Below are 230,686 nucleotides of genomic sequence, written 5' to 3' on the forward strand. Positions count from 1 at the left end.
ATCCGCGTGCCCGGGGTGAACGCGCCGGTCCCGGTCTATCCGGACGGGCCGGTCACCACCACCCTGCCCATCCGCGCGGACCGCAACGGGGACGCGACCGTGATGCTCGGCTACGCGAGCTGCAGCACGAAGGAGGGCTGCACCATTCCGGTCGCCGACCGGCCCGTGCACCTCCGCGTCATCGGCGACGACCTCAGGTTCGCCGTCCACTGACCGGTTCCCCACGGGACCGGATCCTCATCTCCGCTCCGCCCTGCCGGGCGAGGGGACGGCAGGGCGGAGCGGCGTGGAACACCCCGCCCGGCGGGACGGAGCCGGACGGAACGGGGCGAGGCGGAAGCTCGGCCACCTGTCCGCGGACCACCGGCTCGAAGCCCCTAAGGTGTCCACATGCCGAGCGTCCTGGTCGTGGAAGACGACCCCAGCATCCGCCAGTCACTGATCGAGGTCCTGACGGAGCACGGGTACGCCGTGCGCAGCGCGGCCGACGGTTTCGGCGGTCTGCGCGAGGTCACCCAGGCGCCCGTCGACGCGGTGGTCCTCGACCTGGGACTGCCCGATCTGGACGGAGGCGACGCACTGCGCATGATCCGGGGCATATCTTCCGTTCCCGTGCTGGTGTCCACCGCCCGGGACGACGAGACCGAGATCATCAAGATCCTCAACGCGGGCGCCGACGACTACCTGGTCAAGCCCTTCTCCGGGGGCCAGCTCATCGCACGGCTGTCCGCCGTCCTGCGCCGCACCAGCCACGTTCCCCCCGCCGGGGCCGTGGCGGGCCTGCCCGGTACGGCGGTGGCCCCGGCGGCCGAACCGCTGCGCCCGGTCACCGTGGGCGAACTCGCCGTGGACCCGGGCGCCCGGACCGCGTACCTGGCCGGCCGGGAGCTCCGCCTCACCCGCCGGGAGTTCGACCTGCTGGCGTTCCTCGCCCTGCACTCGGGCCAGGTGGTCTCCAAGCGCCGTCTGCTGACCGAGGTCTGGCGCGAACCGTACGTCGACGACCAGACCGTGGACGTGCACCTGTCCTCGCTGCGCCGCAAGCTCGGCGAACGCGCGGCGGCCCCGCGCTACCTGCTGACCGTACGCGGGGTCGGCATCAAGCTGGTGGCACCGCGTTGAGACGCTCGCTGGCCGGAGTGGCGCTCGCCGTGACCTCCATGGTCGCGCTCTCCTTCCTCATACCGCTGGCCGCGCTGGTGATGTCGCTCGTCAAGGAGCAGGGCGTCACCGCGGCCGAACAGCAGGCCGCCGCCCTGGCCCCGGTCCTCACCGTGACCACGGACCCGGCCGCGCTGCGGGAATCCGCGGCGAGCCTGGACTCGGCCGAGCACCTGGTCGTCCATCTGCCCGACTCCGGCCCCCTGGGCAGCTCCAAGGCGCCCGCGGCCCTGCTCGAACGGGCGCAGGAGGGGCGCGAGTCCATCTCCCAGGAGATCCCTGACGGCTGGATCTGCCTGCAGCCGGTGGTGCTCCCCGGTGACCGCGTCGCCGTCATCGAGAACTTCGTCCCCGAGGCGGAACTGACCCGCGGCGTCACGGAGTCGTGGGCCGTGATGACCTTCCTCGCCGTGGGCCTGATCTGCGGTTCCGTGCTGGTCGCCGACCGGCTCGGCGCAAAGGTCGTCCGGTCCTCCAAACGGCTCGCGCAGGCCTCGCACGCGCTCGGCCGGGGCGATCTGGACACCCGCGTGGACCCCATGGGCCCCAGGGAACTGCGCGACGCCGGCAAGGCGTTCAACGCGATGGCGCAGCGGATGACGGAGCTGCTCGCCGTGGAGCGGGAGCTCGTCGCCGACCTGTCGCACCGGCTGCGCACCCCGCTGACCGCCCTGCACCTGGCGTCGGAACGCATGGCCGGCACCCCCGAGTCGGCCCGGGTGGAGGCGGCCGTCGGTGAACTGGAGACCGAGCTCCAGGCCATCATCGCCGCCGCGCGCACCCCGCTGGCCGTGGGCCCGATGGGCCAGGGCCTGCTCGGCGCGGAACCGTCCTCCGGCCGGCCGGCCGCCGAAGCGGCGGCGCCCGGGCCGCGCTGCGAGGCGGCCGAGGTCGTCCGCCGCCGCACTTCCTTCTGGTCGGTGCTGGCCGAACAGCAGGACCGGTGCTGCTCCCTGGACCTGACCCAGGAACCCACCGCCGTCGCCCTGTCCGACGACGACGTCGCCGCCGTGGTGGACGCGCTCATCGGCAACGTCTTCCGGCACACCCCGCCGGGCACCCCGTTCGGTGTCCAGGTGGTCCGCACGGCGCAGGCCGTGGAACTGGTCGTGGAGGACGGCGGACCGGGCATCCCGGACCCGGACCGGGCCCTCTCCCGCGGGAGCAGCACCGGTTCCACCGGGCTCGGGCTGGACATCGCGCACCGGGCGGCGAACGCCACGGGCGGCTCGGTGCGGATCGCCCGCAGCCCGTTGGGCGGCGCGCACATCACCGTGAGGTTCGCCCTGGCGGCGCCGGCCATGACCGGACGCCGCCCGCGCATCTCCCGCCGCCGTACGGCGCGGGTGCGCAAGGGATAGCTCCCGTTCGGTCGAGGAACCGCTCAGTCCACGAGCACGCTCAGTCCACGAGCACGCCCGGGTTGAGGATGCCCTTGGGGTCGAGTGCTCCCTTGGCGGCGCGCAGCGCGAGGGCGAAGGGCTCGGGGCGCTGCCGGTCGTAGGCGCTGCGGTGGTCCCGGCCGACGGCGTGGTGGTGGGTGATGGTGGCCCGGTGCCGGTGCAGGACCTCGCTCGCCACGGCCTTGAGCTCGTCCCAGACGGCGACCTCGTCACCGGGCCGGCCGGCCGAGAGCACGGTGAAGTACGGGGCCGCGCCGTCGGGGTAGACGTGGGTGAGCCGGCAGTTGACGGTCGCGGGGTACCCGGTCGCCTTGAGCGCCGCCGCTGCGACCTCGGTGCGTACGTCCTCGATCAGCGCGGGGATCCGGTCCCAGGTGGCCGCCGTCTCGAAGGTCTCCGCGATGGCGCCCATCCTGGCGAGACCGTCCCGGAGGTAGGGCATCCGCAGGAAGGCCGCGCGCCAGGCGGACACGGCGGCGTCGGCCGGGGCGCCGTCCCCGGCGCCGCCGGTGGCCGCGGCGCCGTCGGGTCCGCTGCGCCGGCCGCCGTAGCCGCGGGCCAGGTCGACGGCCCGTTCCAGCCGGGCGGCGACGGGGGCGTCCGCCGACTCGAAGCCCAGGACGAGCACGGCGGACCCGTCCTGCGCGGCCCCGGCGAGGCCGGCCTCGCCGGCGTCCAGCAGGCGGCAGTTGGCCGGGGCCAGGTCGGACTGCGCGACCGCCCGTACCGCCCGGAGCGCGTCGTGGAACTCGGTGAAGGCCACCGATTCCGATGCCTTGTGGACGGGGCGTTCCTGGAGGCGGACCCATGCTTCGGTGATGATGCCGAGGGCTCCTTCGGAGCCGAGGAACAGCCGGTCGGGCGAGGGGCCGGCGCCCGAGGCCGGGAGCCGCCACGAGGCGCTGGTGCCGGACGGGGTGACGACGCGCAGGGACTGCACGAAGTCGTCGATGTGGGTGCGGCCGGTCGCGTAGTGGCCGCCGGCCCGGGTGGCGAGCCAGCCGCCGAGCGAGGAGAACTCGAAGCTCTGCGGGAAGTGCCGCAGGGTGAGTCCGTGGGGCCGCAGCTGGTCCTCCAGGTCAGGACCGAGCGTGCCGGCCTGGATGCGGGCGGCCCGGCCGTCGGTGTCGACCTCCAGGACGCGGTCCATGGCGGTCAGGTCGAGGGACAGCACGGCGCGGTGGGCGTCGCCCCGGTACTCGACGCCGCCGGTGACGGAGGACCCCCCGCCGTAGGGGACGACGGCGACCTGCCGGTCACCGGCCCAGTCCAGCAGGTCGGCCACCTCCCGGTCGTCCGTCGGGCGGGCGACGAGGTCGGGGACGCGTCCGGGGCGCCCGCGCAGGGCTCGTATCACGTCGCGGTACGCCTTGCCCATCGCGTGGGCGGCGCGATCGCCGGGGTCGTCGGTGACCAGGTGCGCCAGACTCGCGGGCGGTTCGACGGCGGGGGCGCCGATGCGCAGGTCGCGGACGTGCGGGACGGGGAGCGGGCGGGCGAGGGTGCCGGGCAGCAGCGCGCCCATCGCGGTGCATTCCTCGTCGTCGGGGTGGGCGTCGGCCCAGCCCCACCCCCACCAGGAGCGGGTGCGGGACGTCGGCTGCGGGGTGGTGCCGGTCATGGTGCGCTCCGAAGGTCGCAGGAATTTACCCAGGGGTAAATTACTTACGGATAATATCCCTCCATGGCAACCCCACGGTCGAAGACGGCAAGCGCGGAGCCGAGCACGGACGGAGCACCGCCGAAGGCGGCGGGCGGACGGCCGAGGACGGCGAGCCCCCGGCGGAAGACGGCGACCGCGACCGCGAAGGCCGGCACCAAGGGAGTCCCCCGGGAGCAGCGCCGCCGGCAGATCCTCGCGGCCGCGACCGAGGAGTTCGGCGCCCACGGCTACGCCGTCGCCTCGCTCGCCTCGATCGCCGCGCGCGTCGGCGTCACCAAGACGCTGCTGCACCAGTACTTCGGCACCAAGGAGGACCTGTACGTCGCCTGCCTGGACCCCGTCGGCGACCGGCTGCTGGGCGCGATCCGGGACGCGATGGGACCGGACGGGGCCACGCCGGACACCCCCCTGCGGGTGCTGCACGGCATCTTCGCCGCCCTGGAGGGGCAGCGGGAGGCCTGGTTCGTCCTCTACGACACCACCCTGCCGCCCGACGGCGAGGCCGCCGCCCGCGCGGCCGGCTACCGGTCGGCCATCGACCGCCTCGCCGCCGGCGGCACCGCCGACCTGCTGCACGCCACCGGTTCCACCGACCCGCTGGACGCCGATGCCCTCAAGTACGTCTGGCGCGACCTCGTCGCCACGCTCGTCCGCTGGTGGGTGAAGCACCCCGAACAGTCACCGGAGGCCATGACCCGGCGCTGCGCCCGCCTCTTCGCCGCGGCGGCCGCGCTCACCCCCGGCCCCCCGGCCTGACCCCCGCGCACCCGCCGGCGCCGGGCCGGTCCGGCACGGCCGGCGGCGCGGTCTCACACCGGTTCGGGCTGCGACTCGCGCTTCGATTCGTGCTGCGCCGCGTGCTGCGCCTCGGGGTGGGGTTCGCGCCGCTGGACCGGCAGGCACACCGGCCCGGCCGCCTCCTCCCGCTCCCACCGCCGGGTGGTCCGTACGTAGGCGTGGATCACCGAGGCCGTCGCCAGGACGAGCAGCGGGCCGAACACCCACGGCTGCGCCGCCATCTCTCCCGCGAGGAAGCGGTACGAGGCCAGGAGCACGGCGAAGACCACGGCGCCATGGGCGACCAGCAGGCCCGCCCGCCGGTCCCAGCCGCGGGCCTGGGCGCGCAGGGCCGTCTCGACGGTGAGCGTGAACACCACGCCGGCGATGATGTCGGCGCCGTAGTGGTAGCCGAACCCCAGCGTCGCGCCGAGCGTGGCGATCAGCCAGAAGGTGCCCGCCCACCGCAGGGCCCGGGGGCCCTTGCGGGAGTGGATGAAGATCGCGGCGGCCCATGCCGTGTGCAGGCTGGGCATGCAGTTGCGCGGGGTCTTCCCGTCGAACGGCATCGCCTGCGGCGCGGTGATCACCGGGGGCGTGTGCGGCCACAGGTTGGCCACGGCCCACTGGCCGCCGTCGGCGCCGTAGGCGAAGATCGGCCCGACCACCGGGAAGAGCATGTAGACACCGGGCCCGAGGAGGCCGATCACCAGGAAGGTGCGCACCAGGTGGTGGCGCGGGAAGCGGCGCTCGGCCGCCACGGTGCGCAACTGGTACAGGGCGACGACCACGGCCATCACCGGGAGCTGGATGTAGACCCACTCCAGGACGTGGAAGCCGACCGTGCCGGTGGATTCGACGATCCGGCCCGCCACCCAGGACGGGTTGCCCAGCGCGTGGTCGGCGGCGGCCACGTACGGGTCGAGCACCGTCGGGCGGGTCCTCGACGTGAGCATCAGCCAGGTGTAGCCGGTCTTGCGGCCGGCGACCAGCAGCAGGGCGAGCCCGACGCCCTTCAGCAGCAGGGCGCGTTCCCGGCCGGTGCGGCGGGTGACGGCGATCACGGCGCAGGCCAGGGTCACCCACAGCGCGCCGCTGCCGAACATCGACTCGGCGCCCACGGCTCGCCGTACGCCCCAGAAGACCAGGTCGATGCCGACGGCGGCGCCGAGCGCGAGGAACCGCTGCCGCCAGGTGAGCACGACCAACAGCAACGCCAGGCCCGCGTACAGCACCGTGCCCGACTGCGGAGCGAAGATCACCTCTCGGGTCTGGATGGTGATCGGGCCCGGCACGCCGTAACGGTGCGCGGCGATCTCCAGCGCGACGAGGAAGCCGAGGCCGATCACACCCAGCGCGGTCCAGAGCAGGACCCGTGGCCGGCTCCGCACCGGGGATCCGGTGCCGCCGCTTGCTCGCGAAAACGCTCGCGATATCCCAGATATCACTATGTCAGCCGATGTTCATACTTCAAGGCGGTCGTTGTTGGCCCGAACATGCTAACGGAGCGCCCGCCTTCGGCCCGGAACCCGCGAAAGGCCGCCCCTTGGCACGAGGGGACGGCCTCTCTCCTCCTGAAGTGGCGCCCGGACCAGCCGCACACCAGGGTCATCGCCTCCTGTTCCCGGAGGCCGGCGAGGTGGGTGAGGACGGCATCGCGGGTGGCGGCGTCGAGCCCGGAGGTGATCTCGTCGCACAGGACGTCCGGCCTGGCCAGCAGCGCACGGGCCAGGGCCGCCCGTTGGAGTTCGCCGCCGGACAGCGCGCCCGGGCGCCGCAGGGTCAGGTCCTCGGCCAGCCCCAGCTCCTCCAGGGTGCGTACGGCGGCCTGCGGGCGGTGCCCCGGTCGGCGCCGCGCACCCGGACCGCGGTGCGCGCGACCTGGTCGAGGACCGGCCGGTGCTCGTCGAAGGCCGCCTCGGGGTCCTGGAACACGTACTGGACAGAGGCGAGTGCGCTGCGGGCACGGGCGAGGAGGCTGCGGGGCAGCCTGACCCCGTCGAGCAGATCACGCCGCGGGCCCCGAGGCGGTCGGCGGCGGATCCCCCGATCAGGAAGAGCCCCTGCTGGCTGAGGTTGCGCAGGCCCAGGACCAGGCCGACCACCGCCGCCGACAGCCCGAGGTCGTCGGTGAGGTGCGTGGCCAGGTACGGGATGAGCAGGTAGAAGCCGCTGTTAACGCCGAGCTGGTTGACGAGCAGGAGCCGCACGGCCGGCGGGAAGCCGCGCACCGCGGCGATGGTTCTCATCGTGCGGCGCCCACGGGTATGGCGGCGCGGGGCAGCACTCCCAGCCCGCCGCGCGGGGCGGGGCCTACGATGCCGTCGGAGCCGCCGATCCCGGACCACGGATCGTCGGCGAGGAGCAGGTGCCCGTCGAGCTCGACCCAGCGGGCCCGGCCGACCAGGTGGACGGCGGGCGCGATGCCCAGCGAACTGGCGGTGAGGCAGCCGAGCATGAGGTCGGTGCCGCTGCCGTCCAGCGCCGCGTGGATCCGCAGCGCGGCCCGTACGCCACCGCAGCCTCCGGGGGGAGCGCGCCCGGCTCCACCGCACAGGATCCGACGGCCGCATCGAGCCGGAGGCTGAGCACCTCGTTGCGGTAGCCGCTGCTGCGTCCTACATCCCGGGCGCGGAGCACTTCTGGCGCAGCATGGCCACCGAGGTCTTCGACGCCCGCACCACCGGTGAGCACGGAGGCTTCGGGACCGTCCACTTCGAGATCCCGCTCCTCCCAGCGGGAGCGGATTCCGGACCGGGGACGGGACCTGACCGGGAGCCGGCCGCGGTCGGCTGACTGCCGGCGGCGCTCGCCGGGGAGGCCGCCGCGGTGCCGCCGGGCGCGCGCTGCGCCGGCGGCGTCACTTCCCCGCTCTGCGCGCCCGCGCCTGTGCCCTCGCCCGTGCGCGGGCCTCTGCGCGGGCGCGGGCGCGGGCCTTCCGCGCGTCCCTGCCGCCGTTCCAGAGCCGCACGGCGAGCACGGCCGCCGACGCGGCGAACAGGAAGGCGGTGATCAGCAGCCATCTTCCCAGGAAGACGTCGGCCGGCAGGCCGGTGGCGACCGTGTAGTGGCCGACCTGCCGGAGGACCAACGGCCAGTACACCAGCAGCAGGACGCCGGAGACGAAGGCGGGTACCCGGACGTGGTTGACCCCCGCCCGCGACCTGTTCCGCCCCTCCCCCCGCCCGTCCCCCTCCTCCCCGGGGCGGTATCCCAGGACGTGCTGGACGGCCAGGTCGGTGACCGCGTACAGCGGCAGGAGGACGAGGTCGTGCAGGAGTGCCGCCCCCACGAACCACACGGCCACGCCGAGGGTGTCGCCCTTGAGCAGGCGCAGGCCGGCATAGCAGGCCAGGGCGAAGGAGGCGAGGACGAGGAGCAGGTGGAGCGGGGAGGCGCCGTAGCGGCGGCGGAAGGCGGTCGCGGCAGCCTGGGCGGTGGGGGGCTTCACGAGGGTTGCCCGAAGGTGAGCCGGGTGACCCACTTGGTGTTGTGGACCCCCGGCGCGCCGGGGACGATCACCCGGGCGGGGTAGCCGTGGTCTCGGGAGAGGACGGCCCCGTTGACCCGTACGGCCAGCAGGGAGCGGTCGTCACGGACTTGGGGGGCGCTCAGGACGACCGAGCCGAACGATCCGCCGCGCTGGACGGATTCGACCAGTACCTGCGGGGCGCGCTCGGCGTCGAGGCCGACGAGAGCCGCCAGCTCGGTGAGCCGGACCCCGCTCCAATGCTGGTCGGAAGTCGACCAGCCCTCCACGCAGGCGATGGGCAGCCACGCGTCGTTCCGGGGCAGGGTCAGCAGCCGGGCGTAGGTCAGGTCGACCTGACGGCCGGCGCCGCGTACGGTCAGCCGCCAGGCCGGCCCGATGTCGGTGGCGCGGATGCCGACCGCGGCGGCGGTCTTGTTGATCTGGAACCCGTTCGGCCCGGATCCCGGGTCCTGGCCGTGCGGCGCCAGGAGGGCCGTGCGCCGCAGCCACCCGTCCACGTTCTGCCCGGCGGTCACCACGAGCAGCGCCAGCGAACCCAGCCCGACCATCCCCAGCGCGCCCCGCCGGGTGATCGTGGGTTCGGCCGGGCGGGGCGAGACCAGTCCCGCCGCCTCCTCGCTGTCGGGCGGCGGCTGCCGTGGCCCGGCGCTCAGGGCCCGCACGGCCCTTTTCAGCCGGAAGGCCACGTGGACGACGAAGGCACCGATGAACACCCAGGCACCGTAGAAGTGGAGCGTGTAGAAGGAGCCCGGGAAGACGTAGTGGAGCTGCACGTTGAGGATGCCGGTGACGAACTCGAACCCGGCGCCCCCCACCAGCAGGAGCAGGGAGAGCCGCTCGGCGGCCTGGGCGGCCGAGCGCACGGGGGGCCAGGCGAAGAGTTTGGGGATCACCGACCACAGCTTCGCCAGGAGCACCGGCACGAGCACGATCCCGAGCGTGACGTGCACTCCCTGCGTGACCCGGTAGAGCCAGTACGGGGACGTCGGCCAGGGGAAGAGGTAGAAGCCGAGCCACCCCTTGTCGGGGGTCTGGTCGTTCACCGCGGCGAGATCCGGTTCGTACGCGGCGTACGACAGCAGGCCCGTCACGAAGAGGACGGTGACGCCGAACAGCAGGACGAATCCGAACACGGCGGTCAGCCACGGCCCCCTCAGCGGGCTGCGCCAGAACTCCGGACGCGACGGCCCCCGCCGCGGGCCGGCCGCCCACCCGGACGCCAGGGCCGACCGCAGGCGCGCGTTCCCGCCCTCCCCGTCGCCGCTCGCGTCCATGGGGCACCTCCGCCGCTTCCGCTTTCCGGGACTCACCGAGCAGCCCCCGCCTACGAGAACACGCCCGCCCCACCGCAGGTACCGGAGGTCCCGTGACACGCCGACCCGGAGTCACGCATGGCGGCACCGGGCCTCGCGGGGTACGGATCCGGGGCCCCGCCGCGGCCCGGAGCATGACGGAAGCCTTACGCGCACGCGCCGCAGGGCCCCGGTGGCTCCCGCAGTGCGTAGCGTCCGGAGCATGCGCGTACTCGTCACCGGAGGAGCCGGGTTCATCGGCTCCCACATCGTCACCGCCCTCACGGCCCGCGGGCACGACCCCGTCGTCCTCGACGCCCTGCTCCCCGCCGCCCACCCCGGCACTCCGCCCCTGCCCGATACGGAGTTCGTCCGGGCCGACGTACGGGACGCCGACGCGGTCCGGACGGCGCTGCGCGGAGTGGACGCGGTGTGCCACCAGGCGGCGATGGTCGGCCTCGGCAAGGACTTCGCGGACGCCCCCGAGTACGTCGGCTGCAACGACCTCGGGACGGCCGTGCTGCTGGCGGAGATGGCCGCGGCCGGAATCCGGGAGCTGGTCCTCGCCGGGTCGATGGTGGTCTACGGAGAGGGCCGGTACACCTGCGGGCGGCACGGAACGGTACGCCCCGGGCCGCGGCGGACCGAGGACCTGACGGCAGGGCGGTTCGAGCCCCGCTGCCCCGACTGCGGGGCCGAGCTCGCTCCGGGCCTGGTCGGCGAGGACGCTCCGGCGGATCCCCGGAACGTGTACGCGACGACGAAACTGGCCCAGGAGCACCTGGCGGCGTCCTGGGCCCGGTGCACGGAAGGGCGTGCGGTGTCGCTGCGCTACCACAACGTGTACGGGCCGGGGATGCCGCGGGACACCCCCTACGCCGGGGTGGCCTCGTTCTTCCGGTCCGCACTGGCCAGGGGCGAGGCCCCACGGGTCTTCGAGGACGGTGCGCAGCGGCGGGACTTCATCCACGTCACGGACGTGGCCGCGGCGAACGTGGTGGCGCTGGAGGCCGTCGGCGGGATGTCCGCCGGAAGGCTGACCCAGTACAACACCGGCAGCGGGGAACCGCACACGGTCGGCGAGATGGCGTCCGTGCTGGCCTCGGCGCACGGCGGGCCCGCGCCGCTGGTCACCGGCGAGTTCCGGCTCGGCGACGTACGGCACATCACGGCCGACTCGGTCCGGCTGCGGGACGAACTGGGCTGGCGCCCGGAGGTCGGCTTCGCCGACGGGATGGCCGAGTTCGCCCGGGCCGGTCAGCGGGCGCCGGCGGGCGCCGCGGGCTGAAGGCCGCACGCAGGACGGAACGCTCCGGGGCCGGCCGACACCACCGTCGACCGGCTCCGTCTCAGGCTGACCCCGGAAATCGCGCCGCCCGGGACGGGCCGGGGCTGCCGCCGTGCGACGTGGCGTCCGCGTTTCGTAAGGTCTTCGGGCGCCTTTCCCCGCCTTCGGGTTCCTACGGTGTGGAGGGTGACTCCTTCTGCTTGCCGTCCGCCCCGCGCGGACCTCGTACTCCCCTGTCTCGACGAGGCGGAGGCCCTGCCCTGGGTGCTGGCACGGGTGCCGGCCGGGTGGCGGGCCATCGTCGTCGACAACGGCTCCACCGACGGCTCGGCGGACATCGCCCGAGGCCTCGGCGCCACCGTCGTGCACGAGCCCCGGCGCGGCTTCGGGGCCGCCTGCCACGCCGGGCTGCTCGCCGCACGCGCCGAACTGGTCTGCTTCTGCGACTGCGACGCCTCCATGGACCCCGGCCTGCTCGCCCCGATGGCCGAGCGGGTCGCGGCCGGCGAGACCGACCTGCTGCTCGGCCGGCGCCGACCGCGGGAACGCGGCGTGTGGCCGGCGCACGCCCGCGCCGGGAACCTCGCGCTGGCCCGCATGCTGCGCCGCCGGACCGGGCTGCGACTGCACGACCTCGGCCCGATGCGGGTCGCACGCCGCGAGGCCCTGCTCGGCCTGGAGCTCACCGACCGGCGCAGCGGCTACCCCCTCCAGATGGTCGTCCGCGCGGCCGACGCGGGCTGGCGGGTGGCCGAGACGGACGTCCCCTACCTGCCCCGGTCCGGGAAGTCCAAGGTCACCGGTACGTGGCGGGGCACCTGGCACGCCGTACGCGACATGCGCCGGGTGCTGGCCGAACCGCCGGGCACCCGGCGCACGCCGGCCGAGGGGGCCTCCGCATGAGCACCCTCCTCGTCATCGCCAAGGCTCCCGCCGCGGGCCGCGTGAAGACCCGCCTGATCCCGGCGTTCACCCCGCAGCAGGCGGCCGACCTGGCCCTCGCCTCGCTCCGGGACACCCTGGCCGCGGTCCTGGCCACACCCGCCCGGCGCCGGGTCCTGGTCCTCGACGGCCCGCCGGGGCCCTGGGTCCCGGACGGGATCGAGGTCGCCCCGCAGGGGACGGGCGGCCTGGACGTCCGCCTGGCCGCCGCCTTCGCGCTGGCCGACGGACCGGCGCTGCTCATCGGCATGGACACCCCGCAGGTCACCCCGGGCCTCCTCGCGCCCGGGCTCGACTTCACCGGGACGGACGCCTGGTTCGGGCCCGCCGACGACGGCGGGTTCTGGGCGCTGGGCCTGGCGGAGCCCGACCCGGCGCTGCTGCTCGGGGTGCCCATGTCCGTGGCGCACACCGGTGAGGTCCAGCGGCGGCGGCTCACCGACGCGGGGCTGGCCGTACGGGACCTCCCCGAGCTGTGCGACGTGGACACCCCCGCCGATGCGGCACGGGTCGCCGCAGCCGCGCCACGGACCCGTTTCGCCGCCCTGCACTCCGGCCTGTGCGCGGTGGCGCGATGACCGCCGAGCTCACCGAACCGGCCACCCGCACCTGGCAGGCCGACCCGTACGCCGACGCGCTGCGCGTGGGCCGGGGCCCGCTCTACCTCCGGCGCCACGACGGCTGGCTGCTGCCGCTCGACGTCGAGCGGTGGTGCGCGGAGCCCGACGCGGCCGACCTCACCGTCCTGGCCCGGTGCAGCGGACCCGTCCTCGACATCGGTTGCGGACCGGGCCGTCTGGTCGCGGCTCTGGCCCGGCGCGGCCGTACGGCACTCGGTGTGGACGTCTCCCCCGAGGCGGTGGCCCGTACCGTGCGGACGGGTGGCAGCGCACTGTGCCGGTCGGTCTTCGAACCCCTTCCCAGAGAGGGCGCTTGGGGCACGGTCCTGCTGATCGACGGCAACATCGGTATCGGCGGGGACCCCGCCGCCCTGCTGCACCGGGCCGCCGAACTGACCGCACCCGGCGGCTCCCTGCTGGTCGAGGCCGCCACCGCCGATGTCGACGAACGCGTCGAGGTCCACGTCGAGGACGGCAACGGCGGCCGTGGGGCGTCCTTCCGATGGGCGCGCCTCGGCACCCGGGCCCTGTGCGCCGAGGCGAGGGGCGCGGGCTGGACCCCGTACGACACCTGGCAGACGGCGGGGCGGCACTTCGTCCACCTCACCCGCTGAGGGTTCCGCGCGGCGAACCGCCGGGGTGGGATCCGCGGAACTGCGGTCCCACCCCGGCGGCTTCTGCGTGCGACGCTCCGAGCACACGCTCCGAGCACCCGCTCCGGTCACACGCTCCGGTCAGGCTCTCCGGACCACCCTGCGCAGCAGGGCACGTGCACCGGCGCAGGCGGCGGTGAGCAGCGCGACGGCCGCCATGGCGAGCAGCCAGTTGCGCAGGTAGTCGAGCGGCAGGACGGTGGGGTTGGCCACCGGGCCCGGACGCAGGAGCGGAGGAAGCGCGATCGCGGTCAGGGAGCCCGCGACGACCAGGGCCCCGCGCGGTACCCCGCGCAGACGCCGTCCCGCCATGGCGGCGAGGGCGCCGATCGCGATCACGAGCGGCGCGACGAAGGCGTCGTGCACCACGACCGCGCCCCCGAGCCAGAGGGCGATGCGCCACGGCTCGGGCTGCTGGAGCAGCAGCCACCCGCCCCAGCCCGCGAGCGCAAGTCCGAACCCGCCCGTCACGACGCGGAAGCCCATCACACGACCTCCAGTCGGCCGACCCATTTGGTCTGCAGGACGCCGGGCCGGTTCGGGGCGATGACGCGGGCCGGGTAACCGTGGTCCAGGGACAGCTCCTCGCCGTTCAGGCGGAGCGCGAGCAGCGTGAGCGGGTCCTGCGCGTAGTGCCGCCCCATCTCCGTCACCCGGTAGGCGCCCGCCGCTTCGAGGGAGACCACACGGGCCCGCGCGGCCGGGCCGCCTCCCGCGCGTTCCAGGAGGTCGCGTATCCGTACCCCGGTCCAGCGGGCGGACTTGCTCCAGCCCTCCACGCAGGCGATGGGCAGGGTGGCCTCGTGCTGGGGCATGGCGCGCAGCTCGTCCAGCGTCAGGGTGAAGGGCCGGGGCCCTTCCACGGTCAGCCGCCAGTCGGCCAGCGAGGCCCGGGTGACGCGCGCGGCGGCGGCCGTCCGGTTCACGGGCAGACCCTGGAGTCCGTGGGCGGGGCTGCGCGGGCCGAACAGCTCCAGCGGGCCGAGCGCGGTCACGGACTGTCCCACCGTGGTCAGCGTCACCGCCCCGACGGCGGCCGAGACGCCGAGGAGGAGCCGGCGCCGGTCCGGCCCGTCGGTCTCGGGCAGGGCGAGTGTTCCGGGGGAACGAAGGGTGAAGTGGTCCCGGATCTGCGGCCATTGCACGGCGAGGTGCAGGAGCAGGGAGCCCAGCAGGAGCCAGGCGACCGCGTAGTGCACAGGAACGAAACCGAAGGGCCAGGGATACCACTGGAAGGTGTTCAGCAGACCGGTGAACAGCTCGAACAGTGCGGCGGCGACGAGGACGGCCACGGAGATCCGCTCCAGGGCGTGGCGAGCCGATCGCACCGGGGGCCAGCCGAACAACCGGGGGTAGACCGCCCACAGTTTCGCGAGCAGCAGCGGGATCGCGGCGATCCCGGACGCCACATGGAGGCCCTGGGTGAGCCGGTAGCCCCAGTACGGGCGGCTCGGCAGCCGGTCGACGAGCCAGCCCGGGGGGTGCTGGAGGTAGTGGCTCACGACACCGGTAGCGAAGCAGACGGCCATGGCCAGGCCGAGCCAGCGGCCGATCGCGGTCGCGGTACGGGCATCGTGCAGGCGCGCCTTGAAGGTCACGGGCGGCCCCGGAGGCAGGGTGATACGCATGCCCCCCATCACACCTCCGGCGAGGCCCGCGCAGGCGGCCGGAACACCTTACGAAACACGGACGCCCACGGCGCCGACCCCCTTCGGACGCCGATTCCTGGAACGCTTCCGCAGGTGAAACCCCTTGGCTCCGTCACCCCTCGCACCGCGCTCCTCGCCACCGCACTGGCCCTGTCGGCGCTCACGGCGGTCCTCGTCCTCACCGTCCGGTACGGGGGCTACTTCAGCGATCCCGACGGCCTGTTCCGGTGGTACGCGGCCGGCTGGGCGCTCTTCGCCGTGGCCCTCCGGGCGCTGCGACGGGTCCCGGGCCGCCATGTCGCACCGCTGATCGTGGCGGGGGCCGTGGCCGTCACGCTGACCGGGCTGGCCGGGCCGCCGCGGACCAGCACCGACTCCTTCCGCTACGCCTGGGACGGCCGCGTCCAGTCCGCCGGGGTCTCCCCGTACGACCACACCCCTCAGGACCCGGCGCTCGCCCGGCTGCGCGACCCCTGGCTCTTCCCCACCGGCACCGCCTGCGCGGGCCCCGACCTGGCCCGCGTCCCGTCCGCCGGAGGCACCCGGCACTGCACCCGCATCAACCGGCCCGCCGTCCACACGATCTACCCGCCCGTCGCCGAGGCGTACTTCCTGGCCGTCGACCGGCTCTCCCCCACCGGCGCCCGGCACAAGCCGCTCCAGACCGGCGGCGCCCTGATCTCCCTCGGCGTCACGGGCACGCTCCTGCTGATCCTCCGACGACGCGGCGACGACCTCCGCAAGGCCGCCTACTGGGCCTGGTGTCCGGCCGTGCCCATCGAGGCCGTCAACAACGCCCACATCGACGTCCTGGGCGTGCTCCTCGCAGTCGCCGGACTCGGCCTCGTCGCCTCCCGCTCCCTGAACCGGCGGGCGGCGGGCGGCGCGCTGATCGGCGCCGCCATCGCCACCAAGCTGATGCCGGCCGTCGTTCTCCCCGGCGCCCTGGCCGGGGTCCGGCGCGTCCGCGACGCGGCCGCCGTGCTGTTGCCGGCCGCCGCCTTCGTCGTACTCGCCTACCTCCCCTACGTCCTCCTCTCGCACGAGTCGGTCTTCGGCTACCTCGGCGGCTACGTACAGGAGGAGGGCTACGAGGACGCCTCGGCCGGGTCGCGCTACTCACTCCTGCGCCTGGTCCTGCCCGACTCCTGGGCGTTCCCCGTACTGGCCGCCGTCATCGCCGGCATCTCCCTGTGGGTGATGTGGCGCGGGGACCCGGGGCGCCCGTGGAGCGGCGCCCTCACCGTGACCGGCTGGGCGTTCGTCCTCCTTACGCCCGGCTACTCCTGGTACGCCCTCCTCCTGGTCGCACTCGTCGCCCTCGACGGACGCTGGGAATGGCTGGGCATCGCGCTCGCGGGCGCCGCCGTCTACGTCCTCGCCCCCTCCCTCGGCTACCCGCCGGCGCTGAGCAACCTCGCGTACGGTGCCACGACCGCGCTCGTCCTGGTGATGGCCCGGGTCCGACGCCGGGTCAGGGCGCAGCGGGGCGAGGACCGCACCGAGCCCCGGCCGCACACCCTCGGTTCCCGGTGACGTCCGGCCGTGCGCCGAGCTGCTCCCGGATCCGCCGGGCCGGACCTTCGTCGTACGTCATGCCCCCACCGCCGGGCGGGGGACCACGATCGGCCCGGGCGCGGCGCCGGTACCGTGGGGGATCGTCCCCGCCCCCGTACGCCCGCCCGCCGGCGGTGTGCCCGCCCGACAGGTCTGCCCGCCTTGCCCCACTCCGCCGTTTCCGCAGCCGCCCGGCTGCGCTCCTTCCGCCCGTCCTGGCTTTCACCGAAGGTGCTGCGCACAGAGGTGCTGGCCGGCCTGGTGGTCGCGCTCGCGCTGATCCCGGAGGCCATCTCCTTCTCGATCATCGCCGGGGTGGACCCGGCGATCGGGCTGTTCGCCTCCTTCACCATGGCCGTCACGATCGCCGTGGTCGGCGGCCGGCCCGCGATGATCTCCGCCGCGACGGGGGCGGTCGCCCTGGTCATCGCCCCGCTCAACCGGGAGCACGGCTTCGGGTACCTGGTGGCCGCCGTCATCCTGGCCGGGGGCCTCCAGATCGCGCTGGGCGCGCTGGGCGTCGGCAAGCTGATGCGGTTCATCCCGCGCTCGGTGATGGTCGGATTCGTCAACTCCCTCGCGATCCTTGTGTTCATGGCCCAGGTGCCCCAGCTGCGGAACGTGCCGTGGGCCGTGTACCCGCTCTTCGCCGCCGGTCTGACCCTCATGGTCCTCTTCCCGAGGATCACCACGGCGGTCCCGGCTCCGCTGGTCTCGATCGTGATCCTCACGGTGATCACCGTCGCCGCGGGCATCGCCGTGCCGACCGTCGGCGACGAGGGTGCGCTGCCGTCCGCGCTGCCCGTCCCCGGACTGCCCGACGTACCCTTCACGCTCGACACCCTGGCCACCGTCGCCCCGTACGCCTTCGCCATGGCACTCGTCGGGCTGATGGAGTCCCTGATGACGGCACAGCTCGTCGACGAGATCACCGACACCCGCTCGTCGAAGACCCGGGAGGCCGTCGGGCAGGGCATCGCCAACATCGTCACCGGCTTCTTCGGCGGCATGGGCGGCTGCGCCATGATCGGCCAGACCATGATCAACGTGAAGGTCTCCGGCGCCCGGACCCGCCTGTCCACCTTCCTCGCCGGCGTGTTCCTGATGGTGTTGTGCATCGCCTTCGGCCCGGTCGTCTCCGACATCCCGATGGCCGCCCTGGTCGCCGTCATGGTCATGGTCTGCTTCGCGACGTTCGACTGGCACTCCGTGGCGCCCGGGACGCTGAAGCGGATGCCCGCGGGCGAGATCACCGTCATGGCGGTCACCGTGGCGTGCGTCGTCGCCACCCACAACCTCGCCGTCGGAGTCGTCACGGGGTCCGTGACGGCGATGGTCGTCTTCGCCAGGCGCGTCGCCCGGCTCACCGACGTCACCGCGGTCACCGACCCCGACGGCAGCCAGGTCGTCTACGCCGTCACCGGCCAGCTGTTCTTCGCCTCCTCCAACGAACTCGTCGGCCGCTTCGACTACGCCGGCGACCCCGGCAGGATCGTCATCGACCTCTCCGCCGCCCACATCTGGGACGCCTCCTCGGTGGCGGCGCTCGACGCGATCGAGCACCGCTACGCCCAGCGCGGCAAGACCGTCGAGATCACGGGCCTCAACGGGCCCAGCTCGAAGCTGCACGACACCCTCAGCGGCGAACTCACCGCGGCGGGATGACACCACGGTCCACACACGGCGCTCGACGTCCGCGGGCCGGGCGCCGTGGGCGCGAACTCCCGCCGTGCCGTGCGGCGGGCGGGAGGCCGGGTCACATCGGCGTCATCGAACTCTGCAGACCCGGCAGCAGCCAGTCCTGGAAGATCGCCAGCCCGGCCAGCAGCAGGAACGCGACGCCGGCCACCCGGGCCAGCTGCGGCCCCCGGTACCAGAGCTTCTCCAGGAAGATCAGCGTCGCCACCCCAGCCATCGCCGCGATGTTCATGACGCCCAGGGGGATCAGCACGACCATCAGGGCCCAGCAGCATCCGACGCAGTACGCGCCGTGGTGCAGCCCCACCCGCAGGTCACGCAGCGGCGGCCGGTACGAGGCGTACCGGATCAGCTGGGCCATCGGACTGCGGCAGTGCCGCAGGCAGACGTCCTTGAGGGGACCCAGCTGGTACAGCCCGGCCAGCGCGAAGGCGGACGCCCCGATCCACCTCCCGGCGTCCGGGTGCCGGTCGACCAGACTGCCCGTGAGCGCCAGCCCGCCGTACGCGAGCAGGCCGAACGCGGTCCACGCGATCAGGTAGCCGGCGAGGAACTCGCCGGTGCGCAGCGCACGCGTGACACCGCCGGACCGGCGGATGATCCCCTTTGCCCAGGTCACCGCTACGGGGGCGACGGAGGGCAGCATCATCGCCGCCATCATCGCCAGCCACAGCGGGAGGAACAGCGGCAGCTCCATCCCCATCGTGCCGGGCCCGATCCCCATGCCCAGGGCCTGGTCGACGGTGAGCACCCAGGCCAGGGCCGCGATCAGGACGATGATCGACCAGGCCACGGCGAGGTCCCGGGCCGGCAGCAGCACTCCCCGCCGCAACGGATGGTCCATCGTGCCCTGACCACGGATCGTACGCATGAGGCATTCCCTTCGGACCCTTCCAGCACAGCACGGATCCCGGCGACGGCAACACTCCCGCCAGTGGCTGCCCCGGCAGCGCGAGCGCACGATGGAGATGGAGGAAGGGGACCGACCCGTCCCGGCCGCCGGGCGCGGCTGGACGACGCGGGTCGCCGGGTCCGACGCACCGCTCCCGCGACCTGCGGCCATGGCTGTGTGAGGAGTGAGAGCGATGACGCAGGCAGCAGAGGCCGCCGTCCCTGCCTGGCGCCTGGCGGGCGACTGGTTCGACGTGTGCAAGTGCAATATTCCGTGCCCGTGCTCGTTCGCCCAGCCTCCGACCAGCGGTGACTGCGAAGGCATCCTGGTGTGGCACATACGCGAGGGCAACTACGGAGATGTCCGGCTGGACGGCCTGAACATGGTGATGCTCGGCTCGTTCGTCGGCAACGTCTGGGCGGAGCACTCGGATTCGTACGCGGCGTTCATCTTCGACGAGCGAGCCGACGACGGACAGCGCCAGGCCCTGCAAATGATCTTCAGCGGGCAGGCCGGCAGCTGGCCCGCCCAGCTGGTGAGCATCGGAGCCTTCGAGGTACGGGGCATGGACTTCGCGCCCATCGAGGTGGAGATCGACGAGGACCTGGCCACCTGGCGCGCCGGCGTCCCCGGGCGGCTCGAGGCTCGCGCCGAGGCACTCACCGGCCCCACCACCCCGGACGGCGCCCGCGTCCAGTCGACCAATCTCCCCGGCTGCGAAACCGGCCCCGGCCAGCTCGCGACCTGGGGCCGCGCCACCACCGACCGGGCCGACGCCTTCGGCTTCGCCTGGGACCGCACCGGCCAGTCCAGCAAGACGATCACCTTCGACTGGTCCGGCCCCGACTGAAACACCGCCGCCGGCACCGCCCCCCGCGCCGCCGGCCTTCAGCGCCACGGCCTCCCGGTCACGGACCGGACGTGCGACCGGATGGCGAACACCCGAGTTCCTCGAGAAGCCCGCGAACGCGTTCCTGGATCCGGTCGCGGATGGGCCGGACGGCGGCGACGCCCTGCCCTGCGGGGTCCGGAGACCGGGCCGAACACCGTGATCAGCACCCCGAGCCCGAACACGGTCGCCAGGCAGTTGGCGAGCAACTGGAGACCGACGTCCTTCGACAGCTCGGTGGCCTGGATGCCGGATCCCACCACGACCGCCACCAGCAGGGCCGTTCCCAGGGCCTCGGCCGCCGCGCGGCGTCTCAGCGGCGCCGGGTGGTCGCTCATGCGGTCACCTCTGCGGCCTCCGGGGCCTTGAGCACGGTGGCGAGCCGTTCCAGGGCTGCGGGCAGGGCCCAGTAGTAGACCCAGGTGCCGCGGCGTTCGCAGTCGACCAGGCCGGCCTGCCGAAGCAGCTTGAGGTGGTGGGAGATCGTCGGCTGGGACAGCTCGAAGGCCGGCGTCAGCTCGCACACGCAGACCTCGCCCCCGTCCCGGGAGGCGATCATCGACAGCAGGCGCAGCCGGACCGGGTCGCCCAGGGCCTTGAACACCTTTGCCAGCTCGGCCGCCCGGTCCTCGTCCAGCGGGGCCGCCGCCAGCCGACCGCAGCAGCCGTCGACGTCCTGGCCGCCGGGCGGTCCGAGCTCTTGTTTCGACATGCCTCTATGTTGACGTTCTTCGATCCACGGCGCAAGCTTGCGTTGAAGAACATCAATACGGCCCCTTCCTGCTTTCGCCGGCAAGGGTGCCGCCCCTTGGGGAGTCATCGTCATGAGCGAGCAGTCCGGCCAGTTGCGCGAGACCGTCCGCCGCCGCTACGCCGCAGCGGCCGCGCAGGTCACCGAGGGCGGAACCGCCTGTTGCGGGCCCGAACCCGTCGAGGTCGACGAGAACTTCGGGTCGGCGCTCTACGCCGCCGACGAGCGCGCGACACTGCCGGCCGAGGCCGTCGCCGCTTCCCTCGGCTGCGGAAATCCCATCGCGGTCGCCGACCTGAAGGAGGGCGAGCGCGTCCTGGACCTCGGGTCCGGCGGCGGTATCGACGTCCTCCTCGCCGCGCGCCGGGTCGGCCCCACCGGCAGGGCCTTCGGCCTGGACATGACCGAGGAGATGCTCGCTCTTGCCCTGGCCAACGCCGCGAAGGCCGGCGCGACGAACGTGGAGTTCCTCAAGGGCACCATCGAGTCCGTCCCCCTGCCCGCCGCGACGATCGACGTCGTGATCTCGAACTGCGTGATCAACCTGTCCACCGACAAGCCGGCCGTCTTCGCCGAGACGTTCCGCGTTCTCAAGCCCGGCGGCCGGATCGGCGTCTTTGACGTCGTCGCCGCGGACGCGCTCACTCCGGAACAGCGTGCCGAGCGCGGCGATCACGTCGGATGCATCGCCGGCGCCCTCTCCTTCGGCGAGTACCGCCGCGGGCTCGAGGCCGCCGGGTTCACCGACATCGAGATCACCCCGACCCACTCCGTCGCCGACGGCGTGCACTCCGCCGTCGTCCGGGCCGTCAAGCCCGCGGCCGCGGCATCCGCGCCGTCCGCGCAGGCCTGCTGCGGCGGCCTGGTGGAGCGGACGGCACGCTGATCCTCAGCAGCAGGAGCACCCCGTGCGGCAGCCGCACGCATCGGCCGCTTCCGCGGGGCCTGCCATGGCAGTCGTCGCGGGTACGGCGCAGCAGCCCTTGCCCTGCCAGGCGTCGCGGCCTTCTTTGACTGCGATGGCTGCGATGACCAGCGCGGCGATCGGGTCGGCCCAGGACCAGCCGAGCGTGGCGTTGAGGACCAGGCCGACGAGCAGGACGGCGGAGAGGTAGGTGCACAGCAGGGTCTGCTTGGAGTCCGCGACCGCGCTGGCGGATCCGAGTTCGCGCCCGGTGCGCCGCTGTGCGGCGGAGAGGAACGGCATGATCGCCAGAGACAGCGCGGCGATGACGATGCCGGGGATCGAGCGGTCGGCCTCTCCGGTGCCGGTCAGGGCGCGGACGGCGTCGAAGGTGACGTAGGCGGCGAGGGCGAAGAAGGAGACGGCGATGATCCGCAGGGTGGTCTTCTCACGGGCCTGCCGCACGTCGTGGTCGCGGGCGGAGAACTGCCAGGCGACGGCGGCGGCGGAGGAGACCTCGATGACGGAGTCGAGCCCGAAGCCGATCAGGGCCGTGGAGGAGGCGATCGTCCCGGCGGTGAGCGCGACGATCGCTTCGATGACGTTGTAGGTGATGGTCGCGGCGACGAGGAGGCGTATCCGCTTGGCGAGCGCGTCACGGCGGGCCGGGGACGGCCCGATGGATATGGAGGCCATCAGCAGCAGCCCTTCGCCTCCGCGTCGGGACAGGTCTGGTCGTTCTCGACCGCGACCACGGCCTGGCGCAGGTCGTCCAGCGCGTGGCCGAGGCGCTCGTCGACGAGCTCGTACCGGGTCCGGCGGCCGTCCGGCACGGTGACGACGAGACCGCAGTCCCGCAGGCACGTCAGGTGGTTGGACAGACGGGTCCGGGAGACGCATAGCGAATCCGCGAGGTCGGAAGGGTAGGCCGGCGCCTCCCGCAGGGCGAGGAGGATCCGGCAGCGGATGGGGTCGGCGAGTGCGCGGCCGAAGCGGGTCAGGACGTCGATCTCGTTGGCTGTGGTGAGCACACTTCGACGGTACAGCGAATCCTGGATTCACGAAACCCTGGATCATCACTCTGTCGTCCCGGACGCAGGAGTTGATGTGACAGTCGCTACGTTCATGAGCGTGACAGTCGACGACGGGGCGCAGCTGCGCCGGCTGCCGTTGGTGGTGAAGGTGCCTGCCCAACCGCCCGAACACCGTGTCGCGGTCGGGCGCGAGCTTCGTCGGGTCGGCGCGGTCCCGATCGGGCAGGGTGTCTGGTCGGTGCCCGACGTCCCCGTCTTCGCCGACGGCATCGCCCGCGCGATCGAACTGACCCGGCGCGCCGGGGGCGAGGCGACGGCCCTGGTGGCGGCCGGACGCAGCGCCGCCGACGCCGCCCGGCTCCAGGAACGGTTCGCGGCGGCCCGGTCAGCGGACTGGAGCGAGTTCCCGGCCGACTGCGAGAAGTTCGGGCCGGAGATCGCCAAGGAAATCCGGATCGCCGAGTTCATCCTGGCGGAACCGGAGGAAGAGGAGCAGAGGCTGGAGCGGCTGCGCCGTTGGCACCGCGACCTGACGGCGCGCGACGTGTTCGGATCCCCGGAAGCGGCCGAGGCCGGCCAACGGCTCAAGCACTGCACCGCCGTCTGCGAGGACTGCGCCGAGCGCGTCTTCGCCGCCCTGCACGCCACGGGCGAGGAGCCCATCGCATGACCGGGCCCCAGCCGCAGCAGGCGATTGCCCCCGGGCGATCCATGTGGCCGCTCTACGCGGCGGGGTTCACCACCGCGTTCGGCGCCCACGGCATCGCCGCGACCCTCGGCAGCGACACCGACGACGCGGTCACCTCCCTGCTCGTCCTGGGCGGTCTGCTCGCCCTCTACGACGGCGCCGAGGTCGTCCTCAAACCCGTCTTCGGCACCCTCGCCGACCGGATCGGTGCCAAGCCCGTTCTCCTCGGCGGCCTGATCGCCTTCGCCGCCGCCTCGCTGCTGTACGTGATCGCCGACAGCCCCGGCTGGCTGTGGGCCGCCCGCCTCGGCCAGGGCGCCGCCGCCTCCGCCTTCTCCCCCTCCGCCTCCGCGCTGGTCGCCCGACTCAATCCGGCCGCCAAGCACGGCCGCGCCTTCGGCTCCTACGGCTTCTACAAGTCCATCGGCTACACCCTCGGCCCCCTCCTCGGCGGCGTCCTGGTGTGGGCCGGCGGACTGAGCCTGCTCTTCGCCGTGATGGCCGCCTGCGCGGCGGTCGTCGCCGTATGGGCCGCGCTCGCCGTGCCCGCCGTGCCGCCGCTGCCGAAGTCCCGGCAGACCCTGGCCGACCTCGCCCGGCGCCTGACCGAGCGTTCCTTCCTGGCCCCCACCGCCGCGCTCGCCGCCGCCACCGCCGCCCTCTCCGTCGGCGTCGGCTTCCTGCCCGTCTCCGGCGCCGCCGCCGGGCTGGGGACGGTCGCCACCGGAGCCGCCGTATCCGTCCTGGCCGCGACCGCCGCCTTCGTCCAGCCCAAGGCCGGACGCGCCCTCGACGCCGGACGTCTGACCACCCGTACCGGCCTCGGCGCCGGGCTGCTCGTCACCGCGGCGGGCCTGGGGGCGGCCACGCTGCCCGGGCCCGGCGGGGTCCTGGCCGCTGCCGCGGTCATCGGATGCGGGACCGGCCTGATCACCCCGCTCGGCTTCGCCGCCCTGGCCGCGAGCACCCCGCCCGAACGACTCGGTCAGACCATGGGAGCCGCCGAACTCGGCCGCGAACTCGGCGACGCGGGCGGCCCCCTCCTCGTCGCCGCCGTCGCCACCATCGCCACCCTCGCCTACGGGTTCGCCGCCCTCGCACTCCTCCTGGCCGTCCCCGCGCTCCTGGCCCTCACCCGCACAAGACAGCCACACGGCCCGCAGTTCCCGTCCTGACGCCGACTTGTCGGAGCGGTCAGGCAGACCGAGGCAGTCGGCCCGGGTCTGCCCGCCCGCGCGCGCCGCTCGCTCGCCGACCCCCGTCAGAGGGGTGGCCGGAACAAGCCGCAACCCGCACACTGTGCAACGCGCGTAGAGCCGACACGCGTGGAACACCTTCCGGTTCCCGGAGCGCAACCCACCGCCACTACAACTGCCCTGCCACCGAGTCTCGTTGCCCCAGACGCCGGTGCGTCGCACGCGATCCGTCCACCACCGCTCGCGAAAGGCACCTCCATGACCTCCCGTCACATATCCACCAAACGGTCCCGCATCCGGCTGCTCGCCACGACCGCCGCCGCCACGGGCACCCTCACCGCCGGCCTGCTCGCTCTGCCCTCGACGGCGCACGCCGCCGCCGTCACCATCAGCGCCCTCCAGGGCAGCAAGCGGATCTCCCCGTACAACGGCCAGGAGGTGACGGTCACCGGCATCGTCACCGCCATCCGCTCCACCGGCAGCTCCCGGGGCTACTGGATCCAGGACCAGGCCGGCGACGGCAACCCGGCGACCAGCGATGCCGTCTTCGCGTACACCGGCTCCACCACGCCCTCCACCAAGGTCGGCAACAAGGTCACGGTCAAGGCCAAGGTCAGCGAGTTCTACCCCGGCGGGTCGGCCGAGGGCGGGCAGTCCGTCACCCAGCTCACCCAGCCGGAGATCACCTCCACCGCCTCCACCGGCAACCCTCTGCCCACGCCGGTCACCCTGAACGCCGCATCCATTCCGGACACCTACGCCCCCGACGCCGGCGGCGGCTCGATCGAGGGCCTGGCCCTCGCCCCGTCGACGTACGCGCTCGACTTCTACGAGTCCCTCGAAGGCATGCGCGTCCAGGTGGCCGACGCCCGGGTCGTGGGCGCCTCCAACAGCTTCAACGAGCTCTTCGCCACCGCCGATCCGGGCGAACACCCCAGCCCCCGGGGCGGCACCGTCTACGGTTCGTACGCCTCCCAGAACACCGGCCGCGTCAAGATCGAGTCGCTGCTGGCCTCGGCCTTCCCGGTGGCCGACGTCGGCGATGTACTCAGCGGCACCACGGCCGGCCCGCTCGACTACGACAACTTCGGCGGCTACGGCATCCAGGCCACCACCCTGGGCGCCCTCACCGACCGCGCGCTCGCGCCCGAGACCACCCGCGCGCAGACCGCCGCCGAGCTGGCCGTGGCCACCTACAACGTCGAGAACCTCGACCCCACCGACCCGCAGGCCAAGTTCGACCGCCTCGCCGCCGGGATCGTCGGCAACCTCTCCTCCCCCGACATCGTGGCGCTGGAGGAGGTCCAGGACAACAACGGTCCGACCAACAACAGCGTGGTCGCCGCCGACCAGACGTACGCCAAGCTGATCGCCGCCATCTCCGCCGCGGGAGGCCCAGCGTACGCCTACCGCCAGATCAACCCGGTCGACGACCAGGACGGCGGCGAGCCCGGCGGTAACATCCGCGTCGGCTTCCTCTACAACCCCGCCCGCGTCGGCTTCACCGACCGCCCCGGCGGCACCTCCACCACCGCCGTCTCGGTCGTGAACAACGGCGGCACCGCCGCCCTGTCCGTCTCCCCCGGCCGGATCAACCCCACCAACGCCGCCTGGAACGCCAGCCGCAAGCCGCTGGCCGGCGAGTTCACCTTCCAGGGAAAGACCGTGTTCGTCGTCGCCAACCACTTCACGTCCAAGGGCGGTGACCAGCCCCTGCACTCCCGCTTCCAGCCGCCGGCCCGCTCCTCGGAGACCCAGCGCGGCCAGCAGGCCGCGCAGGTGAACGGCTTCGTGAAGCAGATCCTCGCCGTGCAGCCCACGGCCCGCGTGGTGGTCCTCGGCGACCTCAACGACTTCGAGTTCTCGGGCACCACGTCCACGCTGACCGGCGGCGGCGTCCTCACACCGCTCGTGAACAGCCTTCCCGCGGGTGAGCGTTACACGTACGTGTACCAGGGCAACTCCCAGGCCCTGGACCACATCCTCACCAGCCCGGCACTCACCTCGTACGACTACGACATCGTCCACGTCAACAGCGAGTTCGCCGACCAGGCCAGCGACCACGACCCCCAGGTCGTACGACTCATCCCCTGAGCCGTCGTGCCGTGAACGCGCCGCGAGGCCCGGCAGCGGCTCCTGCCGCCGCCGGGCCTCGCGAGGCACCGGGCGATTCCGGTCCACAGCGGCCGGTCACGGGCCCGGGAGACGGGACCCTCCCGGTGCTCGGGGACCGCCACCGGGAGGGGCCGCCCGAACCCGGCCGGCCCCTCGGACGCGGCCCCCGCGCGTCAATCGGCGATGGCGATACGGGCGGTGTAGTCACCCGCGGCCTCGACCGCAGCGACGAGCACCGCCGGATTCACGTCCGCACCTTCCTCCAGCAGGACCCGGCTGCGTCCGGTACGGACGTCCGTGCCGGCCCGGCGGACGCCGTCGATCTCCTCCAGCTCGTCGTCGATGAGCAGGCCGCAGCTGGAGCAGTGCATGCCTTCGACGACCAGCTCCACGACCCGCCCGTCCGCCGTGGCGGCCTCGTTCTTCTTCTTGCGGCTGAACAGCTTCATGTCCCAGGTCCTTACCGGAAGTCGATGGCGCCGGTCTGCATGCCCATGGCGCAGGAGAAGCGGAGGGTGCCGGGTTTGCGGGTGCCCAGGTCGACCTCGGTGTCGCCGTCACGCTTGACGATCTCCTGGACGCCGAGTTCGGGGATGGTGAACGCGCGTGCGCAGCCGCCGGAATCCTTGCCGTGCAGGACGAGGGTGGTCGGCACGCCGGCCTTCGCGGCGAAGCCGGTGGGCTCGTAGAAGTCCGTCACGGTGAGCGTGACGACCTGCTTCCCCGAAGCGTCGATGCGTACCGGCGGGACGTCGGCGGCCGTGGTACCGCCTCCGGAGGAGGCCGGCTCACCGTCCTCCTCGCCTCCCTCGACCTGCTCGACGGTGAACGGTCCGGTGGCCGAGGCCGGCTCGGCCGGTGCGCTGAAGGACACCCAGCCGCCGGCCTGGAGCGCGGAGCCCATCGTCCAGACGGCCACGGTCAGCACCACCACACCGGTCAGGACGGCCAACCGGCCGGACAGAGCCTGCGCACCGCGCCGGAAGAGGTACCCGAGCAGGGCGAACAGCGGTGCCGTGCCGAGCACGAACCCGGCCATGACGGCCGCCCCCGCCACGGGCGAGCCGGAGGTGACCGCCAGCAGCTCCATGGAGAGGGTCACCCCGCACGGGACCAGGACGGTCGCCGAGCCGATCAGCGCCGGGGTGGCGACCGAGTCGGTCTTGGCGCTGCGGCGCAGCAGCCGCCCCAGGGAGGCCGGGGGGCGCGGCACGAGCCGCCCGACGGCCTTGACGCCGAACAGGTCCAGGGCGAACAGCACCATGAGCGCACCGGCAGCCAGCAGCAGTGCCGCCTGCACACGGGGGCTGGGCTGGATCGCGTTGCCGAAGATGCCCAGCAGGGCGCCGAGGAGGGTGTGCGCGAGGAGCTTCCCCGACAGGAACGCCCCGACGGGCGCCAAGGGCTGCCGTTCGGCCGCCGATGCTCCGGGGAGAGCGGCAGGAGCACCCTTGGACCGGCTCTCGGCCTTCGAGGCGGTACGGGTCGGCCGCCGGGCGGCCGGGTCCGGAACGGGGGCACGGCGGCGGGTCACCGCGCCGGCCAGCAACCCTCCTTGTACGGCGGCGCAGGAAGCACCACCGGCGAACAGACCGGTGGAGACACCGGTGACGAGCAGAGCGACGGACGACGACATGCGTCAACAACTCCCGATCGGGCTGGACGGCAGCGCACCGCGCCGGGGCGCGGGCATGCCGAAGAGAACGTGGGTCTCACCGCATCCCGCAGGGCGCACGCCCCGCGGGCAGGCGGACGATCACGTCCGTGACACGCACAACCGGTTCAAATCGGGAGGGGGAGGTGCCGACGGCGGAGCGTTCGGCAGGATGACGACGGCGACGGCGGGGCAGCTCTCCCCGCGGGGCAACTCCGCCGAGGCCGGGGCGGAGGGACCGTCCGGGGCAGGGGTGGCCTGCTGCGACGCGCACGGCTGCATCTCCATCGGGCAGTGGGTCCCGTGATCCGTGCTCCCGGACGTTGTCGCCCGTGTCGCGTGAGCGGTGGCCATGCCGGGCATCTGACCGGAAGCGGATGCGGCGCCCGTGTCCATGCCCGGCATCGGGCCGGGCATCGCCATCGCCGGCCGGGCGATCCCGGCCAGGCACAGCAGAAGCGCGCACACCAGCAGCGCCCCGGACCACATCCGGAGCGGCAGCGGCAGGCGGCGCATCACGCGCGCCATGCTAGGCCACCCCGCAACGCGCCCCGGCACCCGGCACGCTGCCCCCGCCGCGGCGGGACTTCCGCTGACCGCCCGGCGGTGGCGTCGCCGGCCCCGGCCCGCCCGTAAACCGCCGGCGCGCAGCCGCCCGCCCGGCCGGGGTGGAGCTGGTCGAGGTGGCCGACGCGGCGGAGGCCGTACGGCGCGGTATGTGCGGTTCGCCCACCATCCTGCTCGACGGCGCGGACCTCTTCCCGCGGCCCGGCACCGAGCCGAGCCTGTCATGCCGCCTGTACCGGGGCGTCGGAGACCGGGACGGTCTCCGACGCCCCTAGCGAGGCTGCCCTGCGCCGAGCCCTGGCCAGGGCCGTTGCGGCCGGCCACCCGGCCACTGCCCCGGACCCATCCGGGTGAGCCCGGCCGAGGCCGTGGAGCGGCCTGCTGTCACCGTGCGGGCGGCCGCATCCAGGCGTCCGGGCCGGGGTCGCCGCCTTCGGCCCGTACCGCCAGCCGGCCGACGTAGTGCTGCCAGCCCTCGGCATGCGCGGCGCAGGCCTCGGGGGACGGGAGTCCGCTGTGGACCAGTCGCAGCATGGTGCCGCCGTCGACGGGTTCCAGGGTGATCTCCACGGTGCTGGAGCCGGGCGGGACGGGCATGGGGCCGGTCTCCCAGCCCCAGCTGAAGACCAGCCGCTTGGGCGGGTCGATGGTGATGAAGCGCCCGGAGGCGGTGTTCTCGCCGGTGACCCGGGTGCGGTACGCGCCGCCGGGCTCGAAGGAGAACGTGCCGTCGGCGCCCATCCAGGACAGCCACTTGTCGCGGTCGGTGAAGAACCCGAAGACGGTCTCGGGGCGGGCCGCGATGTGCCGCTCCACGACAACGGTGTCGGCGGGCGTCGAGGAGGTCGTCATGAGGGGGTCCCGTTCCGTTCGGCTTCTCCGGCCGCCTCCGCTGCTTCGGCGAGCCGGGCCAGGGTGTCGAGCTTCGTGCCCCACATGGCCTGGAGGTACTCGGCGAGCGGACCCAGCGCCTGCCGGTCGGCCCGGTAGAACCGCTTGGTCCCGTCCTTGCGCAGCGTCACCAGGCCGGTGTCGCGCAACACCTTGAGGTGCTGGGAGACGGCACCGAAAGTGACCTCGAAGCGGGCCGCGATGTCGCCCGCGGACAGCTCGTCTTCCCAGATCAGCCGAAGGATCTCGCGCCGCCTGGGTTCGGCTATCACCTGTACCGCGTCCACCCTCCGAATTTTAGTCCAGGCTTCAGCTTGCCGCCCCCGTAGTCCTTATTTTAGTCTGGACTCAAATAAGCCCCCCACGGGAACCACCGGCACCACCTGGAGCACGCCATGACCGCCATCACCTACGAGACCGACATCGCCACCGACCGCGCCCGCGTCCTGGAGGCGCTCAACACCCACGACGGACTCACCGGCTGGTGGACCGACGACGTCAACCGCAAGGACGAGGTCCTGTACTTCAACTTCCCCGGCGTCCCCGAGCCCTTCCGGCTCCGCCGCGAACAGGCCGACGAGGACCGCGTCGTCTGGGTGAACGTCGGCGCCTTCCCGCCCCACTGGGCCGGCACCATCATCACCTGGGAGCTGACCGGTACCCCCGAGGGCACCCGCGTGGCCTTCTCCCACTCCGGGTTCCCCGAGGGCGAGGCCGAGCTCCCGATGATCAGCGAGACCTGGGGCGTCCTGATGACCCGCCTGAAGGACTACGCCGAGACGGGCACCCCGAACCCGTTCTTCACCGTCTGAGGCGGGCCCCCGATGCAGGTCGACGTCCTGACCGAGACCGTGATCGCCGTCCCGTGCGAGCGGGCCGCCGCCTACGCGGCCGACCCCTCGCACGCGCCGGACTGGTACGAGAACATCGCGTCCGTCGAGTGGCAGACCCCGCCCCCCGCCGTGATCGGGTCGCGGATGGCGTTCGTCGCCCGCTTCCTCGGCCGCCGCCTCGCCTACACCTACGAGATCACCGCGTACGAGCCGGGTCGCCGGCTGGTGATGCGGACCGCCGAGGGCCCCTTCCCCATGGAGACCACGTACACCTGGGAGCCGTACGGGCGGACCGGGGACCACACCCGGATGACCCTGCGCAACCGGGGCGAGCCCAGCGGCTTCGCCTCCCTCGCCGGGCCCGTCGTGGCCGCAGCCATGCGGCGCGCCCAGCGCAAGGACCTCGCACGACTCAAGGCCCTGCTGGAGGAGCGGCTCCCACCTTCGGGGTGACCGGATCCGAGGGGCGGGCTCGGTCGACGCCTCCCCGAGGGCCGCGGGAATCCGGGCCGGGCCGTGGCGCGCGCTCCGGCTCCTACGACACCGGCTCCTACGACACCGGCTACTTCGGCGGGAGGGTGTCGACGAAGGCCGTCGCCGTCGTCACCCAGTGCCGCAGGACCGAGTCCTCCGCGAGCGCCGGGCCCGAGACCGTCACCCAGCCGCGCATCGGCCGGCCGGTGAAGTCCATGGGCCTGGCCTCGGGCCGGGCGAGCGCCTCCTCGGCCCGGTCCGTCCCCACCCGGGCGATGACCTCGTCCCCGACCACACCCACCGTCATATTGCCGCCCAGCAGGAAGGACAACCCACCGAACATCCGCTTTTCGGTGATGTCCGGCCGTTCGCCGAGCTGCTCCCTGATCCGCTGGGCCAGACCTTCGTCGTACACCATGCGCCCACTCTCCCCCGGGCGCCAGCGACCCGCCCGGCGGAGCTTCGGCCCCACCGTCTGGTGGGGCGGCCGGCGGACCGCTTGTGGCCGCCCATCTCGGCGACCGGAGGTTCACACCCGCCTACCGCACTCCGACCGCTGGGTGGCTTCGGCGTCGGCCGTACCGATCTCGAACCAGGCGAACGCTTCCGGCTGGGGCGCGGCCGGCGTCCCGTCATCCTCCTCGGCCTCGGGCCGCGCAGAACCGGCAAGCCCGTCAGCGGTGTGGTCAGTACGGTCCGCAGTTCGGCGCGGTCGAACCGGTCGGGTGTCCGGAACACCCCCCGGGTCCCGGTTGACCAGACCGAAAGCTCGGCGACGAGCCTGCTCATCCAGACCGGCTGCGACAGCAGGCAGAGCAGAGAAGGGAGTTGGCGTGCGTGTACGCCGAGCACATCGCAGCGCGAGGCGTAGGCGAAGGGGACGCGGAACCCCGCCACGGCTCACATCTCCTCGGCTTGCGGGACCACGAGGTCCGAGGTCATCGCGTCGCACCGGGAGACCTACCTCGGACACCCCCTCATCACCCGGGAGACCTTCGGCCCACGGCTCGCCGCGAGTGACTTTCGGCCGACGGAACGCCTGTGCGGGACAGTGCCCCGCCCAAGGCATGAGACTTCGACTGAGCAGCGTGCTCACCGAATGGAGGAGTTCCCGTGCCCGAGTCCACAGCGCCGGAGCACCACACCAAAGGAGTTGGGCTGCCGAGCCAGTGGGCAGGGGACGACCAGCAGTGGTGGGACTGGTACATGACGCTGGCCGCCGACCCGGGAGCCGAACCCACGCAGCCGGCCCAGGCACCGCGGACCGCGCTCGGGCATGTGGCATCCGACCGCGAGGTCGAGGAGGCGCTCGCCGCTCCGTACGCCTTGGCCGAGGAAGCAATTGCCTTCTTCGTGCTTCACGGCTTCGTGCGGCTTCCCGACCTGCTCACACCGGACGCGGTAGCAGCGCTGGCGCAGCGTGCGGACCGGTTACTGGAAGCCGCTCACGGCCCGGACGCCCCCGGCCGGTTTCTCGCTCTGGAACAGCTGTGGCTGACCGACCCGCTGATGCGGGCCGTCGCCCTGTCGCGCAGGCTCGGCAACATCGCAGCGCAGTTGGTCGAGGTCGACGCGGTGCGGCTGTACCACGACAACATCCTCTCCAAGGAGCCCGGTTGCGGGCGCACCCCCTGGCACCGCGACAGCCACCACTACCCGCTCGACTCCCCCGCCGTCGTCACCTCCTGGATCCCCTTGCGGGACATCCCCACCGAGATGGGCCCACTGGCCTGCCTCTCCCGTCAGGACGCGGCCCGCGCACTGCCGGGGCTCTCCGCGTCACCCCTGCGGCGCTCGTTCGACGAGCAGGTCGCCGCCCGCCTCCGCCAGGCCGGCGTACGTCCCTTCGCGAAGCCGTTCTCCGTGGGCGAGGTCTCCTTCCACGCCGCCGACTGCTTCCACACCGCCGGCGCCAACCACACCACGGCACCCCGGCGCGTGCTGTCGTCCACGTACTACGCGGACGGCACCAGGATCGTCCCCGAACCCACCGCCCTCAGCGGCGCCTGGACGGACTTCGTCCCCGGCACACGCCCGGGCAACGTGGCCGCATCCGCCCTCAACCCCGTGGTCGGCACACACCGGACCACCTGACGGAAGGGCGATGTCTTCGGCGGATCGGGGGCTGGAAGGTCCGGCGCGGAGGCCGGCGGAGCGCGGCGGGGTTGCCGACGGGCTGCGGCAGGGGTGTCGTGCGCCGAGGCGGGGTGGCCCCGCCAGTGCGGTGCGGTTGCGGGGGGGGCGGCGCGGCGGGCGCATCTCCACCGCGGTCGGGCGCGACGCCACCCACTGGGACGACGTCGTCACCGAGCTCGGGTTCGAACACCTCCGGCGACACGACCTACGCCACACCGGACCGGACCGACCTGGTTCGCCGATGCCGGCGTCCCGTCCCCAAAAACGATCTTGAGGTCGTATCGGATGCTTCCGATACGACCTCTGACCTGCGTACTCGCAAGTCGGGACGACAGGATTTGAACCTGCGACCCCTTGACCCCCAGATCGATGGGTCGGAGGAAATTTCGCAACATATGCTCCAATCTGGGGGCGCACAGCGTGCACATACGTACCTGCCGTGCGCCCACCGACGTGGGCGCTGGTCCCCAACTGGTCCCCAAGGGGCGCCACTCGGCCCTCGGGCCCGCCCCCCGTCCCGGACGGCGCCCGGGTGCTTGTCGTTGCCGGTCTTCTGCACGGCGAGGCTCTGGGTTTCGCCAGCCCGGTGCTGCTGGTCTATGGGTGGTGGCAGGATGCTCGGTCATGGCAACGAGAGATGGCAGCGATGAGGCGTATGTCGTTGGGTTGTGCGAGCGGATCCTCGGGGAGAACGCCCTGACACAGCACAGGTTCGACTGGCTGCTCGGGGATCCCGGATCAGGCGGCCGACGAGTCCAACTGCCGGTCGACGCCTACTGGCCGGGCCATCAGCTGGTGGTCGAGTACCGCGAACTGCAGCACGACCAGCCGATGCCCCACTTTGACAAGCCGAACCGCCTCACCGTCAGCGGCGTCCACCGCGGCGAGCAGCGCGCCCTGTACGACGCCCGGCGCGATGAGCAGATCCCCGCGCACGGGCTGCGCCTGGTCCTCATCCGCCCCACCAACCTGGATGCGGACGGCCGCGGACGACTGCGCCGCAACGAAGCGGCCGACCTGGCGGCACTGAAGAAGATCCTGGCCCGCGCCAGTGACGAGGACCGGGTTACCGACACCTTCCGCACCTGGCTGCTGGCCGAAGGCTGGACACCCGTCGATCCCACGGACCGGTGGACCGACCTGGAAGCCGTACGCGGCTGGGAACGGCTGATCTGCGAGGCCAAGGGCCGCACCAGCGAGAAAGGCATCGACGCCGACATCGCCTATGGCCAACTGCTGCGCCGCATGACGAGCCAGGACCCGCACACGCGCTACGCCCTCGTCGTGCCGTCCTCCTCCCTCAAGGCCGCCGCACGCGTCCCGGCCCACGTCCGACAGCTCCTGCGCATCGACGTCTACGAGGTGACGGATGACGACAGGGTGTGCCGGCTGACCGACTGATCGGTGCCTGGTACCGCGTCGGTTTCGGCTTCACCACCAAGGTGTCCTCCGAAGCCCACGCGCCGTGCGTTGCCACCTCGTTGTACGAACCGGACACCAGGCGTTGCGGCGCGGAGTTGCCGTCCAGGCCAGTAAAGTCGAGATCCGCCCGTGCTGGAGATCGCACCCCGCCTGCCCTGCCTGGCTGCGAGAATGCGGCTCTTGGCCGGAGAGTGCATTGGCTCAAAGTGGGGCACAAGCACCGACAAAGCGGGGGTCGCCATGGCGTTGGCCATGTGTCCACTGTGCAGCGACGATGAGGACATCGTGGTGGTCCGCACGTTCGACGGCGGACATCGGCTCGTGAAGCACGGGTGCGGTTATGAATGGGAGCACAGGGAGCCCACCGTCCCGCGTAGGCAGCCGCTCCGCTCCTTCCAAGACCTCAAGGCCCGTTTCCCGAACGCCGAGGATGTCGATCGCGAGCAGTTGGAGCGCGTGACCCGGCTGAAGGAGCAGTACCTCGCCGTCAAACCGGACCTCGACCCTGACGTGGCGGCCTACTGGGCGAAGTACCAGCAGATCTTCTCCCCCGACGGGCTGTGGATCTGCGACCCCAGAGCCCTGAAGGACTTCGCCAACTCCGAGGTCGGAGCCCGCCCCGGCAATCAGGCCACTTTCAACTCCGCGTGGAACGACATGGGCGACGCCGCGGCTGGGGAGGCGACCCGCCAGACGATCGAATACCTCCTGCACGGACCTTCCGACGTGCCGCTCGAAGACCGGCTTGAGCACCTGCTGTCCGGCACCAAGCCGTTCGCCATGACCGGCTTCAAGGAAGCCCTCCTCACGAGGGTCCTCTGCGTGACGTACCCCGACCGCTTCCTGACGATCCTGAAATACACGACCGAGGCCGGCGGCAAACGCGAGATCGCGCGGATGGTCTACGGCCTGGAGCTGCCGTCCCCCGAGTCGGTGAACTGGACCCGCGGCCGGCTCATCCTGTGGAGCAACGACCTCCTTCTCGACCTCGCCGGCGAGGGCTTCGCCAACCGACAGCACGCCGCCGCGTTCCTGTGGTGGGCCAAAGATCAGCCCGGAGGGCGACGGGCAGCTTGACCAGGGTTCCGTCGACCTTGGCCACGCACGGCCTCCCCCTGGCCACCTTCCACGCCTTCGAAGCTGGGACGGCCTCCGCGGGGCCATAGGTCTGCATGTCGTCGGCGTAGGTGAACGGCGAGAGCGCCACGTCACCACGCACAATGCCGGGCACACCCTGCGTGGTCCTCAACTGGTCCCCACCGACCTGGCCGCGCTCCACCGTCAGACGGTCGGTTTGGCGTAGCCGCCTCGACCAATCGTCGAGCTGCCACCCCTCGTTGCGGCGGTCTGCAGATACCATCCAGTTTCCAGGCTTGGGGGACTCTTCTGATGGGTGCGTCCAGCCTCATCGCGCTCCATCGCAGAAGAGGAACAGACATCCTGTGAGCAGTGCTCGCGCTGGCGGGCGGGTGCAGCCTGCTCGTTCTGGTGACCCTAAGCGGGTCGGCCCTTACCGGATCATCGGCCGCCTTGGCTCGGGCGGCATGGGTACGGTTCACGCGGGCCTCGATCCGATTGGACTGCGGGTCGCCGTCAAGGTCGTCAACGCCGCGCAGGCCGAGGACCCCGAGTTCCGCGCCCGCTTTCGCCGTGAGGTCCAGCTCTCCGCCCGCGTCCAAGGACCGTGCCTCGTACCCGTGCTCTCGGCCGACCCTGACGCCGAGACCCCGTGGCTGGCCACGACCTACATCCCAGGCCCGACCCTCAACCAGCACCTGACCGCCCACGGTCCGCTCACCGGCGGTACCCTCTACGCCTTCGCCACTGGCACCGCCCAGGCCCTCGCGGCCATCCACGCCGCCGGTGTCGTCCACCGGGACGTCAAACCGCAGAACGTCATCCTCAACCCCGCGGGGCCCCGCGTACTGGACTTCGGCATCGCTCACGCCGCTGACGGCACGTCCGTCACCCGAACCGGCGTGATGACCGGCACCCCTGGATGGATCAGCCCCGAGCACTACCGCACCGGCACCGCTGGCCCCGAAGGCGACGTGTTCGCCTGGGGAGCTCTCGTCGCATACGCCGCCACCGGCCGCCTGCCGTTCGGCACAGGATCCCCCGACGTGGTCGCCTACCGCATCATGTCCGCCGAACCCGACCTCGACGGCCTCCCCGAGGGACTGCGCGGAACCGTGGAGAAAGCACTCACGAAAAACCCCGGCGAGCGGATCAACTCCCACTCGGCAGCGGAGGAGTGTGCCCACCTCCTCTCCGCTCAGGCAACCCAGGTACTTACCGTCGACTCAGGGCTGGAACCCACCACGGTCCGCGACTTCGTGGCCACCGAGTGGCACGTGCCCGGCGCGGAGGACCCCGCCTGGCAGGCTCCTGCCGCGTCGGCCCGCAAGCGCACGCTCATCGTCCTCGTTGCCGCGGCGGCCGCCGGCGCTGCCGTCGCGGGCGGCATCGTGGCCTTCGACTCCAAGGGCCAGGTTGACCCGGACGCCAACTCGAAGGGCACGGTCAGCTCTGCAGCGCCCTCCGGCAGACCTGCCGCAGCCACGGCTTCCGCGACCACGGGCGAAATCAGGACCGTGCCTCCGGTCGATCCACGAACCATCAAGGTCCCCATGGATCCGCTGGCAGGAGTGCCCAACCCCGCCTACACCCGAGCCGGTGACGAGTCCCAGCCGCACCCCGACACATGGCGGACCAGCGCGCGCGCCAGCACTCCCCAGGAACAGGACGCCGAGCAGGCGATCCGCGACCACATGACATCCATCCTGGCCACCAAGGACATGGACTTCATGAAGCCCACGATCACGTTCAACCTGCGCGCGCAGACAGTGATCGTGACCGGCGGACCGGTCCCCCAGCTTCCCGAGAACTACCAGGAGGTATTTCGCCGGGCTGGGCACATGGCCGCCTGCACCGTCCTCGCCCACCGACTCAAGGACAACCCCACCACCTGGCCCTACGGCCGCTTCTCCATCCACTGGAAGACATCCGACGGTGACACCGAGGCAGCCGCGCTCGGCTACGGAGAAGCCACCAAGGGCTGCTTCACCGAGATCGCCGGCCAATGGCACGGCGACGAATCCGGCATGGCGACGGCGGAACTCCCCAGCAGCGACAAGGTAGAGATCCGCGTCGCCGACGCCACGGTCAAAGCCATCACCGCCACCTGGAACGCCAACACCCCAGAGACAAACGAAGCCTCCCTCAGCACGGGCGACGGCATTAACCTGGGCTTCGATCCCGTCGAAAACGCCGCGTACGTATGGACTGACGACCCCAACAACCGTTTTGCCAGCCGGGCTTCTCAGTCCAACCTCAAAGGCGCCGTAGAAAAGGCCCTCTGCCGCAAACTCACGGCAGAGTTCAACACCAACAAGAGCTGGAAGTACACCCGCTGGACCGTCGCCGTCCACAACGCGTACACCAATGGCCGCCAGTTCATCGGTTCCGGCACCTGCACTCCGTGAGCCGCTCAGAACGGCGCAAGCTACCGCCTATCACCCACCTCCTTGCGGACGAAGCCGACGACTGCGTCGAAGTCACCCGCCTGGTGAGCAGCCGCGTAGGTCCGGCACGCAACGCTTATTACTGCGACTTCGTCCAGCATGAGACGCGCCGCCACTGTCTGGGCGTAGTCGTGGTGGTCAGCTACGCCAGCAAGCACCTCGTCCAGGTCGATCGAGTACGGCACCTCGGCGAAGTGGCTCTTGACTGCGGGGTGCGCGAAGACCTCTTTCTCCGGTGGTTCGGTACCGGGCAGAGTCCGGACGCCGCCGGTCCCGTCATGCGGCATGTCTCCGTCGCTGAGCCCGACGGCGCGCACCTTCGCCTCGCGCAGCAACTTCACCGCCTTTGGAATCTCCTGACCGCCCCCGATGGTGAGGAACGAGCAGCCAGTGAGAAGATCGGGGTCGACCGTGCGGAAGATCTCAGTGGCGAGATGGCGCGCGAACTCATCCTCTACGCAAACGGTCATACCGCCAGGGATACGGCCTTCCCGCTGGAGGTGCGAGTCGATTTGGTAGGTACTGAGCCCGTGCGTGGCCGTCACGTCTCCCGTTGGCGTGCGTCGCAGGTAGACGACCGAGTCGCGGCCTAGCTGTCCGAGGATCGCAGAGCTATGCGTGGTGATGATGATCTGGTGCCCACGCCGCAGGGCCACCTCGACAAGATACTTGGCGAGGCGGACCTGAGCGTCGCCGTGCAAGGAGGTCTCGGGCTCTTCCAGGATAACGAGGCTCTTGGGCGGCGCCGTCTCCATGGTGTTCACCATGTAGAGCACTCGCCCTTCCCCGGTCCCCATGTGGTTCTCGGAGTAGCGTCGGCCGCTGCGACCCGCCATCGCGAGCGTCGCCGTCTTCTGCGTGGTCAGTACTTCGGTGAAACCCAGGTGCTCGTAGGGAACCGCCAAGATCCGCCCGACGTGGTTGGCAGCCGTCGCGTCGAGCGGATTCGCCTCTCCCAGCTCCAGACTGGACCCGCCGTAGATGGACAGATCACGCTTCTCAACCTTCGGAATGAACTGCGTGAAGCCGCGGTAATAGGTGGCCCGCTCAGGCTGCCGCTTGTAGCCGGACCACTCCTTCACGGCCCGCGTCACTGTGACCTGTTGAACACCCAATCCGCTGTCCGCAGCGTAGAGGTACTGCACCTGGGCGCCAGTGGTGAAGGGTTCGGGATCAGCCACAGATACCGGGAAAAAGTAGGCCACGTAGTAGCGGTTCCAGGGGTGGTCAGTCGGCTGGCGGAACGCAGCTGCCGCGAGCTGCACGACCGTACTCTTCCCGGTGCCGTTCAGACCCGAGATGGCCGTGACGGGTGACTTGAACTCCAGGGTCAGGTCCGCCACGCCGCGAAAGCCCTGGACTCTCATCCCCAACAGCACCGGGCCGAACGTCGGGTATCGCGCCTTCTCGAACTTCGTACCCAGCTTTCGGACCCTGTCATCATGGCTCATCTACACATCATCCCTGGCCCTGCCAAGAATGTTACTGAAGAGCCCAGTTCGCAGGGCCTGCCTCCGGACGACAGGTGGATCAGGCTGCCTGCGCGACGGCGTCCAAGAGGAGGTCGTCGCTCTGCCCCAGTTACAAGTGCGCCGACAAGCGATCCGGGGCCCGTCTAGCCTCGGTCAGCATTGCCGATCGCCTCGGCCACGCCGTAGGACCCCAACAGCAGCAGGTCCAGCATCTCGGACCGGCGCGCAGCGGAACCGGCCTGGACATGGGCGTGGACCAACAGCTCGCCGATCTGGTGACCCGCGCCCTGACGCCGCGATCCGCACCCGCGGCAGTCTCACCGGAGCCGTGATACAGGCCGATCACGGGCCCAGTACACGAGCGGGTCCTTCGCCGAAGCCTGCGGGCCGGCAGGGGTGCAGCAGAGCATGAGCGCGGTCGGGTCCAGCGCAGACAACGCCGCGGAGAGCTTCAGCGAAACCTTCAAATGAGAGACGCTCAAGGGCCGAAAAGGTTGGACGGGCGAGTCCGAGGCGCTACTCAACGGCTTCCGCTGGCTACCCGCCACAACACCCGGCGCCGGGATTCCCGGCTCGGCCGGCCAGCGATCACCGATCGCCTTCGAAAACGCCCTCCAACCGACATCAACTACCCGGACACGAGCCACATAGGCGTGTTCAAAATCCGGGATCAGGGCCCATGGGCCACAACAACATCGACATCGCTTGCAGGATCTACCGGCACCTCGTGCCCGGCTCCATCGGCACCGCGGCCACAATCCCCGACACGGGGTTGGCTGCATGACTCCTCGTGGCCACGGCCCGCAGCTGCGGGGACCGACCGAGCTATGGAGGTCAGCAGTCGTCGGCCCTCTGCGCTGCTGGCAGAGCGCCGACAAGCAGACAGGAATAGTGGCCCAGTGTCAGGGGGACGACGTACAGTCTGACAAGTGCGCTACGGACGGAAGGCATTGTTACCAGCCCCTGGCACCTTCACCAACGAGAAGACACTCGCCGCCTTCGTCCTGAGCAAGATGGAGCGATGGTTCCACATCGAGGAACAGGTCCCCGGCAAGTACTGGACCGGCGAGGAAACTCGCATCGATGCCGTCTTGAGGCCACGTGATCCGGAGCCGTGGTTCGATGCCAACCCGGCGTTCGGCGTGGAGTTCAAGAACCTGACCCCTCACTCCAGCGTGGGTGACAGGTATGGCTGGGTTGCCCAAGCCGTCGGTTACACCCACTGCCAGTGGCAGGGATACGGCAGATTGGCCATCTTCCTGTGCCCATCCCCTCTGTCCTGGCTCCTGTCACGGGCTGACGTCATCGAAAGCGCGCGGCAGCAACGGATCAGCCCCGACATGCTCGAAGAGGAGCGGCAGCGCGTCCGTCGCTACGGCCGATCGTTCGGCAAGGAGTACTCGGATGCATACGTGGAGCGCGAAGCACTGGTGTCGCATCGTCGCCGACTCGGTGAACTGTCCTACGAGGAGTTCACGGCTCGCGCTGACGGATACGCCAACGCCGACGAACGGCAGCGCGAACATGATCTCCGCGTCGCAGACGAGCTCACACATCTCCTGGGGCAGCTCAACGTGGGCGAACTCATGCCCTATGAGGCCAGCGGGTGGGCACTGACACGGTCAGGCGAAAGGGTGTGGAGCGAACGACATGGCGTATCCGGGGTCCGTTACAGCCTGCTTCCTCGAATCGGCTCCCAGAGACGATGACGGACGGGCCGACCTACCCGGGTTACCTCCTCAACACTCAGTGGCACCGCATCAGAACGAAGCACCGCAACGCGAGCCGGAAGTTGCCAGTTGCCCTGCCGTCGTGCCCACCTGCTGTGACAATGGGTGCTGTGTGGGGCGTGGCGTGTCTGCTGAGCCGTATACGGAAGACGAGGGTGGGAACTGTTGAGGACGTGGTTCGAGCGAATGGCGTCGATCCCAGGCTTGGCCTTCACCGGCAGTCCTGGTGTCGTGAGGGATCAGCTACCCGGCGCCTCCGTCCGACCGGATGAGTCGTACAGCACACCTATGTGGCCGACCGCTGAGGGGAGTACCTCCGCGACCCCGGCCAGCCAGCACGTACCGTTCGACGCACGGGGCGCGGAACATCTCGCGAGCGTCTGGGAGGCCCTGGAGCTTCCGGGATCGGCCATGGACTACCACTTTGTCCTTCAGAGTGCGGTCGACCGTCTGTGGAGCGATCGACGTTCCTACGCTGCCGGGCTCGAGATGCTCGAGGTTTTCGCCGAGCTGGACCTGCAGTTGATGGAGGCCGCACCACAGGCGGTGTCGTTCGACGAGGACGTCCGTCCGGAGACGTTTGTGAGGGTCACGTCCGTGCCGCGCCTGATCTCGCTTCTCGAGCGCGAAGGGGCATTCACCGAAGCGTTGGCGCTGGCTCGCAGGCTCGCCCCTTTCAGGCAGGGCGAGGATGTGGTGGAGCGTCTTTTGGAGAAGACCGAGGCGCTGGCTACCGAGAGTGCCGCGGGCGGACTGGTATGAGCACTCGCCTTGACCAGCTGATCCCCTCTGCTTCGTATTTGGAGGAGGCCTTCCTCCGGTGGGTGCTCACTCCTGCCGTCGAACCGGGCATCGTGCCGCGGGTGCACAGCCAGCATCCGGTGGCGGTCAACGAGCGCTCCTACCGGCTGGACTACCTCATCGCAGGCGACTCGCTCCAACTTGCCATCGAGTTGGACGGTTTCGCGTTCCACAGTGACCGCGCCGCGTTCACGTACGACAGGCTGCGCCAGAACGACTTGGCAGCCACCGGTTTGACCGTGCTGCGGTTCTCCTACGATGCCGTGCGTCTGGACACCCGTCGCTGTGTTGCACAGCTGCAGGCCATGCTCCGCCGCGACGTAGAGCTCTCCCCCTTTGTCGTCGCCGCGCCACACGTCGAGGTTCCGGACATGGCGGGCGATCCGATGCGGTCCGCCGATCCTCCGCGATACGGCCTGGAGGCTTCCGGCACCGCCTACTTCGACGGGGTCCGGCCCCTGGTGGACCGCGGGCCACTGAGAGCGTGCCAGGACGAAGCGTTGGGTGCGCTGGCCAATTACTACGCCTCCGGTGGCCGCCACGCGGCGACCGTGATGGCGGTCGGAGCCGGCAAGACCGCGCTGGGCGTGGCTGCTGCGCTCTCGTTCACCAGACGCCGTGCTCTCGTAGTGACGCCCGGCTCGGTGATCCGCGGTACCTTCGCCAAAGCCCTCGACCCCGGTGTACCGGGCAACGTCCTGTATGGGCTTCCGGGTGGGCCCTTGTTGCCCGGGGCCCGCCCGCCGCACGCCTTGGTGCTGGACGCAGACGAGACGCAGATCAGCCACGTGACACGGGAACGACTGCTGGTGGCGGACGTTCTGGTGACGAACTTCCATGCCCTGGGCACCGGGGACAAGCCCGGGGACCTACTGGCGAAGCTGGCGCCGGACGACATCGACTTCATCGTGGTGGATGAGGCACACATCGCTGCCAGTGACTCCTACCAGCGGCTGTTCGCTCACTTCCGTCATGCGCGGACGTTGCTCATGTCGGCTTGCTTCAAGCGCCTGGACGGCAAGCCCATCGACGCCGACGTCGTCTACCGCTACAGGCTGGTGGACTCCGTCGCGGACGGCTCCGCGAAGAACTTGCGGGTCCACCGGTTCGCCCCGGATACAGCGACGACGGTGTACGAGGCCGTGTGGCCGGACGGCCAGCGCGAGGAGATCGTGGGCCGTGAGGCGCTGCTCGCGGCACTCGGAGACGAGCGGAAGATCGCGCGGATCACCGCGCAGTCAGACGCATCGATCCACCAGGTGATGGCGGTGACGCGAGCGTGTCTGGATGCGCAGGCCAAGCTGCTCGCTCCGGTCAAGCCCCGGGTGCTGTTCTCAGCGATGGGTGAGGCCCACGCCCGCCAGATCGCTCGGATCGCCGAGGCCCACGGCATCCCCTGCGGGACGTTGCATCACAGCATGTCGGCGTCGGCGATTGCCGCGACCAGGCGGCGGTTCGAGTCCGATTCGGGTGATCTCCAGGGCATCGTGCAGCTTCGGATGCTCGGCCAGGGATACGACTTCCCGCCGATCGCTGTGGTGGTGCCGGTACGGCCTTACGGCAGCTTCGGTGAGTTCTACCAGTTCGTGGGGCGTGGCGTACGTGTCCTGCGGCATGGGGGCGTGCCCGCTGGCGAGCAGTACATGGACGTGGTCTGCCACGCGGAACTGGGCCTCGAGGAACATCTGGAGGCCATGTGCGTGGACAACGACATGGATCCCGCGGTGTTGCTCGACGCCCCGCTGATCGATGCCGCATCGCTGTCGGAGAAGGCCGAAGGCGAGGGGGGTGATGGGTCCGCGGGCGCCGGCCCGGCCGGGGTGGATGCGTTCGTGCTGTACGAACAGGGCCGCGTCGAGCAGCGTGTGGTGCACGACCTGGACCGGGTGGAGGCGAGACGAGCCGAGCGGGAGATGCAGCTGATGGCCCAACGCTACGCCGTTTATGCGCAGAGCTCCGCGACCCCCATGCCCTTCGAGCAGTTCGTCGAGTACGTGAGGAGGCTGACCTGTGGCCAGTGATCAGCTGCGATGGTGGCGGGACGCCCCCGGCATGAGCCCGGACGAGGCTCTCGTTCTGGAGACTGACGCAGGCCAGGACCAGCGGTTCGCCGAACTCGACGCGATGGCCGCAAGACTCCTGGAGGCCGCACTCAACGGGCAGCCGATGGCCAGAGTCACCCAGGGTAGGGGCCCTCAGGCATCGGACACCGTCGAGCTGGTGGGGCTCGCGCCGCAGGAGCGACTCCTGTACACGGATGTGTTCGGCGTCCAGGAACAGCAGCGTCGGGGTGCCTGGTACCTACCGCAGAAGTTGTCGCTGAAGGCGGGTGTGGTGAACCTGCCACATCTGATGCGCCGACGCGCGGCTCACGCGATGACGGTGGCAGCGGACGACACCGCCCGGATCAGCACCGTGGACAGTGCCGATGCGGTGCTGCTGTGGGCGTTGTTGAACCCGTTGTTCGAGACGGTGATGGAACCCGTCCGAGTGCGGGCAGCAGGCCCGGTCGGTTCGGCCGAGGACCAGCAGCAGCTATGGGACGAGATCGAGAGTCGCTTCGCTCGGCTGGGTCTGGCTCCCGATGTCCTGGCGCGCTTCCGTTTCGGGGCCGGATGGCACCGACTGGACCGGGCTGCGCAGCAGCGCGCACGCCTCGAGCTGTTGGACTCGCTCGCCGCCAGCGACCTGTCGCAGCTCGTCGCCCGCCATCGCATGACGCAGGTGCAGTCCCTGATGGAAGGCTTCACCAAGAAGGCCAAGTCCGCCAAGATCGGGACGGCCTTGGCGCGTCGTGTCTTGACCCGGGCCCTGCAACCTGTCGTCTCCGGCTACTTCTCGGGCGACTGGCTCGCCGTACTGGACTACCTCCAGGTGTCCCCGCACCCGGACGAGGAAGTCATCACCACGCTCCCCGAGCCCCGCCTGTACGTCGGCATGTCCTCCCAGGCGGCGACCATGGCGGCTGAGTCCGGGGTGCCGGAGGAAGAGATACACGCGGTACTCACCGCCTTCCTCGGGGGAACGTCCTCCCTCTCCCCGGTTGAGGAACGCGGTGACGCACTGCGTGAGTGGTGGGTGGCCTTCGACCAGGCACACGCCGTTCAAGCCCCGGGTATGCGGTCATTGTGGGGACTGGTCGACGAGGAACTCATGACGCAGTCCGGGAACGACCAGGGTTCCACTCCCCAGTTGTACCGGGACATCCTGCCCACTGCCGTGAACGAACGCGTCGACCGGTTGTGGGACACCATGACACTTCAGCGCCATTCCCGCAGCATCGTGAGCAATCCGCGACCTCACCAGCTGATGGCAGACACCTTCGGCCCTGCAGTGGAGTTCTGGCACGGGGTTGCTCTCACCGCTTGGTTCGTGTGCGAGGGCCCCTCCTCCCGCACTTCATTGTCAGGTGTCGCCGACTACTACAGGCGTTCCCTCGCCGCACTCCAGACCGCCGACTGTCCGGTCGATCCCTCACTGTTCGAAGAGCTGCGTACCGCCGAACGGCACCTGAGGCCGGAGGAAATGATCACGAGGGACGACGGGTTCTCTGTCGGCACGCCCTTCGGTGACGTCACCGTGTCTTCGAGCATCGGTTACTCCACTCGTCGTGAGGGCTTCGAGCGCGTCCGCGACATCGTGACCCGGCACCGCCGCGCTTGGGCTGAGGAGCACCTCGCCACTTACCTCCAGCAGCGCTGGCGCACCGAGCTGGAAGACGTGGCCCGTGCCCATCACCGGTTCGTTGCCGCCAAGGGGCGTCCGCCCACCCTGATCCAGTTCGCCCAGTTCGCCACCACGGCGGCCAACCGCTGGACCGGCGGTGATCTGGGTTCCGTGTACACCGCCATTGGTGAGCCGGCCGCGGCCGAGCAGGAACGGCCCACCCGTCTGCTGACGTGCGACGGCTACGACTTCGCACGCAGGGTCTACGAGGCATTGGGCGGCAAGCCGCTCTCCCACGACACCTGGATGAACGACCCGGACGAGTCCCGCCGGCAGTGGCAGCTGAGCCGATTGGCCACGGAGAGCCTTCGCTATCTCCAGCTCCATGAAGCACTCGGTGAACCGCCCACCGCCAAGCAGTTCGGCGCACAGCGCATAGCCTGGCCCTGGCCCGGCGAGGAGGCCGAAGGGTGGCCGATCTTCCAGAGCGCGATCAGCGCACTCACCGACACGAGCCCTCCGGTGGCCGCGGGCCAGACTGCAGGCGATCTCCCTGCAGTCCGAGAGGAACAGCTGGCCAAGGGAGGCAACGCCCCACTGCGAACAGCGCCCGTCACCGTGCGCATCATTGCCACCGGAGCGCCCGTTGACGTATCTGCAGTGCTCCTCGCTACCAACGGCAAAGTACGCAACGACAACGACCTGGTCTTCTACAACCATCCTCATCAGGACGGCGTACGAGCCGACGGTGACACGGTCACAGCCGTCCTGGGCAATGTCCCCGATGACGTCAGGAGCATCGCCGTCGTCGTCAGTATCGACCTCGAGGCCCGACCCACCGCGGTCTTCGACCAGCACACCACCTGGCGGGCCGAGGCTACCCAGCTGTCCCAAAACCTCCTGTCGTTCCAGCCGGAGCCCTTCGGATCGGGCGAGACGGTCACCGTCGCGATGGAGCTCTACCGGCACTCCGGCGGGTGGAAGGCTCGCGCCGTCGGGCAGGGCTACGACACCGGACTGGCCGGCCTGGCCACCGACTACGGCATCGACGTCGAGGCCTGAGCAGCCCGTCGGCATCGCTGCATAATCTGCGTCACCCCGATTCACCGCTACGGACCCGGAAGTCCCATGGCCTGCAACGCCTGCCGCAGCCGCTGACGACCGACGTGGTCACCGGCACTCTTCGCTGTCGCCCGGCATCCATGACGGGGCGATCGCCCCTCTCGGGACCCGGCACCGCCAAGATCCGGACCATCCCCGGGCCAGACCTCGAACCTGCGGCCCCAAAACCAATGTCTCCGCTGGTCAACGGCTTGCCGCTGCTGGACCAGCAGGAGTCGAAGAATCTGCTGGGCGTCTGCGAAGCTAGGTCAAGGCGCGGCCCTTGGCGCTCTGCCAAGGGCGACGGGCTGGTCAGGAGGCTCTGGGAGGCGTGGTGGTCCCCTGTGGTCGCACGCTGAAAACATCCACACCCCCACCCTCGCCTCCCGGAGGCAATCCCCATGCGTACCAGCGTCGGCCGCGGCCGGATCTACCGCCGCTGCGGCTGCAGAGACCCCCAGCACCACCAGCTCGGCACCCACTGCCCCCACCTGACCACCGACAGCCAGCACGGCACCTGGAACTTCGCCGTCGGCGTCCCACCCCAGGCCGCCACCGCACCACCGTCCGGCGCGGCGGGTTCCGCAGCCAGGACGCCGCCGAGCACGCTCTGGGCCGGTTCCTCGAGGGCGAAGCCGGCGGATACAACGCCGACCCCAGCCAGACCGTCGCCGCCTACCTCAACGCCTGGCTGGCGGCGAAGACCCTGGTGCTGAAGCCCACCACCATGGCCCGCTACCGCGACTACGTCCGCAACGACCTCATCCCCGCCTTCGGCACCCTCAAGCTCGACCAGCTCGCCCACCGGCACATCTCCGCCTTCGTCACCTGCCAGCTCGCCGCCGGCCGCGGCCGCACCACCCTCTACCGCTGCCTGGCCACCCTCTCCAGCGCCCTCGGCGACGCCGTCCGCCAACACCGCCTCCCCCACAACCCCGCCTCTCCCCCGGTCCTGCGCCGGCCGACCGCACCGGAACGACGCATCTGGACGGCAGAGGAGGCTGCCCGCTTCCTCACCTACTGCCACCAGGCCGACCCCGAGATAGCCGACCTGTTCGAGTTCCTCATCGGCACCGGCATGCGCAAGGGCGTAGCAGATCTTCTCTCCCGACGGGCTGTGGACCTGCGACCCCAGAACCCCGTCTGGAGCCGACAACGGCATAACGTCTGCCACTGGCTCAGGCAGACGGATGCACGGGGCGCCCCCTACTACCGAACCCTCAAGCCGCTACTCGACACCCACGCCGAGCAACTGGCCAAGGCGATCGACTGCGCCTGACCACGACGGATGACAGTCACGGCACCGATTCAGTGCGACCGTACTTAGCAGTCATACCCGGAGCTCCCGGACCTCTGATCGTACGATTGACCAGATCAAGCCCACATCATGGCGGGTAGGACAACCTTCAGGCGTCGTCCCGGGGAAACTTGTGGTCCCTGCCGCAGCGCAGTGTGATGTCCCCGCTCGTCCTGTCGAACTTGTGGAACAGGAACAGCTCCCGCGCGTCGCAGTCCTCGCAGACCTCCGCCCGAGCGACGGGCCACAAGGGCAACGGCCGGGGGGACGAGGGTCCTTCCACGTAGATGCGGTCCGGGTCAAGAGTGGTGGGGAACGAGCGCTCGAAGGGCTCCCAGTCAGGATGGCTTCCTTGGAGGCGCCGCCCGATCAGGGTGAATCCGCCGTTGCCGGTGTACGCGCAGGTGTCGACCAGCTCCCAGCGAAGGGCGGACAGCCAGCCCACCGATTCCAGGGCCGCCACAACCAGTGGCTGCAGAGCGTCGACCTCCCGCTCCAGCTTGTGTTCCGGCTGCACTCTGCTTGCGTGGCTCGAATCGTTCCTCATCCCGCGCAGTTCGCGCAGCGTTCCGAGCACACCGCCGGGGTCCAAAGCGCCTTCCAGTTCCGGAAGTTCGGGGATAGGCCCGGCCTTGACCAGGGCTTCGATCTGTTTCTCCCACGTTCCGAAGGTCGCGCCACCCTGTGAGAGGGACCTGTTCCTGCGGAGGGTGTCGATGAAGCCCTGGTCCCGGTGAATCTGGACCGCGACGGCAAGCACCCCGACACAACGAGCCACTCCCTCCGCGAGTTTCAGGAGAGCATCCTTGCGATGGGCCAGCGTCGTGGCGATGCGGTACTGCCGGGCCAGTGCCGCCACGTGGTACGGATAGGTCCACTCGGCCCGTCGGACCGGATCCCCGAGCGGCTGGACGAGCTCCTCGATGATGAGCGCCTCGTACGCGGAGGCCTTGGCCGCGCGGCGCATCTCGTCGAGGCCAGCCTGCACGCCGTGGAACACGTTCGGCAGGATCCTGGAGGTCGTACTGGCCAGAGCCGCCTTGCCATGGTCGAGATCATCCAGATGTGCGTTGAACTCGGGGTCCTTGATCAGCTCGACGGGCACCGGCGAGTTCATGGCCACACGCGAGTACGGGCCGTCCTCTTCGCTCGCCCGGGTCCGCATCCATTCGCACAGAGCGCGCCCGCTGTTGCCGATCGGACGCAGCACGGTCAGAGCGGTCACGGCGTCCCCGAACTCCGCAGGCAACAGGCGCCAGTTGCCTCCCAATCCCACCACGTCACCGCCGGCGCAGGCGGCCACGGCCTGCCCCGGCCGGGGAGCCTCAGTGAGATCCGCTGCGGTCACCACCACCTGGAGGTCTCTGCCGCTCAGCAGGGGCAAACCCTCCATGGCCCTTCTGCCCGGTGAGCCGTTCGCTATGCGCCGTGCCACCGTGGAGAGCGGCCCGAAACCCGTGTCAGGACCGACGGCCAGGAACGGGGCCTGAGGCAGGGCATAGCCGATCTCGATGCCGACCTGGCCACGCAACACATTCGGGTACTCGGGCGCAATCTTCTGCTCGATGAACTCGCTCACGTCTTGTCCCAGAGGCAGCCTCACCTTGTGACGTAGCTCGGGATCCGGCAGCGGAAGTCCCCGCGCATCCTTCTGGAATTCGCCCTCCGGAGCCGATTCGGCCACGGCCTGACGTACTCTGCGCCACAACGCGGGCGGGAGCTCCGTCGGCAGACCCTTGTTCTTCAGTGCTGTCGAGAACGCGCCCTCGAAGGCGGACCAGGTGGTCCAGGTCTGACCACTCAATGCGCGGAGAGCGGCCACCAGGGCGTCCGCCCCGGCGAATCGGGCTGGCTTCCTCCATGATCCGGCATCGGTAACGGTGGCGGGATTCACCGTGAAGTACTGCCGGAGCGGCTGGTCGACCGTGACCTCCTGGTAGGCGAAGGAGTCCACGTCGAGCAACAAAGCCCCGTCCTCGCCGCCAGCTTCCTGCCCCTCGTCCGAGGTGCCGCCGTAAGCGGCTTCGTAGCGCTCCGCGAGGCGGGCGATGTTCTGGTCGGTTAGATAGTGCCGCTTACGGCCCAAGGGCCCGCGCAGTGTCGCGAAGTGCCCCCGCGCGTCCAACGCGATGACTTTGCCTCGCAGTCGAGGCGGCTTGCGGTTGGACAGCAGCCAGAGACACGCAGGGATACCGGTGTTGGTGAACAGATGCGCGGGCAGGGCGACCACGCCCTCCAGCAGGTCGTTCTTCAGTAGCCACTGCCGGATCTTCGACTCGTCCGAGCCGGTACCGCCCCGGTTCAGCAACAGGGCGGGAAACAGAAGGGCCGCCCGCGCACCGCCTTCGGCCGGAGGCCGCATATGGGCGACCATGTGCTGCACGAACAGCCAGGAACCGTCACTGACACGGGGCAGTCCAGCACCGAAGCGCCCGGCGGGACCCGACTCCTCGGCCTCGCGCTTCACTTCGTCCCGCGACCTGCGCCAGTCGACGCCCCACGGCGGGTTCGACAGCAAGTAGTCAAACTTCTCGCCGCGGTACCGGTCGTCGCTGAGAACGTCACCGGACAGGATGCCCGTCGGATCCGCGCCTCTCATCATGCGTGCGGAACGGGCCATCGCACGACTCTCCGCATTGATCTCCTGGCCGAAGACCTGCACTTCGGCGAGACTGCCCATGCCACGCAGAAAGTCCTCGACGGTGGTGAACATGCCTCCGGTGCCGCAGCACGGGTCATGGACGGCGATCGGCCGACCCGCCCGGTCCAACGTCGCCACGTCCGGGCCGAGCAGCAGCCTTACAGCCAGCGCGGTCACGTCCTGAGGGCTCGTGTGCTCGCCCGATGCCTCCGGCGCCTCGTCGATGAGACGCCGGACCAGTTCCTCGTACTCCCGCCCCATCTCCTGGTCGGAGACGACATCAGGACTCAGATCGAGCTCGGCAAACCGGGACACCACCTGGCGCAGCACACCTGCCTTCGCCAACCGCCTTACCATGGATGCGAATTCGAACGCGTCCAGCGCGTCCACGACATCGGCGGAGAAGCCCCGTACAAAGCGCTCCAGCGCTTCGGCGAGGAGCGACTCGCCATCCGATGGCGTCTCGTCAACTGTAGTGAGCAATCCGCCGAGGCCGTCCGAGGTGTCCGGCGCACCGGCGGTCCCGTCCATTCCGGCCGTCGCCGCGTCCGGGGCGGGGGTCGCGAGACTGCTCTCCCCTTCTGCGGCCGTCACTCTCAGTCGCAGGTCTGACTCATGCCGACGCAGGCAGTCCATCCGGTGCAGCAAGGTGAACGAGAGGATCACCTTACGCCTCTGATTGGCCATTGTGCTGCCCCGCAGCAGATCCGCCACAGCCCAGCCGACATCCACCAGCGCGCGGATTCTGTCCCCAGCCACTCGCCCCTCCTATGCCCGGCGGCCACCCACCAGCCGGGTACCGATCATCATCTCACCCGGTGACCAGGTGTGATGGTGATCGGTGTGTCCGGGTCGCAGGTCTCGGTAACGTGCGCCACGAGGCCCCTTCAGCGCCAAGACATGGAGCGACAGCAGCCCCGAGATCGATCTGGCCGCCATCGTCGAACGCCTCACTCGCGAAGGGGCACCAGGGTTCGATCGCGTCCGGAAACTCAACGAGTATTTCGCGGCCGCACCTGTATCCATCAACTGGTCGACTTCCGGAAAATCGAGACCGAGGAGATAGATGGGGTCCAAGTGCACCGCTTGGACCCCAGCGAACCGCTGGAGCAGGTTCTTCGCAAAATCCGAGCACGCCGGACAGCACCGTCTACGACGGCAGAAGACTGAACCGCTGTGCAGCGGACGGCGATGCTCGCGCCCAACACGCTCGTCGGCGCCTCCGGTGCCAGCATGGCGAGCGGAGCCAGTGACTAGCCGCCGCCCTTGGCGCACCGACAAGGGAAACTCGCTGGTCACAGCGATGTGACAGCCGTGGTGGTCGCAGGTGGTCGCACGAGACTGGAGGTGTCGACCTTCCCTCCGCCTCCTGGAGGCGATCCCCATGCGTACTACTGGAGACCGCGGCCGCATCTACCGGAGGTGTGGCTGCCGCGACACATTGCGTCACCAATTCGGAGCACACTGCCCTCACCTGCTCACTGATGGTGACCACGGGACGTGGACCTTCGCCGTCGACGTCCCGGCACCGCGCCGCCGCCGGACGACCGTCCGCCGGGGCGACTTCGTCAGCCACGACGCGGCCGAGGGGGCGCTGCGGAGGTTCCTGGAGGGCGAGGCCGGCGGGTTCAACGCCGACCCGAACCAGAGCCTCGCCGCCTACCTGACCGCCTGGCTCGCCGCCAAGGCCCTCGTGCTCAAGCCCACCACCATGGCGCGTTACCGGGACTACGTCCACAACGATCTCGTCCCGGCCTTCGGGACCCTGAAGCTGGACGAGCTCGGGCACCGGCACATCGCCGCGTTCGTCACCGGCGAGCTCGCCGCCGGCCGCGGCAAGACCACCCTCTACCGTTGCCTGGCCACCCTCTCCAGCGCTCTCGGTGACGCGGTCCGCCAGCATCGCCTCGCCCACAACCCCGCCAGTCCCCCGGCACTTCACCGTCCACCGTCGCCAGAGCGCCGGATCTGGACCGCGGACGAGGCCGTCCGCTTCCTCCAGCACTGCCACCAGGCAGACCCAGACATCGCCGACCTGTTCGAGTTCCTCATCGGCACCGGCATGCGCAAAGGAGAGGCCCTCGGTCTGCACTGGGACGACGTCCACCTGGCCGAGCGTGTCCTCTATGTACGGTGCACGCTCTCCGCGATCGACAACAACCACCTCGTCATCACCACGCCCAAGACCCGTACCAGTCGGAACTGGGTAGCCGTCTCACCCCGCGTCGCCACCGCACTCGAGCACCGGGCCCGGTCAAGGGCCCGCCGCCACAGCGACCCCAGCGATCCATTCACCGGACTCGTCTTCTGCAGACCCGACGGCCGACCGCTGCGACCCCACACCGTCCTCGACCGGCTCCGGCAACTCTCCAAAGAAGCTGGCGTACCCCGGGTGACCGTTCACGACCTGCGGCACCTGGCCGCCACCATCACCATCACCGCCGGCGTCCCGCTCACCGTGGTCTCCAAGACGCTGCGGCACTCCACCCTCTCGACCACCGCAAACATCTACAGCCACCTCACCCAACAAGCCGCCCGCGAAGCCGTCGACACCATCGACCACACGCTGACCAGAGCCGAGAGGACCAGCACGCATGCAGACCGCCCGGCATGGCTGCGACCACCACGCGACCACATCCAGCGCCTCCGCGAGGCCCTCCACCGGCTCCACTCCCCCGCCCCGCCCGCGTACAGCATCATGGCGAACCAGCCCCGCACCGGGTGTGCGACCACACTGCGACCACCAGGACTCCGGGCACGGAAAAGCCCGCCCTCTCATGGATGAGAGAACGGCCTCCGACCTGCAAGAAGCAAAGTCGGGACGACAGGATTTGAACCTGCGACCCCTTGACCCCCAGTCAAGTGCGCTACCAAGCTGCGCCACGTCCCGATGCCCTGTCACCCGGCGTGATCTCCGGGTGGCGGTGCAGGAAGAACATTACCCCACGCCGAAGGATGCTCACGCACCGGTCACCGGGCGCGCGAGGATGGAGGGGTGGGCGACAGGGCGAGCGGCAGGGACAGGGACGGTGCGGGGCGGGCGCGGAGCGCGCGGCCGCGGGACGGGCTGGGGCGGCCGCTCGCCTACGGCGAGGCCGGGGTCGAGCGGCAGCCCGAGGGGGTGGAGCGGAGTCCGGAGGAGACCGTGCGGGAGGCGCAGCGGCTGCTGGACGCCGGCATGCCCTTCCACGCGCACGAGGTGTTCGAGGACGCGTGGAAGACGGGGCCGGCCGACGAGGCCGCGCTGTGGCGGGGGCTGGCCCAGCTCGCGGTGGGACTGACGCACGCCGCGCGCGGGAACGCCGTGGGCGGGGCGCGGCTGCTGCGCCGCGGGGCCGGAGTGCTCGGCGGCCTGGGAACGCCGTACGGGATGGACCTGGACGCCCTGGTCCGGTGGGCCGGGGCGCTGGCCCGCCGGGTGGAGCGGGGCGAGCCGATCGACGCCGCGCGGGAGGCGCCGCGGCTCACCGGGCGCCGCCCGGCCTAGCCGGTGCCTGGTCGGGCGGGGGGCTGGGCGTGGGCTAGGCGGCCGGCTGGAGGAGGTCCCAGCGGTTGCCGTAGAGGTCCTCGAAGACCGCCACCGAGCCGTACGGTTCGTGCCGCGGTTCCTCCAGGAAGCGGACGCCCTCGGCCGTCATGCGGGCGTGGTCGCGGGCGAAGTCGTCGGTGTGGAGGAAGAAACCGACCCGGCCGCCCGTCTGGTCGCCGACGCGGGCGCGCTGGGCGTCGTTCTTGGCCCGGGCGAGCAGCAGGGCGGACTCCTTCGTGCCCGGCGGCCTGACCACCACCCAGCGGGAGCCGTCGGGGCGCGGGGTGTCCTCGGCGAGCTCGAAGCCGAGCGCGCGGGTGTAGAAGTCGATGGCCTCGTCGTAGTCGGCGACGACGAGGGCGGTCAGGGCGATGTGCGAGGGCATGGGCTCATTCTGCCGAACCGCCGGTGCCGTCCCGGTGGCCGGAGCCGTCGAGGAGTACGACGTCCAGGGTGCGGGGGCCGTGGACGCCCTCGACCCGGTCCAGCTCGATGTCGCTGGTCGCGGACGGGCCGGAGATCCAGGTCAGCGGGCGGGTGGGGTCGAGGAGGGGCAGGGCCTGCGGAACGGAGTCGACGACCTGGCCGGGGACCCTGACCACGCAGACGTGGTGGTCGGGGACCAGCGTGATCCGGCGCCGCCCCTGGTCGGGGCCGGCGTCCAGGACGATGGTGCCGGTCTCGGCGATGGCCAGGGCGCAGCCCGTCACCACGCTGTCCACCGAATCGAGTTCGGCGGTCGTCTGCGCGGCCCGGTCGTGGATCCGCACGGCGTCGGCGGCCGAAAGCCAGTGTGGGGGCAGGGCGGCCGGCACCAGGACGGTCCGTGCGCCGCGCTCGGCGAGGAGCCGCATCAGGAGCTCCGCGATGCCGTCCTCGTCGGTGCGGTGGACCCGGGCGCGGTACTCCGTCAGGTTGGTGGCCAGGAGGTCCACCCGTTGCGCGGGGGTGCGGTCCGCGTGGGTGGTGAGGTAGTCCCGCGGGACGGCCTCCGCCTCGCCGGCAGCTGCGGAGCCCGTCGCGCGGCGGATGCGGGCCAGGATCTGGTCCTTGCTGCTCATGTCGCCGTCCCCCGGTCCCGATCGCGGCTCCTGCCCGTGCCCCCGCCCCCGTCCTGTTGCCGTTGCCGTTCCCGTTCCCGTTGCCGTTCCGCCCACCAGTCGCGGAAGGACTCCGCCGGGGGCCGCGGCAGGTCCCGGGTGTCGGTCCAGGCACGGCCGGAGCGGCCGGGCAGGCGGTGCGGGTGGAAGCGGCGGGTCCGGGCCAGGACGCGCTCGGCGGCGCGCAGCGCGCCCGGGTGGTCCAGCAGCAGCCGGGCCCCGCGCATCGCGGCGCGTTCCGCCGCGTGCCCCTTGGCCGGGCGGAGCCGGATCCGGACGCCCTCCCGGGTCACCGGGCCGCCCTGTGCGACCCGTTCGCGCAGGTGCACCAGGACCTCGGGGATGTCGATGGCCACCGGGCAGACCTCGTAGCAGGCGCCGCACAGGGTGGAGGCGTACGGCAGCGAGGCGTCGATCTCGGAGGCGGTGCCGCGCAGTTGGGGGCTGAGGATGGCGCCGATCGGGCCGGGATAGACCGAGCCGTACGCGTGCCCGCCGGCCCGCTCGTAGACGGGGCAGACGTTCAGGCAGGCGGAGCAGCGGATGCAGCGCAGGGCCTGCCGGCCCACCTCGTCGGCGAGGGTATCGGTGCGGCCGTTGTCGAGCAGGACCAGGTGGAAGGCGGACGGGCCGTCTCCGTCCGTGGTGCCCGTCCACATGGTGGTGTACGGGTTCATCCGTTCGGCCGTGGAGGAGCGCGGCAAGGTCTGGAGGAAGATCTCCAGGTCGCGGAAGGTGGGGACCACCTTCTCGATGCCGACGACGGAGATCAGCGTCTCCGGCAGGGTCAGGCACATGCGGCCGTTGCCCTCGGATTCGAGGACCACCATGGTGCCGGTCTCGGCGACCATGAAGTTGGCCCCGGAGACGGCCACCTTCGCCCGGAGGAACTTCTCGCGCAGGTGCAGCCGGGCCGCCTCGGCGAGCGCCGCCGGGGTGTCGTCCATCCCCTCCGGTGCGGGTCGGCCCCACTCCCCCATCTCGCGGGCGAAGATGTCGCGGATCTCGCCGCGGTTGCGGTGGATGGCCGGGACCAGGATGTGGGAGGGCCGGTCGTGGCCGAGCTGCACGATGAGTTCGGCGAGGTCGGTCTCGTACGCGGCGATGCCGGCGGCCTCCAGGGCCTCGTTGAGGCCGGTCTCCTGGGTGGCCATCGACTTGACCTTGACGACCTCCCGCTCGCCGGTGGCCAGGACCAGGGCGGTGACGATCGCATTGGCCTCGGCGGCGTCGGCGGCCCAGTGGACGGTGCCGCCGGCCGCGGTCACCGCCTCCTCCAGCCGGAGCAGGTAGTGGTCGAGATGCCGCAGGGTGTGGTCCTTGACGGCCCGGCCGGCCTCGCGCAGCCGGTCCCAGTCGGCGAGTTCGGCGACCGCGCGGGCCCGCTTGTCCCGGATGGTGTGCGTGGCGTGGCGCAGGTTGCCGCGCAGGGTGTCGTCGCGTACGGCCTCCCGCGCGGCGGCCGGGAAGGCCGGCATGCCCACGAAGGTGTGCGTTCCGGTTCCGGTCACAGCAGCGGCTCCGCTTCGGTGGCGGCCAGGATCTCGGCGAGGTGCAGGGTGCGCAGCGGGGAACCGGCCCGGCGCAGGGTGCCGTCGAGATGGGCCAGACAGGAGTTGTCCGCCCCGCACAGGACGGACGCGCCGGTCCCGGCGGCGTTGCGCAGTTTGTCGGCGGCCATGGCGGCGGACACGTCGGGGTTCTTCACGGCGAAGGTGCCGCCGAAACCGCAGCACTCCTCGGCACCTGGCAGTTCGAGCAGTTCGAGACCCTTCACGGCGGCCAGCAGCCGGCGCGGCCGGTCGCCGAGGCCCAGGCCCCGCAGGCCGTGGCAGGACGGGTGGTAGGTGACGGTGTGCGGGAAGTACGCGCCGACGTCGGTCACCCCGAGGACGTCCACCAGGAATTCGGTGAGCTCGTACACGCGCGGCGCGAGGTCCGCCGCGAGGGCCGCGAGTGCCTCGCCACGCCCTTCGGCGGAGGCCTTCGCGCCCATCCTGGGGTAGTGCTCGCGGAGCATCGCGGCGCAGGACCCCGAGGGGGTGACCACGTGGCTGTACTCGGCGAAGGCGGCGGCGGTGCGCCGGAGCAGCGGCTCGGCCTGGTACCGGTAGCCAGTGTTGTACTGGGGCTGGCCGCAGCAGCTCTGCGCCGCCGGGAAGTCGACGTCCACCCCGAGCCGGTCCAGCAGCCGGACCACGGCGATGCCGGTTCCGGGGTACAGCGCGTCGTTGACGCAGGTGACGAACAGGGCGACGCGCATGACGGGCAGAATAGCCGGGTGAAGAAGTTCTCAGTGATCGGTATAGGCGCGGGCGACCCGGACCACCTCACCCTGCAGGCGGTCAAGGCGATCGGCGCGGCGGACGCCTTCCTCATCCTGGAGAAGGGCGAGGAGAAGGCGGACCTGACCGGGCTGCGGCGGGAGATGCTCGACGCGTACGCCCGCCCCGGCCACCGGCTGGTGGAGGGCCTCGACCCGGACCGGGACCGCACCCCGGCCGACTACGCGCCGACGGTGGACGGCTGGCGCAGCGCGCGGGCCGAGATCTTCGAGCGGTTCCTCGCGGAGGACCTCGCCGACGGCGAGACCGGCGCCTTCCTGGTGTGGGGCGATCCGTCCCTCTACGACTCCACGCTCGCGATCCTGGAGGAGGTGACCGAGCGGGGCCGGGTGCAGTTCGCGTACGAGGTGGTGCCGGGGGTCAGCAGCATCTCGGCGCTGCTGGCGCGGCACCGGACGAACCTGAACCGGGTGGGCCGCCCGGTCCAGATCACCACCGGGCGGCGGCTGGCCGAGGGCTGGCCGGCCGACGCGGACGACGTGGTGGTGATGCTGGACGCGCGGCACGCGTTCACCCGCCACCTGGACCAGGACCTGTACATCTACTGGGGCGCGTACGTCGGCACGCCGGACGAGATCCTGGTGCAGGGGAAGCTGGCGGAGGTGTCCGGGCGGATCGAGGAGCTGCGGACCGAGGCGCGGACCCGCAAGGGCTGGATCATGGACACCTACCTGCTGCGGCGGGGCTGATCCGGGACCACCTGCCGGGGCGCTCCGGACGGACCGCCGGCCCGGACTGCCTGCCTGCCCGGGCCGGACCACCCGCCCGCACCGGCTGCCCGCACCGGCTGCCCGCACCGCCTGCCCGGCCCGGGCGGCCGGGACGGGCCCTGTGCCGTCCGGATCAGCCGCCGCCCAGGTACCCGGGCAGGACCGCGGCCAGGCGTTCGTACTCCTCGGGACGGTTGTAGATCTGGCCGCAGACGCGGATGCCGCCGCCGCCCGGCCAGGGCCAGACCAGGGTCCGGATGCGGTGCCGGGCCGCGATGTCCTCGCGGAGCGCGGCGGCCTGGTCGCGGGTCTCGGCGACGCCGGGAGGGAGCCGCAGGGCCCGCATGGCCAGGCCCTCGGAGTGCGGGAGCGGCCGGAGGCCGGGGAGCTCGGCGAGGACCGCGGCCCCGTGGGCGGCGAGGGCGCTGTTGTGGGCCCGGACCTTGGGGGCGTCGAGCCGGTCCAGCAGGTCGAGGCCCTCGGGGGCGGCCAGCCAGCTCGTGTAGTCGACGGTGGCCCGGTATTCCACGGACCGGGGGAAGCCGTGGTGGTCCTCCCAGGAGGGCACCAGCGCGCGCACCCGGCCGCGGTGTTCGGGCGCGACGGCGAGCACGGCGCTCCCGGGCGGGGCGTAGCCCCACTTGTGCAGGTTCCCGAACCAGAAGTCGGGCCGCCCGGCGAGGGGGTCGGGCAGCATGCCCAGGGAGTGGGCGCCGTCGACGACGGTGGTGATACCGCGCTCTCGGAGCTCCGCGAGCAGGCGCGGGCCCGCGATGATCCGGGCGGTGGGTGAGCTGATGTGGTCGAGGACGGCCACCGTGGTGCGGGGGGTGAGGGCGGCGAGGACCGCCGCGCACACGGCGTCCTCGTCGGGCAGGTCGGGTCCCAGCCGGGCGGTGGTGACGGGGGCGAAGCGGGCGGCGGCCTCGACGACGGTGCCGTAGCCGTGGTCGGTGACCAGGATCTCGTCCCCGGGTGCGAAGGGGACCGCGGTGAGGGCGAGGTTGGCGCCCTCGGTGGCGTTGGACACCAGGGCGAGGCCGGAGGGGTCGGCACCCAGGTGCCGGGCGATCCGGCCGCGGGCCTGCGCGACACGGTCGGCGGCCCCGATGAAGAAGGCGTCCGGGTCGGTGTGGAGTTCCCGCTGGAGGGCTGTCTGCGCGTCCTGGACGGGTATGGGGACGGCGCCGAAGGAGCCGTGGTTGAGGTGGGCGACGTCGGGCGACAGCCGGAACAGCTGCGGCCCGCCGGGGAACTCGGTGACGGTGGTCACGGCGCAGGGCCTCCAGGGTGCGGGGCGGATGCGGGGCGGGGTCAGGGTGGTGACCCTGCGATGATCTCCCCCGCCCCGCCCGTCCCCGAAACCGGGGCTCCGCGGCGGCCGCAGGCCTCAGCAGCAGCTCGGGGCGTCCCGTGCGCTGGTCGCCGCGTAGTACTGGAGGTCCTGGACCTCCACCGAACGGGTGACCGGGTAGGGCAGTTCCACCTCGGCGCCCTTCACGGCGCGCCCGCCGCGGACCACCTCCGCCTCGCTGGTGCCCGTACGCAGCGGCAGCAGCTTGGCGTGCACCCCGGCGGGGGCCTCGTGGGACGCCTTGGCCGACCCCACCGCCGTACGGACGGTCGCCGGCGCGGTCAGGAAGCTGAGCACCTCGACCGAGTCGCGCGGTGCCGCGCTGCCCCCGCGCAGGTTCATCAGCAGCGACTGCCTGCCGGTCGGGTCGGCGGAGGCGAACTGGGTGCGGGAACTGAGGTAGAGGGTGTCCCTGACGATCTTCGGCCAGGAACCGGTCTTGAACCGGGTCAGGTAGTACGAGCCGATGTCGAGGTAGGTGTGGCCGTTGTGCAGCGAGGGCGCGAACTGGCTGCCCTCGGAATAGTCGTTCCAGGTGGTGAGCTGCACCCAGTCGGCGCCGTCCTCGATGGCCCGGGTCCAGGTGGCGCGCAGGGTCGCGGTGTTGCCCGCCTCGTCGTAGATGCCCTGGTTGGGGCGGGCGTCCTGGACGGACACGGGCTGCATCCAGATCTTGCCGGCGGCGTGGGCCCGCTTGACGTCGCGGGTGGAGCTCTCCTGGCCGGTGTAGGACCGGCTGCCCCATTCGGAGAAGCCGTGGCTGATCGGGGTGAAGGCCGCGTGGTGCGCGCCGAAGTCGAGGAAGAGCGGGACGAACGCGGTGCGGATGCCGTGCTTGGTCCTGAGGGTGTCGAGCACCCGGGTCCACCAGGCCACGCTCTTCTGCTCGGCCTTGAACGGGGAGACGACGAGCCGGCCGTCGGGGAGGCGGTGGGCCGCCGGGGACTTGGCGAGCTTGGCGAGGGAGTCGGCGAGGACGGCGGGGTCGTCGGTCCTGAGCGAGGTCATGTCCGGCATCAGCATGATCTTGAACTCGGGGTCGACCGAATGCGCCGCCTGCATCAGCAGGTTGGACCACTCCCAGTTGCGCCCGGAGAGGGAGAGCAGGTCCAGGGTGAACCCGTCCAGGCCGGCCGCGCGGGCGGTGCGCACCTCCTGCTGGAGGTTGGCGAGCACCCAGTTGCCGCCCTTGGGCTGGACGGGCAGCGGCCGGTCGCGGAGCAAGCCGCCGTAGGCGCCGTGCTTGCCTCCCTCGCCGTTCGGGTTGAGGTAGTGGCGGGTGTAGTAGTCCCGGTCGGCGCTCAGGTTGTCGAGGGACAGCGGGTAGGGGGTGAAGTAGTGCGCGAAGACCAGCTTCCTGCTCTTCCGCAGGGTCCCGCTCGACGGCAGGTCGAAGGGCAGCGCGCCGGCCGGGCGGGCGACCGCCTTCCCGTCCTCGCCGCCGTTCCCGCCGCCGCCCTTGCCGGGGCTCGCCGAGGGGGGCATCTGCCCCGGCGGGAGCGGGGCTTCACCGCTGCCGGGGACCGGTGGCGCGGGGCTCGCCGCGGTGCCGCCCGGGGCGGCCGCCCCGTTCGCGGCCGGGCCGGCGGCCGTGCCGGTGGTCCCGGCACCGGCCGAGAAGGGGTCCCAGACCATGCCCGCCAGGACGCAGCCCGCCACCAGCAGGCAGGCGGTGACCAGGAAGGACAGCGCGGGGCGGCGCCGCCGCACAGCCCGTCTCTTCCGGTGATGCGCAGTCATTCCCCGGTCCCTCCCTGGAATATGCCCGTGTCCGGGACTGGACAGCAGTAGAGCGGATTCCCGCCCGGTGGACAACCGTTCCCAGGCCGGAGGGGCATGGCACGTACGTCACAGGCACCACGGGAACTACGCCGACCCGAGCGCCGTACACCCTCCGGGGGGCACCCGGGCCCGCGCGGACGTCCGTCTACCGGACCGTCGACGGCCCGCCGGCCGACGACTCGTGGCACCTGGCTGACGGCCCTCGCCGATGGCCTCGCTGATGGCCGGAGGTCGGGAGCCGTCCCGACCGGCGGGTACGGCGCCGGGTAGTGGGCAACCATCACCGGATAGCGGGCGTTTGGGCGGAATCTGACGTTCCCCTAGCCATCCGGCACAACTGGCGCATACTCGTCGTTGATACGGCTTGAAAACTTCAGCCCATCGCGTGGGACACACGCGCATGGGAGACGTATGCATGGGACACGTATGCATGGGGGGCATCGTGCCGATGAAGACCCTGCCGACAACTTCCGACGAACTGTCCAGACTGCTCACGGCGGTGCGCCGCGGGCAGCTGGTGACGGTGACCGGGCGCCTCCGCGAGCCGCGCAGCCTGCTCGTCCGCGAGGTCGCGCGCCGGCTCGCCTCGAACTTCCTCGACGGCACGGCCGTGGTCCCCGTGCAGCACGGTTTCGGCGTGCGCCGGCTCACCGCCGCGCTGGGCTGCGTGCCCGGCATGCCGTTCCTGCCCTGCGGCACCGCGAACGCGGCGTCGTACCTCGCCGAACGGGACATGCTGCTCGTGCTCGACGACTCCGACCGGCTCACCCTGGAGGCCCTGGACTGGCTGAGCGGGCTGCTGGCCGTCGCACCCGGACTGCGGATCCTCGCGGCCGGGCGCTTCCCGCTGGCGCTGGAGCAGGAACGGGTCCACCGGCTCTGACGGGCCCGGCCGGGCCCGACGGCCACGGCAGTCCCGGGCCTCCCGCGCCCCTCCGCCGCGACCGGCGTTCAGCGTGGCCGCAGCCCCTCGAACACCACCTCGAAGATCCTCTCGCGGGGCGCCGGATCCGTTCCGAGCTGCTCCACCGCCGTTCCGACGCCGGCCAGGAGGGCGATGAACTCCGGCAGCCCGAGTTCCGGGCGGACCGCCCCCGCGCGTTGCGCCCCGGCCAGCAGCCCGGCCAGCCGGTCCCTGATCTCCGTGGACGGACCGTACAGGGAGGCGTGTACGTCCATTCCGGCCGCGGCGAGAGCCCGGACGAACTCGTTCTTGCCCACGGACCGTTCCACCACCAGCCGGAAGCAGGCGAAGAAGGCCTCGGCCGGTCCGGCCTCGGCGGCCAGCCGCGCGGTCTCCGCCGCTATGGCCTCCAGCCTCCGCACCATCACCGCCTCCAGCAGCGCCTCCTTGGTCGGGAAGTGCCGGAAGAGCGTGCCGACTCCGACCCCGGCGGCCCGGGCGATCTCCTCGGTCGGCACGCCCGTGCCGCGGCTGGCGAACACCTCCGTGGCGGTGTCCAGCAGCCTCGCCCGGTTGCGGGCCGCATCCGCCCGCAGCGGGCGCCCAATGGCCCCGCTCATCCCTCTCCCACCCTTCCCGCCCTTCCCACCCGTCTGCCCCTTCTCACTCTTCTCGCCCGTTCCTCCGGACGCCAAAACCCCTCTGAACAAACGGAGTTGACAGTCCGTATCGTCGAAACGGAGTCTCCGGTCCGATTCCATGGTGGTGGTCGCCGCGTTCGACTACCGGGTGCGCCACCGGGAGACCGGGCGGACCTTCACCCCCTCCAACGTCCAGGTCCTGCGGGTGCGCGACGGCCTGATCGTCAGCAGCCGGGACCACGACCACCTGGCCCTCATCGTGGCCGGCGGTGCGCTGCCGCAGCTGGTGGCTGCGCTGGAAGGCGAATAGGCCGAACAGGGCGGACGCGGGCACCGGTCACCCGGCCGACGGGGGCCGGGTGCCGCCCGGGTGAGGGGTCCGCGCAGGGCGCGCGAAGGGCTCCGGGTACGGGTCCGCCCCGGCCGGGCGGTTGCCGGCCGGGGCGGTCCACGCGTGACGCGTCAGGCGCGTCGGTCGGGCGGTGCTCAGCCCAGCAGACCCAGGGCCTGGTTGAAGGTCGCGGACGGACGCATCACCGCGGCGGCCTTGGCCGGGTCGGGCTGGTAGTAGCCGCCGATGTCGGCCGGCTTGCCCTGGACGGCGATCAGCTCGTCGACGATCGCCTGCTCCTGCTCCGTGAGCGTCTTGGCGAGCGGGGCGAACGCGGTGGCGAGCTCGGCGTCGTCGGCCTGCTTGGCCAGCTCCTGCGCCCAGTACAGGGCGAGGTAGAAGTGGCTGCCGCGGTTGTCGATGCCGCCGACGCGACGGGTCGGCGACTTGTCCTCGTTGAGGAAGGTGCCGGTGGCGCGGTCGAGGGTGTCGGCCAGCACCTGGGCGCGGGCGTTGCCGGCGGTGGTGGCGAGGTGCTCGAAGCTGGCCGCCAGTGCGAAGAACTCGCCCAGGCTGTCCCAGCGCAGGTAGTCCTCCTTGACCAGCTGCTGGACGTGCTTGGGGGCGGAGCCGCCGGCGCCCGTCTCGAACAGGCCGCCGCCCGCCATCAGCGGGACGACGGAGAGCATCTTGGCGCTGGTGCCGAGCTCCAGGATCGGGAAGAGGTCGGTGAGGTAGTCGCGGAGGACGTTGCCGGTGACCGAGATGGTGTCCTCGCCGCGGCGGATGCGCTCCAGGGAGAACTTGGTGGCCTCGACCGGGGACAGGACCTTGATGGTCAGGCCCTCGGTGTCGTGGTCGGCGAGGTAGGTGTTGACCTTGGCGATCAGCTGCGCGTCGTGGGCGCGGGTCTCGTCGAGCCAGAAGACGGCCGGGGCGCCGGTGGCGCGGGCGCGGGTGACGGCCAGCTTGACCCAGTCCTGGATCGGCAGGTCCTTGGTCTGGCAGGCACGGAAGATGTCGCCCTCGGACACCTCCTGCTCCAGCACGGTGTTGCCCGCGGCGTCGACGAGGCGGACGGTGCCCGCGGCGGCGATCTCGAAGGTCTTGTCGTGGGAGCCGTACTCCTCGGCCTTCTGCGCCATCAGGCCGACGTTCGGGACGGAGCCCATGGTGGCCGGGTCGAACGCGCCGTGCGCCCGGCAGTCCTCGACGACGGCCTGGTAGACGCCCGAGTAGCTGCTGTCCGGGAGGACGGCGAGGGTGTCGGCCTCCTGGCCGTCCGGGCCCCACATGTGGCCGGAGGTGCGGATCATGGCCGGCATCGAGGCGTCGACGATCACGTCGGACGGCACGTGCAGGTTGGTGATGCCCTTGTCGGAGTCGACCATCGCCAGGGCCGGGCCCTCGGCGAGCTCGGCGTCGAAGGAGGCCTTGATGGCGTCGCCCTCGGGCAGCGCGCCCAGGCCGTTCAGGATGGTGCCGAGGCCGTCGTTCGGGGACAGGCCGGCGGCCGCGAGGGTCTCGCCGTGGGCCGCGAAGGTCTTCGGGAAGAAGGCGCGGACCACGTGGCCGAAGACGATCGGGTCGGAGACCTTCATCATCGTGGCCTTGAGGTGCACGGAGAACAGGACGTCCTCGGCCTTGGCGCGGGCGACCTGCTCGGAGAGGAAGGTGCGCAGGGCGGCGACGCGCATCACGGAGGCGTCGACGACCTCGCCGGCCAGGACCGGGACGGACTCGCGCAGCACGGTGACGGCGCCGTCGGCGGCGACGTGCTCGATGCGCAGGGTGCCGGCCTCGGCGACGGTCGCGGACTTCTCGGTGGAGCGGAAGTCGTTCTGCCCCATGGTGGCGACGTTGGTCTTGGACTCGGAGGTCCAGGCGCCCATGCGGTGCGGGTGGGTCTTGGCGTAGTTCTTGACCGCACCGGGGGCGCGGCGGTCGGAGTTGCCCTCGCGCAGGACCGGGTTCACGGCGGAACCCTTGACCTTGTCGTAGCGGGCGCGGATGTCGCGCTCCTCGTCGGTCTTCGGGTCATCCGGGTAGTCCGGCAGCGCGTAGCCCTGGCCCTGGAGCTCGGCGACGGCCGCCTTGAGCTGCGGGATGGAGGCCGAGATGTTGGGCAGCTTGATGATGTTGGCGGCGGGGGTCTTGGCCAGCTCACCGAGCTCGGCGAGGGCGTCGGCGATCCGCTGCCCCTCCGCGAGGTACTCGGGGAAGCTGGCGATGATGCGGCCTGCCAGGGAGATGTCGCGGGTCTCGACGGTCACACCGGCGGTCGACGCGTACGCCTGGATCACAGGCAGCAAGGAATACGTCGCGAGGGCCGGGGCCTCGTCAGTGTGGGTGTAGATGATGGTCGAGTCAGTCACCGGATGCTCCGCTCCACGTATGCGTCTCTCGTCTGCAACATTGCTCGACATCAAGATATCTCAGCCGGCGGACCACGAAAGCGCCGGTCCCGACGGCTTCCGTCGGGACCGGCGCTTTCGGGGCGTGCGGGGGCCGTGCTCAGTAGCCGAGGGCCTTCGGGTTCGGGCCGTACTGGTTCGGCTGGGCCTCGCCCTCGGAGGCCATGAAGACGAGCATGATGATGCCGCCGACGAACGGGATCAGGCCGAGGAGCATGAACCAGCCGGACTTGCCGGTGTCGTGCAGACGGCGCACCGAGACCCCCAGGGAGGGCAGCAGCACGGCCAGGAAGTAGAGGCCCGTGAGGGCGGGGTAGATGCCCAGCGCGAAGTCGAGGATCATGAGGATGACCGCGGCGATGGTGTTGAACAGGGTGAAGATCCAGTACTCCTGGCGGCGCGCGCGGCCGCTGAAGAGGGCGTACTTCTTCAGCACGTCGAGGTAGATGGTCACGGGTCCCCCCGGGGATGGTTCGGCGCCCCGATCGTACGGAGCAGGCGGGGCAGAACTTATGCCGCCTTTATCAGCCGGTCAAGGGAATTCTCAATGGTCGGGAAGAAGCTGCTTGTCCCGCCAAAACCCGTTATGGCAGCAGGATTTACCGCGTTTCGGCCGGGCGGCGGCGGGGGGCCGGACGGAGTACGGGCGCGGAGGCCGTCCGGGGGTCGCGGGTGTGGGCCGATGGGGGTAACGCCGGGGGCGGCTCCGCTGCGGAAGCGGCCGCGGCGGCCAAGACTGGGCGCATGCGCCTGATCGCCACCCTCTGCGCGGCCGCGGCCGCGGTCTCCGCCGCCGTACTGCCCGTGACCGGCCCGCCCACCGGGCCCGGAGCCACCGGGGTGCCGGCCGCCCCCGGCGGCTGGACGGCGCAGGCGGCCGCAGCGTTCTGGACGCCGGAGCGGATGGCTTCGGCCCTCCCGATGCCGACCGCGGCGGGCCGGGACCGGGATCCGGCCGGCCGACCCGGGCCCGGGAACCCGCCCGGGACCCCGAACCTGCCCGGGACCACGGACCTCCCGGCGATCACGGGCCTCCCGGTGATCACGGGCCTGCCCGGGATCACCGGCCTGCCGGGGAACGGGCTCTGGAGCCGGCCGGGGCTCCGGGCGGTGGTGGCACCGGGGATCGGGCAGGACTTCGAGGGGCTGCCCCACGTGGGGCGCATGTTCACGGTGAAGAACGGCGGCGCCTACTTCTGCACCGCGAGCGCGGTCGCCTCGCCCCGCCGCGACCTGGTGGTCACCGCCGCGCACTGCCTGCTCGGCGGGGACGCCCGGCAGCTGGCGTTCGTCCCCCGCTACACGGCCGCGCGGCCCCAGCCCTACGGGGTGTTCCCGGTCGGCCGGATCTGGACGGACCCCCGCTACCGCAGCCGGGGAACCGTCCGTGCCGCCGCCCTCGACGTCGCGTTCGTACAGGTCGGTGCCCGCAAGGACGGCCGGAAGCTGCAGGACGTGACCGGTGCCGCCAGGCTCCGCACCGGCGCCGGCTACGAGCACCCGACCGTACGCCTCATCGGCCATCCCGCCCGCGCCGCCAAGCCCCGCCTCTGCGTCAACCGCACCACCCGGTTCGACAGCCCCGACGCCGGCTCCCCAGGCTCCTTCCTGCGGATCCGCTGCACCGGCTACCCCGGCGGCACCAGCGGCGGCCCCTTCCTCACCCCCGGCGGCGAGGTGATCGGCGTCATCGGCGGCTACCAGACGGGCGGCAACCACCCCGACACCTCCTACAGCCCCGCCTTCGGCGCGGACGTGCGCAAGCTGTACGACCAGGCGGCCGGCACGCACAAGCGCTCCGCCGCGGTCGCCCTCCGCGATCTGATCGTGTCCTGATCTCCGCCAGAGCTTGACCTTCCGGCTGCCGTTGTCCTTTCGAGACGCGTTCGCAACACCCTGGCCGGTTCCAACTCCCCTTCCCGGACGTCACATTCGCAGACACCGACCGTCCTAAGGGGGACACCATGACGTTGCGCACGCACGGTCGCGACCGCGGCCGCGACCGCAACCGCCGCCCGGGAAGACCCGCTCTGCTCGCCGTGCTCGCCGCCGGGGCGGTGCTGCTCTCGGCGTGCAGCGCCTCCGACAGCGCCCACGACCGCAGGGGCGGCACCTCGTACGAATCCGGCCGGCGGACCGGCGGCGGCAACCCCGCCCCGGCCCCCGGCGGCCCCACCGGAACCGCGCCCGGCGCGCACCGGGGCGACGGCACGGCGGAGGGCGAGGACGACGGCCGCCGGACCGAGGCCCCGCCCGCCGACTACCTCTCCACCTTCGCCCTCGACGTGGACACGGCCAGCTACGGCTACGCCCGCCGGACCCTCGCCGACGGCAGCCTCCCGGACCCCGCGACCGTCCGGCCGGAGGAATTCGTCAACAGCTTCCGCCAGGACTACCGGCAGCCGGACGGCAACGGCTTCTCGGTCACCGTGGACGGCGCCCGCACCGACGCCGCGGACTGGTCCCTGATGCGCGTGGGGCTGGCCACCCGGGCCGGCCGGGGCCACGACGGACGCCCGCCCGCCGCCCTCACCTTCGTCGTCGACATCTCCGGCTCGATGGCCGAGCCCGGCCGCCTCGACCTGGTGCGGAAGTCCCTGGAGCTGATGACCGACCGGCTGCGCGGAGACGACTCGGTCGCCGTCGTGGCCTTCAGCGACAAGGCCGAGACCCGGCTGCCGATGACCCGTCTGGACGGCAACCGCTCACGGGTGCACCGGGTCGTCGACGGGCTGCGCCCCACCGACTCCACCAACGTGGAGGCCGGTATCACCCGCGGCTACGACACCGCCGTGGAAGGCCGCCGCGCGGGGGCCACCAACCGGGTCGTACTGCTCTCGGACGCCCTCGCCAACACCGGCACCACCTCCGCCGACGCCCTGCTGGCCCGGATCGACGGCGCCCGGCGCGACCACGGCATCACCCTCTTCGGGGTCGGCGTGGGCAGCCAGTACAACGACGCCTTCATGGAGCGGCTGGTCGACAAGGGCGACGGGCACACGGTCTACGTCTCCGACGAGGAGGAGGCCCGCCGGGTGTTCTGCGACGAACTGCCCGCCCAGGTCGAACTGCGCGCCCGGGACGCCAAGGCCCAGGTCTCCTTCGACCCGCACAACGTGGAGCGGTTCCGGCTGATCGGCTACGACAACCGGCGCGTCGCCGACGACTCCTTCCGCGACGACTCCGTGGACGGCGGCGAGGTCGGCCCCGGCCACACGGTGACCGCGCTGTACGCGGTACGCCTGCGGCCTGGCGCGGCCGGGCACGTGGCCACCGCGACCGTCCGCTGGCTCGACCCCGACAGCCGGGCCCCGCACGAGGAGTCCGGCCGGGTGGAGGCGTCCGCGCTGACCGGCGGCGGCTGGGAGCAGGCCGCGCCCCGGTTCCAGGTCACCGCCGCGGCGGCGTACCTGGCCTCGTCGCTGCGCGAGCGGGGTGGCGGCTGGGAGCCGGTGCCGGGCGCGGTCGGGCCGCGCAGGCTGTCGGAGATCACCGAGCGGCTGGCCGCGCGGACCGAGGACCCCGAGGTCCGGCAGCTGTCGGAGGCCGCACGGCAGGCCGGCCGGCTGCTGGGGTGAGGCGCGGGGCCGCGGCGAGGCCCGCGGGCGGCGCGCGGGGCCCGGGCCCGGGCGTTGTCAGTGCCCCTTCCTATGCTGATCACGACTGATCATGAAGGAGACCGGGGACCGGGCCCGGGGGTGGGGAAACCCGGGACCGGCGGGCGGGGACCAGCGGGAGGCGGACATGCGGGCACGGATCGAGCGGCACCGGGTCGCCGCGGCGGCGCTCTCCGCGGCCCAGCGCGATTTCGCGGGCCGCCTCGCCGGCGAGGTGTACCGGATGCGGCAGGACGCCTGCCCGTCGTACGGCTGGCAGATGATCTCCGACGAGCTGCTGGACTACGTCGCGGCCCGCTCGGTCGCCGATCCGGGGCTGGGCGGGAAGGACATCCAGGTGGCCGTCGAGTCGGCGACGGCGGCCGCCGTCGGCTCGGTGGCCCTGGCCGCCGGGAAGCGGCTGGACGTGTTCATCCACTACGTCGGGGAGGGCATCCGCTACACCGGTGGCCCGGAGCCGGACGGTCCGGAGCCTGACGGTCCGGAGCCGGACGGCCCGGCAGGGCCCGGCCGGGGGCGGCGGATCCTGCCCGCCGAATGGCTGGAGGTGCTCTGGCTGACGGTGGTCGCCGCCCGCTCCGACCACTACGGCGAGCTCCTGGTGCACCTGGCGGGCCCGCTCCGCGGCAACGAGCGGCAGCCCGGCCCGGCGCTGGTGCACGCGGTGATGGCGTACGTGTACGGCTGCCAGGAGAACCGGGACGCGCCCGATCCGGTGGAGGCCTCGGGGCGGCTCGCGGTGATCGACGCGATCGTCGCGGGCCTCGGCGACGGCGACACGGGGCTCGCCGAGCGGGCCGCGCTGGCGGCGCTGCGGGCGCTGGCCGCGGAGGACGAGGCGGGCTTCGGCCGGGCCCTGGCCCGGCAGCTGGAGATACACCGCGGCCGGTTCGGGGACTCCGTGGTGGCCGTGCGGAACCCGCCGCCGCGGACCCTGCTGCCGCTGTCCGCGATCGCCCTGGCCGCGATGGCGCACCGTTGGCTGGGCTGGCGGATCGCGGTGGACTCCGACTACCTGCCGGAGGCGCTGGTCACCGGGTTCGCGACGGCGGGACCGCGGGTGCGCGCGTACGGGCGGGACAAGCGGCCGGACGCGGTGGCCGCGCTGGCCGCCGGCCCGCTGACGGTCGACCGCCCGGCGCGTCCCGCGCCACCCCACGGGGCGCGGGACGGGGTCGATCCGGTCGATCCGGTCGATCCGGTCGATCCGGTCGATCCGGTCGATCCGGTCGATCCGGTCGATCCGGTCGATCCGGTCGAGGCTGCCCTGGCCCGGTTCCGGGACCCGGCGAGCGACCCGGCGGACCTGGCCGTGGGGATGACCGGCCTGCTGCGCGGCCTGCGGCTGCGGGCCCTGTCCCGGGCGGCCGAGTCCCCTGGCGATCCCCTGCCGTTCGAGGACCTGCGGCTCGCCGCAGAGGCGGGCGGGGCGGCGTTCCGGCTGGCTCGTACGACCGCGGGCGGATCGGCGGAGGTCACCCTCGGCGGCCTCCGCCGCACCCTGCCGGCCTGGCGCGGCGCGTACGAGCCGGGACCCGGGCACTGGCGTGCCGCGGTGGCCTGCGCCCTGGTGGTGGGGGCGCGCGGTCCCCTCGCCGACTGCGTGCTGATGCCGCCGGAGTTCTTCGAGCAGGGCCCGTACGAGTCGCCGGGCGTCGCCTACTGCGCCGCGCTGCACGACTACCTGCGCGGTGCCGATCCGGAACCGGCGCTGGACCGTGCGCTGCGGGCCGCCGGCCGGCTGGCCGGGGGCAGCTTCCCCGTTCCGCCGGCGGTGCTGCTGTCCCAGCTGGTCGAGGGGGACCGGGAGGGCTTCGCGCTGGCGCTGGCGGACGCGCTGGAGGCGCACCGGGAGCACTACGCGGTGGCGGCCCGCGGCCTGGCGCCGGAGGCCGCGCTGGACCTGGACGTGCTCGGCCTGGCCCGCCACGCGCTGCGGATCGGCTGGCCGCTGCCGCTGCGCTCGCCCTACCTCCCGGAGCCGGAGCCGGCCCCGGCCGGGTGACGGTCCCGGGCCCCGCCCCGCGCATCAGGTCGGATGGACCAGGTCGGACGGGTCGTCCGGGTCCGCCGGGTGGGGGCGGCGGCGGATCCGGGCGGCCAGGACCGCCACGTCGTCCTCGGCGTGCCGGGCGTCCAGACCGGCCACCACCGCGTCGACCAGGTCCTGCACCTCCGCGCCGGGCGGCAGGTGCAGGGCGGCGAGCCGGGCCAGCGAGGTGTCGATGTCCTCGTCGCGCCGCTCGACCAGTCCGTCCGTGAACAGCAGCAGGGTCTCGTCGGGGGTGAGGGTGCGGGTGCCGGCCTCGTACCCGCCGATCCCGGTGCCCAGCGGCGGCCCGACCGGGACGTCCAGCAGGCAGGCCGCCCCGTCGGCCGAGAAGACCGCCGGCGGCAGGTGCCCGGCGCTGGCGAACATCGCGACCTGCCGGGCCGGGTCCATCCGTACCAGCAGGCAGGTCGCCGGCCGCCGGGCGTCGTCCTCGGCGACCAGCTGGTCCAGCTGCCGCAGCACCCGGTGCGGGGCCAGGTCCGTGGAGGCGACCTCGCGCAGCGTGGACCGGTACAGGTTCATGTCCACCGCGGCGTCCAGGCCGTGCCCCATCACGTCGCCGACGACCAGCAGGGTCCGCCCGAAGTGCAGCCGGACCGTCTCGAACCAGTCCCCGCCGACCAGGGCGCGCGACCCCATCGGCAGGTAGCGGCTGGCGATCTCCAGGTTCGGGTGCGGGCGGCCGGGCTCGGCGACGAGCGCCCGCTGCAAGTTGAGGGCGGTCTGCTCGGTGGCGGCCAGCTCCCGTGCGTGCCGCAGGTGCAGGGCGGCCAGCCGGGCGGCGAACTCCACGGCCGCCGTGTCGTGCCCGGTGAAGCTCCGGCCATGAGCGCGTACCGCCAGCAGTGACCCGTAGACCTCGTCCCGCACCACCAGCGGTACGGAGAGCACGTGCGGGCGCCCGCGGACCCCCGCCAGGGCCCTGACCCCGTCCGCGGTGGGTCCGCCGTCCTCCGATTCCTTGGAGGCGGCCTCCAGCAGCACCGGCGGGCCGGCCGCCGCGGCCCGGTACGCCGGGCCGCCGTGCTCCTCCGGCCGCAGGTCCACCGCGGCCGCGTCGCACAGGTTCCGGAACAGGAAGCCGACCAGTTCCTGGCAGGTGGCCCGCTCGTCCAGGGTGGTCCCGATCCGCTCGGCGGCGTCCTCCATGGCCCGCAGCCGGGCGCGGAGCGCCGCCCGCTCGCGGTCCGGGGACTGTGGGTACTCCTGGTCCGCCACCACACCTCCATTCCACCAGGCGACCGGCCGGCCCACCCACGCGCCGGGAGCACGACCTCGCCGGATAACGTGACCGGTCCGGACCCGGACCCGGACCGAAGAGGAACGATGCCCACACCGCAGCCCCGCCTCCTGTACGTCACCGACCTGGCCTATCCCGCGCGCGGCCGGCGCTACTGCGACGAGGACATCTTCCTGGCCTCGCGGCTGCGCGAGGGCGGCGCGGACGGCTCCGGGGTGTTCGACATCGCGCTCTGCCACCCGCTGGACGCGGCGGCCCTGATGGACTCCTTCGACGCGGTCGTGGTCCGCAACAGCGGACCGGTCCTGCGCTACCAGGACCGCTACGACGCCTTCCGTGAGCTGGCGCTGCGGCGCGGCACCCGCGTCTACAACGAGCTCACCGGGCGCGCCGACATGGCGGGCAAGCAGTACCTGCTGGACCTGACCGCGGCGGGCCTGCCGGTGATCCCGACCGTGGACCGGCCGGCGGACCTGGACCGGCTGCCGGGCCCGGACGCCTACGCCGAGTACGTGGTGAAGCCGAAGCTGGGCGCGGACTCGATCGGCCTGCGCTTCCTGCCGCACGAGGCGCTCGGGGAGGCGCTGCGGGCGGCCGGTCCCGGCACCCTGCTGGTCCAGCCGCGCATCCCGTTCCGCTACGAGGTGTCGTTCTATTTCGTCGACGGTGACTTCCAGTACGCCCTCTACGCGCCCAGGCCGCAGGAGCGCTGGGTGCTGGAGCCGTACCGGCCGACGGAGGCGGACCTGGAGTTCGCCCGGCGGTTCGTGGACTGGAACACCATCGGCCACGGCATCCAGCGGGTGGACGCCTGCCGGGCCCCGGGCGGCGAGCTGCTGCTGGTCGAGCTGGAGGACCTCAACCCGTACCTCTCGCTGGACCTGCTGCCCGAGCCGGTCCGGGACTCCTTCGTGGGCGCTTTCGCCGCGGCCCTGCACCGCCTGCTGGACGGCTGAGGTCCGGCAGGCGGGCGCGGGCCGGGGCCGTCAGCCCCGCGCGGGGCGGCGGGCGTAGCAGAACAGGTGGTCCTCCGGCCCGGCGAATTCGCTCTCGGGCTGGAAGGTGGAGGTCGAGTGGTACAGGACCTCCAGTCCGCAGTCCTCTCGGAGCCGGCGCAGGTACTCGTCGGTGGAGTAGCTGGAGACCCGGACCCGCCGGCCCATCCACTCCACCTCCACGTCGGCGATGTCGGCGGGCACCGTGGCCATCACGAAGTAGCCGCCGGGCGCCAGCCAGTCGGCCATCCGCACCAGGGAGGCGCCGACCTCGTCGCGGCCCATCACGAGCAGCGGGAAGAAGGCGCACACGGCGTCGAACCCGCCGGCCGGCGGCCGGTATTCGCGTACGTCGTGCTGCTCGAACCGGGCGCCGGGCACCTGGGACCGGGCGAGCTCGACCATGGCGGCGGACACGTCGATGCCGGTCACCTCGTGCCCGGCGCGGACCAGGGCCTCGGCGACGGGCCGCCCGGTGCCGCTGCCGACGTCCAGGACCCGGGCGCGGGCGGGCAGTCGGCCGTTCAGCCAGTCGATGGCCTCCAGCTGGCCGGGAAGCTTCACGAACGCCCGCTCGTACTCGGCTCCCATGCCGTCGAACAGTTCCGCCGCCGACTCCACCGCACGATCGTCCACCGCAGCCTCCTTCGGGAATCCGGTGCGTGGCCGCCCGTCCGTCCGGGCGGACCGACCGATCGACCGACCGTAGACCAAGCTAGGCGCGATCGATGAAGACGCTGGTGGATTTCACCCGGGCGGTGGCCCTGGCCCCGACCTCCAGGCCGAGTTCCTCGACGGCCTCGCGGGTCAGCAGGGACACGATGCGGTGCGGTCCGGCCTGGATCTCGACCTGGGCGTCGACCGTGCCGAGCAGGACGCGGGTGACGATGCCGGGGAAGGCGTTGCGGGCCGAGGTGTACGGCGCCTCCTCGTCCTCCGCCGCCTCCTGGGCCACCGCCACGCAGAAGGCCGCGAGGTCCGGGCCGTCGACGATGCGCCGGTTTCCCTCGCGCCGGGTGGGGAAGCGGTCCGCGTCCGCCCAGCGCCGCGCCGTGTCGACGCTGACGCCGAGCAGGCGTGCCGCCTGACCGATGGTGTACGACTCCATGTCCGTCACCCTATGGCCCCGCCCGGGGTGGTGCCGCACCGCCACCCCCTGGCGGCCGGTGCGGCACCCGCGGGCCGTCGGGACCGGGCTCCGGCGGGGCGTTCAATCGCCTTGTTCCGTGGAATGGTTCGGGGATGGAGGAACATCCGGACAGGTGCCTCGCGGGTGGTACGGCCGCCGGCCGGGACCCGGGCGCGGCCGTGGCTGACGCGCCGTGGGTGGCCGGCCTGGACATCGGCGGGACCGGGCTGCGGCTGGCCCTCGCCCGCCCGGACGGGCGGGGCGAGCCCCGGAGCGCGGCCTGCGTGGCGATCGACTCCCCCGTGCGGACGGGTCCTCTCGGCGTCGACGCCGAGGCCGTGCTGGGTCTCGTACTGCCGGCGCTCGACGGGCTGCTCGCGGAGGCGGGCACCGCCTCGGTGGAGGCCCTCGCGGTCGGGGCCACCGGCATGGCCTCGCTCGGCGCGGACCTGGCCGCCCGGCTGCCGGAGCCGCTGGCCGGACGGACCGGGGCCCGCCGCCTGGTGCTGGCGGCGGACGCGGTCGCGGCGTACGCGGGCGCCCTCGGGGCCCGGCCGGGCGTGGTGGTGGCCGCCGGGACGGGGATGATCGCGCTGGGCACCGATCTGGTCACCGGCTGGCGGCGCGCCGACGGCTGGGGGCACCTGCTCGGTGACTGCGGCGGCGGTGCCTGGATCGGGCGGGCGGCGCTCGACGCGGCCCTGCGCGCGCACGACGGCCGGAACGGTGGCTCGGCCCTGCTCCTGGACCGGGTGGTGGAGCGCTACGGCGCGGTGACCGGCCTGCCGGCCGTGTTCGGGCTGCGCCCCGACCGGGCCGGGCTGCTGGCCGCCCTGGCGCCCGCCGTGGCCGGGGCGGCGGCCGCAGGCGACGAGGTCGCCGCCGGCATCCTGACCCGGGCCGCCGGGGAGATCGCGGACACGGCGGCCGCCGCGGCGGCGGGCCTGACCGCGCCGCGGATCTCGCTGACCGGGAGGCTGTTCGACCTGGCCGGCCTGCGGGAGGCGGTGTCCGCCCGGCTGGCGGAACGGGTGCCCGGCCTGCGCCCGCACACCCCTGAAGGCGACCCGCTCCAGGGCGCCCTGCGCCTGGCCGCGGCGGCCGTCCACGGCCCCCTGCCGTGGCCGGAGGGGGCGCCGCTGCTGCGGGTCCTGGCGACGGGGTAGCGCGTCCTCAGCCACCGGCGAGGACGGCCACCGAGTTGTGGCCGCCGAAACCGAAGGAGGTGCTGACGGCGACGGACGAGGCCGGCCGGCGCGGGGCGCCGATGACCAGGTCGAGGTCTGTCTCCGGGTCGGGCGTGGTGAGTCCGGCCGTCGGGGGGACGGTGCCGTCGGCCAAGGCGAGGACGGTGAGGGCGGCTTCGACGGCACCGGCCGCGCCGAGGGAGTGGCCGAGGGCCCCCTTGGCGGAGGTGACGGGCGGGCGGTGCGGCAGGAGGCGGCGCAGGACGGCTGCCTCCACGGCGTCGCCCGTCGGGGTGGACGTGCCGTGCGCGTTGACGTGCCCCACGTCGGCGGGGGTGAGGCCGGCGTCGGTGAGTGCCGCCCGGAGGGCCCGTTCGGCGCCGCGTCCTTCGGGGTCCGGGGCGACCAGATGGTGAGCGTCCGAGGTGGCCGCGCAGCCGAGGAGCCGGGCGAGGGGACGAGCGGCACGTGCAGCCGCGTGTTCGGGGCGTTCGAGGACGAGCGCGGCGGCGCCCTCGGCGATGACGAAGCCGTCCCGGCCGGTGTCGAAGGGGCGGGAGCCGGTGTCCGAGAGCGCGCCGAGTTGAGTGAATCCGGTCACGAGCAGCCGGGAGACGGGCGCTTCGGCGCCGACGACGAGGGCGATGTCGCACTGGTCGGTCGCGATCAGGTCGCGGGCGATGCCGAGGGCGGTGGTGCCTGAGGCGCAGGCGGTGGAGGTGGCCAGGGTGGGGCCCGTCACGCCGAACCGGAGGGCGATGTTGGCGCACACCATGTTGATCAGATGTCCGGTGAGGAAGTACGGGGACACGAACCCCGGCCCCCGGTCGGCCAGTCGGGTCTGCGCGTCGTCCAGGCTGCGGGTGCCCCCGCAGGCGTTGGCGGTGACGACGGCGATCCGGCTGCCGTCCCAGCCGTCCGGGTCCAGCCCGGCCTGGTCGAGTGCCTCGGCGGCGGCCGCCAGGCCGAGCCGGTCCACCGGGTCCAGCCGGGCGGTGCCGCGGCCGCGCAGCACGGGATGGCCGGGCACCACTGCCCGGCAGCTCAGGGACACCGCGAGGCCCGTCAGGGCCGGGTCGCGGGCGGCGGTGGGGCGGCCCGCGAGAACGCCGGCCCAGGTGCCCTCCCGGTCGGGGCCGGCCGGTGTGACCAGGCCGACGCCGGTCACCACCGGCCGGCGGCGGTCCGGGGGCGTCGGGGTCATCACCCCGCCCTGCGGGCTTCGACGATCTCCGCGAACTCCCCGAGGGTGGTGTCGCGGAGCTCGACCTCCTCGACCCTGACACCCAGGGTCTCCTGCACGGTGATGGCCATCTCGACGACCATCAGCGAGTCGATCAACAGGTCGCGCATGGCCGTGCCGGGGCGCACCTCCTCGGCGGGCACCTCGAAGCGCTGGACGAGCAGCTCGCCGATCACCTCCAGGGCGGACTTCGCGGGCGTGGCGGGAGTGGTCTGGGAGGTCATCGTGGCCTCGGCCTTCACGGGAACGCGCGCACGGGGCGCGGGGACTGAAGAGGGGAACGGAAAAGCGATTTCCGGAATACGGGCGATTCTCGTGCACAAACAACTACCACGGGCGTTGGTCTCCACAAAGTCTGTTCGCCGTATGCGAGTTGGATAACGCCGATGGCCGGAAAGAGGACCGCTTGTGTCGGAAAGCATGTCGGATGTGATCGAAATGGCGGGTGCCGAATTCCGTCACGTGGGCCGGATGCTCGGTGACGTCGGGGTGCACGCCTGGGACCGGCTGCTCGACTGGTTCGTCGACGACTGGTTCCGGGTGGACGTGCTCGGCCTGGAGAACATCCCTTCCGAGGGCCCGGCCGTGCTCGTCGCCAACCACTCGGGCGCCTGGGCCCTGGACGCGTTCGTCCTGCTCAAAGCCCTGTCCCGGTCGGTCCCTCGGCAGCCGAAAGTACTCGCGGACCCGCTGGTCTTCCGTGTCCCGGTGCTCGGCCCGCACGCCGAGAAGATGGGCGGCGTGCCGCTCGACCCCAGGGTGGGGCTGGAACACCTGCGCGCGGGCGAACTCGTCGGGGTGTTCCCCGAGGGAATGTCCGGCCTGGAAAAGCCGTTCCGCGACCGCTACCGGCTCCGGCCGTTCAGCGCCGGATTCGCGGTGGCCGCCCTGCACGCGGGCGCACCCGTGGTGCCGATCTCGGTGATCGGGGCCGAGGAGTCCGTCCCGAAGCTGGGTGAGGTTCCCGCGCTGGCCCGCCTTTTCGGACTGCCGTATTTCCCCCTCACCCCGGCCTTTCCGCTGCCCGGGAAATGGCTGATCACCGTCGGCGAGCCGATTCCCGCGCCCGAGCGGCCGGCGGGCTACGGCGCCCGGTCGGCGGTGGCCCGCCGGTTCTGCGCCGACGTGCAGGCAGCCGTACAGGACATGGTGGACCGGGAACGGCAGCGGCGCGACGGCCTGTACGGCGGGTGAGCGCGGTTCTCGGCCGGTGAGCGCCTCCCTGGGCCGTGAGCGCGGTCCTCGGCCGGTCGGCGCTGCGGGTGCCGCATGCAAGCGCCCGCGGACCGCGCCCGGGGTCAGCCGTCGTCCGTGAGCGCCCGTACGCCGGGCCAGACCAGGGTGGTGGAGCCCCAGGCCAGGCCCGCGCCGAACGCGGTGAGCGCCACCCGCTGCCCCGGGAGGAGCGTTCCGGCAGCAGCGGCCTGCGCCAGCAGAACCGGCACCGAGGCCGCCGCGGTGTTCCCGTACCGCTCGATGTGCGAGAGCACCCGCCCGGGCGGCAGCCCCAGTTCCGCCGCCAGGCCGTCCAGGATGCGCTGGTTGGCCTGGTGGGCGACCAGCGCGTCCAGTTCGGGCAGCGCCCATCCGGCCGCGTCCAGGGCCCGGGTCACCGAATCGCACATGCCGACCACCGCCTGCTTCAGGACCACCGGGCCGTCCATCCGGAAGTACGGCGAGTCCGCGACGGCGGAGTCGGCCGGCCCGGTCCCCCCGGCCGCGGACGGGCGCTTGCGGGACCGGGCACCACCGCCCGGGATCTCCAGCAGGTCGGCCTGCCCGCCGTCGCTGCCGAGGTCGAAGGGACCGATCGCGCCGGGCTCGCGGGCCGATCCGGCCCGCAGCACCACGGCTCCCGCGCCGTCACCGAAAATGGCCCGCATCAGCCAGTCGTCCGGGTCCATGAACGCGCTGAACACGTCGGAGGCCACCAGCAGGACGCGGTCGGCCGCGCCCGAGGACACCAGTGAGGCGGACACGGCCAGGCCGTACAGGAAGCCGCTGCAGCCCGCGGCCAGGTCGAAGGCCGGGACCTGGCCGAGGCCGAGCCGGTGCGCGACCTCGGGCGCGGCCGCCGGGCAGAGCCGTTCGGGGGCTGTGCTGACCACGACCACCGCGTCGGCGGCGGAGGTCCCGGCCGCCGCCAGTGCCCGCCGGCCGGCCCGTACGGCCAGGTCGGCGACCGCCTCGCCGTCGGCGATCCGGCGGCTCCCCGCGCCGATCCGGGCGCGGATCCACTCGTCGCCCACCGGCCGGCCGCCGCACAGCTCGGCATTGTCGAGCGCGCGGGGCGGCAGGTGGGCGCCGAGCCCGGCGAGCACGGCGGCCCGGCGGGCCGGTCCGGGGGCCGGGATCCGCGCGGCCGGCCGGGGCGTCCGGCTCCCCGGAGGGTTCGGCGTGTACATGGGTCCGTTTCTCCTTCGGTCCGCTCGGTCCGCTCGGTCCGCTCGGTCTGCTCTGTCCGCTCTGTCCGCTCGGTCCGCTCGGTCTGCCCGTCCGGCCCGGAAGCGCGTCGCCGGCCGTCGGGGGTGGCCCGTCCCCGTCAGTCGGCCAGCGCCCGCGCCGCGCCGCGTACGTCGGCGGCCGCCCGCGCGCACCTGTCGGCGTGCCCCAGCAGGACCAGCCGGAAGCGCTCGCCCGCCTCGTCGCCGTTCCAGCCGGTGTGGGACGCGCAGGCGGCGAGGCTCTCCGCCTGCCGGTCCAGTCGGTCCGCGGTGGTCCGGGCGAGGGCTCCGTACGAGGCCGGGCTGTAGCCGCGGGCCGGCAGCGGAACGGCCGCGGCGGTGCCGACGGTCACCCGCCCGTCGGCCGGGGTCGCGCCGGTCCGGCCGGGCGGGTCGGCCGGGGTGAGGGCCACCAGCAGGGCGTCCGTGGGGAGTTCGTACGGCAGCCGGTCCGGGGTGAGCTGCGGGGAGATCAGCACGGGGTGGGCGGCGGCCGTGACGCCCCGCACGATCTCCTCGGCGACCTGGGCGGCGAATCCGGTCGCGGTGCAGCCGGCCGGGGCACCGCACAGCGGCGACGGCTGCCCGCCGGCCGGGCCGGGAGCGGCGCCGTGACCGATGCCGCCCCCGGGGCCGTCGTCCGCCGTGCCCTCCTCGGCCGTACCGTCGTCCGCGGTGCCCTCGTCCGCGTCCGGAGTGCGGAGGCGGGCGGGCACCGCGAGGATCTCGGTTCCCTCGCCGACGGCCAGGTCCTGCCAGACGAAGGCGGCCCGTACGGGGTACACGGCGGCCGCCACCGGCGGGTAGTGCGCGAGGGACAGCCGTACGGCCGTCGCGGGGGCGTCGAGGACGTCCGGGTCGGCCGCGTACAGCGCCAGTGCCCGGAAGGCGGTGGTGACGGCGGCCTCGGAGACCACCGCGAGGGTGTGCGCGAGGGCGGGCACGGCCTCGTCCGGGCCGTACCCGGCGGCCACGAGCCGGCCGGCCGGGGTGTCCGGGTCGGGGTCGGTCAGGTAGGGGGCGAGCCTGCGGCGCAGGGCCGCGTTCCGGCCCTCGTACGCCCGGCTGCCCACGGCGGCCGCGGCCGCCCGCAGCACCTCGCTGAGCAGCGTGTCCTCGACGGCGGCGGCGCCCACCACCACGCGGCGGGCCAGGCGGAGCATGCCGGAGCGCCAGCGCTCCGGGTCCAGGGTGCCGTCGCCGCGGCGGGCTTCGACCACCGCGTCGAGGTCCTCGGCGGTCCGGGCGGCCAGGCCGGCGGCGGGCGGTACCGCTTCCCCGGGGAGTGCGGTGTGCGGGTGCAGGCCGTGGCGGTGGCCGCCCGGGGTGAGGCCGGCGGCCGGTCCGAGCGCGTCCTCGGCCGCGGCGGTGCGCAGGAGGCCGGCGGTGTCGGCCCGGGTGAGCGGGACGAGGAAGGAGCCGAAGGGGGTGCTCAGCCGTACCGGCCGCCCCGACCTGGTGCGGCGCAGGTGGGCGAGCAGGTGACGGACCGCTCCCTCGCGGGTGAGCGCGTCCAGGCCGAGGGCGCGGCCCGGGGCGTCCGTCCACGGCAGCCGGTGGGCGAGCAGGGCCGCGCTGAACACGGCGTTCTCCAGCGGCCAGGCGGTGGCGGCGGGACGGGCGTCTGCGGTGGTCATGGGGTGGGTGTCTTCCTCACGTCACTTGTCGCGCAGCATGTACGGCTGGTTGCCGAGGATGTCGCCGTCGTACGCCCGGATCAGCTCGTTGACGTGGTCCCGGTGGTGGGCCATCTCGCCGCGGAGGGTGTCGGAGTAGGCCTGCGGGGCGTGCGAGAGCGGGTAGTCGTACGTCTCGTCGAGCCAGGCACATTCGGTCCAGGTGCCGGGGACGTCGTGGGGCGAGGCGGGGCCGCGGCCGTCGAGGCCGGGGATCACGTCGTGCTTGTTGATCAGGCTGATGACCCGGGTGGTGTGGTCGGCGGGCCGCTTGCTGTCGATCGGGGAGCCCACGGCGATCACATGGGTGATCCGGTACTCGGCGGCGACCTCCGGGTCCGCGGCCAGGTTCATGGCGGTCATGCCGCCGAGGCTGTGGCCCACCAGCATGAGCTCGGAGCCGGCCGGGACCCCGGCGCGGAGCAGCAGCTTCCGTGCGGCCCGGGTGTACGTGGTGTCGGTGCGGAGCAGGCCGTCGAAGGCGCCGACCAGGTCCTGCGGGGTGCTGTTGCTGAGCCGTCCGAAGCTGGTCCCGGGCAGCAGCAGGACGTGGCGTTCGGCCCCGTCGGCGCAGGCGACCCGGCGGAGCAGCACCAGGCCGTGGTTCCCGAGGGCCCCGATGTCGTTCACGTAACTGACGATGTCGTTGCGGGAGGCGGTGAGCACCTTGGCCAGGATCGGGTCGGGCTCGGCGCGTTCGGCGCGGCCCGGCCCGGGGTTGAGGAACTTGAGCACCGAGCTCGGCAGGCCGAGGAAGGGGTCGGTGGTGGGGACGCCGCCGGCCAGGGTCACCCAGGAGAAGCTGTCGTTGACCGGGTTCTCGTCGAGCATGCCGGACAGCGCGCACAACTCCATGATCACCGGGCTGACGGTGGTCAGGGCGCGGGTGACCCCGAGGCGTTCGACCAGGGCCCGCAGCGCCCGCAGGGCCTCCAGGCGGTCGCCGGCCACCATGGCTTCGGTGAGGCGTTTGGCCTGCGGGGAGCCGAGGTTGGGGTGCTTGACCTCGGCCGCCTTGATGCGCAGGGCGAAGGAGTCCACCGCCATGGTCACCGCGGCGGGCCGGCGGCGGGTCAGGCTGCCCGCGATCCGGGCGAGTTCACCCGGGACGCCGCCGTTGGCCCCGAAGCAGAGGCCCGCCGGGCTGGTCAGGGCACGGGCACAGGACAGTGCCGCGCCCACGGCCCAGGCGGGGCGGCGGAGCGCGGCGGCCCCGAAACGCCAGCTGCTCAGCGCGCCGGCGAGTTCCGCGCCGGCCTGTTTGGCGGTCAGTGCGGCGTCCGCCAGCAACACCGAGGCGGCGATGAGGAGTTCGGCGTCCACGGCGGAAGGCGGCGTACCGCCCGCCGGGATCGCGGCGGCAGCGGTGGGGGCGGCCGCCGTGTTCGACGCCGCTTCCGCGGGCGCTTCCGCTCGCGCCCTGGTCCCCACCCCCGTTCGCGCCCCCGGCTGCGCCTGCGTCCGCGTACTACCGGCCGAGTGGCCGACCGCCTGAGGGGTCACGTCCCTGCCCTTCGTCGCTGCGCGAACGGCTCCACCTCACCCGCCGCGTGAGCCGCTGTCCGCTGCGCATGGTGACACCCCGTACGGCAGGGACGGCGCACTCGGGCGCCCGGGCTGCCGCACGCGCGACGGCCGGTGGGTGTCCGATCGCGCGCGGCGCGGCTGGTGCGGCCCGTGATTCCGGGCAGGGGACGGGCCCGCGGCGGGCGCGGGGACACGCACCCGGATTCGCGGGCCCGGAAGGATGAAGGACCGGGGTCGGCATTGACACCGCACCGAGGTGCGGAAACGGGAGGTCCGCAACGTCCGCCGACCGGGTCTGCCGTGATCGCCCGGCATCGGCGACTAGTAGTAGTGCTTGCGGCCGCCCACGGCGTGGCCGACAGCCCCGAGGATCCACAGGATCAGGCCGATGACGACCAGGATGATGCCGATCGTGTACAGGATCGACAGCCCCAGCAGCCAGCCCACGATCAGCAGGATGACGCCGAGAATGATCATGGCGTGCTCCGATCTCCGATGACGGGGAAGCGGCGCCGGACCGCTCAACGGCCTGACGCCGACTGTCCCATATGGCGCTGCTACCCGGTTACGCGCCCGGAAACCATGCATGGCTCACCGAGTTGTGCCGGCCGCGCATGGTGCGGCCCCTCCCGGGCAGGCGCGCCCCGGAACGAACCCCGCGGCGAAAGGAACAGGGGCATGCCGCAGACCACCACCCGGTCCGGCGCGACCGGCCGGAGCCCGGCCACTCGCCGCGCCGTGACGGTGGCCGCCCGCTGCGGCCTGGCCACCCGTGGAGTGCTGTACCTGCTCGTGGGGCTGCTGGCCCTGCGGATCGCCGTCGGGAAGACGGGCGAGCAGGCCGACCGCACCGGCGCGGTGGCCCAGCTCGCCCGGCAGCCGTTCGGCGCGGCGCTGGTGTGGGCGGTGGGCATCGGCCTGGTGGCCATGGCCCTGTGGAGGGTGTCGGAGGCCGTTTTCGGTGCCGCCGTCCCGGACGGCGACAAGCCCCGCATGCGCGCCCTCGCAGCCGCCCGCGCGGTGGTCTACGCGGTGGCCGCCGTATCGGTGCTGGCCTTCGCGGCGGGCGCCGGCACCCGGTCCGGGGACGAGCAGTCACGGGACGGGACCGCGACCCTGCTCGGCACGGCCGGCGGATGGCTGGTGGCCCTGGTGGGGATCGGCTTCGCCATCGGCGGCGTGGTGATCGCCGTCACCGCGGCCCGGCGCACCTTCCGCGAGGAGATGGACACCGGCGGCCTGCCGGAGGGGGTCCGCACGGCCGTGGACGTCTTCGGGGTGATCGGCGGGATCGCCCGGGGCCTGGTGTTCACGACGGCCGGCGGCTTCCTGGTGTACGCGGCCGTCAGCTACGACCCGGCCAAGGCGAAGGGGATCGACGACACGCTGCGCGCGTTCGCCGTGACCCCGGCCGGTCCCTGGCTACTGGTGGCCGTGGCGATCGGACTGGTGCTCTTCGGCCTCTTCTCCTGGGCCGCGGCGGCCTGGGTCCGTACCTGAACGAGGCCGGGCCGGCGGGAAACCGCCGCCGGCCGGCGCGCGTTCGGGCCGGCCGGCGCGCAACGCGGAAGGCCGCCCTCCCGCGGACGGGAGGACGGCCTTCGCCGTTCGGCAGCCACCGGTGGCCACTCGATGGCCCTCGGCCGCTACTCGGTGGCTGCTCGGTGGCTGCTCGGTGGCTGCTCGGCAGCCACTCGGTGATCAGACGAGGTCGAAGCGGTCCAGCTCCATGACCTTGGTCCACGCCGCGACGAAGTCCGCCACGAACTTCTCCTTCGCGTCGTCACCGGCGTAGACCTCCGCCAGCGCCCGCAGCTCGGAGTTCGAGCCGAAGACGAGGTCGGCGCGGGTACCGGTCCACTTGAGCTCGCCGGTGGCCGCGTCACGGCCCTCGAACGTGGTCTGGTCCTCGGAGGTCGACTTCCAGGTCGTGCCCAGGTCGAGCAGGTTGACGAAGAAGTCGTTCGTCAGCGTGCCGGGCTTGTCCGTGAAGACGCCGAGCGAGGACTGCGCCTGGGTCACGCCCAGCGCGCGCAGACCGCCGACGAGGACGGTGGTCTCGGGCGCGGACAGGGTGAGCAGGTTCGCCTTGTCGACGAGCAGGAACTCGGCCGGCAGGCGGTTGCCCTTGCCCAGGTAGTTGCGGAAGCCGTCGGCGACCGGCTCCAGGGCGGCGAAGGACTCGACGTCCGTCTGCTCGGCGGAGGCGTCCACACGGCCCGGGGTGAAGGGGACCTCGACGTCGAAGCCGGCGTCCTTGGCCGCCTTCTCGACGGCCGCGGTGCCCGCGAGCACCACCAGGTCGGCGATGGAGACCTGCTTGCCGAAGGAGCCCTGGATGCCCTCGAGGGCGCGCAGGACCTGCGCCAGGTCGTCGGGGTTGTTGGCCGCCCAGCCGCGCTGCGGCTCCAGGCGGATACGGCCGCCGTTGGCACCGCCGCGCTTGTCGCTGCCGCGGAAGGAGGAGGCGGCGGCCCAGGCGGCGTTGACCAGCTGGGTGACCGTGAGGCCGGTGCCGAGGATCTGCTCCTTGAGCGCGGCGACGTCGGCCGCGTCGAGCAGCTCGCCGGTGCGGGCGGGCAGCGGGTCCTGCCAGATGAGCTCCTCCGAGGGGACCTCGGAGCCCAGGTAGCGGACGAGCGGGCCCATGTCGCGGTGGGTCAGCTTGAACCAGGCGCGGGCGAAGGCGTCGGCGAACTGGTCCGGGTTCTCGTAGAAGCGGCGCGAGATCTCCGCGTAGACCGGGTCGAAGCGGAGCGACAGGTCGGTGGTGAGCATGGTCGGGAGGTGCTTCTTCTCCGGGTCGAAGGCGTCGGGGATGACCGCCTCCGCGTCCTTCGCCACCCACTGGTGGGCGCCGGCCGGGCTCGTGGTGAGCTCGTACTCGTACTCGAAGAGGTTCTTGAAGAACCCGTTGCCCCACTGGGTGGGGGTGGTGGTCCAGGTGACCTCGAGGCCGGAGGTGATGGTGTCCGCGCCCTTGCCGCTGGCGTACGAGCTCTGCCAGCCGAAGCCCTGCGCCTCGATGGACGCGCCCTCGGGGTCGACGCCGACGTGGTCGGCGGAGCCGGCGCCGTGCGCCTTGCCGAAGGTGTGGCCACCGGCGATGAGGGCGACGGTCTCCTCGTCGTTCATCGCCATCCGGCGGAAGGTCTCGCGGATGTCGCGGGCCGCCGCGATCGGGTCCGGGTTGCCGTTGGGGCCCTCGGGGTTGACGTAGATGAGGCCCATCTGGACGGCGCCGAGCGGGGACTCCAGCTCGCGGTCGCCGGTGTAGCGCTCGTCACCGAGCCAGGTGGTCTCCGGGCCCCAGTAGACGTCCTCGTCGGCCTCCCAGACGTCGGCGCGGCCGCCGGCGAAGCCGAAGGTCGTAAAGCCCATCGACTCCAGGGCGACGTTGCCCGCGAGGATCATGAGGTCGGCCCAGGAGATGGCCTGGCCGTACTTCTTCTTGACCGGCCACAGCAGGCGGCGGGCCTTGTCGAGGTTGGCGTTGTCCGGCCAGCTGTTGAGCGGGGCGAAGCGCTGCTGGCCGGCGCCGGCGCCGCCGCGGCCGTCGCTGATCCGGTAGGTGCCGGCGCTGTGCCAGGCCATGCGGATGATCAGGGGGCCGTAGTGGCCGAAGTCGGCGGGCCACCAGTCCTGCGAGGTGGTCAGCACCTCGGCGATGTCCTGCTTCACGGCGGGCAGGTCGAGGTTCTTGAACGCCGCGGCGTAGTCGAACTCCTCGCCGAGCGGGTTGGCCACGGCGGGGTTCTTGGCCAGGATCCTCAGGTTGAGGCGCTCGGGCCACCACTGGCGGTTTCCGCCGCCCTGCGTCGGGTGCGGGGCCCGCCCGTGGGCCACCGGGCAGCCGCCCTCGGCCTTCGGGTCGCTCACGTGTGCATCGATGTTCTCGGGCATGGGAATCCTTCCGGATCAGGCGGATCGCGCTGTGCTCAGGAGCTGGGGACGGTGGGACAGGCGGACGGAGCGCTGACGAAAGGCGGTGAGCGGACCCCTCCCCCGAAGCGTCACAGCTTTTTCCCTGCTGTCTTCCTGTTCCCTTGGTTGTCGCCGGAATAGATCCTACGATGGACTTAGTCCAAGTCAATGCAAGAACCAAAACCGTACGGATTCATTCTGTAGACACGCTCAAGTAAGGCTGGTGGGGGCAGTGAGCGACCTGCTGGAACGGCTTCGCGAACGCGGCTGGCGGATGACCGCACAGCGCCGGGTGGTGGCCGAAGTACTGGACGGCGAACACGTCCACCTCACGGCGGACGAGGTGCTCGCCCGGGCCACCGCCCGGCTGCCCGAGGTCTCCCGGGCGACGGTCTACAACACGCTCAGTGAGCTCGTGTCACTGGGCGAGGTCGCCGAGGTGACCACCGACGGCCGCGCCAAGCGCTACGACCCGAACGCGCACAGTCCGCACCAGCACCTGGTCTGCTCGGGCTGTGGCACGATCCGGGACGTCCACCCGGCGGGCGACCAGCTGGCCGACCTGCCCGCCGCCGAGCGGTTCGGCTTCGCCCTCTCCGGGGTCGAGATGACCTACCGGGGCCTGTGCCCGGACTGTGCCGGTACCGGCTCCTGACGTGCGGAAGCCGCCCTCCCGGGTGACCGGGGAGGGCGGCCTGGGGCCACGCGCGGCGGGAGCTCAGGGCGTGGTGCGGGCCACGGTGGTGCCCGCGCTGGGCACCGGCGGACGCTGCCGCGGGAGCCGCGGGGCTTCGCGGCGGAAGACCACGTCGGCCATCCGCCGTTCCGGCCCCCGGCGGCGGAGCACCCGGTAGCCGATGAAGGCCGCCGGCCCGAAGAACACCTGGGCCGGGACGAGGGCGGGGGCGTCGCCGCTGACCGCGGTGATCAGGTGCTGCAGGGCCACGGGGGCCACGGCACCGCAGAGGAGGACCAGGACGAGCCCGGTCCGCAGGCCGGCCTTCCCGTACGCCTTGTACGCGGTGGTGGTGAAGAGCGCGTAGGCCAGCAGATCGCCCATGCCGACCACGCCGCCGAGGTCCTCTCCTATGCGCAGGCCGGCGGCGGGCGCGTACGGATAGCCCTGGACGGCGTCGGCGAGCTCCTGGGTCAGCGGGACGACCCAGGCGAAGAACGCGTCGTACGCGGCGAGCGCGAGCAGGAACCGGGCCACGTTCGCTAGCCGGATGCCGCCCTGGACGTTGAGGTTGGTGGCGGACACGACGACCAGCCCGACGACGCAGCTGTTCGCCACCCAGTACGGGGGTGCGGTCTCGCCGAAGGCCGTGTGGCAGACCAGCACGCTCGCGATCAGCGCGAGGATCAGCGCCCAGCGCAGCCGGCCGTTCCCGATGAGCGGCTGGTAGCCGACGGAGAGCCCGCCCGCGAAGACCAGTGCGAGCACGACCGGGAGGACGGCACCGGGCAGCGCGAGGTAGACGTACGGCAGGGCCAGGACGAAGCCCATCATGAGGAGGATGTCGGCGCCGTTGAAGACGCCGACGGGCGGCCTGGGGGTGCGTACGGCGCGGAAGTAGGCGACGGCGCCGACGACCACCGCGAGCGCCAGGACGGTGGTGACCGCGAGCTGGAAGAAGACGCTCATGCATGGCTCCGGGTGAAGGTGTGCTCCAGCAGGTCGCAGCGGAGGGGGAAGCGGAGCGCGGCCTCGGCGTCGTCCAGGGGCAGGACCGTGACCTGCGCGTCGATGCCGCGGTCCGCCAGGAGTCCGGTCACCTCGGCGGCGCCGAGCTCACGGGAGGCGACCTGCACGTGGAGCCGTCCGTCGGCTCCGACGTCCGCCCGGTGGCGCAGCGGCCAGGGCAGGCCGGGGGTGCCGTCCAGGGCCTCCACGATGTCGCGCGGGGTCACCACGGACCCGGCGGTGCGGTACAGCCCGCCCGCCTTGCCGAGGATCTGGGAGACCGCGGGCACCGCGGCGAGTTCGCAGTCGGGTTCGCCGTCCAGGGTGCGGACCACGTCACCGGTGTTGTAGCGGAGGACGGGCATGCACTCCCGGTAGGGGTAGTACGGGGTGACCGTCAGCTCGCCGAGGCGGCCGGGGGCCGCGGGCTCGCCCGTCTCCAGGTCGAGCACCTCGGTGTACCCCATGGTGGGGTCGATGTGGAGGTGGCGCCGGCTGCAGGTGCGGCCGCCGACCGGCAGCAGCTCGGTCATGCCGAAGTTGTCGCCGACGGTCTCGGCGCCGAAGGTGTCGCGCAGGGCGTCCGTGAGCGCCCGGGACATGATCTCCCCGCCGGCGTACACGGCCCGCAGTCCGAAGTCGCCGGGGCCGTAGCCGCGTTGCCGGGCGGCGGTGACCATGCGGGCGAGGTAGCTGGGGTTGCCGGTGAGCAGGGTGGCCGGGCTGCCGTTCCGGCCGAAGAGGTGCTCGACGGACTCCTCCGGCGGGACCTGGCCCACCACGTGGCAGGAGGCGTTGACCAGCCGGCACACCTCGACGTCCTCCTGCACGGCGGCGGTCGCCCGGGAGCTGAGGTTGATCTGCATCCGGTCGCCGGGCCGGATGTCGCCGCGCAGCACCACGGAGAGTGCGATCAGCGCGGGCCAGAGTTCCATCTCGTAGCGGGAGAGCCAGATCTGCACGGGACGGCCGGTGGTGCCGGTGGTCTGCGTCACCAGATAGGGCTTGCCGCACAGGAAGTCGGCGGGGCGCTCGACCAGATCGGCCTTGCGGGTCACCGGGATCGAGGTGAGCGTCTGGGTGGTCAGCCCGTCGAGGTCGGTCCCCGCGAGCCGCTCACGGTAGAACGGGGAGCGCTTGGCGAGGCGGCGCACGGTCCGCTGGAGGGCCCGGTTCTGCAGGTCCTGCCGTTCCTCCGGGTCCGCGAAGGGGCCGTCGGCCAGTTCCTCGACGTCGTCGCCGAGCGAGCCGAACTCCTCGAGCGTGGCGAGGGCGTCGGCGACCAGCCGCTCCACGGTCCGTACGTTCAGCCGTCGGCCGAACACCATGGACGTCGCCACCCGGACCTGCCGGACACCGGTCTCCAGCACTCGTGCCTCCCTCTCCGTTGCGTGACGCAGGGGTGGGGGGGGCGCGCCGCCCCCACCCCCGGTGTGCGTGTCAGCTGGCAGAACAAGAAGCGAAGAACACCGCCGTCATGGCGGACATGACGTACTTGAACTGCTTGGCGCTGGTCTTGATGGCGCTCATCGGTTCCTCCTTGTTTCGTTCCGGGTGGACGGTGTCCGGGCTTCCCCGAGGGGGCCCGGTCGTTGCGTCCTTGGGTGACAACACACTGGCGCGAACCGGGACCACGGGCAATGATCGGGTCCGTTCAACGGACCGGCGGAAGCGGAGGACGGCAACACCTTTCTCCCTGATCAGCCGGGACTAACGGGGAGTTGCGGGGCCGTCCGAACGACGGTGCCCGCACGAGAGGGGGAACCGCTCATGGCCAGATCCGGCACCGAGGGGCGGGGCGTTCTGGAGGGTGCGTTCGCACTCATGGAAGTGCTGGCACACAGCGACGAGGTCGGGCTGACCCGCCTGGCGGCCGACGCCGAACTGCCGAAGGCGACGGCGCACCGGCTGCTGGGACAGCTGGTGGCGCTCGGCGCGGTGCAGAGCAGCGCGGGCCGCTACCGGCTCGGCCCGAGGACCTTCCGGCTGGGCGTGGGCTGGCATCCGGCGCGTGCGCTGCGCGCGGCGGCGGCCCGTCCGCTGCGTGAACTCGCCTCCCTGAGCGGCGGGCCGAGTCTCACCCTGTCGGTGCCCGAGGCGGGGCACACGATCGTCGTCGGGGGCCTGCGCGGTGAGGCGGACGAGTTCGCCCCGCTGCATCCCGGCGTGGTCCTGCCGCCCGGGAGCGCGGCCGAGCTGATCCTCACGGCGTACCGGCCGGACGCGGGCCCTCCCGAGGGGTGGTCGGCGTCGGCGTGGTCCGTGGAGGCGGCGCGGATCCGGGAGCGGGGGCTGGCCTTCGAGTACGGCCGGTGCGTGAGCACGCTCTCCTCCGTGGCGGCACCGGTGTTATCCGCGTACGACAGCGTGGTGGCCGCGGTGGCGGCCACCGGTCCGGACCCCGCGCAGATCGCTCCGCTCGGCGAGGCGGTGGGCCGCGCGGCGGCGCTGATCAGCACCAATCTGTCCCGCCTGCCGGCCACGCCCGGGCAGCGGCGGCGGGAGCCGTCGCCCGTCCGCGGAGCGTGAACGCCCCGGTCGTGGGGTCGGCGGCGGGGGTCGCGCGGGCGTTCGCGCCGGGGGTCGCGCGGGAGTTCGCGTCGGGGTTCGCGCCGGAGTTCGCGTCGGCGTGTGCGTCTGGGTACGCGTCTTGATCGGCGTACGCGTCTTGATCGGCTCGGAGAGCGCTGAGTACGGTGGTCATCTTGACGGCGGTCTCGGCGTGTTCGGCGTACGGGTCGGAGCCGGTGACGATCCCGGCTCCGGCCCAGGCGGTCAGCCCGCCGGCCGAGAGCTCGCCGCAGCGCAGGGCGATGACCCAGCTGCCGTCCCCGCGGGTGTCCGTCCAGCCGAGGATGCCGGTGAAGTAGCGGCGGGAGGACGGCTCCAGTTCTCGGATGAGGCGGCGGGCGGCCTCCCTGGGCAGTCCGCACACGGCGGGTGTCGGGTGCAGCGCGGCGGCGATGTGCAGGGCGCTGGGGGCGGGGTGCCGGAGAGTGGCCCGGATGGTGGTGGACAGGTGCCAGAGCTGGGGCGTGGCCGTGAGCACGGGCGTGGCGGGCAAGTGGAGGCGTTCGCAGGAGGGCCGCAGCTGACGGGTGATCTCCTCGACGAGCAGGGCGTGTTCGTGGCGGTCCTTGGCCGAGGCGAGCAGGCTCCGCCCGGCGGCCGCGTCGGCGGCGGCCGTGACGCCCCGCGGCGCGCTGCCGGCCAGGCGGTACCAGAGGGCGGAAACGTCGGCCGGGCGGGGACTATGGGGGCCGTGGGGGAGGTGGGGAACGTGGGGCTGGTGGGGACCATAGGGCAGATGGGGGCCGTGGGGCAGATGGCAACTGCGGGCGAGGACCACCTTGTCGAGGGCGCCCGCCCGGATCCGGTCGACCGCCGTGGTCACGGCAGCGGGGTAGCCGGGGTCGTCCGGCGCGTACCCGCGGGGCGGGGCGGGGGCCGGTGCCGGTGCGGGTGCCGGCCCCGGTGCACCCGTACGGGCCCGCCCGGGTGCCGGCCGTCGTGTGTGCCCCAGGGGTGCCAGGGTCAGCACGGCCGGTTCCGTCCCGTCGAACGGGAGGACGCCGACGACCGCCGTGCCGGGCGCGGCGGACGCCAGCGCCCGTTCGGCCACCGCCGCCGCCTCCCTGCCCTGCCCGGCCCCCGGTCCGACGTGCAGGGCCGTTCCCGGGCCCGCCTGGACCAGGGCGCCGGGCACGGCCATGGCCCAGTGGCCGGCCGGCCTGCGTGTACGACTGCCCACCCGGTGCATCCTCCGTCCGTTCGTGCCGTCGTCCGGACGGCTCAGCCGTGGAGCGCGGCGCCCCCGTCGACGTACAGGCTGTGCAGCGTGATGTGCCGGGCCTGGTCGGAGAGCAGGAAGACCACGGCGTCGGCGATGTCCTCGGGTGCCGCGACCCGGCCCACGGGAATCCCGGTGCGGTAGGCCGCCGGATCGCCGCGGACGGCGGCGGCTGCGGCGTCCGGGCCGAGCCGCCCCAGCATGGGGGTGTCGGTGGAGCCCGGGCAGACCACGTTGGCGCGGATCCCGAGCGGGGCGATCTCCAGCCCGAGGCTGAGGGTGTACGCGCTCGCCGCCGCCTTGGACGCGGCGTACGCGGCCATCCCTGCCCTGGGGATGCCCGCCGCGTTCGAGGCCACCGTGACGAGGGCGCCCCGGCCGTGACCGGCCATCAGCGCGGCCGCGGCCCTCGACCAGAGGAAGACCCCGGTGGCGTTGACGGCCATGACCGCCGCCCAGTCGGCCGGGGTGCAGGTCAGGGCGGGCCCGCAGCGGAGCACTCCGGCCACGTTCACCAGCGCGGCCAGCGGGCCGAGGTCCTTCTCGACCCGTGCCAGGGTACCCTCGGCGGCGCCGGCGGCCGTGACGTCGCAGGCGTAGCGCAGCAGCACCGGTCCGCCGTACGCCGCGGTGTGCGCGGCGAGCCGGGCGAGTCCGGCCTCGTCCCGGTCGACGGCCGCGACCGCGGCTCCGCAGCGGGCCAGTGCCCGGCACACCGCCGAGCCGATCCCGCCCGCGGCCCCGGTGACCACCACCACGCGTTCCGCCAGTCCCGACAGGTGCACCGCACACCTCCGCGCGCATCCGGGCCGCCGACAGCGCACAGTGGAGCACCGCCGGGCGCAGCCCGACAGGGCGCGTGGGCAGGCCGGCCGTTGTCCCCCGTGCGCCCCCGCACGCCTCTGGACCCGGCCGCCACCCTCCGGTCACGGTCGGACGCGCCCGCTGCCGAACCGCATGACGCCGCGACCGGCCGAAGGCACCGGCACCCGAACGACAGGACGAGGACGAGAGAACGAGAACGAGCACGAGAACAGAACGAGCACGAGGACGAGGACAAGGACGACGGGAGACCAACCGCCCCATGGCCCTGCCCACCATCGAGCCGTACGCCCTGCCCACCGCGACCGGCCTCCCGGACACCCGGCTCCGGCACTGGCTGCCCGACCCGGAGCGGGCGGCCCTGCTCGTCCACGACATGCAGCGCTACTTCCTGCGGCCCTACGCCGACCGGGAGCCCCTCCCCGAGGTCGTCGCCAACATCGGCGCCCTCGCGGCGCGCGCCCGCGCCGCCGGGGTCCCCGTCCTCTACACCCGCCAGCCTCCCCGCCAGCCTGCGGCCCGGCGCGGTCTGCTCGCCGATCTGTGGGGCCCCGGGCCGGGCGGCCGGCCCGATGACACCGACATCCCCGGTGCGCTGGGACCACGGCCGGGCGACACGGTCCTCACCAAACACCGCTACAGCGCCTTCCACGGCACCCCGCTGCTCGCCCTGCTCCGGCGGGCCCGCCGCGACCAACTGCTCGTCACCGGGGTCTACGCCCACCTCGGCTGCCTGCTGACCTGTGCCGACGCCTTCATGAACGACATCCAGCCGTTCCTCCTCGCGGACGCCACCGCCGACTTCGACGCCGCCTCGCACCGGATGGCCCTCGACTACGCCGCCGCGCGCTGCGCCAGACCGGCCACGACCGCCTTCGTCGTGACCGCCCTGGGCGGAGCCGCTCCCGGAGGGTGACGCGTACGGGCGTCATCCGGCCGCGCGCGTCCCGCGCGCCGATGCGCCCCTGCCACTCCCCTGGACCGGATCCCACCCTCGGACCACAGTGCTCGCGTCGATCGATCCGGCCCCGACCACGAGGGACGACCATGATCCACATCAGCGAAACCCTGGTTCTGCAGACCGTCGAAGAGTTCCTGACCGACGACGACCTCGCGCGCCTGCTCAAGATCATGGACACCGAACTGGCCGCCACCGGCTGGCAGCCCCGTTTCCAGGCGGAGGTGATCCCCGCCCCGGCGGCGGCCCGGGAGATCCTGCAGGCCGCGACCGCACGCGCGTTGCCGGCGATCCGGCGGTCCATCCCCTCGGCCACCGCGGCCGCCAAGTGGGCCTACACCGAACTGGGGCCGGGCGACGCGATACACACCCACCTCGACGGCATCCCGCACCCAGCGAAACCGCCGCGCCGCATCGGCCGGATCGGCGTCGTCGTCCAGGCGGCCGAGGCCGGCGGCGAGTTCTACGTCGAGACCACCTCCAGCCCGGGCGTCTGGAGCGGCCGGGAGGTCGGCGAGAGCGAGGGCTACCTCGCCGGAACTCCCCTGACCCACGTCCTGGAACACGCCCCCGACCGCGCCGACCTGCACGACACCACCCCCGAGTGGCTGGCCGGCGCCCCCCGCAGCCGCTGGACCAGCCAGGCCGGCCCCGGCGTGGCCGTCGCCTACGGCGCCCATGTCATCCACGGTGTGACCCCCGTCCGCTCCGGCCGCCTGCGCAAGTTCGTCGCCAACCTCTGCGACACCCCGTAGGACACGCCTCCCGACTCCCGGCTCCCTGCCCCGCGCCGCCGGCATGTGGGCGGGGGCCTGGATGTCCGACGTGCGGGCCCTGTCGGGCGAAAACGCTCGAGGGGCCGTTTCAGATCTCTCTGAAACGGCCCCTCGAGCTGCGACTTTCACAAGTCGGGACGACAGGATTTGAACCTGCGACCCCTTGACCCCCAGGCAGCGTCGCCGCCATCGCGGGAGTCGAAGCGCCCCTTCTGACGGACGCGCTCGCCCTCGCGGCTGCGGCGGCCACCTCGTGGGCCTCTCCCGTCCGCGGCCTGGCCGTCATGTCTACGCACAGCGATGATCAGAACGGGACACGCCCGACCTGCGCCCCACCTGGGCGATGATGCCCAGCATGCCTGCAAGGGTGCCTGGGTACGCGTGGACCTGTTCTCGGGCTCGCGCCTCCATGCCTTCGGGGCCACGAAGAAGCCGGCGGTCGTACCTGCGGGGTGCTGCTGGCTCCGAGCCGCCTCGGATTGCACCCAGTCGATCCGGTGCACCCTGCGCGCTTCGAGGAGGTCCTCTTCGCAGACCTCCTCGGCGCCGAGCCGTGCCGTCAGCCGCTGAGCGGCCACCTTGAGCACGATGGAATCGGTCACCGTCAAGGGCATGTCCGGTCGACCGATGCCGCGCTCCAGCAGGGGTACGCTGGCAGTACGCCATGGCGAGCACAGAGCCGTGAGCGCCGAGTGCAGTTTCTCCCAGTCCGGTTTACGGGTCCGCTCCCCCTCCTCGATGAGCAGTTGGACGATGCGGCGCTGCTGGTACGTGGCGGAGGGGTGGGCGAACTGGTCCACGATGCGGCGGGCGTTCTCCTGCCGCCGGGCCCTGTTCGTCTTGCCGGTGGTCTGCGCATACGTGCGAAGCGCTCTGCGCGCCTGCCCCACCGGGACGACGGTGTCATCGGTGAGCCAGACAAACAGCACCACCGGAATCAAGGTGTGGTGGCGAATCCGCTTGAGCGGGGACCGCTTGCGGGCTTGTAGCAGTTCGCTGAACAGACGGCGCTGCACCGCGGGGAACACGCCGGGGTCACGACCGTGCTGCGTGGATTCGTGGAACTCGGGTGCAGCCAGAAGGCCGACCTCCACCCAGTCAGTGATCATCCTGGCGGAGACCTGCTCGACACCAAGGGCTTCCGCATCGCGCACGAGATCGTCCGCTGTGCCCGGCTCCCACTCCTTGACGTTCTGGAAGTTACACCGAGACGGGGGCCGTTTCCGGGCCGGCTCTGCCTTTGCCGCGGCAGGGTGATGTGCGTCAGACAGGAGCCCTTGCGCAGCTGGCCGGACGGTACCGAGCGCAACGGCAGGACGCCTTGGAGGATTCCATGACTCGACGCAAGCGGCGCCGCGCACACCCCCGTCCGGCTCGAGCCGGACGGAGGCAGGAAGGCAACCTGGTGGACAGGGTGCTGGGCGCGTTCGTGACCGGTGTGGTGGCAGTGATCGTCAAGGAAGCAGCCAACCTTCTTCATCGCGGCTGAGGGAGCCGACAGGGCTGGACGCCGCGCCGGCCAACTGGTTGGCCGAAGCGGCCTCACCCTTCTGCTTTGCTGGTCGAGCCGGCCGATGCCGCGCCGAGGAAGATCAACGCAGCCAACAGGACCATCGCGGTCTGGTGGCGCAGGGGAAGCGACTCCCTCAGATCGTGCGCGATGGTGTTCCGGACGTTCGGCCCCCCACCCGGTTCGACGAGCAGCAGCAGGAAGCTCCTCGCCCATGCACTTCCGGCCAGATCCGGCCTATCGGCCAAGGAGCGCAGGAGCCCCCCAAGCAGGCCGACGCCGCCGGTGGATTCACCCTTGGCCAGGTGGATCGGAGGCCCTCTATTTGACAGGCTGCCAGAGACGTGGGCCCTGCTGCTTTGGGGGACCCTCAGGGCGCTACAGCAGGTCGCCCAATCTGGGCCGTGAGATCGCGGCCTGGCGCGAGCGACGCACAGCTGGGGAGAGATAATCGCTCAGCCGACGGCAGCCGTCGTCGCGGTATCCGAGATGGCAGTGGTCCGGGCACTGGAACTGGCAGGCAACCGCCTGATGGCCCGGAACGGCCGGGGTGACCGAGGTGCTCTGCAGCGCATGGCCCCCTGGGACCGACACTCGTTCTTCCGCGTGACTACGGCTGGCCGGAGCGGGTTCGTGGCGAGGCGGGACACGATCATCACGCCCCGCTCCCGAGTGCCCTGGGGAGACCACGGGAGGTCAGGATGGGCGCACCGGCCCGGGCCTGAATGATCGGGGGGCGTCGGGGGTCAGGCTCCGCCAGCCGCCCCCGCGCGTCCTGTTCGGAGTCTCGCCCTCCACGATCGGCAGGCCGGTCGGCTGGCGAGGTGCCCCAGGCCGGATGCACGATGCCACTGCAGTACGCACCGAGGGCCGCGAGGAGCAGTTGCGTCTGCACCCGGACGGAGAGCCGAAGTCGATTCCCGCTGTGCCGGCCTGACCCGCGATTCCCCGGCCAGCTCAGCGCCCCGCCGAAGGACCCGGCGACGGACGCCGGGCCGTCCGAGCGCAACTTCTCGCCACCCGTGCCGCGCCCATCTGGACACGGCGAGGCGAGGTTCCCGATGGCACGCTTGACCACCGGTTCATTACGGGGCAGAAGCCTCTGACCCCAATGCCCGCCAGAGCGGACCAAGCCCAACAAGCAACCCCGGCTCATCGGGCAGTCTCTGCGTGCGCCCTCAGGTCAGCGCAGGCCATCCGTGTCGTCGGACTCTTCGCCGACCGGGAGTGGCCGATGGTCGTTCTCCGAGGTCTCGCCATAGACGACCGAGGAGACCGCCCTGTCGTATGCCTCGTCGAGACCGTTCCCGCTTGTGCCGAGGATGTTTTCCCAGTCAATTCCCATATCTGCGATCCTATCCGAACTGCCCGACGGCCTTGGTGACTTGGGACACTGCGGCCGTGCAGCCGCACGGCCTGGAGCTACATCCGCCGACGGATGCACGGGCCCGTGGCCGACCGAAGGCCGACCAGGACGATGTGCCCCTCGACGCACGGATCCACACGACCGGCGTGAGCGGCGACGCGCTGCACGCGATGCTGCACCGGCACCTCGAGCGGCCGGGAAGGATCCGCCGGCATACGACTTGCACAGTCTGCGGGCTGGTCATGTCACCCAGATACGGCGGAACGACGCGAGCACCGAGGAGATCATGCAGGCCGGCCGGTGGCGGAAACCGGGACGGTGAACGTCTGCGACCGGAAGTTCAACCCGGCCGCCCGCACAGCGTCATGCGCCTGGGCCTGGGCCTGGGCCTGTACCCTCTCCGGTCGGCTTGTTGCGGACATCACGCATCCGGACATCGAGAGCGGCCTGGGTCTCCGGGGCGAGCTCGTGGTCGCCGGCGGTTTCAGGGTTGACGCTCAGCGCGTGGGCGCGGAAGGCCTCCCGCTCGGCGGAGAGTTGCCGGATGGTCTGGGTGATCCGGTGGATCTTCTGCAGCAGCCTCTCCCGCTCCTGCTCGGCGATGGCGAGCTCGGCGAGCTGTTTCTGGATCTCAGCCTCGTTTTCCCGGGCGTAGTTGTCGCTGACCAGGGTGATCAGCGGAACCCCGAGAGCCTCGGCAGCGGTGACCGCCTCATCGAGCCTGACCGCACGGGTCTGCTGCTCGATGCGCGTGATGGCAGTGGAGTCAACGTTCGCGCCAAGCAGTGCGGCCATACGGCGCGCCAGCTCTGCCTGGCTGATGCCGAGGCGTTCGCGCTCTTGACGAAGCCGACGGGCGAAAAGGTCACCGGGCAGTGGGTTCATGGCGGTTTGACACTTCCTGGTCAAGATCGCGATCGACGGGGGCAGGCGGGGGCGGCCCACCTCAGGAATCGAGCAGGCCGACGTCGCGGCACTGCTGGAGCAGCACCTTACACATCCCAAACTGCGGATTCCACAGCCGCCCGCCGACCTCAGCGGCCCCGCGCCACCTCCACGACCACGCACCGCGACGTCGATTCGCCTCGTCCCTGAGGCTCTTTCGATGGTCTGTCGATACATCTAGCGCGCCCCTACGATCGACGATTCGAATGGTGTAAGTTAACCACTCAGGATGCACACGTATACGAGTCAGCAAGAGGAGTCGACGGATGCCATCGACCTACTCAGCCCCTATCGCTACCTGCCATGGTAGGTAGTCAACGCTTGTTGCCTTGCGACTCGATGTCACACCACTGAATGAATCGAAAGGCGAGAGGAAAGAAGTATGCCTAAGACCGACGGGGCAGCCGTCCTCACACAGGCACCCCTGCCGAGCGCCGCCTGGGACCTGACCAGCTTCCTGCAGAACGCAAAGTCCCAGGTCCAGCTCTGGGGAGGTTCTGCACTCATGCTGCTCGGCGTTGTCGGCCTGGTCTGGGGCGGCGTGCTCTTGATCAAGAAGCTGATGGCCAACCCGCAGTCCGCCGGCCAACAGCAGGGCTGGGGCACGATCGCGCTCCTCGTTCTCGTCGGCGGAGCTCTGAGCACCGGCGGCTGGACGCTGCTCTCGACGATCGGCTCCGGCGGCCAGCAGACCATTACGGATCTCGGCGGCGGCACGGTGATCGCGCAGACCTTCGACCAGGTCACCGGATTCCTGAGCGGCCCTTCCAAGTAAGGGGCCGTCACGGACTGCGCACACGAACGGGGACAGAGCCATCGAGCGAACCGGGTTGGTTGAGGCGCAAGGCCTCTTCCGACCCGGTTCGCCATACCCGGGCTGGCAGCACGGTGCAGGCGCGAAAGAGAGCAGAACATGGGGATCAGGAACAAGGCGCTGGGCTTCAGTGCGAAGTTCAAGCTTGACTCGCACCACGCGATCGAGCGTTTTGGGGTGTTCTTCGGCATCTTCGCGGTCACGGGCGCGATCGCGATCGGTGCATCAGGGGTCTCGGCATACAAGGCGGGACGTGACTCGCTGTCACAGACGGCGCTGTACACCAGCGACTTCAAAACGTCGAAGACGAATCTCGACGGCACCGTGGACGGGGTCTACACCAACGAGCGCGGCAACAAGGCGCTCGTGATGATGCACTTCAGCCCGACCGCTCAGATCTCGTACAACGCCGCGGACTACAGGGCGTTCCTGCTCGGGTCGGACACCTCACTCAACAGCGAGCCGGTCAGCACCAGCGGGATCAAGGGATCCCTCTACGCCTTCGGCTCGACCGGCTACATCGGGGTCCTCCTGAACGCCGACCGGCCCTTCGACCGTCAGGTGCTGAATCTGACGGTCCGTGCGAATGCCGAACTCACCGCGCCCGGAGCCCAGCCGAAGCAGAGCAGCGGCAAGCTGGCCGGTGACGAGACCTTCACCAAGTACGACCAGTGGCGGGTCTTCTTCAACCCCGGTGCATCCGGGGTCCAGAAGATCGCGGCGCTCAACGCTCCGACCTTCGATCCCGCGCAGGCCTACTACTGGGTCGCACTCAAGAAGAAGGAGACCGAGGCCAGGAAGGCCCTGGACCAGAAGCTCGTCGAGATGCGCGCGAATCTGACGCAGATTCGGTCTTATACGTCCGACCTGCAGACGACGAAGATCGACGGGTTGTTCCTGCGTCCGCCGACCGTTCCGGCCTCGATCGCCACCGACAAGATCACGGGGGTCTCCGCAGCCGAGGCAAAGGATGGTGTCTCGACACTGGCGCTGCAGACCAAGCACGTCGCCCCCGGCGGCTTCGACCTCAACTGGCGTACAGGCAACGTCTACGACGGCTACCTCGATGCCCTGGTGCCGGCCGGACAGAGCTACGCCCAGTTGTTCACCAAGAAGCGTGACGAGGGATCAGATCCGACGATTCAGCAGATCTCGGACATGCAGTGGATTCTCTCGGATGGCACCAGCCTCACCAAGGACTACCAGTCCTCTGACGTGACGATGCGCCCGCTCATGAACATCATGAACAACCTTTCACATGCGTATCAAACCTACTCAGTGAACAAGTCCAAGTACCAGTCGGACCTCTCACTCGACCTGCTCCGACTGGACGTGAGTCTGCGGGACGTGCAGTCCAACAGCACCGTTCGCGACGACAAAGACTTCCTCACCACGCTCCACTGAGTGCGGCGAAGAAGTGTCGGATCCTGCTACCTGGATTGAGCCGGAAAGGAAAATAGCATGGCCGCCGACCAGCCGAATCGGAGCTCCGAGACGGGGACGACGAAGGACCAGCCGGACACGTCGGCGAGTCAGGGGATGCCCCGGCAGGGTCGCGGGACCAAGAGCCTCGATTCGGCGGCGCCCCTGCGCCGCCACAGCAGGATGAAGGCGGCGGCGCCCACCCGAAAGGAGGGCATCGAGAAGCCTCCTGAGGGCAAGACCGCCGTGCCCAAGCAGCTCCCGGGGCGGGAAGCTGATCCTTCCCGTCCTTCCCGTCCTTCCCGTCCTTCCCGTCCTTCCCGTCCTTCCGGCCCTTCCGGCACTTCCGGCCCTTCCGGCCCTCCTGGTCCTCCTGTTCCTTCCGGTCCTTCTCGTCCTTCCGGTCCTTCTGACCCATCCGGCACGGCGAACACCGCGCGACCGAAGATGGCGGAGGCCGGGTCGAAGGTACCGGACAGTGCAGACACCGCAGGCAAGACAGCCGGGGCCGCGAACGCCGGGGCGACGATCAAGCAGGGTATGAACGGCGTCGCCGGGAACCTGGCCGGAGGCGCGACCCAGAAGGCGATCGAAGGAGACGGCAGCAGCGCGACCCGTCGTAACGTCGGGCGTTACGCGGGAGCTGCTGTCTCCGGTGCCGTGGCCGGCGCACAGGCCGGCGGGCTTCCGGGAGCCGCCGTTGGCGCAGCGAAGAACCTCGCTGTCGAGGGTGCCCAGGACACGGTCAAAGGCGTGTCCAAGGCCACCGGCGGCAGCCCGGACGCCAAGCCGGCCGACCAGCGCGAGCTGGGTGTCGGCGGCACGGGCTACGAGCGCGGTGCGACGAAGGACGACGAGGGCCTGGGCGCGAAGGCGGCCAAGGGCGTCGCCATCGGCGGTGGTGCGTCTGCTGCTCCGCCGGCCATGGGCCTGGTCATGGCCATGGCCTTACTGAACTGGCTCAAGTCCATGTTCTTCGCAGCCATGGCGATGGCCGTCAACGCCGGGAACCTGCTGTGGACTCTCTTTGTCAACATCCTCAAGGCGGTTGGTCATGCGATCGCCGCACCGTTCATGGCGATCGGCAGCTTCCTAGCCAAGGGGGCCGGAGCGGTCCTGGGCTTCACCGTCACTGCGACGATGGCCCCCGTAGCGGCAGCGCTGTCGGGTGCGGTCGCGATGACCGCCACCGTGGCCCTGCTGGGCACGGTCCTGACCGGTGTCCTCAACTCGACGGCGTTGACCGAGGGCAGCATCAACGCGAACAGGGCGGCGTGCGTCGTCAACGCGGATAATGTCGGCAACGGTTCCGGTGCCACGGTCCCGGCGAACGTGGAGAAGAACGCCAAGGAGATCTACTCGGTACTCAGCAGTTGGGGGATGCCGAAGGCGAACATCGCGGGCATCCTCGGGAACTGGTCGCAGGAGTCCGGGATCGACCCGACGAGTGTGCAGAACTTTCCGACGGGGACGTATGCCATGACCGCCGCGAAGGCCGGCGCCGCGCAGAACACGGACAACGGTATTGGCCTTGGGCAGTGGACGTTCGGCCGCAACACGCTGCTGCGCCAGTACGCGCAGCGAAAAGGCGTCGACTGGTTCACGATCAAGGCCCAGTTGGCCTTCATGGTCGATGGTGACAATCCGGGCGACGTTGCGGTCTTCAAGGACATGCTCAGGAAGTCGCAGGGCACGCCGCGTACGGCGGCGCTGCACTTTCACGAGAACTGGGAGCGCTCCGCCGACGGCGCGGCCGGGCTCGCTGTACGAGGCGACAACGCCGAGATGTGGTTCGGCAAGATGAGCGGCTGGTCGGTCGACAGCTCGATCGTCGGTGGCGTCGAGGACATCGTCGGCGGGATCATCGACAACATATCGAACGGGATCGACACGATCCTGGGAAACTGCGCCTCCACGGCCGGCGGTTCCGTCTCGCCGAAGGACGGCGGGATGACGCAAGAGGAGGCCCAGGCCCTCGTCGACCTCTTCAACAAGGAGGGCGACAGGTTCCTCGACGACCGGTACGGTCCGGGCGGCGGCCCAGGTTCCTGCGGCGACAACCACGCGATGAACTGCGTGAGCTTCTCAACCTACTTCGTGAACAAATACACGACGTTCCAGGCCTACCCGGCCGGTGATGGCAAGGAGACGGCCTACACGATCGCGAAGGAGACCGGCAAGACGATGCAGTCGACCCCCGTCCCCTACTCGGTCGGGTCCGGGCCGGGATCCACTTCCGTCGGCCACACCCTCGTGGTTCTCGGCGTCCAGGGGGACAAGGTCATCCTCGGTGAGGCCGGCTACTGCGCCTACATGGGCCGAGTCCGCGTCGACAGCGCGGCGCGAATGGCTGCCGCAGGCTGGAAGTTCGTGGACATGTCGGATGCGATGCTCACCTCCGACAAGATCAAAACGGCCTGATGCGCAGCATCTGACCTGGGAGGAAGACGCCGGTGCTCGGCGATCCGGGCACCGGCTTCTTCGTGTCCGAGTCAGGTCCGCGCGCCGGTTCCACCTTCGACGCTCTTACTGAATGGATTCACACTCGGCCATGAATGGCTTTTGATATAGGCTTCAGTCGCTTATGAGAACAACGCGGAGTTAGGAGCGTTCCGTGACGACAACCCCTGACGAGTCCGAGGGCAACGGATCGGAGCAGGAGAGCGAGTCGATGCCCGGGGAGAAGCCCGCGGTATCGAAGACGCACACGAAGGTCACCGGAGTCGAGCTCGAAGAGCGCTTCGCGGGCTGGATGATGCGCCGGCGAGAGAAGGGCCAGGCCCGCGCCCCGGCGGACAACGCGCGCCTGCTCCGCCGCGGCGTCACCGCGGTGATGAGTGCCGGGATCCTCGCCCTGGTCATCACTGCGGGCGTGACGGGCGAGAGCTTCAAGACGACCACAGCGGACAACGAGGCCCGGATCCTCCAGCTCACGCAACAGTTGGACGATGCCCAGTCCAAGCCCGCGAAGGCGGACGTCGGCGCGCAGTTGTCAGAGCTCGCCGAGGCGGCAGCCGCCGACGCGAAGAAGGTCGCGGCGGGTGAGCAGACCTTCGCCGAGTTGTACCACCAGGCCGATGTCCAGCCCAGCCCGAAGAACGGGGCTCCGAACCAGGCCACGCTCGAAATTGTCAAACACCGACGGGACTTGGCGCCGCTGTTCGGCAAGGACTCCTTCCTCGTCAGTGACAAGGAGGCGTACAGCACGTCGTCGATGACGCCGTTCGACGCGACCACCGAGATCGATCCGCGCCACGCCTGGTACATCCGCTACGACGGCGACAAGGCAGCTGCCCCGAGCACGTACGCATGGAAGGTCGAGACGGTGATGCCCGATCTGAGCGTGAAGGGCGGCTCCGGCGCGACGAACCAGGCAAGGGTCATCTGGCTGTGCCGGGACACGACGAGCGGCGAGGTGCTCGCCTGGGCGAGCGCGCGTTACGTACGCAATGGCACGGCGGGGGCCTTCGACCACTTGGCCCTCGTGGTAACCGCCGCCGGGGCTCCGCACGAGAACCCGGCGGTCAGGATGCCGGCCGGGTCCGGAGTACCCGAACTCAGTGGCACGGGCACACAGGAGGCGGGCGGGAAGCGATGACGGAGCAGACGGCAGCACCCGCGCGGCGGGGATTCTTCCGGCGCAACCTCTCGGTCCTGGGGACGGCAGCGGTCCTCACGGTGGTCGCGACGGTTGGCGGAGTGACCTGGAGCAGTCGGCACGCGTCCCTGGTTGAGCAGGAAGCCCGGATCAACGATATCGAGGGACATCTGGCGGCAGTCCGGAAGAGTGACGCCGAGCAGGTGAACGCGGACGTCATGGCGGCCCTGGGTGTCAGCCGGAGTCGGCTGAGCACCGACCGCGAGCGCATCAAGTCGCTGCTCTCGATGGTCTTCACGTGGGACTCGGGGCAGAGCTACGAGGCTGCGCGCGAGAGGCTGAAGAGTCGGTTCGACCTCACCGAGAACGAGATGTTCCTGAAGTCGTTCATGCCCCCGTCGAGGTTCAACGAGGATTCCCAAGGGCGGCGTTACCACTACATCGACGCGGTTGGCCTGAACTCGGCCCTCGGCGCGGATCCGGACGTGGAGGTCATCGACGCCAAGGCGGGCGTCTACACCTACGCCGTCCTTGCCGACGTCGAGGTCACCTCCGACGCGACGTCCCAGAACAAGGCGAGCAAAGCCAGTGTCACGGCGTACCGGCGCGCGCTCCTCTTCGTCACGGTCGACGCCCAGGGCAAGGTCGCGAACCTCTCCGGCGTACCGGCGAGCGGCGAGACTCGCCATTCCAAATGACTCACATGCCCTTTCGACTCGTCTCACTGATAGAGTTAGACTGGTATTTGAGTGGAACAGCGAGTTGAGGAGCAATGGCGTCGACACAGACCGATGAGTCGGGCGGGTCCGCGGTACGCAAGACGCGCTTTGTCGCGACGTCCAGGTCCTCGCAGGAGGGCGCGGACACTCCTGAGCCCATGGAGCCCGCGGGCAGCCTGGGCAAGCGCACCCTTGCGGCCGGTCTGAGCATGGGTGTCGGCGCACTGCTGTGCTTCCTGCTCTCCGCAGGAATATCCGACGGCCAGAGCGCGGTGCGCGGTACGGCTGTACCGGAGGTGTCCTCTCTGCGGGAGCAGCTCAGGATCACCGAGGCGAAGACCGCGGCGCTACCGAAGGCCGACGACGCCGAGCGTGGTCTGACCGCGGCCCTGAGGGCGGCTGGTCAAGTCGCGAAGCTGCAGAACGACTACCGCTACCTGACGCCCAAGGTGGCGGCAGACGGCGGCAAGCTCGACGCGGCGACGTCTCAGTCGACGCTACGGAATCTCATCCCCTACTTTGCCCCCTCGGTACACCAGGAAGACCTGGGTCCGTGGTACCTGCTCGCCGGCGACAAGGACGTACCAGCCGGCGTCGGGATCCCCATGAGCTTCGACTCGGGCTTCGAGTGGGCCGGCCAGGTGCCTTATCTGGTCAACGACGACGGCACCATCGCGGTGACCTGGCTGGCGATGGAGACCAGGACCGGGGCGGGCGAAAAGCCGGCGGTGCTGGCCTGGGCACGCGCCGACTACGACCTGGTCCGCAACGCATTCGTGAACATCCGGATCGGTACGACGGTCACGGGCAAGGCTCTGGAGCAGGAGGTGAGGGCACCGTGAAGGAGGAGATCAACGACAAGTTGCGCCTGCACGCCGGGAGGATCCTGCTCGGCGGCACCGGGGCGCTGCTCGCGCTCTCGGTGGTCACACTCGGAGCCGGCCTGCTCAGCGACGGTCCGGCGGTGTCGGACATCCAGGACAACGCGGTCGTTCAGAAGCTCGAAGGCGACCTCAGCGACGCCCGGACCGAGCTCGCAGCACGACACACGGCGCTGCTGGCCCAGTTGCCGGGCGTGGACATCGAGCGGGTGAACCGTGACAGGACGACGTGCCGGTCCCTTCTGCTCGGCCTCACGGACAGCTCGGCGTCGAGCCGGACCGTCAAGGAGCAGCAGGCGCTACTCGACGCGCGCTACGGCTTCCTCGACCACGAGTCCCGGGTGCTGACTGAGTTCGTGCCGGAGTGGATGACTGCGACCGGAGCCACCAAGGGCGCTGGGACGACGTACGCGCTTGCCGATCTGGACGTTCATGTGAGTGGAGTGCAGGGCCTGAACTACTCCTACATGGGGGTGGCCCGTCTCGATCCGGTCCGCGTTGGGCCGGATAAGAGCAGCGCCGCCAAGAGCGAGTTCGTGGTCCTCACTTACTCCACCTCTCAGGACGGCACGGCGACATCGCTGGACGCCTATCGGGCCTCCGGCAAGACCCGCGACGCCCTCGTCGGGGCCGGCGAGGAACAGTCCTCCCCCAAGCCCAAACGGTGAGCGAAGCACCCACCGTTTCGGCACGCACCCCAGAAGACCTCTACGAGACGTAAGGACACGAACATGTCGACTCAGGCCCTGGAGAAGACCGAGACGACTGTCCCGACGAGCACGGCCTCCGCGGCGAGGAAGACCACGGCCAAGCCTGAGAAGGAGCCCAAGGCTTCGAAGCCGCGCACCGGATGGCGGCGCCTGGCTCCGAGGAATCAGGCCAGTGGGTTCTCCGTCGTGGTGTGGGCGGGGTTCTTCCGGGCCGTCGTCCTTCTCGCCGACTACCTGCTGGCATGGATCACGGCCGTGGTCATCATCCCGCTGCTGGGCGCATGGCTGCACCAGCAGTCGGGCGCATCCCGGGTTGCGCTCAGCGCGGATGGAACCATCGCCATGTGGCTGGTGCCGCTCCTCTTCCTGGTCGCACTGCTCGTCGCGGGCGAGATCGTCGTGATGCGCGGCATGTGGCGCTGGGCAACACGGATGATCGCGAAGATCCAGGACGCCCGGGGCGAGGCGACCGGGGCCGACGTCACACCGGAGTCCACGACCAGGACCACCAACCAGAGCAGGACCAACCGCAAGAGGAGCAAGTGATGCGTACCGCAGGACTGACGATGAACGACGTATGGGCCCACCGCGTCCTGCGTGAACGAGGAGTGGAGACGTACCGGCTGGAGGGGGTGGTCGCCGAGCTCGGTGTCATGGTCGTCTCGCTCGACCTCAAGCATCGGGGCAAGGAGGAGAACTATCGCCCGTATCTGCACATGACGGGCGAGCTGCGCTCGGTCACCCCTGCCGAGGCCCTGCCGTTCGGTATAACCCAGGTGACCTACTCCCCCGGCCAGGGCGAGAAGGTCGACGCCTTCTACGAGTTCGACGACCAGCAGCTGGTGGTGCTGGCCGGCAAGGGATACTTCACGAGTGGCTTCACCGTGCCCGAGCAGGTCACTGGGATCGAGTGGGAACTGCCGGCCACGGCGGACGTGCTCGTCCTCGCTCCGTCGGAGGTGCAGACCGAAGGCGATGTGCCCGTGGTCTTCACCCAGATCCACGGCATCGGGGGCTTGGAGATCGATCTCGAGTCCAGCGGCTATGACCTCGCCGGCTACTTCGCCGACCAATCCAAGAACGGCGTCCCGCGGGCCGAGGCCGTAGTCGACGCACGTGGGCTGAAGTCGCGCTCGGACGCGATCGACCCGCTGTTCACCGAGGACGAGCTGGCCCTGGACACCGAGACCAAGCAGGTCGTCGGAGCGCCCACGCCCGAGGCAGCGCCGGTCGCTGACGGCATGAACGCACGCTTGCGGCAGATCGAGGCGGAGATCGCCGCCGAACGGGAGCAGTACAAGACCGAGCGTGCGAGCACCGAGGGCACCACGGAGAACCTCTACAGGGAGCGCGTGGCTGCACCACTGGACAGGGCTGAAGAGCAGGAGGTGCCTTCCGCTTCCTCGGTCCCGACCCATGAGGCGCAACGCGACCTGAACCTCGATCCCGACCTGGAGGAGGAGAAGGAGAAGGAGGAGACACGCCGACATGAGGTCAAGCCCGTCCCGAGCCTGGACGAGCGCAGGCTCCAGGTGGCCCAGCGTGCGGCCGATCTGGACTTCGGCGTTGACGACGAGCAGAGCTTGGGCTCCTGAGGACGGATCAGGCATGACGCGCGCGGCCCGGGAAGCCGGCTGACAGCAGCCGGGGCCCGTAGTACATCGGTGGCGAGACAGGAAGGAGAGCGACGATGGGCCTGAAGCAGGACATCGTGATCGTGAATGAGTTCACCGTGCCGCTGCCCGGCGGCAAGGGTTCGCGCGGCGCGACGCCGGGCGACTACGTCACCCGGTACATGGCCCGCGCGCAGGCGACGGAGTCCCTGGCTCCGATCCAGCGTCTGCGCACCGACGACTTCATCCTGCGTTACACGGCCCGGGAGTCCGCCGTCGAGCGCGTCGGCATCTCGCGGGGTGCGACGAAGCACGAGATGCGCCAGGCCCAAGGCGACGGCGGCGTAGCGTTCGGCTACGGATCGGTCTCGCTCTCGGACGAGCAGCTCAAGGCGGCCGGCAAGGACATCCAGCACTACTTCGACGCGGGGCACACCGTGTTGAAGACCGTGCTGTCTTTCGACGAGGAGTACCTGCGGAAACAAAAGATCATCGACGTTGACTTCCGCTGCGAAGCCCGCGGTGACTACCGCGGCCACATCGATCAGATGAAGCTGCGCATGGCGATCATGTACGGCTTGGAGCGGATGGGCTCGGGCACCAGCGGCTTCGACGACCTGCGGTACGTGGGGGTCATCCAGGTCGACACCGAGCACGTGCACTGCCACCTGGCCATGGTCGACGGCGGCCGGGGCCAGGTGACGAAGAACGGCACGCAGCGCGGCAAGCTACTGGACCGGCACAAGTCCCGGCTCCGCCGCGGCGTCGATGCCTGGCTCCACGAGAAGCAGGCGGTCGCTCACCTCTCCAGCGCCGTCGGTTACGAGCGGCGCAACGTCACCACCTTCATCAAGCGGTGGGCGCACGAGCGAATCCGTGCCGAGTCCCTGCCGCAGTTTCTGGTCGCCTGCCTGCCTGGGGACCGAACGCTTTGGCGCGCCGGCTCGGACGACGCTCGCATGCGCAAGGCGAACCAGCTGGTGACCGAGCTCGTGAAGGAGCAGCTCGAACGTGCTGGGTCCCCGATGCCCGCGGCCATGGAGCGCATCGTCGACTACGCCAACGAGCGCCGCGCGAAGGAGTCTCTGAGCACGGAGGAATGGCAGAAGCTGGTCGAGCAGGGACGTACGCAGATCACGGAGCGCGCCGTCAACGGCATCTACCAGATGCTTCGGGCCATGCCGGAGTCGGAACTGCGAGTGCGCACGCCGATGCTCGAAGTCATGGGGATGGACTACCAGCAGATGGCGGCGCTGGCTGCAGATCGTCAGGTGGACCACGAGAACACGGAAGCCGATCTGGTCTCCTTCGGCTTCCGGCTGCGCAGCTACGCCTCACGTCTACGGCATCACCGGGAGAAGGTCGGGGTCTACCGCGATCTCACCCACCAGTGGGAACGGGCCGATAGGGCCGGTGTGGCCGCCGAGGATTCGCGCCCGCTCTACGACTTCTATCGCTTCGAGGAGGCCTACCACTGGAGGCTGATGAGCAAGTACCGGCACTTCCTGCCCTTTGTCGGGGGTGCGGGCGCATGGCACGAGCAGCAGCAAGACGTGGCGGCTTACGGCCGGCGGCTGCTCTCGCTCATGGCCCTGCGCGCGGATGCCTCTCTGCAGCGGATGAAAGACTCCGAGGGGGCCGAGAATCTGGGCCGGACGATCTACGATCAGCCCGGCGGCAGGCTCCTGACCGAGGGCATGCGCGGCCGGGCGGTGCTGGACGCGCGCATTCGGACGATGAAGCAGTCCTATGACCGGAAGTTGGACGGCCTCCGGGCCGATCTCGCTTCCTCCGGCCTGGTGCTGCGCGTGGGGTCGAGCGCCGAGGGTCGGGCGAGTACGGAGACGGACGCGGTCAGCACGGACTTCAAGGTCGTCGTCGGTACGACGTATGACTTCGACGAGGTCAAGGGCTTGGATCTACATCACCTGGGCTACGACTTCGTCACCGACGTCCGAATCGGGCCGCGCGCCCACCAGGCCTTCGTCGAGACGGCCAGGGATCGCCGACGGCTGCTGCTGGCGGCGATGGACTACCTGGACCAGTCCGGTCAGGCAGAGGCGATTCCCGATCTGCCGGTGAACGATGTCGCGGCGATGACACGGGTCTCCCGGGAGCTGACGTCCCAGCAGACGGGCCAGGGATCCGGCTCGCTCATGTTGCGTTCCCGAATCGCGGAGCTGCGCGCCGGGCGCGGGCAGGCCGAGCGGATGCGGCGGTCCAAGGCTTCCTCGCTGGACGCCGGCCTGGTCGTGCGGGTCCAGGCCCGGGTCGATCAGGCTGTGACCACAGCAGACACCGAGATGGCATTCGACTCGCATCAGCCGTCCATCTCAACCGCTTTTGAGCGTGACTAGACAGGCTGGTTACGTCCTGTTCGGGCGATGTGACCGATCACGGACGACTGTCAGATGACAGTCGGAACAAGTGGAGAGAAAAGATCATGGCACTTCTCAGGGGCCCGGGCGCGATGACCGGAGTCAACCTCATCGCGATAGCCTACAAGAAGGGCTTCACCAGCAATGGCAAGTCCCAGTACGCTGACATCCAGCTTGACGCTCGAGATCTGCGCGGCCCGAAGCAAACGAACCTCCATCTGAAGTCCGATCGGGTTCAGGGCGAGGACGGCAAGGTCCGCTACAACAACGGCGCCCCGTACTCCACCGGTCAGATGGAGGAGATCGCCAGGGCCGCGGGGCCGAACACCGAGCCGATCCTGGACAAGGACGGCAACGAGATCGGCACCATCTACGGCTTCAAGGGCAATGTGATGCCCGCGACGCACGGCACCGGCCTGGTGGTCAACACCAAGTCCGTCGAGGCCTCCGAGTTCAAGGTCGACAGCAAAACGCTGGACTACCAATTGGCCTCCATGCGCGCAGCCCGCAGGGCCCAGGCCGCGGCCAAGGAGTCACAGGCCCAGGCTTCGGCTCCCGAGACCGAGCGGGAGCAGGCAGCCGAGGTCGAGGTCGACCAGCCGACGGTCGGCTGAGACCAAGGTCGAGGCCCAGTCAAGCCCTCGAAAGGCCCCTGGAATGACATCCAGGGGCATTTCGGCTACACGGGGGCGCCTGCCTGCCGGTCAGCTCGCACCACCGAAACCGTCAGCGCGCGACCGCACGCATCCGGACGCACAAGTCGATCGCCTTGACCCACTGGAGTGCACGACCTACGACTACGAGATGTCGAGCACTGATCGCGCGACCGCCTTCCAAGGCCCACCTCCGAATGCCCTCACGAGCCCTTCTCGCCCCCCATTACCCGTCCTATCGAGTGCGGCTCATGATAGGTTTCGACTGATTTTGCAGTCGAATCGTCAGTCCTGTCGAGAGGTCTTGTGTGGCATGTTTCAAGAGGTGCAGCTCAACGAGCGCTACCGGCTCCTGTCCAAACTCTCGGAGCCGCTGAAGAAGGCCGAGCGCGACATCGTCGGCCGCGAGCACGAGACGACACAGCTGCTGGCGTCGCTGAGCCGCCCCGAGCTGTGCAACGCGCTCCTGCTGGCCGAGGCCGGCACAGGCAAGACGGCCCTGGTCCAGGCCACGATGCTGGTGGACAAGGAACGCCTCTACCTGGAAGTGGACCCAGCGCGCATGATCTCCGAGGCGGGCACCGCCGAGAACATGGCCGCGATTCTCAAGGGCTTCTTCGACGAGGCCGAGGACTTCGTCAGAAGCGAGCAGCACGAACTGGTCCTCTTCATCGACGAGTTCCACCAGATCGCTCAGCTCTCCGACGCCGCCGTCGAGGCGATCAAGCCGGTCCTCGCCGCATCGGGAACCCGCGGCATCAGGATCATCGCGGCGACAACCTACGAGGAGTTCCACAAGCACATCTCGCCGAACCAGCCGCTCGTCGAGCGACTGCAACGCATCAACCTGAACCCGCCCGACCAGTCGACGACCATCAAGATTCTGCAGGGCATGGCCGAACGATATGGCGTGGCTGACGAGTTCTACGACGACCACATCTTCCGGCAGATCTACGAGTACACCCAGCGCTACATGCCGGCCAGCGCTCAACCGCGCAAGTCGATCCTCGTGCTCGACTCCATGGTCGGCTGGTCTCGCCTGACGCACCGGCCGATGGACCGGGACCTGCTCTCGGACGTGCTCATGGAGACCCTGAACGTCAACGTGGCCTTCAAGGTCGACGGCGCGAAGATCAAGAAGCAGCTGGACGAGAAGGTGTTCAGCCAGGAATGGGCGACCAGCGCGGTGGCACGTCGCCTACAGCTGGCGGTGGCGGACCTCAACGACAAGGGAAAGCCAATGGCGAGCCTGCTGTTCACGGGCTCCACTGGTGTCGGCAAGACCGAACTCACCAAGCAGCTGGCGAAGCTGCTGTTCGGCGATGACCAGCGGCACCTGATTCGTTTCGACATGACGGAGTACGCCGAGGACTCGTCATTCGCGGCCTTCCGCTCCGAACTCACCAAGCGGGTGTGGGACCTCTCCCACGCCGTACTGCTTTTCGACGAGGTCGAGAAGGCCTCGGCGATGGTCACGCGCGTGCTGCTACAGGTGCTCGACGACGGCCGGCTCAACGACGACAACAACCGCGAAGTGAGCTTCCTCAACACGTACATCGTTCTGACGACGAACGCCGGCACGGAGATCTACAAGAGCATCTCGCAGTACGCCGCCGACGACACCGGCTCGGGCAAACAGCTCATGGAGTACGAGAAGCTGATCCGCCGCTCCATCTCCTCGACGACGGGCGACAACCGGTTCCCGCCCGAGCTGCTGGGCCGCATCGACGCGATCGTACCCTTCCAGCCACTGTCGCTGCCGACGCAGCAGAAGATCGTGCGAAAGAAGCTGCGGCAGATGGTGCAGGAGGTGTTCATCAAGCACAACGTTCGTGTCGACGTCGATGCGAGGGTGCTGCAGTACCTCATCGAGGACAAGGGTGACACCGACTCCGATGCCGGCGGCGCGCGTGCGGCCGTGGCGAGGCTGACCGACGAGGTCACCACCGCGGTGGCGACCTTTCTCAACGAGCACCCCTCGGAGCGACGGATCCGCATCGACGTCGTCGGCGACTTGGTCAGCGACGACAAGAACCTGCTGAGTTCCGATGCCTACATCGAGGTCAGTGCGGTGCGATGAGTCGGTCAAGGCCGGCGGGACCTAGTCGACTCATGAGTCGACAGCCCTTCGATACCCTATAGTTGCTCACTCCGACAAGGCGACGATAGGATGCTCGTAAACCAGGCGGACTCTGTTCTTTTGGCGAGGAGATCGGCATCAATGGGCATTCTGGGAGCGGCGGCGGTCCGCCAGAAGAAGGAACGGAAGAAGAAGCCCAACGAGCTTCTGGCCTCCGTGGTGAGAGAGACGGCGATCCCGGCAGCGGTCGAGTTGCTGCGGTCGAACACTCCGTTCGTCTTTCCCAGCGGCACGGCCTGGGTGATGCTCGTGCTTGCTGCCGAGGAGATCGGCGGCCTGAGTACGCGGCACGGCCGGGACGAGGCGAAGGGCTCGATCATCGAGCTCATCAGCTCCGACCAGATCCGCACGGTGGCCACGGCAGAGATGCTCGAAGAGGAAGTCTTCGGCATCATCCCCACCGCCGAGACCCTCGCGCGCATGGAGGAGTACTCACTGCTCACCGGTGCCACCTACGCCTGGGCCGTCGTGTGGCAGAAGCCCGGCGGCGATCTGCTCGTCGATCTGGTGAACGATGCGACCTTCGCAGAGGCGCGCTTCGTCGCTGCAGGTGTCAGGACCCTCGAAGAAGCCGTGGGAAAGAAGGCGTGGGAAGAACACAGCGGCCTGGTCGCCGATGCTGGGACCGCCGACCCCGCCCCGGCGCTCCTCGATGAGGACGAGGGGGATGCGATCTTCGATGAGATCCCCGGTGACGAGGGGGCTGACGAGGGCCTGGACGTCGAGCCGCGTTTCAGCGACGTCGTCGACGACGATGAAGGGGTGGACGCACCCCTGTTCGACGGGGACGACGTGGGCACCGCTTCGGTCGAGTCGGAGCCGGACCACGACGGCGACGAGGTGACCGACTATGAGGGCTTCGACGAGACCGACGCCGGCTACGGCATCGAAGGCGACCACCAGGAGGCCGACGACGCCGTGCTGTTGGCGGATCAGGCCCAGGTACGCGACGTCATCGCCCGCCGGTTCCTCTCTGACGAGCTGGACTTGGACGTCCGGCTTGACGAGTTCGACGCGACCTTCGCCATCGGCGCACCGGTCGTACAGATCGCCGTGCCCGAGGGAGCGACCGAGTGGCTCGGGGACCAGGTCGCCCAGCTCAACCGGCAGGCCAACGCGGACTTGATGCAGCTCCGTTCCGCGCACGAGGTTGAGCTGCGTGCGCTCTACGTCAACCTCATGTCGGCGCACACCGAGCAGGTCATCCGTGCGGTGGCCACCGACCGCGAGGGCTCCCGGTACAAGCTGTTGAAGGACGCGGCTGAGGCGGAGCACCAGCAGCGGCAGGCAGAGAGGGAGGAAAAGGTCCGAGCCCGCCGGGCGGAGATCGCCAGGGAATATGAGGCGCAGGCCACCAAGGTGGCCCAGCAGGCGGCGCTTTCGGCGGAGCTGCAGTACAAGGAGCGCAACCGCTCGCGGATGGAGCGCGAGCAGCTTGACTCCGTCGCCCAGATCGAGCGGGACATCGAGGATACCCACGCGCACAACCAGCAGGAAATCCTGCGGGTCCGGCGGTCGGACGCAACGCTGAAGATGCAGACCGGGCAGACGCGGATATTCGAGGTGCTGGCCGAGCGGCAGTCGGAGTACCTGGCGGCCGAGGAAGAGCGCCTGAACCAGTGGAAGTCCGAGATCCAGCGAATCGTCGACGACAACCGCAAGGCCGACATCGCCCAGTTCGAGGCGCTCGCCGAGCACCAGCGGACCACGGACGAGATCGGCATCCTGCGCCGGGAACAGCAGGACCTCCTGGAATCGGTGCGCTCTGAGCACGCCGACCGGATCCGCCGCATGGAGGACGAGCTCGAACGCAACCGCAAGGACGCCATCACGCAGATGACGACTCGGGACGCCGAGTGGCAGCACAACCTCAACCTGGAGAAGGAGAAGACCAACTTCCAGGTGACGCGGGTCACCGACCTGCTCAAGCAGCTGTCGACGGTCGAGGATTCAGTAGCCAGGCGGTACGAAGCACGCCTGACGGAGATGCAGGCCGACAAGGAGGCCTACGCCAACGAGCTGGCGCGGGCTTCCGAGATCCAGAGCCGCTCGAACAAGATCCTCGTCGTCATGATCGTCACGCTTTCGCTCCTGATGGGTGTGGCCGGCTTCATCGTCGGGGTGGTCTGGATCCGTTGAGCGATCCGGTCATGACCGACGGGGTGACCTGACGGCGCATGGGGCGCGTTCCCCGTGCGCCGTCGTCGTCTGCGCAGCCGGGCGCACTGGACAGCGGGACAGCGAAATGAGCGAGGCTCGAGAGTTAGGAATCACGATGGCCACGAACAGGCGGAAGGCGGCACGGCCGAAGGCGACCAGCTGGGAGAAGATCTCGGCGCGAACGCCCGGCGAGACGCTGACGAGCCGAGACGTGTACGACAACCAGCAGTTGGACCGCAGCAAGTTCCTGACCCGGAGGTCGACCAGACCGGGCATCGTCGTCGCGGTGATCACCGGGTTGCTGGTGACGGTCGTTGCCTGGGTCTTCTACTCGCTCATCGCCACGGCGGTGCTCTCGGTGGGCGTGTTCGCGGGCTCGGGTGTGTCCGGCAGCGGCAAGCCGAGTGCGTACTACGTTCGGGACACCACGACGGGTGCGGGCGGCTCGGTCGTGAAGTGTTACCGACCCCTGACCCAGGACGGCAACCCGGACGTGAAGGCGAAGTGCCACCCGAGCGCTGAGGCTGTTCCGGTCCCCATCTGGTACACCGCGGCGAAGGACGGCAAGCTCGGCGCCGGCGGGCGGGCTGAGCCCAAGAAGAGCGCGACGACGGTCGGAGAGCAGCTGGCCGAAGTCTCGGGGTTCAAGCTCTTCATCACGCTCGGCTCGGGTCTGATGGTCGCTCTCATGATCGGCACATGGTTCTCGCGGCGGGTCGCCGCGGCGAACCTGATGAACACCACGAGCGACATCAACCAGTACCAGAACGACCAGCACATCGCTCTGCCGGAAGAGATCCAGCGGAACTACGACTGGTTCCCTGACGCCGGTGCTCACTCGAGCGTGCAGGTCAGCTCGATGCTCAGCCACATGATGCTCAGGCAGAAGGGTCTGGGCACCGTCGAGGTCGCCCAGCGCGCCAAGGAGGACGTCACCGACGAGGAGGGGAACCTCGTCTATTACGCCGGCGAGGCCATGGACGACGACGCAGGCAGTCCGCTGACGCAGACCCTGCCGATCATCGACGAAGCCTTCGGCGACGAGCTGTTCGAGGCTTCCGGCATCCCCGATGACAAGACCCTGCGGCAGAAGTACGACGCCACACGCATCCCGTACAACCCTGACGGCAAGAACCGGGACAAACTCGGCTTCGGATCGAACACGTACAAGACCGTCGCTGCCCTGATCAAGGAGGACTGGACGTTCCCGGAGTACGAGGTCCAGCGCCCTGCCGGGGCGTACGTAGTCGATACCGCGCCGGTGAACACCATGGTGCTGGCCATTACCCGAGCCGGTAAGGGCCAGACGTACATCGAGCCGGTCATCGACATGTGGTCGCGAGAGAAGAAGCCCTCGAACATGGTCATCAACGACCCCAAGGGCGAGCTGCTGGTGAAAAACTACGTGCCCCTGGTCACCCGGGGGTTCGAACCGGTGCAGTTCAACCTGATCAACTCCATGAAGACCGACATCTACAACCCCCTGGGGCTGGCGGCCGACGCAGCGCGTGAAGGCAACTTCACCAAGTGCGCACTGTATGTGGAGAACATCGCCGGGATCTTCTTTCCGCTCGACGGCGGCGAGGACCCGGTCTGGCCCAATGCCGCCAACAACGCCTTCAAGCGCGCGGCCTACGGACTCATCGACTTCTACCTGGAAGAGGAACGGGAGCTGCGCAGCGCCGCAGCCGTGCTGAACATGGACCCGGCGCTGCTCGAGCAGAAGCTCGACGACCTCTGGGGCAAGGTCACGCTCTACAACTGCTACCAGCTCTTCGTGCAGATGAGCTCGAAGAAGATCAAGAACCCTGAGGCCGAACTGGAAAAGCGCGTCAAGGCAGGCGAGTTCGAGAACGACGCGGACGCCCTGGCCGAGGAGCAGGAGAAGGCTGCGGCCCGGGCCTTCATGTGGGAAGGCAAGGCCGATCAGGACATGCTCAGCCTGTACTTCAACGCGAGCGAAGCGCTGCCCCGCAACAACATGCGCACGATGGTGGGCAACGCCCACAACGCGCTGCGCTCGATGGCCGGCGCAGAGAAGATGCTCGCCTCTGTGTACGGCATCGCGATCACCGCCATGTCGTTCTTCACCGACCCCACGATCTCGACGCTGACCTCGGGCAAGCCGTCGCAGAACACCGACCTGGCCGGCCTGAGCTTCCCGCGTCGCCTCGGCGTGCGCTTCGCGCCGAACTACGTCAAGCGCGACCACCTCGTCGGTCAACAGGCCGTGTGGTCCGCCTACGCGGACCCAATGTTCACCAAGAACCTCGGCGAGGACTTCGAGCACGAGGAGATCGTCGGCCGCGAAGGTTGGGCCCGGTACAACTTCAAGGGCAAGTTCCCTGGCAACGAAGCCTGGCTCAAGCTGGAGCTGGTCAACCCACAGACGAAGATGCTGCTGCGCACCTTCTACTTCAGCTTCACGAAGACCCACCAGGTCTCGCTCAATGGCCGGCACTACGTGGTCGAGCCGGTGACGGGCAAGAAGATCGTGAAGAACGGCGTGATGCGCGAGCTGAAGCCGGTGCGTGAGGGTGGCACTCGGGACGGGAAGATCCTGTCCTTCCAGGCCGGGGACACCCTCTACCCGGACACGCGACTCGACTTCTCCGGCGGCGGCAACCCGGAGAAGGTCTCGTATCAGGCACGGGCGATCACGCAGAAACTGTCTCGCTACTCGGAGTCCCCGAAGGCGCTGTTCCTGGTGACTCCGCCTCACCTGATGAAGTACGCGAAACTGATCCTGATTCTGGTCAAGCAGCTGTTCGACGTGAGCGCCGACCAGTCGTACATGACGAAGTCGAACCAGAAGCCGCTCTACCGCACGCGGTTCATGCTCGACGAGCTCGGCAACCTGCAGTCGGAGGGCAAGGGCATCGACGGCTTCGCGACGATGCTCTCCATCGGCCTGGGCCAGGAGCAGCAGTTCACGCTCATCCTGCAGACCCTGCAGCAACTGCGCGACGTCTACGGCGAGAGCGTCGACAAGATCGTGCAGGGCAACACCTCGAACATCGTCTTCTTGAAGTCCACGGACGACTCGATGATCGAGACGCTGGAGAAGATGAGCGGCAAGACTCACCGCTCGTACAGGGACAGCAAGCAGATCAGCCAGGATCTCGACAAGGTCATCGGCGGCAAGACCGAGGGCCGGGTCTCCTACACGATGAGCACCAAGGAAGAGCCGCTGATCAGCTACAACGACATGGCCTTCCTCTCGCCGCGCAACTCGATCGTCTTCCGGGCCGGCGATGCGCCGATCTGGAACCGCAACCAGACGATCCTGCCGATGTCGGTCCGGCTGCTGGGGAACACGATCAAGCACCCGGGGCACACGTACTCACTGCAGACGATCCCGACGCTGTCCAGTGCCATGGACTTCGACGTGCGGATGAATCAGCCGGACTTCGTGAAGATGCTGGAGAAACGCGTGCGGCAGGCGGTCAAGGCCGCGGACGCGAAGGCGCAGTACAAGGAGATCTACGGCTACCGGGAGGTCGACATCGAGCGCCTGGACCCGGATGTCTACGCCGACGAGGTCATGGAGGTCATCACGACGATGACCACGGTGGACGAGGGCCAGGACCCCAACGCTCCGGTGGTCGTCGACCCCGACGAGTACGAGGGGATGAGCATGTTCGACGAGGACCAGTTCATCGAGAACGTCGAGGTCGGTGTCGCAGTCGCCGAGAGTCAGGCGGTCAGCGTCGAGCGGCAGCGTCTGCTCTACGCGGAGGGGACGATCAGCAAGGAGATGTTGGTCAATCCCGACGGCTCGGCGAAGGTCAAAAGCCTGGACATCGAGATCGCCGAGGCTTACAAGTCCGCGCAGACCGAGTTGGAGCGGGATCGCGAGCACTTCTCGGTCGGCGGCGACGGCGAACTGCGCAGCGCCGATGGGTCTCAGACCTACATCAGCCAGATCCGCTCGGACGCGTACGCCAAGGCCGCCCGCCGGATCAACGGCCACGTGAAGGACGAGGACTCGCGGGTGTTCGCGGAGGAGGACGTCACCGAGGAGGACCTGAAGTCGCTGGCGACGGTGAAGGTCCACTCGGCCTTCTACCAGTACCTGGCCTCGCTGCCGAGCTGGGATGTGCTGGCCGACGGCCGGTTCGACAGGGCGATGGCCATCGAGATGAACTCCAAGTAGCCGGCGGCCGCTTGGGGTCGGGCAAGGATCACAACCAGTGCCGAGGCCATCTCTCACCCAAGATAGACAGCCTCGGCACTGACCTTTCGAATAGCTTCCAACTCTCTTTCGATAGGCGATGTAAGCTCTATACAACCCGGAGCATCCACAGGAAGCTGATTGACTATGAAGAAGGCACGCGGACTGCGGAAGTACTTCTACGAGTACGTCTACTACAAGGCAGTCGAGCAGGCCCGGGTGCAGGCCGGACAGGTCATTCCGATCTCCCAGGCCAAGGCGATCCGCGCCCGAGTCGATGAGATCCTCGGCCGGCGGGGCACCGCACTGGCCGACCCCCGGCTGGGCATCGCGGACTGCCTCTCCGCGATCGACCAGGCTTTCGGGGAGAAGGTGTCCGACTACGAGCCGCAGTTCGGTGATCATTCCCCGCAGAACGAGCGCTATCAGCAGCTGCAGCGGGAGTTCACCCGCGTCACAGGTGTCGGTGCCCAGGTCGACTCGCAGTCGGCCCGGCTGCCGATCAGCCCCTATGACCCCGACTGGTCCGAACGCGCGACCGTGAAGCGCGCCGGAACCGCGCTGCTGTACCTGCCGGACGAGACGATCGGACGCGTGGCCGGCGGCGAGGTGGAGACCCTGGCCGATCCGCGGCGCGGAAACATGGTGCTCTGGCGGGTCGACGACAATGGCCGGCCGTTCGAGGCAGGCCGCGCGATGACGAGCGACGACGCTGCGGGACTCACCGCGCTCATGGACAAGATGAGCCGGCAGGAGTACGACCAGGTGCGCGAGTGGGTCATCGACGGCGGCCGGAACCCGCAGACGAACCGCGTCGACGGCAACCGCTTCATGTCCCGGCGCGCCGTGGCGCGCTCGGCAGCACTGCTCGAAGAGCTGAAGGCCCAGGGCGTGTCCTACGCGGTGATGCGCGACCGCGAGCCAGGTCAGATCAAGGCGAAGATCGCTGGGACCGGCATGGAGATCCGCCTCATCGACACACGCCAGGAGGAGTACGCCGGAGCTCGGATATACGACAACGGCACCGTGCTGCGCTACTCGACGAACCACCGGGTTCCCGGCGGCATGGCGGTCTACTCTCCCTCGCCGGCGGAGGCCGTCCAACTACTGCGCTTCGCCCAGGGACACCGCGTCGAGCGTACGGACCTTCCGGGGCGCGCCGCCGGCGAGACCGGCGCGACGCACCAGGAGCCCGGCCGTGGCCGCATGGTGGTGGACGTGCCCGACAGCTACCACGTCGACCGTGAGTCGATGTTCGTGGTCGGCGACTACGTGGCCCCCGGTGAGTCCCGCCCTCGGCCCGGCTCGAAGGTGATGCTGCGCCGGGACGCGAAGAACCGCTCACTGCCGGCCTTTTTCCTCGACACCGAGTCGGCCGCGGCCTATGCGAAGACGGCCGTCGAGAGCGCTCGGGAGAACCTGCGGGCAGCCCTCGGCGTCGAGGACCTCATTGCTCGTGCCGAGACGGAGCTGGAGCGAACCGGCGGACAGCTGGATGCGATCGAACCGCCGGAGTACTCGGCTGACTCCGAGGTCGCTGCGATCCAGCGCTCGTACTGGGACGTGCTCACAGGCGCGCACAGCGAACTGCTGCGCCCGGGTGCGACCGAAGAGATGTACCAGCAACGGCTGGAGGGGATCGGCGAGCTGCAGGCCGAGGAGGCGCCCGAGATGGGCAACCTTGTCTACGGCGGCACCGCCGTCGAGAAGGTCCGACAGCACGCTGAGGACGTTCCCTTCGAACTCATCGGGACCTGGGAGGCGGAGCCGCATGACGTCGACGGCGAGTGGGTCGATCAGCGCTTCAACCCGGAGCGGGTGGCGCGATACATGACCAGCCCCACCGGGCAGTGGTCGAACCTCGACAACCTCGCCTCAGCGCTTCGTCGTTGCGAGATCTCCCCTGACGAGATAATGGGCTCGACCTTCCAGACGACCCGGTTCAAGGACCGGCTCGTCCGCTTCAACGCCGAGCGTTCCGTGCCGATCGCCGATCACGAGTCCGCGTTCATGCGGCGTATCGGGGTCACCGTGCGCGAGAGCATCGAGCGCAACGCGGCGACGGTCTCCGAGATCCTGGTCGACGATCACGGCGTCATTCGCTGGAGTGGCGAGAAGCTTCGCCGTGACGGCAAGGGAGCTCCGATCTCGGGTGAGATCGGCCAGGTCTTCGATGTCGGCGAGTACGGCGAGATCACCACCGCCTTCGCCGGCGGGCAGAACGCCCTGATCGTGCCCGGCTACGAGGCCACGATCACGGCCCAGACTCCGGGCGAGGCGCCGACCTCGGTCGAGGAGCGCACGCGCCTGCGCGGCTACGAGCAGCTCATGCACGAGCGCATCCAGTACCAGATCGCCGGTGACCTCATCACCGGGCGGAGCGAGACCGGCGAGCCCTCCTCGCTCAACACGGTCTACTCACAGCTTTACGGCACCAAGCACCCGATCGACTACATCGAGCGCGCCACCACGTACCGGCAGGACGAGTCCACCGGCGAGATCAAGGCACACCTGGAGGAGTGGACGGCAGCGATCCTGCAGACCGAGGCGCGCCGTGTGCGCTACTCCAACGAGATCAAGGCCGGCTCGACCGTCTACGCCGAGTACAGGGCCCAGCGCGACCGAACCGACCCGGCTGATGACAACCACTTCGACGCCTGGCGGCTCACCGGCGGGCGGAACATGGCGGTGCTCACCGGCAAGGACCGGAACAACGTGGCAGCGCCCAGCGGCTACTTCGACCCGGTGATGACCGGAGGCGCGACCAACCAGGGCATCGTGCGGTACCTGACCACTCTTGCCCAGGTCGACAGCGATGGTCGGATCGTGCCCGGCGACGAGAGCGTGGCCGGACAGCGTGCGCCGCTCATGGCTCTCCCCGAGCTCGAGACGCTGAGGTACGACCCATTCGACCGTCAGCAGATGACGGCCTCGACGATCATGCAGTCCTCTGAGGTCACCGCGCCGGCGAAGACGGCGCTGATGACCTTCGGCGGCTGGACGGCTGACGACCCGATCGTGGTGTCGAAGGAATTCGCCGGGCGCCACCGCATCCGCGGGGCCGGCGGTCGGGAGCGCGATCTCGTCGTGGGCGACAAGATCTCGGATCTGCACGGCAACAAAGGCGTGATCTCGCTGATCGTCGACCGGGACATGCCTCTGCACGACGCGCAGCAGCAGGCCGTCGTCGAAGAGGTCAACTGGTTCCGGGCCAACCCGGGTCTGGACGTGGTGATGAGTCCGTTCAGCCTCATCTCCCGGCGCAACGCGGGCTCGGCGCGCGAGCTGATGAGCGGGAACGTCTCCGATCTACGCTCGCCCAACGGAGAACTGCGGCCGAGTGCCCTGGGCGAGATGCGCTTCGTGGTCACCCATATGGCTGTCGACGAGAAGACGAAGATCTACGACGACGAGCAGGTGCGTGCCGGCAAGGGCCGTAAGGCCTCCGCTCAACTGGCCTGGGCGCTGCAGTCTCAGGACTGTCCGGCGATCATGCGCGAGTTCTACGGCCACAACAGCGGGGCCGAGTCGAGCCTGCGCGAGTACCTGCTGGTATCCGGCATGGACATGGACGCCGACGGCACGCTGCGCGTGATCGGCCAGGCCGAGGGCCTCGACGAGCGTACCGAGCGTCGGTTCATCCCGATGCCCGACTTGCTGCGCACGCAGCCGCGCAAGGCGGGCCAGCTCCCGGGACTGAACACCATGGCGATGCGCAAGTCCTTCGGCGACCTCATCGGCGACCGCGGTGGCGACATGGAGATCCCGTTTCCGCTCACGTATCCGACCGGTGAGCAGACCGAGACGGTGAGCGCGATCTCGTGGAAGCTGCCGGTGATGTCCTCGCATCTGCGTAGTGGTCAGGAGTTCGAGGATGGGTCCTCCGTCACGCACGACTACACCCGCAGCTACCAGGACGTCTTCGTGGAGGCCTGCCGCTACCGCTACATGGCCGAGCAGTTGGACGGCCCGGGTCTGTCCGCCGAGAAGCGCGCCGAGGTGCGTCGCGGCATGAGCGAGTCGGTCTCGCGCGCTCAGCGCGCCTTCGAAGCGATCACGACCGACGTCCAGAACCGAGTGCTGACGGGCACGAGCAACATCTTCAAGACCGGGCTGATGTCCTCACGGCTCACCGACTCGGCGACGATGGTGTGGACCGCAGACCCACGGCTGGACGTCGACCAAATCGCGCTCAGCTCGGTCAAGGCTGCGAAGTTGGGGCTCGCCGAGGGCGACCACGCGCTGGTGTGGCGTGACCCGGTGCTCCGTGACGCCGGTGTGCGCTACATGCGGATCGCGATCGACGACCGGCTCACCGGCGCGGCGATCAACCCGGTAATGGACGCTTGCTTTGACGGCGATTTCGACGGTGATGCCGTCGCCGTGGTGAAGCTGTACAGCGAGGCAGCCAAGGCTGAGGCCCTGGCAAAGCTCTCGGTGCCGGCCAATCTGTTGGACACCGGAGTGGTCAAGGGCGATGGTTCACACCCGCTGGCCATGCAGGTGTCGCTGGACACCCAGGTCGCGCTCTCCAAGAACGCGGGAATGGCTCATGGGTTGGAGCGTTCACGGAGCGAGGCCAACCGGCTCCGGCTGCGGGCCATCACGGGTTCGGAGTCGCCGGAGGACATCAAGCGCGCCCAGCAGATCGTGACGGAGGAGCTGAGCGGGCTGTACCGCCGGGCGCAGCGCGGCGAGTTCGGTGCGGCTCTGACGTTCTCGGATCGCGAGGCACACCTGCAGAGCGTGCGCGAGGTCTGTGTCAAGACCGGCGCGAAGGGGAGCGAGAAGAAGCTCGAGGACTACGCCCGGAACCTGGGCGATGCACAGGGCACGCCCGGCATCACCCAATCCGACCAGGAGGCCTCGATGTTCGCCACGGCGATCAAGTCCCACGGCACCGGCTTGGGTGGCTCGTTCAGCCAGCGCGCCGTGTGCGCGCTGCGCGGCGAGGATCTCAAGGCCGTCCTGGAGGTCACCTACCCGGTGACCCAGTCGATCCTGCAGGCGAAGCACGATGCTGCCGAGGCCCGGCACAAGTACGCGATGCTCCAGGGCCCCGGCCGTGAGCTCTGGAGGGGCCGCAGCATCGAGCGTGTCAGCCCGGGCCAGTGGCGCACGGCATTCGTGGACGGTGAGCCCGTCCAGGCTACGGCCGAGGAGTGGGAGAAGCAGTTCGTCGAGTTCTACGAATCCAAGGACGGCTTCGGAGTCAGGGTCAACCCGGAGTACGTGGCCCGCGTGGCCAGTGCGCTGGAGGACCCGGCGACCGGGCTCATCCGCAACTTGGAAGAAGACGTGTCGCTGCGGGGAACCGTGATGGACCGGATGGCCTACGTCGGCGCGTTCGCCGATCTGGTCGAGGCGGCCAAGAACCGTGAGAGCGTCTACGACGGCGAGAAGAACCAGCAGTTCGCGTGCTCGGCGGCTCTGAAGGCTCGGATGCAGATGTCATGGCGGCTCGATCAGCTGGGCTCCACCGAGAGGCACAGCCTGGACCACGCCGTGATCGCTGTCGATGACTCGGTGGTCAAGCGCGACGTGATCTCTCAAGACGCGGCGGCGTCCCGCACCCGCGGCTCGCAGCGCCGCTCCGCGCATGCCGTGAGCGTGGGCCCGAGGCGCCCGGTCTACACGCCGAGCATCGAGATCGATCAGCCCGAAGTCAACGACGACGACTACGGGATGGGGTACTGAGAATGGCACAGCACAAGGAACTGGGAACAGGACCCGCGGGCCGCCGGCGCGCGATCAAGGTGCTTCCGGTCGGCGACGATCGGCTTCGGACCGGTGAGCCGCGGGGCAACACCTACGCCCACTGGGACTCACGCTCGGACGAGCCGATCGACGCCGAGGTGATCGACGATCCGGAGCCGCAGGACGCGGACGGTGCGCGCGCCTGGCGTGAGCGGCTCCGGGACCGTGCCCGCGAGTTCTTCGGTGAGAAGACCCGGAAGCGGATGGCCGACCGTGACCGCGTGCACGGGATCGACGTCGACCGGGCCGAGGACGAGAGCGAGGGCCTGGACAAGCGCGAGCAGCTGCTCAAACTCAGGGCGGAGACGCGGCTGGCCTGCGAGAAATACATGGCCTCGCTGCGGGACTCGAAGCTGTTGGTGCCCGGCTTCACCGACGAGGAGCGGACGCAGGATCTCGGCGTCATGCACCACGTCTACATGCAGATGATGATGCAGTCGTGTCTCAAGCCGCTCTCGCGCGGAGTGAATGCCAACTCGATCATCCAGACGGTCGGCATGGTGATGACGATGCGGATGCTCGCCCCGGATTTCAAGAAGGAGATGGACAGCTACCTCCAACCCCTCAAGGACAAGATCCAGGAGCGCATCGACACCCGGACCCGTGGCATGGTGGCCTTTGCCGAGAGCGGCATCACGCACCGGCAGAGGATCTTCAAGGACCTGCCGAGCGGGGCCCGGCGCGAGCGCCTGATCGGCAGCACGGATCCGCGTGACCACCTGTCGAAGAAGTGGCGCACGCGCTTCGACGCCATGCAGCATCGTGAGCGCGGCCACCGGGAGATGTTCACTACGGACTCGGCAGCCATGACCGAGGTCGCGCTCATGGAGAACGCCTTCTGGAAGATGCGTGAGCCGGGCGCGGACGTCGGCCTGATCCGCGATGGCTACCAGGCGCTGCGCAAGCGGCTGTACGAGCAGATGAGCGAAGACGGCTTGGAGCGCCGGGAGGTCGTCCAGCGCGCCCGAAAGATCATCGGCGAGCGGATGGAGTACGAGCCCGAGCTGCGCACGATGTTCAACGGCGTGGCCCACGGACGGATCGTCAAGGCCCCCGCACACGAAGAGCGGATCGCGGGCTCCGACCGGGTCCACACGGTTTGGAACGGGGAGTTCGACGACCAGTTGGGCCGGCGTCTGCCCGAGGACGGGATGTTCACACTGCGCCGACCCATGGACGCGCACGCCCACCAGGTTCAGCTCGCCGAGACGATGAAGACCTCGCTTCTCAACGCGCTGGGCCGCGGCGACCAAGAGGCCTACGGGGGCAACGTGCTCGGCTATCTGGTCGGCTTCGCGGCGCAGAAACAGGGTCTGGACACCAGCGGGCTGCCCGACATGGTCCAGCACCGCCTGGACCAGTCCGAGGTGATGATCGCGAGCATGGACATCGACAGTCTGCCACCCGAGGAGCAGCAGCGGGTCTACTCCAACGCCTACGTCGACGCGATGGAGGCAGTGAACGAGAAGTACCCGGATCTCGAGGCTCAGCTGAAGCGGAGCCTCGGAGAGAACTGGCAGCAGACACTGCAGACGGCGGTCGACGACCCCGGGGCCTTCTTCGAGGAGCAGCGACTCAAGCCGCGGTCGCGCCCTACGGGTCCGTCGGCCGAGCGGGAGGCCGGCGCGCAGAACAACGGCCCGAACGCCGAGGCCGACTCCGAGGACTTCCAGCGCACCTGAGCGCGATTCGAGAACACGAACGAGGAGCAGGAGGAGGGGGCATGAGCCAGGAACAGGGCGAGGGTCAGCAGGTCAGGTTCGGATCGCGCTTCGCGCGGATGTTCGGCTACGTCACACCGGAGGATCGGAGCCGATGGGAGCAGCAGCGGGCGCAGAACAAGCCGCACGTCAGCGCGCTCCGGCAGGGCGCGACGTCGGCACTGAGTTCGATGATGGAGTTCGGAGAGCGCAACATCGGCGCGAAGCTCGATGCGGCCCACCGCGTGGCGGCGCAGCAGCGGTTCGAGGAGTCGCACGACAAGGTCGTGAACCATCGCCGCGATCCGAACACGCGGAGCATCATCGAGTCGGTCGACTATGAGCCCAGGGGCGACCGGGAGGGGATCGAGCCGGATCTGGAAATCTAGTCAAATGGGTAACGATAAGCACAGTGACTGCACTTGATACACCCAACTCCCCTTCTCCACTCATGACTGTCTCCGATAGACTGACTTCCGATTGGAACCGTTTCAGGAACGGCGATAGGACAGGGTGTAGACATGGAAACGACGAAGACACCGCGTGTCAATAAGCGCGAGTTCATCTCGCGGGTCGCGACTCGCAGCCAGTTGCCCATACGAGTGGTGAACAAGGTATACGAGTCGTTGCTTGGTGAACTCACTGGGGCGGTCAGCTGCGGAGAGGCGGTCGTACTCACGAGCTTCGGCCGCTTCTACCGGCAGGACCACAAGGGTCACAAGGTGCGCTTCGGCAAGAGCAACGTCGAGGACTACGTGGTTCTCAAATTCTCCGCATCGAGCAGCTTCAACCGCCGACTGGGGGGCAATGAGTACGACGCCCCACCGGAGACCTACGGGACGATCGGGGATGCCGGCAAGTTCGAAAGCGTCATTGAGGGTCGTGAGCTGCGGCCCGCGTCGTAGAAAGCGAGGAGCCGGCAGAAAGGAAAATCCCCGTGATCCCTGCAGGCATCACGGGGATTTTCTTTGTGGATGAGATGAGTTCGGCCGCGGGGTTCAGCCGTCGGCGATGACGAAGATCAGCACGAGCGCGCCGACCGGGACGATGAGCACGCCGGCCACGGCCAGGTACAGGTCACTCGAACTGGTGGTCAGGCTCGTTCATGGATGGCGTGTCGAAACTGCCGGTCAAGCGCTGCCTGGGTCGCGAGGGACTCGCAATCGGCTCGCGCTGCGCGGCCAGCTCGGCGAGAGTGAAGCCCACAGGGCGGCCCAGACGCTGGCCGGCCATGTAGTAGGCCTGCCCGTTCGCTCGTTCACCCAGGGCGATGATCTCGCGGATCACGGGCTCGCCCGGGCGCTGGGGCGCGCGCTCCCGCCAGACGATCCGGTGCGAGGGCTTTGCATTCGGATCTGCGCCGACGTACGTGGTCTCACAATCGGAGAGGTCGGGATAACTGGGCAGGAACCCCAGCGGGTGCGTGCCCGGCGCGCCTTGCTGGATCCGGCCCAGCTGGTTGAGAGCCACGCGCAGGAGCCGGTGCTCTGGTCCTTGAGGTTTCTTCAGCGCAGCGTCGTGGAGAGTCTGGAGGTCCTGCTTGAGACCGGCGGTCGGCAGGATGCGGATGACAGGCCGACGCTCACCCATGACGCTTCTTCTGCTGGGCAGCACGATGGTCATCCGCCCACTGCTGACCGAGCGGGCCGAGGCTCTCGGCCAGCTCTTCGATGGTCATGCCCGCCTCGCCGGAGGCGTCGGACTCCTGGATGCGATGGGAGAGCTCGGCCTGGAAATCAGCCTCAGCGTGGACGTGGGCCGCGTGGTCGTACTTCATGAGGCGCACGAACGCGGCAAAGGGGATGATCGCGGCCTCGGGCTTGTTGCCGTCTCCGAAGATCAGCGGCGTGATCTGGCCGCGGCGATAGAGGTTCAGGACCGTGGCGAGTTCCTCGTGCCTGAGCTGGTCTGTCGGGACGACATTGACAGAGAACTTCGGGAGCTCGGCGCCGGGACCGCTGCCGCCGTGAGGATTGTCGTTGCGAGTCATACCTTCAGTATAGTCAGTCTGGATTGGCTTGTTGTCGACTCGTATACGAGGGCCATCGCCGAGTCGACATGGACGTCGAATGATGGCTCACTCCATCTCGGAGAGGCGGGCCAGGCAAGAGAAGGAGGAGCCCGCGCCCCAGTCCCGCACGGTGCGCATCAGGAGCAGAGCATCGATAGCCCACTCCCCCGGGGTTGACCCAGCCGGCCCCAGGTCGCAGTTCGGACGCTGAACCCGCGGCCACCCTGCTCAGATCGGCCAGAGCAGAAGATGTTGGGATCGCGAACCGGACCTCGGCGTGAATGATCGTCGCGGTACTGTGCGGCTGGTGACCTCTCGCGCAGGGTTTCAACTACCATTCAATCCCTTATTGCATTGACTTGGATTCGACTATGAGTAGAATGCCAATGTCAGACGCGGGTGACTCTGCATGCTATTCATAGAGGAGTTGGGGCAGGGATGGCTGCTACGGTTCAGAGGCCAGAGGGGACGGCGTCGAAGCCGACGGCACAGACGAGAGCAGCTGCCCGGAGTCACGCCGGCCCGATGGGCTTCGGCAACGGGCCGCTCATCGCGGCCGGCCTCATGGCGGGCGGAGCGGCGCTCCTCGCCGGCTGGGGCCTGACGCAGCTCGCGACTTCCGACGGCGGCTTCACCCAGGCACTGCAGGGCAATCACGCCCCGACCGAGGCACCGGGCAACCCCGAGGAACAGAACGCCGGAGGCAGCAGCTCCCAGCAGCCGAGCGAGGCCGGCACGGGGAAGCAGGAGGAGAGCGGGGCGAGTCCGACTTCGAAGCCCGGTCGCGCCGGCGAGAACGAGGACGAGGACGAGGACGAGCGCAACGGATCGGGCGCACCCGCCGAGCCCGCGCCGAAGACGAAGCCGCGCACCATCGTGCCAGGCGATACGCTCGCCGAGATCTCAAGGAGGACGGGGGTTCCGATCGGCGTTCTGGTCGAGGCCAACAAGATCCAGAATTCGGATCTCATCCACGAGTGGGCCTCGCGGCTCATCCCACGGGCGTGACGACGCGACAGGGCAACACCATCACGTACCGAGCCTGAATCGACGCCCTGACGCCACGAGGCCGTCGGGGCGGCATCACGGGTTCCACTCCTGGAAGGCGACTGTGTCGAAGATGAACTCGCGTGACCTCGCGGGGCTCACCGCCAGGCGTCACCCGGGACCGACGTCACCCGGGACCGGCATGAGCCGGTCCACGGCATGCCCGCACTTGGCGTGGGTTCGACACCCGGATCAGCTGTGCCGATCCCCCCTCGTTGCGAGGATGCAGCGCCGTAACAGCGTCAGAGATCAGGCGACCCCGCCGGCAGCCTGACCGGCGGGGTCGTCTGTCGTACAAGATCGTGGACCCTCACGCCGCATCAGCCTCATCGGACTCACCTTGGCCGAACAGGAATCCGCGGACCTCGCCGTTCTTCATCATGTCCTGCAGGTGCACCAAGAACACCGCACGCTGCGTGGCCCGGCGATCGGCCAAGGGCTCGTACTCGCGCAGCACCTTCAGGTTGACGACCCAGCCGTTCTCGCGAGAGATGGCCTGCTCAAGCTGCGAGTTGGGCACGACGTCCATCCCAGTGAAGTCGTGGTCGAACTCGGAAGCGATGTCGAGGTGTTGATTCGGCCCGTCGACGTAGAGCGTGTCCACGCCGACCTGCCGGCCGGCCTCGTCGAACGCCACGAGGAACACGCGGTCTGCCCGGGTGGTGTTGTCGACGTGGACCGCCGCAACGTTGGTGTCACCGATGAAGCTCGTCTCCTCGAACCGCTCGGACACGCGGGCACGAGCCTCATAGCACCACATGATGCGCCGAGCTTCGTTGAAACCTTTGAACTCGCCAGAGTTGGACAACTCTGAGTGAGACTGGATCATCGGTGGGATCCTTCCAGGCTCCTAGGCCGTTGCATGACCTGGTCCGGTGGACCCGCCTTGAACAGGGCGGGTAGTTGAGCGATGGACTAATCGGGGCATAAGATCGACGCGCGAGAAGAGCCCCACCGTCAAGCGCGATACAGAAACGTACGGTAGATGCATGGATCGATCAAGCCGGTTTCCGTTAGGGTTCTCTCGTCGCCACCCGAGGTCCAGACCGCCAAGTCGCAGGAGTCCATGTGCCACGTCAATTCGACGGCAGCCGAGTGCGAGCTGTCAGACGGGGCAAGGAGCTCAGCCAGAAGGAGTTGGGCGCGAGAGTAGGCGTCCGCGGCCCCACCGTGGCGCGATGGGAGAGCGGCGAGGAGTTCCCCAAGGGGGAGAAACTCCCAGGGATCGCGTCGGCACTTGGTCAGGACCTTGACGCCCTCTTCCCCTACGACGGACCCGTGGACCTGCAGTTGCTCCGCTGCGACGCCGGCCTCAGCGTGGCGCAGGCCTCCGAGGCCATCCATGCCAGTCGCGTGCCGCTGAGCAACGCGGAATCCGGCAGGCGTCGGCTCCAGGATGCCTACGTGGGACCTCTCTCGCACGCCTACGGGGTGACCACGGAAGAGCTACTGGCCGCGCAGGACGTCTCGTTCGGGCTCCGCAGGGTGCGGCCGCTGAGGGAAGCTCGTCCATCTGCACCTCGCACGGTCGGCGAGAAGATCAACTATCTTCTGGAGCACGGGTACGCAGGCCAGACGCCTCCGTCCGACGAGCAGATCGCGCAAGCCGTCAACGACCACAGCGGCACGACGCACATGACTGCCGATGATATCGCCACGCTTCGTTCGGGCGCCCCGACGACCGTCTCGGACGCAGTACGCGCCGGCCTGGCTCACGCTCTCCAGGTCGACATCGCCCTCTTCCAGGACGACGCCGAGTTGAGCCCTGCGGCCGGTGAATTCCTCGAAGCCATCCGCTTCCTGGGGTCGATCCACCAAGGCCAGATCCTCGGCCTCGCCGCCCGCGGCAACCAGGCAGGGCTGTCGGCCGGCATGATGGCCAAGATCAACGAAGTCGTCGGAGAGCTGAAGAACAAGCTGCCGGGCGAGCAGAGCGAGCAGTGACGCCGGCGCCACGCCTTGACAGCGCCGCCGAGCCGTCCGCCCCTGGGCCTGGCAGAACCGGCCGCTTCCCGCCCTCAGCCTGACGCCCTTCGCGGCTGAACCGCCCCCGCAGTCCTGACGCGTACGACCAGGGTCCCGAACCGCACCGGCACAACGCAGATCCCCGGCCGTTGACCACCTCGCAGTGAGGTGGTCAACAGCCGGGGACGGCCGGACCAGGCGCCTGCTCGGGGGACGGCTACGGCGCGGCGGTGAGGTCCACGCCCAGCAGGTTCGACAGGTCGACCACCGTCTGCTTGGGGTCCTTGTTGTGCACCCCCGCGAAACCGAGCTGCTCCGCCGCCTGGACGTACGCCTCGGTGTCGTCCACGAAGACGCACTGCTCGGCAGGCATCTCCATGAGCTTGAGCGTGATCTCGAAGAGCTCGGGGTCGGGCTTGCGCAGCTGGTGGTGCTCGGAGATCACCACGACGTCGTACAGCTTCTCGAGGTCGTAGCCGTCGTAGAGGTCCCAGGGCGCGAGGCCCACCGAGTTGGACAGGATGCCCACCTTGATCCCCGCTCGCCGCGCCGCGGCGGCCGCGTTGATCAGCAGCGGCTCCGGACGCAGGCCTCCGAAGATCCTGCCCATCAGGTTGTCGGGAGAGACGCCCAGCTTCTTGCCGGCGAACTCGTTCCACTCGGTCTGGCTGACCGCTCCGCGCTCGAGGTCGCTGGTGATCCGGACGCCCTCTTCGTCCTGGTACAGGGCCGAGATGCATGCACCCTGGGGAAGCCCTTCACGCTGCTCGAAGGCGAGCACCACGGGCAGGAGCGGTGTGGTGAGCACGCCTCCGAAGTCGAGGACGAGGCCGGTGTGCTGAGACATGCAGGAACTCCAGTGCTGAGAATCTGGGCGCCGCCCGTACTGGACAGCGTTCCGGCCCCGGCATACGCGTGGCGGCGACAGCGCCTGCGCTTCGCTTTCCAGGGTCGGCGGTATTTACAGGGCGGAAGACGATGCCACCCACTGTCTGGCCCACGGTACCAGCCACCTCTTTGCGGGACTGGCGGCCCCGCCCGAATCCGAAGGGCGGCAATAGCACCTGGGGCTGTTTTCTATTTCACGCGACCTCCCAATTGAGTCGACTTCTTCAGCGTTTTACGCGTCCGGTTCAAGACTCAGCTCCGCAGACTGCTCCAGAAGCTCTTGAGCGTCGCCCAGGGTGATGACCGCGTAAGCCTTGCTCACTCGCACGAGCCAAGCCGCCTCGCTGTTCGTGTCGACGAAAGGTTTCTCCTGGAGCGGGCCCGTCGCGTATTGGCTGGGCTTCGTGGTGGCAGCGGCACGGAGCGCCGCGGCGATCCAGTACGCCTCGGCGCCCGGCTCGGGGTCGGGGTGCGACGCGGCTGCCTCCTCAGCAGCCCACAGGAGCGTCTCCGGGGCGTAGTACCGGAGCTTCTCGCAGGCATCAGCGATGTCCTGGGTCCATCGGTCCAGGCGGACATCGCTGGGGACCCGCATGTGGATCAGCTCGGCCAGGCGCGACCCGGGCGGGTAGAGACTCGTTCCGGGGAACGCCTTCACCAGGTCGAACCAGAGCGGGTGAAGCCGGTAGAGGGTCTTCCATGTCTTCCAGCGAGCAGCAACGACGCTGGTGGTGGGGATGCTCGCGCCTACGGCCACGATCAGGAAGAGCAGGTTCATCCACATCGCCGTGAGATCAATGAGCATCTCCATTGTGGAATGACTCAGCGGGAAAAATACCGCCGTCCACACGATGACGATTCGGGCCGTCGTGTGGAGGAGCCCCATCCACATCGAGATTCCCATGAGCCTGAGACCGATTCGCATACTGATCGTCTCGGCTTCTCGCGCCCCCCGCGACCACTGGTAGCCGCAGACGGCGGTTGTGACGAGCGGGAAGAAGTAGAAGACGCTCATATACGCAGCGGCGCCCAATTCCCCTGCATGATCGCTGAGAAAGTCTTCACTTTGCCGCTGGCGGTCCACAACGGTGAAAAAGAGAATGGTGAGCAGGGTCACGCCGATTGCGCCCACCGGGTAGGAGGCACGGGCGATCCAGCGCGACACCGTGACGTGTCGTGGCACCACGGCCTCGGAGCTCTTGCCGTAGCTGGTCGCAACGTACGTCAGGGACGCGATGATGGCGGCGGTGCTGGCGAAGTGCCTCAGGAGGGCGCTCAGATCGATCACGGGGATGCGGTCCACGGCCTGCATCGCTGCCGGTGTGTAGAGCCACAAGGCCACGGAGAATCCGGCGTAGCCGCCCCAGAGGGCTCGGCGGTGCGCGTCACCGTACCGGACGGCGGGGAATCGCCAGACGGCTATGAGAGTCATCACTGCCGCGGTCAGGTACCTGAAGAAGTCGAGCATGCCGTCCGTTATTCGTTCTTGGAGCCACGCCGCGGCGGAGCAACCGGGTGGGAGAGCGAGGACTCCAAGAGGCTGACCATGTCGTCGCCGGCCAACGGCTGGCGGCGGGCCAACCTCTTGATCAGGGACGCCGACAACTCGGCCTGCTGCTCCTCCGGGCTGTCGTAGTTCACGCGGCCTTGGACCAGAGCCAACGGGAATCGACGAAGGACTTCTTCCCGGATGTGCTCAGGGACGTATCGCTCGACCTCTTCATCGTTCAGGGTGCTCCCGTGGTCCAGCCACTCGTGCGCCAGCTCATGAAGGATGATGTGCTCGGTCTGGTTCCGGCTGGATCGGCGCCGGTAGAGCACGACCGTGAACTCCGGCGTCCTGACTCGAAGGCCGCAGGCCGTTCCCAGCCCTCCGTCCGGGTCGTCAAAGGGCACCAGCCGAATCTGACGCTTCAGTGCGTGCTCCATGTTCCGGACCAACGCCTCGACACTGAAGGGAGTGGGCACAGGCAGATCGGCGAGCAGCTTCTCGCATTCCTTCAAGAGGGCGCGTCGCGAAGGGTCCCTGCGCCACTGCATGACTGCTCTCGCGAGGTGCATCGGCGTTGTACCGCCTGGTTCTGCACGCAACCCGCCACTCTCCCCGCTCCGGGCGGTCCCCCGTTGAGCAGCCCACCTCATCGCCCCGTCCCCCTCGCCCCTGCCCCGTTTGCCTTCGGAGCTCCAACCCGCCCCGCGCTCAGTCATGCGTCGGCAGGCTGAGCCAAGTAGTCGTCAGACTTTTCGCATGTGCAGTGAACCAGGCCCATGCCTATCGGTAGACCCAAGACGCCGGCGTGCGGTTCCATGAAGTACGGGATTTCAGCGACAACATCGAACGCAACGGTGAACACGAAGGCCATCGTGATGACGGCGCCGGTGAACGCCCGGGTAACAGTGCGGTGGACTGGTCGTGGTCCACGGACACTGCGCGGGCGGAAGATGCCGTCAAACGGCTGCGCCCGGCGCTTGGCTTCCTCAACGATGTTCCCGGCCGCTCGGCGTACGGCAGGGTGGCTGACCGTATGCCCCTTGCCGACGCGGCGAGCTTTCCACCGCATGTACTGGCCTTACCCCCCGTTGCGGAACAGAACAGCATGGCCGGGTCAACCAAAGGTGTTGATCATCCAGCCCACTTGAGAGTTTGCACGATATCCCTACGCACAACGATCCTGTCAAGTCGATTGCATTTAGCGTGCGTTCTGGTGTAGCCGGGGTCTGCGCTCGCCGCATCAGGCTGCCGACGGCGAGCGCCGCGGGCACCATCGTCGAGGGGTACTCGGCGTGGTGACGTCCGACTGCGGCGAGGGCGACGACGTTGAGTGCTCCCATGGGAACGCCCGCCCGAACAGGGCTGCCGCCAGGGCGTGCAGGCCGGGGGGGTAGGGAGCGGGCCGAGCCAGTGCGTGCGGGTGCAAGGACGGAAAGAGGTGCCCTCCCGTGCGGTGCAGACCGGCCGGGGGGGTGTCTCTGTGTCCCTCATTGATGCCGTGGTGCCGGGTGTGAGGCTGTTTGGTGTGGTCATGCGCTAGGGCGACATGGGGAGTCCGGGATTTCAGAAGGTGCCGTCTCGGAGCATGGCGAACAGGACGCTGATGCGTTGGCGGGCGAGGCGGAGGAGGGCTCGGGTGTGCGTCTTGCCGCGGGCTCTTTGCCGGTCGTCGTAGGTGCGTGAGGCCGGGTCCGCGTTCATGCGGGCGAACGCGGAGAGGAACATCGGCGTGAGCTGGCGGTTTCCTCCTCTTGGGGCGCGTTCGCCGTGGACCGGGGTCCCCGACGACCTGGTCGTGGGAGCGAGGCCGGCGTAGGAAGCGAGGTGGGCGGCTCTGGGGAAGCCGTGCCGTCGCCGACGGTGACCAGCAGGACGGCGGCGGTCCTGACTCCGACTCCGGGCATCGAGGCCAGGACCGGCAGGGTGCCGATCTGGGCTTCCAGTGCCCGGCGCTGTTCGTGGACCGCGGCAAGCGAGCGGGCCGGCGAGGGGATGATTACGCCGAGGCGCCCGTTCCCGGAACCACTACGGTCTGCTCGTCGAGGGCGTCGAAGACGTCCTCGATCAGCCGGGTGGCCATGCGCGAAGCCTTGGGCCGGATCAGCTCGACGAGTCTGCGGCGGCCGGCCTTGCGCAGTGCGGCCGGGGATCCGTAGCGCTCGAGGAGCCAGCTGACGGCAGGGTGGTCCGGCCGTCGACCCAGGACCCGCTTCCAGTCATGCGTGGAAATGGATGAGCAGGCCGCGTATCCGGTCGCTGGTGCGGGTGGCTTCTGCGGCGAGGTCCTGGCCGAAGCCTTTCAGGACGGTGAGCTCGGCGGTGATTTCGTCGGTCAGCTCGAGCGAGCGCAGGCTGTGCGGCATTGTCCGGGCCGCATCCGCGATCACTGCCGCGTCCTTCGCATCGGCTTTCGCCTCGCCCGGGTAGAGGTCGGCGATCCGCCGCATGGCGAGTCCGGACAGGTAGGCGACCTCGCAGCCGGCGTCGCGGGCGACGGTCAGGGGCAGGGCGCCGATCGAGGCGGGCTACCACGATGGCCAGGACGGTGGCGAACTTGGCCTTGATCTCTTCGAAGACGGCGCGCAGCTTCGGTTCGCTGTTGGGCATCGGCTTGTCGAAGACCTTCTTCCCGGCCGGGGTGAGCCCGTGGCCGTGGTGGTCGGTCTTGCCGACGTCCATTCCGAGGAAGACGCCTATGCCTTCGGTGCCCAACATCGCATGCTTACGCAGGCGTTGACCGTGTCGGCCTCGGCGGTGGCACCGTGCTCGCGCATCCACCTTATGCAGACCTGTCGCCCGCGAACCGCCCGGCATTGCGCCGGACCGGGCGGTGGCCGGGTCTCTCATCAGCGTCTCCGACGGCACCCCCACGGACCCGGCGACACCACCCCCAGGTCAAGCCTTCGACAGAGGGACACAGTCATACCGGGCCCGGAGGCCGGCGGCCCCATTGCAGGACTGCGAAAACACAACGGGTGCCCCGAAGAGTTGGGTCCAGCTGATGGGGCGGGTTGGGTTCGTAGAAGGTGCCGTCTCGGAGCATCGCGACGAGGAGGTCGGCTCGGCGTCTGGCGAGGCAGAGGAGGGCTTGGGCGTGCTGCCCTCCTTGACTGATCTTCTTGTCGCATTAGCTGCGGGAGGTCGGGTTGTCCGGGGAAGCGAACGCAGAGAGGAAGAAGGCCAGTTTGGGCGCCGGATCCATCGCCGACGTCGTTGAGGATTCGTCCTTCGGTCCTGACGCCGATCCCCGGCATGGACGTCAGGACCTTGGCAACATCGTTTTCAGAAGAGGCTGAGTACCTCGCTCACTGCATCGCGGACTCGCCTCCCGAGGCCTTGACCGCGCCTGGCGCAGTCAAGCCGGCGACCCGCCGGTAGAGCCCAAAGGCACAGCCGGCGAAAGCCAGGTACAGGAGCGCCGCGGAGACGGGGTTCGCCAGAGGGAAGAGCACCTGTGCTGGAACAAGGGCGGCAGCGAGGTTGAAGCCCAGGTGCAGGAGCACACAGGGCCACAGCACGCGCGTGTGTTCGTAGATCAGGGCCAGGAGCACCGCCAATGGCAGGGTCGAGGCGAACTGCACGGCGTTGCCGTGCAGCAGGCCGAACACCACGGCGGTGACCAGCGTGGAAGCGAGGATGCTCACCCGCTTGCGCAGCAAGGGGTAGACAAGCCCCCGGAACAGGGCCTCCTCCCCCGCAGGAGCCGCGACCATGGCGAGCAGCAGGGTCGTCAGCACTCCGGCCGCGTGCCTCGTCTGGCTCGACGCGTCGAAGCCCGTGGACCCGGTCGTGGCGTAGATCCACAAGGCCATCGACTGCCCGGCGAGGAATGCCAGAACCGCGCAGCCGACGGCGGTCCACCCGAAGCGCGGAACTTCCACGCGCGGCCGCGGGGCCGGCGCATGCGCGAGCCACTGGGGCCGCTGGATCCTCACTGAGCCGACCAGGATGACAACAAGCATGCCCAGGACGCAGGTCGCGACGATCGGCTCTCCGATGAGGCTGACTGCGACGGTGCCCAGACCGAGGTAGACCGCGACGACGGCGAACGGCACGAGGGCGCACCATCCGATGCCGAGCAGACGCGAAGTGGTCGGTGGCGTCGTCATGGTCTCCTCCTGTACGGGGCTCAAGCACCCGTGGTGATCTGTTTCGATCTCGACGACCGGCGTGGTGAAGCCGTGCCCCGAAGGGCTTGAGGCCCTCGGTCCGGCGCACCAGCTCGAACAGCGGCCGCAGATCTTGAGGGCCGGCGTCGCAGTCGGCGTCCGGGCCGAGCACGAGATCGCCTTTGGGGCCATCGGTGCTGACAGCGAGCAGGACAACCGGGGCGGTCTCCTGCAGCACGGCGACCAGGTGGCCCAGCTTCTCGGCCTGCGCGACGCGAAGGCCGCAGGCCTGCTGGTGTCCGATGGCGCTGAGACCGTCGTGCTGCTCCAGGCTGGTGATGATTTCGAACCACCTCGGCGCGCGGCCGGAACCGCTGACGAAATCGTCGGGGCCGGCAGGCCGGTTGACGACGACGACCGGGTGGCCGTTGAACCCCATCATCCGGTTGGCCAGCAGTCCGTACATGCCGGGGCGCCCGAGAGGTACACCCGCGGGGCCAGAGGCGGGTCCCCGGCGGTGGGTTTTTCTGAAGCCGAAGAAGCCCTCGTCGCGGTCGTCGACGTCTCGGATCCTGCCGACCCGGGCGAAGGTCTTCAGCACGATCGCGAAGCCATCGAAGCCCCCAGTAGAAGACCGGGCGATGCTGCTCGGTGCGCAGCGGCTGCATCGGTATCGACTGCTCGATGTCGATGGCATCGGGATCGGCGTCGAACCCACCCCAGGGATGGGGGATGGTCTTCGGCGCGGCGACGCGCAGCAGGCGAGCAATCGAGATCGCATCGCGCACCAGCCGGCGGTTCGTGTACAGCACGGGCATGACCTCGGAGACAGTGCCGAGCCCGGCGAACAGACGCAGCAGGCGGATCTCCCAGCGCTTCTCGGGCCGGTGCACGCGGGTGTATGCCTCGATCACCTGGTAGAGGACGTGGGCACCGCAGACCCCGGTGTGGGCGTAGGTCTCGTCGATCCGGCGCGGGTCGACAGTGATGTCCGCGGTCGAGCCCGGCGCGAACTCATCGTGGTGGTCGGTCACCAACGTCGTCCAGCCCTGGACACGCGCGGCGGCGGCACCGCGGTGGGAGTCGCCGGCGTAGCAGGTGCGCAGTCGATGTCCTCGTCGGTGAGCGAGTGGTCGTCGGCGGCATGAAGCGTGGACATGGTGGAGGCCCTCTCGATGGGGTCCCTGGTCGGTGGAGAACGAGGTACGAGACGCCCTTGCAAACTTGCTGCGATTCTAGCAGTAACAGTCGCCACCTCTGCCAATTCACCAGCACCTTTGAGTCTCATTCGGGTTCCAAATGGCGCACTTATATCGAATGAGTTCGACAGGCTTTCCAAAGTCCTTGCGCATCGGCTACCCTCACCGGTATGGCTATTCGAAGCATTGTCGAGTCAGATCTCAGCGGTAAGCCGGATGCGGCTACGGTGACCTTCGGCCTGGGAGACACCTGGTACGAAGTCGACCTCACAGCTGAGGAGAAGAAGGGCCTTGAGGCTGCGCTGAAGTCGTACCTGGAGGTCAGCCGGAAAGCCGGGAAGCCTGCGCCCAAGAAGCGAGTCGTACCTGAGACGACTGCCGAGGAGCGAGACAAGATCCGCGAGTGGGCCAAGGAAGAGGGCTACGAGTTCGCGGATCGGGGGCGCATCCCGAAGAAGGTCATGAAGGCCTACGACGAGGCTCACGGCATCGATCGGAGCAACTAGCGCCGAGCCTGATGTTCGCCTCCTGGCCGATTTCTCTCATTCACCCCCGATGGGCCCTGCAGCACACTGCAGGGCCCATCGCGCGTCTTCAGACCGGATGGATCACATGGGTCGTCTTGGTCCCGCAGCTCACACTCGAGCCCTGCAGCGGATGGTGCCGTGTGAGAAGTGCCCTGGTGCATCCGGCATGAGCTGCTCCTGGCTTCGCCTCGGGCATCCGGGCTTCCGGCAGAGGTCGAGGGAGGCCGTGCACAGCACCTGAGCCCCGGCCTCGCGGAAGGCCTGGGCGGCGTCGACCACCTCCTGGTTCCGCTGGAATCCGGCTGCTCCCGGGCCGACCAGTCAGCGGGAAAGATGATGAGCTCCGAGCCTGCGTCCCGCCACCTTACGCATGCTCTTCGCCTCGTTCCAGCTGCGGGAACCGGTGACCAGGACGACGTGCGAGAACGATTCTGGAATCATTTCAGCAATCATTCGAGTCTCCTCTCCTGGTGACTCGGCGGTCTCCACAGCTGGAGTCGAGAGCCGCGGTCCTGGCGTCTGTGCAAGCGCGGCGGCCTGCGTGCCGCTGCCCCATTCCGGCCGCCCGGTACTGGACCCGATCATGGCCAGGTCCTTCTCCCGCTGGAGCTCGACGCGAATCCGATCGTCACCACACATCGGCATGAGGTGGACGATGTACATCCCGTCACCGCTGCGGGGGATGTTCACGGTGACGACCGTGCTGTTCTCGTCGTCAGTTGAGTCGACGTCGTCGAGGTCCCCGACTTCGCCGGAGCGCATCCTCGGCAACGGCTTCGCTGTTTGACTTCTACAACTTCGGCACGCAGCGGGCGCCTCCATCGCAGGACGAGTTCAGGCCGGGGCCATGTCGTGGTGTGCCTCTTCGTGGACTCGAGTGGAGTAGCGACCATCGAGTGCGGACCCCGGTGGGTCCGTGCGATCTCGATGTTCAGCCCAGCTCCCGCGGCGGCCCTGCCGGCTGACGACCCGGAAGGTCCCGCTGGAGTGATCTACCCCGGGCCGGATCGCACTGCCGGCCACCGCGCGATGCGTCACTTCTCGGCTGAGCCAGGCGCTGCGTGCCTGCCCATCCACTACCGCACCCTTCGCCCCTGCCCACACGTCTGTGGACGACTGCGGCGGGGCGGTGTCGGGGGTCGTCTCTCAAGCGCAGGGCCGGCATGGCCAGAGGAAGCGCCGGAGACCGACGGACCGGCGAGCCAATCGACCGGTGGGACCCGTCGGCCATGTCTGACACGTCATCGGGGCGCGGTGAAGAGGCCGAGCGGAGCGAGGGTCCGCAGAACACGTGTTATCAGATTCCCTTATGCCCTTTCACTTCTCTGTCGCCGTCCCACCGTTCCACGGCTGGAGCATTGGCGGAAGCCTGGAACATCAGGGGAAACGGGCCGTACCCCCTCGACTCGTACCCCTCCCCTGTTTCGTGCAGCGGGGGTACGGGGCAGGCTGTCTCGCCTGGTCATCACGTCTTCTGGCGGTACTGCTGTTTCGTCGTTCGGGATAAGGCCGTACCCCCGTGCCGAGCCGTCCTCGTGAGGCACGAACGAGGCGGGGTACGGGTCTGCTCCCGACGGGGCACAGCTCCGGTGCATCCCCTTGCCGCCGCAGGCGGCACAGCCCTCGCCCAGCAGCGGATCCGTCCTCTCGCGACGCCGTCGCTTCGGCTGTGGATGACGCTCGACTTCATCGCTCGCCGCTGACGGCGTAGCCGGCCTCGCACCATCGTGCTGCGCCGGCTTCACCAACCTGGCTTTGCTGTGCTCCAGTCGTTGCTCCGGTGCTGCTGCGGCAGCGTGCCGGCGCACGTCACGCACCGCGGCCGAGGCGGGCGTTCGGCACTACCTTGTCGACACGATCCGGCCCGGGGCCGTGTTGCGTTTCGCTCTTGCGCGGCAAGCCCGGGGCGGTCTCTCGTGGACGCATCGGAAGAAGAGGGCCCCGGCTGCTGCGACCATCTGCCCATCGGGCACAGCGAGCAGCTCGAGGGGTATCGGAGCGTTGTCGCCTTCCTCCAGGCGGTGGCCTCCGCAGCGATGCCTCCGAGCCTCTTCCACCCCGCGGCCCATGCTGCGCAAGCACGTCGTTCCTCCCACGCTCGCCGGGCGTGGGGGCCTACTCCCCCCTTCGACCCTTCTCTCTCTGCGTAACCTCGTCGGGTCGATGACGCCCCTGTGCCGACCGCCGCACCGGCACTGCGTCGGTGTCTCGCTCAGAGCTGTGCCGGCCACGCTCCGCCGGCGTCCGTGACCGTCGCAACGTACCCGCCGGATGGCTGCAGCAAGGGGTGCGGTCAGGCCTCGCGGCCCCGTGAATCAGCGCTCACCTCACGTCTCTGCGGTGACCCATCGGAACGTGCAGGGGCCGTGACCGGGACACGTACAAGACACCGACTGCTGCTACTGGGTCCCTCGAAGTCCCGCGCGTGTCCGCACGGCATCTCGCGCGCGCTCCAACGGTGCCGCCCCGGTGTCGCACACAGTGCCCTCGGCGGACACATCTGCATCGGGAAGCCGGGTGGTGTCTCTCACGAGACACAGTCGGGACACGAGTGGAAGCCTGCGTGTGCCCCCGTGCGGCTTCCCCGAGACCACGCCCTGACGCCAGGTGTCTCGCAGGTGTCCCGTGGGAGCCCTTGCTGCGTTGCATGGGGGACTCATGGGCGCATGGCGCCCTCGGCTTGCGCCCAGCCGTCTCCGGCAGGGGCACTGCGGCGTCTCACAGGTGCCCCCACCAGAGACGACTGGCGACATCAATGGAGTCTGACTCGTGTATCGAGTAGGACTTGCATGGGCCTCGATAGGGACACTAGAGTCAACTCATAGCGATTCACATTCGAAAGAAGAAATGACGGGTGGTGAGTCCGTGTGACAGAGCGAGAGACATCCCGCGAACGACCGGATGGAGTGCAGGAGCGAGTGGCAGGGCGAGGTGGGTGCGATGGCGAATCGGCCGAGTGAACCTCGCAAGGTCCGCTGGACCGTGCCCGCTGCCGACACCTCGGTGATCGAGTGGCTCGATCAGCAGGAGAACATCTCGCAGTCGCTGCGACTGCTCATTCGGGAGTCCATCCAGCGCGACGGATACGTCGACGTCTACTACAAGCCCGTCGAGCAGCTGCCGCGTCGCGGCCGGCCGCCCCTGGAGAGCACCGAGCAGCGCGAGGACGACGAGGCGGTCACCGAGCGCCGTCCGGCCGCCATGCCTGTTCGGCGGCCACAGCCCGTGGTCGCCGACCAGGCCGACGCCGTCGTCGAGAAGACGGCACCAGCGCCGGTAGCCCAACCCGAGCCGGTTACAACACCTGTTGAGACGGTCGAGGATCCTGCGGTAAGTGCCACCGGCCCGAACCCGGAGCCTCCGAAGCAGGCCTCCATTGACGAAATCATGGCGAGTACTCGGCGCTGAGTGACGCGGTGAATTTCATTTTCCAGGCAGACGACACAGACACCGAGGGACCGAATTCATGAGCGCCAACAGCAACGACATCATCACCCTCACCGGCGGCATCGACGTCGGCAACGGCTACGTCAAGGGCGTCATCCAGAATACGAAGCGGGAGATCTTCGACGAGATCGATCTGCCCAGCGCAGTCGTCTCGACTTCCCGCACCTCGCCGAAGGTGCCGCTCCCCGACGCGGATGCGGCCTCCGTGATGGCCGGCGACTTCTACAACCAGATCGACTGCTCACTCACCACAACCCTGGTAGCGGCGTCGGACCGCCGAATCTTCGGCCGGGCAGCGCTGAGCGTGCGTGGCTCGAAGTTCACCGAGTTCGAGGTACTGGGCAAGCACTCCAAGGCTGATCAGGAGCTGAGCAAGGTCCTGGTCCTGGGTGTCTTCGCCGCGAAGGCCCTGCGCGACTACGTCCGCGAGAACGGCGCGCTGCCCGGTCACGAGCTGCGCGTGCAGGTGCGCGCCGGCCTGGCGCTGCCGATCTCCGAGTTCGTCGCGCGCCGCCACGCCTACGCCGCAGAGTTCATCGGTCTGCTGGGCAGCTCCGACCCCGCGGTGCACCTGGTGACGATCAAGAACTTCAGCACCCCGGTCTCGGTGCGCCTGCAGTTCGTCGACGTTCAGGTGATGGCCGAGGGTGCCTCCGCGCAGTTCGCCATCACCGACAAGGGCGAACCGCTGGCCCAGGCTCTTCTCGATGATCTGCGCACTCGCGACGCATCCGTGGTGGAAGGGGTCTCGGCCTCCGATCTGGTGGCGGTGCAGAACACCATCGGTGTCGATGTCGGTGAGGGCACCGTGAACTTCCCGGTCTTCACCGATGGGCGGTTCAACCCCGAGGCGGCAGCCACGCTCGACGAGGGCTACGGCACCGCGCTGATGAACGCCATGGAGCGCATGAGTGAGTCGGACGCCACGCTGCAGTTCTCCTCGCGCAAGCAGCTGGCGGACTTCCTCCACGCGAAGCCGTCTGTTCTGGTGAAGAATCGTCACCAGCGCGCCGTCGGCTTCGTCGAGGACGAGGCCGGCTACCTGGTCGACGAGATCGCCTCTTCCTTCGGCGACGTCCTCTCCCAGGCCGGTGCGACGACCGAGGTCGTCTACGTCTACGGCGGCGGCTCGGGCCCCATCAAGCACCTGCTGCACCCTGCGCTTCTGAAGGCCGCCGGCGATGTGCCCGTGCTCTACCTCGACTCGAGCTACTCACGGCACCTGAACCGCGAGGGCCTGTACATCGCGGCACGGCACGTCGAACAGCAGGCCCTCGCCGCGAAAGCCGGCGGGCAAGCACAGTAAGGAGGTGGCCTGATGTGTGAAGCACTGGACGCGACCTCGAAGGCCGAGGTCGAAGAGATCAGTCGTCCGAACACTGATACGCCCTGCCACACGAGGACGCTGCGTCTCCGCGCGTTCTGTTTCGCGAGCAGGCCCGACTGCAGCCGCTCGGGTCGGATGAGGAGCTTCCGAGCATGGCGGGCAGGCCGCAGACCCGGCGCTACCCGCGGGCAGCGGGCACCGGGTGACGGCCAAACGCGCACGCCGAAGAGGTACAGCGGTTCCGGGGCGTGCGGAGTCCTGCCGGACAAGCGTGACGACGGGGCCGGGCGGTGGCGAGATCGACCTTCCGGCCTCGGGCGGCCTGGTGCGTGCGCGGCTGCTGCCAGGGCAGTTCGACGAGCAGGTCCTTCGGCCCCTCGTCTGTGGTCACGGGCGGAGTTGACAGGTAGTGGTTCAGCGAGCGTTCGGGGGCCTGGGCCAGCCGGGTCCTCAACGAGGTCGTCCGGCTTCGTCAGCCAGGAGAGGAACACCTCGGCGTTGTCAGTGCAGTTCCGTGGTACGGATGCTGGAGTGCACGGGCCGGCACAGGACACGGCAAGGCGGTAGCCGCTCATGGAGTCGGCCAGGCCGACTCCTGGCGGAACGAGGATGTTCTTCGACGTCAGATCCGGATCAGCTCTGCTGATCCCTTGTGCTCACGGCCTTCACGGGGCGAGTAAGGCGAGCCACGAAGAAGAAAAACAGCACCCCGGCGCGGCGGTTGCCCGAAGGCAGCGCGCGCACCGGGGTGCTGGGGTGGTTGGAGCTGCATAGATCTCCAGGGACACGCCTCAGGGATCATCTGCAGCGCTCAGGAGTCGAACCTGTTCCGTGGGTGGCCTGCACGGTGTTCCCAATGGCGTACGCCGAGGATCAGCCGGCGCACTGCGGATGAGAACCGCGCCGTGCAGAGCTTCACGCCCATTCGGACATGGCCTTCTGGATCAGGGGCAGCACCCCGGGAGGCTGGAGGTTGAGGGTGGCCAGGGCCTCGGGGGTGGTGAGGGGGGTCTCGACGAGTTCGTAGGCGCCGCGATCGGCACGCGTGAACTCGCTGCCGGTACGGTCGTCGAAGGCCCAGGTGCGGACCTCGGCGAGATAGATGTGCTGGATCTCTTCGCGTTCGGTGTCGGCGAGAGTGCCCAGCAACCGGACGATGTGAGCCTTCCCGGCAATCTCCTCGTGAATCTCACGGTGGAGAGCCGCTTCCGGTGTGGGGTCGCCGTCCTCGATGCCGCCGCCGACGAGGACGTGGTAGACGTCGCGGCCGGGGATGGTGCGGCGGATGATGAGCATGGTGCGGGCCGGTGTGATCAGGACGGCACGGACGCGTTCTTTCACTGTGTCTCCTCAGGCGTTGCTGTCGATGAGATCAGTTCATCATCCGGCCGCCATCACCGTGGAGATTTCGACCGGTGGTGAACCCGGCCGAAGGAGATCAGCTCATCACCCACCCGCCATCAACGTGGAGGCTCTGACCGGTGACGAACCCGGCCGCAGGACTTGCCAGGAAGGCGACAGCGGCGGCCACGTCCTCCGGCCGCCCGCGGCGGGGAACGCACTGGCGGGCGATCTGGTGCTCGGGGGACACCCGGGCGGCGGGCGGGAGGGCATCTTCAGCAGGAACCTGGATCGCTCCGGGCAGGACCGAGTTGACGGTGATCCCGCCCACGCCGACATCGCGGGCCAGGGACCGGGTCAGTCCGATCATCGCGGCCTTGGCCGTGGCGTAAGGGGTGAGCTGGCGACGGCCCACGAGGGCGTTGATCGAGCCGATGTTCACGATCCTGCCCCACTGGCGTGCCGTCATGCCTGCGGTGACAGCCTGGCACAGGCGGCGCGGAGCGTGGAGGTTGACGGCGAGGGACTGCTCCCAGTCGGCCTCGTCCAGGTCTTCCCAGGCGATACGGGGGTAGGCGCCGGCGTTGTTGATCAGGATGTCGACGGGTGCCAGGGCGTCCGTGACGGTGGTGATCAGGGCGGCCGGGAACTTCGGATCGGTGAGATCACCGGAGACGGCGATGCCTCGGGTGGGCAGCTGGTCCAGGAGGTCGGCGGCGGCAGCGTCCTCGCCGAAATGGGCGATGGCGACCTGGGCGCCGGCGGCGGCGAGGGCACGGCAGATCGCGGTGCCGATGCCACCGGTGGCTCCGGTGACCAGAGCGGTGCGGCCGAGCAGGGGCTGGACGCTCAGCGACTGATCAGTGATGGGGAGGGTGGGGTTCACGGGAGCTCCGTTTCAAATGTGTGCTGAGTGAAGAACTCGGTGGCGTTGCTGCTCGTCTGATGGAGTTCGGCAGCTTTGATCAGCGTCAGGAGGGTGTCGGTCGTCGTGAAGGTCCAGGGACGGACGACACCCAGGACGCGGAGGGTGAGGAAGGGGCGCAAGTCGTCCCAGGGGATGTCGGACAGGGCTTGCAGGGCGGTGGTGAGGGCGGCTCGGCGGCCGGGGCCGGCGTTCCAGAGGTAGTGGATGTCGAGGTGTCGGAGTCGGGGGTCGTGGTGCAGGTCGGTGATCTGGGGGGTCGTGAGGGGAGGGAGGGCGAGGCGCATGGTGCGCTGGTAGGTGTCGGGTTGATAGGTGGGGACGAGCCAGCCGCCCAGGCCCATCAGGTACCAGAGGAGGTTGGCGGCTTCGCCCGGAAGGGTGTTGAGGCCGGCGAGTGCGAAGTCGAGCCAGCACAGAGGGTCGGCGACGTTGGGCTCGGTGGGGTCTCCCTGAGTGCGTCCGCACACCCAACTGCTGTCCGGTGTCAGGATCTGACGGGTCGTACGGATGATGTCGGGGAGGTTGATGGTGAGCGGCCGGTCGTTGACCGTGACCGTGTGGTCGGCCAGGTCAACCGCAGTGAGAGCGGGAACGCTTCCTCCGGCCGGAACGACGGAGTGGCCGGGGTTCAGATACCAGGTGTCCAGGCGTCCACCGGGTCGGATGCGATCGGCGTAAAGGATGGGAACGCAGCTACTCAGGGGGTATCGGCGTTCGTCCATGAAGGCGGTGGTCAGGTCGTGACACACGGCCTCAACGAGCTTGACGAGACGCGGTATGTGGATCGGGTCGCGGTCGGCGAGGGCGATGAGGTCGCCGAGGAGGAAATCGCACCGTCCCTGAGCGAACACGTCGTCGAAGACCACCTGGCTGCCGTCCGGCCCGTCGTGCAGACCATGGAGCCGGGGGACGGAGAGACGGTGTTTCACCAGGTCGTGGCCACGAACCTCCCCCATCGCGGCCGTGCGATGGGGGAAGTCCTTCACGAAGACTGCGTCGGTCACTGCTCCACTCCATTCATGGTGTCGTCCCACAGGTTGAGGATGATCCGGGCGACCTCGAGGGCGGCGTCGCGGTCGGTACGGGCGGTGCGGGCCAGGGAGGTGTCGTGGCCGTGGGCGCCGAGGAGCATGGTCAGGGCGTCCTCGTCGGCGGAGACCGGTACGCCGCGGAAGTCCAACTGGACCTTCGCGGACAGCCCCGTCTTCTTGTAGAGGGCGTGCAGATCACCGGCGCCGGCGAGGAGGTAGCGGCGGATGTAGAAGGCTGCCTCGATCCCGCTCATGAGGGTGGCGGCCACGGTGGCGACCGGGTCCGGAGCGGGGAGCCGCAGGCCGTTTCGGACCCACAGCGGGGTGATGTCACCAGCACCGATCTGGGCCAGCACGTGCTGGAGCCGAACGGACACGTTGCCGGTGCGACATTCGGCGAGCGTGACGACGCTGACGCCGAGCTTGACGCCCTCCAGGTCGGAGTGGATTTCGTCGAGCACGCCGGCGAGGGCATCCAAACGGGCGTTGTCGGATACGACGAGCACATCGAGGTCGCTCCACCCGCTCTGGAACTTGCCCTTGGCAGCGGATCCGGTGACGGCCAGCATGTCCACCACCGGGTCAGCGCCGCCGGTGGTGCGGGCCAGCAGCTTGTGCAGGTAGGACTCCAGGTGGAACGGGAGGCGCAGCATGTTCACGGGCTGCGTCTCCGGCTGCCGTGCGGGCCAGCGGCGATCGAGGACCAGCGCGTCCAGGCAGCGCTCCAGGCGGAGCCGCGTACCGGAGTTGTCGATCACCAGGTCCGCGATGCCCGCGATCCTGTCCGCGCCTCGACTTTCCTTGACAAGGTCGCGCACGCCCACGTCGTCGGCTCCGGTTTCGCTGCGTACGCGGCGGACCGCCATAGGCGTGTCGAGGTATGTGACGGTGAGCTGCCGTCCGAGCAGTCGTCGCAGTTCGACGGTGGACTCCAAGGAGTGCAGCGACTCGATCGTCACGTCGGTCACGTAGTGGTGGGCCGTCAGATAGCGATCCAGGGCGTCGACGATCAACTCGGCCTGGATGCCCTCCGGGAGCGCGTACGGGTCGGGCAGGCCGGCGTGCGCGGCGGCGATTTCGAGCAGATACCCGATCTTGAGGCGGTCGTGGCCGTGTCCCGTGCGCAGGTACTCGGCGGCGGCGCTCTTGCCGCTCTCGGACAGCCCGCCGAGCCCGATGACCTGCACCCCGTCCAGGGCACCGGCAGGGACGGCCGGGTGCCACGGGTGCAGCAGACGCCGGATGTCCCGCTGCACCTCGACGATGGAGCGGTCACCGATCAGCACCGAGTGCTGGAAGCGGCCCTCTTCGGTGGCCATGACGTGAAGTCGTTCGTGCAGGGCCTGCTGGTAGCGGTCGTAGGGCGGGGTGACGCTCGCCTGGTGGGCGAGGCTGTGGGCCACGTTCTCGTCGATGTCATCGGAGAACGCCAGGTAGAGGGAAAGCTCAGCGTTCTCGGCGCCGCGGAGGTCAGTGGCCCACGGTTCGAGCAGGGCCCGTGCCCGGTCGGCCGCCGCCGGGGCGGCCAGGTTCTCGCGGACGGCAACGGTGGCGGCGACCGACGCCTCCAACATGGGGATGCCCCGGTCCAGCAGTCGCAGGCTCTCGACGCCACGGACGGCCGATCGCGCGAGGTAAGAGGACGCGAGGACGTCCACGAACTCTTCGATGCTGCTCTCCTCGAACCACCATCCGGCCATATCGCGCTGGATGTTGTTCCATCGAGAGTCGTGGTCGTGCAGGGCGCCGGCGAGCGCCGCAGCCGGACCGATCCGGCGGGCCAGCAGGCGGATCTGCGTGGTCTTACCCGTGTTATCGGCCCCACTGAACGCGACCGACAACATCGTGGACTTGTGATTCATCAGGTTTCTCTCCTTCGGCGCGGGCAGCACAAAGTGGTGCCCACTGCATGGGTGTTCAGGGAAAGGGGGTCAAGTGCGGGATCCGGCCTGATCACGGCCAACCCCCGATGGGTTCAACACAAAGCCAGACGGGCCGTTTAGCCACACGCTCGCTACCGAATCCGACGGCTTCGAGATGCGCACAACGGCCGTACAGAGCCTCGAACTTCACCGAACCGACTACTGCCAGGTTCTGGGGCCGAGACCTGTCTGGGCCGCGCCAACGATTGGCCCCGCTGTCCGTTGTTCGGAGCGTTCGGCATGGGTTCTTCTCCTCGGATACAGCAAAGCGCCCGGATCGACGACGTCGTCCGAGCGCAGTTGGCTGATTGGGCTGAGATATTCAGTTGTCCGTCATGCCCCCATCCGGATCGGCTTCGCCGATCAGATGATTTTCTCTTTCAGTGCTTCATCCGAATCAGCTGCGCTGATCGAATGCGTCGTCATTCCGAGCCCCGGATCGGCTTCGCCGATCAAACTCGCGTTCTTCGCCGAGCAACCGGCCACTCCCGACCAGACCACGGCGTGATGTCCCCTGGCTCGGCATTCACTTGACCTGCGCCAAGGCGTGCCTTCTAAGGTCTCTGATGCGGGATCATGTCGGCACGGGGCGTCATCATGAGTCGACGAGTTCCGAGACAGCCGCGCTGACCGAATACCTTGCCATTCCGAACCCCGGATCGGCTTCGCCGATCAACTTCACTTGACCTACGCCAAGGCGCACCGCCAAAGGGTTCTGATGCCACATCATGTCGGCATGGCACGTCATCATGAGCTGCGGAGTTCCGAGACAGCTACGCTGACCGAATACCTCGTCACTCCGACCCCCGGATCGGCTTCGCCGATCAAAATCACGCTCCTCGCGAGCAACCGACCACTCCCGACCAGACCATGGCGCGACGCCCCCCCCAGCCCGGCAACGAGGTTGGACGACCGGCGGGTGCTGAACGGAATCGTGTGGAAGCCGCGGACGGGGTCGGCGTGAGGTGACGTGATGTGCCGGCACGGTACGGGCCCTGGAGGACCATCCACACCCGTTTCCGCAGGTGGGTGTTGGACCGGACGTTCATGCGAATGCCGGCCGCCCGCCCAGGCCGTGAGGGACGCGACCGGTGACGGCTGGCTGGTGTCGGTCGACTCCACGGTCCCGCGAGCCCACCAGCATGCCGTGGGCGCCCGTAAAAAGGGGCAGGGCGGCGGGACGAAATATGTGATCACGCCCTTGGACGATCCCCAGGCGCACTGACCACGAAAGTCCACCTGTCCTGCGACGGCCGCGGCCGGCCTCTCGGCTTCGTCCTCACCGGCGGCAACGCCGCCGACTGAACCCGCCTCGGGGAGGTCATTGACACCGTCAAGGTCCGCCGGGCCCGCGGACAAGAGCCACAGCACCCGGCAGCCGTCACCATCCGCAGACGTTCACGGCTTGCGGATGGATCGGTTCGTGAAGCTGGTGAGAGTGGTGCGGGAGCGGGGCGGAAAGAGAGCCGGTGGCGGCTGACCGTGATGTTTGCCGCTGGCGGACCGCCTTCTGCCGGTGGCGGTGTACTACCGCACGAACCTCACGATGCGGCAGCCGGCCCCGCTGTTCGGTATCTCCTCGGCGACGGTCGGCCGGGTCATCCAGCGGCTGGGGCCGTTGCCGGCGCTGGAGCCGGCAACGCGGTCCGTCGCGGACGTACACCCGGCTGGTCATGGCATCGGCCCGGTCGGCGCCGAGAACAAGGCCGATGCCCACGTGTGGCGGGAGTCGAACCTGCCGGCCGTGGCCGCCGGGACGACGGCGATCGGGGACGTTGCCTACCTGGGCACCGGGCTGATCACCCAGCACCACAGAAGGGCCGGTCGGCCCGTTGCGTGGGGCGGGAGGGGGACAACGCCGGACACCGACGGGTCCGTGCCCGCGTCGAGCACACCTTCGCCCGGATGAAGACTTGTACGTGTCCGAGATCCGTGGTCTCGACCCCGCGGAGCGTTGCCGTGATGAACCGGAACACCAGGGCCATTGCGAAGACGAGGAATGACGGACGGCATGACACCGGGCCGGCGGATCAGGGTGAAAGACCGCCGCGGCACCGGGCGGCGCGGAAGGTGTCCCGCTCGCCCTGAACCAGGGCGGTCACCCAGTCGAGCGGGCCGGGCTCGATCAGGACCGGGTGCTGCTCGCCTGTCGCCGGGGCGGTGACTGTGGCGATCACGGGCGCTGTGCCCTCCGGGTCGGCCGGTTATCCGTCGCCCAGCTCGGCGAGCGCCTGGGCGAAGTCGGCGGCGGCCGTGGTGGTCTCGGTGCTCATGCGTCGGCTTTCGTTCGCTGGGCGATCTCTTCGTCGAGTAGGTACGCCTCGCCCCACGGGTTCGGCTCCTCGACGGGGCGGCCGTGCCTGATGTCGCGCAGCCGTTCGCGGCGGCGGTCCTGGACGTAGCCGCGGCAGAGCAGGGCGTCGTGCTGGGAGGTGGGCCAGTTCGAGGCGGTCGCGCACCACCCGCAGTGCGGCGTGCGGGTCAGGCTGCGCCGGATGGCGAGGGCGAGCAGAGTGGCCACGCAGCCGAGCAGCGCGCCGATCGCGAGCACCATGTCGTGTCTCCGTCCGTCGTGGTGGTGTTGGCGGCGCGGAAGACGCCGGCGGCGGCATCTGCGCTCGTGTCGTATGCGAGGTCCTCGGGTGCCTCGTGGCCCTTTCGGTTCGCGGTGGTGGCAACTCACCACCGGGACGGGCTCACAGCCTCGGTGCTGACCGGTTGGGGCCGGCGCTTGCTGCGCCCTGGCGGGTCGTACCCCAGGCAACGCCAAGGTCTGGGTGGTGCGCGCCGTGCATTGTCCGGCGCTCTCCTTCCGAAGTGGACACGCGTCAGAGCGTGGCCCCCTGCATGAACTCCCGGCCTCCGGCGATGGACGCGAGCACTGCGCCGAAGGTCCGAGGGAGCCGACCGCAGCAGGTCGAGGCCATCTCGACTGCGAGGCACGGCAGTTCCTTGCACCAGGCTGCGCCCTGCTTTCGCAGAGCCCTCCGGATCAACTCTGTTGATCCCCAAGCGCCAGACGGGCCCGCAGGCACTCTGCGCAACCGAGTCCCGCTCTGTGCAGCCTCTGCAACCCCTATCGCGCGACATTTCAACTCATCACAGACCATCATTGAATGGCCACTCGAATAAGATACCCTCAGAGACCAGTGGATCCAATTAGACTGGTCGGCAACAGGGGATGCGAGGCGAGAAGAGATGAGGGCCTGGAGGACGAGGAAGGTTGGACTCTCCACTGCGGCACTGACTGCGGGCGTTGTGCTCGTCGGGTGCTCCGGCGGCAACGACGGAACGGCCAAGGAGACACTGCCGTCGCCCGTACCAAGCCCGACCGCGAGCACAGCCAAGGTCGCCGACACGGCTCTCGGCAAGGCGCTGGACAAGCTCGCCTTCCAAGGCGCCGGAAGCTCCGGAAAGAGCAGCGGAGCTTGCCTGGGTGGCGCGGTGCGGAAGGCGGGAATGTCGGAGAAGGCGCTGGCCTACATCATCAAGGCCGACAGCGACGACATGGGCACGGTCATCGGCGGGCTGAACAAGGTGAGCGAGGACGACGCCGCACTGCTGGCCTCGCGGTCGCTGCGCGAGGACTTCGACGGATGCGTCAGCGAGGCCGTACTTCCGAACAGCGGTAGCCCCAAGGCCCAGAGCTACACGCCGCCGGAGGCAGCCGCGAAGCCAGTGGTGGGCAAGCCGAACCTGAAGCCTGCCTACCCGGTCCGCGCGGATCAGCCGGTCAGCTCTTCCATCGAGCTCACCAAGGGCCTGGTCTCGATGTTCTCCTCCTACGCCCGTGACGAGAGCCAGAAGAAGACCTACGCGGCGGCCGGCCAGTGCCTGGCGACCTCGGTGTACAAGGCAGGCTTCAGCCAGGAGACGCTGCACTTCCTCGCCGGCGGTGCGCCGCTCGGCACCGGGTCAATCGTCGACCACGTGCCGAACGACAAGGACAAGGCGATCTGGCAATCCCCGAGGTTCACCCAGGAGCTTGTCGACTGCACGGCGAACGCGACGCCGACTCCCCTGTCCGAGCCCTGAGCGGGCGCTCATCAGACTGACCCACCTGCTGCGGCAGTGCGTGGCAAGGGGGGCTGACTGGGCGCGTCTTCGACTCTGCCAATGCTCGACAGGAAACAAAAAGAGTGGCAGAGGTCTTATCCACCAGCGCCGATAGGGCGACTTCACGGATTGGCGAGGCAAGGCATGGAGAAGCCGCAGATGACTGCCGCACACGAGTTGGACAAGACGACGCAACCTGTGCGCGGCACGAGGAAAAAGCCGTCGGGCGGGACACAGACCAGCAGCGGTGGCCGCCAGGGCATGTTCGTCCGGCTGAGCTCGGACGAGAAGCAGCGCGCGGAGTACTGGGCCGACAAGCGCGGGTTCTCCTCGGTGAGCGAGTACGTGGCCGAGGCGGTGGTCGAGAAGATCCGGCGCGAGAACCTCGACTACGACCTGCCGACCCTGGAGATCGCGCGGCTCAATGAGCTCGTCGATCAGGTCGCGGCGCTGGCGAAGAACTCGGCGAACCTCGAACGCGTCGTCACCACGGGCTTCGACTCGCTGATCGGGCTCACCCGCGGCGACAACTACCTGCTCGACGAGGAGGACGGTGAGCTCGTATGAGCCGGGACTTCGCAGAGATGCTGGAGGCGGCCACGCCCACCGACGAGGTGATGGATGTGGACACGTCCTTCCTCGACGCCTACCGGCGTGGTGGGAGCGAGGAGTTGAAGCGCGTCCAGGCTCAGGCCGCACAGCCTGGGCCTCCGGCGCCAACACCCGAGCCGGAGGTGCGGTTCGATGAGACCGGCGCCATCGACTCTCAACTCGGGGTCGAAGGTCCGCGGGCTGATCTCGACGGGGAAGCCGGAACGGATCGTCCGAACCTGGAGCCGGACCGCGAGCCCGACGTCGGCAACTCCGAACGCACCGGCAGATCCAATCAGCGCGGTGGCGCCGGCGGCGGACAGAACACCGCTGACGGGGTGCTCCCGGGCGGTGTGCCGGCGGCCCCTGCGGCCGATGCCGCTTCCGCTCCCGGGTACCGGCCGGACGTGGAGGGTGCCGCTACAGCCGAAATCGCTGCTCATGACGACATCGTCGCACCGGACGAACCCGAGCAGGTGGGGCCCGGATCGCCGCAGTTCACCGGTGATCCGCGCGCCGCACAGAGCGCGCCCTCGAAGAGGGGCTCGGGCAGTGCAGCCGAGACCGCCACGCTCCCCCAGTCGGGCTTCCGGCTCGTCGGCATGCAGAGCCAACCGCACATCAAGGCACTGCCCGAGAGCGTCATGAACGCGCTGCGGGAGCAGCTGCGAGCAGCCGCGGTCCGTGAGCTGGGCGCGAGCGACAGCGCCGCTCGGGAGTTCAGCCGGCGGCTGAGCCAGGGCACCCTGGTGATGGCGTTCCTGTTGGCACATCTCGACCTGCACCTTGATGCCGATCCTGCCACCGAGCGCGCCGTGGAGCTGTTCCGCTCCCGCGACCCGCTGCTGGGCAGCGTGTTGACACGGTTGATGAGCATCGAGGCTGTCGAACGCGAGCGGGACGGGCTGTTGCGCAAGCTGCGCGACGAGCTGGGCGAGGTGCGCCAGACCAGCGCGGTGATCGAGCAGGCGCTCGCATACTCCATCGCCGACCGCACGGAGAACTTCCTGCGGGGCTCGCACAACCTTCATGACGCGCCGATCACACACAAGGAGGCGATCCATCTCCGGGACATGGCCCGTGAGGCGACCAGGAAGCAGTCGAGGCTCGAACGCGAGCGGGAAGGGCGGCCGATCCGATGACCGCGAGGAGCAAGGAGAAGCTCTTTTCCGTCCGTAAGCGCTGCAGGGCTTGGGGTTGTCGGGTCTCTGTGTCCAGGACCCGGGTGTGCGGGCATGGCCGCGTCGGCCTCGCGCCCCGAGGACGCCCCGCGCCTCACCGGCAGCCTCGTTCCACGCACGTGAAGCCCCAGGGCGCGCACGGCCCGAACCGTCCGGGTCCGAAGGTGCCCTCGTCGCTGGACGAAGTCGAGCGCAAGTACGGAAGCAAGTGCGGCAAGGCCGGGCTGGGCCCCAGCGACACGGCGAAGTACCCGCCGCCTACCGAGAAGGGCCGGAAGCTCAGGCCGGCGCGGGCCAGTGAAATGAGCTCGCCACGATGACGAAGAACGCCTCGTCCATGCGCGCCGAGCCGGGGCTCGGAGACCAGGTCGGCGCCGGCCGCGCCGAGGGCGTGTGGCAGGCCGCTCCAGGTGGCCCGAAGAAGGTCGCCTTCAAAAAGGTCTGGTCGGGCCACGAGTTCAGCGATGACGAGGTGGCAAAGCTGCTCGCGGGCGAAACGATCTCGTTCGAGGCGAGGCCGAAGGGGAAGAAGCCCTTCCCGGCCACCGGTGCGCTCGGCGTCGGCAACTTCAGGGGTCGCACATTCGTCGGGTTCCAGCTGGAGGTGCCGGACAAGCCGACGAAGTGGTCCGGCCGGACGTTCACGCCGGCGGAGGTCGCGGCGCTCCTGGCGGGCCAGGCGCTGGAAATCGACGACTTCGTCAGCGCGCGGACTCGCAAGACCTTCGGTTGCAAGGTCACCTGGGACGCGAAGGCCAGGAAGATCATCCCTGATTTCGGCTCCGACGACGAGCCACCTCGGTCCTGGTGCCAGGTGACCTTCACCGATGCGCAGCGCAAGGACCTGGCGGCCGGTAAGACCATCCAGGGCACGGGTTTCGTCTCGGCCAAGGGCAAGACCTTCGACGCCCGCATCTCCTGGAGGAAACAGGGCGGCAGGAAGAAGATCGTCCCGTCGTTCGGTTGATGGCGGCCGGGTAGTGACGCGTGGGAGCGGGTCCCGGACCTCGGGGCCCGCTCCCGCTGCTGCCACTTCACGACAGGAGGCGTCCGGTCCGGTCCGGTCCGGTCCGGTCAAGGAGACGCTGTGCGGCGCCGGGCACGCCCCCCTCGGCACTCTGAGCCGGCAGTGCTCGACGGGATGTCGGTTCGTCAGGAAGGCCTCGACCAGAGCGGCTCCGTCGATGCGTTGGCCGTGCTCGGCCTGGACGACGACGTTCCGCGCCTCGAGGCGGAAGCGATGGACTGAGCGCGACCGCTTCCGCGGTGCGACTGATCCGTCAGCCGTTCAAACAGCACTCGATGACTCGGATCCGCCAGTCGGACTCGTCTCACATCGCCATCCGACTCCCTTTCACTCTCGTTTCGAATGACTCGCCTAAGATAGGATGCCATTCGCGCGCCTCACATATGAAGACTTCTCGACAGGTCGAGCAATGGCCATTGCGGTGGCAGGGGGATGGGAGATTCATGGCGAAACTGTCCTACAAGGTGCCAAGTTCGCTGAACAGGAGCTTCCTGGATCACGAGATCACGCTCAGCAAGGGCGGCTGGGCGGCGAAGCCCTCCCCGATCAAGCAACTGCTCTTCTTCGGTGGCGGCATCCTCGCCCTGCTGTGGTTCAGCACGTCGACGTTCGTCGCGAGCTCGGGCCCAGTCGCCATCACGTTCTTCGTTCTCTGGGGACTGGCGGCGATCGCCTACTTCGGCGGCCTGATGAAGACGAAGGAACTGCGCATCATGCGGGTGCCGGCCTTCCTCGCCTACCTGCCCCGCACGGCCCGCCACGTCTTCACCCGTCGCAGCTCGAACCCCACGGACTTCTACTCGATCGTCGGCATCGACGGGATCGACGAGGACGGGCTGATCCGTTTCTCCGACGGCGGCGAAGGCCGGGTCTACCTGGTCGTCGGCTCAGCGAGCTATCTGCTCTTCGACGAGGACCGGATCGGGATCCTCGACCGGGTCGACTCCTTCTGGCGCAAGGTCGAGACGACGTGCGAGCACAGCTTCATCACGACGAAGGAGCCGCAGCGGATCTACCACCAGGTGGCGAACCTGGAGCGGCGCAACCAGGCCCTTCAGCTCCGTGACCCCGATCTGATCGAGCTGCAGAACGAGCAGTACGACATCCTCACGCAGCACGTGGGCGGCAAGTTCCCCTCGATCCACCAGTACCTGCTGCTCAAGGGCAAGAACACCGACGCACTGCGCAAGGGACACCAAGTCCTCCAGGCCGAGGTCGGCGGCTCCACCCTCATGATCAAGGAAGCCACGATGCTCGACCGCGAGGAGGTCGAGCCGATGCTGCGGGTCTTCTACCAGGGCATCGACGACGAACTGCTCGACCACAAGACGTCGCTGAACTGACAGCGCCAGGCCGACCCACACGACGAGGAACGAACGAAGGACACCATGGCGCTGATGACGAAAGTCCGGGCACAGCTCGGCGTCCCGGGGAAGAAGCCTGACGAGACGAATGAGAGCGGGGAGCTTCTGGTCGGTGATCTGCCCGCGGACGACGCTGCTCAGGCTGAGGGCGTGCAGACCACTGCGGCAGCTCACGGCGTGGCCGACGAAGCCGCCGAGCCGAAGAAGAACTGGTGGCAGCGCCGCCGTGAGGTGAAGCACCTCCAGGGCGCATTCGACGCCTATCCGCATCTGCTCGCGCTGAAGCCGAAGGAGAAGTACCTCTTCCGCTCCGACTACTTCGAGGTCGACGGCTCGGTCGCCTGCATTCTGGCGTACTTCCACGACGACGCCGCGCACGACAACTTCGCCGCCTTCTGGGGCATCGATCGGATCCCGGACGGCCTGGACGAGCGGGTCACCGCGGTCGTGCTTGAGCAGGTCAAGCGGATGGACGACAAGTGGATCGACTCATATACGAAACAGTCCGAGAAGCTGGAACGGCTCGATGCCAACGAGCAGGAGGAGACGGGCACAACCTCCTCCAAGCGCAAGGCCGCGAAGATCTCCGGTGACCTCGGGGTCACGATCGGAGAGCTCCAAGACGGCGCGAGCTACCTCTCGGTGCACAACCGGCTCTTTCTCAAGGCCCCGGACCTGGCGACCCTGGACGACACGATCGACCGGGTCACGCGCCTGTACATCGACCGCTTCGGCACGCTGAAGGCTGCGCCCTACGCCGGCGAGCAGCGCCAGGAGCTCTCGGGCCTGTGGAAGAACAACGAGAAGAAGAAGGGCAAGGGCTTCCACTTCACCTCGACCGAGCTGGCCGGCTCGTACTCACTGGTGACCAACGGCCTCAACGACAAGGGCGGCGAGTACGTCGGCTACATGGTCGGCGACGTCAACAACAGCGCCGTGCTCATGGACGTAAACGCCTACGCCCACCACGTGATCGTCGCCGACGCCACCCTCAGCGAGTACCTCGACCGCCAGCGGGTGGCCAACATGTGGTGCTCGAAGATCTCGCAAGCGACGCTGCTGAACAACGGCCAGGTCGTCCACCTCGTCCTTGACGGGGCGAACCTCGACAAGCTCGGCCCGAGGTTCGAGCGGCTCACCTCGCGCGTGGACCTGAACCAGGGCGACGTGAACATGTTCGAGATGTTCGGCGAGGAGGAGGACGAACTGACGGTCTTCTCCGCTCAGATGGAGAAGCTCAAGCTGATGTTCGAGCAGCTCTACGAGACCACCGACGGTGCCGTCGGCTCGATCATCCGCAGTGCCCTCGAAGACACGGCCACGGACTTCTACATCGAGCAGGGCATGTGGCGGCACAACGCCAAGGAGCAGCGCAACCGCCTGCGCGTGGTGAACATCCCGCACACCCAGGTGCCGCGTCTCCAGATGTTCGTCTCCTACCTGGCGACCGCGCACAAGGCGCTGTTGAACTCCAGCAAGACCGACCCGGACCAGCTGCGCGCCTACAACGTGCTCAGAGGCATCGCCAACGCGATGCTGAGCACCAATGGCGACCTGTTCAACAACCACACGGCCTCGGCCGTGGACGGGGTCCGGGATTCGCGGCGCGTGGTCTACGACTTCTCGCGGCTCATGCGCCGCGGCAAGGGCGTGGCGATGGCGCAGCTGGTGAACATCGTCGGCTTCGCCGTCGGCAAGCTGGGAATCGGCGACACAGTGATCATCCACGGCACCGAGCACATCGACGACCGGGTGAAGAAGTACCTCAAGGACCAGTTCGACCATATGCACGAACGCGGCGGCCGGGTGGTCTACAGCTACAACGACGTCGACAAGATGCTGGCCGACAGCGACTTCAACAAGTTCGACGCTGCGGACTACACGCTCTTCGGCCCGATGCGCGACAAAACGGTGGCGGAGTACCAGAAGCAGTTGCACCAGCGGATCCCGCCGGATCTCGCCCGACTCATCACGACCAAGGACGAGAACCTCACGTACCTGCGCCGGGGCGTCTCCAACGTGGTCTTCCATCTGGATTTGGCACTGGGGATCAACCCCTACCGCGAGGCCCAACGCAGGCAGGTCCGACTGGAGGCGGCCAAGGCCGAAGAGACGGCGCGGATGGACTCGATCATGCACGACAAGCCGGCACCGGGCGCGAACCTCACCAGCATCCGGAAGCACAGCGAGGGCGACGGCAGTGAGGCTGACGCGGGCCAGGCTGACGCGATCAACCGCAACGACGGCAAGGGCCTGCAGCAGCCCGAGGACAACGCGAGGCGACCGGCAACAAGGCCCAGGCCCAGGCCCAAGAAGCTGGAAAAGACATGAGCGAGGTCGGCACCGATACGAGGACGAGGAGCAGAGGAGAGAGCATGAACCGGACGATCACGGCGGTGGCGAGGCTGCGTGCCCGGGCCGGCCACAGCGTGGGTGCAGTCCGCCCGGGCAGGTCCGCGCGCGGGCTCGCCCTCATGCTCCTGGCGGCGCTGCTCGTGCCGGTCTTCATGATGGCGACGTCTTCGCCGGCGTCTGCGGACGACAAGAAGGAGCGCGACAACTACAGCCTCTACCAGCTGGCCTCGAACGCGAGCTCGTACTTCAGCGAGAAGAACTCGCCGCAGAACGACAAGGGCATGCACGAGAACTGGAAGCCGGTCACGTCCAGCCCGTCCTCGGGCGGTTCCATTCTCGGCTACGCCGACCCGGAGTTCAGCCTGGGCAACATCGTGGGCTGGTTCTTCGCCGAGGTGTCGGGGTCCTCGCAGACCGTCACCTACGAGACCCTGGCCGCGAAGGATGACAAGGGCAACGCCAAGTACGCGGGCATGCTCGACTACGCGCACTTCGGGGCGGCCAACAACGACCTTGGCCTGGACACGATGTCCTCGGGCATCGGCGGCCAGATCGTGAGCGTGATCGGGGGGTCGATCATCTGGGTCCTCTACGCCCTGGCGCTGGCGGTCGGCACGCTGTTCTACGTCATCATCCAGTTCCTGAAGCTCGTCAACCCCTTCCTGTGGTTCTACAACGCGGTCGCGGCGGTGAATCCGACTTTCGCCGAGGGCATGACGGGAGGCGATACCGGAGGCGGCGCCCTCTCGGGTCTGCAGCACTGGATCAGCGGCTGGTACGGCTTGCTCGTCGACATCTCGTGGCAGGCGCTCGTGCCGATCTTCATCGGCTTCCTGCTCATCGGCCTGGTCATGTTCAAGAAGATGGACCGAGGCTCGGCGATCAAGAAGCTCGTCGTGCGCGTCGTCTTCATCGGCGTCGGCCTGCCGCTCGTCGGGTCGATGTACTCCGGCGTGCTCGGAAAGTTCGACGACTCCGTTCTCGGTCAACACGCCGGCCCGACGCGCGTCGTGCTGAGCACTTACGTCGACTTCGAGGCGTGGATGATGAACGACCGCCTGGGGATTCCGGACCAGGCCACTGTTTCCTGGGACGATGACCAGGCCAGCCCGGACGCGATGATGTCTGTGCGCACGAGTGCGCTGGCGATCAACAAGCAGTCCCACGGGGCGACGTTCAACGGCATCAACATCGGGACGAAGGCCAAAGACGCCGAGTCGGCTTGGAAGGACGGCACCGTCTCCGTCAACGGAGGCCGTGCCTCGGACGACTTCAAAGCGGTGTTCTCGACCTTCGGGATCATCGGCAAGTACATCGCGAGCAACGAGATGGCAGCCTCCGACTTCGAGTCGGGGATCAAGACCTCGATCACGCAACTGGACGAGAGCTCGGATACCAAGAAGAGCTGGTTCGTCGACAAGGACAGCTACGGCGACGTGAAGCAGTTCGGTGAAGAAGAGGGGCCGAAGCCGGTCGATCACCCGGTGATCTCGACCGACGGCACGGGCTTGACCTCCTCTCGTCCCGGTAAGGATTCGACGGTCTTCACGACGACGGGGACGAAGGGTGGCTGTGGCTTCACGGTGGGCAAGACACCCTCCTCGTGCAACCTGTCTCCCCTGGCGGCGTACAACTACCTCAACACCGGGTTCAACCCCGGCTCACTGGCCATGTACTCGTCCAACAACGCCACCAGCGGGTTCACCCGCGAGAACCACATGGCCGTCAGCCAGGTGGGCACGGGGCCGGCGAAGTTCATGTACTGGAGCAACTCGGCCACGGTCCTGGGCTCCATCGTCCTGCTCGGCTTCTGGTACGCCATCGGCATGCTGGCCGGGGCGATCAAGCGGACCTTCGGCCTGGTGGCCGCCGTTCCGTTCGCGACGCTGGGCGCCCTGCAGGCGATCGCCAAAGTGATCGTGTACTCCACGGCGATGATCATGGAAGTCCTCGTCACGCTGTTCGTCTACCAGTTCGTCTCGGAATTCCTGATCTCGGTCCCGGACATCATGGCCGGTCCCGTGTCGAGCTTCATGAGCCCGGGTGGCTTGTGGGGCAGCCCCGCGCTCGGCGGGATCATCGTGGTGGTCCTGACCCTGATCTCCTCGCTGGTGATCATAGGCATAACCTTCGCCCTGCTACGGGTGCGCAAGACTGTGCTGCAGGCGATGGACGAGGTGGTCACCAAGCTCGTGGACAAGTTCCTCGAGACGAACACCACGCCGAAGCCGGACAAGGGTGGGCTGATGCCATCTCTGGCCGCGGGTGTGGGGTCTGGCGCGGGTATGGCCATGGGGAACAAGCTCGCCAACGGGTTCGACAGCAAGGCCAGCGGTCCGGCGTCCCCGAGCGGGGGCAAGCCCACGGGCAAGACGGTGTCGACGAACGCCGGCGGCACGAACGGTGGCGCCGGGGAGTTGACGTCCGGTAAGCAGCAGCTGGCCCTCGAGGGTGGCGGGCAGGATGGTCCGGATGGACCGGACAGTCCGGCGCTGGATGGTGGTCCTGGTGGTAGCGGCTCCGGCGGCGGCAGTGACGGCGTCAAGGCTCTGCCGGGCGGCATCGGTCCCGCCGGTGGTCTGGGCACGCCCGGTCGCGACGGACAGGCCGACAAGGGTGGTCCGCTGCAGCTGACGAGTGGCGGAGCGGGCAGCTCGCGCTCGGACAAGCAGACGGCGCAGGGTCTGAGCGCCCAGGGTGGCCTGTCGAACCTCGGGTACACCGCGGACGGCAACAAGGTCATCCGCGGTGAGGTACTTTCCTCGTCGACGGAGCCGTCGAGTTCTCGTGGTGGTGCTCAGGGCGAGAGCGGCGCCAACGGCGCTGGTTCTGTCCCGACCAGCGGAGCCCGTGGGGCTGTCGCCGGTCAGACGGTACCGACGCAGTTCGGCGCGGGTTCCCAGGGTGCCCAGAGCCAACAGGACGGCAACCAGCAGGCTGCACCGCAGCGCTTCAGCGGCGACGCTGTGCCTGCCCCGGCTCCGGCTCCGACGCAGCCGGGTGCGCCGAGCGCGCGTCCGACGCAGTTCGGCGCGGGTTCCCAGGGTGCGCAGAGCCAACAGGACGGCAACCAGCAGGCTGCACCGCAGCGCTTCAGCGGCGACGCCGTGCCTGCCCCGGCTCCGGCTCCGACGCAGCCGGGTGCGCCGAGCGCGCGTCCCACGCGCTCCGCTCAGAGCACCCCTGCCCCGGCTCAGGCCCAGACCCCCATCCGGCTGCCGGCACGGCAGGAGCAGGCCGAGGCGCAGACGAACAGTGACCGGCTGCTGCCCGTGAACAACGCCCGCCGCGACGGCTCCTCGGCTCCGAGGCAGCCAGGGGCCGGTGCTCCGGCTGTGGGTCGGGCTCCGGCTGCGCCTGGTGCGCGGACTCCGGGTCGGACGCAGGCAGCGCGTCAGCCGGGTTCGATCCAGACGTCGACGCCGCGCCAGACGCCTGCCCCGTCGGGGCGTGCTCCGCGGCCGCCGGCTCCTGCACCGGCTCCTTCGCCGCGGCAGGCTCCGGTTCCACGTCCGCGCCGGACGGCCGATCCGGCCCCCCAGAGCGTGGAGACCCCGGAGCCGCAGCAGCGGCCGGCCGTTGGCCCCCGCCGAGGCCGGCGCGAGGAGGACTGATCCTCCGATCGAGGGCGAGCGTGGAGGCCTGACGCACCCGGTGAGAACGATCAACCTCACCGGGTGCGGCGTCCATACCGGGCGCCGCAGCTTCAGGAGGAGACGTCAGAGGCTTGACCAGCCGAGGAAGGACAGAACCCCGTGGACGCGATGCCACGGGGTTCTGTGCTGCTTCGCCGGCCAGGCGGGACGTCGACGCTACTTGGCGCACTTGGTCTTGAAGCCGTCCAACAGGGTCTTGCCGGCATCGGAGTTGTCACGCACGTACGCGCTACCGCTGATGCTGATCGAGGTGTTGCTGGTCGAGATTGGCTCGCTGCCGGTCCGCTTGTTGCGGGTGTCGTCTCCGGCGACCGTCCAGATGATCTGGGACTGATCCTTGTTGAACTCGCCGGTGCTGGTCACGCCCGGCTTCTCGTAGACACCATCGCAGCCGTACTCATGATGCGAGACGCTGTTGCCCTTGACGACCAGCTGGCCGAGTTTGGACGTGCCGTTGACGTCCTTGACGTAGTAGGTGCCGTCGAGCTTGCCGGCGCTGTCGCTGCTTCCGCCGCAGGCGGTGAGTATGAGTGAGCCCGCGGCCAGGGCCGCGACGGACACGGCAATCCTGGCCCGCGTCCTACGTGCAGTCCTGGTGATCCTCATGGCGTTTCCCTTCGTTCGTTATGGCAGTCGATTCGAGACGGACAGGCCAGTCAAAATAACCTATGGATAGGGGACTTTGGCGGACCGGGACCGTTTGTCAGGTGCCTTCTCGGAGGTTGTCGAGCCGATGCCCAGTCAGCGCCACTGCGGCCTGGGCCTGATTGGGCGCGTGTTCGCCGTCCTGGATGCGCCACTGCAGACGCTGCACCGGCGGGGCCTCTGCCGACCACGAGTACCTGTTCCCGGCCATTGGCGGCGGGCTGCCGGCCAACACGAACTCAGCTACCAGAAGACCGAGGCCGTCCTCGGCACCAAAGCCGCGCTCGCGAACCTGGTCAGCATCGCTCCTCTGGAGGATCGCGACGCCGTCGCCGCCGCCGTCATCAAGGCTGTCGGCGTCAAGGAGGTCGCTCCCCTCACCCTCGGCAAGCAGCTGTCCGCCTCGGCCGTCCGGCAGCCCCCGGGCGTCACCGGCTCCGCGCACCGGGCCGCTCGCGATGAGCGCCCACCATCACGTCCAGTCCCCCGCCACCACGCGGGACGACGACGCCGACCTCGCGCGCTGGGACGACGACGGCGCCCCGCCCGCGCAACCCCGTTCCTCCCCGGACGCGTGGCTACGCGTGGGAGCCGAACTCGGCGATCGGCTGGTCGCCCTCTCCGGCCGCCAGGACCTCCTCGTCACCTGCCGCCCCGGCACGCGCAGCGGCGCACCGGCCGCGTTCTTCCCCACTCTGGGCGAGGTCGAGTTCGACGCCGGCCTGTTCGCCCCGCTCCAGCCCCACGAGATCCATCCGCGGATCGTGGGCGACGAGGAGCGGTATCCCGCCGCCTGGGGAGTGTTCGTCCACGAGGCCGCGCACGCGGCCCACTCCGTCTGGACGGCGCCAGCCGGAGCGAACCCCCGTGTCGTCGAGGCCGCGCTCCTGCTGGAGGAGAGCCGTGTCGAAGGCGCACACCTGATCACGCGGCCCACGGACCGCACGTACCTGCGCACCAGTGCCCGAACCCTGGTCATGCCCGACCTCGCCCACCCCACCCTCCAGGGCATAGAGCACGCCGCGCCGTGGCGGCCCTGGTCCTCGGCCGCCGTGACGTCGGCATCCAGGCCGGCGAGACCCGGGCCGTCGCCGATCTGTGCGAAACGGTGCTGGGCGCAGGCCTGCTGGCCACACTCACCCGCATCTGGACCGCAGCCCACCAGTGCGCCGACCACGACGCCACGACCATGCTCGCGCACGCTCAAAAATGGTGCGACGCTCTGGACACCGCGGCCCCTGCCCTGCCCGTGCCGGAGAACCTCACCGATCTGCTGTCCGGCGCCGTGGGGGTCGTCATGGACAGCGCGGCAGCCACCGACGCCGCCGACCTCGCGGCACAGGCCGCAGCGACCAACACCAAGGCCGCGCAGTCCAAAGCGCAGGCTCAGGACCGCGCCCAGCGGGCCAGCCAGCGACGCAAAGCCGCCGCCACCGCCAAGTCGGTCTTCAACGCCCGTGGCACCACCGTCGCCCCCGACGGCACACCGGCGCCCTACGGCAACCCGGTCACGGTACCCGCAGGCCCACCGCCGCCGATCAGAGTGCCGCCCCACGGCTGAGCCGCGCCCTGCGTGCCGCCGCCTACCGCGAGCGGACCGAGGAGCGGACCACCAGCCCCACCCCGCCCGGCCACCTCAATATGCGCGCGGCCCTCGCCCGGGACGCTCAACGCGCGGCCGGGTCGGTCCCCACCGCGGAACCGTTCATCCACACCCGCCGCCCCACCCCACCGCTGCGCGTGGGTATCGCCGTCGACGTCTCCGGCTCCATGCGTGCCGCCTACGCGCCCGTCGCGTCCGCTGCCTGGATCGTGGCACGCGCAGCAGCCCTGACCGACCCCGACTCCCGTACCGCCACCATCGCCTATGACAGGCACCTGACCGCATTGACCCGACCCAGCGCTCGCAACGATGCCGTTGGCCGACTACGGCACCACGAACATGGACCTCGCTCTCCGGGGGCTGGAACTCAAGACGCTCGACCCCTATCTAGCCGGTTGGCGGCTCCGCGTCGTCCCTTCCCTTGGCCATCTCCCGGTCCCGATGATCACCAACGGCGCCGTGCCGGCCGGTCTACCGGTGGATCGCTGACGAACACAGCCGCCCCACCGTCAAGAACACCATCGCGGTCCTCGTGCGTGTGATGGAGCAAGCCGTTCGAGACGGGCTCATCAAGGTCAACCCTGCGAGGGTCAGTGGTTGGCAGCGCCAATACCAACTGGTCGAGGACGAACTGAATGACCCGTCGACAGACCACCCCCGCTCCAGGTGGGCTCGTCGACAAGGCCACCAAGGGCAAGCGCGCCCGCAAGGTACCCCTGATCGAAGAGGTGCGGCCGATGGTCGCCCAACGCCTGTTGGCGATCGGCAACGACCCCGACGCCCGGATCTTCTTTGGAGCGCGCGGCGGACGCATCTCCACCGCGGTCCTGCGCGACGCCACGCACTGGGACGACGTCGTCACCGAGCCCGGCTTCGAGCACCTCCAGCGGCACGACCTCCGCCACACCGGACTGACATGGTTCGCCGACGCCGGCGTCCCGCTGCACGTGCTACGCAAGATCGCCGGACACGGCTCACTGACCACCACCCAGCGCTACCTGCACCCCGACGCTGACCAGATCACAGCAGCTGGTGCCGCACTCTCTGCGCACCTCATGATGCTCCGCGCACCTCGTTCACTGCCACTCACGGCAATGGCCGCCGTCTGACCCGTTCAGACCGGCTTGGTCCCCAGCTGGTCCCCAAAAACGATCTTGAGGCCGTATCGGATGCTTCCGATACGGCCTCTGACCTGCGTACTCGCAAGTCGGGACGACAGGATTTGAACCTGCGACCCCTTGACCCCCAGTCAAGTGCGCTACCAAGCTGCGCCACGTCCCGATGCCCGTTGACCTGGGGTTTCCCCTCGGCGAACGCGCATGAGAACCATACCGCACTCCGCAGGATGGTCGCGCGCGGCTTTTCCCGGTCAGGGCGGTGGGCCGGGCGGGTGGCGGTTGACCTCAAGGGCGATTGAGGTTGCACGATCGGTGCATGACGCAAACGACGGATGTCATCGCGCTCCGCGACGCCGGGAGCGGCCGGTCCTCCGGGTTCGGCCGCCTCGGTCGGCTCATGGAGCTCATGACCGGGGACGAGAAGCACGGGCCGGCGGCCACCTCGACGCTCGACGCGCTGTGGGTGCTCTACGACCGGGTGCTGCGGGTCACGCCCGGGACGGCCGCGGATCCGGGCCGGGACCGGTTCCTGCTCTCCAAGGGACACGGGCCCATGGCGTACTACGCGGTGCTCGCCGCCAAGGGGTTCCTGCCCGTGGAGTGGCTGAGCGGCTTCGGATCGTACGGCTCGCCGCTCGGCCACCACCCGGACCGGACCCTGATCCCCGGCGTGGAGATCGGCAGCGGCTCGCTGGGGCACGGGCTGCCGCTGGCCGTCGGCTCCGCGCTGGGGCTGCGCGCCCAGGGGCTCACCGATCCGGCCGTGTGGGTGCTGATCGGGGACGCCGAGCTGGACGAGGGCAGCAACCACGAGGCCCTCGCGTACGCCGGGGCCGCCGGGCTGGAACGGCTGCACACCGTGGTGATCGACAACGACTCCGCCACGCACGGCTGGCGCGGCGGGATCGCGTCCCGGTTCGAGGCGGCCGGCTGGTCGGCGGCCAGTGTCGACGGGCGGGACCACGAGGCGCTGTACGAGGCGTTCACCGCGCCGCATCCGGGGCGGCCGCACGCGGTCGTCGCGCGGGTCGAGAAGAAGGCTTAGGGGAAGGTTCGGGGAGGACGGCGTGGACACCATGGACACCATGCGGGAACGGTTCGTCACGGTCACCTCGGAGGTGCTGGACGCCGATGCACGGCTGGCACTGGTGCTGGCGGAGATCACCATGGACGGATTCCGGCCCGCGCAGCGGCGGCACCCGGACCGGGTGATCAACGTCGGCATCCGGGAGCAGCTGCTCGTCGGGGTGGGCGGCGGGCTCGCCCTCACGGGGCTCCGGCCGGTGCTGCACACCTTCGGGAGCTTCCTGGTCGAGCGGCCCTTCGAGCAGGTCAAGCTGGACTTCGGGCACCAGGGCACGGGCGGGGTCCTGGTCAGCGCGGGCGGCTCCTACGACTGGCCGGCCGGCGGCTACACCCACATGTCCCCCGGTGACGTGGCCCTGCTCGACACCCTGGACGGCTGGACGGTGCACGTGCCCGGGCACCCCGACGAGGCGGAGGCGCTGCTGCGCCACGCGTACGCGGACGGTGACCGGAGGGTGTACGTCCGGCTGTCGCAGCTCTCGAACGCCTCGGCCCGGCCGGTGGACGGCTCCCGCTTCCGGACCGTCCGCGAGGGCGGCCGGGGCGTGGTCCTGGCCGTCGGCCCGGCGCTGGACGGGGTGCTCGCCGCCACCGAGGGACTGGACGTGACCGTGCTCTACGGGACGACGGTCCGCCCCTTCGACTCGGCCGGGCTGCGCGCAGCCGTGGGGGACGGCCCGGCGGACGTGGTCCTGGTGGAGCCGTACCTGGCGGGCACCTCCACGGCCGCCGCGGGCGACGCCCTCGCCGACCTCCCGCACCGGGTCCTCGGGCTGGGCGTGGGCCGTGCCGAGTTGCGTCGCTACGGTACGGCCGAGGAGCACACCGCCGCGCACGGCCTGGACCCGGCCGGGCTGCGGCGGCGCATCACCGCTTTCCTGGGCGGCTAGCGCGCCCCCTGGGACGCGGGGCCCCGGGAGGCGGGGCCCTGGGCCTGGCGCTCGGTGGTCACCGTCGCGGTGAACCCGCAGCACTCGAACGTCCGGGTGCGGTCTCCCGAGACGTCTCTGATCCTCACCCGGTCCAGCCGCGCGGTGGTGTCGACGGCCGAGGCGACGACGGCGACGCCTCCCCCGCCGCCCCGGATGGTGTCCTTGACCGCGGTGAACGTGCCGTCCTGGAGGGCCATGGCGAAGTAGTCGTTGTCGATGAGGGTGTTGTGGCGGGTATCCACGGTGCCGAAGGCGTAGATGCCGAGCTGGTTGCCGACGAGACGGTTCCCGGTGACCACGACCCCCGTGTTGGCCAGGATGCCGGCGTGCTGGATCTCGGTGAAGAAGTCGGGGCCGCAGCCCGGATCCGGCTCGCGGCAGGCGTTGTCGCTCACCGTGTTCCGCTCGGCCCGGCCGGTCGCCTCGACGAACTCGATGCCGTCGGTGGACAGGGTCTTCTGGCCGGTGACGACGTTGCGGAGCACGGTGGCGTTCGAGGCATCGCTGAGCACGACGATGCCGGAGCCCTGATAGTCCGTGATCCTGGAGTCCCGGATGGTCGCCGACCCCGCACCGGTGGGGAAGTCCCCGATGAGGACGGCATTGGCACTCCGGAAGCACGGGGCCAGCGGGGTGTCCTTGATGTGGGACACCGCCGCGTGGCTCAGGTCCAGGTGTGCTCCGCCCAGGACCCGGATGCCGGCTCCGAGCGCGCCCTCCTCGCAGGTGCCGGACCCCGGCCCGCTCACCGAGAGACGGGAGATCGTCACGGACGCCGCGTCGTCGAGGGAGACGATCGAGTTGCGGCCGTCGGAGCCCGTCACCAGGTGCTCGGGGGCGAGGATGGTGGTCTTCCCGGCCCCCGCCCCCGTGAGGGTGAGGTCCTTGCGGATCGTCACCTGCTCGCGGTAGACGCCGGGGCGCAGGGCGACGCGGTCCCCGGGCTGCGCGGCGTCGACGGCGGACTGGACGGTCGGGTAGGCGGCCGAGGGGACCACCAGTTCGCGCGCCTGCGACGCGGCGGACGTGGGTGCGAAGGAGCCGAGGGCCACCGAGGCGAGCAGCGTGCCGAGAGCCGCCGCGCACCGTGTGCGGAGGGGGTTCATTGCGTTCTCCTGCCGGAGGAAGGGCCGGCTGCGCGTGGCCGCTCGGCGCCGTGGGACACGTGGCGGCACGGCGCCGAGCGGCCGGTTCGCACGGGGCCACCCGAGCACACGGCGGGTGGGATCGGCGGGGGCCGTGCCGCAGGGGTCGGCCGTCCGGCGCAGTGGGACCACACGCCGAGGCGGAGGGCCCGAGATCCGGAAGGGGCTGGGTCCTGTCCGATTGCGATCCGCCGGACAGGCGCTAAGCCGCACCCCCGGGCGGGCCGAGTTCCGGGTGGGCGGCGGCCAGGCGTCCGGGGGCGGCCTGGCGCCAGGAATCGGCGAGGATCGCGCGCAGCTCCTCCCGGTCCTCCAGGGCGCCGAGCCGGACCCGCAGCCAGGCGTAGTTGTCGTCGTGGCCTTCGCGGACGAAGAACTTGTCCGGCTCGGCGGCGATCAGCTCGGCGCGGTCGTCCTTGGGACACTTCACCCCGATGGTGCTGTCGTCGTCCCCCAGGGCGGCGAAGATCCTTCCGCCGACCCGGAAGGTGGGCATGCCCCAGGACAGTTTCTCGCTGCTGTCCGGCAACGACAGCGCGGCCTCACGGACGTCCTCCGCGGTCACGGGCTTCTTGGCGGCCATGCTCCCGACCGTAGCGCCGGCCACGGACAGCGGCCGCTCGCCGGGGCCCGGCACGCCGCTCCCCGGCCCCGGCAGGCGGCTTCCCTCAGCCCGGGCAGGCCGCCTCACCAGCCGCCCGTGTCCTCCCGGCGGTGGATGCGGTCCACCAGTTCCGCCGCCAGCGCCTTGATCGTGCCCAGGCCCTCGTTGCCCCACCGCCTCGGCACCCCGTCGGCCGCGCAGACCGTTCCCAGGACGATCCCCCGCCGGTCGGTCAGCGGTGCGCCGAGGTAGGAGCGGACCCCGTTCTCGTCGACCACCGCGTTCCCCGCGAACCGCGCGAAGTCCCGTACGTCCTGGAGCACCAGCGCCCTTCGCCGCACCACCACGTACGGGCAGTAGCCGTGGTCCCGCGCCAGCACCCGGGCCGGGTAGCCGCGCGCCGCCGCTGCCGAGGCGGAAGCCGAAGCCTGAATCGAAGCCTGAATCGAGGCCGCGACCGGAGGCGAAGCCGAAGCCGACCGTGCCGTCGGTGCCCCCGTGTCGTCCGGGCCACCGCCGTGGTGCAGACCGGCGAAGAACTGGCGTTCCTCGCCGAGGAAGTTCACCCCGGCGTGCGGCGCCCCGACGGCGTCCGCGATCCGCCGTGCGAACGCGTCGAGTTCCGGGTCCACCCGCTCCCCCAGCCCCAGTTCACGCAGGCGCGGGACCCGTGTCCCGGCGTCCCGGTCCACCGGGGTGAGCAGCAGGTGTCCGGTCGACTCGTAGTACGTCATATGTCCTGTTCCCCCTGGACGTCGGACAGCAGGTGTCGGACGAGGGCCGCCAGGGCCCCCGTACCGGAGACGGCGAGCCGGGCGTCGCACGGTACGACCGGCACACCCGGCGCGAGACCGACGGCCTCGCGGACTTCCTCGGCCGTGTAGCGATGGGCGCCGTCGAACTCGTTCACGGCGACGACGAAGGCGATGCCGTGCCGTTCGAAGAAGTCGACCGCGGGAAAGCAGTCGGCCAGGCGCCGGGTGTCGGCGAGCACCACGGCGCCGAGCGCGCCCGCGCACAGCTCCTCCCACAGGAACCAGAACCGCTCCTGACCGGGCGTGCCGAACAGGTACAGGACGTGCGGCGGCCGGGTGTCGAGGGTGATCCGGCCGAAGTCCAGCGCCACGGTGGTCGTCGACTTCGACTCGACGCCGTCAAGGGGGTCGTCCGCCGTGCCGAGGTCACTGAGCAGCTCCTCCGTGCAGAGCGGCTCGATCTCGCTGACCGCGCCGACGAACGTGGTCTTGCCCGCCCCGAACCCGCCCGCCACCAGGATCTTCAGCGTCGCGGGCGCGTCCGCGCGGACCTCACAGCCTTCTGCGCAGACCATCGAGCACCGCCCGCAGCAGGGACTGGTCATCGGCCGGGCGGTTCAGGAAGTGCGGGGCCTGCGCCGTCACCGCCCCGGCCTGCACCAGGTCGGACAGCAGGACCTTGGCGATCACGGCGGGCAGCCGCAGTTGGGCCGCCACCTCCGCGACCGAGACCGAGGCCGCCCCGGCTCCCGCGCAGAACCTCAGCGCGAGGGCGTGCTCGGGCCCGAGCGGCGGGCCCGGCCGTACCCCGGTCGCGGTGACCACCGACAGCAGGTCGAGCGCGACGGTGGGACGGGTGCGGCCGCCGCTGGCGGTGTACGGGCGCATGACCCGGCCCGCCGTGTCGTCGAGCCACGGCGTGTCACGGCGGGCGGCGCCGGGCGCGTACGTCCTCATCGCTCGGACGCGGCGGGTCGCGCCGGAGCCGGTACGGTCGCGGCGACGGGGGCTGGGGCAGTGGGGGCTACGGGGGCAGCTGCGACGGTGGCGGCCGGGCGCCGGGGAGCAGCCGCCAGGTACGGGCGCACGCTCTTGACCAGCATGGCCATCTCGTAGCCGAGTACGCCCGCGTCGGCCTCGCGGTCGGCGAGCACCGCCAGGCAGGTGCCGGCTCCGGCGGCGGAGACGAACACCAGCGCGGAGTCCAGCTCGACCACGACCTGCCGGACCTCGGCGCCGCCGCCGAACCGGGCGCCGGCGCTGCGGCCCAGCGAGTAGAGGCCGGAGGCCAGGGCCGCCATGTGGTCGGCGCTGTCCGCGTCCAGACCGTGCACGCAGGTGACGAGGCCGTCCGCGGTGAGCAGCACGGCGCTCCGGGTGTACGGAACCCGTTGCACGAGCCCGCTCAGCAGCCAGTCCAGGTCGGACAGTCGGCCCGTGGTGATCGTCGCTTCGCCGGCCATGGGGGTGCGCTCCTCGATCGGGGGGTGGGGCTGGGGGCACTGGGGTCATGCAGGTCAAGCACGTCATGCGGGTCATGCGCGGCCTGCGGGTCGCGCGGCATGGGGGTGGGGTCAGGGGTTCTCGGACTGGGCGAGGCCGAAGCCCCGCTGGAAGGCGGCCATCAGCCCGGGGTCGTGGACGGGTGCGTCGGCCGTACGGGCGGGGTCCGCGGCCCGGGGTGCGGGCTCGTCGCGGAGCTGCGGGGCGAGGTGCTCCTGGGCGCGCCGCCGGGGCAGCGGGGGCCGGCCGTCGGCCGGCGGGACGGCGGGCGCGGGCTGCTCGCCGGGGGCCCGGCCGCCGGTCGGCTGCTCGCCGACGGGCCGGCCGCCGGGGAGCCGGCCATGGGCGAGCGGGGTGTCGGTGAGTGGGCCGTTGGCGAGCGGGCTGCCGGTGAGCAGGCCGTCGGTGAGCGGGTCGTCCATCCACCGACCGCCGGGCGGCTGATCGCCCATGGGCGGGCCTTCGGCGAGCCGTCCTTCCGGCCGCTGGTCGCCGGTGGGTCGGGCATCGGTCGGCCGGACGGCCGTAAGTCGGTGATCGGCCGGTCCGCCGTACGCCAGCCCGTCGTACGCCAGCCCGTCGTACGCCGACCCGTCGTAGATCGGCCCGTCGTAGATCGGCCCGTCGTACGTCGACCCGTCGTCGGTCGGCCCTGCGTCCGTCCGCCCGGCGTCCGTCCGCCGGGACTCGGTCAGCCGGTCGTCCGTCAGCCCGGCGTTCCCGGCGCGGTCGTATCCGGATGCCCGGTCCGTGAGCGGGCCCTCCGGGAGCCGGTCGTACGCAGGCCGGGGTCCCGGTACGGGTGCTGCGACGGGAGGGCCCGCCGAGGCCTCCGGCGCCGGTGGGGCCACCGGAGGGGCCGGAGCCCTCGGAGCACTGGGAGCACTGGGAGGAGCACTGGGAGCACCCGAAGCCCAGGGGGCACCCGGAGCCGATGGCGCAGCCGGAGTGGACCCGGGCCGCTGGGGCGCCGCCCCCCACGTGTGCTCGACCGGCAGCCCCACCGGCCGCGGCCCCGAGATCCGTACGGGTTCCAGTGGCGGGAGCGGATCACGGGTCAGCCGGGAGCCGCCCGCGGCGGCCTCGTCGGCCTCCGCGCCCAGCAGGTCCCGGGGCAGCACCAGGACCGCCAGTACCCCGCCGTAGATGTTGGACTTGAGCTCGACGGCGATGCCGTGCCGCCGGGCCAGGGAGGCGACCACGAACAGGCCGATCCGGCCGTCCGCGAGCAGGTGGCGGACGCTGATCTGGTCCGGGTCGCCGAGGAGTCCGTTCATCCGGTGCTGCTCCTCGGGCGGCATGCCCAGCCCCCGGTCCTCCACCTCGACCGCGATACCGGCCGTGACCCGTTCGGCGCGCAGCACCACGTCCGTGTCCGGCGCGGAGAACACCGTCGCGTTCTCGACGAGTTCGGCCAACAGGTGCACCACGTCCGCGACGGCGTGGCCGCGTACGGTGCCGCCCGCCGGGGGCACCACCTTCACCCGGGTGTACTGCTCCACCTCCGCCACGGCGGAGCGCAGCACCTCGCTCAGGTCGATCGGCCGGGTCCACTGGCGCCGGGAGGCCGCCCCGCCGAGCACGGCCAGGTTCTCGGCGTGCCGCCGGATGCGGGTGGCCAGGTGGTCGACGTGGAAGAGCTCCTTGAGCAGGTCGGGGTCCTCGACGGTGTCCTCGAGGTCGTCCAGCAGCGAGATCTCCCGGTGCACGAGCGACTGGAGCCGCCGGGCCAGGTTGACGAAGACCTCCACCTTCTGCTCGCTGTCGGTCCGGTTCTCCGGTCCGGCCAGCCGCAGCAGGATGGTCTGGGCGTGGTCCCGGGCGCCGCGCAACTCCTGTGCCAGCAGCCAGAATTCGTCGGCGTCGGCGGGCGCCGCCCCGGTCGTCGCGGGTCGCACGACACCCGTCCGTACCGGCCGGGCCGGGGTCTCGCCGCGCTCCAGCCGTTCGGCCGTGACGCGGAGCTCCTGCCGGCCGCGCGTACTGGACCGGCGCAGCACCTCGCAGCGGTCGCGTACGGTCCTGGCCGCGCGCTGGGCACCGAGCAACGCGGCGGCGAGTGCGCCGATCACCAGCAGCCCGCAGCCGGCCAGCACCGGCCACAGCCGGGGGTCCCGGGCGCCGGAGCCGCCGCCCAGTTGCAGGGTGAAGATCACCGCGGCGGCGCCGCTGAGCCCGGCGGCCAGGGTGGGCAGGACGGCGGCGCGGACCAACTGGGGCCCTATCTGCCGCCCGGGTCCGGTCACGGCGTGTCTCGACGAGGTGTGGCGGGCGGCGGCTCGGAGTCCGGACATCGACGTCCTCGGTACGTGGGGCCGGATTCCAGGAGCTGGGCTGCCCGGGACCCGGTGTTGATCACCGATGACCCACGCTAGACCGCACGATCCCGCCCGGGACGGCCAGTTGGGGAAGTTCACCGGGGTGCTTCCCGCTCTCGAAGGAGCGCTCGTACGGGAGCCCGATTGCGCCGGGAGCGCATGCGCCGGGGCGCCGGACCCGCGTCCGGCGCCCCGGCGCGCACGACGCCCGGCGACCCCGCGTGCCCTGCTCGCCCCACCCCCGGGTCCCCGGATCACCGTGTCCCCGGATCACCGTGTCTCTCGTGCCCGGCCCGCCCCTCGCCTACGTGCCCGGCCCGGCCCGCCACTCCCCTCGCGTACCCGGCCCTCCCCTCCCCTCCCCTCCCGTACCCGGCCCGCCCCGTCCGCCCCCTCCCGTACCCGGCTCGCCGTGCACCTGTCCATCGCGGTGTCCCCGCCGCCCGCCTTTCGACACCCCGGCCACTGCCCGCACCCGCCGCGTTGCCGGATGATCGGGACCGGGGCGCCGGTCCTCCTCCCCACGGCCGTTTCCCAGCGGCCCTTCCCAGCGGGCACCCGGGCAGCACCCTTCCCTTCGAGCCGGAGTAGACACGCCATGTCCCAGATCCAGGTCCGTGCCGCACGTCCCGAGGACTTCGCGCAGTGGCGCGCCCTCTATCGCGGTTACGCCGACTTCTACGCGGTGGAGCAGACCGAGGAGGCCGCCGCGCTCGTCTGGTCCTGGGTGGGCGACCCCGGCCACGAGGTCAACGCCCTGGTCGCCGAGGACACCGACGGACGGCTCATCGGACTGGCGCACTACCGGCCGTTCGCGCGGCCGCTGTCGGCGACCGTCGGCTGCTTCCTCGACGACCTGTTCGTGGCCCCGGACCGCCGTGGATCGGGCGCCGCCGACCTGCTGCTCGGCGCCCTGCGCGGGATCGCGGCCGAGCGCGGCTGGAGCGTGGTGCGCTGGATCACCGCCGACGACAACCACCGGGCGCGGGCGAAGTACGACCGGGTTTCCACCCGGACGATGTGGGTCACGTACGACATGGCCCCCGGCCTCTGACTCGAGACTGATGCACCGCGGCCCGGCGGGCTACACTGCCGGGCGGCGCGACCGGCAGGGGGTGCCGGCACCCGCTGTTGGTGCTGTTGAACGGGGGGTGCGCGTTGATGAAGCCGCTGGAACCGGGTGATCCCGCCTCGGTGGGCAACGGCCGCTACCAGCTGACGCACCGGCTCGGCCAGGGCGGCATGGGCGTGGTCTTCCTGGGCCGCTCGCCGTCCGGGCGGGCCGTGGCGGTGAAGGTCGTACGCCCCGAGCTGAGCACCGAACCCGGCTTCCGGCGCCGTTTCGCCGACGAGGTGGCCGCCGCCCGGCTGGTGGGCGGTTTCCACACCGCCCCGGTCGTCGACGCCGACCCCGACGCGGATCCGGCCTGGCTGGTGACCGCCTTCGTGCCCGGGCCGACGCTGGCCACCGTCCTGGCCCGGGTCCGGGCCCTCCCGGTGGACACGTTGACGGTACTGGCCGCCGGTCTCGTCGAGGCGCTGGAGGCGATCCACCGGGCCGGCGTCATCCACCGCGACTTCAAGCCCGCGAACATCATCATCGCGGAGGACGGGCCGCGGGTCATCGACTTCGGGATCGCGCGGGCACTGGACGGTACGGCGCTGACGCAGACCGGCTACCAGGTCGGCACCCCGGGCTTCCTCGCCCCCGAGCAGCTCACCGGGGGCACGATCACTCCCGCGGTGGACATGTTCGCCCTCGGGGTGGTGCTCGTTCAGGCGGCGGGCGGGTCGCCCTTCGGGGACGGGCCCTCGGCCGCCCGGCACTTCAAGGTGGTCTACGAGGAGCCGGACCTGTCGGCCGTCCCGGACGAGCTGCGCGAGCTGGTCACCGAGTGCCTGTCCAAGGACCCGGCGGGCCGTCCCTCCCCGGGGGACTTCCTCCTCCGGCTGACGGTCCGCCACCCGGAGCGGGACGGCTGGCTGCCGGAGGCGGCGACGGCCCTGCTGCCCCGGCACGACCTCGTACCGGGGCTCGCCCCGTTCCCGGTGTCCGGCGCTGCGGCCGACCCCGCGCCCGCGCCGGAGGCGGCCGGACCCGCCGAGGCCGCCGTACCGGCCGTACCGGCCCGGGCGGTGGATCCCGGACGGTCCTCGGCGCCCGCCCCCGTCACCGCACCGGCCCCGGTGGTCGACCCCGCGCCGACGCCGGTGACCGAAGCGGACCCGGCATCGTCACGGCCTCCGTCCCCGTCCCCGTCCTCGTCCCCTCCCTCGTCCTCGTCCTCGTCCTCGTCCTCGTCCTCAGCGACGACACCGCTGTCGTCCTCGTCGCCGTCCCCCTCTCCGGCCACTACGCCGTCGCCGGGTCCCAGGTCCGCCGCCGTGCCGTCCCGCCCCGCGCCCCGCCGTCCCGTCACGCCGGAGGGCGCACCCGGCCCGTCGGTCACGCCCGTGCTCCCCACCCCGGCCCGGCCGGAGGCAGGCCCCCCGGACAGCCCGACCGTGACATCACCGCCGGTCCCGGGCACTCCGCGCCCGGTCATTCCGCGCCCGGGTACGCCGCTCCCGGGGACACCGCTCCCCGGTACCGCCGAGAGCCCCGTACCGGCGGAACCCGCGCGCCGCCGCCGTACCCCGGCCGCGGTGGTGGCAGCGGCCCTCGCGCTGTCGGTCCTGGGCCTCGTGCTGTGGCAGCCGTGGTCGTCCGACTCCCCCGACGGCAAGGGCGAGTCGAGGGGCGGCTCCAGCCCCGGCCCCAGCACCAGCCCCGTTCCGGCGGCCTTCCCGACCGAGCCGCTGCTGATCCGGCGGGACACCGGCCCCGGCTGGCCGCAGGACTGCAAGGGAGACATCGCCACCCGGGGCCCGGCGGGCACGCCTCCGGCGGCACTGATCACCGGCGGCACCTGCGACATGCTCCCCCAGTGGGCTCCGAACCGGCTCTCGTTCGCTTTCACCCGGACCGACGGGACCGGCTCGTCCGTGTGGGTCGCCGCGGCCGACGGTTCGGAGAAGCGGCGGATCACGTCCATCGCGGGTGGCCGGGTGTCCTGGTCCCCGGACGGCAAGTACCTCGCCGTCCTCCGCAGTGTCAACGGCGTACAGCAGCTGTGGCGGGTGGACGTCGCCGACGGCAAGGCAGTGCAGCTGACCTCGGGCAAGGGCCAGGTGGAGGATCCCGCCTGGTCCCCCGACGGCAAGCGGATCGCCGTTTCCGTGGACCTCGGGAACGGCAACTTCCAGATCCATACGGTGGATCCGGTCCTTCCGGGCGTCCCGCCTCAGCAGGTCACCCGGCTGCCCCACCCGGCCTTGGACGCGGTGTGGTCACCGGACGGCCTCAGCTTCGCGTACACCGCGAGCGTGACCGCGCAGGAAGTCAACGCGACGCCTCAGGGAGACATCCACCTGATCCGCACCGACGGCACCGGCGACCGGCCCCTGGTGGCGACGCGCGACCACGAGATGGACCCGTCCTGGTCCCCGGACGGCACCTGGCTGGCCTTCGTGCGCGGCCCGTACGAGAAGCCGGTGGTCTGGGCGGTCCGGGCGGACGGCACCGACGCCCGCGCCCTCACCGCCGACGGGTCCTCGGAAGGCCACCCGGCCTGGCGCTGAGAGGAGTTCGGCCCAGGGTCGCTCACGCCCGCGGCACACCGCCGCGGGCGTGAGCGGAACGACGGTGTGGGGGCGGATCGACCTCGGTCCGCCACCACCACCGTCACCGCGTCACCGCTCGGGCGGACGCTCCTGCCCCTGCTCGGATCCCAGCTGCTGCTTGAGCTTCTCCTGGGCCATGTCGACCTGGCTGCTGTACTTGCCCTGGGTCTTCTCGTCCACGAAGTCGCCGGCCTTGTCGATGCCCTGACCGGCCTGATCCTCGTGGCCCTTCAGCATCGCCTTGAGCTTGTCCAGCACAGACATCGCCGTCCTCCTTTGTGCCGGGTCGGAATTCGCTCCCAGGATCGCGGTCCGGCCCGCACCCCGCATCCGCGGAGCCGTGACCAGCGGGTTCGCAGGTGTGGCGGGTCTGTTGGCGAGGCGTCACCGGCCCGGTGGGTCAACGGATCACCCGACGCCCCCATTTCGGCCAGACCGCGCATCGCAGCCCACCGATACGGCAGTAGCGCACGTACAGCCCCTTGACGCAGGTCACCGGCCCTCACATACTGGCGGCCAAATCGATTTGGCCAAATCGATTTGGCTCTCCGTCCAGGGCCTGATCGTGGCTGAAATCCGAAGGTGCCTACGCCGAACGGAGCTCCTGCGTGTTCACTCAGCGTCAGACCCTTGCCGGTGCCGATCCCTCACCGGCGGACGAACCCGTCCACCCCGTCGACGAGTCCCGGCCCCGCGGCCGGATCCTCCTCTTCGGCATCCAGCACGTGCTCGTCATGGCCGCCACCCCCATCTCCGCGATCTTCCTGATGAGCGCCACCCTCCGCCTCGACCCCGCCCTGACGGTCAAACTGCTCTCCGCGGCCTTCGTCCTGTCCGGCATCGGATCGCTCGTCCAGTCGCTGGGGCCCTGGAAGTTCGGCCCCCGGCTGCCGTTCGTGATGCTGCCGGGCGGCGCGCCGCTCATCCTCTTCATCGCCATCGCCGAGCAGCACGGACTGCGCACGGCCACCGGAGCGGTGATCCTCACCGCCGCCTTCTACTTCGTCGTCCTGCCCGTCTTCTCGCGTCTGCTCGCCTTCTTCCCGTCCCTCGTCATCGGAACGATGATCGTCATCGTGGGCGTCAACCTCGTGAAGGTCGGCGCCGTCCTGGTCACCGGGCGTCCCGGCCAACCCGGCTTCGCCGACCCGACGAACCTCATGCTCGGCATGGCCACGATCGGCTTCACCGTCGTCTTCTACCTTCTCTTCGCGGGTGTCCTGCGGCAGCTCGCCGTGATGCTCGGCCTGCTCGCGGGCACCGCCCTGGCCGCTGTCCTCGGCACCATCGACGCGGCCGGCATCACCGAGGGCGGTCTGCTGAACGTGCCCCAGCCGATGCCCTTCGGCTCGCCCGAGTTCAACCTGCTCGCCGCCGTGCCGCTGATGCTCTACAGCCTCGCCTCCATGGCGGAGGCCACCGGCCAGACCGTCATCAACGCCCAGGCCGTGGGCAAGACGATCGACCAGCGCACCGACGTCCCCAAGACCATCCGGGGCGACGCGCTCACCTCCCTCTTCGGCGGCTTCTTCGGGCTGCCGCTGATGGTGACGAGCGGCGAGAACATCGGGATCGTGCGTGTCACCGGCGTCCGCAGCCGCTTCGTCACCGCCGCGGCCGGGGTGGTCCTCATCCTCATCGGCTTCCTCGCCCCCGTGGCCCGAGCCATCAGCGTCATCCCGTCCGCGGTCATCGGAGGCACCGCCATGGTCGTCTTCGCCGTGATCACCGTGCTCGGGGTGCAGATGCTCGGCCGCTCGGACCTCGACAAGCACACGAACACGTTCATCAGCGCCGTCGCCCTGGCCCTCGGCCTGCTGCCCATCCTCATCCCCGGCGTGTACTCCGGCTTCGCGCCGAACCTCCGCATCCTCCTGGAAAGCGGCGTGGCCGTCGGCGCGTTCGTCGCGGCGGTCCTGAACATCCTCTTCCACCACGTCAGGCCCGGTATCGCCGCCCGCTTCGCGGCCGGCCCCCGGACGGAAAGCAGCCGATGAACCAGCTCACCCCCGACCTCGTGGACGGCCCCGGCCCGCTCCTCCTCGTCCCGGACACCGTCCTGCTGCCCGAAGGGCCCGCCGACGGGCACGCCGTGGTCGTCACCGGCGGCACGTTCGGCGCCGTGGGCCCCGCCGAGGCCATCGCGCGCACGCACCCCGGCCTCGACCCGGTGCGGCTGCCCGGCCACCTCCTGATGCCCGGCTTCGTCGACACCCACCACCACCTGACGCAGAGCTTCGGCGCCGCCCTCGCCTTCGGTGAGCCCTCGGAGATCTTCCGCCGGGTGTGGGAACCGCTGGAGGGCGCCCTGGACGAGGAATCGGCCTACGTCGCGGCCAAACTGGCGGCTCTCGAATCCCTGCGGGGCGGATTCACCACCGTGGCCGACGCCGGCACCCGCGCGCACGTGGACGTCGAGGTGGTCGCCTCCGCCGCCCGCGACGCCGGGATCCGCTGCGTGCTCGGCAAGGTCTGCACCGACGCCGCGGACGGGGACGAGGACAAGGACGAGAACCCCGCCGTCCTCGCGTCCGCGGAACAGCACCTCGCCCGGTACGCGGGCGACCCGCTCGTCCACCCCTCCCTCGCGATCCCGACGCCCGAGTCGGCCGGCGCCCGGACCCTGGCGCACACCGCGCGGCTGGCCGCGGAGGCCGGGGCCACCGTTCAGATCCACGTCAACGAGCACCTGGCCGGCGTCGAACGCTCCCTGCTCCGGCACGGCCTGCGCCCGCTCGAATACCTGCACCGGGTCGGCGCCCTCGGCCCGCAGCTGGTCGCCGCCCACGCCACCCTGCTCACCCCCCGCGAGCTCACCCTGCTCGCCGACACCGGGACCGCCGTCGGCTACAACCCCGTCGCCAGCGCGTGGAAGGGCAACGCCGTGGCCCCCGCCGGCACCATGGCCGAGCGCGGGATCCGCTTCGGGCTGGGCACCGACGGCACCCGCGGCGACGGTTTCCGGCTCGCCGAGGCGGCCGAGTTCGCCCAGCGGCTCGCCTACGGTCTGGCCACCGGGGACTCCTCCTGCGGCGCCGGGTGGACCTGGCTGGGCCGCGCCACCCGGGGCGGCGCCGAGGCCCTCGGTCTCGGCACGCTGACCGGCGCCGTCACCGAGGGCCTGGCCGCCGACTTCCTCCTCGTGGACGTCTCGGGCCCGGAACTCGCGCTCTCCTGGGACCTGCCGTGGGAGCTGGTACGGCGCGGCAACCGCGACCAGATCACCGCCGTGTTCGTCGCCGGCCGGCTCCGCCTGTGGCGGGGGCTGCCCACGCGGTGGGACGGCCCGGCACTGGTCCGGCGGGCGGCCGGCCTGGCCCGCGCGGCCGTGGCCGGGGCAGGAATCACCCGCGTGCACCCCACCTCCACGGCCGCGCGCGAGCGGAGCGGAGCGCGATGACCGCAGAGACCCTGGCCGTCCTCGCCGTCACGGTGACCACCGCCGCGTTCGTGCAGGGCAGCAGCGGGCTCGGCTTCGCGCTGATCGTCGCCCCCGTGGCCGGGATCCTCGATCCCGGCCTGCTCCCGGTGTTCGTCCTGGCCTCGATGATCCCGCTCAACCTGTACGTGGCCTGGCGCGAACGGGCCTCCATCGACCTGCGCGGGGCCGGCTGGATCACCGGCGCCCGGCTCGCCGCCACCCCCGGCGGGCTGGCGCTGCTCCTGCTGATCCCGGACCGGGCGATCGGCCTGTTCACCGGCGCCGCCACCGTCCTCGCGGCGGTCGTGAGCCTCGCCGCGCCCGCGTTCGCCCCCGGCCGCGCCGCCTACCTCGGCGCGGGCGCGGTGACGGGGCTGACGGAGACCGCGACCGGCGTGGGCGGCCCGCCGCTCGCCCTGGTCTACCAGCACCGGCCGCCGGCCGAGCTGCGCGCGACCGTGGCCGTCTGCTTCCTCGTCGGCGAGGTCGCCTCACTCCTGCTGCTGTTCGCGACGGGAGAGGGCCGGCCGGAGGACCTGGGCTGGGCGGCCCTGCTGCTGCCGGCCATCGCCGCCGGCGCCTGGGCGAGCCGTCTGGTGCACCACCGGGTGGACGCGCGCCGGATGCGGCTGTTCGTGCTCGGCTTCGCGCTGGTCTCCGGTCTGGGCCTCATCCTCGGGATCTGACCCGCAACGACGAGGCGCGCACGACCAGCCGGGGCTCGGGCGGCGTGGCCACCGCCGCGGTGTCCACGTCGCCGCGCAGCCGTCCCAGCAGCAGCTCCACCGCGTCGGAGGCCGCCCGGTCGAGGTGGAGGTCGACGGCCGTGAGCGGCGGCTCGCACGTCCGGGCCCGCAGCCCGTCGTAGCGGGTGGCGACCAGGACGTCGTCCGGTACCGTGCGGCCGCTGTCCCGGATCGCCGCGACGGCGCCCACCGCGAAGGCGTCCACCAGCGCGCACACGGCGTCGACGCCGGGGTGTTCGGCGAGCAGGGCCGCGCAGCAGTCGTACCCGGCCTGCTCACCGCCCTCCTCCAGGGCGGTCGCCACGACCGGCTCCCAGCCGTGCTCCTCGGCGAGGCGCTCGTAGGCGACACGCGCGTCGACCGAGGAGTGCCGGGCGCCGGACCCGATGATCAGCGCGGGCCTCCGCGCGCCCTGCTCGTGCAGGTGGCGCAGGAGGAGTTCGGCCACGGGCCCGCCGCGCAGGTCGACGTAGGGTGCCGCCTCGGCGGGCGCCACGGGCCTGCCGAGCGCCACGTACGGCAGCCCGCGCTCCCGCAGGGAGGCCGCCGCCGCGTCGGCCACGTCGGGCTCGACGAGGATGGCGCCGTCGATGTCCACGGAATGCAGCCCCGAACCGGACCGCACGGGCGGCACGAGCACGAGCGCGTATTCGTGCAGCAGGGCGCTCTCGGCGGCAGCGGCGGCGATCTCCATGTAGAACCCGAGCCGGGACGCCCCGCCGGCCACCGCGAACGGCATGGAAGAGGCCAGCGCGATGGCCTTGGCCTGGCCGCGCCGCAGCCGCTGCGCCCGCAGATTGGGCCGGTAACCGAGCTCGGCCGCCACCTGCTTGATGCGCTCGCGCGTCCGCGGGTCGACCTTGCCCAGCCCGTTGAGGGCGTGCGAGACGGTCGTGCGCGACACGCCGGCGACACGGGCGACGTCGGCGATCGTCGGCGGCTTGGGGCCGGGGCCGGAAACGGGCATCGGCGCGGCTGCTCCTCACGGTCGGGGACGGCGTGACGGCGTGACGGCGTCCTCATCTTCGCAGTGACGCCTTCATCTTCGCCGATCACGGGCCTTCAGTGACCGGCGGCCGCCTTGACCAGGGCGACGGCCGGCCCTATCACCACGTCGAGTACGCCGGCGATCAGGGCGACGAGGGCCCCGGCCCATCCGGATGCCCCCGATCCAGCCCCAGAGGAACATTCCGGCGGCGCTCACCCCGGCGGCCGTGAGCAGGGCCGTGTGCAGCGCCACCACGCCGAGCGCGGCGGCGCCGATCAGGATCAGCGGGCCGGCGGCGGACAGCGGCAGCGGGCTGCCGATCGACAGCATGCGCCCAGTTCCCGGCCGGTGGCGAGCCGCCCGTGGACGACCCGCTGGGCCTGCCGGTCGGCGACGAGGGCCGCGAGCCACAGCCCGACGGCGGCGGTCAGCACCGCGGCGGCGGCACCGGGGGTGGCGGCGGTGTCGGCGTGCTCGGCGGCGGAGAGGCCGAGCGCCGCGGAGATCATGGTGATCGTCGCGTACGCCCGTTCCTTGAGGCGCGCGGCGGCGAACCGCGGGTCCGGAACCCCGACGACGCCGGACCCGCTCCCGGCTCGACCACCGTCCCCGTCACCCATGGCGCCACCTTGGGCACGCGGCCGTACGCACCCGGCGCCCACCGGCGTGTGCCGGCTCCGGCGCGCGTCGGCTCCGGCACCCGCCGGGCGCGGGTGCCCCTGCGGCACTCTGGGTGGAGGATCAGAAAGCCGTGGCGAGTGTCCGGACCGCTGTGGGTGACCGTGGTCGAGCAGTCCGCCGTCGATGGTCCTGCACACGCCGCACAGTGCTCCGTGGGGTTTGATGTACTCGGGTCGATCGGCGTTCTCGGTAGCGTGATCATCTACTGCCGGCAGTGACCATGCGCCCGGCTGGTCTGCGCGAGGGATTTCGGTGGAGAGTATGAGGCTGCGATGAGTGAACCGACGAAGCCCAAGATCGAACTTCCGGGGGGTGATGCTCCCCAGGAGCTGACCGTCCGCGACCTCGTCCTCGGGGACGGGCCCGAGGCGAAGCCGGGCAGGGTCGTGCGGATTCACTACGTCGGGGTCACCTTCGGGTCCGGAATGGAGTTCGACGCCTCCTGGGACCGGGGCGAGCCGTTCAAGTTCGCCGTGGGCGGCGGCAAGGCCATCAAGGGCCTGGACCGAGGACTCAGGGGGATGAAGGTCGGCGGTCGCCGCGAGATCACCGTTCCTCCGCGCCTCGGCTACGGCAAGCATTCCCCCTCGCCGTTGATCCCGGCGGGTTCCACGCTCGTGTTCGTGGTGGACCTGCTCTCGGTGGTCTGAGGAAGCCATGCTTCTCCCCGGCCTCTCCGCCGGATTGAAGGCCGGGCAGCCCTCGTCCGGCCGGCCTCGAGACCACTCGGCCTCCCTCCATGGTTACGAAGTTCCGTCGAACTCCGCACGCACCGGCTTCGACGGCCCCGAGCAGTGGGTCGCTCCGGACATGCTCGTCCTCCTGCGGCAGATCTCGCCCGTTTCCGCCGCCCCTTGACCCACCGGCCCCCGGCCGGCCGGCCCATCCGCGCCCCCAGCCGGGATCGTCCGCGGACTGCCGGGCCGTTTCGGGAACTGCCCCCCGTCGGGGCGGCACCGAGGGTGGCCGGTCCCGCTCTCGCGCACCGTGACCGTGCCCGGCGACGCCACCCCCACCCCGCTGCCGGCACCGGCCACCGCCACCGAGGCCGACGGCTACACCATCACCGTCAAGGGCCGGCCCAGGGCCGGCGTGGCCGGGCCCCTGACCGTCTCGGCCAGCAAGGACGGCAAGCCCGTCACCGACCTCCAGCACTACCTGGGCACCTACGCCCACCTGACCGCCTTCCACGAAGGCGACCAGGCGTTCGCCCACCTCCACCCCACCACCGAGGTCACCGGCGGCAACGGCGGGCCGGACCTCACCTTCCACGCCGAACTGCCCACCACGGGCAAGTGGCGGCTGTTCCTGCAGTTCCAGACCGGAGGAAAGCTCCACACCGCCGTGATGACCCTGCGCGTCGGCTGAACCCGTGCGGGCGCCGCCCTCCACAGCGGCGCCCACACCCCGCCAACGGATCTGGACCCCGACAGGGCGACTGCTCGTTGCGCCGCCGAACTCCAAGACGACCGCGCCCCGGCTCCGAGTCATGGGGCCGCCGGCACGGTGCAGCCCACGCTGTGGACGCCGATCAGACGTGTCCCGACCCGGTGCTATCTTCCTCCCCGTCCGGGTGGGACGCCCCTGTTGGCATTCCCGCCACCAAGCCTTCGTACGGTCGGGAAGTGTGATCTCAGGCAAGGTCCGTCGCGGCCATCACACGGGAGCGTTGCTGCGGGCAACGCTCCTCGCGATGGTGCTTGCCCTGTTCGCGATGCACGTCCTGGCCTCACAGCAGCCGGCCCACAGCGGGCACGCCGCCGCGTTCCCGCTCGTCGACGCGGGGGAGACGGCTCAGCACGCTCACTCCGACGTCGCTCCCGGGAACGCCACCAGGACGGCGGACAGCCCGGACGGCGAATCCCCCTGCCACCACGGCGGAGTCGGAGAGAGCTGCCTGGCGCTGCTGTGCATCGTCGCTGCGCTGTTCACGTTCGCCCGCAGGCGCGGGCTCTCCAACCGCGTCCTCGGGCTCCGCGCAGAGCGCACGCACCCCTGGATCAGCCGCACCGGCGACCCACCGTGCCTCCACCTACTTTCGATCCTGCGCTGCTGAGAGCTGAACCAGCATGACGCCGCACCACCGGTGCCGGCGCGGCTTCCGCCTGCTCTCACCCACCAAGATCCGAAAGGCCCCACCCCGCGTGACCACCGCACTCAAGCCCGAGTCCGTCCAGCCTCCCGCCTCGGAACATCGCCGCCCCACCTTCGACAAGAAGTCGCTCCCGGCTCGCTACAGCGGCCAGATGCTCTACTTCCTGGGCGCCGCCCTCATCGCCGGCGCCGTCGTCCACTACCCGATCAATCCGTCGCTGTACGCGATCATCTGCGTCGTCGGCGCCTTCGTGTTCCTCCTCGGGACCCTCGTCAACGAGTTCGTGCTGGCCGACGAGCGTCCGGCGCTGAGCCAGGCACTCTCGTTGGTCGCGTTCTCCCTGCTGCTGTCCTTCGGCGTCGGCATGGTCGGCGGCGGCATCCAGCACTTCGAGCAGTTCCCCGAGCGCAGCGCCTGGATGACCCCCCTCGGCCTGCTCATGTCGTACGTCGCGTTCGTAGCCAAGGACTCCAAGGGCCGCTGGCGGCACCTCGTCAGCCCGTTCGCGGCCGTCGTCGTGGTCATCTCGGTCCTCACCTGGCTGGGCATGACCGCCCTCGCCGGCACCATCGGCTCCGACGGCCACAGCCACGACCACGGCTCCACGACCGGGACGCCCGCGAAGCCGGACCAGGCTCCCGTCAAGCAGGCCCCTCCGGCCAAGGCACCCGCCGATCCGGCACAGGACGGCCACACGTCCCACAGCCACTGACCTCGGCCCGTCACCCTCGTAGCCGTTCTCCGCGGGCCCAGCGTGCACCACGCCGGGCCCGCGGTCAGCAGGTGGGCTTCGCCATCGGGCGACGGGCGGAGTGGGCGGTATGTGCAGCGCGCTGACGCTCCTGGCGAAGGCCGGGCGGACTCCGGCCCTTCAGGTACTGGATCAGCAGATCGGGCTCGGGCCAGCCGGCCGTTCGCCGAACGTCGTCGTCCATGGAGCGCATGCATGCGGTCGGCGAGCACGACGGCGTCGTGCTGCCGCTCAGCTGCGCCCCGATGCCGAGGACCTGGTGCGGAACGCGGCAATGTTGCGGGCGGTCCAGTCGGCGAACGGGCGCGGGGCGCGGCCGAGGACCCGCTCGACGTCCGGGCTGACGCGCAGTTCGGCCGGGCTCGGGGCGCCGAGGATGTCCAGGGTGTCCTCGGCGAGTTCCGCCGGCATGCGCTGGGCCATGGCGGCCTTGGCCTCGGCGCGGGTGAGCTCGTGGAACCGTACGGGTGTGCCCAGCGCGGCGGCGATGGCCTCCGCCTGCCCCCGCGGCGTGATCACCTCCGGGCCCGTCACCTCGTACACCGAGCCGGTGTGCCGGTCATCGAGCAGGCAGGCGGCCGCGACCTCGGCGATGTCCGCCGGGTCGACGATCGGCACCCCGACGTCACCGAAGGGTGCGGCGACGACCCGCCGCGCGCGGATGGACTCGGCCCACCACAGGGCGTTCGAGGCGAAGCCGCCAGGCCGGAGGCTGACCCGCTCCAGGCCGGACTCCCGCAGTGTGTCCTCCAGTTGGCCCATCGCGATCCGCGTCGGGCCGAAGGGCCTGGTCGCCACGCCCTGCGTGGAGAGGAGGACGACCCGGCGGACACCGGCGTCAGAGGCTGCCCCGATGATGCCGGCCGGACGGGCCCCGGCCGCGTGCAAGTCGCCGGACAGCAGCAGGAACAGCGTCTTCGCCCCGGTCAACGCGGGCTCAGGACCGGCCGGTTCGGACAGGTCCGCGTCCAGGGTCTGCGTACAGGGCCGCCGTGGCGTTCAAGGCGCGAGGAGGGGACCGAAGGTCTGCCGGCCGAGGCGCTCGGCGGTCAGCTGGTCCACGACGCTGCCGGTTACGTCCGGGTGCCGGCTCGTCCAGGTGCGGGCGTTCTCGGGGCCCGTGAAGAAGTTCAGTGCGTCGCAGCACGCCGCAGCGGCGGGCCCGCCTCCGGGGCGCTGCCCGACGAAGACCACCGCGCTCGCCGGTTCCCACCGGGTGGTGCCGGTGGTCGAGGTGACTGTGACGGGAGTGCCGCTCACCGGGTCGGTGGAGGAGATCACCGCGCCCTGGCCGAGCATGGCGGGGATGCCCAGCGCGTCGATGGCGCACATCGACCACACCTCCACCCCGGTCTCGAGGCGGACCCTGTGGCGGGTAGGGGCGGCGGAGAAGGGGTAGGCGGCACGGATGTTCCCGGCCGCGTCCAGGGTGAGGAAGTCCTCCTCGGCCAGCTCGGCAAGCACCTCGGCGACGCTCCGCCCGGCCCCGGCCGCTGTCGGCCCGAGCGTCTGCGCGTCCGGTGCCGTCCCGGTGGCGGCGAAGTGACGCAGGATCTGCTGGTGCATCGCGCGCAGGCCGCGCTCGGCACCGGCACGGCGCCCGCGTCCGGCCCGGCCGACGACGTCCAGGGCGTCCGGCGGCTGCGGGGTGCAGCACTCCGACGTCCCGGCTTCTTGCCCAGGCATGGCGGCCGTGTCCAGGGCCTGGCGCAAGGCGGCCGTATCCGGGACGCCGGACGCGGTGCCGTCGGCATCCCGGTAGAGGCGGCACGACAGGCTCGGTACCGCCCCGGGCGGGGCGAACGGGTCGGTGCCGTCGATCAGGATCGTCGGCGATCCGTACATGCCCAGCCGGGCGGCCTCGCTCTCATCAGCCACCTCGATCAGCTCCACGTGAGCCTCTCGTCGGGGCGAGGTCGAACCCGGGCAACCCGGTCGCCGCGGGCCCGCAGCGCCGATCACGGCCTGGTACAGCGCCTGCGCGGCCTTCGATGCCGCCGCAGACACCCCTGGGGTCTTTGCAGGAGTCATCTCGTAGGTTTGGGCCGTGACCATCCGTATCAGCGGCATCGTGATCGACGTCTGCGACCTCGACGTGCTCGCCCGCTTCTGGAGCGGCCTACTGGGACTGGAGGCACCCGCCGCAAGGACGACTGGATAAGTCTCGGCCCCGGTCTGGCACTTCAGCGCGCACCGGAGGCGAAGAATTCGAAGAACCGCGTCCACCTCGATCTGGTGGTGGACGACTTCACCCAAGCCTCGGCGCGGGCCCGGGCTCTGGGCGGCGAACCGGTCGGTGAGCTCCACGAGGACCTCTGGCAGGTATGGCGGGATCCGGAGGGCAACGAGTTCTGCCTGTGCGTGTCCTGACGCCCGGGCAGTGCGGTATGGCAGGCGGCCTCGCCCCTGCCGGTCTCCAGACCGGCGAGAGACGGCAGCAAGGGGGGGCGTGCCGTCCGGGCGTGGGGGCGGGGAACGCTCCCACGGCTCAGCGCGTGCAGGGCCGTCCCATCGCCAGGACGGCCCGCTCGCGTTCCTCGTAGGTCAGCCTGCCCCACAGGAGGGCGATCTGCTCCAGCTCCTCGTCGGCTGTCACCGCTCGCCGGCGAGGTCGAGGTCACCGGAGCGGGATTCGCTCGGCGGGAGATCCACGGTCCTCGGGCGACGCCACGGGTGAGCGATCGGATGGGAGATCGGACGCCACCAGGGATCCACCGGCAGCTTGCCCGCAGGCTCGAAGGGCTCGCCGGGACGCGGGAGGGCGACCGGCTGGCCGGCCAGCTCTGCGGCCTCGACCGTCCACTCCCCCGGCTCCGCCCAGGCGTGCAGGGCCAGGTTGAAGGTGCCCCAGTGGATCGGGAGCATCACCCCGTGCGGCTTGGATCCTTGCAGGTCAAGGTGAGCCCGGACGCCCTCCTCCGGGGTCATGTGGATGTCCGGCCAGTACTCGCTGTACGCGCCGATCTGGATCATGGTGGCGTCGAAGGGGCCGTGCTCGGCGCCGATGTCCTTGAAGCCGGGGAAGTAGCCGGTGTCCCCGCTGTGGTAGATGCGGTGCTCGTCACCCGCGACCACCCAGGAGGCCCACAGGGTGTGCTGCTGGTTGCGCAGGCCGCGTCCGCAGAAGTGCCGGGCGGGGGTCGCGGTGAGCGACAGTCCGGCGATCTTGGTGGTCTCGTTCCAGTCGAGCTCGCGGATCCGGTCCGGGGAAACCCCCCAGTGCTCCAGGTGGGCACCCACCCCGAGGGGCACCGCGAAGACCGTGTCGGTGCCGGCCAGCTGCTTGATCGTCGGCAGGTCCAGGTGGTCGTAGTGGTCGTGGGAGATCACCACGGCGTCCACCGGCCCCAGCGCGGCCTGCGGGACGGGCACGGGGTGCAGCCGTTTCGGTCCGGCGAACGGGAAGGGTGAGCAGCGCTCCCCCCAGACCGGGTCGAACAGCACCCGCCGCCCGTCGATCTCGGCGAGCACGCTGGAGTGTCCCATCCAGGTCAGCCGCAGCCCGCTGACCGGCGGTTTCGCCAGGTCCGCCAGGGTGGTGGGGTGGACCGGGATCCGATCGCGGGGCATGCGCCGGATCCGGCTCTCCTGGTGGAAGTAGATCTTGGCGAACTCCAGCGTGGAGCCGGAGGGCCTGGTCCGCGCCCCGATGGGGTTCTGGAAGACGCCGTCGGCGAAGTTCGGGGAGCGGCGGATCCGCTCCAGCCGTTCGCCGGACGGATCAGCGCCGAAGGCTTCGGGCCGCATTCCGCGCAGCCGCGGACGCAGGGGACGGGAGCCGGTCAAGGCGCCTCCTGGGACAGTGAGCAGGGTGGGAGCGGGGAGGCCGTACGTTCTCTCCGTACGTACTCTGCCCTTCCCAACGCACACCCACCCCGGAGGATTCCGCCGACAGCTCCCGTCCCTGGGTTCACAGGGGCAGAAGGTCGGGCCGCTTGGGCTCCACATGGTCCCCGGAGGACTCCCCGCGCAGCCGCCGCCCGATCCAGGGCACGAGGTGCTCGCGCGCCCACTGGATGTTGTCGCGGGTGACCTCCGCCGAGCCGCGCGGGGCGAGCGGCGGCCACGGCTGGTCGGGGTCGGCCGGCACCTCCAGGCCGAGCACCTGGGCGGCGCGCAGCGCGACCCGGGTGTGGCCCTCGGGGGACAGGTGGAGCCGGTCGTCGTCCCAGGCGCGGCGGTCCTGTACGGACTTCAGCGACCAGAGGTCGAGCACCGGGCAGCCGTACCGGTCGGCGATGGCGCGGACGTGCGCGGTGTACGTCGCCACCTTGCCCCTCAGGTGCCGGAGCACGGGCACCCCGCGGGTGTCGAAACCGGTGGTGATCATGACCAGGCCGACGGAGGAGGTGAGGTCGGCCACGGCCGCCTCGAACCGTTCGGCCACGTCGTCCGGGTCGCTGCCCGGCCGGATGATGTCGTTGCCGCCGGCGCAGAAGCTGACCAGGTCGGGCGCGAGCTCCTTGGCCCGCGGTACCTGCTCGGCCACGATCTGGTCCAGCAGCCGCCCCCGTACGGCGAGGTTGGCGTAGCGGAAGTCGTGCTCTTCGCGTCGGTCGGCCAGAAGTACGGCGAACCGGTCGGCCCAGCCTACGAAGGTGTCACCCGGTCCCGGGTCCCCCACACCCTCGGTGAAGCTGTCGCCGAGCGCCGCGTACGAGCCAATGGTCTGGAATGTCGAGTTCGTCGAGTCGTCGCCTGCCACACTGCCTTATCTTTCCCCGACACCTGTGACCTACGCGACCGTAGCCAAGGGTTGACGGGGAGTGATCTTTACCACCCGGTGCAGTGGAATACGTCCGGTCGCGCGACCGGACACGTGACCGGAGGCTCGCCCAAGGGCGCGGCCGGGGCCGGGAATCCCCCTCGGAATCCCGGCCCCGGCCCCCTGACGGACGGACGGTCCGTCAGTTGCCCCAGTCACCTCGGTTGCACCCGATCGCACCTGCTTGCCCTCGGTTGACTGGGTTTTATTCAGATGTCCGGATTCGCTCCGGTCAGACGCTGACGCCCTTCGACCGGAGGTAGGCCAGCGGGTCGATGTCCGAGCCGTAGCTCGAGGTGGTGCGGATCTCGAAGTGCAGGTGCGGGCCGGTGGAGTTGCCCGTGGAACCGACCAGGCCGACCTGCTGGCCGGCGGTCACGGTCTGGCCGACCGAGACCGACAGCTGCGACATGTGGCCGTACTGCGAGTAGTGACCGTCGGCGTGCCGGATGATCACCTCGTTGCCGTACGAGCCGGCCCAGCCGGCCGAGACCACGGTTCCCGCGCCGACCGCCTTGACGCTGGTGCCGAAGGTGGCACCGAAGTCGACACCGGTGTGGGTACCGCTGGCCCACATGCTGCCGCTGGCCTTGTAGGGGGTGTTGATGCCGGCGATGACCGGGGCCACGAAGCCGGCGGCGCTCGCCGGGGCCGCCTCGCGCTCGCTGCGGGAGGCGGTGCCGGCCGTGGTCCGCTGCGGGGCGGCGGACTTGGGGGCGGCGGACTTGGGGACGGAGGTCTGCGGGGCGGCGGCCTGCGGGGCCTCCTCCTGCGGAGCCTCCTCCCGCACGGCCGGGGCCTCCTGCTCGGGCGCCTCGGCCTCGGGGGCCGCCGGCTGCTCCGCCGGGGCCTCCGCCTGGCCGGCGCCCGCAGCGTCCGCACCGTCCAGGGTGAGCCGCAGACCGGGGTGGATCAGGTTCGGATCGGAGCCGACGGCCTCGCGGTTGTCGGCGTAGAGGCTGGGCCATCCGCCCGGGATGTCCCGATCCTGGGCGATCTGCGACAGGCAGTCGCCCGGCGCCACGGTGTAGACGGAGGGGGCCTGCCGCAGCGAGGCGGGCACCGCCTGGACGGCGGCGGCCGGAGCCTGCGCGGGAAGCGCGGCGGCGGGGAGGGCGGCGGGGAGGGCGGCGGCGCGCACGGCGGGGAGCTCGACCGCGTTCGCGGCACCGGAGGCGGCTCCGAGCAGCGGGAGCGCGAGGGCCGCGCCACCGGTGCCGGCCGCGACGAAACCGCGGGATATCGGGCTGGACTTGGGGCGGCGGTGCTTACCCTTTCCGGGCATGGCGCATTCCTCTCCGTTGCCTGCGAGGTGAGCTGTCGGGTTCGGACTGGAGATGTCCGGCCGTCGGAGACGGCTTCACCCCGAGCCGTCCGGAGACAAAGATCCAAAAACGGCGGCTTACCTGGTTCCCCCGCTCCTGCCGTACACGTGATTGGTCGGGTTGCGGTTTCCCGGGTAGCGGCAGGATTCGGCGGTCCACCCGGATCGGGGCTGACCGTAATCCAGTTCGGGCGTATGGAACAAGCCGCGAATTCCCGTGAAGGAATCATCGAAGTGATGGATCAATGGAATTGCGGTCACCCTGCGTCCATTCGGGATCTTTCGGGTTCCGTAACACCCGTACGGGGCAGGGAATTCGAGTTCCGCGAGCAGGCACTCAACGTCACCGTATGATCCTGCTCACGAGGCACCACCGACGCGGAGGAGTTCGTGTGACCCAGCAGATACCCGGCACTTCGTCCACTGAGCCCGAACTGTCCGGAGTGCGCAACTTCCGTGATGTGGGCGGCTTGTCGACCCCGGACGGACGGAGGGTCAGATCGGGAGTTCTATTCCGAAGCGGACATCTCGCACATGCCACCGAAACCGATACAGAGTTTCTCGCATCGCTCGGACTGCACACGATCTTCGACTTCCGCAACGCCGCGGACCATGCGCTGGAGGGTCCCGACGTCGAGCTGCCGGGTGTCCGGAATGTCAATATTCCGCTCTCCGACCCGGCGGACGGCAAGGAGTTCTGGAAGATGGTCCGCGACGGCGACCTGGAGCAGCTGCGGGCGCTGCTCGGCGAGGGCCGGGCCGCGGCGCGCATGACCCGCTCGTACCGGCAGACGGTCCTGACCCGGACCGCCGAGCACAGCCGGGTGGTGCACTCCCTCGCCGCGGACGGCGTGCCGGCCCTGATGCACTGCGCCGCCGGCAAGGACCGGGCCGGGGTCTCCATCGCGGTCACCTTGCTCGCGCTGGGCGTCGGACGCGAGGCGATCCTGGCGGACTACCTGGAGTCCAACGCCCCCCACCGCCGCTACCGCATCCGCCGCAACGGCGACGCGCCCGAGGCCCGCTCGCCCGAGGTGATGGAGCTCCTCGCGCCGCTGTTCGACGCCCGCGCCGAGTACCTCACGGCCGCGTTCGACACCATCGACGAGACCTGGGGCGGCGTGGACGGCTACCTGGCGGAGGGCCTCGGACTCACGCCCGAGACCCTCGGCAGCCTGCGCGCCCGGCTCCTGGTCTGACGCACCGGCAGGCCCGGGCGCGCCCTCGCCCGCGGGCGGAGCAGGTCGTCACCGGTCGGCGACGGCCTGCTTCACCAGCGTCCGGCCGAACTCCCACATCAGCCCGCCGCCCTCGTGGGCCTCGTCCATGACCTCCCGGAACGCCGTCACGAAGCGGTCCACGTCCCGCTCGTCCACGATCAGCGGCGGAATGAGCTTGATGACCTCCAGGTGGTCCCCGGAGACCTGGGTGAGGATCCGGTGCTTCCGCAGCAGCGGAACCACCACCATCTGGGCGAACAGCCCCTTCCGTGCGGCCTGCAGCATGGCCCAGCGGCTGCGCAGCCCGAGCGAGGAGGGACGTCCGAACTCGATGCCGACCATCAGGCCGCGCCCGCGGACCTCGTACAGCAGCTCGTACTCGTCCACCATGGCCGCGAGGCGCCCCCGCAGCAGGTCCCCCGTCGTCCGGGCGCGGGCCACGATCCCCTCGTCCTCCATGACCGAGAGCACCGCCAGGCCCGCCGCCATCGCCTGCGCGTTGGACCCGAAGCTGGCCGAGTGCACGAGCACCCGGTCCATGGACGAGTAGACCTTCCGGAAGATCCACTCCCGGCCGAGGGTGGCCCCAACCGGGACGTATCCCCCGGAAAGCGCCTTGGCCACGCACACCAGGTCCGGCTCCACGCCCTTTTCGTGCTGGTACGCATAGAAATCCCCGGTGCGGCCGAGCCCGGTCTGCACCTCGTCCGCAATGAGCAGGGCCTTGTGCCGGTGCAGCAGCTCCTGCGCGGCCGGCAGGAATCCGGGCGGGGCGGCGTGCACCCCTTTGCCCTGGACCGGCTCCACCACGAAGGCCGCCACGTCGCCCTTGCGCAGCTCCCGCTCCAGCGCGGCCAGGTCGCCCAGGGCGATCTTCGTATCGGGCAGCAGCGGGGCGAAGCCGTCCCGGAAGCCGCCTTCGCCGTTGACCGAGAGCGAGCCGGTGGTCAGCCCGTGGAAGGCGTGGTCGCAGTAGAGCACCCGGGGGCGGCCGGTGGCGTACCGGGCGAATTTCAGCGCGGTCTCCACCGCCTCCGTCCCGCTGTTCCCGAAGAACACCCGGTCCAGGTGCGGGCTGTACGACAACAGTTTCTCGGCGAGCAGGCCCGGCAGCGGCTGGCAGTCGAACCGGGTGAGGTCGGCGAGCTGGGCGTCCAGGACGTCGTGCAGGGCGCGGCGGACCACGGGGTGGTGCCGGCCCAGGCCCATCACCCCGAACCCGGCCAGCATGTCCAGGTAGTCGTTGCCCTCCGCATCCCAGAAGTGGGCGCCCTCGGCCCGTTCGTAGACCTTGTCGAAGCCGATGGTGTGCAGCATGCGCGGCAGTTGGTGGTTGAGGTGCCTCGCGTGCAGTTCGTACCGTTCCGCGCCCCGCTCGGCCAGCAGGGCGCGGAGGTCGAACTCCGGCCGACCGGTCACCGCTGGTCCCGGTTCCCCGAGACGGTCTCGCGGGCGGCCCGCAGGGACTCCTTCAGGGATCCCATGGTGGCGAGGACCGCGGTGGGCTCGTATCCGCAGTGCGCCATGCAATTCGCGCAGCGCGGGTCCTTTCCGCGGCCGTACGCGTCCCAGTCGGTGTCCTCGACGAGTTCCCGGTACGTCGGCACGTAGCCGTCGCTCATCAGATAGCAGGGGCGCTGCCAGCCGAAGAGGGAGTAATTCGGGATGGCCCAGGCCGTGCACGGGAAATCGGCCTTGCCCTCCAGGAAGTCCAGGAACAGCGGGGAGTGGTTGAGGCGCCAGCGCCGCCGGTTGCCGCCGGCGAATGCCTTGCGGAAGAGATCGCGGGTCTGTTCGACACCGAGGAAGTGTTCCTGGTCGGGCGCCTTTTCGTACGCATAGGCGGGCGAGATCATCATTTCGTCGACCCGGAGGTCGTCGTTGAGGTAGTCGAGGACCTCGATGACGGTCTGCGGGGTGTCGGTGTTGAAGAAGGTCGAGTTGGTGGTGACCCGAAATCCGAGCCGCTTGGCCTCCTTGATGGCCGCCACCGCCTCGTCGAAGACGCCTTCCTTGGCGACCGACTCGTCGTGCCGCTCCCGCAGGCCGTCGATGTGCACGGCGAAGGCGAAGTACGGCGAGGGGGTGAAGTCCCCGAGCTTCTTGCGCAGCAGCAGGGCGTTGGTGCACAGGAAGACGTACTTCCGGCGGGCCACCAGCTGGCGGACGATCTCGTGGATCTGCGGGTGCATCAGCGGCTCGCCGCCGGCGATGGACACCATCGGCGCGCCGGACTCCAGGACCGCGCCGACCGCCTGGGCGACGGGCATGCGCTGCTTGAGCACCCCGGCGGGGTGCTGGATCTTGCCGCAGCCCTCGCACTTCAGGTTGCAGGCGTAGAGGGGCTCCAGTTCGACGATGAGAGGGAACTTCTCGCGCTTGCGGAGCTTCTGTTCGAAGAGATAGGTCCCGACCCTGATGGACTGTCGCAGCGGCATGGCCATCTGGCTCACCTCCTGGAGAGCAGCAACGAACGGTGCCAGTCGAAAAAAGCGGGCAGTACGGCACGGAGAACACGGAAGGCCGATATTCCACCGCGTACCGTGCCGATACGTACGAGCTCGTGCTCGGGGGCGTCCACGATCACCCGGACGGCCGCGACCGGTGGCCTCCCGGCGGGGCGGGCGGGGCCGCGCGGGTCGACCGGGGCGGGCGGGTCGGCCGCCGCGGACCCGGGGGCCGTGCCCACCGGGCCGTGCACCGCCGTCCAGAGGGTGGCCGCCGACTCCATGTCCACGGCGACGGCTCCGGTGGCCCGGAGCTCCGCGCGTTCGTGTCCGCGTACGACGTGGTCGGAACCGGTGAGCACCCCGGTGTGCACGGTCCGGCCCGGGACCGCCCGGGCCAGTGCCCCGGCGAGCAGCGCCGTGCCGTCGCAGCGCACGGTGCCGCGCGGGTCGCGGGTCTCCTCGGCGACCACCAGGTCGCCCGGGTGCATGCCGGGGGCGAGCCCGGCGCAGAATCCGGTGGCGACGACGAACGCCCCGGCCATGCCCGGTTCGGCCAGGGCACGGGTGACGGCCTGTTCGGCGGCACGCGGCCCCATCCCGGTACGCAGGACCCGCACCGGACCGGACGCACCCGCCCGGTCGGCGCGCCCCAGCGCCAGGCGCTCGATGCCGAGCGCGCAGGCAACGAGCAGCGGTGCGGCGGCCGGGTCCGGGGACCCGTCGCCCGTCGGCCCGCCGCCCGCCGTCCCGCAGTCCATGGAGCCGTCCGTGTGCCCGGCCCCGGCCACCACGGCCGCCGCACCGGCTCCGCCGGAAGGCCCGGCAGGCCGGCCGGCCGGGCCCCGGGCGTCCCACAGGGGGGCCATCACTCCTCCCCCGCGGGATCCACCGGGTCCGTGACGGCGCCCCACGGATCGGCCGGGCGCGCCTTCCGGCCGGCCTGCTCCGCGCTCCGGTCCGTCGCCGGGTCGCTGCGCTCGGCGCCGGGGCCGGACGGCTCGCCCGCGGCGCCGCGGGCCACCGGTTCCGCCGGTTCGGCCTCGACCGTTCCGGCGGCGGGCTCGGCACCGGAACGGGACCGGCCGGCGGCCGGTCCCGAAGGCTCGGCCGGGTGGCCGAACGGCTCGCCGTGCAGGTAGCGGCCCAGGGCCGTGAGCGGGAACACCTGCCGGTACAGGTGGTAGTTGATGGAGAAGTCCCAGGGGAAGCCGGTGCCGGTGAAGTGCGGCTCGTCCCAGGAGCCGTCCTCCCGCAGGGTGTCGACCAGGTATCCGATGCCGCGTTCCACGGCCTTGCCCTCGCGCTCCCCCGCCGCCAGCAGGGCGAGCAGGGCCCACGCGGTCTGCGAGGGGGTGGAGTCGCCCCGGCCGGCCCACCGCTCCGGGTCCCGGTAGGACCGCTGGTCCTCGCCCCAGCCCCCGTCGTCGTTCTGTACGGACTCCAGCCAGGTCACCGCGCGCCGTACCGCGGGGTGCGAGGCGGGGATCCCGGCGGCGGTCAGGGCCGGCACCACCGATCCGGTGCCGTACACGTAGTTGGTGCCCCAGCGCCCGAACCAGGCGCCGCCCGGCTCCTGTTCGGCCAGCAGCCACTCGATGCCCCGCCAGGTGCGCGGGTCGCCCGCCCGGCCCTCGACGGCGAGCATCTCCACCACGTGCGCCGTGACATCGGCCGACGGGGGGTCGATGACCTCGCCGAAGTCGCAGAACGGCAGCCGGTTGGGAAGCGGGCTGGTGTTGTCCGCGTCGAAGGCCCCCCACGCTCCGTTCTCCGACTGCATGCCGAGGCTCCAGGAGACCCCGCGGGCGATGGCGGCTTCCATCCTGACCGGGTCCGGGTGCCGGATGCGGCGCAGCGCGAGGACGACCTCGGCGGTGTCGTCGATGTCCGGGTAGTTGTCGTTGTGGAACTCGAACGCCCAGCCGCCGGGGGCGAGCCGGGGACGGCGGACGGCCCAGTCGCCGGTCTTGGTGATCTCCTCGTCGAGCATCCAGTCCGCGGCCCGGACCAGGGCGGGGTGGTCGGCGGGGAGGCCGGCGTCGGCGAGGGCGATCGCGGCCAGGCAGGTGTCCCAGACCGGTGACTGGCAGGCCTCGATCATCCGGGCACCGTCCCCGCGCCAGACCGCGAACCGGTCCAGGGACTCCAGGCCCGCCCGCATGACGGGGTGCCCCAGGTCGTAGCCGAGGAGGCTCAGGGCGATCATCGAGTACACGGCGGGCGGCTGGATACCGCCCCAGCAGCCGTCGTTCTCCTGCCGTTCGATGATCCAGCGGGCCGCGGAGCGCATGGCCGCCGCGCGCAGCCGGCGCGGGGCCACCTTGCGGTAGAGGTGCAGCGCCTTGTCCATGCGCTGGAAGACCCCGTCCCAACTGGTGGCGGAGGCGAGGGGTTTGGCCGGGTGGGGGTCGCGCGCGTCGGTGTGCAGCTCGTCCAGGGCGAAGGGGGCGGGCCGGACGGGCCGGTGGGCGGAGACGATGGTCAGCGGGACGATGGTCTGCCGGGCCCAGCAGCCGAAGTCGTAGATGTTCAGCGGCACCCAGGGCGGCAGGAACACGAGTTCGGGCGGGATTTCGGGCAGGTGGTCCCAGCTCCACCAGCCGAACAGGGCCAGCCAGATCCGGGTGAACACCCGGGCGGAGGCGATACCGCCGCGGGCCCGGATCCAGGCCGAGGCGCGGACCATGTGCGGGGCGTCGGGGGCGTCGCCGGCCAGCCGCAGGGCGACGTACGCCTCGATGGTCGCGGAGAGTTCCGGCGGGCCGCCGTGGAAGGTGGCCCAGGTGCCGTCCTCGCGCTGCTCGCCGCGGATGAACAGGGCGGCGGCCCGGGTGGTCGGCTCGTCCCGGATGCCGAGGAACTGGCGCAGCAGGAGGTCCTCGGCGTCCATGGTGACGTTGGTCTGCAGGTCGCCCTTCCACCATCCGGCGGGGTCCTGCCGGGCCAGCAGGTGCGCGGTCGCCCGCGCGAGCGCGTCCTCGACGGGGCTGTGCGCCCCGGTCCTCCCGCCGTCCGCGGCGGGCCGTGCCCCGGTTGACCGGGACCGGTTCCGGGCGGGGCCGGCCGGAGCCTCGGGCCCCGGGTCGCCCGGGCCGTCCGCAGCGTGCCGGACGCTGTGCGGCCGGTCGGCCGCGGCCTTGGTGTTTCCGCTGGTCGGGTCCCCGCCGGGGTTGGCGGGGCCGTCCGTCGTCGCTGTCATGGCTTCCCCTTCGTGCAGTGTCCTCTGCTGTGCTGGGGTATGCCGTCGGCCGGCGCGCTACGGGCTGCCGGCGCCGGCCGGCGACTCGCGGGTCATATGCCCGTACGGGTGGTGCTCACTTCTTGCGGACGACCACGAAGTCGGCCAGCTCCACGAGCTGTTCGCGGACCCGCTGCGGCATGTCCACCTCTTCCAGGGCGCGGACGGCGACCGCGTGCTGGCGGCGGGCCTCGTCGGCGGTCCACTGGCGGCCGCCGGCCTGCTCGATGAGGGCGGCGCGGTGGGCGAACTCGGCCTCCGAGAAGTTCTCGAAGTCGCTGCTCTTGGCGTCCTCGGCGAGCAGCCGCGCGAGCTCCTCCGAAGCCTCGCCGCCGGCCGCGAGGGCGGCGACCACCGGGAGGGACTTCTTGCGCTGGCGCAGGTCGCTCCAGGTCTGCTTGCCGGTGGACTCCGGGTCGCCCCAGATGCCGAGCAGGTCGTCGACGGCCTGGAAGGCGAGGCCGAGGTGGTATCCGTACTCCTCCAGCTTGTCGGCCGTACGGTCGTCGGCACCGCCGAGGACCGCGCCGATGGAGACGGCGCAGGCGAGCAGCGCGCCGGTCTTGTTGCCCTCCATCTCCAGGCACTCCTCGACGCTCACCCGCTCGCGGTGTTCGTAGGAGATGTCCTGGGCCTGGCCGTCGATGAGCTTGCGGCTGGCGATGGTCAGGCGGTGGGTGGCGCGGGCGGCCTCGGCCGTGCCGAGCTCCAGCAGGACCTCGTTGGCCAGGGCGAACAGGGCGTCGCCGACCAGGATGGCCTGGGCGGGTCCGTGCACCTTCCAGACGGTGTCGCGGTGGCGGCGCTGCTCGTCGCCGTCCATCAGGTCGTCGTGCAGCAGCGAGAAGTTGTGCACGAGCTCGACGGCGACGGCGCCGGGGATGCCGACCTCGGGCGCGGCGCCCGCGGCCTCGGCGGAGAGCAGGGCGAGCGCGGGGCGGACGGCCTTGCCGCCGTCCCCGTCCGCGGGGTTGCCGTGGGCGTCGATCCACCCGAAGTGGTAGGCGGCGACGGTGTCCATGGGCGGTGCGAGCCGGTCGACGGCCGTGCGGAGCACCGGGGTCGAGAGCGTGCGTCCACGCTCCAGCAGCGCGAGCGTGTCCGCCTTCTCGACGTTGCCCGTGTGGTTCCCCGGGTTCACTGGCTCTCCTCTTGTTCCTGTGCGTGCTGTGGTGGTGCCGGTCGTGCTCGTGGCGGGCGCGCCGGCCGTGCCGTCCGCGGTGGTCCCGTTGGTGCTGGTGAGGGTCATGCCGCCTCCTGAAGTCGGTTCTCGCGGGGGCGGCCGAGCACGGCGAGAGCGGCGTGCGCCGCGCCGAGACCGCTCCGGACGGCGCTCTCCATGGTCGCGGGCCAGCCGGTGGCCGTCCACGAACCCGCGAGGTAGAGGCCGGGCGCGTCGGTGCGGGCCGCGGGCCGCAGCCGGCCGACGCCGGGGGTGGGGGCGAACGTCGCTGTCCGCTCCCGGGTGACGAAGAAGTCGCGGACCTTGGCGCCGCGCGCGGCGGGCAGCAGCCGCTCCAGTTCGGGGAGGTACTTGCCGCGGAGCACCTGGACGGGTTCGTCGATGTCGGCCTGGGCGGCGGACTGGGACAGCGCGAGGTACTGGCCGCCGTCGGCGAGGCCGGAGGCGTCGGTGCGGTCGAAGACCCACTGGACCGGGGAGCCGAGCGCCGCGAAGAAGGGCTGCTTGAGGACCTTGCGGTCGTACACGACGTGCACGTTGAGGATGGGCGCGGTGCCGATGTCGAGCAGCCTGTCCCGGTCGTCGAGCGCGCCCTGCGGCAGCAGCCCGTGCGCCTCGCGCTGCGGCACGGCCAGGACCACGGTCCCGGCGTGCAGGCTCTCGCCCTCCGTGTCGACCCGCCAGTCCCCTTCCGGGGTGCGGGAGATGCCGGTGACCCGGGTGCGCAGTGCGGTACGGACGCCGGCCGCGTCGAGGGCCTTGCGGGCCAGGGTGTCGTGCAGGTCGCCGAGCGGGACCTTCGCCCATCCGAGGTCGGCGGCGCCGGGCTCGGACAGCAGTCCGGTCCTGAACACCATGGCGGCCAGCCCGAGCGAGGAGTGCGCGGCGGTGGCGTTGAGGGTGGCGATGCCGACCAGGTCCCACAGGGCCTCGACCGTACGGGGCGACTGGCCGTAGCGGCCGAGCCAGGTCGCGAAGTCGACGCCGTCCAGGGCCGGGTCGGCGGGGTCGAGCCGACGGAGGGCGAGCGCGGCCCGCCCGACGGCAGCGCGCTCGGCGAGGGACAGGTGGGGGTAGCGGGCCAGCGAGCCCGCCAGGTGCAGCGGCACCGGCAGCGCGGCCCGGCGCAGCCGGCCGAGCCGGGGCCCCTTGGGGTGCGCCACGTCCAGGACGGGCACGTCGAGACGATCCTGCAGCGGGGCGAGGGCGGTGCCCCCGACCCGGTCCAGGAACCACCGGTAGGCGGTGCAGCAGCGCATGTAGACGTGCTGCCCGTTGTCGACGGTCAGGTCACCCCGCTTGAAGGAGAACGCCAGTCCGCCCAGTCGCGGCCGCCCTTCGAGCAGGGTGACGCGCAGCCCGGCGTCGGCGAGTTCGAGCGCGGCGGTGACCCCGGCGAGGCCGCCGCCGACGACGACGGCACGGTGGTCGGTCACGCGTCCTCCCCGGCCCGGTGGTGTGCGGTGGTCACAGCGGCCGCCTCCGGGCGCTCTGCCGGGAGACGGTGCGCGCGTCGAGGCCGGACAGGCCGCGGACGGCGACGTACGCCTTCTCCGTGACCGGCAGCGAGACGCGGCCGCGCAGGACGGCGTACGGCTCGCGCTCGATGCGGTCGAGGAGCCGGCGGTAGATGCCGGCCATCGCGGCCACGCAGGCGCCGCTGCGCCGGTCGAGCATCGGCAGCAGCCGGTAGCCCTCGGTGAACAGGGCGCGGGCGCGCCGCACTTCGTGGTGGACCAGGCCGGGGAAGTCCGAGCCGGCCGGGGCCCGGCCGGAGTCGAAGCCTTCGGCGCAGCCGAACTTGGCGAGGTCCTCGGCGGGCAGGTAGGTGCGGCCGTTGGCGGCGTCCTCGCGGACGTCGCGGAGGATGTTGGTGAGTTGCAGGGCGAGGCCGAGCGTGTCGGCGTACTCGGAGGCGCGGGCGGCGTCCCGGGCTCCAGGGCCCGCGGCATTCACGGTACCGAACACCCCCAGGGAGAGCCGGCCGATGGCCCCGGCCACGCAGCGGCAGTAGGCCCGGAGCTCCTCCCAGGTCTCGTAGTCGGTGCCGCGCACGTCCATCAGCACGCCGTCGATCAGCTCGTCGAGGCCGCCGAGCGGGATCGGGAACCGGTGTGCGGCGTGCGCGAGGGCGACCGCGACCGGGTCGGTGTCGTCCTCCTCCACGCGGCCCTCGCGGATCCGGCCCAGCAGCGCGCGGGTCTCCTCCAGCCGGGCCAGCTTCGCCTCGGCCGGCAGCAGGCCGTCGCCGATGTCGTCGACGCGCCGGGAGAAGGCGTACAGCGCCGACATCGCCTGCCGCTTGTCGGTCGGCAGGAGCCGGATCCCGTACGCGAAGTTGCGTGCCTGCGCGCCGGTGACGGCCTCGCAGTAACTGTAGGCGGCGGCTACGGGTGCGGACGCGTGCGTGCCCTCCACGGTCGGGCTCACCCCTTTCTCGGGCGCAGGACGGCGGCCACCTCGCGGAGCAGGCCGGTCTTGGTGGGCTTGGGAGGGCCGGGGAGGACGTCGAACCCGGCGGCGGAGACCGCGCGGAGGGCGGCGCGCCCGCCTCCGACGAAGCCCGCGAGGAGCAGCCGGAGCCGGCCGTGCACGCTGCCCACGAGGGGGGTGCCCGCGTCCAGCAGGTGTGCCGCGCGTTCGGATTCGTAGGCGATCAGGGAACGTACGGCGGCGCCGGCGGTGGGGGCGGCGAGGTCGGTCTCGGTGACGCCGCAGCGCCGCATGTCCTCGGCCGGCAGGTAGATCCGGTCGCGGCCGAGGTCCTCGGCGACGTCCTGGAGGTGTTCGACGATCTGCAGGGCGGTGCAGATCTCGTCGGAGCGGCGGATGCGCTCGGGGGTGCTGGTCCCGGTGAGGGAGAGCACCAGGCGGCCGACCGGGTTCGCGGACAGCTCGCAGTACGCGGCGAGCTCGCGGTAGGTGGCGTAGCGCGACACCTTCTGGTCCTGCCGGTTGGCCTCGATCAGGCCGAGGAACGGCTCGGGGGTGAGGGCGTGGGCGCGGACGACGGGCTGCAGCGAGGCCAGCAGCGGGTGGCGCGGGGTGGAGTCGAAGACGCGCCGCAGGTCGGCCTCGAAGGCATCGAGCAGGGCGAGCCGGTCCGCGGCGGCGGCCGGATCGAGGCCGAGGAGGGCGGCGTCCGCCCCGCCGGGGGCGAGGTCGCCGTCGCCGATGTCGTCGACCAGGCGGGCGTACCCGTAGACGGCCATGAGACCCGTCCGCCAGGCGCGCGGGAGGAAGGCGGGAGCGACGGGGAAGTTCTCCGCCGCGGCCTTGCCGAGGGTGGCGTGCGCGACGTGTCCGGCGGGCGTGGCCTGCGCGGGGTGCGCGGCGCGGCCGGCGGACGCGGGGTGCGTCACCGGCTCGGTCGTCGGCGTGGCGTGCGGGGTGGCGTCGGGCCGGATGCCGGGCCCCGGGGTCACCGCCCGCCGCCCGGGGCGGGGACGGCCGGTCCGCCCGGTGTCCGGAGGTTTCCCGTAGCCATTGCCGTCACATCTCCCGTTCTACACGCCAACCGAATACATCCCATTTCGGACACGCCGCCGCGATTCAGGACCGGTCCAGCTTACGTTGTACAGCGCCGGGCCGGGCTCTCGGGTACTCGCGGCGTTGCGGGATGTCGCGCCCCTCCCGCTCGCCCCCGCCTCGCGCGCACCGCATGACGAGGCCCCCGACACACCCGGGTGCGTCGGGGGCCTGCCGTACGAGCCAGGCCGGGCGGTGTGGTCCCGCCTAGCGGCCGGTCTCCTTCTCGTAGGCGCGCACGACCTCTTCGGTCGGCCCGTCCATCAGGAGCTCGCCCTTCTCCAGCCACAGCACCCGGTCACAGGTGTCCCGGATCGACTTGTTGCTGTGGCTGACCAGGAACACGGTGCCGGCTTCCTTGCGCAGCTCGCGGATCCGCTCCTCGGAACGGATCTGGAACTTGCGGTCACCGGTGGCGAGCGCCTCGTCGATCATCAGCACGTCGTGGTTCTTGGCCGCCGCGATCGAGAACCGCAGGCGCGCCGCCATGCCGGAGGAGTAGGTGCGCATCGGCAGGGAGATGAAGTCGCCCTTCTCGTTGATGCCCGAGAAGTCGACGATCCCCTGGTAGCGCTCGCGGATCTCCTCGCGGGACATGCCCATGGCGAGGCCGCCGAGCATCACGTTGCGCTCACCGGTCAGGTCGTTCATCAGTGCCGCGTTCACGCCGAGCAGCGAGGGCTGCCCGTCGGTGTACACCTTGCCCGACTCGGTCGGCAGCAGGCCGGCGATGGCCCGCAGCAGGGTGGACTTGCCGGAACCGTTGGAGCCGATGAGGCCGATGGCCTCGCCCCGGTACGCGGTGAAGGTGACACCGCGTACGGCGTGCACCCGGCGGACGCCGGGCTGCTCGCCCTTGCGCCGGAGTATTCTGCTCATCGCCGACGTGGCACTGCCCTTGCCGCCCGCACCGGCGTTGACCCGGTAGACGATGTGGACGTCGTCGGCGATGACCGTGGGGATGCGCCCCGATGAGTTGTCAGCCACGGCCGTACCGCTCCTCTGCCTTCCAGAAGTACACGAATCCGCCGATGCCGATCACCACGGCCCAGCCGACGGCGAAGGCCCAGACGTGCGGCGGCAGGTTGCTCGCGCCGTACTCGTCGATCAGCGAGAACCGGATGAGGTCCATGTAGATCGACGCCGGGTTCCACAGCAGCAGGTCGCTGACCCAGGCCGGCTGCTCGTCGAGGTACGCCGCGATCGGGAACATCACGCCGGAGGCGTACATCCAGGTACGCATGATGAACGGCATCAGCTGCGCCAGGTCGGGGGTCTTCGCGCCCATCCGCGCGAAGACCATCGCGAGGCCGGTGTTGAAGACGAACTGCAGCGCCAGCGTCGGGATCACCAGCAGCCACGAGAGCTTCGGGTAGTTGCCGAAGGCGATCGCGATGATGAACACGACGATCATCGAGTACATCAGCTGCTGGAGCTGCTGCAGCGAGAACGAGATGGGCAGGGTGGCCCGGGGGAAGTGCAGGGCCCGGACCAGGCCCAGGTTCCCGGAGATCGACCGGACACCGGCCATCAACGAGCTCTGGGTGAAGGTGAAGACGAAGATGCCCATCATCAGGAACGGGACGTAGGTGCCCGGAGGCATCTCCTTGCCCGCCTGCAGGATCACGCCGAAGATCAGCCAGTACACGGCCGCGTTCAGCAGCGGCGTGGCCACCTGCCAGATCTGGCCCAGCTTGGCCTGGCTGTACTGGGCCATCAGCTTGGCCCGCGAGAAGGCCACGATGAAGTGGCGCCGGCCCCAGATCTGCCGCACGTACTCGGAGAGCCCTGGCCGGGCCCCGCTCACGGAGAGCCCGTACTTGTCGGCGAGCTGCGAGGGGGTCAGCCCCGCATCGGCGGACGGCGGCGTGCTCGTGGCGAGGGCGCCGTCGTGGGTTGTGTCACTCACAAGTTGAAACTTTCGTCTTCAAGATGCGGCAGGTGTGGGCATCGGGCACGGGGCACCGGCTCCGGTACGACGTTCCATGGTCCCAGAGCGTCCATGGTCGCAGAGCCGCCGCCCGTCAGACGACGGGCGGTCGCCCCAGCCGGGTCAGCAGCCATACGGTGCGCCACTTGATCGGCTTCCGGGGCCCGCAGGGAGTCTGCCACCCCTCCTTGAATCCCGCGAACCAGGCGGCCAGGGCGGCCTTCGACGGACGGCGGGCCAGGGTGAGCAGCACCCACACCCCGAGGTAGACGGGGACCAGCGGGAAGGGCAGGTTCCGCCGGGCCAGCCACACCCGGTTCCGGGCCACCAGCCGGTGGTACTGGGCGTGCCGGGAGGGCGACGTGGCCGGGTGCAGCAGCACCATGTCGGCCCGGTAGTCCACCAGCCAGCCCGCGTCCAGGGCCCGCCAGGCCAGGTCGGTCTCCTCGTGGGCGTAGAAGAAGTCGTCGGGCAGGCCGCCGGCCTCCTGGAACACCTTGGTGCGGACGATGTTGGCACCGCCGAGGAAGGTGGTCACCCGGGAGGACCGCATCGGGTCGGAGGAACCGAGCCGCGGCACGTGCCGGCGCTGGGTGGTGCCGGTCTCCGGGTCGGCGATCCGGAAGCTGATGATGCCGAGCCGCGGGTCCTCGGCGAGGGCCTGCCGGCACAGCTCCGCGGTGTCGGTGCGCTCCAGCAGGCCGTCGTCGTCGAGGAACATCAGGGCGTCCACGTCGCGGCCACCGGGCCCGAACGCCTCGATGCCCTTGTTGCGGCCGCCGGGAATGCCGAGGTTCTCCGGGAGCTCGACGGTACGGACGCCCTCGGGCAGCCCGTCCACCGTCACGCCCTGGCAGACCACGACCACCTCGATCGGGTCGCCGTCCTGCCGGGCCACCGACTCCAGGAGCGCCTTGAGCTCGTCGGGCCGGGTCCCCATGGTGATGATCACCGCGCCGATGCGCAGCGGGGCGGTCACTTCAGCCTGCTGGAGGCGAGGACGGAGACCAGGTGCAGCACGGTCTGCAGGAGCGCGATACCGGCCAGCACGGCGACTCCGAGCCGGGACCAGTACAGGTCGCCCCGCATCTGGTCGAGCACGGCCAGCACCACGATCAGCAGCGAGGCCTCGATGCCGAGGATCAGCCGGTGGAACTTGAGCGCGGCGGCGGCCCGACGGGCGAGCGCCACGCCGGAGGAGCGCGGCTCGGCCGCGGCCTCCTGGACCGGGGGCATCCCGGCCTGGTGCCGGGCGACGCCGACCAGGTCGGTCTCGGCCTTGATCAGGATCGCGCCGAGCGCCGCCAGGGTGCCCAGGAAGGCCCAGAGCCAGTCGATCCGGCCGCTGCCCCACAGGTCCGCGGCGCGCAGGCCGAAGCCGACCAGGACGGCCGCGTCGCACAGGTAGGCGCCGACCCGGTCCAGGTAGACCCCGGACAGCGAGTACTGCTTCTTCCAGCGGGCGAGCTCGCCGTCGACGCAGTCGAGCAGCAGGTAGAGCTGGACGAAGACCACGCCGAGCACGGCTCCCCAGATCCCGGGGATCAGCAGGGCCGGGGCGGCGAGCACGCCGCACAGCGTCATCAGGTACGTCAGCTGGTTCGGCGTGACGCCGGTGTTCGCCAGCAGGCGGGTGATGCGCAGGGAGACCTCGCGCATGTACAGGCGGCCGCCCCAGTGCTCTCCGCTGCGCCGGTCCTTCACACCCGCCGGATGGACGACCGGGCGGAGCTCAGCTACGGATGGTTTTGGCATAGTCGGCGTACGCGTCCCTGATGTCGGCTTCGGACAGGTTGAGGTGCTCCAGGATGGTGAACCGTCCCGGGCGGGTCTGCGGGGCGTAGGCGACGGCCGCGACGAACTCGTCCACGCTGAACCCGATCTCCTCGGGCAGCACCGGCAGTGCGTGGCGGCGCAGCACCTCCGCGAAGAGCCCGGACTGCTCCCGGGACCCGCGCAGGTGCATCGCGAAGGCGGCGCCGAGGCCCACCTGCTCGCCGTGGAGCGCGTGGCGGCCCGGGTAGAGCAGGTCGAAGGCGTGGCTGATCTCGTGGCAGGCGCCGGAGGCCGGCCGGCTGTCCCCGCTGATCGACATGGCGATGCCGGTCAGGACGAGGGCCTCGGCGAGCACCGTGAGGAACTCGTCGTCCCCGCAGCCCCCGGGGTGGCGCAGCACCGACTCGCCCGCGGTGCGGGCCATGGCGGCGGCCAGGCCGTCCACCGCCTCGCCGGTGATCTTGTGCGAGAGCTCCCAGTCGGCGATCGACGAGATGTTGGAGATCGCGTCGCCAATGCCGGCCCGGATGAACCGGGTGGGGGCTTCGCGGATCACGTCGAGGTCGATCACCATGGCGATCGGGGTGGGGACTCCGTAGGAACCGCGCCCGTTGTCGTTGTCCAGGATGGACACCGGGGAGCAGATCCCGTCGTGCGAGAGGTTGGTGGCGATCGCCACCATCGGCAGCCCGACCCGCGCCGCGGCGTACTTCGCCACGTCGATGATCTTGCCGCCTCCCAGCCCCACCACGGCGTCGTAGCGGCGGCCCTTTATGTCGTCGGCGAGCTTGACCGCCGAGTCGATGGTGCCGTCCGCGACCGGGAACCAGTCGGCGTACGGCAGGGCCGGCGCCAGCCGGGCGCGGAGCGCCCGGCCGGAGCCGCCGCTGATCGCGATCGCCAGCTTGCCGGAGGCGGAGATCCGCTGGTCGGCGAGGATGCCGTCCAGCTTCTCCATCGCCCCGTTGCTGATGTCGACGACGACCGGGGAGGGGATGAGCCTCGTCAGTACTGGCATGCGATCGTCCGGCCCTTGGCGAGGTCGTCGTGGTTGTCGATCTCGACCCACCTGACGTCGCCGATGGGGGCCACGTCGACGGTGAAGCCGCGGTTGACCAGCTCCTGGTAGCCGTCCTCGTAGTAGAGGTCGGGGTCGCGCTCGAAGGTCGCCTTGAGAGCGTCGGCCAGCTCCTCGGCGGCCTCGGGCTCGATCAGGGTGACGCCGATGTACTCGCCGGTCGCGTCGGACGGCTCCATCAGCTTGGTGATCCTGCGGACGCCCTGTCCGTCGGCCGTGATGACCTTCATCTCCTCGTCGGCCAGCTGCTTGACCGTGTCGAGGGCGAGGATGATCTTCTGGCCGTTGCCGCGGGCGTCGAGCAGCTTCTTCTCGACGGAGACCGGGTGGACGGTGTCGCCGTTGGCGAGGATCACGCCCTGCTTCAGCACCTCACGGGCGCACCACAGGGAGTAGGCGTTGTTCCACTCCTCGGCCTTGTCGTTGTCGATCAGCGTGATCTTCAGACCGTACTTGGCCTCCAGGGCGGCCTTGCGCTCGTACACGGCCTCCTTGCGGTAGCCGACGACGATCGCGACCTCGGTGAGCCCGACCTCTGCGAAGTTGCCCAGGGTCAGGTCGAGGACCGTCAGGCTCTCCTCGTCGCCTTCGGGGCCGACGGGCACGAGGGCCTTGGGGAGGGTGTCGGTGTACGGACGCAGACGGCGTCCGGCACCGGCAGCGAGGACAAGGCCGATCATGCTGGTTCTCCTTCGTCATGTACGGCGGGTGCTCCGGAGGACACCCAGAAGCGGATGCTCTCCACGAGCACCACGAGGGCCACGAACACGGCGAGGGCCGTGAGCGCGACCGGGAAGTCCGCGCGCGCGAGGACCACGGACAGGACCACGGCCACCAGGACCCGGCCTTCGTGACCGCCGGTCGTCCGCACCAGCCAGTGCGGGGGCGCGCCGGTGCCACCGCGGATGCGGTACACCGTGTCGTAGTGATGGTAGGCGACGGCCGCCACCAGCCCGAAAGCCGCAGGAAGGGCTCCGTTCACGTCCGCCTTGGCGGCCAGCACCAGGATCGTGACGTACTCGGCGGCGCGGAACAGCGGCGGGATCAGCCAGTCCAGGGCGCCCTTGAGGGGGCGGGAGACGGCCTCTCCGGCGGCGATCGCGTAGAGCACGGCGACACCGATCAGCACCGCGTCCCCGAAGGGCCGGGACAGGGCCAGGCCGACCATGGCGACGGCGGCGAGACCGGCGACGAACACCGAGGTCGCGGCGGGCTTGCGGGCCTTCAGCAGGCGCCGCGGGAGCTCGGCCAGCGGGCCGGAGTCGGTGAGGTCGTAGAGGGCCTGGGCGGCCCGGTCGGTCCTCCCCCAGAGCTCCGCCTGGGAGGTGCCCCCAGCCCTCCGGGTCAGCGAGCGCAGCACGCGGCCGGCGGTGGTGTAGCAGGCGCCGACGGCACACCCGATCAGCAGCGCGTAGAAGACGATGCGGGGGGTGGTGGCGGCGGTGAGCACCGCGATCATCGCCCAGCGCTCGCCGATCGGCAGGATGATCATGCGGCGGGCCCAGACCGTCCAGCCGACGCTGTCGAGGCGGTCCGAGAGCGCCGCGGTGGGGCTGGTGTTGGCGGTGGCGTCGTGGTTGGCCTCGTTGAAGGCGAAGTCCACCACGTGCCGGCAGGTCATGAGGATCATCGCGCCGAGCGCGAGGGCCCACACGTCGTCGCCGTTGCGGGCCGCGCCGAGCGCCAGGCCGGCGTAGAAGGAGTACTCCTTGGCCCGGTCGAAGGTGGCGTCCAGCCAGGCGCCCATCGTCGAGTACTGCAGGGAGTAGCGGGCGAGCTGCCCGTCGGTGCAGTCCAGGACGAAGGAGAAGAGCAGCAGCACGCCGGCCGCCACGTAGCCCCAGCGGTCTCCGGTGGCCGCGCAGCCCGCCGCGATCAGCGCGGTGAGCAGCGAGGCGGTGGTGACCTGGTTGGGGGTGAGGCCGCGGCGCGCGCACCAGCGGGCGATGTAGCGCGAGTACGGGCTGATGCAGAAGGTGGTGAAGAACCCGTCGCGGGACTTCACGGCGGAGCGCAGCCGGACCGCCTCGTCGTCCACGGCGGCGACCGCGGCGGCCGCCTCGGCGCGCTCGGCGGGGCTCGCGGGCACCGCCGCGACCAGGCTGCCGAGCTCGGGCCGCTGCACCACGGTGCCGTCCGCCTCCAGCACGCCGGCCAGCCGGCCGGCGTAGGGGCCGTCCTCCGCCGGGACGTCCCCGCCCGGAACGGCCGGGGCCGTCTCGGGGACGGTGACGAGGCTCACGGCGCGGGTGAGGGCGGACCGGGCGGCCGGTTGCACGGAGAGCGCGCCGGGGACGGCGCAGGCCTCGAAGCGCGGGTCGGTGAGGGCCAGCCGCAGCGCGTGCAGGTGCCCGACGAAGGCGGTGTCCACCACGGCCACCCGCTGGTCGGCGGGTACGGCGGCCAGCGCGGCGGCCGCGTCAGCGGGCCCGGCGGCGGCGACGACCTGGAAGCCGAGGGTGCGGAGGTCGCCTTCGAGCGGTGATCCGGGGACCGGTGGACCGGTGAGGATGGCGGTCGGCGACGAACTCACTCCTTGGAACGGGCGCCTCATGGGGCGGCAGCACGTCGGCAGAGGCTATCGGATGAATGGAAGCCGGGGTTCACCCCCCGTTCACGCCCCCACCGTCAGCCGCTCGATCATCATTGATGATCAGTGCTTCGGCTCACAAACCGGCCCGATGCTAGGGTGGACGCAGACGTGTACGAGCTCCGTAAACGCGTCCAAGGCCGACATGGGCGCCGAGCCGTGCCCAACTGATCCGGAAAGAGGTGGGGTTGATGACCGTCGCAGTGATCGCTGCCGTGCGCGGCGAGATCCGGTACATCCCCGACTTCTTCCGGGCTTCCGGCCGGGCCTGACCGACGCGGTCCCAACCGACCGCCCGCATCCGCCCCGTCGGCCGGAGCCCCTGTTCAAGGGTTCACGTTGACCGACCACACCTCTCTCCAGGACCTTCACGATCCGCAGGGTCCGCACACATCCGTTCCGCAGGATCCGCACGCCCTCCATGAGGCGTTCTTCACGCTGCACCGGGGCCTGCCCCGGCAGGGCCCCGGTTCCGACGCGACCACCCGCCGGCTGCTGTCCCTGGCCGGGCCGCTCCCCGAGCGGCCCCGTGTCCTGGCCCTCGGCTGCGGCCCGGGCCGCAGTTCCCTGCTGCTCGCCGCCGAGGCGGGCGGCGCCGGCCTCGCCGAGGTGACCGCCGTCGACCTGCACGAGGAGTTCCTCGACGAGCTCCGGGAGGCCGCCGCGGCCCGTGGCCTGGCCGAGCGGATCCGTCCTCTCAACGCCGACATGGGGGCGCTCCCCTTCCCCGACGGGTCCTTCGACCTGGTCTGGGCGGAGAGCTCCGCCTACGCGATCGGCTTCGACACCGCGCTCGCACAATGGCGCCGGCTGCTCGCCCCCGGCGGCACCCTGGTGCTGACCGAGTGCGAGTGGACCACGGAGGAGCCCTCCGCCGCGGTGCGGGCCTTCTGGGACCGCCACTACGCGCTGCGCACCGGCGCCGGGAACCTGGCGGCCGCCCAGGCCGCCGGCTACCGGGTGCTCGGCGTGGTCCCGCAGCCCGGGTCCGACTGGGACGAGTACTACGGGCCGCTGGCCGAACGGGCCGCTGCGGCGGACCCCGGCGCCCCCGGGATGCCGGCCGCGCTGTCCGCCACCCGCGAGGAGATCTCCGTACGGAAGCGGCACGGCCACGAGTACGGCTACACCGGCTACGTGCTGCGCCCGGTCACCGCCGGGACGGGCCGGGCTGCCCGGGCCTGGCCGGCCCGGCCGGAGACCCCCGCCGACACCGGCGCCGTACGCGCGGTCAACCTGGCGGCCTTCGGCACACCGCTGGAAGCGGACCTGGTGGACGCGCTGCGCACCGACCCGTCCTGGCTGCCGGGACTGTCGTACGTGGCCGAGGGCCCGGGCGGCACGGTCGCGGCGCACGCCCTGTTGACCCGCTGCACGGTGGACGGGGTACCGGCGCTGGCGCTGGCCCCGGTGGCCACCGATCCGGCGGTGCAGCGGTCGGGCGCGGGCAGTTCCGTCGTACGGGCGCTGCTGGACGCGGCACGGGAGCGCGGTGAGGCGCTGGTGCTGGTGCTCGGCCATCCGGAGTACTACCCGAGGTTCGGTTTCGTGCCGGCTTCGCGGTACGGGATCCGGGCGCCGTTCGAGGCGCCCGACGAGGCGCTGATGGCGCTGGTGCTGGACGGTTCCGCGGCCGTTCCGGCGGGCACGATCGCCTACCCGGCACCCTTCGGGGTCTGACGCGCCGTCCCTCCGCCGCCCGTCCCGTGACCCATAGCACGGGGTGGGCGGCGGACATGCGCGGATGGACGAAGTGCGGACAAGCCCGGTTTGTGCGGCAGACTGAAGGCCGTATTCCGAAGCGAAGGATGGTTATGCCGATCACACCAGCCACCGCCGCGCACCCCGCGTCCAACGGCACCGCCCCGCAGGAACCGATCATGCTCGAACTGGTCGACGAGGCAGGCAATACCATCGGCACCGCGGAGAAGCTCGCCGCGCACCAACCGCCCGGGCAGCTGCACCGGGCCTTCTCGGTGTTCCTCTTCGACGAGCAGGGGAGACTGCTGCTGCAGCAGCGCGCGCTGGGGAAGTACCACTCTCCCGGCGTCTGGTCGAACACCTGCTGCGGGCACCCCTATCCGGGTGAGTCGCCGTTCGCGGCCGCGGCCCGGCGGACGTACGAGGAGCTGGGGGTGTCCCCCTCGCTGCTCGCGGAGGCCGGCACCGTCCGCTACAACCACCCGGATCCGGCATCGGGGCTGGTGGAGCAGGAGTACAACCACCTTTTCGTGGGACTCGCGCAGGCCACGCTGCGGCCCGATCCGGAGGAGGTCGGTGACACGGCCTTCGTCACCGCGGACGAGCTCGCCAAGCGGCACGCGGAGCAGCCGTTCTCGGCCTGGTTCATGACCGTGCTGGACGCGGCCCGGCCGGCGATCCGCGAACTGACCGGGGAAGCCGCCGGCTGGTAGCCCGTACGCCCCCACCGGGCCCGTGCGGCGTGCGGCCCGTGCGGCGTGCGGCCCGTGCGGCGTGCGGCCCGTGCGGCGTCAGCCGTGCGGTGTGCGGCGCGTCCGGCCGGCTGCCCGTCCTGCCTGCCCAGCCCCGTCCGGCTGTCAGCGCGGGCCGGGGACCAACGGCAGGGCCGCCCAGATCACCTTGCCGCCGCCCGCCGTGTGCTCGACGTCGCAGACCCCGCCGGCCTCCCTGGTGGTCTCGCGCACCAGCAGCAGGCCGCGGCCGCCCGTCTGACCGAAATCCGCCTCCAGCGCCTTGGGGCGGTACGGGTGGTTGTCCTCGACGGCCACCCGTACCCACTCCCGGCCGATGGCCACCTCGACCGCGACCTCGGGCGAGAGCAGGGCGGCGTGCCGCACCGAGTTGGTGACGAGCTCGGAGACGATCAGGAGCAGGGTGTAGACCGTGTCCCGGTCCGCCGGCACGCCCTGCCGCCCTAGCAGGTCGCGGACGGCCCGACGGGCCTGCGGAACGGATTCTTCAACCGCGGGGGCGGTGAACCTCCACACGCCTTCGTACCGGGCCGGCGGCGCCGTCCCGCTGACGTCCGCTTCCATCTTCCGGCCCCCGTCTTCGCGCTCGATCGTCTCCACGCGTCAAGGGTGGGGAACGCGCTGGTCCGCACCGCTCTGCTGACCACAAGTCGGCGTCATTCGGGCACTTTCTGACCGCTGGTTTATGACAGCGTCAGTTGTTGGACTGTTCCTGATCTTCCGTCGGCCCCTTTCCGGCCCCCTCCGCAGGAGGCCGGCCGTTGCCCTCGGGCGCCGCCGCTACGGTCTCCTCCTCGCTGACCAGGCCCAGGATGCGCCGCGCCCCCGTACCGAGGGCGATCAGGGCCAGCCCGTCGAAGAGCAGGGCGAGCGAGAAGAACGTACCGATCACGTACAGGCTGCTGCCGGGCCACTCCCACAGGATCAGGAGGCCGAGCAGCACGCCGAAGGCGCCCTGCGCCAGGGTCAGCCCCAGTTCGGGGCCCCGCACCACGACGGCCCCGGCCAGCCGGAACAGCCCGCCGATCAGGAAGAACAGCGCGGCGAACATGGTGAGCGCCTCGGCGCTCGCCTGCGGACGGGCCAGGATCACCAGGCCGGCCGCGATGTTGATCGCGGCGATGATCACGGCCAGCCAGAAGTAGCTGCTCTTGCGGGACTGGAAGGCCTGCAACAGCCCCACCACGCCGCCGATCAGCAGCAGGCAGCCGAAGAGGAACATGGTCGTCAGGGTGGCGAGGCCGGCGTAGACCAGGCCCACCAGTCCGGCCAGCACCAGGATCACGCCGAGCACGGCCAGCCATCCGTAGTGCCGGCTGAGTTTCTCCCTGCCCCGCTTCGGCTCACCGTTGCGGCCGGTGCCGCCGCTCTTCTCGGTCCCGTCGGTCCCGTCGGTCCGTTCTGCGCCCATGGGCGTGCACCTCCAGCAGCACCCCCTCCGGCATCCCCCGGACGAACCCTTTGATCATAGGATTCGCCGCATGGACGCGCAGCTGCTGACCTCCGTCGCCGACGGAGTCGCCACGGTCACCATCTCCCACCCGGCCCGGCGCAACGCCATGACCGCCGCGATGTGGCGGGCGCTGCCGGAGCTGCTCGACGGGTTCGCGCGGGACGCGGCCGTACGGGTGCTGGTGCTGACCGGGGCCGGGGACACGTTCTGCGCCGGCGCCGACATCACCTCGCTGACCGGCGGCGAGGACCCCAAGCCGCTGGCGCTCGCCGCGGAGGAGGCCCTGGCGGCCTTCCCCAAGCCGACGCTCGCGGCCGTCCGCGGGCACTGCGTGGGCGGCGGCACCCAGCTGGCCGCGGCCTGCGACCTGCGGTTCGCGGCGGAGGGGGCGCTGTTCGGGGTGACCCCGGCCCGGCTGGGCATCGTCTATCCGTCGGCCTCGACCCGGCGGCTGGCCCGCCTGGTGGGACCGGCCGCCGCCAAGTACCTGCTGTTCTCCGCCGAGTTGATCGACACCGAACGGGCGCTGCGGACCGGCCTGGTGGACGAGGTGCACCCGTCGGACGGGCTGGAGAAGCGGGTCGCCGGGTTCGCGGCGGTGCTGGCCTCGCGCTCGCTGCTCACCCAGGCGGCGGCGAAGGAGTTCGCGGACGGGCGCACGGACCGCGACGCGCACTGGGCGGCGCAGATGGACGGGAGCAACGACCACGCCGAGGGGGTCGCCGCGTTCCTGGAGCGCCGGGCCCCGGTGTTCACCTGGAACGGGGCCGAGGAGGCCGACGGGGCCGGCGGGGCTCTCTGAGCCCCGCCGGCTGCCGGGCCTACTCCAGGATGAACCGGCTCTTGGCCCGCCACTCCTCGACCAGGTCGGCCGGGGCCTTCTGGGGCGAGCCCGCGTCGTAGGGCGGCTGCGGGTCGTACTCGGTGAGCAGCTGCACGCTCTGGGCGGCCCGCTCCCCCGCGATCCGCCCGACCAGGGTGAGCCCCATGTCGATGCCGGAGGAGACACCCGCGGCGGTGACGTACTTGCCGTCGGTGACCACCCGCTCCCCGGTCGGCTCGGCCCCGTACTTCCGCAGCTGCTCCAGGGCCAGCCAGTGGCTGGTCGCCCGGCGGCCCTCCAGCAGCCCGGCCGCGGCCAGCAGCAGCGAGCCGGTGCAGACGGAGGTGGTCCAGGTGGAGCCGGCGTCCACCGCGCGCAGCCAGTCGAGCAGGACGGCGTTCTCCATGTTGTCGCTCTGCCCCGGTCCTCCGGGGACGACGACGATGTCGGGACGGGTGACCTCGTCGAGCCCCTTGTCGGCGACCATCGCGAGGGCGCCGGAGTCATTGCGCACGGGCCCGGGGCGCTCGGCGACGAACACGGTCTCGGCGCCGGGAATGCGGCCGAGGGTGTCGAAGGGGCCGACGGCGTCGAGGCTGGTGAAGCGGTCGTAGAGCAGGATGGCGATCTGCATGTCTCCTCCGGAGTGGTGCGTGCTCGGTGGTGCGTGCTCGGTGGGTGGTGCGTGCTCGGTGCGGTGGTGCGTACGCGGTGGGTGGTGCGTAAGTAGCCGGCCTCGGCGCGGCGGCTCGGGTCAGGAGCCGTGGCCGTCGGGGCCGAACCTGCGGCGGTACTCGGCCGGGGGCTGGCCCAGGGCGCGGACGAAGGCCCGGCGCAGCGCCTCGGGGGTGCCGTAGCCGGAGGACCGGGCGACCTGTGCCACGCCCTCCCGGGTCTCCTCCAGCAGCCGGCGCGCGTGCTCGACCCGCACCCGCTCGACGTACCGGCCCGGGGTGACTCCGGTCTCCTCCTGGAAGGCCCGGGCGAAGTGGCGCGGCGAGAGCCGCGCGCGGGCGGCCAGCGCCTCGACGCCGAGGTCCGCCCCGGGGTGCTCGGTGATGTACTGCTGCACGTCCCGCAGGGGTTCGCGGCGCGCGGTCTGCGCCGACAGCTGGGCGCTGAACTGCGCCTGGTTGCCGGGCCGGCGAAGGAAGACCACCAGGTGCCGGGCGATGGTGAGGGCGACGTCCTGGCCGAAGTCCTCCTCCACGAGGGCGAGCGCCAGGTCGATGCCGGCCGTGACCCCCGCGCTGGTGCACACCCTGCCGTCCCGGACGAAGATGGGGTCCGGCTCCACGGTGACCTCCGGGTAGTCCCGGGCCATCTGCTCGCACGCGGCCCAGTGGGTGGTCGCCCGGTGCCCGTCGAGCAGTCCCGCCTCGGCGAGCAGCATGCCGCCGGTGCAGACGGACACCAGCCGGCCCGCGCGACCCCCGTACACGCGGAGCCAGCCGGTCAGCCGGGGTGCGAAGTCCCCGGTGTACCGCCCGCCGGGCACCAGCAGGATGGTGTCCTCCCCCACCTCGGCGTCCGGCACGTCTTCCAGCGCGCCGTCCGGGACGAGGCAGAGCCCGCTGTTGGTGCGGACCGGCCCGCCGCCCGGCGAGACCGTCCGGATCCGGTAGCCGCCGTCCGTCCGCGGGAAGCGGGCGGCCCCCGCGAACACCTCCACCGGACCGGTGACGTCCAGGCTCTGCATCCCGTCGTAGTAGAGGACCAGCACGTTTCGCGGTGACATGCATCCATCCTGTGTGCGCCGCCCGATGTCCGCAATGACGGGCATCCCACCTTTCCTGCCATGCGGCGCCTGCCGCGGCCGATACCGCCGGGCCGATACCGCCTAGGATCGTCAGATCATGACTGCAACCCTCGTCGCCAAGGACCTCGCCGCCGGTCACGGTGAGCGCTCCCTCTTCTCCGGGCTCGACCTCGTGGTCGCCCCCGGGGACGTCATCGGCCTGGTCGGCGTCAACGGCGCCGGGAAGTCCACCCTGCTCCGGCTGCTGGCCGGCCTGGACACCCCGGAGCACGGCGAACTCCGGCTGTCCCCGCCGGCCGCCGCCGTCGGCCACCTGCCGCAGGAGCCGGAGCGCCGCCCCGGGGAGTCCGTACGGGAGTTCCTGGGCCGGCGCACCGGTGTGGCGGCCGCCCAGGCGGACCTGGACTCGGCCACCCAGGGCCTGGTCGACGGGGTGGCGGGGGCCGACGACGCGTACGCCGCGGCCCTGGACCGCTGGCTGAACCTCGGCGGAGCGGACCTGGACGACCGGGCGCAGGAGGTCGCCGACGAACTCGGCCTCGGCGTGGACCTCGACCTGCCGATGACCGCGCTGTCCGGCGGCCAGGCCGCCCGCGCCGGACTCGCCTCCCTGCTCCTCTCCCGCTACGACGTCTTCCTGCTCGACGAGCCCACCAACGACCTGGACCTGGACGGCCTGGACCGGCTGGAGCGCTTCGTGCAGGGGCTGCGTGCGGGCACGGTCGTCATCAGCCACGACCGCGAGTTCCTCGCCCGCACGGTCACCAAGGTCCTCGAACTCGACCTGGCCCAGCAGCAGGTGAACCTCTACGGCGGCGGCTACGAGTCGTACCTGGAGGAGCGGGCGACCACGCGCCGGCACGCCCGCGAGGAGTACGAGGAGTACGCCGACAAGCGCTCGGCCCTGGAGGGCCGCGCCCAGATGCAGCGCAACTGGATGGACAAGGGCGTCCGCAACGCCCGCCGGAAGGCCTCCGACAACGACAAGATCGGCCGGAAGCTGCGCTCGGAGGCGAGCGAGAAGCAGGCCGCCAAGGCCCGGCAGACGCAGCGGGCCATCGAACGCCTGGAGGTCGTCGACGAGCCCCGCAAGGAGTGGGAGCTGCGCATGGAGATCGCGGCGGCGCCGCGCTCCGGCTCGGTGGTGGCCACCCTGCGCGAGGCCGAAGTGCTGCGCGGGGGCTTCCGGTTCGGGCCGGTCAGCCTGCAGATCGACTGGGCGGACCGGATCGCGATCACCGGGGCCAACGGTGCCGGGAAGTCCACCCTGCTGGCCGCCCTGCTGGGCCGGCTCGAACCGGACTCCGGTTCGGCCGTCCTCGGCTCCGGGGTGCTGGTGGGCGAGGTGGACCAGGCCCGCGGCCTGTTCCTCGGCGAGGAGTCCCTCCTGGAGGCGTTCTGCGCGGCCGTCCCGGACACCGAGCCGGCCGATGTCCGCACCCTGCTGGCCAAGTTCGGCCTGAAGGCCGTGCACGTGCTGCGCCCGGCGGCCACCCTCTCCCCCGGCGAACGCACCCGCGCCGCCCTGGCCCTGCTCCAGGGCCGCGGAGTGAACCTCCTGGTCCTCGACGAGCCCACGAACCACCTGGACCTCCCGGCGATCGAGCAGCTCGAATCGGCCCTGGAGTCCTACGAGGGCACCCTGCTGCTCGTGACCCACGACCGCCGCATGCTCGACACGGTGCGCACCACCCGCCGACTGGAGGTCTCCGACGGCAAGGTCACCGAGCTGTAGCCCGAGGGGGCGCGCACCACGGGCCGTCCGGCAGCAGGACGGCGAGCACGGCGAGGAGCCGGGGCGGCTCAAGCCGGTCGGGCAGGGCGTGGAGTTCGGACCAGGGGATCCAGGCGTGCGCCTGGATGTTGGCCTGTTCGTCGGGGTGCAGGCCGGTCCGGACGGGCTCGGGCCGTTCCCCGGCGAACCGGGCGGCGAAGAAGTGCTCCTGGCCGGCGTACCGTTCGCCCTTCCAGCGGAGGTCGCGGTCGACCGGCACCGAGCGGTCGAGGACGGCCGCGGGGTCGAGGCCGGTCTCCTCGGCGAGTTCGCGGCGGGCCGCAGCCAACGGCGTCTCGCCGGGCTCGATGCCGCCGCCGGGCGGCTCCCACAGCAGCGATCCGTCGTACGGGTCCCGCCAGCGGAGCAGCAGCACGCGGTCGGCGGCGTCCACGCAGACGACCCGCGCGGCGGGCCGCATCGCGCGTGCCCCGGCCCTTCCCGGGGCCTCTGCCTTCTCGGGCGCCTCTGCCTTCTCGGGCGCCTCTGCCTTCCCGGGCGTACCGGACGGGCCGTTCATCGCACCGCCTCCTGGTGCCCGGCAGTCGGCACCGACGCGGGCCGGCGGCGGTCGCGGGCCATCTTCCGGGCTACGAAGGTGCGGGGCAGGTGGCGGGCGGCCATGGCGTAGGCCTTGTAGCGCAGGCCGGTGATGCTGAGCGGGCGGCGCAGGGCCAGGTCCTTCAGGGCCCGGGCGACCACCTCGTCGGCATCGAGCCAGACGGCGTCGGGGAGCGAGCTGACGTCCATGCCGGCCCGCTCCTGGAACTCGGTCCGGGTGAAGCCGGGGACGACGGCCAGGACCCGGACCCCGTACGGGGCCAGGTCCACCCGGAGGGACTCGCTGAAGGCGGTGACCCAGGCCTTGGCCGCGCCGTAGGTGCCGGTGGGCAGCAGGCCGGCCACCGAGGAGACGTTCAGCACCGCCCCGCGGCGGCGCTCGCGCAGGCCCGGGACGACCGCGTGGGTGAGCTTCAGCGGGACCTTGACCAGCAGGTCCAGCATCCGTTCCTCGTCCTCGACCGGGCTGTACGGGAACGGGGCGGGGAGCCCGAAGCCGGCGTTGTTGACCAGGACGTCGACCGGCCGGGCGGGGTCGGCGAGCCGCTCGGCGACCGTGCGGCACTGATCGGGGTCGAGGAGGTCCGCGGTCAGGACCTCCGAGAGGGTGCCGTGGGCGGTGGCCAGTTCCTCGGCGAGGTCCTTGAGCCGGGCGGTGTCCCGGGCGACCAGAACCAGGTCGCAGCCCTTGGCGGCGAAGCCGCGTGCGAAGGCGGCGCCGAGACCCGCGCTGGCGCCGGTGATCACAACGGTGGTCAAAGCAGCGTCACTCCCTGGCGTGGGCCCGTCCGCCGGCCGACGGACGGGCGTGGCGCAATACGGAAATTACCACCATGACTACCGATCTTGGCCCTTCAGGGCAAAGGAGTTCCGGGGGCGGCGGCCATATCCGGCCACCGCCCGCCGGGCCCTACCCGCCGGGCCCTGCCGCCGGGCGGACCGCCCGCCCGGCGGCCGCCGTCAGCCGCGCTTGCGGTCGCCGCCACCGAGGCCGGCGCGGCGGAGGGCGTCGGCCATCGCGCTGTTCACCGGCGCCGGGGCGTTGTCACGGGACCGGCCGCCGCCGTTGCCGCGCTGCTGCGGCGGGCGGCCGCCACCACGACGGCCCTGACCCTGACCCTGACCCTGGCCCTGGTTCTGGCCCTGCCCCTGGCCTTCCTGACGCGACCGGCGGTCCTGGCGGTCCTGGCGCGGCTTCTGACCACCGCCCGCATCCCCGCCGTCCGCCTCGTCCTCCAGCCGGAGCGAGAGCGAGATCCGCTTGCGCGGGATGTCGACGTCCATCACCTTCACGCGGACGATGTCGCCGGGCTTGACCACGTCCCGGGGGTCCTTGACGAAGGTCTTCGACATGGCCGACACGTGCACCAGGCCGTCCTGGTGCACGCCGATGTCGACGAAGGCGCCGAACGCGGCCACGTTGGTGACCACGCCCTCCAGGATCATCCCGGCGGCCAGGTCGCCGATCTTCTCCACGCCCTCCTTGAAGGTGGCCGTCTTGAACGCCGGGCGCGGGTCCCGGCCCGGCTTCTCCAGCTCCCGGAGGATGTCGGTGACGGTCGGCAGGCCGAACGCCTCGGTGACGAACTCCTCCGGGCGCAGCGAGCGCAGCACGCCGGTGTTGCCGATCAGCGCGGCGACCTCGCCCCCCGCCTTCTTGCCCATGGCCCGGACCACCGGGTACGCCTCCGGGTGCACGCTGGAGCCGTCCAACGGGTCGTCCCCGCCGCGGATCCGGAGGAAGCCGGCGCACTGCTCGTACGCCTTGGGGCCGAGCCGGGCCACGTCCTTGAGGGACTTGCGGCTGCGGAACGGACCGTTGGTGTCGCGGTGCGCCACGATGTTCTCGGCGAGGCCGGTGCTGATGCCCGAGACGCGGGCGAGCAGCGGAGCGGAGGCGGTGTTGACGTCCACACCCACGCCGTTGACGCAGTCCTCGACCACGGCGTCGAGGGAGCGGGACAGCTTCACCTCGGACAGGTCGTGCTGGTACTGGCCGACGCCGATCGACTTGGGGTCGATCTTGACGAGTTCGGCGAGCGGGTCCTGGAGGCGGCGGGCGATGGAGACCGCGCCGCGCAGTGACACGTCCAGGCCGGGGAGTTCCTGGGAGGCGAAGGCGGAGGCCGAGTACACGGAGGCACCGGCCTCGGAGACCATCACCTTGGTGAGCTTCAACTCCGGGTGCCGGGCGATCAGGTCGGCGGCCAGCTTGTCGGTCTCCCGGGAGGCCGTGCCGTTGCCGATCGCGACCAGCTCCACGGCGTGTTCCTCGGCCAGCCGGGCGAGAGTGGCCAGCGACGCGTCCCACTTGTTCGCGGGCACGTGCGGGTAGATCGTGTCGGTGGCCACCACCTTGCCGGTGGCGTCGACCACGGCGACCTTGACGCCCGTGCGGAAGCCGGGGTCCAGGCCGAGGGTGGCGCGGGTGCCGGCGGGCGCGGCGAGCAGCAGGTCGCGCAGGTTGGCGGCGAAGACCCGGACGGCTTCGTCCTCGGCGGCCTGGCGGAGCCGCATCCGCAGGTCGATGCCCAGGTGCACCTGGATCTTGGTGCGCCAGGCCCAGCGGACCGTGTCGGCGAGCCATTTGTCGCCGGGGCGGCCGGCGGCCGAGGGTGCCGCGACGCCGAAGCGGCGGGCGATCATGCCCTCGTAGGCGGACGGGCCGGGAACGGCCGCCGCCTCGGGCTCCTCCGGCTCCAGGGTCAGGTCGAGCACGTCCTCCTTCTCGCCGCGCAGCATGGCCAGCACGCGGTGCGAGGGGAGGGCGGTGAAGGGCTCGGCGAAATCGAAGTAGTCGGCGAACTTGGCGCCGGCCTCCTCCTTGCCCTCGCGGACCTTCGCGGCGAGCCTTCCGCGGCCCCACATGCGCTCGCGGAGCTCGCCGATCAGGTCGGCGTCCTCGGCGAAGCGCTCGGTGAGGATCGCGCGGGCGCCCTCCAGGGCGGCCGCCGGGTCGGCGACCCCCTTGTCGGCGTCGACGAACGCGGCCGCCGCGGCGGCCGGCTCCACGGACGGGTCGGCGAGCAGCCCGTCGGCGAGCGGCTCCAGCCCGGCCTCGCGGGCGATCTGCGCCTTGGTGCGCCGCTTGGGCTTGAAGGGGAGGTAGATGTCCTCCAGGCGGGCCTTGGTGTCGGCCGCGTTGATCCGCGCCTCCAGTTCGGCGTCGAGCTTGCCCTGCTCCCGTACGGAGTCCAGGATCGCCGCGCGCCGGTCCTCCAGCTCGCGCAGGTAGCGCAGGCGCTCCTCGAGGGTGCGCAGCTGCGCGTCGTCGAGCATCTCGGTCGCTTCCTTGCGGTAGCGCGCGATGAACGGAACGGTGGAGCCGCCGTCGAGCAGCTCGACGGCGGCCTTGACCTGCCGCTCCCGTACGCCGAGTTCCTCGGCGATCCTGCCTTCGATGGACGTGGTCACGTTCTCGGTCCCGCCTTCGTCTGTGCCTGGAGCCGCCAATTGTGGCAGGTGGCACCGACGGACGGGGGACGCCCCGCCCCGTGGGGCCGGTCCGTGGTTCGGACGCAGGCCGTGTCCTTCGGATCACGCCGGGCCCGCGACGCCTGTCACGGGCCGGTCCGGCCCGATGCGGAGGACACGACCTCCCGGGGCGATGTACCTAGTGCTGTGACCGCATAGGTTCGCCGGGTTGGTGGTCGTGGCGGTTGGATGTGCGGTGGCATCCATTCCGTCGACTGGAGGCGCGGTGGCTGAGCCTGTCCGTGTGCGCAGACTGACCGACCAGGAGGGCCAGAGGCTGCAGCAGATCGTGCGCCGGGGCAGTACCAGTTCGGTGCGATACCGGCGCGCGATGATGTTGCTGGCCTCGGCCGGCGGGAACCGGGTGCCGGTGATCGCCCAGCTGGTGCAGGCCGACGAGGACACCGTCCGGGACGTCATCCACCGGTTCAACGAGATCGGCCTGGCCTGCCTGGACCCTCGATGGGCGGGAGGCCGTCCCCGCCTGCTCAAGCCTGACGACGAGGACTTCGTCATCCAGACGGCCACCACCCGCCCGACCGCACTCGGTCAGCCCTTCACCCGCTGGTCACTGCGCAAACTCGTCGCCTACCTGCGGAACGTCCACGGCAGGATCATCCGCATCGGCCGCGAGGCGTTACGCTGCCTGCTCGCCCGCCACGGCATAACCTTCCAGCGCACCAAGACCTGGAAAGAGTCCCCGGACCCCGACCGCGACGCCAAACTGGACCGGATCGAGAAGGTCATGGACCGCTTCCCGGACCGGGTCTTCGCCTTCGACGAGTTCGGGCCGCTGGGGATCAGGCCCACCGCCGGCTCCTGCTGGGCCGAGCAGGGCAAGCCCAACCGGCTCCCGGCGACCTACCGCCGCACCCATGGCGTCACCTACTTCCACGGCTGCTACTCCGTCGGCGACGACCGTCTGTGGGGCGTCAACCGTCGCCGCAAGGGCACCGCCAACAGCCTGGCCGCGCTGAAGTCGATCCGCGCCGCCCGACCCGACGGCGCTCCGATCTACATCATCTCGGACAACCTCTCCGCCCGTACCGGCACGGACATTCGCCGCTGGGCGGCGAAGAACAAGGTCGAACTGTGCTTCACCCCGACCTACGCCTCCTGGGCCAACCCGATCGAGGCCCACTTCGGCCCGCTGCGGCAGTTCACCCTGGCCAACTCCCACCACCGCAGCCACCCCGCGCAGACCCGGGCCCTGCACCGCTACCTGCGCTGGCGCAACACCAACGCCCGCCACCCCAAAGTGCTCGCCACCCAGCGCAAGGAACGCGCCCGCATTCGCAGCGAGACAGGCATCCGCTGGGGCGGACGCCCCCTCGCACCCGCAGCCTGACCAACCCGGCGAACCTATGCGGTCACAGCACTAGCGACACTGCTGCATGAGGGTGACGTACGGAGGACTCCAACCGATGCGGGCTGAGCGCACACGTCCACCCAAAAACGCTCAGCGGCCAACTGTGGCGCTCATGGCGGGCCTGGCGGGGCCGAATCTTAGACAGGGCCGTTCGATTGACAGTCCCGCAGCCAGGTTCAGCCGGTACAGCCGCGTACAGGGGTGCCGGCGCAGTTGTCCGGCTGGTTCCCGGTCACCGTTGAGGAGGCGATTCGAACGGTGCCGCCGGTGTCGTTGTAGATGCCGCCGCCGGCAACGCCGGCGGTGTTGCCGGTGACAGTGCTGCCCGTGAGGCGTACGGTTCCGTCGCTGAGCCGGTCCGGGCCGAGGATTTGGACGTAGTTGTAGATGCCGCCGCCCTGGCCGTCAGTCGTGTTGCCGGTGATGAGGGTATCGATGGCGGTCAGCCGCGCGTGGTTGAAGATTCCACCGCCCTGGCCGAGGCCGTTGAACGTGGCCGTGTTTCCTGTGATGCGGCTCGACCTCAGGGTCATGGTGGCGGTGGTGACGTTGGCGATCGCGCCGCCGGCGCTCGCTGCGTTGTCGGCGAAGGTGGTGTCAACCGCTGTGGCGGCATCCTCGTTGTACAGCCCAGCACCGATGTCCGCCCGGTTGTTGCGGACGGTGCTGGAATTGATCCGCAGGCTGCCGCTGCTGAGGAGGCCGCCACCGGTGCTGCCCAGCCCATGGGCGGTGTTGTCGCGGATCGTGCTCGCGGTGATGACGACTCGTGCGGTAGTACGGCCGCTGCTGACGATGCCTCCGCCCTGGTAGCCGGAGTTCCCACTGACCGTGCTGGAGGTAATCCGCACCGTGCCGCGCAGATTGTCGATGCCGCCGCCGAAGGCGTGCTCCGCTCGGTTGTCGCTGACGGTGCTGGAGACCATGGTGAGGTCGCCGGTGGTGTAAATGCCGCCGCCGGAGTCGGCCAGGTTGCCGGTCACGGTCGTTGTGGCGAGTTGGAGCTGCCCGGCGTTGCGGATACCCCCGCCGTCGCTGTGGAACGCCGCCTGTTGCGGCACACTGCCGCCGCTGACGGTGAGTCGGTTCAGTGTGAGTGAGCCGCGCTCGGCGACCTCGAAGATGCGAAAGAGCGGGGCACTGGAGTTGCGGGTGATGGTAGAGCCCGACCCGTCGATCGTGATCCGACCGGTGACGACCGGCAGCCCGTCGGAGCCGAAGGCAGTGTTCGCGGCAACCGCGGTAAGGGTATACGTACAGCCCTCGGCGAGCACGATGTGCCGGTCGCCGGTGCCGTTGTTGGCGGCGTTGATCGCCGCGATCAGGGCTGTCACGTCTCCGCAAGGCACTGACACCTGGGCGTGGGCGGTTGTCGGGGCAAGGCCGAGGGACAGAGCGAGGCCGGTTCCGGCGCTCAGCAGCCTCAGGCGGTACATCGTCATGGGGGCGGCTTCCAGATCGCTGAAGGAACGGACCTCCCCAGGAGATCCTGACCCCTGTCCGCCCGCCACACAGCTGCGCCGAACGGCCTACATCTGACGGCCATCCCACCGAGGCCTGACCGCGCCGAATGCTGCCGAACGTCCGTCAGCATCCGCGCATGCCTGGTGAGCAGGAAGACGGCGACGTCGACGCCCCGCTGGTCGAGAAGGGCCATCGGCGCGGCCATGTCCGGCCAGGCGGCGAAGACCCGGTCCGGGAAGCGGTCCATGACCTTCTCGATCCGGTCCAGTTTGGCGTCGCGGTCGGGGTCCGGGGACTCTTTCCAGGTCTTGGTGCGCTGGAAGGTTATGCCGTGGCGGGCGAGCAGGCAGCGTAACGCCTCGCGGCCGATGCGGATGAACCTGCCGTGGACGTTCCGCAGGTAGGCGACGAGTTTGCGCAGTGACCAGCGGGTGAAGGGCTGACCGAGTGCGGTCGGGCGGGTGGTGGCCGTCTGGATGACGAAGTCCTCGTCGTCAGGCTTGAGCAGGCGGGGACGGCCTCCCGCCCATCGAGGGTCCAGGCAGGCCAGGCCGATCTCGTTGAACCGGTGGATGACGTCCCGGACGGTGTCCTCGTCGGCCTGCACCAGCTGGGCGATCACCGGCACCCGGTTCCCGCCGGCCGAGGCCAGCAACATCATCGCGCGCCGGTATCGCACCGAACTGGTACTGCCCCGGCGCACGATCTGCTGCAGCCTCTGGCCCTCCTGGTCGGTCAGTCTGCGCACACGGACAGGCTCAGCCACCGCACATCCAACCGCCACGACCACCAACCCGGCGAACCTATGCGGTCACAGCACTAGCCGAACAGGTCGGCGGGGAAGGCGCCGGCGGTGAGCGCGGCCATCACGAAGGCACCGCCCAGTTCGCCCAGGCGTTCCAGGCCGGCCGCGCCGAGGTGCGCGTACGGGGCGGCGTCAAGCCGGTCGGTCTGGGCCTCCAGCTCCTCGCGGAGCTCCTTGCCGGCCACGGTCAGTCCGCCGGACTCGTCGAGGACTCCGCGCTCGCGCAGCCGGCCGGCCGCGGCCTCGATGTCCTCCTGCTCCCAGCCCCGGGTGACCTTGATCCACTTGGGGGAGAAGCCCTTGCCGGTGGCGCTGTGGCTGACCAGGGCCTCCAGCGGGTCGAGTCCGACGGTGAGCAGGGCGGTGAGGTGGCCGTCGCCGCGGTGCTCGCGGAGCAGGGTGGTGGCGTGCCAGAGCCGCAGGTGGGCTTCCTCGGGTACGGGCAGGTCGGCGTGGGCGGAGTAGAGGACGCGGCCGTGCCGGGTGCAGCCCTCGGCGGCCCGCAGGGCCAGTTCGGCGGCCTCGGTCATCTCGGCGGAGGCGAGGGCCTCGGCGCCGAGCA

191 protein-coding genes, 2 tRNA genes, 16 pseudogenes and 1 riboswitch (2 of these 210 only partly in view) are annotated in these 230,686 nt (G+C 70.7%); of the genes and pseudogenes, 100 read left to right on the forward strand and 109 right to left on the reverse strand.

The window, feature by feature from the left end; translation table 11 throughout:
• From AC067U_RS00880 to AC067U_RS00890, 3 genes are all read left to right on the forward strand, one after another.
• Positions 1-213 carry the final stretch of a hypothetical protein gene (locus tag AC067U_RS00880; protein WP_478827460.1) on the forward strand. 417 nt of this gene lie to the left of the window's left edge, so 213 of the gene's 630 nt are visible here — the last part of the coding sequence; its start codon lies off the left edge, out of view; the stop codon is at positions 211-213.
• Between the two features lie 177 nt (positions 214-390).
• Positions 391-1,122 (forward strand): response regulator transcription factor, encoded by a 732-nt coding sequence (locus AC067U_RS00885; RefSeq protein WP_478827461.1) that lies wholly within the window; start codon positions 391-393, stop codon positions 1,120-1,122.
• Positions 1,119-2,522, forward strand: coding sequence for a sensor histidine kinase (locus tag AC067U_RS00890; RefSeq protein WP_478827462.1), 1,404 nt, complete (start codon positions 1,119-1,121; stop codon positions 2,520-2,522). The genes AC067U_RS00885 and AC067U_RS00890 overlap by 4 nt, the downstream gene beginning before the upstream one ends.
• Positions 2,523-2,562: 40 nt before the next feature.
• Here AC067U_RS00890 and AC067U_RS00895 read toward each other — a convergent pair whose 3' ends face one another.
• A complete protein-coding gene (locus AC067U_RS00895) occupies positions 2,563-4,185 on the reverse strand; it encodes an FAD-binding oxidoreductase (RefSeq protein ID WP_478827463.1) in 1,623 nt (540 codons plus the stop codon).
• A 63-nt stretch (positions 4,186-4,248) separates the two neighbouring features.
• On the opposite strand from AC067U_RS00895, the gene AC067U_RS00900 reads away from it, so the two are divergent.
• Positions 4,249-4,983 carry a TetR/AcrR family transcriptional regulator gene (locus AC067U_RS00900; RefSeq protein WP_478827464.1) on the forward strand — a complete coding sequence of 245 codons (735 nt, stop codon included), beginning with the start codon at positions 4,249-4,251 and terminating at the stop codon, positions 4,981-4,983.
• Positions 4,984-5,036: 53 nt separating this feature from the next.
• Here AC067U_RS00900 and AC067U_RS00905 read toward each other — a convergent pair whose 3' ends face one another.
• From AC067U_RS00905 to AC067U_RS00935, 7 genes and pseudogenes are all read right to left on the reverse strand, one after another.
• Positions 5,037-6,395: a phosphatase PAP2 family protein gene (locus AC067U_RS00905; protein WP_478827465.1), complete on the reverse strand. Its 1,359-nt coding sequence runs from the start codon at positions 6,393-6,395 to the stop codon at positions 5,037-5,039.
• A gap of 209 nt (positions 6,396-6,604) precedes the next feature.
• Positions 6,605-7,011 (reverse strand): annotated as a pseudogene (locus AC067U_RS00910) (ATP-binding cassette domain-containing protein); the annotation flags it as partial.
• Positions 6,990-7,253, reverse strand: a pseudogene (locus AC067U_RS00915) (MFS transporter); the annotation flags it as partial. The pseudogenes AC067U_RS00910 and AC067U_RS00915, both read right to left, overlap by 22 nt.
• Positions 7,250-7,525 (reverse strand): annotated as a pseudogene (locus AC067U_RS00920) (dipeptide epimerase); the annotation flags it as partial. The pseudogenes AC067U_RS00920 and AC067U_RS00915, both read right to left, overlap by 4 nt.
• Positions 7,525-7,752, reverse strand: a pseudogene (locus AC067U_RS00925) (hypothetical protein); the annotation flags it as partial. The pseudogenes AC067U_RS00920 and AC067U_RS00925, both read right to left, overlap by 1 nt.
• Positions 7,753-7,864: 112 nt before the next feature.
• A complete protein-coding gene (locus AC067U_RS00930) occupies positions 7,865-8,455 on the reverse strand; it encodes a hypothetical protein (protein WP_478827466.1) in 591 nt (196 codons plus the stop codon).
• Complete coding sequence (locus AC067U_RS00935) at positions 8,452-9,771, reverse strand: molybdopterin-dependent oxidoreductase (RefSeq protein WP_478827467.1); 1,320 nt, start codon at positions 9,769-9,771, stop codon at positions 8,452-8,454. Before AC067U_RS00935 ends, AC067U_RS00930 begins: the two co-directional genes overlap by 4 nt.
• Before the next feature lie 241 nt (positions 9,772-10,012).
• Here AC067U_RS00935 and AC067U_RS00940 point away from each other — a divergent pair, with 241 nt between their 5' ends.
• The 4 genes from AC067U_RS00940 to AC067U_RS00955 all read left to right on the forward strand — a co-directional run bounded on the left by AC067U_RS00940 (position 10,013) and on the right by AC067U_RS00955 (position 13,253).
• Positions 10,013-11,077, forward strand: coding sequence for an NAD-dependent epimerase/dehydratase family protein (locus AC067U_RS00940; protein WP_478827468.1), 1,065 nt, complete (start codon positions 10,013-10,015; stop codon positions 11,075-11,077).
• Positions 11,078-11,263: 186 nt separating this feature from the next.
• Positions 11,264-11,980 (forward strand): glycosyltransferase family 2 protein, encoded by a 717-nt coding sequence (locus tag AC067U_RS00945; RefSeq protein ID WP_478827469.1) that lies wholly within the window; start codon positions 11,264-11,266, stop codon positions 11,978-11,980.
• Positions 11,977-12,597 (forward strand): TIGR04282 family arsenosugar biosynthesis glycosyltransferase, encoded by a 621-nt coding sequence (locus AC067U_RS00950; RefSeq protein ID WP_478827470.1) that lies wholly within the window; start codon positions 11,977-11,979, stop codon positions 12,595-12,597. The genes AC067U_RS00945 and AC067U_RS00950 overlap by 4 nt, the downstream gene beginning before the upstream one ends.
• Positions 12,594-13,253, forward strand: coding sequence for a methyltransferase domain-containing protein (locus AC067U_RS00955; protein WP_478827471.1), 660 nt, complete (start codon positions 12,594-12,596; stop codon positions 13,251-13,253). The genes AC067U_RS00950 and AC067U_RS00955 overlap by 4 nt, the downstream gene beginning before the upstream one ends.
• Before the next feature lie 120 nt (positions 13,254-13,373).
• Here the strand turns inward: AC067U_RS00955 and AC067U_RS00960 are convergent, their stop codons facing one another.
• Positions 13,374-13,778 (reverse strand): hypothetical protein, encoded by a 405-nt coding sequence (locus tag AC067U_RS00960; RefSeq protein WP_478827472.1) that lies wholly within the window; start codon positions 13,776-13,778, stop codon positions 13,374-13,376.
• On the reverse strand, positions 13,778-14,929 hold the full coding sequence (locus AC067U_RS00965) for a molybdopterin-dependent oxidoreductase (protein ID WP_478827473.1): 1,152 nt from the start codon (positions 14,927-14,929) through the stop codon (positions 13,778-13,780). Before AC067U_RS00965 ends, AC067U_RS00960 begins: the two co-directional genes overlap by 1 nt.
• A 105-nt stretch (positions 14,930-15,034) precedes the next feature.
• On the opposite strand from AC067U_RS00965, the gene AC067U_RS00970 reads away from it, so the two are divergent.
• Both AC067U_RS00970 and AC067U_RS00975 read left to right on the forward strand, forming a co-directional pair.
• The gene (locus AC067U_RS00970; protein ID WP_478827474.1) at positions 15,035-16,477 is read left to right on the forward strand and encodes a glycosyltransferase 87 family protein; all 1,443 of its coding nucleotides are present in this window, start codon (positions 15,035-15,037) and stop codon (positions 16,475-16,477) included.
• 183 nt (positions 16,478-16,660) lie between these two features.
• A complete protein-coding gene (locus tag AC067U_RS00975; RefSeq protein WP_478827475.1) occupies positions 16,661-18,163 on the forward strand; it encodes a SulP family inorganic anion transporter in 1,503 nt (500 codons plus the stop codon).
• Between the two features lie 91 nt (positions 18,164-18,254).
• On the opposite strand, the gene AC067U_RS00980 is transcribed toward AC067U_RS00975, so the two are convergent.
• Positions 18,255-19,067 (reverse strand): DUF2182 domain-containing protein, encoded by an 813-nt coding sequence (locus AC067U_RS00980; protein ID WP_478827476.1) that lies wholly within the window; start codon positions 19,065-19,067, stop codon positions 18,255-18,257.
• A 214-nt stretch (positions 19,068-19,281) separates the two neighbouring features.
• On the opposite strand from AC067U_RS00980, the gene AC067U_RS00985 reads away from it, so the two are divergent.
• Positions 19,282-19,938, forward strand: a complete 657-nt coding sequence (locus AC067U_RS00985; RefSeq protein WP_478827477.1) for a DUF1326 domain-containing protein — start codon at positions 19,282-19,284, stop codon at positions 19,936-19,938.
• 176 nt (positions 19,939-20,114) lie between these two features.
• On the opposite strand, the pseudogene AC067U_RS00990 reads toward AC067U_RS00985, so the two are convergent.
• A pseudogene (locus AC067U_RS00990) lies at positions 20,115-20,315 on the reverse strand (aquaporin); the annotation flags it as partial.
• A complete protein-coding gene (locus AC067U_RS00995; RefSeq protein ID WP_478827478.1) occupies positions 20,312-20,689 on the reverse strand; it encodes an ArsR/SmtB family transcription factor in 378 nt (125 codons plus the stop codon). The gene AC067U_RS00995 and the pseudogene AC067U_RS00990, both read right to left, overlap by 4 nt.
• 112 nt (positions 20,690-20,801) lie before the next feature.
• Between AC067U_RS00995 and arsM the strand changes: the two genes are divergently transcribed.
• Positions 20,802-21,614 (forward strand): arsenite methyltransferase, encoded by an 813-nt coding sequence (gene arsM / locus AC067U_RS01000; protein WP_478827479.1) that lies wholly within the window; start codon positions 20,802-20,804, stop codon positions 21,612-21,614.
• Between the two features lie 3 nt (positions 21,615-21,617).
• Here arsM and AC067U_RS01005 read toward each other — a convergent pair whose 3' ends face one another.
• Both AC067U_RS01005 and AC067U_RS01010 read right to left on the reverse strand, forming a co-directional pair.
• The gene (locus AC067U_RS01005) at positions 21,618-22,328 is read right to left on the reverse strand and encodes a cation efflux transmembrane domain-containing protein (protein WP_478827480.1); all 711 of its coding nucleotides are present in this window, start codon (positions 22,326-22,328) and stop codon (positions 21,618-21,620) included.
• A complete protein-coding gene (locus AC067U_RS01010) occupies positions 22,328-22,663 on the reverse strand; it encodes an ArsR/SmtB family transcription factor (RefSeq protein ID WP_478827481.1) in 336 nt (111 codons plus the stop codon). The genes AC067U_RS01005 and AC067U_RS01010 overlap by 1 nt, the downstream gene beginning before the upstream one ends.
• A gap of 94 nt (positions 22,664-22,757) precedes the next feature.
• On the opposite strand from AC067U_RS01010, the gene AC067U_RS01015 reads away from it, so the two are divergent.
• From AC067U_RS01015 to AC067U_RS01025, 3 genes are all read left to right on the forward strand, one after another.
• Positions 22,758-23,336: a Chromate resistance protein ChrB gene (locus AC067U_RS01015; RefSeq protein ID WP_478827482.1), complete on the forward strand. Its 579-nt coding sequence runs from the start codon at positions 22,758-22,760 to the stop codon at positions 23,334-23,336.
• Positions 23,333-24,529: an MFS transporter gene (locus AC067U_RS01020; RefSeq protein ID WP_478827483.1), complete on the forward strand. Its 1,197-nt coding sequence runs from the start codon at positions 23,333-23,335 to the stop codon at positions 24,527-24,529. Before AC067U_RS01015 ends, AC067U_RS01020 begins: the two co-directional genes overlap by 4 nt.
• A gap of 279 nt (positions 24,530-24,808) precedes the next feature.
• The gene (locus tag AC067U_RS01025; RefSeq protein WP_478827484.1) at positions 24,809-26,644 is read left to right on the forward strand and encodes an endonuclease/exonuclease/phosphatase family protein; all 1,836 of its coding nucleotides are present in this window, start codon (positions 24,809-24,811) and stop codon (positions 26,642-26,644) included.
• Positions 26,645-26,838: 194 nt separating this feature from the next.
• Here the strand turns inward: AC067U_RS01025 and AC067U_RS01030 are convergent, their stop codons facing one another.
• Entirely contained in the window at positions 26,839-27,114 is a 276-nt protein-coding gene (locus AC067U_RS01030; RefSeq protein WP_478827485.1) for a cation transporter, read from the reverse strand.
• Between the two features lie 11 nt (positions 27,115-27,125).
• On the reverse strand, positions 27,126-28,301 hold the full coding sequence (locus tag AC067U_RS01035) for an urease accessory protein UreH domain-containing protein (RefSeq protein WP_478827486.1): 1,176 nt from the start codon (positions 28,299-28,301) through the stop codon (positions 27,126-27,128).
• Between the two features lie 190 nt (positions 28,302-28,491).
• Here AC067U_RS01035 and AC067U_RS01040 point away from each other — a divergent pair, with 190 nt between their 5' ends.
• Positions 28,492-28,626 (forward strand): hypothetical protein, encoded by a 135-nt coding sequence (locus tag AC067U_RS01040; RefSeq protein WP_478827487.1) that lies wholly within the window; start codon positions 28,492-28,494, stop codon positions 28,624-28,626.
• Positions 28,627-29,270: 644 nt separating this feature from the next.
• On the opposite strand, the gene AC067U_RS01045 is transcribed toward AC067U_RS01040, so the two are convergent.
• A complete protein-coding gene (locus tag AC067U_RS01045; protein WP_478827488.1) occupies positions 29,271-29,738 on the reverse strand; it encodes an SRPBCC family protein in 468 nt (155 codons plus the stop codon).
• On the reverse strand, positions 29,735-30,064 hold the full coding sequence (locus AC067U_RS01050) for an ArsR/SmtB family transcription factor (RefSeq protein ID WP_478827489.1): 330 nt from the start codon (positions 30,062-30,064) through the stop codon (positions 29,735-29,737). Before AC067U_RS01050 ends, AC067U_RS01045 begins: the two co-directional genes overlap by 4 nt.
• A gap of 108 nt (positions 30,065-30,172) precedes the next feature.
• Here AC067U_RS01050 and AC067U_RS01055 point away from each other — a divergent pair, with 108 nt between their 5' ends.
• Positions 30,173-30,589, forward strand: coding sequence for an SRPBCC family protein (locus AC067U_RS01055; RefSeq protein WP_478827490.1), 417 nt, complete (start codon positions 30,173-30,175; stop codon positions 30,587-30,589).
• 12 nt (positions 30,590-30,601) lie between these two features.
• Positions 30,602-31,063 carry an SRPBCC family protein gene (locus tag AC067U_RS01060; RefSeq protein ID WP_478827491.1) on the forward strand — a complete coding sequence of 154 codons (462 nt, stop codon included), beginning with the start codon at positions 30,602-30,604 and terminating at the stop codon, positions 31,061-31,063.
• 109 nt (positions 31,064-31,172) lie between these two features.
• Here the strand turns inward: AC067U_RS01060 and AC067U_RS01065 are convergent, their stop codons facing one another.
• Positions 31,173-31,502 carry a TfoX/Sxy family protein gene (locus AC067U_RS01065; protein WP_478827492.1) on the reverse strand — a complete coding sequence of 110 codons (330 nt, stop codon included), beginning with the start codon at positions 31,500-31,502 and terminating at the stop codon, positions 31,173-31,175.
• A 695-nt stretch (positions 31,503-32,197) separates the two neighbouring features.
• On the opposite strand from AC067U_RS01065, the gene AC067U_RS01070 reads away from it, so the two are divergent.
• The 5 genes and pseudogenes from AC067U_RS01070 to AC067U_RS01090 all read left to right on the forward strand — a co-directional run bounded on the left by AC067U_RS01070 (position 32,198) and on the right by AC067U_RS01090 (position 38,127).
• Positions 32,198-33,178 carry a phytanoyl-CoA dioxygenase family protein gene (locus AC067U_RS01070; protein WP_478827493.1) on the forward strand — a complete coding sequence of 327 codons (981 nt, stop codon included), beginning with the start codon at positions 32,198-32,200 and terminating at the stop codon, positions 33,176-33,178.
• A 133-nt stretch (positions 33,179-33,311) separates the two neighbouring features.
• Positions 33,312-33,472, forward strand: a pseudogene (locus AC067U_RS01075) (site-specific integrase); the annotation flags it as partial.
• A 372-nt stretch (positions 33,473-33,844) separates the two neighbouring features.
• Positions 33,845-34,621, forward strand: a complete 777-nt coding sequence (locus AC067U_RS01080; RefSeq protein ID WP_478827494.1) for a hypothetical protein — start codon at positions 33,845-33,847, stop codon at positions 34,619-34,621.
• A 150-nt stretch (positions 34,622-34,771) separates the two neighbouring features.
• Positions 34,772-35,719: a hypothetical protein gene (locus AC067U_RS01085; protein ID WP_478827495.1), complete on the forward strand. Its 948-nt coding sequence runs from the start codon at positions 34,772-34,774 to the stop codon at positions 35,717-35,719.
• Between the two features lie 365 nt (positions 35,720-36,084).
• Positions 36,085-38,127 (forward strand): serine/threonine protein kinase, encoded by a 2,043-nt coding sequence (locus tag AC067U_RS01090; RefSeq protein ID WP_478827496.1) that lies wholly within the window; start codon positions 36,085-36,087, stop codon positions 38,125-38,127.
• Between the two features lie 20 nt (positions 38,128-38,147).
• Here AC067U_RS01090 and AC067U_RS01095 read toward each other — a convergent pair whose 3' ends face one another.
• Complete coding sequence (locus AC067U_RS01095; RefSeq protein WP_478827497.1) at positions 38,148-39,617, reverse strand: ATP-dependent nuclease; 1,470 nt, start codon at positions 39,615-39,617, stop codon at positions 38,148-38,150.
• A 950-nt stretch (positions 39,618-40,567) separates the two neighbouring features.
• Between AC067U_RS01095 and AC067U_RS01100 the strand changes: the two genes are divergently transcribed.
• The 5 genes from AC067U_RS01100 to AC067U_RS01120 all read left to right on the forward strand — a co-directional run bounded on the left by AC067U_RS01100 (position 40,568) and on the right by AC067U_RS01120 (position 48,215).
• Entirely contained in the window at positions 40,568-41,347 is a 780-nt protein-coding gene (locus AC067U_RS01100) for a hypothetical protein (protein ID WP_478827498.1), read from the forward strand.
• A gap of 432 nt (positions 41,348-41,779) precedes the next feature.
• Positions 41,780-42,130, forward strand: coding sequence for a hypothetical protein (locus tag AC067U_RS01105; RefSeq protein ID WP_223837602.1), 351 nt, complete (start codon positions 41,780-41,782; stop codon positions 42,128-42,130).
• A complete protein-coding gene (locus AC067U_RS01110) occupies positions 42,127-44,190 on the forward strand; it encodes a DEAD/DEAH box helicase family protein (protein ID WP_478827499.1) in 2,064 nt (687 codons plus the stop codon). The genes AC067U_RS01105 and AC067U_RS01110 overlap by 4 nt, the downstream gene beginning before the upstream one ends.
• Entirely contained in the window at positions 44,180-46,897 is a 2,718-nt protein-coding gene (locus tag AC067U_RS01115) for a TerD family protein (RefSeq protein WP_478827500.1), read from the forward strand. Before AC067U_RS01110 ends, AC067U_RS01115 begins: the two co-directional genes overlap by 11 nt.
• Before the next feature lie 373 nt (positions 46,898-47,270).
• Entirely contained in the window at positions 47,271-48,215 is a 945-nt protein-coding gene (locus tag AC067U_RS01120) for a site-specific integrase (RefSeq protein ID WP_478827501.1), read from the forward strand.
• Between the two features lie 127 nt (positions 48,216-48,342).
• On the opposite strand, the gene AC067U_RS01125 is transcribed toward AC067U_RS01120, so the two are convergent.
• The gene (locus tag AC067U_RS01125) at positions 48,343-51,633 is read right to left on the reverse strand and encodes a class I SAM-dependent DNA methyltransferase (RefSeq protein WP_478827502.1); all 3,291 of its coding nucleotides are present in this window, start codon (positions 51,631-51,633) and stop codon (positions 48,343-48,345) included.
• A 682-nt stretch (positions 51,634-52,315) separates the two neighbouring features.
• Between AC067U_RS01125 and AC067U_RS01130 the strand changes: the two genes are divergently transcribed.
• Positions 52,316-53,659 (forward strand): site-specific integrase, encoded by a 1,344-nt coding sequence (locus AC067U_RS01130; RefSeq protein ID WP_478827503.1) that lies wholly within the window; start codon positions 52,316-52,318, stop codon positions 53,657-53,659.
• A gap of 31 nt (positions 53,660-53,690) precedes the next feature.
• Here AC067U_RS01130 and AC067U_RS01135 read toward each other — a convergent pair.
• A tRNA-Pro gene (locus AC067U_RS01135) sits at positions 53,691-53,764 on the reverse strand.
• Positions 53,765-53,869: 105 nt separating this feature from the next.
• On the opposite strand from AC067U_RS01135, the gene AC067U_RS01140 reads away from it, so the two are divergent.
• Positions 53,870-54,361 (forward strand): DUF309 domain-containing protein, encoded by a 492-nt coding sequence (locus AC067U_RS01140; RefSeq protein ID WP_478827504.1) that lies wholly within the window; start codon positions 53,870-53,872, stop codon positions 54,359-54,361.
• A gap of 34 nt (positions 54,362-54,395) precedes the next feature.
• Here AC067U_RS01140 and AC067U_RS01145 read toward each other — a convergent pair whose 3' ends face one another.
• Genes AC067U_RS01145 through AC067U_RS01160 form a run of 4 tightly spaced genes read right to left on the reverse strand, consistent with a single transcriptional unit; the run spans position 54,396 to position 57,766 of the window.
• A complete protein-coding gene (locus AC067U_RS01145; RefSeq protein ID WP_478827505.1) occupies positions 54,396-54,788 on the reverse strand; it encodes a VOC family protein in 393 nt (130 codons plus the stop codon).
• A 4-nt stretch (positions 54,789-54,792) separates the two neighbouring features.
• The gene (locus tag AC067U_RS01150) at positions 54,793-55,464 is read right to left on the reverse strand and encodes a LutC/YkgG family protein (RefSeq protein ID WP_478827506.1); all 672 of its coding nucleotides are present in this window, start codon (positions 55,462-55,464) and stop codon (positions 54,793-54,795) included.
• Complete coding sequence (locus AC067U_RS01155) at positions 55,461-56,981, reverse strand: lactate utilization protein B (protein ID WP_478828249.1); 1,521 nt, start codon at positions 56,979-56,981, stop codon at positions 55,461-55,463. Before AC067U_RS01155 ends, AC067U_RS01150 begins: the two co-directional genes overlap by 4 nt.
• 29 nt (positions 56,982-57,010) lie before the next feature.
• The gene (locus AC067U_RS01160) at positions 57,011-57,766 is read right to left on the reverse strand and encodes a (Fe-S)-binding protein (RefSeq protein WP_478827507.1); all 756 of its coding nucleotides are present in this window, start codon (positions 57,764-57,766) and stop codon (positions 57,011-57,013) included.
• Positions 57,767-57,784: 18 nt separating this feature from the next.
• Between AC067U_RS01160 and cobF the strand changes: the two genes are divergently transcribed.
• Positions 57,785-58,537 carry a precorrin-6A synthase (deacetylating) gene (gene cobF / locus AC067U_RS01165; protein ID WP_478827508.1) on the forward strand — a complete coding sequence of 251 codons (753 nt, stop codon included), beginning with the start codon at positions 57,785-57,787 and terminating at the stop codon, positions 58,535-58,537.
• A 154-nt stretch (positions 58,538-58,691) separates the two neighbouring features.
• On the opposite strand, the gene AC067U_RS01170 is transcribed toward cobF, so the two are convergent.
• Entirely contained in the window at positions 58,692-59,831 is a 1,140-nt protein-coding gene (locus AC067U_RS01170) for an aminotransferase class V-fold PLP-dependent enzyme (RefSeq protein WP_478827509.1), read from the reverse strand.
• Positions 59,832-59,948: 117 nt separating this feature from the next.
• Positions 59,949-61,652 (reverse strand): glycoside hydrolase family 71 protein, encoded by a 1,704-nt coding sequence (locus AC067U_RS01175; RefSeq protein ID WP_478827510.1) that lies wholly within the window; start codon positions 61,650-61,652, stop codon positions 59,949-59,951.
• 457 nt (positions 61,653-62,109) lie between these two features.
• On the opposite strand from AC067U_RS01175, the gene AC067U_RS01180 reads away from it, so the two are divergent.
• Entirely contained in the window at positions 62,110-62,577 is a 468-nt protein-coding gene (locus AC067U_RS01180) for a hypothetical protein (protein ID WP_478827511.1), read from the forward strand.
• Positions 62,578-62,645: 68 nt separating this feature from the next.
• On the opposite strand, the gene AC067U_RS01185 is transcribed toward AC067U_RS01180, so the two are convergent.
• Entirely contained in the window at positions 62,646-63,218 is a 573-nt protein-coding gene (locus AC067U_RS01185; RefSeq protein WP_478827512.1) for a TetR/AcrR family transcriptional regulator, read from the reverse strand.
• Positions 63,219-63,357: 139 nt separating this feature from the next.
• Here AC067U_RS01185 and AC067U_RS01190 point away from each other — a divergent pair, with 139 nt between their 5' ends.
• Positions 63,358-63,549: a nuclear transport factor 2-like protein gene (locus AC067U_RS01190; protein WP_478827513.1), complete on the forward strand. Its 192-nt coding sequence runs from the start codon at positions 63,358-63,360 to the stop codon at positions 63,547-63,549.
• Positions 63,550-63,725: 176 nt separating this feature from the next.
• On the opposite strand, the gene AC067U_RS01195 is transcribed toward AC067U_RS01190, so the two are convergent.
• Both AC067U_RS01195 and AC067U_RS01200 read right to left on the reverse strand, forming a co-directional pair.
• Positions 63,726-65,945 carry an NADP-dependent isocitrate dehydrogenase gene (locus AC067U_RS01195; protein WP_478827514.1) on the reverse strand — a complete coding sequence of 740 codons (2,220 nt, stop codon included), beginning with the start codon at positions 65,943-65,945 and terminating at the stop codon, positions 63,726-63,728.
• A 139-nt stretch (positions 65,946-66,084) separates the two neighbouring features.
• Complete coding sequence (locus tag AC067U_RS01200) at positions 66,085-66,438, reverse strand: DUF805 domain-containing protein (RefSeq protein ID WP_478827515.1); 354 nt, start codon at positions 66,436-66,438, stop codon at positions 66,085-66,087.
• Between the two features lie 290 nt (positions 66,439-66,728).
• Between AC067U_RS01200 and AC067U_RS01205 the strand changes: the two genes are divergently transcribed.
• From AC067U_RS01205 to AC067U_RS01215, 3 genes are all read left to right on the forward strand, one after another.
• Positions 66,729-67,820: a trypsin-like serine peptidase gene (locus AC067U_RS01205; protein ID WP_478827516.1), complete on the forward strand. Its 1,092-nt coding sequence runs from the start codon at positions 66,729-66,731 to the stop codon at positions 67,818-67,820.
• Positions 67,821-67,948: 128 nt separating this feature from the next.
• On the forward strand, positions 67,949-69,562 hold the full coding sequence (locus tag AC067U_RS01210; protein ID WP_478827517.1) for a vWA domain-containing protein: 1,614 nt from the start codon (positions 67,949-67,951) through the stop codon (positions 69,560-69,562).
• Positions 69,563-69,653: 91 nt separating this feature from the next.
• A complete protein-coding gene (locus AC067U_RS01215; protein WP_478827518.1) occupies positions 69,654-71,606 on the forward strand; it encodes an immunity 49 family protein in 1,953 nt (650 codons plus the stop codon).
• Between the two features lie 24 nt (positions 71,607-71,630).
• Here the strand turns inward: AC067U_RS01215 and AC067U_RS01220 are convergent, their stop codons facing one another.
• The gene (locus tag AC067U_RS01220) at positions 71,631-72,872 is read right to left on the reverse strand and encodes a PP2C family protein-serine/threonine phosphatase (RefSeq protein ID WP_478827519.1); all 1,242 of its coding nucleotides are present in this window, start codon (positions 72,870-72,872) and stop codon (positions 71,631-71,633) included.
• Between the two features lie 108 nt (positions 72,873-72,980).
• Between AC067U_RS01220 and AC067U_RS01225 the strand changes: the two genes are divergently transcribed.
• Complete coding sequence (locus tag AC067U_RS01225) at positions 72,981-73,850, forward strand: ATP-grasp domain-containing protein (protein ID WP_478827520.1); 870 nt, start codon at positions 72,981-72,983, stop codon at positions 73,848-73,850.
• Between the two features lie 30 nt (positions 73,851-73,880).
• Here AC067U_RS01225 and AC067U_RS01230 read toward each other — a convergent pair whose 3' ends face one another.
• Positions 73,881-74,525 carry a class I SAM-dependent methyltransferase gene (locus AC067U_RS01230; protein ID WP_478827521.1) on the reverse strand — a complete coding sequence of 215 codons (645 nt, stop codon included), beginning with the start codon at positions 74,523-74,525 and terminating at the stop codon, positions 73,881-73,883.
• 79 nt (positions 74,526-74,604) lie between these two features.
• Positions 74,605-74,997 carry a TOBE domain-containing protein gene (locus AC067U_RS01235; protein WP_478827522.1) on the reverse strand — a complete coding sequence of 131 codons (393 nt, stop codon included), beginning with the start codon at positions 74,995-74,997 and terminating at the stop codon, positions 74,605-74,607.
• Positions 74,998-75,131: 134 nt separating this feature from the next.
• Between AC067U_RS01235 and AC067U_RS01240 the strand changes: the two genes are divergently transcribed.
• Positions 75,132-76,184, forward strand: coding sequence for a BadF/BadG/BcrA/BcrD ATPase family protein (locus AC067U_RS01240; RefSeq protein ID WP_478827523.1), 1,053 nt, complete (start codon positions 75,132-75,134; stop codon positions 76,182-76,184).
• Positions 76,185-76,191: 7 nt separating this feature from the next.
• Here AC067U_RS01240 and AC067U_RS01245 read toward each other — a convergent pair whose 3' ends face one another.
• Positions 76,192-77,409, reverse strand: coding sequence for a beta-ketoacyl-[acyl-carrier-protein] synthase family protein (locus tag AC067U_RS01245; protein ID WP_478827524.1), 1,218 nt, complete (start codon positions 77,407-77,409; stop codon positions 76,192-76,194).
• Positions 77,409-77,672, reverse strand: coding sequence for an acyl carrier protein (locus tag AC067U_RS01250; protein ID WP_478827525.1), 264 nt, complete (start codon positions 77,670-77,672; stop codon positions 77,409-77,411). The genes AC067U_RS01245 and AC067U_RS01250 overlap by 1 nt, the downstream gene beginning before the upstream one ends.
• Before the next feature lie 214 nt (positions 77,673-77,886).
• Between AC067U_RS01250 and AC067U_RS01255 the strand changes: the two genes are divergently transcribed.
• The gene (locus tag AC067U_RS01255) at positions 77,887-78,642 is read left to right on the forward strand and encodes a lysophospholipid acyltransferase family protein (protein WP_478828250.1); all 756 of its coding nucleotides are present in this window, start codon (positions 77,887-77,889) and stop codon (positions 78,640-78,642) included.
• A gap of 104 nt (positions 78,643-78,746) precedes the next feature.
• Here the strand turns inward: AC067U_RS01255 and AC067U_RS01260 are convergent, their stop codons facing one another.
• From AC067U_RS01260 to AC067U_RS01275, 4 genes are all read right to left on the reverse strand, one after another.
• Entirely contained in the window at positions 78,747-79,853 is a 1,107-nt protein-coding gene (locus AC067U_RS01260; protein WP_478827526.1) for a beta-ketoacyl-ACP synthase 3, read from the reverse strand.
• A gap of 137 nt (positions 79,854-79,990) precedes the next feature.
• Complete coding sequence (locus AC067U_RS01265) at positions 79,991-81,529, reverse strand: cytochrome P450 family protein (RefSeq protein WP_478827527.1); 1,539 nt, start codon at positions 81,527-81,529, stop codon at positions 79,991-79,993.
• Between the two features lie 21 nt (positions 81,530-81,550).
• Complete coding sequence (locus tag AC067U_RS01270) at positions 81,551-82,891, reverse strand: alpha/beta hydrolase family protein (protein WP_478827528.1); 1,341 nt, start codon at positions 82,889-82,891, stop codon at positions 81,551-81,553.
• Between the two features lie 525 nt (positions 82,892-83,416).
• Positions 83,417-83,572, reverse strand: coding sequence for a DUF6131 family protein (locus tag AC067U_RS01275; RefSeq protein WP_478827529.1), 156 nt, complete (start codon positions 83,570-83,572; stop codon positions 83,417-83,419).
• Positions 83,573-83,773: 201 nt separating this feature from the next.
• Between AC067U_RS01275 and AC067U_RS01280 the strand changes: the two genes are divergently transcribed.
• A complete protein-coding gene (locus AC067U_RS01280; protein ID WP_478827530.1) occupies positions 83,774-84,595 on the forward strand; it encodes a DUF1206 domain-containing protein in 822 nt (273 codons plus the stop codon).
• 201 nt (positions 84,596-84,796) lie between these two features.
• On the opposite strand, the gene katG is transcribed toward AC067U_RS01280, so the two are convergent.
• The gene (gene katG, locus AC067U_RS01285; RefSeq protein ID WP_478827531.1) at positions 84,797-86,998 is read right to left on the reverse strand and encodes a catalase/peroxidase HPI; all 2,202 of its coding nucleotides are present in this window, start codon (positions 86,996-86,998) and stop codon (positions 84,797-84,799) included.
• 253 nt (positions 86,999-87,251) lie between these two features.
• Here katG and AC067U_RS01290 point away from each other — a divergent pair, with 253 nt between their 5' ends.
• Complete coding sequence (locus AC067U_RS01290) at positions 87,252-87,674, forward strand: Fur family transcriptional regulator (RefSeq protein WP_478828251.1); 423 nt, start codon at positions 87,252-87,254, stop codon at positions 87,672-87,674.
• 63 nt (positions 87,675-87,737) lie between these two features.
• Here the strand turns inward: AC067U_RS01290 and AC067U_RS01295 are convergent, their stop codons facing one another.
• Together AC067U_RS01295 and AC067U_RS01300 are read right to left on the reverse strand one after the other, a co-directional pair.
• Complete coding sequence (locus AC067U_RS01295; protein ID WP_478827532.1) at positions 87,738-88,664, reverse strand: hypothetical protein; 927 nt, start codon at positions 88,662-88,664, stop codon at positions 87,738-87,740.
• Complete coding sequence (locus AC067U_RS01300) at positions 88,661-90,073, reverse strand: phenylacetate--CoA ligase family protein (RefSeq protein WP_478827533.1); 1,413 nt, start codon at positions 90,071-90,073, stop codon at positions 88,661-88,663. The genes AC067U_RS01295 and AC067U_RS01300 overlap by 4 nt, the downstream gene beginning before the upstream one ends.
• 400 nt (positions 90,074-90,473) lie before the next feature.
• Between AC067U_RS01300 and AC067U_RS01305 the strand changes: the two genes are divergently transcribed.
• Positions 90,474-91,232 carry a helix-turn-helix domain-containing protein gene (locus AC067U_RS01305; protein ID WP_478827534.1) on the forward strand — a complete coding sequence of 253 codons (759 nt, stop codon included), beginning with the start codon at positions 90,474-90,476 and terminating at the stop codon, positions 91,230-91,232.
• Here AC067U_RS01305 and AC067U_RS01310 read toward each other — a convergent pair.
• The gene (locus AC067U_RS01310) at positions 91,156-92,454 is read right to left on the reverse strand and encodes an isochorismate synthase (protein ID WP_478827535.1); all 1,299 of its coding nucleotides are present in this window, start codon (positions 92,452-92,454) and stop codon (positions 91,156-91,158) included. The genes AC067U_RS01305 and AC067U_RS01310 overlap by 77 nt on opposite strands.
• Positions 92,455-92,495: 41 nt before the next feature.
• Positions 92,496-93,278: an SDR family oxidoreductase gene (locus AC067U_RS01315; protein ID WP_478827536.1), complete on the reverse strand. Its 783-nt coding sequence runs from the start codon at positions 93,276-93,278 to the stop codon at positions 92,496-92,498.
• 299 nt (positions 93,279-93,577) lie between these two features.
• On the opposite strand from AC067U_RS01315, the gene AC067U_RS01320 reads away from it, so the two are divergent.
• Complete coding sequence (locus AC067U_RS01320; RefSeq protein ID WP_478827537.1) at positions 93,578-94,231, forward strand: isochorismatase family protein; 654 nt, start codon at positions 93,578-93,580, stop codon at positions 94,229-94,231.
• Positions 94,232-94,362: 131 nt separating this feature from the next.
• Positions 94,363-95,028: a hypothetical protein gene (locus AC067U_RS01325; RefSeq protein ID WP_478827538.1), complete on the forward strand. Its 666-nt coding sequence runs from the start codon at positions 94,363-94,365 to the stop codon at positions 95,026-95,028.
• Positions 95,029-95,174: 146 nt separating this feature from the next.
• Here the strand turns inward: AC067U_RS01325 and AC067U_RS01330 are convergent, their stop codons facing one another.
• The gene (locus AC067U_RS01330; RefSeq protein ID WP_478827539.1) at positions 95,175-96,203 is read right to left on the reverse strand and encodes a hypothetical protein; all 1,029 of its coding nucleotides are present in this window, start codon (positions 96,201-96,203) and stop codon (positions 95,175-95,177) included.
• 179 nt (positions 96,204-96,382) lie between these two features.
• Between AC067U_RS01330 and AC067U_RS01335 the strand changes: the two genes are divergently transcribed.
• On the forward strand, positions 96,383-96,538 hold the full coding sequence (locus AC067U_RS01335; RefSeq protein WP_478827540.1) for a hypothetical protein: 156 nt from the start codon (positions 96,383-96,385) through the stop codon (positions 96,536-96,538).
• Between the two features lie 53 nt (positions 96,539-96,591).
• Here the strand turns inward: AC067U_RS01335 and AC067U_RS01340 are convergent, their stop codons facing one another.
• The 3 genes from AC067U_RS01340 to AC067U_RS01350 all read right to left on the reverse strand — a co-directional run bounded on the left by AC067U_RS01340 (position 96,592) and on the right by AC067U_RS01350 (position 98,810).
• On the reverse strand, positions 96,592-96,807 hold the full coding sequence (locus AC067U_RS01340; protein ID WP_478827541.1) for a hypothetical protein: 216 nt from the start codon (positions 96,805-96,807) through the stop codon (positions 96,592-96,594).
• Positions 96,808-97,742: 935 nt separating this feature from the next.
• Positions 97,743-97,904, reverse strand: a complete 162-nt coding sequence (locus AC067U_RS01345) for a hypothetical protein (RefSeq protein ID WP_478827542.1) — start codon at positions 97,902-97,904, stop codon at positions 97,743-97,745.
• Positions 97,905-98,288: 384 nt separating this feature from the next.
• Positions 98,289-98,810 (reverse strand): helix-turn-helix domain-containing protein, encoded by a 522-nt coding sequence (locus AC067U_RS01350; protein ID WP_478827543.1) that lies wholly within the window; start codon positions 98,808-98,810, stop codon positions 98,289-98,291.
• Between the two features lie 442 nt (positions 98,811-99,252).
• Here AC067U_RS01350 and AC067U_RS01355 point away from each other — a divergent pair, with 442 nt between their 5' ends.
• The 18 genes from AC067U_RS01355 (at position 99,253) to AC067U_RS01440 (ending at position 128,494) form a co-directional block, all read left to right on the forward strand.
• Positions 99,253-99,645, forward strand: a complete 393-nt coding sequence (locus tag AC067U_RS01355; protein WP_478827544.1) for a hypothetical protein — start codon at positions 99,253-99,255, stop codon at positions 99,643-99,645.
• A gap of 138 nt (positions 99,646-99,783) precedes the next feature.
• Positions 99,784-101,088 (forward strand): hypothetical protein, encoded by a 1,305-nt coding sequence (locus AC067U_RS01360; protein ID WP_478827545.1) that lies wholly within the window; start codon positions 99,784-99,786, stop codon positions 101,086-101,088.
• Positions 101,089-101,646: 558 nt separating this feature from the next.
• Positions 101,647-103,527, forward strand: a complete 1,881-nt coding sequence (locus AC067U_RS01365; protein WP_478827546.1) for a phage tail tip lysozyme — start codon at positions 101,647-101,649, stop codon at positions 103,525-103,527.
• 193 nt (positions 103,528-103,720) lie between these two features.
• Entirely contained in the window at positions 103,721-104,704 is a 984-nt protein-coding gene (locus AC067U_RS01370) for a hypothetical protein (protein WP_478827547.1), read from the forward strand.
• Positions 104,701-105,402 (forward strand): hypothetical protein, encoded by a 702-nt coding sequence (locus tag AC067U_RS01375; protein WP_478827548.1) that lies wholly within the window; start codon positions 104,701-104,703, stop codon positions 105,400-105,402. Before AC067U_RS01370 ends, AC067U_RS01375 begins: the two co-directional genes overlap by 4 nt.
• Before the next feature lie 74 nt (positions 105,403-105,476).
• Positions 105,477-106,265 carry a hypothetical protein gene (locus AC067U_RS01380; RefSeq protein WP_478827549.1) on the forward strand — a complete coding sequence of 263 codons (789 nt, stop codon included), beginning with the start codon at positions 105,477-105,479 and terminating at the stop codon, positions 106,263-106,265.
• Positions 106,262-106,972 carry a hypothetical protein gene (locus AC067U_RS01385; protein ID WP_478827550.1) on the forward strand — a complete coding sequence of 237 codons (711 nt, stop codon included), beginning with the start codon at positions 106,262-106,264 and terminating at the stop codon, positions 106,970-106,972. The genes AC067U_RS01380 and AC067U_RS01385 overlap by 4 nt, the downstream gene beginning before the upstream one ends.
• A 63-nt stretch (positions 106,973-107,035) precedes the next feature.
• Complete coding sequence (locus AC067U_RS01390) at positions 107,036-107,560, forward strand: hypothetical protein (RefSeq protein ID WP_478827551.1); 525 nt, start codon at positions 107,036-107,038, stop codon at positions 107,558-107,560.
• A complete protein-coding gene (locus AC067U_RS01395; RefSeq protein ID WP_478827552.1) occupies positions 107,560-108,609 on the forward strand; it encodes a hypothetical protein in 1,050 nt (349 codons plus the stop codon). Before AC067U_RS01390 ends, AC067U_RS01395 begins: the two co-directional genes overlap by 1 nt.
• 95 nt (positions 108,610-108,704) lie before the next feature.
• Positions 108,705-110,984 (forward strand): relaxase MobL, encoded by a 2,280-nt coding sequence (gene mobL / locus AC067U_RS01400; protein ID WP_478827553.1) that lies wholly within the window; start codon positions 108,705-108,707, stop codon positions 110,982-110,984.
• Between the two features lie 86 nt (positions 110,985-111,070).
• Positions 111,071-111,619, forward strand: a complete 549-nt coding sequence (locus AC067U_RS01405; protein ID WP_478827554.1) for a hypothetical protein — start codon at positions 111,071-111,073, stop codon at positions 111,617-111,619.
• Positions 111,620-111,983: 364 nt separating this feature from the next.
• Positions 111,984-113,738: an AAA family ATPase gene (locus AC067U_RS01410; protein ID WP_469826065.1), complete on the forward strand. Its 1,755-nt coding sequence runs from the start codon at positions 111,984-111,986 to the stop codon at positions 113,736-113,738.
• A 141-nt stretch (positions 113,739-113,879) separates the two neighbouring features.
• Positions 113,880-115,937, forward strand: a complete 2,058-nt coding sequence (locus tag AC067U_RS01415) for a hypothetical protein (RefSeq protein ID WP_478827555.1) — start codon at positions 113,880-113,882, stop codon at positions 115,935-115,937.
• A gap of 136 nt (positions 115,938-116,073) precedes the next feature.
• Positions 116,074-120,114: a type IV secretory system conjugative DNA transfer family protein gene (locus AC067U_RS01420; RefSeq protein ID WP_478827556.1), complete on the forward strand. Its 4,041-nt coding sequence runs from the start codon at positions 116,074-116,076 to the stop codon at positions 120,112-120,114.
• 165 nt (positions 120,115-120,279) lie between these two features.
• Positions 120,280-125,829 (forward strand): hypothetical protein, encoded by a 5,550-nt coding sequence (locus AC067U_RS01425; RefSeq protein ID WP_478827557.1) that lies wholly within the window; start codon positions 120,280-120,282, stop codon positions 125,827-125,829.
• Between the two features lie 2 nt (positions 125,830-125,831).
• Positions 125,832-127,571 carry a hypothetical protein gene (locus AC067U_RS01430; RefSeq protein WP_478827558.1) on the forward strand — a complete coding sequence of 580 codons (1,740 nt, stop codon included), beginning with the start codon at positions 125,832-125,834 and terminating at the stop codon, positions 127,569-127,571.
• Positions 127,572-127,612: 41 nt separating this feature from the next.
• Positions 127,613-127,978 carry a hypothetical protein gene (locus tag AC067U_RS01435; RefSeq protein ID WP_365503001.1) on the forward strand — a complete coding sequence of 122 codons (366 nt, stop codon included), beginning with the start codon at positions 127,613-127,615 and terminating at the stop codon, positions 127,976-127,978.
• A 132-nt stretch (positions 127,979-128,110) separates the two neighbouring features.
• A complete protein-coding gene (locus AC067U_RS01440; protein WP_478827559.1) occupies positions 128,111-128,494 on the forward strand; it encodes an HU family DNA-binding protein in 384 nt (127 codons plus the stop codon).
• 172 nt (positions 128,495-128,666) lie between these two features.
• On the opposite strand, the gene AC067U_RS01445 is transcribed toward AC067U_RS01440, so the two are convergent.
• Positions 128,667-129,212: a hypothetical protein gene (locus tag AC067U_RS01445; protein ID WP_478827560.1), complete on the reverse strand. Its 546-nt coding sequence runs from the start codon at positions 129,210-129,212 to the stop codon at positions 128,667-128,669.
• Positions 129,172-129,579, reverse strand: coding sequence for a hypothetical protein (locus AC067U_RS01450; RefSeq protein ID WP_478827561.1), 408 nt, complete (start codon positions 129,577-129,579; stop codon positions 129,172-129,174). Before AC067U_RS01450 ends, AC067U_RS01445 begins: the two co-directional genes overlap by 41 nt.
• A gap of 546 nt (positions 129,580-130,125) precedes the next feature.
• On the opposite strand from AC067U_RS01450, the gene AC067U_RS01455 reads away from it, so the two are divergent.
• Positions 130,126-130,608, forward strand: a complete 483-nt coding sequence (locus AC067U_RS01455; protein ID WP_478827562.1) for a LysM peptidoglycan-binding domain-containing protein — start codon at positions 130,126-130,128, stop codon at positions 130,606-130,608.
• A 349-nt stretch (positions 130,609-130,957) separates the two neighbouring features.
• On the opposite strand, the gene AC067U_RS01460 is transcribed toward AC067U_RS01455, so the two are convergent.
• On the reverse strand, positions 130,958-131,476 hold the full coding sequence (locus AC067U_RS01460) for a hypothetical protein (RefSeq protein WP_365502986.1): 519 nt from the start codon (positions 131,474-131,476) through the stop codon (positions 130,958-130,960).
• 266 nt (positions 131,477-131,742) lie between these two features.
• Here AC067U_RS01460 and AC067U_RS01465 point away from each other — a divergent pair.
• Together AC067U_RS01465 and AC067U_RS01470 are read left to right on the forward strand one after the other, a co-directional pair.
• Positions 131,743-131,892: pseudogene (locus tag AC067U_RS01465) on the forward strand (helix-turn-helix domain-containing protein); the annotation flags it as partial.
• A gap of 33 nt (positions 131,893-131,925) precedes the next feature.
• Positions 131,926-132,591, forward strand: a complete 666-nt coding sequence (locus AC067U_RS01470; protein ID WP_478828252.1) for a helix-turn-helix domain-containing protein — start codon at positions 131,926-131,928, stop codon at positions 132,589-132,591.
• A gap of 238 nt (positions 132,592-132,829) precedes the next feature.
• Here the strand turns inward: AC067U_RS01470 and AC067U_RS01475 are convergent, their stop codons facing one another.
• From AC067U_RS01475 to AC067U_RS01500, 6 genes and pseudogenes are all read right to left on the reverse strand, one after another.
• On the reverse strand, positions 132,830-133,459 hold the full coding sequence (locus AC067U_RS01475; RefSeq protein ID WP_395509888.1) for an HAD-IA family hydrolase: 630 nt from the start codon (positions 133,457-133,459) through the stop codon (positions 132,830-132,832).
• Positions 133,460-133,732: 273 nt separating this feature from the next.
• Positions 133,733-134,968: an MAB_1171c family putative transporter gene (locus AC067U_RS01480; protein ID WP_478827563.1), complete on the reverse strand. Its 1,236-nt coding sequence runs from the start codon at positions 134,966-134,968 to the stop codon at positions 133,733-133,735.
• Positions 134,969-134,976: 8 nt separating this feature from the next.
• A complete protein-coding gene (locus AC067U_RS01485) occupies positions 134,977-135,561 on the reverse strand; it encodes a hypothetical protein (RefSeq protein WP_478827564.1) in 585 nt (194 codons plus the stop codon).
• 997 nt (positions 135,562-136,558) lie between these two features.
• A pseudogene (locus AC067U_RS01490) lies at positions 136,559-137,707 on the reverse strand (IS110 family RNA-guided transposase); the annotation flags it as partial.
• A gap of 298 nt (positions 137,708-138,005) precedes the next feature.
• Positions 138,006-138,258, reverse strand: a pseudogene (locus AC067U_RS01495) (IS110 family transposase); the annotation flags it as partial.
• Between the two features lie 39 nt (positions 138,259-138,297).
• A complete protein-coding gene (locus tag AC067U_RS01500) occupies positions 138,298-139,101 on the reverse strand; it encodes a lysostaphin resistance A-like protein (protein ID WP_478827565.1) in 804 nt (267 codons plus the stop codon).
• Positions 139,102-139,742: 641 nt separating this feature from the next.
• Here AC067U_RS01500 and AC067U_RS01505 point away from each other — a divergent pair.
• Positions 139,743-140,249 (forward strand): hypothetical protein, encoded by a 507-nt coding sequence (locus AC067U_RS01505; RefSeq protein ID WP_478827566.1) that lies wholly within the window; start codon positions 139,743-139,745, stop codon positions 140,247-140,249.
• 221 nt (positions 140,250-140,470) lie between these two features.
• Positions 140,471-140,806 (forward strand): histone-like nucleoid-structuring protein Lsr2, encoded by a 336-nt coding sequence (locus AC067U_RS01510; RefSeq protein ID WP_478827567.1) that lies wholly within the window; start codon positions 140,471-140,473, stop codon positions 140,804-140,806.
• A gap of 342 nt (positions 140,807-141,148) precedes the next feature.
• On the opposite strand, the gene AC067U_RS01515 is transcribed toward AC067U_RS01510, so the two are convergent.
• Positions 141,149-141,589: a hypothetical protein gene (locus AC067U_RS01515; RefSeq protein WP_478827568.1), complete on the reverse strand. Its 441-nt coding sequence runs from the start codon at positions 141,587-141,589 to the stop codon at positions 141,149-141,151.
• 2,220 nt (positions 141,590-143,809) lie between these two features.
• Here AC067U_RS01515 and AC067U_RS01520 point away from each other — a divergent pair.
• On the forward strand, positions 143,810-144,235 hold the full coding sequence (locus AC067U_RS01520; protein WP_478827569.1) for a hypothetical protein: 426 nt from the start codon (positions 143,810-143,812) through the stop codon (positions 144,233-144,235).
• 58 nt (positions 144,236-144,293) lie between these two features.
• Entirely contained in the window at positions 144,294-145,580 is a 1,287-nt protein-coding gene (locus AC067U_RS01525; RefSeq protein WP_285523263.1) for a ParM/StbA family protein, read from the forward strand.
• A gap of 936 nt (positions 145,581-146,516) precedes the next feature.
• Here AC067U_RS01525 and AC067U_RS01530 read toward each other — a convergent pair.
• The 5 genes from AC067U_RS01530 to AC067U_RS01550 form a co-directional block, all read right to left on the reverse strand.
• The gene (locus tag AC067U_RS01530) at positions 146,517-146,942 is read right to left on the reverse strand and encodes an NUDIX domain-containing protein (RefSeq protein ID WP_478827570.1); all 426 of its coding nucleotides are present in this window, start codon (positions 146,940-146,942) and stop codon (positions 146,517-146,519) included.
• A 97-nt stretch (positions 146,943-147,039) separates the two neighbouring features.
• The gene (locus tag AC067U_RS01535) at positions 147,040-147,828 is read right to left on the reverse strand and encodes an SDR family NAD(P)-dependent oxidoreductase (protein ID WP_478827571.1); all 789 of its coding nucleotides are present in this window, start codon (positions 147,826-147,828) and stop codon (positions 147,040-147,042) included.
• Entirely contained in the window at positions 147,825-148,874 is a 1,050-nt protein-coding gene (locus AC067U_RS01540; protein ID WP_478827572.1) for a hypothetical protein, read from the reverse strand. Before AC067U_RS01540 ends, AC067U_RS01535 begins: the two co-directional genes overlap by 4 nt.
• The gene (locus AC067U_RS01545) at positions 148,871-150,763 is read right to left on the reverse strand and encodes a nucleotidyltransferase domain-containing protein (protein ID WP_478827573.1); all 1,893 of its coding nucleotides are present in this window, start codon (positions 150,761-150,763) and stop codon (positions 148,871-148,873) included. Before AC067U_RS01545 ends, AC067U_RS01540 begins: the two co-directional genes overlap by 4 nt.
• Before the next feature lie 423 nt (positions 150,764-151,186).
• Positions 151,187-151,324, reverse strand: coding sequence for a hypothetical protein (locus tag AC067U_RS01550; RefSeq protein WP_385681541.1), 138 nt, complete (start codon positions 151,322-151,324; stop codon positions 151,187-151,189).
• A 610-nt stretch (positions 151,325-151,934) separates the two neighbouring features.
• On the opposite strand from AC067U_RS01550, the pseudogene AC067U_RS01555 reads away from it, so the two are divergent.
• Positions 151,935-152,125, forward strand: a pseudogene (locus tag AC067U_RS01555) (IS5/IS1182 family transposase); the annotation flags it as partial.
• A 109-nt stretch (positions 152,126-152,234) separates the two neighbouring features.
• A pseudogene (locus tag AC067U_RS01560) lies at positions 152,235-152,403 on the forward strand (transposase family protein); the annotation flags it as partial.
• A gap of 450 nt (positions 152,404-152,853) precedes the next feature.
• On the opposite strand, the gene AC067U_RS01565 reads toward AC067U_RS01560, so the two are convergent.
• Positions 152,854-153,000, reverse strand: a complete 147-nt coding sequence (locus tag AC067U_RS01565) for a hypothetical protein (protein WP_478827574.1) — start codon at positions 152,998-153,000, stop codon at positions 152,854-152,856.
• Between the two features lie 92 nt (positions 153,001-153,092).
• On the reverse strand, positions 153,093-153,377 hold the full coding sequence (locus AC067U_RS01570; RefSeq protein WP_284574770.1) for a hypothetical protein: 285 nt from the start codon (positions 153,375-153,377) through the stop codon (positions 153,093-153,095).
• Positions 153,378-154,282: 905 nt separating this feature from the next.
• Between AC067U_RS01570 and AC067U_RS01575 the strand changes: the two genes are divergently transcribed.
• The 7 genes from AC067U_RS01575 (at position 154,283) to AC067U_RS01605 (ending at position 165,011) form a co-directional block, all read left to right on the forward strand.
• Positions 154,283-154,858 carry a hypothetical protein gene (locus AC067U_RS01575; protein WP_351031495.1) on the forward strand — a complete coding sequence of 192 codons (576 nt, stop codon included), beginning with the start codon at positions 154,283-154,285 and terminating at the stop codon, positions 154,856-154,858.
• Between the two features lie 180 nt (positions 154,859-155,038).
• Positions 155,039-155,446 carry a hypothetical protein gene (locus tag AC067U_RS01580; protein ID WP_478827575.1) on the forward strand — a complete coding sequence of 136 codons (408 nt, stop codon included), beginning with the start codon at positions 155,039-155,041 and terminating at the stop codon, positions 155,444-155,446.
• Entirely contained in the window at positions 155,443-156,612 is a 1,170-nt protein-coding gene (locus AC067U_RS01585; RefSeq protein WP_478827576.1) for a hypothetical protein, read from the forward strand. Before AC067U_RS01580 ends, AC067U_RS01585 begins: the two co-directional genes overlap by 4 nt.
• Before the next feature lie 355 nt (positions 156,613-156,967).
• A complete protein-coding gene (locus AC067U_RS01590; protein ID WP_478827577.1) occupies positions 156,968-157,618 on the forward strand; it encodes a topoisomerase C-terminal repeat-containing protein in 651 nt (216 codons plus the stop codon).
• Between the two features lie 503 nt (positions 157,619-158,121).
• The gene (locus AC067U_RS01595) at positions 158,122-159,021 is read left to right on the forward strand and encodes a hypothetical protein (RefSeq protein WP_478827578.1); all 900 of its coding nucleotides are present in this window, start codon (positions 158,122-158,124) and stop codon (positions 159,019-159,021) included.
• A 54-nt stretch (positions 159,022-159,075) separates the two neighbouring features.
• Positions 159,076-161,373: a hypothetical protein gene (locus tag AC067U_RS01600; protein ID WP_478827579.1), complete on the forward strand. Its 2,298-nt coding sequence runs from the start codon at positions 159,076-159,078 to the stop codon at positions 161,371-161,373.
• Positions 161,374-161,417: 44 nt separating this feature from the next.
• Positions 161,418-165,011: a hypothetical protein gene (locus tag AC067U_RS01605; RefSeq protein WP_478827580.1), complete on the forward strand. Its 3,594-nt coding sequence runs from the start codon at positions 161,418-161,420 to the stop codon at positions 165,009-165,011.
• 198 nt (positions 165,012-165,209) lie between these two features.
• Here the strand turns inward: AC067U_RS01605 and AC067U_RS01610 are convergent, their stop codons facing one another.
• Positions 165,210-165,614 carry a hypothetical protein gene (locus AC067U_RS01610; protein ID WP_478827581.1) on the reverse strand — a complete coding sequence of 135 codons (405 nt, stop codon included), beginning with the start codon at positions 165,612-165,614 and terminating at the stop codon, positions 165,210-165,212.
• A gap of 322 nt (positions 165,615-165,936) precedes the next feature.
• Here AC067U_RS01610 and AC067U_RS01615 point away from each other — a divergent pair.
• The 3 genes and pseudogenes from AC067U_RS01615 to AC067U_RS01625 form a co-directional block, all read left to right on the forward strand.
• Positions 165,937-166,146 (forward strand): annotated as a pseudogene (locus tag AC067U_RS01615) (AAA family ATPase); the annotation flags it as partial.
• 10 nt (positions 166,147-166,156) lie between these two features.
• Positions 166,157-167,843 (forward strand): annotated as a pseudogene (locus AC067U_RS01620) (VWA domain-containing protein).
• Between the two features lie 93 nt (positions 167,844-167,936).
• A complete protein-coding gene (locus AC067U_RS01625; RefSeq protein WP_478827582.1) occupies positions 167,937-168,410 on the forward strand; it encodes a tyrosine-type recombinase/integrase in 474 nt (157 codons plus the stop codon).
• Between the two features lie 98 nt (positions 168,411-168,508).
• Here the strand turns inward: AC067U_RS01625 and AC067U_RS01630 are convergent.
• Positions 168,509-168,582: transfer RNA gene (locus AC067U_RS01630), tRNA-Pro, on the reverse strand.
• A gap of 153 nt (positions 168,583-168,735) precedes the next feature.
• On the opposite strand from AC067U_RS01630, the gene AC067U_RS01635 reads away from it, so the two are divergent.
• Both AC067U_RS01635 and AC067U_RS01640 read left to right on the forward strand, forming a co-directional pair.
• On the forward strand, positions 168,736-169,464 hold the full coding sequence (locus AC067U_RS01635; RefSeq protein ID WP_478827583.1) for a transketolase: 729 nt from the start codon (positions 168,736-168,738) through the stop codon (positions 169,462-169,464).
• Positions 169,465-169,495: 31 nt separating this feature from the next.
• Positions 169,496-170,395: a transketolase family protein gene (locus AC067U_RS01640; RefSeq protein ID WP_478828253.1), complete on the forward strand. Its 900-nt coding sequence runs from the start codon at positions 169,496-169,498 to the stop codon at positions 170,393-170,395.
• Here AC067U_RS01640 and AC067U_RS01645 read toward each other — a convergent pair.
• The 7 genes from AC067U_RS01645 to AC067U_RS01675 all read right to left on the reverse strand — a co-directional run bounded on the left by AC067U_RS01645 (position 170,392) and on the right by AC067U_RS01675 (position 176,738).
• A complete protein-coding gene (locus AC067U_RS01645) occupies positions 170,392-171,543 on the reverse strand; it encodes a right-handed parallel beta-helix repeat-containing protein (protein ID WP_478827584.1) in 1,152 nt (383 codons plus the stop codon). The genes AC067U_RS01640 and AC067U_RS01645 overlap by 4 nt on opposite strands.
• Before the next feature lie 241 nt (positions 171,544-171,784).
• Entirely contained in the window at positions 171,785-172,165 is a 381-nt protein-coding gene (locus AC067U_RS01650) for an MmcQ/YjbR family DNA-binding protein (protein ID WP_478827585.1), read from the reverse strand.
• A 104-nt stretch (positions 172,166-172,269) separates the two neighbouring features.
• Positions 172,270-172,920, reverse strand: coding sequence for a GAF domain-containing protein (locus AC067U_RS01655; RefSeq protein ID WP_478827586.1), 651 nt, complete (start codon positions 172,918-172,920; stop codon positions 172,270-172,272).
• Entirely contained in the window at positions 172,917-173,516 is a 600-nt protein-coding gene (locus tag AC067U_RS01660) for a GTP-binding protein (protein ID WP_478827587.1), read from the reverse strand. The genes AC067U_RS01655 and AC067U_RS01660 overlap by 4 nt, the downstream gene beginning before the upstream one ends.
• Entirely contained in the window at positions 173,494-173,898 is a 405-nt protein-coding gene (locus tag AC067U_RS01665) for a DUF742 domain-containing protein (RefSeq protein WP_478827588.1), read from the reverse strand. The genes AC067U_RS01660 and AC067U_RS01665 overlap by 23 nt, the downstream gene beginning before the upstream one ends.
• Positions 173,895-174,404, reverse strand: a complete 510-nt coding sequence (locus tag AC067U_RS01670; RefSeq protein ID WP_478827589.1) for a roadblock/LC7 domain-containing protein — start codon at positions 174,402-174,404, stop codon at positions 173,895-173,897. Before AC067U_RS01670 ends, AC067U_RS01665 begins: the two co-directional genes overlap by 4 nt.
• Positions 174,405-174,515: 111 nt before the next feature.
• Positions 174,516-176,738 (reverse strand): sensor histidine kinase, encoded by a 2,223-nt coding sequence (locus AC067U_RS01675; protein WP_478827590.1) that lies wholly within the window; start codon positions 176,736-176,738, stop codon positions 174,516-174,518.
• A gap of 622 nt (positions 176,739-177,360) precedes the next feature.
• Here AC067U_RS01675 and AC067U_RS01680 point away from each other — a divergent pair.
• Together AC067U_RS01680 and AC067U_RS01685 are read left to right on the forward strand one after the other, a co-directional pair.
• The gene (locus AC067U_RS01680; protein WP_478827591.1) at positions 177,361-177,816 is read left to right on the forward strand and encodes an N-acetyltransferase family protein; all 456 of its coding nucleotides are present in this window, start codon (positions 177,361-177,363) and stop codon (positions 177,814-177,816) included.
• 107 nt (positions 177,817-177,923) lie between these two features.
• Positions 177,924-180,383 (forward strand): protein kinase domain-containing protein, encoded by a 2,460-nt coding sequence (locus AC067U_RS01685; protein WP_478827592.1) that lies wholly within the window; start codon positions 177,924-177,926, stop codon positions 180,381-180,383.
• Positions 180,384-180,494: 111 nt separating this feature from the next.
• On the opposite strand, the gene AC067U_RS01690 is transcribed toward AC067U_RS01685, so the two are convergent.
• Positions 180,495-180,689 (reverse strand): antitoxin, encoded by a 195-nt coding sequence (locus tag AC067U_RS01690; protein WP_478827593.1) that lies wholly within the window; start codon positions 180,687-180,689, stop codon positions 180,495-180,497.
• A 344-nt stretch (positions 180,690-181,033) separates the two neighbouring features.
• Here AC067U_RS01690 and AC067U_RS01695 point away from each other — a divergent pair, with 344 nt between their 5' ends.
• The 3 genes from AC067U_RS01695 to AC067U_RS01705 are packed head-to-tail and all read left to right on the forward strand — an operon-like array spanning position 181,034 to position 184,532.
• Entirely contained in the window at positions 181,034-182,422 is a 1,389-nt protein-coding gene (locus tag AC067U_RS01695) for a uracil-xanthine permease family protein (RefSeq protein ID WP_478827594.1), read from the forward strand.
• Positions 182,419-183,825: an amidohydrolase family protein gene (locus AC067U_RS01700; RefSeq protein WP_478827595.1), complete on the forward strand. Its 1,407-nt coding sequence runs from the start codon at positions 182,419-182,421 to the stop codon at positions 183,823-183,825. Before AC067U_RS01695 ends, AC067U_RS01700 begins: the two co-directional genes overlap by 4 nt.
• Complete coding sequence (locus AC067U_RS01705; protein ID WP_478827596.1) at positions 183,822-184,532, forward strand: TSUP family transporter; 711 nt, start codon at positions 183,822-183,824, stop codon at positions 184,530-184,532. Before AC067U_RS01700 ends, AC067U_RS01705 begins: the two co-directional genes overlap by 4 nt.
• Here AC067U_RS01705 and AC067U_RS01710 read toward each other — a convergent pair.
• Positions 184,516-185,559, reverse strand: a complete 1,044-nt coding sequence (locus AC067U_RS01710) for a LacI family DNA-binding transcriptional regulator (RefSeq protein WP_478827597.1) — start codon at positions 185,557-185,559, stop codon at positions 184,516-184,518. The two genes, AC067U_RS01705 and AC067U_RS01710, sit on opposite strands and share 17 nt — an antisense overlap.
• 302 nt (positions 185,560-185,861) lie before the next feature.
• On the reverse strand, positions 185,862-186,200 hold the full coding sequence (locus AC067U_RS01715) for a hypothetical protein (RefSeq protein ID WP_478827598.1): 339 nt from the start codon (positions 186,198-186,200) through the stop codon (positions 185,862-185,864).
• Positions 186,201-186,533: 333 nt separating this feature from the next.
• Here AC067U_RS01715 and AC067U_RS01720 point away from each other — a divergent pair, with 333 nt between their 5' ends.
• The 4 genes from AC067U_RS01720 to AC067U_RS01735 all read left to right on the forward strand — a co-directional run bounded on the left by AC067U_RS01720 (position 186,534) and on the right by AC067U_RS01735 (position 189,068).
• Positions 186,534-186,911: an FKBP-type peptidyl-prolyl cis-trans isomerase gene (locus tag AC067U_RS01720; protein ID WP_478827599.1), complete on the forward strand. Its 378-nt coding sequence runs from the start codon at positions 186,534-186,536 to the stop codon at positions 186,909-186,911.
• Positions 186,912-187,248: 337 nt separating this feature from the next.
• Positions 187,249-187,629 carry a hypothetical protein gene (locus AC067U_RS01725; RefSeq protein ID WP_478827600.1) on the forward strand — a complete coding sequence of 127 codons (381 nt, stop codon included), beginning with the start codon at positions 187,249-187,251 and terminating at the stop codon, positions 187,627-187,629.
• A 325-nt stretch (positions 187,630-187,954) separates the two neighbouring features.
• Positions 187,955-188,317 carry a hypothetical protein gene (locus AC067U_RS01730; RefSeq protein ID WP_478827601.1) on the forward strand — a complete coding sequence of 121 codons (363 nt, stop codon included), beginning with the start codon at positions 187,955-187,957 and terminating at the stop codon, positions 188,315-188,317.
• 88 nt (positions 188,318-188,405) lie between these two features.
• Positions 188,406-189,068, forward strand: coding sequence for a hypothetical protein (locus AC067U_RS01735; RefSeq protein WP_478827602.1), 663 nt, complete (start codon positions 188,406-188,408; stop codon positions 189,066-189,068).
• Positions 189,069-189,338: 270 nt separating this feature from the next.
• Here the strand turns inward: AC067U_RS01735 and AC067U_RS01740 are convergent.
• Both AC067U_RS01740 and AC067U_RS01745 read right to left on the reverse strand, forming a co-directional pair.
• Positions 189,339-190,079, reverse strand: a pseudogene (locus AC067U_RS01740) (NAD(P)H-binding protein); the annotation flags it as partial.
• 27 nt (positions 190,080-190,106) lie between these two features.
• On the reverse strand, positions 190,107-190,985 hold the full coding sequence (locus tag AC067U_RS01745) for an alkylmercury lyase family protein (protein WP_478827603.1): 879 nt from the start codon (positions 190,983-190,985) through the stop codon (positions 190,107-190,109).
• Between the two features lie 297 nt (positions 190,986-191,282).
• Between AC067U_RS01745 and AC067U_RS01750 the strand changes: the two genes are divergently transcribed.
• A complete protein-coding gene (locus tag AC067U_RS01750) occupies positions 191,283-191,477 on the forward strand; it encodes a VOC family protein (protein ID WP_478828254.1) in 195 nt (64 codons plus the stop codon).
• A gap of 222 nt (positions 191,478-191,699) precedes the next feature.
• Here the strand turns inward: AC067U_RS01750 and AC067U_RS01755 are convergent, their stop codons facing one another.
• The 3 genes from AC067U_RS01755 to AC067U_RS01765 form a co-directional block, all read right to left on the reverse strand.
• Positions 191,700-192,854, reverse strand: a complete 1,155-nt coding sequence (locus AC067U_RS01755) for an MBL fold metallo-hydrolase (RefSeq protein WP_478828255.1) — start codon at positions 192,852-192,854, stop codon at positions 191,700-191,702.
• A gap of 163 nt (positions 192,855-193,017) precedes the next feature.
• A complete protein-coding gene (locus tag AC067U_RS01760) occupies positions 193,018-193,812 on the reverse strand; it encodes an SGNH/GDSL hydrolase family protein (protein ID WP_478827604.1) in 795 nt (264 codons plus the stop codon).
• A gap of 292 nt (positions 193,813-194,104) precedes the next feature.
• On the reverse strand, positions 194,105-195,157 hold the full coding sequence (locus tag AC067U_RS01765) for a M23 family metallopeptidase (RefSeq protein WP_478827605.1): 1,053 nt from the start codon (positions 195,155-195,157) through the stop codon (positions 194,105-194,107).
• Between the two features lie 4 nt (positions 195,158-195,161).
• Positions 195,162-195,325, reverse strand: a riboswitch (cyclic di-AMP (ydaO/yuaA leader).
• Positions 195,326-195,588: 263 nt separating this feature from the next.
• On the opposite strand from AC067U_RS01765, the gene AC067U_RS01770 reads away from it, so the two are divergent.
• The gene (locus AC067U_RS01770) at positions 195,589-196,395 is read left to right on the forward strand and encodes a tyrosine-protein phosphatase (RefSeq protein WP_478827606.1); all 807 of its coding nucleotides are present in this window, start codon (positions 195,589-195,591) and stop codon (positions 196,393-196,395) included.
• A gap of 48 nt (positions 196,396-196,443) precedes the next feature.
• Here AC067U_RS01770 and AC067U_RS01775 read toward each other — a convergent pair whose 3' ends face one another.
• The 15 genes and pseudogenes from AC067U_RS01775 to AC067U_RS01845 form a co-directional block, all read right to left on the reverse strand.
• A complete protein-coding gene (locus AC067U_RS01775) occupies positions 196,444-197,835 on the reverse strand; it encodes an aspartate aminotransferase family protein (protein ID WP_478827607.1) in 1,392 nt (463 codons plus the stop codon).
• Positions 197,832-198,860, reverse strand: a complete 1,029-nt coding sequence (hpnH, locus tag AC067U_RS01780) for an adenosyl-hopene transferase HpnH (protein WP_478827608.1) — start codon at positions 198,858-198,860, stop codon at positions 197,832-197,834. The genes AC067U_RS01775 and hpnH overlap by 4 nt, the downstream gene beginning before the upstream one ends.
• Positions 198,861-198,865: 5 nt before the next feature.
• On the reverse strand, positions 198,866-199,624 hold the full coding sequence (locus AC067U_RS01785; protein ID WP_478828256.1) for a phosphorylase family protein: 759 nt from the start codon (positions 199,622-199,624) through the stop codon (positions 198,866-198,868).
• A 359-nt stretch (positions 199,625-199,983) separates the two neighbouring features.
• Positions 199,984-202,065 (reverse strand): annotated as a pseudogene (shc, locus tag AC067U_RS01790) (squalene--hopene cyclase); the annotation flags it as partial.
• 115 nt (positions 202,066-202,180) lie between these two features.
• Positions 202,181-203,245, reverse strand: a complete 1,065-nt coding sequence (locus AC067U_RS01795; RefSeq protein WP_478828257.1) for a polyprenyl synthetase family protein — start codon at positions 203,243-203,245, stop codon at positions 202,181-202,183.
• Between the two features lie 104 nt (positions 203,246-203,349).
• Positions 203,350-204,723, reverse strand: a complete 1,374-nt coding sequence (gene hpnE / locus AC067U_RS01800; protein WP_478827609.1) for a hydroxysqualene dehydroxylase HpnE — start codon at positions 204,721-204,723, stop codon at positions 203,350-203,352.
• Between the two features lie 31 nt (positions 204,724-204,754).
• The gene (gene hpnD, locus AC067U_RS01805) at positions 204,755-205,717 is read right to left on the reverse strand and encodes a presqualene diphosphate synthase HpnD (protein WP_478827610.1); all 963 of its coding nucleotides are present in this window, start codon (positions 205,715-205,717) and stop codon (positions 204,755-204,757) included.
• Positions 205,714-206,649, reverse strand: coding sequence for a squalene synthase HpnC (hpnC, locus tag AC067U_RS01810; protein WP_478828258.1), 936 nt, complete (start codon positions 206,647-206,649; stop codon positions 205,714-205,716). Before hpnC ends, hpnD begins: the two co-directional genes overlap by 4 nt.
• A gap of 373 nt (positions 206,650-207,022) precedes the next feature.
• Entirely contained in the window at positions 207,023-207,802 is a 780-nt protein-coding gene (locus AC067U_RS01815; RefSeq protein WP_478827611.1) for an ABC transporter ATP-binding protein, read from the reverse strand.
• Positions 207,795-208,724 carry an ABC transporter permease gene (locus AC067U_RS01820; protein WP_478827612.1) on the reverse strand — a complete coding sequence of 310 codons (930 nt, stop codon included), beginning with the start codon at positions 208,722-208,724 and terminating at the stop codon, positions 207,795-207,797. Before AC067U_RS01820 ends, AC067U_RS01815 begins: the two co-directional genes overlap by 8 nt.
• A gap of 115 nt (positions 208,725-208,839) precedes the next feature.
• Positions 208,840-209,685 (reverse strand): glycosyltransferase family 2 protein, encoded by an 846-nt coding sequence (locus tag AC067U_RS01825; RefSeq protein ID WP_478828259.1) that lies wholly within the window; start codon positions 209,683-209,685, stop codon positions 208,840-208,842.
• Between the two features lie 35 nt (positions 209,686-209,720).
• Positions 209,721-210,500 carry a CDP-alcohol phosphatidyltransferase family protein gene (locus AC067U_RS01830; protein ID WP_478827613.1) on the reverse strand — a complete coding sequence of 260 codons (780 nt, stop codon included), beginning with the start codon at positions 210,498-210,500 and terminating at the stop codon, positions 209,721-209,723.
• Positions 210,478-211,539, reverse strand: coding sequence for an iron-containing alcohol dehydrogenase family protein (locus AC067U_RS01835; RefSeq protein ID WP_478827614.1), 1,062 nt, complete (start codon positions 211,537-211,539; stop codon positions 210,478-210,480). Before AC067U_RS01835 ends, AC067U_RS01830 begins: the two co-directional genes overlap by 23 nt.
• Positions 211,527-212,279, reverse strand: coding sequence for a phosphocholine cytidylyltransferase family protein (locus tag AC067U_RS01840; protein ID WP_478827615.1), 753 nt, complete (start codon positions 212,277-212,279; stop codon positions 211,527-211,529). Before AC067U_RS01840 ends, AC067U_RS01835 begins: the two co-directional genes overlap by 13 nt.
• Positions 212,276-214,132 (reverse strand): DUF5941 domain-containing protein, encoded by a 1,857-nt coding sequence (locus AC067U_RS01845; RefSeq protein WP_478827616.1) that lies wholly within the window; start codon positions 214,130-214,132, stop codon positions 212,276-212,278. The genes AC067U_RS01840 and AC067U_RS01845 overlap by 4 nt, the downstream gene beginning before the upstream one ends.
• Before the next feature lie 495 nt (positions 214,133-214,627).
• Between AC067U_RS01845 and AC067U_RS01850 the strand changes: the two genes are divergently transcribed.
• Together AC067U_RS01850 and idi are read left to right on the forward strand one after the other, a co-directional pair.
• The gene (locus AC067U_RS01850; protein WP_478828260.1) at positions 214,628-215,869 is read left to right on the forward strand and encodes a GNAT family N-acetyltransferase; all 1,242 of its coding nucleotides are present in this window, start codon (positions 214,628-214,630) and stop codon (positions 215,867-215,869) included.
• A gap of 134 nt (positions 215,870-216,003) precedes the next feature.
• The gene (gene idi, locus AC067U_RS01855; protein ID WP_478827617.1) at positions 216,004-216,603 is read left to right on the forward strand and encodes an isopentenyl-diphosphate Delta-isomerase; all 600 of its coding nucleotides are present in this window, start codon (positions 216,004-216,006) and stop codon (positions 216,601-216,603) included.
• A 144-nt stretch (positions 216,604-216,747) separates the two neighbouring features.
• Here the strand turns inward: idi and AC067U_RS01860 are convergent, their stop codons facing one another.
• Both AC067U_RS01860 and AC067U_RS01865 read right to left on the reverse strand, forming a co-directional pair.
• Complete coding sequence (locus AC067U_RS01860; RefSeq protein ID WP_478828261.1) at positions 216,748-217,206, reverse strand: ATP-binding protein; 459 nt, start codon at positions 217,204-217,206, stop codon at positions 216,748-216,750.
• Between the two features lie 130 nt (positions 217,207-217,336).
• Entirely contained in the window at positions 217,337-218,053 is a 717-nt protein-coding gene (locus tag AC067U_RS01865) for an HdeD family acid-resistance protein (protein WP_478827618.1), read from the reverse strand.
• Between the two features lie 70 nt (positions 218,054-218,123).
• Between AC067U_RS01865 and AC067U_RS01870 the strand changes: the two genes are divergently transcribed.
• Positions 218,124-218,897, forward strand: a complete 774-nt coding sequence (locus AC067U_RS01870; protein WP_478827619.1) for an enoyl-CoA hydratase/isomerase family protein — start codon at positions 218,124-218,126, stop codon at positions 218,895-218,897.
• Between the two features lie 19 nt (positions 218,898-218,916).
• Here AC067U_RS01870 and AC067U_RS01875 read toward each other — a convergent pair whose 3' ends face one another.
• Both AC067U_RS01875 and AC067U_RS01880 read right to left on the reverse strand, forming a co-directional pair.
• Entirely contained in the window at positions 218,917-219,552 is a 636-nt protein-coding gene (locus AC067U_RS01875; protein ID WP_478827620.1) for a DJ-1/PfpI family protein, read from the reverse strand.
• A gap of 120 nt (positions 219,553-219,672) precedes the next feature.
• Positions 219,673-220,656 (reverse strand): GlxA family transcriptional regulator, encoded by a 984-nt coding sequence (locus tag AC067U_RS01880; protein WP_478827621.1) that lies wholly within the window; start codon positions 220,654-220,656, stop codon positions 219,673-219,675.
• 118 nt (positions 220,657-220,774) lie between these two features.
• Between AC067U_RS01880 and AC067U_RS01885 the strand changes: the two genes are divergently transcribed.
• Positions 220,775-222,412: an ABC-F family ATP-binding cassette domain-containing protein gene (locus tag AC067U_RS01885; RefSeq protein WP_478827622.1), complete on the forward strand. Its 1,638-nt coding sequence runs from the start codon at positions 220,775-220,777 to the stop codon at positions 222,410-222,412.
• On the opposite strand, the gene AC067U_RS01890 is transcribed toward AC067U_RS01885, so the two are convergent.
• From AC067U_RS01890 to AC067U_RS01900, 3 genes are all read right to left on the reverse strand, one after another.
• Entirely contained in the window at positions 222,399-222,971 is a 573-nt protein-coding gene (locus AC067U_RS01890; protein ID WP_478827623.1) for an NUDIX hydrolase, read from the reverse strand. The two genes, AC067U_RS01885 and AC067U_RS01890, sit on opposite strands and share 14 nt — an antisense overlap.
• A complete protein-coding gene (locus AC067U_RS01895) occupies positions 222,968-223,771 on the reverse strand; it encodes an SDR family NAD(P)-dependent oxidoreductase (RefSeq protein WP_478827624.1) in 804 nt (267 codons plus the stop codon). Before AC067U_RS01895 ends, AC067U_RS01890 begins: the two co-directional genes overlap by 4 nt.
• 201 nt (positions 223,772-223,972) lie before the next feature.
• Positions 223,973-226,426, reverse strand: coding sequence for a Tex family protein (locus AC067U_RS01900; protein ID WP_478827625.1), 2,454 nt, complete (start codon positions 226,424-226,426; stop codon positions 223,973-223,975).
• 286 nt (positions 226,427-226,712) lie between these two features.
• On the opposite strand from AC067U_RS01900, the gene AC067U_RS01905 reads away from it, so the two are divergent.
• On the forward strand, positions 226,713-227,834 hold the full coding sequence (locus AC067U_RS01905; protein ID WP_478827626.1) for an IS630 family transposase: 1,122 nt from the start codon (positions 226,713-226,715) through the stop codon (positions 227,832-227,834).
• Positions 227,835-228,031: 197 nt separating this feature from the next.
• On the opposite strand, the gene AC067U_RS01910 is transcribed toward AC067U_RS01905, so the two are convergent.
• The 3 genes and pseudogenes from AC067U_RS01910 to AC067U_RS01920 form a co-directional block, all read right to left on the reverse strand.
• Positions 228,032-229,189 (reverse strand): hypothetical protein, encoded by a 1,158-nt coding sequence (locus tag AC067U_RS01910; RefSeq protein WP_478827627.1) that lies wholly within the window; start codon positions 229,187-229,189, stop codon positions 228,032-228,034.
• 347 nt (positions 229,190-229,536) lie between these two features.
• A pseudogene (locus tag AC067U_RS01915) lies at positions 229,537-230,085 on the reverse strand (helix-turn-helix domain-containing protein); the annotation flags it as partial.
• Between the two features lie 53 nt (positions 230,086-230,138).
• A protein-coding gene (locus tag AC067U_RS01920; RefSeq protein ID WP_478827628.1) for an SCO6745 family protein crosses the window boundary here: on the reverse strand, positions 230,139-230,686 show its 3' portion. Its footprint extends 310 nt past the window's final position; 548 of the gene's 858 nt are visible here — the last part of the coding sequence; its start codon lies off the right edge, out of view — the gene reads right to left on this strand; the stop codon is at positions 230,139-230,141.

It is taken from the genome of Streptomyces sp. NPDC043853, from assembly GCF_056436025.1.

Bases quoted from the DNA above. Each gene is read 5' to 3' on its own strand.
- AC067U_RS01665 (WP_478827588.1), bottom strand. From the start codon at position 173,898: ATGAGGACGTACGCGCCCGGCGCCGCCCGCCGTGACACGCCGTGGCTC.
- AC067U_RS01245 (WP_478827524.1), bottom strand. From the start codon at position 77,409: ATGACCCCGACGCCCCCGGACCGCCGCCGGCCGGTGGTGACCGGCGTC.
- AC067U_RS01655 (WP_478827586.1), bottom strand. From the start codon at position 172,920: ATGACGTACTACGAGTCGACCGGACACCTGCTGCTCACCCCGGTGGAC.
- AC067U_RS01345 (WP_478827542.1), bottom strand. From the start codon at position 97,904: ATGGGAATTGACTGGGAAAACATCCTCGGCACAAGCGGGAACGGTCTC.
- AC067U_RS01265 (WP_478827527.1), bottom strand. From the start codon at position 81,529: ATGACCACCGCAGACGCCCGTCCCGCCGCCACCGCCTGGCCGCTGGAG.
- AC067U_RS01060 (WP_478827491.1), top strand. From the start codon at position 30,602: ATGCAGGTCGACGTCCTGACCGAGACCGTGATCGCCGTCCCGTGCGAG.
- AC067U_RS01275 (WP_478827529.1), bottom strand. From the start codon at position 83,572: ATGATCATTCTCGGCGTCATCCTGCTGATCGTGGGCTGGCTGCTGGGG.
- AC067U_RS01640 (WP_478828253.1), top strand. From the start codon at position 169,496: ATGGACACCATGCGGGAACGGTTCGTCACGGTCACCTCGGAGGTGCTG.
- AC067U_RS01590 (WP_478827577.1), top strand. From the start codon at position 156,968: ATGACGAAGAACGCCTCGTCCATGCGCGCCGAGCCGGGGCTCGGAGAC.
- AC067U_RS01705 (WP_478827596.1), top strand. From the start codon at position 183,822: ATGACCGCAGAGACCCTGGCCGTCCTCGCCGTCACGGTGACCACCGCC.
- AC067U_RS01210 (WP_478827517.1), top strand. From the start codon at position 67,949: ATGACGTTGCGCACGCACGGTCGCGACCGCGGCCGCGACCGCAACCGC.
- AC067U_RS01020 (WP_478827483.1), top strand. From the start codon at position 23,333: ATGACCGGGCCCCAGCCGCAGCAGGCGATTGCCCCCGGGCGATCCATG.
- AC067U_RS01110 (WP_478827499.1), top strand. From the start codon at position 42,127: ATGAGCACTCGCCTTGACCAGCTGATCCCCTCTGCTTCGTATTTGGAG.
- AC067U_RS01830 (WP_478827613.1), bottom strand. From the start codon at position 210,500: ATGCCAAAACCATCCGTAGCTGAGCTCCGCCCGGTCGTCCATCCGGCG.
- AC067U_RS01835 (WP_478827614.1), bottom strand. From the start codon at position 211,539: ATGCCAGTACTGACGAGGCTCATCCCCTCCCCGGTCGTCGTCGACATC.
- AC067U_RS00935 (WP_478827467.1), bottom strand. From the start codon at position 9,771: ATGGACGCGAGCGGCGACGGGGAGGGCGGGAACGCGCGCCTGCGGTCG.
- AC067U_RS01700 (WP_478827595.1), top strand. From the start codon at position 182,419: ATGAACCAGCTCACCCCCGACCTCGTGGACGGCCCCGGCCCGCTCCTC.
- AC067U_RS01055 (WP_478827490.1), top strand. From the start codon at position 30,173: ATGACCGCCATCACCTACGAGACCGACATCGCCACCGACCGCGCCCGC.
- AC067U_RS01650 (WP_478827585.1), bottom strand. From the start codon at position 172,165: ATGGCCGCCAAGAAGCCCGTGACCGCGGAGGACGTCCGTGAGGCCGCG.
- AC067U_RS01095 (WP_478827497.1), bottom strand. From the start codon at position 39,617: ATGAGCCATGATGACAGGGTCCGAAAGCTGGGTACGAAGTTCGAGAAG.
- AC067U_RS01870 (WP_478827619.1), top strand. From the start codon at position 218,124: ATGGACGCGCAGCTGCTGACCTCCGTCGCCGACGGAGTCGCCACGGTC.
- AC067U_RS01825 (WP_478828259.1), bottom strand. From the start codon at position 209,685: ATGGGGACCCGGCCCGACGAGCTCAAGGCGCTCCTGGAGTCGGTGGCC.
- AC067U_RS00895 (WP_478827463.1), bottom strand. From the start codon at position 4,185: ATGACCGGCACCACCCCGCAGCCGACGTCCCGCACCCGCTCCTGGTGG.
- AC067U_RS01255 (WP_478828250.1), top strand. From the start codon at position 77,887: ATGGCGGGTGCCGAATTCCGTCACGTGGGCCGGATGCTCGGTGACGTC.
- AC067U_RS01430 (WP_478827558.1), top strand. From the start codon at position 125,832: ATGGCACAGCACAAGGAACTGGGAACAGGACCCGCGGGCCGCCGGCGC.
- AC067U_RS01785 (WP_478828256.1), bottom strand. From the start codon at position 199,624: ATGGACTGCGGGACGGCGGGCGGCGGGCCGACGGGCGACGGGTCCCCG.
- AC067U_RS01460 (WP_365502986.1), bottom strand. From the start codon at position 131,476: ATGATCCAGTCTCACTCAGAGTTGTCCAACTCTGGCGAGTTCAAAGGT.
- AC067U_RS01335 (WP_478827540.1), top strand. From the start codon at position 96,383: ATGACTCGACGCAAGCGGCGCCGCGCACACCCCCGTCCGGCTCGAGCC.
- AC067U_RS01480 (WP_478827563.1), bottom strand. From the start codon at position 134,968: ATGCTCGACTTCTTCAGGTACCTGACCGCGGCAGTGATGACTCTCATA.
- AC067U_RS01190 (WP_478827513.1), top strand. From the start codon at position 63,358: ATGGTGGTGGTCGCCGCGTTCGACTACCGGGTGCGCCACCGGGAGACC.
- AC067U_RS01435 (WP_365503001.1), top strand. From the start codon at position 127,613: ATGAGCCAGGAACAGGGCGAGGGTCAGCAGGTCAGGTTCGGATCGCGC.
- AC067U_RS01880 (WP_478827621.1), bottom strand. From the start codon at position 220,656: ATGTCACCGCGAAACGTGCTGGTCCTCTACTACGACGGGATGCAGAGC.
- AC067U_RS01160 (WP_478827507.1), bottom strand. From the start codon at position 57,766: ATGCGCGTCGCCCTGTTCGTCACCTGCGTCAACGACGCGCTGTACCCC.
- AC067U_RS01030 (WP_478827485.1), bottom strand. From the start codon at position 27,114: ATGAAGCTGTTCAGCCGCAAGAAGAAGAACGAGGCCGCCACGGCGGAC.
- AC067U_RS01350 (WP_478827543.1), bottom strand. From the start codon at position 98,810: ATGAACCCACTGCCCGGTGACCTTTTCGCCCGTCGGCTTCGTCAAGAG.
- AC067U_RS01295 (WP_478827532.1), bottom strand. From the start codon at position 88,664: ATGAGCGTCTTCTTCCAGCTCGCGGTCACCACCGTCCTGGCGCTCGCG.
- AC067U_RS01890 (WP_478827623.1), bottom strand. From the start codon at position 222,971: ATGAACGGCCCGTCCGGTACGCCCGGGAAGGCAGAGGCGCCCGAGAAG.
- AC067U_RS01005 (WP_478827480.1), bottom strand. From the start codon at position 22,328: ATGGCCTCCATATCCATCGGGCCGTCCCCGGCCCGCCGTGACGCGCTC.
- AC067U_RS01280 (WP_478827530.1), top strand. From the start codon at position 83,774: ATGCCGCAGACCACCACCCGGTCCGGCGCGACCGGCCGGAGCCCGGCC.
- AC067U_RS01675 (WP_478827590.1), bottom strand. From the start codon at position 176,738: ATGTCCGGACTCCGAGCCGCCGCCCGCCACACCTCGTCGAGACACGCC.
- AC067U_RS01320 (WP_478827537.1), top strand. From the start codon at position 93,578: ATGGCCCTGCCCACCATCGAGCCGTACGCCCTGCCCACCGCGACCGGC.
- AC067U_RS01475 (WP_395509888.1), bottom strand. From the start codon at position 133,459: ATGTCTCAGCACACCGGCCTCGTCCTCGACTTCGGAGGCGTGCTCACC.
- AC067U_RS00965 (WP_478827473.1), bottom strand. From the start codon at position 14,929: ATGGGGGGCATGCGTATCACCCTGCCTCCGGGGCCGCCCGTGACCTTC.
- hpnH (WP_478827608.1), bottom strand. From the start codon at position 198,860: ATGGCCATGCCGCTGCGACAGTCCATCAGGGTCGGGACCTATCTCTTC.
- AC067U_RS00900 (WP_478827464.1), top strand. From the start codon at position 4,249: ATGGCAACCCCACGGTCGAAGACGGCAAGCGCGGAGCCGAGCACGGAC.
- AC067U_RS01380 (WP_478827549.1), top strand. From the start codon at position 105,477: ATGGCGTCGACACAGACCGATGAGTCGGGCGGGTCCGCGGTACGCAAG.
- AC067U_RS00885 (WP_478827461.1), top strand. From the start codon at position 391: ATGCCGAGCGTCCTGGTCGTGGAAGACGACCCCAGCATCCGCCAGTCA.
- AC067U_RS01875 (WP_478827620.1), bottom strand. From the start codon at position 219,552: ATGCAGATCGCCATCCTGCTCTACGACCGCTTCACCAGCCTCGACGCC.
- AC067U_RS01570 (WP_284574770.1), bottom strand. From the start codon at position 153,377: ATGGTGCTCGCGATCGGCGCGCTGCTCGGCTGCGTGGCCACTCTGCTC.
- AC067U_RS01035 (WP_478827486.1), bottom strand. From the start codon at position 28,301: ATGTCGTCGTCCGTCGCTCTGCTCGTCACCGGTGTCTCCACCGGTCTG.
- AC067U_RS01150 (WP_478827506.1), bottom strand. From the start codon at position 55,464: ATGAGCAGCAAGGACCAGATCCTGGCCCGCATCCGCCGCGCGACGGGC.
- AC067U_RS01235 (WP_478827522.1), bottom strand. From the start codon at position 74,997: ATGGAGTCGTACACCATCGGTCAGGCGGCACGCCTGCTCGGCGTCAGC.
- AC067U_RS01360 (WP_478827545.1), top strand. From the start codon at position 99,784: ATGGGGATCAGGAACAAGGCGCTGGGCTTCAGTGCGAAGTTCAAGCTT.
- AC067U_RS01605 (WP_478827580.1), top strand. From the start codon at position 161,418: ATGAACCGGACGATCACGGCGGTGGCGAGGCTGCGTGCCCGGGCCGGC.
- AC067U_RS01175 (WP_478827510.1), bottom strand. From the start codon at position 61,652: ATGACTGCGCATCACCGGAAGAGACGGGCTGTGCGGCGGCGCCGCCCC.
- AC067U_RS01715 (WP_478827598.1), bottom strand. From the start codon at position 186,200: ATGGGTGACGGGGACGGTGGTCGAGCCGGGAGCGGGTCCGGCGTCGTC.
- AC067U_RS01840 (WP_478827615.1), bottom strand. From the start codon at position 212,279: ATGATCGGCCTTGTCCTCGCTGCCGGTGCCGGACGCCGTCTGCGTCCG.
- AC067U_RS01730 (WP_478827601.1), top strand. From the start codon at position 187,955: ATGGTGCTTGCCCTGTTCGCGATGCACGTCCTGGCCTCACAGCAGCCG.
- AC067U_RS01580 (WP_478827575.1), top strand. From the start codon at position 155,039: ATGACTGCCGCACACGAGTTGGACAAGACGACGCAACCTGTGCGCGGC.
- AC067U_RS01155 (WP_478828249.1), bottom strand. From the start codon at position 56,981: ATGCCGGCCTTCCCGGCCGCCGCGCGGGAGGCCGTACGCGACGACACC.
- AC067U_RS01500 (WP_478827565.1), bottom strand. From the start codon at position 139,101: ATGACGACGCCACCGACCACTTCGCGTCTGCTCGGCATCGGATGGTGC.
- AC067U_RS01395 (WP_478827552.1), top strand. From the start codon at position 107,560: ATGCGTACCGCAGGACTGACGATGAACGACGTATGGGCCCACCGCGTC.
- AC067U_RS01635 (WP_478827583.1), top strand. From the start codon at position 168,736: ATGACGCAAACGACGGATGTCATCGCGCTCCGCGACGCCGGGAGCGGC.
- AC067U_RS01205 (WP_478827516.1), top strand. From the start codon at position 66,729: ATGCGCCTGATCGCCACCCTCTGCGCGGCCGCGGCCGCGGTCTCCGCC.
- AC067U_RS00950 (WP_478827470.1), top strand. From the start codon at position 11,977: ATGAGCACCCTCCTCGTCATCGCCAAGGCTCCCGCCGCGGGCCGCGTG.
- AC067U_RS01755 (WP_478828255.1), bottom strand. From the start codon at position 192,854: ATGCGGCCCGAAGCCTTCGGCGCTGATCCGTCCGGCGAACGGCTGGAG.
- AC067U_RS01450 (WP_478827561.1), bottom strand. From the start codon at position 129,579: ATGACTCGCAACGACAATCCTCACGGCGGCAGCGGTCCCGGCGCCGAG.
- AC067U_RS01415 (WP_478827555.1), top strand. From the start codon at position 113,880: ATGGGCATTCTGGGAGCGGCGGCGGTCCGCCAGAAGAAGGAACGGAAG.
- AC067U_RS01305 (WP_478827534.1), top strand. From the start codon at position 90,474: ATGGCCAGATCCGGCACCGAGGGGCGGGGCGTTCTGGAGGGTGCGTTC.
- AC067U_RS01585 (WP_478827576.1), top strand. From the start codon at position 155,443: ATGAGCCGGGACTTCGCAGAGATGCTGGAGGCGGCCACGCCCACCGAC.
- AC067U_RS01240 (WP_478827523.1), top strand. From the start codon at position 75,132: ATGGAGGAACATCCGGACAGGTGCCTCGCGGGTGGTACGGCCGCCGGC.
- AC067U_RS01625 (WP_478827582.1), top strand. From the start codon at position 167,937: ATGACCCGTCGACAGACCACCCCCGCTCCAGGTGGGCTCGTCGACAAG.
- AC067U_RS01390 (WP_478827551.1), top strand. From the start codon at position 107,036: ATGTCGACTCAGGCCCTGGAGAAGACCGAGACGACTGTCCCGACGAGC.
- AC067U_RS00995 (WP_478827478.1), bottom strand. From the start codon at position 20,689: ATGTCGAAACAAGAGCTCGGACCGCCCGGCGGCCAGGACGTCGACGGC.
- AC067U_RS01325 (WP_478827538.1), top strand. From the start codon at position 94,363: ATGATCCACATCAGCGAAACCCTGGTTCTGCAGACCGTCGAAGAGTTC.
- AC067U_RS01105 (WP_223837602.1), top strand. From the start codon at position 41,780: ATGGACTACCACTTTGTCCTTCAGAGTGCGGTCGACCGTCTGTGGAGC.
- katG (WP_478827531.1), bottom strand. From the start codon at position 86,998: ATGCCCGAGAACATCGATGCACACGTGAGCGACCCGAAGGCCGAGGGC.
- AC067U_RS01260 (WP_478827526.1), bottom strand. From the start codon at position 79,853: ATGTACACGCCGAACCCTCCGGGGAGCCGGACGCCCCGGCCGGCCGCG.
- AC067U_RS01420 (WP_478827556.1), top strand. From the start codon at position 116,074: ATGGCCACGAACAGGCGGAAGGCGGCACGGCCGAAGGCGACCAGCTGG.
- AC067U_RS01355 (WP_478827544.1), top strand. From the start codon at position 99,253: ATGCCTAAGACCGACGGGGCAGCCGTCCTCACACAGGCACCCCTGCCG.
- AC067U_RS01375 (WP_478827548.1), top strand. From the start codon at position 104,701: ATGACGGAGCAGACGGCAGCACCCGCGCGGCGGGGATTCTTCCGGCGC.
- mobL (WP_478827553.1), top strand. From the start codon at position 108,705: ATGGGCCTGAAGCAGGACATCGTGATCGTGAATGAGTTCACCGTGCCG.
- AC067U_RS01040 (WP_478827487.1), top strand. From the start codon at position 28,492: ATGACGACGGCGACGGCGGGGCAGCTCTCCCCGCGGGGCAACTCCGCC.
- AC067U_RS01225 (WP_478827520.1), top strand. From the start codon at position 72,981: ATGCCCACACCGCAGCCCCGCCTCCTGTACGTCACCGACCTGGCCTAT.
- AC067U_RS01525 (WP_285523263.1), top strand. From the start codon at position 144,294: ATGAGCGCCAACAGCAACGACATCATCACCCTCACCGGCGGCATCGAC.
- AC067U_RS01885 (WP_478827622.1), top strand. From the start codon at position 220,775: ATGACTGCAACCCTCGTCGCCAAGGACCTCGCCGCCGGTCACGGTGAG.
- AC067U_RS01510 (WP_478827567.1), top strand. From the start codon at position 140,471: ATGGCTATTCGAAGCATTGTCGAGTCAGATCTCAGCGGTAAGCCGGAT.
- AC067U_RS01860 (WP_478828261.1), bottom strand. From the start codon at position 217,206: ATGGAAGCGGACGTCAGCGGGACGGCGCCGCCGGCCCGGTACGAAGGC.
- idi (WP_478827617.1), top strand. From the start codon at position 216,004: ATGCCGATCACACCAGCCACCGCCGCGCACCCCGCGTCCAACGGCACC.
- AC067U_RS01215 (WP_478827518.1), top strand. From the start codon at position 69,654: ATGAAGGAGACCGGGGACCGGGCCCGGGGGTGGGGAAACCCGGGACCG.
- AC067U_RS01015 (WP_478827482.1), top strand. From the start codon at position 22,758: ATGAGCGTGACAGTCGACGACGGGGCGCAGCTGCGCCGGCTGCCGTTG.
- AC067U_RS01515 (WP_478827568.1), bottom strand. From the start codon at position 141,589: ATGCGCTCCGGCGAAGTCGGGGACCTCGACGACGTCGACTCAACTGAC.
- AC067U_RS00985 (WP_478827477.1), top strand. From the start codon at position 19,282: ATGACGCAGGCAGCAGAGGCCGCCGTCCCTGCCTGGCGCCTGGCGGGC.
- AC067U_RS00955 (WP_478827471.1), top strand. From the start codon at position 12,594: ATGACCGCCGAGCTCACCGAACCGGCCACCCGCACCTGGCAGGCCGAC.
- AC067U_RS01405 (WP_478827554.1), top strand. From the start codon at position 111,071: ATGGCACTTCTCAGGGGCCCGGGCGCGATGACCGGAGTCAACCTCATC.
- AC067U_RS01485 (WP_478827564.1), bottom strand. From the start codon at position 135,561: ATGCACCTCGCGAGAGCAGTCATGCAGTGGCGCAGGGACCCTTCGCGA.
- AC067U_RS01025 (WP_478827484.1), top strand. From the start codon at position 24,809: ATGACCTCCCGTCACATATCCACCAAACGGTCCCGCATCCGGCTGCTC.
- AC067U_RS00960 (WP_478827472.1), bottom strand. From the start codon at position 13,778: ATGGGCTTCCGCGTCGTGACGGGCGGGTTCGGACTTGCGCTCGCGGGC.
- AC067U_RS01365 (WP_478827546.1), top strand. From the start codon at position 101,647: ATGAACGGCGTCGCCGGGAACCTGGCCGGAGGCGCGACCCAGAAGGCG.
- AC067U_RS01065 (WP_478827492.1), bottom strand. From the start codon at position 31,502: ATGGTGTACGACGAAGGTCTGGCCCAGCGGATCAGGGAGCAGCTCGGC.
- AC067U_RS01045 (WP_478827488.1), bottom strand. From the start codon at position 29,738: ATGACGACCTCCTCGACGCCCGCCGACACCGTTGTCGTGGAGCGGCAC.
- AC067U_RS01865 (WP_478827618.1), bottom strand. From the start codon at position 218,053: ATGGGCGCAGAACGGACCGACGGGACCGACGGGACCGAGAAGAGCGGC.
- AC067U_RS00980 (WP_478827476.1), bottom strand. From the start codon at position 19,067: ATGCGTACGATCCGTGGTCAGGGCACGATGGACCATCCGTTGCGGCGG.
- AC067U_RS01440 (WP_478827559.1), top strand. From the start codon at position 128,111: ATGGAAACGACGAAGACACCGCGTGTCAATAAGCGCGAGTTCATCTCG.
- AC067U_RS01690 (WP_478827593.1), bottom strand. From the start codon at position 180,689: ATGTCTGTGCTGGACAAGCTCAAGGCGATGCTGAAGGGCCACGAGGAT.
- AC067U_RS01685 (WP_478827592.1), top strand. From the start codon at position 177,924: ATGAAGCCGCTGGAACCGGGTGATCCCGCCTCGGTGGGCAACGGCCGC.
- AC067U_RS01505 (WP_478827566.1), top strand. From the start codon at position 139,743: ATGCTGCTCGGTGCGCAGCGGCTGCATCGGTATCGACTGCTCGATGTC.
- AC067U_RS01645 (WP_478827584.1), bottom strand. From the start codon at position 171,543: ATGAACCCCCTCCGCACACGGTGCGCGGCGGCTCTCGGCACGCTGCTC.
- AC067U_RS01080 (WP_478827494.1), top strand. From the start codon at position 33,845: ATGGCAACGAGAGATGGCAGCGATGAGGCGTATGTCGTTGGGTTGTGC.
- AC067U_RS01180 (WP_478827511.1), top strand. From the start codon at position 62,110: ATGGGACACGTATGCATGGGGGGCATCGTGCCGATGAAGACCCTGCCG.
- AC067U_RS01425 (WP_478827557.1), top strand. From the start codon at position 120,280: ATGAAGAAGGCACGCGGACTGCGGAAGTACTTCTACGAGTACGTCTAC.
- arsM (WP_478827479.1), top strand. From the start codon at position 20,802: ATGAGCGAGCAGTCCGGCCAGTTGCGCGAGACCGTCCGCCGCCGCTAC.
- AC067U_RS01600 (WP_478827579.1), top strand. From the start codon at position 159,076: ATGACGAAAGTCCGGGCACAGCTCGGCGTCCCGGGGAAGAAGCCTGAC.
- AC067U_RS01185 (WP_478827512.1), bottom strand. From the start codon at position 63,218: ATGAGCGGGGCCATTGGGCGCCCGCTGCGGGCGGATGCGGCCCGCAAC.
- AC067U_RS01720 (WP_478827599.1), top strand. From the start codon at position 186,534: ATGAGTGAACCGACGAAGCCCAAGATCGAACTTCCGGGGGGTGATGCT.
- AC067U_RS01765 (WP_478827605.1), bottom strand. From the start codon at position 195,157: ATGCCCGGAAAGGGTAAGCACCGCCGCCCCAAGTCCAGCCCGATATCC.
- AC067U_RS00940 (WP_478827468.1), top strand. From the start codon at position 10,013: ATGCGCGTACTCGTCACCGGAGGAGCCGGGTTCATCGGCTCCCACATC.
- AC067U_RS01710 (WP_478827597.1), bottom strand. From the start codon at position 185,559: ATGCCCGTTTCCGGCCCCGGCCCCAAGCCGCCGACGATCGCCGACGTC.
- AC067U_RS01445 (WP_478827560.1), bottom strand. From the start codon at position 129,212: ATGACCATCGTGCTGCCCAGCAGAAGAAGCGTCATGGGTGAGCGTCGG.
- AC067U_RS01455 (WP_478827562.1), top strand. From the start codon at position 130,126: ATGGGCTTCGGCAACGGGCCGCTCATCGCGGCCGGCCTCATGGCGGGC.
- AC067U_RS01545 (WP_478827573.1), bottom strand. From the start codon at position 150,763: ATGAATCACAAGTCCACGATGTTGTCGGTCGCGTTCAGTGGGGCCGAT.
- AC067U_RS01660 (WP_478827587.1), bottom strand. From the start codon at position 173,516: ATGGTCTGCGCAGAAGGCTGTGAGGTCCGCGCGGACGCGCCCGCGACG.
- AC067U_RS01575 (WP_351031495.1), top strand. From the start codon at position 154,283: ATGTCGGAGAAGGCGCTGGCCTACATCATCAAGGCCGACAGCGACGAC.
- AC067U_RS01680 (WP_478827591.1), top strand. From the start codon at position 177,361: ATGTCCCAGATCCAGGTCCGTGCCGCACGTCCCGAGGACTTCGCGCAG.
- AC067U_RS01250 (WP_478827525.1), bottom strand. From the start codon at position 77,672: ATGACCTCCCAGACCACTCCCGCCACGCCCGCGAAGTCCGCCCTGGAG.
- AC067U_RS01595 (WP_478827578.1), top strand. From the start codon at position 158,122: ATGGCGAAACTGTCCTACAAGGTGCCAAGTTCGCTGAACAGGAGCTTC.
- AC067U_RS01670 (WP_478827589.1), bottom strand. From the start codon at position 174,404: ATGGCCGGCGAAGCGACGATCACCACGGGCCGACTGTCCGACCTGGAC.
- AC067U_RS01145 (WP_478827505.1), bottom strand. From the start codon at position 54,788: ATGCCCTCGCACATCGCCCTGACCGCCCTCGTCGTCGCCGACTACGAC.